Origin of the sequence: Massilia atriviolacea (assembly GCF_003953935.1) — a bacterium.
GTDB classification, from domain to species: domain Bacteria; phylum Pseudomonadota; class Gammaproteobacteria; order Burkholderiales; family Burkholderiaceae_D; genus Telluria_A; species Telluria_A atriviolacea.
In genome coordinates this window covers 56,943-282,587 of record NZ_RXLQ01000002.1, presented here as the reverse complement: position 1 = coordinate 282,587, position 225,645 = coordinate 56,943, and the positions used below count along the sequence as shown (strand labels likewise).

Genomic DNA, 225,645 nt, shown 5'->3' with positions numbered 1-225,645 from the left:
CTGTTCGGCGCTGTAAGCCAAAAATACTGTTTTGTGTACTACTGCCATTAATCAACCGTTTGCTATGATGTTGGGTATGTTGCATCAGTAGTTTAACCGAACCGCGCATTTTAGCCATTTCATGAGTATTGTTGACAATAAAAAAGCATTTCACGACTACTTCATCGAGGACCGGTACGAAGCCGGCATCGTGCTCGAAGGATGGGAAGTCAAGGCGATTCGCGATTCGCGCGTCCAGATCAAGGAGGCGTACGTGGTCGTGCGCGGGGACGAGCTGTTCCTGTTCGGCGCGCACATCAGCGCGCTGGCGACCGCCTCCTCATTCACCCACCCGGAGGCGGTGCGCACGCGCAAGCTGCTGCTGCACCGCGCCGAGGTCGACAAGCTGATCGGCAAGGTTGAGCGCTCCGGCTACACCCTGGTGCCGCTCAACCTGCACTACAAGGGGGGACGGGTGAAGTGCGAGATCGGCCTTGCCAAGGGCAAGAAGCAGCACGACAAGCGCGCCACCGAGAAAGAACGCGACGGCAAGCGCGAGGTTGCCGCGGCGATGAAGACGCACAGCCGCTAAGTTCAGCCTGGCCCGAGGCCGGGCTCAGGCCAGCTTCTCCGCCGGCGGCGCCAGCATCCGGCTCAGGCGCCAGCACAGGAAGCTCACCGCCAGCGATCCGCCCACGCCCCAGGCCAGCTTCAGCGCGCTGCCGAACAGCAGCGGGGCCATCATGCCCGACATCAGCGCGAACACCATCATCTGGATGAAGGCCATCATCGACGAGGCCAGTCCGCGATTGTCCGGAAACAGCGCCAGCGCCCCGACCTGGATCGCCGGCATCGCCACCGCCAGGCCGAAGGTGTAGACCGCCAGCGGCAGCACCGCCCACGGCACGGCCGCCACGAACAGCAGGTTGTAGCCGATGCTGATCGCGCTGCCGGCCGCCATGATGCCGAAGCCCAGCCACATCATCGTACCCGGCGCAATGCGCGAGGCCGCCTTGCCGCCCCAGGCCGAACCGACCACCATCCCGCCGATCATCGGAATGAACAGCCAGGCAAAGGCGGTTTCGGGCAGGTGCAGGATATCCATGACAAAATTGGCCGCCGAACCGATGTACAGCGACAAGCCGCTGAACGCCAGCCCCACCGACAGCGACAGCAGCAGGAATTGCGGATCGCGCAGCACCTTCAGGTAGTTCTTCGCGATCGCCACGCCGTGGAAGGCATGGCGCTGCTCCCTGGGCAAGCTTTCCGGCAAGCCGCGGTACACCAGCAGGATCATCAAGGCGCCGAAGATGGCCAGGAACAGGAAGGTCGAGCGCCAGCCGAAATGCACGTGCAGGTAGCCGCCCAGCACCGGCGCGATGGCCGGAGCCAGCCCGAACACCATCATGATGTGCGACATGATGCGTTGTGCATGAGCCTGGTCGTGGGAAAAGCGGTCCTGCACAATCGCCTGCCCGATCACCGAGCCGGCGCCGGCCGCCAGGCCCTGCAGCGCGCGGCAGGCCAGCAGCACCCCGAAGCTGGGCGCGAACACGGCGCCCAGCGAGGCCAGCGTGTAGAGCGCGAGCGCGATCAGGATCACGGGACGGCGCCCGAACGAGTCCGACAGGGTGCCGTAGAACAGCATCATGAAGGCGAAGGTGAACAGGAACACGCTCAGCGTCTGCTGCACCGCCAGCGGGCCGACGCCGAATTCGCGCCCGATGGCCGGGATGGACGGCAGGTAGGTATCGATGGCGAGGGCGCCGACCATGCCGATACAGGCCAGGATCACTGTTAACAAACGCTGCATGCGGTAATGCCTTATATGAAACGGCAGCGCACCATGCGGCCAACCGAGGGCGCAATTTTACCGGCATTCGTGAAAAGTTACCGGCGAGCCAGAACGGCCGCAGCTTACGGCATCTTCATCCCGAAGCGTTCGGTGCGCGGCATCCAGTTGCCGTCGATATCGGCCGAGGCCAGGATGCGCTCGGCACGCCCGATCAGCAGGTGGCGCGGCACCATGCCGACCATGCGCGAATCGGCGCTGCGGTCGCGATTGTCGCCGAGCATCATGAACTGGTCCTCGGGCACCGTCACCGGCCCGAAGCTGCGCGGCGCCACCAGTTGCGGAATCACCTGGATGCGGCGGCGGTGGCCGGCAAAGGTTTCCTCGACGTTCTGGGCGGCGACGCGGCTGCCGTCGCCGAGCGCTTCGAGCGCGCTGCCGGCGGCGGCGTAGCTGGCCGCCCGGCCGTTGATGATCAGTTGCTCGTCGCGCATTTCGACGATGTCGCCCGGCAGCGCGACCAGGCGCTTGATCAGGCGCGTGCCGTCCGTGGGCGAGGAAAACGTCACCACATCGCCGCGCTGCGGCTCGCCCAGGCGCGCCAGCACCACGTCGGTCAGGGGAATCTTGACGTTGTAGGCGAGGCGGTTGACGAAGACGACGTCGCCTTCGAGCAGGTTCGGGCGCATCGAGCCCGACGGAATCGGATTCCAGTCGGCCACCGCGGTGCGGAACAGTCCGAATAACAACAGGAACACCAGCCAGCCCTTGTTCTCGCGCAGCAGTTTTTTCATCCCAGCCTCCTCTGTCAGTGGTGATCCTTTATACCCGCCGCGTCTTTGGCGATGCTTAAGCAGGGCTGCGGCCTGAACAAATCGGCAAGCTTGCTTGCATAATGTAAATATAACTGCCAGAATCCCTGCGGCGCCACGCGTCCGCCCTTCCCACTTCATCAGAGTCTGTCCACCAGCATGCAAACACGTCCACTTTATCTCGCGCTCCTCCTCGCCAGCCTGTGCACCGGCGCCCACGCGACCCTGAACAAATGCAAGGGCGCCAACGGCCACCCGGTCTACCAGAACGCGCCGTGCCCGCCGCCGGCCAGCGCCTACGCGAAAAAAATGCCGACCCTGGCCGAACGCAATGCGCTGGTCAAGCAACAAAAGCTGGAAGAAAAGGAGCGGGAACGCTACCCCGACGGCCGTCCGGGCGCCAACTGGGACCCGGGCCGCAAGGCAAGCGCACCGATGCCGCCGCCCGCGCCGGCGCCGCTGCCGGCCCCGGTCCAGCCGGGCGTGCCGGCGCAGGCCAAGCCCGCGTCCGCGCCCGGCGCCGCGACGGACGCCGCCTCGAAGAAAGAAAAGGAGCGACAGCTGGCCTCCGACAAAGTGGAGGCCGACAATGCCAAGATCCGCGCCAAGAACAAGGCCATCGAATGCGACAACGAGCGCAAGCGACAGGCCGTCATGAAGGAGGGACGCCCCGCGTACACCACCGACAGCAAGGGCAACCGCAACTTCATCTCCGACCAGCAACGCGATGCCGAGCTGGCCGACGCCGAGCGGCGCATCGCGCGCGCCTGCCGCTAATCTCTTGCCGATAAGCGCCTGCCGATAAGCGCGTGCCCTTAGCCGTCTTGCTTGACGGCGGCCAGCGCCATGTCTTCGACCAGTCCGGGCGCAACCAGCTTGAGGAAGCGCCCGGCCTTGCCTTTGGCGGTCATGACGACGTCGCGCCTGCGCCCTTCCATGCCGTCGATGATCAGGCGCGCGCATTCTTCCACGCTCATCGCGCCCTCTTCCTTGAGCAGGCTCTTGCCCAGCTGCTGCCCGGCCGCGTTGTAGCCGTGATGGCGGATCTGCGTGGCCACCACGCCCGGATAGGCGGTCGTCACGCTCACCCCCGCGCCCTTTAATTCGGCGCGCAAGGCTTCGAAAAAACCCGCCATGGCGAACTTGGTGGCCGCGTAGGCGGTGCGCCCCGGCACGCCGACCAGTCCCGCCAGCGACGACACCGCCACGATGCTCCCGCGCGCGGCCTTCAGGTGCGCCAGCGCCGCGTGCGTGCACCAGACGCTGCCCCACAGGTTGACCCGCATCAGGTCTTCGTACCAGCCCAGGTCCCGCACGTCCTCGAACAGCGCGTGCGCCGAACGCCCGGCGTTGTTGATCAGGGCGTCGATGCGGCCGAAGCGCGCCACGGCGGCGTCGACCAGGGCGATGCACTCGGCCTGCACCGACACGTCGGTCGGCACTGTCAGCGTGTGCGCGCCGAGCGACTGGCACTGCCCCGCCACCGCATCGAGCATGGCGCCGTTGCGGGCGGCCAGCACCAGCGCCACCTCGGCGCCGCCGCGCGCCGCCAGCTGGCGCGCCATCTCGGCGCCGATGCCGTCCGAACTGCCGGTGATGACGATCGTGCGCATGGCCGCTCCTTACTTCTGGGTTTTCACGATGTGCATGGCGCTGGCGATCAAGCCGCTCATCTCGCCCAGGTTGGCCGGCACGATGATCGAGTTGTTGGTCCTGGCCAGCTCCGAGAAGGCATCCACGTACTGCTCGGCCACCTTCAGGTTGACCGCATCCTGCCCGCCCGGTTCGCGGATGGCGGCGCCGATCTGGCGCAGCGCGTCGGCGTTCGCCTCGGCCAGCGCCACGATCGCCTTGGCCTGCCCTTCGGCGCGGTTGATCGAGGCCTGCTTCTCGCCTTCGGAACGGGCAATCGCCGCTTCGCGCTCGCCGGTGGCGATGTTGATCTGCTCCTGCTTGCGCCCTTCCGAGGCGGCGATCAGGGCGCGCTTTTCGCGTTCGGCGGTGATCTGCGCCTGCATCGCGTGCAGGATTTCCTGCGGCGGCGTCAAGTCCTTGATTTCGTAGCGCAGCACTTTCACGCCCCAGTTGGCGGCCGACTCGTCGATCGCGTTGACGATGGTGACGTTGATGTGATCGCGCTCTTCGAAGGTCTTGTCGAGCTCCATCTTGCCGATCACCGAACGCAAGGTGGTCTGCGCCAGCTGGGTGATGGCCGACAGGTAGTTCGACGAGCCGTACGAGGCGCGCATCGGATCGGTGATCTGGAAATACAGGATGCCGTCCACCTGCAGCTGCGTGTTGTCACGCGTGATGCAGACCTGCGGCGGCACGTCCAGCGGGATCTCCTTGAGTATGTGCTTGTAGGCGATGCGGTCGATGAACGGCGCCACGATGCTCAGGCCCGGCACCAGCGTCTTGTGGTACTTGCCCAGGCGTTCGACCACCCAGGCGTGCTGCTGCGGCACCACGTTGACGGCCTTGAAGACAAATACCACCACCACCGCCAGAATAATCAGCGTGGTTATTCCGAAACCTTCCATAGCCTGCCCCTTTTCAGTTGTTGTTAGTTGTTGTTAGTTGTTGTTAGTTGTTGTTCATTAGTTGTTGGCGACGATCAGGCGACTGCCCTGCACTTCCACGATCCTGAAACTGCCCGCTTCGGCCAGTGCGCCTGGGCCGAGTTCCACGTCCCAGGGCGCGCCACGGTACATCACGCGCGCCTTGCCGTCGGTCCAGGTGGCGACGTTGACGCTCTGGCCGATGTCCATGTTCACGTTCGGATCGCGCGCGGTGTCGTGGCGCGCGGGCGCGCCGAAGCGGCTGCGGTGCAGCAGGCCGGTGGCGATGGCGCCGACCACGGCGGCGGCCAGGATCTGGGCCGGCATGCCGAAGCCGCCCAGCGCCACGAGGGCGCCGCAGGCCAGCCCGATGGCGATCATCAGGAGATAGAAGGTGCCCGTAAAGAGCTCGAAAATTACCAGCGCGCCAGCCAGCGCCAGCCACCACGTCCAGTCAGCCATGAGGTTTCTCCAGTTTGTAAAAAGCAAAAACCCCCGTGGCCCGGGATGGACGACGAGGGTGCGAATGGCTTGGAAAGTCGGTTTTTATAATGGTTTTGTTGGATTGACTTTGAATGCGCCTAGTCTAGCGCGTTCTGGCGAAGTGTCAACTATAGAATCGCCAGTGGCCATCAGCCGCCCAGCCGCATCGACAGTTCCACGTCGCCCGCGAACGGAATCGACAAATAACCGTTGGCCGGTGCGCGCACGTAGGCCATGTATTCCGGGCTGTGGTCGGCATTGTCGGCCACCACCAGCGCGCCGGGCCGCAGGCGCGCCTCCAGCAGCGCCAGCACCTCGGGGTACAGGGCCTTGGCGCCGTCGAGCAGCAGCAGGTCGACCGATTCCGGCAGGCCGGCGGCCAGGGTCTGGAGCGCATCGCCCTCGCGCACCTCCACCAGGTCGAGCAAGCCGGCTTCGCGCAGGTGCTCGCGCGCCCTGGCGACCTTCGATGGTTCGAACTCGCTGGTGACCAGGCGCCCGCCGCCGTTGTCGCGCAGGGCGGCGGCCAGGTGCAGGGTCGAGATGCCGAAGGAGGTGCCGAATTCGACGATGGCGCGGGCACGCGTGCTGCGCGCCAGCATGTAGAGCAGCGTGCCGGTATCGCGCGAGACCGGCAGCCACAGGTCCTTCAGGCGGCTGTAGAACTCCAGGTAGCCGGTCTTGCTCAGCATGAGGCGCTCGCGCTCTTCGCGCGGCATGCTCGCCAGGGCCGGACTGGTGGTGGCTGCGGCCTGCGCGAACAGGCGATCGAGCAGGGCCGGCAGCGGCGCGGTGGTCAAGGTATTGCTCAGCGTATTGGTCATGAATAGGCTCATCCGAATGGGGACGCGGTCGGCGTCGGGTTAAATGCGACTGATTCGTCGTGTTGTTATAATATGAGGAATTCGTCACATTCCCTATTCGCATTTTCCGAAGCTGCCATGAGCAAACGTCCGATTCCGCAGATCTCCTCGCGCAAGGCGCCCAAGCAGGCCCGTTCGGCGGAACTCGTTTCCGCCATCCTGGAAGCGGCTATTCAGGTTTTGGCGCAGGAAGGCGCCCAGCGCTTTACCACGGCGCGGGTGGCGCAGCGGGCGGGGGTGAGCATCGGCTCGGTGTATCAGTATTTTCCGAACAAGGCGGCCATCCTGTTCCGCCTGCAAAGCGACGAATGGCGCCAGACCACGGACATGCTGCGCACCATCCTGGAAGAACGGCAAACGCCGGCCTTGGCACGCCTGCGCGCACTGGTGCATGCCTTCATCGCGTCGGAGTGCGAGGAAGCGGGCATGCGGGTGGCGCTCGGCGACGCCGCGCCGCTCTACCGCGACGCACCGGAAGCGCGGGCGGCGCACGCCGAAGGGAAAAGGATTTTCCAGGACTTCATGCAGGAAGTATTACCCGATGCGGCGGCTGCGAGCCGCACCCTGGCCTGCGAACTGATCGTCGCCACCCTGAGCAGCGTCGGCAAGGACTTTTCGGAAAGTCCGCGCACGGCGGCCGACATCGCCGCCTATGCCGACGCCATGGCCGACATGTTCTGCGCCTGGCTGGACCGAATGGCGCAGGGCTGAAACGACAAACCCGCCGCTTCCGCAACCAAGGGAAACGACGGGTTCGATGGCCAAGCCGGCGCGTGCGCCGGATGGCGATGGATTACAGCGCGGCCAGCTTCTGCCAGGTATCGATCACCGAATCGGGATTGAGGGACATCGACTCGATGCCCTGGCCCATCAGCCATGCCGCGAAATCCGGATGGTCCGACGGCCCCTGGCCGCAGATGCCGATGTACTTGCCCTGGTCGCGGCAGGCCTTGATCGCCAGCGACAGCAGCGCCTTGACCGCCGGATCGCGCTCGTCGAAGTCGGCCGCCAGCAGCGCCATGCCCGAATCGCGGTCCAGGCCCAGGGTCAGCTGGGTCAGGTCGTTGGATCCGATCGAGAAGCCGTCGAAGTGCTCCAGGAACTCCTTGGCCAGGATCGCATTCGACGGCACTTCGCACATCATGATCAGGCGCAGGCCGTTTTCGCCGCGCTTCAAGCCATTCCGGGCCAGCAGGTTGACGACTTTCTCGGCCTGGCCGAGGGTGCGCACGAACGGCACCATGATCTCGACGTTGGTCAGGCCCATGTCGTTGCGCACGCGCTTCATGGCGGCGCATTCCATCTCGAAGGACTCGGCGAAGTCCGGCGACAGGTAGCGCGCGGCGCCCCGGAAGCCCAGCATCGGGTTTTCTTCGTCCGGCTCGTAGCGCGAACCGCCGATCAGCTTCTTGTACTCGTTCGACTTGAAGTCGGACAGGCGCACGATGACCGGCTTCGGCCAGAACGCGGCGGCAATCGTCGCAATCCCTTCGGCCAGCTTGTCGACGTAGAAGGCCTTCGGCGAAGCGTGGCCGCGCGCGACCGACTCCACCGCTTTTTTCAGGTCCGCGTCGATGTTCGGATACTCGAGGATCGCCTTCGGGTGCACGCCGATATTGTTATTGATGATGAATTCCAGGCGCGCCAGGCCGACGCCGCCGTTCGGGATCGACTGGAAGTCGAAGGCCAGCTGCGGGTTCCCGACGTTCATCATGATCTTGGTGGCGATCGGCGGCAGTGCGCCGCGCGCCACTTCGGACACTTCCGTTTCCAGCAGGCCGTCGTAGATCATGCCCTCGTCGCCTTCGGCGCAGGACACGGTCACCAGCATGCCGTCTTTCAGCGTTTCGGTGGCGTCGCCGCAGCCGACGACGGCCGGCACGCCCAGTTCGCGCGCGATGATCGCCGCGTGGCAGGTACGCCCGCCGCGGTTGGTGACGATGGCGGAAGCGCGCTTCATCACCGGTTCCCAGTTAGGATCGGTCATGTCGGCCACCAGCACGTCGCCCGGCTGCACGCGTTCCATTTCGGACGGATCGTGAATCACACGCACGCGGCCCGCGCCGATCTTCTGGCCGATGGCGCGGCCTTGCGCCAGCACCGTGCCGCTGCCCTTGAGCTTGAATCGCTGCTGGGCGTCGGTCGACTTCTGCTGCGATTTGACGGTCTCGGGACGCGCCTGCAGGATGTACAGCTTGCCGTCGCGGCCATCCTTGCCCCACTCGATGTCCATCGGACGGCCGTAGTGGTTTTCGATGATGACGGCGTACTTGGCCAGTTCCACCACTTCGGCATCGTTAAGCGAATAGCGGTTGCGCATTTCGATCGGCACGTCGACGGTCTTGACCGAGCGGCCGGCCTTGGCCTCGCTGGTAAATTCCATCTTCAGCAGCTTGGAGCCGATATTGCGGCGGATGACGGGCGACTTGCCCTGCTCCAGCATCGGTTTATGCACATAGAATTCGTCGGGATTGACCGCGCCCTGCACCACCGTCTCGCCCAGGCCGTAGCTGGAGGTGACGAACACCACGTCCTTGAAGCCGGACTCGGTATCGATGGTAAACATCACGCCGGCCGCGCCCAGGTCGGAACGCACCATGCGCTGCACGCCGGCCGACAGGGCCACTTCGGCGTGCGTGAAGCCCTTGTGCACGCGGTAGGAAATGGCGCGGTCGTTGTACAGCGACGCGAACACGTGCTTCATCGCTTCGAGCACGTTGTCGATGCCGACCACGTTCAGGAAGCTCTCCTGCTGGCCGGCGAAGGACGCATCCGGCAAGTCTTCGGCGGTAGCCGAGGAACGCACGGCGAACGACATTTCGACTTCCGAATCGGCCACCAGGCGTGCATAGAAAGTGCGGATTTCTTCTTCCAGGCGGGCCTGGAACGGCGTTTCGACGATCCATTTGCGGATCTCGGCGCCGGCGGCGGCGAGCGAGCGCACGTCGTCGATGTTCAGGCCTTCGAGGCGGGTCGCGATGCGCTCGCCCAGCGACGGTCCGCCGTCGATGCCATGCGCCAGGAAGTCGCGGAAGGCGTCGGCCGTGGTGGCAAAGCCGCCCGGCACGCGCACGCCGGCGCCGGCCAGTTGGCTGATCATTTCGCCCAGCGAGGCGTTCTTGCCGCCGACGGATTCCACATCCGTCATGCGCAATTGGTCGAACGATGCGACGTACACTCCGGTGCGATCCGGTTCCTTCAATGCTGCGGTAGACAAGTTGGTCATAACAAACACCCTTACTGATAGTAGAAATCTGTTCGCAGGGCGGGACTGACTATGTTTTCTTGTTATTCTTGGGGCCGTGCCGCACAATTGATGCGTTGCAGAGCATTTTACAGCCTGCGCCGCGAATTTACAGCGCACAACTTGAAACATTGGCAGCACAGGAAGCCGACACGACAAATATGACCACAGAACCACGCCCACCCCTGCCCACCTCCGCCCGCACGGTGTTTTTCGTTTCCGACGGCACAGGCATTACGGCAGAGACCTTCGGCCACGCCGTCCTCACCCAGTTCGAAATGCGCTTTCGCCAGGTGCGCTTGCCCTTCATCGATACGCTCGACAAGGCCTACGACGCGGCGCGCAAGATCAACGAGGCGCTCACCACCGACGGCCAGCGTCCGATCGTGTTCTCCACCCTGGTCAAGCCCGACCTGTCGAACGTCATCCGCCAGTCGCGCGGCATGCACATGGACTTGATCCAGACTTTTGTTGCACCGCTGGAACAAGAGTTGGGCGTCAAGTCGACCCACACCATCGGGCGCTCGCACAATATTGTCGACAGCCAGGAGTACAAGAACCGCATCGAGGCGATCAATTTTTCGCTGGCGCACGACGATGGCCAGTCGCACAAGAACCTGTCGGCGGCCGACGTGATCCTGGTCGGCGTATCGCGCTCGGGCAAGACGCCGACCAGCCTGTACCTCGCGATGCAGTACGGCATCAAGGCGGCCAACTATCCGCTGATTCCGGACGACTTCGAGCGCGGCAAGCTGCCCTCCTCGCTGCCGCCGTTCCGCGACAAGATCTTCGGGCTGTCGATCACGCCCGAGCGCCTGTCGGAAATCCGCCATGAGCGGCGCGCCGGCAGCAAGTACGCCTCGATCGAGAATTGCCGCTACGAAGTCAACGAGGCCGAGCTGATGATGAAGCGCGAAGGCATCCGCTGGCTGTCGTCGACCACCAAGTCCATCGAGGAAATCGCCACCACCATTTTGCAGGAAATCAAACCGGATCGGCGCGAGTATTAATTCATGAGTGAAGCTGAAAGCAAGAAGATCGACCTGGCCAAATACAGCGCCGGGAGCGCGGCTGCACCTGCGCCGGAGGCCGCGCCGGAAAAAATCTCCGAGTTCCTCGACGGCAACCTGAGCGCGCACGACAAGCTCGAACGCGCGCGCATGGAGCTGCTCGACCTGTCGGCGCGCAACCGGCTGCTGAACATTCCGCGTTCGGCCAAGTCGACCCGCATCATCGACGTGATCGACGAGCGCGCCGGCGACATCTTCCGCATGCTGGTCACGGAAAACCGCTCGCTCACCTTCTTGCCCGGCCACAGCGCGGCCTACCAGGCCACGGCGGCCCAGGTGGCCGAAGACGCCGGCACGCTCGACGAACTGGCCCAGCCCGACGACGCCGTCGACGAACACGGCGTCATGCTGCGCCATAACGACACCAAGCTGCAGACCAAGCTCACTTCCAAGGGGCTGCAAAAGCGCCTGCTCGACCTGTGCAACGACGCCCGCACCCTGGAAGAAGAACAGGGCGTGAACATCCTGTACCTCACGCTCGGCACCCTGAAATGGATCGACCCGGCCAACGCCAGGAATATCCGCTACGCGCCGCTGGTCCTGATCCCGGTCAGCCTCCAGCGCGGCAACGCGGCCGAGCAGTTCAAGCTGCGCTGGCGCCAGGAAGAACTGTCGGCCAACCTCTCGCTCGAAGCCTTCCTCTCGCGCGTGCACGGCATCACCCTGCCCGCCTTCGAAGGAGGCGACGACTTCAATCCGGCCGCCTACATCAGCGCCGTGTCGCACGCCATCGCGTCCAAGGAAAACTGGAAGGTGATCGCCGACGACGTGGTGCTCGGCTTCTTCTCGTTCGCCAAATTCCTGATGTACCGCGACCTCGACCCCTCGGTCTGGCCGGTGCAGCAAGGCCTGCTCGGCCAGCCGCTGATGCGCGGCCTGCTGTCGGACGGCTTTGCCGGCGGCGCGCCCATGATCCCCGACGGCACCCCGATCGACGCCGTCATCCCGCCCGCCGACCTGCTGCACATCGTCGACTGCGACAGCTCGCAGGCGCTGGCCGTGCACGATGTGCGCAGCGGGCGCAACCTGGTGATCCAGGGCCCGCCCGGCACCGGCAAGTCGCAGACCATCGCCAACATCATCGCCTCGGCCGTCGCCGACGGCAAGAGCGTGCTGTTCGTGGCCGAAAAAATGGCCGCGCTGGACGTGGTCAAGCGCCGCCTCGACCACGCCGGCGTGGGCGACGCCTGCCTCGAACTGCACAGCAACAAGGCCAACAAGCGCGTGCTGCTGGAAGAACTGCGCCGCACCGCCGACCTGGGCGCGCCGCGCGGCGACCTGCCGCCCACCCTCAACGCCCGCCTGCAACTGGCGCGCGACACCCTCAACGGCCATGCGGACCGCATGCACGCCGAGCACCCGGTGGCGCGCCTGACGCCGTACCAGGTGATCGGCCACATCGCCGAACTGCAGCGCCAGCGCGTCGCCCCGCTCGATGCCCCCTTCGACCATCCGGACACCTGGACGCCCGACGAACGCGCGCAGCGCTACCAGCTGGTGAGCGAACTGGCGCTGCGCCTGGGCGAGATGGGCCTGCCCTCGCAGCACCCGTGGCGCGGAGTGCGCATGACGAATATTTCGCCCACCGAGATGGAGCGCCTGTCGCAGCGCATCGCGCGCGCCAGCAGCGGCCTGTCGGAACTGGCGGCCAGCCAGACCGCCCTCGCCGCCGCGATGGACATGGGGCCGCCCGACAGCTGCGACGACTTTGCCCGCATCGCCGACATGGCGCACCGCGTCGCCAACGCGCCGCGCCTGTCGCGCCAGGCCCTGGCCTCGCCGGTATGGATTAGCCAGCGCGAAGAGATGACCAACCTGGTGGAACAGGGCGCGCAGTACGCGCAGCTGGTCGGCTTTTTGGAAGGGAAAATCTCGCCCGACGCCTGGCGCCTCGACCTAAAGCCGGCGCGCCACGCGCTGCGGCCCCTGCCGGCCGGGATGAGCGACGAGGCCTTCGGCCGCCTGGCGCGGCTGGCGGCGCAGCTGCCGACGCTCCTGCAGGACACCGAACGCCTGCGCCAGCACCTGGGCGCGGCCGCCCGCACCGGCACCCTGTCCGACATCGGCAAGGCCCTGGTGCTGGGCCAGCGCATCGCCTGCGCGCCGGACGTCAGCGCCGAGGTGCTGTCGGCCAGCGTGTGGGACCACGGCATCGAGCAGGCCGCCGACCTGGCCGAGGCGGTGGCCTCGCTGCACGAAGCCCGCAACTACCTAAACGACAAGGTCCTCGACGAAGCCTGGAACCTCGACCTGGCCGGGGTGCGCCAGGTGCTGGCGATCCACGGCAACAGCATGCTGCGCTTCCTGCGCGACGACTGGCGCCGCGCCAGTGGCCTGATCAAGTCGGTGCTGCGCAATCCCGACATCGAGCTGCCCGCCCAGATCGACATCCTGGACCGTCTGTCGGCGGCCCAGAAAACCATGCGCTTCCTGCGCGAGAACGAGCAGCTGGGACGCACCGCCTTCGGCGCCGACTGGCGCGCCGAGCGCTCCTCGCCGGTGCCGCTGCGCGCCCTGGTGGCATGGATGCGCACCCTGCGCGGCATGGGCCCGGAGCCGCGCCTGATCGCCGCCAGCGTGGCCGACCGTCCTGCCCTGGGCGTGCGCGTGGACCACGTCCAGCGCTCGCTCGACAACACCCTGACCCTGCTGCGCGACTGCTGGAACGACTGCGGCGCGGCGATCCGCCACATGTTCCCCGACATCCTGACGGTGGAACACGCCAACCTGGCGGAGGTGGGCACCTTTGTCGCCGCCATCGACAGCGCCCTGGGCACGGTGCGCAGCGCGCTGGCGTTCCGGCCGGCGCGCCTGTCGGACCTGCTGCCGGTGCTGGACGCGCTGATCACGGCGCAGCGCATCGCCGCCAGCATCGACGGCGCGCGCGTGCTGGGCGAACAGGCTTTTGGGGCGCACTGGCAAGGCGCGGCCTCGGACTGGCACTTCCTGATCGGGGCGGCGCAATGGATCAACGCCAATCCCGCGCTGCCGGCCATGGTGGCCCGGCACGACGACCGCGCCCTGCCCTTGCAGCGCGCGTACGCGCTGGAGCAAGGCTACATCGCCTGGAACAATGAACTGGTGGCCCTGTTCGAAACCCTGTGCGCCGACGCCCAGTCGCTGTTCGGCACCGACAGCGCGGCGCAGGTGCCGATTGCCGACCTGCTGGTGCGCTTCGGCGAATGGATCGCGCACGCCGAGCAGTTGTCGCGCTGGGTCACCTGGCGCGAGCGCAGCGGCGTTGCCCGTTTAATGGGCATGGCGCGCTTCGTCGACGAGATGGAAAGCGGGCGCCTGACGGCCGCCGCGGCGCCGGCGTCGTTCAACATGAGTTATTTCGAGGCGCTGTACGCCTCGCAGGTGCGCGCCGAACCGGCCCTGGCCAGTTTCGACGGCCAAGTGCACGACAGCGAGGTGCGCCAGTTCGTGGACCTGGACCGCCAGCGTATCGCCGCCGCCGGCATCGAAGTGGCGCGCGCCCACTTCCAGCGCATTCCGCAGGGCGGCGGCGCCATCGGCCCGCTCGGCGTGCTGCGTGGCGAAATGGCGCGCCGGCGCGGCCACATGCCGATCCGCCAGTTGATGCTCAAGGCGGCGCCGGCGATCCAGGCGATCAAGCCGGTGCTGATGATGAGCCCCTTGTCGGTGGCGCAGTTCCTGCCGCCCGGCCAGCTCACCTTCGACTTGCTGGTGATGGACGAGGCGAGCCAGATCCAGCCGGTCGACGCGCTCGGCGCCATCGCGCGCTGCCGCCAGGTGGTGGTGGTGGGCGACGAACGCCAGTTGCCGCCGACCCGCTTCTTCGCCAAGCTCACCGACGACAACGCCACCGAAGAAGAAACCGACGGCGGCGAAGCGCAGGTCTCCGACATCGAGAGCATCCTCGGCCTGTTCACCGCGCGCGGCCTGCCGCAACGCATGCTGCGCTGGCACTACCGCAGCCGCCACCAGTCGCTGATCGCGGTGTCGAACAGCCAGTTCTACGAGAACAAGCTGTTCATCGTGCCCAGTCCCTACACGCAGGAAGCGGGCATGGGCCTGTCGTTCACGCACGTGGCGGACGGCGTTTTCGACAGCGGCAACACCGGCACCAACGTGCCCGAAGCAAAAGCGGTGGCCGACGCCATCATGCGCCACGCGCAGCTGTCGCCCCAGCATTCGCTGGGCGTGGCCTGCTTCTCGGTAGCGCAGCGCAAGGCCATCGAAGACCAGCTGGAGGTCCTGCGCCGCGCCGACCAGCGCGCCGAGGGCTTTTTCCAGTCGCATCCGAGCGAGCCGTTTTTCATCAAGAACCTCGAAAACGTGCAGGGCGACGAGCGCGATGTGATCCTCATTTCGGTCGGCTACGGGCGCAACGCCGACGGCGCCGTTAACATGCGTTTCGGTCCGCTGAGCGCGGACGGCGGCGAGCGGCGCCTGAATGTGCTGATCAGCCGCGCCAAGCGCCGCTGCGAGGTGTTCGCCTCGATCACCGACGACGACATCGACCTCGAACGCGGCAAGGGCAAGGGCGTGCAGGCCTTCAAGCTGTTCCTGCGCTACGCGCGCACCGGGCAGCTCGGCATGGCGCTGCGCAGCCGGCGCGATTACGACAGCCTGTTCGAAGTCGAGGTGGCGAACGCGCTGGCCGAACGCGGCTTCGACGTCCATCCGCAGGTCGGCATCGCCGGCTTCTTCATCGACCTGGCGATTCCCGACCCGGACCGTCCGGGGCGCTACCTGCTGGGGATCGAATGCGACGGCGCGGCGTATCACTCCTCGAGTTCCGCGCGCGACCGCGACCGCCTGCGCCAGGCGGTGCTGGAAGATCACGGCTGGATCATCCACCGGATCTGGAGCACCGACTGGTTCCAGCGTCCGCAGGAGCAGCTGGCGCGCACCATCGCCGCCATCAACGAAGCGCGCAAGACGCTCGACCTGCGCGCCGAAGAAAGCAAGAAGCAACACCAGCTGCCAGCGCCGCAAGGCGTGCGCATCGAACGCGAGATCGTCACCGACGTGGCGATCAACCCGGTCGAGGAAGCGCCGCAGCGGCGCAACCGCTACGTCGAAGCGACCTTGGTCAAGCCGGCGGGCGACTACGAACTGCACGACGCGCCGCTGGAGGTGCTGGTCGACCTGGTCGAACAGATCGTCTACATCGAAGGACCGGTGCACCTGGACGAAATCGTGGTCCGCCTGCGCACGACCTGGGGCTTGCAGCGGGTCGGCCCGCGCATGGCGGCGGCCACCGAGCGTGCGGTCGACGCGGCCGTGGCCCAGGGCCTGGTAGCGCGCCTAAACGGCTTTGTGTGGAAGCCGGGCAGCCCGGTGACGCCGCGCGACCGCACCTTCGTCGAGTCGGAGGGCCTGCGCCGCGCCGACATGCTGCCGCCGAAAGAGATCGAGGTGGCCATCGTCCAGGTGGTGGAACGCCACTTCGGCGCCAGCCAGGAAGAAATCGTCAAGGGCGTGCTGAAGATGTTCGGCTTCAAGCCGATCCAGGGACCGCTGCGCGACGCCGTGCAGATGCGCCTGAACCTGATGGTGCGCGAGATGGTGCTGGTGGCAAACGGGCCGGTGCTGGTGCTGTCCGACCATGCGCGCTCGCTGTAGGCCGTGAGCGGGATGACAAGCGAACAGCCGGGCAGCGGCCCGGCCCTTTCCAGCCCCCGGCCTTTCCATCTCCCGTGGTACGTCCACGTCAATCTGATGGTGTTCGCCCTGGTCACCGTCTTCTTCGGTCATGTGCTGTTCGGCCCCCGTTTCTATCTGTGGGGGTGCGCGCCCATCATTCCAGGCATCTACCTTGCCGTCGCCGGAAAGGGCAACCGCCTGTTTTTCTCGGTGCTGCTGGTGCTGGTCAATGCGGTCGCATTGGCCGGCATCGCCATGCTGGAGATCGAGATCGACAAGCTGGGGGTGATCGGTGGTCTGCTCGTCTGCATTCTTGTCGTGCTGTGGCCGGCCGCGCTCCTGTGGCTTGCGCATACGCTCAATACCCGCCGGCGCAGGCGCTAGGCCCTGCCGGCGCAAGCCAGGCATGCATGCTTATCTGGCAGCGGCCTTCGGCGGTGGATCGGGATTGAGCTTCATCGACCAGCTCACCGACGCGATCTTCCAGCCGTCGTCGGTGCGCACCATGTGCCAGGCTTCCTTGCCCCAGTTCTCGCGGTAGTTGCCCGCTTTGAAGCTGTAGTCGACCCAGACCTGCGCCACGTCCTCGTCGGCGTCGATGCGCACGTTTTCGAAGGTTTCTTCGAGCGGTTCGGCGGCCTTGGCGATGCCTTCGATGAATTTGCGCGGCGATGAGCTGAAGCTCTTTTTTGGACGCGGCAGCGACTTGTCGGTGCGCTTCGCCATGATACGGTCCAGGCTCGCGTCGTCGTAGGCGGACGCCCAGGTGATGTCCTCGCGCAGGAACAGCTTCATGAAGCTGTCCTTGTCCTTGTTGACGATCGCCACCCGGAACTGCTCGACGATCTTTTCGATCTGGCGCCGGCTCTCGGCGGGCGCCTCGGCGTGCGCGGGCGGTGCGCTGGACAGGAACATGGCAAGGGCAAGGGCATGGGCAAGGGCAAGGGCAAGGCCGCTGGCGGCCGGAAGGCATTTCATCGTGTGGATCTCCCTGAAATCGATGAGTATATGGAATCGCCAAGCCCAGGAAGTCACCAATTGTAACGACGCTGCCGCCAGCGCAGCGTGCAGTCCTGTCGAAACGCCCGACAGCGCGTATATTGTTCGTGCAGCAGGACAGCCATCGCTCATCTCACTCACACAGGATCATCACCATGACACTCGCACGAGGCTACGCGGCATTGGCCGCCAAAGAACAACTGGTCCCCTTCTCTTTCGAACGCCGCGCCCCGCGCGCCGACGATGTGGCGATCGACATCAAATTCTGCGGCGTATGCCATTCGGATATCCACCAGGCGCGCGACGAATGGGGCGGCGCGACCTTTCCCATGGTGCCCGGCCATGAGATCGCCGGCGTGGTCACCGCCGTCGGCGCCGGCGTCACCAGATTCAAGGTGGGCGACCATGTCGGCGTCGGCTGTTTCGTCGATTCCTGCACCACCTGCGGCACCCGCCACGTCGACCTGGAGCAGTACATGCCGGGGCTGGTCCAGACCTACAACAGCGTCGAGGCAGACGGCGTGACGCCCACCTTCGGCGGCTATTCCGACCACATCGTGGTCAAGGAAGGCTACGTGCTGTCGATCCCGGACAACCTGCCGCTGGACAAAGCCGCGCCGCTGCTGTGCGCCGGCATCACCCTGTATTCGCCGCTGAATCACTGGAAGGCCGGTCCCGGCAAGAAAGTCGCCATCATCGGCCTGGGTGGCTTGGGCCACATGGGCGTCAAGATCGCGCACGCGATGGGCGCCGAGGTGACGGTGCTGAGCCAGTCGCTGTCGAAGCAGGAAGATGGCCTGCGCTTCGGCGCGGCCAGCTATTACGCGACCAGCGAAAAAGAGACCTTCAAGAAGCTGGCCGGCCAGTTCGACCTGATCATCAATACGGTAGGCGCGGCCATCGACTGGAACGACTACATCCGCCTGCTGAAAATCGACGGTGCCATGACCCTGGTGGGCGTGCCCGACGCCGCCACGCCGCCGGTCAACGCCTTTAACCTGATCGGCGCGCGCCGCACCCTGGCCGGCTCGATGATCGGCTCGATCAAGGAAACCCAGGAAATGCTCGATTTCTGCGGCAAGCACAATATCACGGCGGACATTGAGCTGATCGATATCAAGGCGATCAACGAGGCGTTCGAACGCGTCGTCAAGAGCGACGTGCGCTACCGCTTTGTCATCGATATGAAGTCGGTGGCAGCATAAGAGCGCGGGCAAGCCACCGCATCAGAAGAACTGCCGCCAATCGGCCAGCCACTCCGGAAAACGCGCCGCCTCCATCGGCCTGGCGATATGGTGGCCCTGCGCATACGTGCAGCCCAGCCCCTGCAAGAAGTCCCAGTCCTGGCGCGTCTCCACGCCCACAGCGCACGATGTCCGGTCAAGGCTGCGCGCCAGGCCCAGGCAGGAACTGAGCACCGTCGCCAGCGAGCGTTTGCGCGAGGCGCCGTCGACGAAGCTGCGGTCGATCTTCAGTTCCGAAAACGGCACGCGCGCCAGCTGCTGCACGTTCGAGCGCCCGGTGCCGTAGTCGTCCACCGCCAGCCCGTAACCCATCATGCGCAGGCGCAGCAGGCGCTCCAGGAAGCTCGGATCGTTGGTCAGCACCGCCGATTCGGGCAGTTCGAAGGTGAGCAGAGACGGCGCCACGCCATGCCGGTCGGTGCAGGTTTTCACCTGGCGCAGAAAATCCGGGTGCCCGATGGTGTCGGCCGACAGGTTCAGCGACATCGCCGCCGGCAGCGCCTTGTCCTGGAAGGCGCGGCAATGCTCGGCCGCGCGTTCGATCATGGTCCAGTCGAGAAAGTCGATGCGCTGGTTCTGTTCCAGCGCGTCGATGAAGGTGGCCGGTCCCAGCACCCCGTGCTCCGGATGCATCCAGCGCGCGAACACTTCCAGCCCTTTCACTTCGCCGCTGGCCAGTTCGATCTTGGGCTGGAAAAATGGCTCGAACTGGCGCGCCTGCAGGCCCACGCCCACTTGCGCGAAGCTGAAACGCGGCAGCGCGCGCCGCTCGTGCACGGACGCTGCCGGCGGCGTGTAGTGCGACAGCACCGCTTCGAGGTGGGCGCCGGTGAGCGGCGTGTGGATGGTCCCCAGCAGGTCCAGCCCGTACGCGAGCGCCAGGCTTTCGACCGAAAACAGCAGGCTGGCGTGGCAGGCGCCGGTGACGATGGCGCGCGTGCCGGCATTGAGCACGGTGATGTCGCGTATCAGTTCGAGTCCGTCGCGCCCGGACAGGGCCAGGTCGATCACGGCGATGTCGATAGCCGGTCCGGCCGGCGCTTCGATCTGGCGCAGCGCGGCCTCGCCGTCGCCCGCCACGCTGATGCGGGTGGCGCCCAGGCGGCCGAGCATGTCGATCAGGGTCTGGCGCTGCGCTGCGTCGCCGTCGGCGACCAGAAAGTGCAAGTGGGCGATGTCCATCATACCTCCGCTGAAGTCCGAGTATTGACATTACCCCCGGAATGCAGCGTCGTCTATGCTGTCAAGAAACTGTTTCGCCTTACTTTGATTGAATCTGCCTCAACTGTTCAAAAAAACAGACAGCTGCGCACGCGGCCACGTTGAGCGACTCGATCTGGCCCATGTGCGGAATGACGACTTGATGAGTTGCCAACGCCAGCAGATCGTGCGCCACGCCCTGCCCTTCGTGCCCGAGCAGCCAGGCCACCGGGCGCGCCAGGTCGACCTCGTACAGGCGCTGTTCGGCGTAGCCGCTGGTGGCCAGCACCGGAATCGCGGAGGCTCTCACCAGGGCGGCCAGGTCGACGTTTTCGTGGATGTCGACCACGAAGTGCGCGCCCATGGCCGCGCGCAGCACCTTGGGCGACCAGCAGAAGGCGGTGCCGCCGCTGCAGTAAACCTGGGTGATGCCGGCCGCCGCCGCGCTGCGCAGGATCGAGCCGACATTGCCCGGGTCTTGCAGGTTGTCGAGCAGGACCGCCGAGGCGGTGAGCACGCCCGGCGCGGCCAGCACCGGGGTGGCGATCAGGAACATCAGGCCGACGCCGTGTTCGACCTGGCTCAGGGCGTTGTACAGCGCGTCCGGCATGGCCGTGACGTAGGCATGCGCCGTCTCGCACTGCATGACGATGTCGGCCACTTCCGGATTGGCCAGCGCGCCTTCGGAGACGATGCAGTGCAGCGGCACGCCGCGCAGCGCGAGATACGACTGGCACAGGTGCACGCCGTCGAGCAGCGTCTGGCCGGCCTTGCGCCGCGCCTGCGAGCTGCCGGCGAGGTGTTTCAGGTCTTTGTAGAGCGGGTTGTCGCGCGAGGTGATGGTTTTCATGCGGCCTCGCCGAAGTCGAACGACATGTCCATGCCGACGATGGTGTTGGCCAGCGCCACCGGCAAGGTCGCGCGCACGGGCGCGAACGAGCGCCGGTGCACCGGACAGGCGCCGTGCTCGCGCAGGCGCTCCAGGTGCAGCGCGGTGCCGTAGCCCTTGTGCTGGTCGAAGCCGTACTGCGGATACAGTTCGTGCAGCGCCACCAGCGCGGCGTCGCGCGCGGTCTTGGCCAGGATCGAGGCGGCCGAAATGGCGTGCACCTTGTCGTCGCCTTCGATGATCGGATGGCAGCGGATCTGCATCACCGGGCTGCGGTTGCCGTCGATCAGGGCAATCGTCGGGATGGTCGACAATGCTTCCACCGCGCGCCGCATGGCCAGCATGGTCGCCTGCAGGATGTTGATGCTGTCGATTTCCTCGTGCGAGCATTCGGCGATGGCCCAGGCCAGCGCGCTTTCCTTGATTTGCGGGGCCAGCGCTTCGCGCTTGTCGGCGGTCAGCTTCTTGGAGTCGCGCAGGCCCTCGATGGGGCGGTCCGGATGCAGGATCACGGCGGCGGCGAACACCGGGCCGGCCAGCGGGCCGCGGCCCGCTTCGTCGACGCCGCAGACGATATCGTCCGCCGTAAACGGGTAGGCGTTCTTTTTCAAGCCCGGATAAAAGTTGACTTTTTTGGTTCTCATGTTCTGGATGCGGCGATGACGCGCAGGACGGCGGCCGCGCTTTCCTGCGCGCTGTTGCGCAGCAGGCTGTGGTGCATGTCGGTAAAGCGCTGCACCAGCAGTTTGCGGTTGGCCACGTTGTTAAGTTGTTCCCACAGGGCGTCGGCCAGCTTGTGCGGCGTGACGTCGTGCTGCAGGATTTCGGGCACCACGAATTCGCGCGACAGGATGTTCGGCAGGCCGATCCACGGCTGGTAACCCATGTGGCGCATGATCTCGTAGGAAGCGCGCATGACTTTGTAGGCGATTACCATCGGCTTCTTGAACAGCGCCACTTCCAGCGTGGCCGTGCCGGACGCCACCAGCACCGCGTCGGCGGCCGCAATCGCCTCGTGCGAGCGCCCGTCCAGCAGGTCGATGCGCACCGACTGCAGGCCGGCTTTGGCGATCAGTTCCGTAAAATACTGACGCTGGCGCTCACCCGCCATCGGCGCCACGAAACGCAGGTCCGGGTCGCGCGCGGCCAGCAGCTTGACCGCGCCCACAAAGGGCTCGGCCAGGTATTTGAGTTCGCCCATGCGGCTGCCGGGCATGAGCGCGATCACGCGCGCATCGGGCGCGATGCCGAGCGCCGTGCGCGCGGCCGCCACGTCGGGCTGCATCGGAATGACTTCGGCCAGCGGATGGCCGATGTAGGTGCACGGCACGCCGGCCTTGCGGTAGATCTCTTCCTCGAACGGGAAGATCACCAGCATGTGCGAGACGGCCTTGATGATTTTCTTGATGCGCCCGCCGCGCCAGGCCCAGATCTGCGGACTGACGAAGTGCACGGTCGGAATCCCGGCTTGTTTCAGCTGCAGTTCGAGCCCGAGGTTGAAGCCCGGGTAGTCGGCGCCGATGAAGACGTCCGGACGCTCCGCCAGCAGGCGGTCGCGCAGGGCGTTCTGGATGCCCTTGATCTCGCGGTAGCGGGGAATGATCTCGAACAGGCCGCGCACGGTCAGGCGGTCCATCTCGATGTTGGACACCAAGCCCTGCTCCATCATGCGCGGGCCGCCGATGCCGTGAAAGCGCGCGTCGGGAAGATGCGGACGCAGGCCGGCCAGCAGGCGCGCGGCGAGCATGTCGCCCGATACCTCGCCCGCCACCAGGGCTATCGACGCGCCCTTGGTCGAATCAGCGGACAATGCCACGGGACGCAGTCCCCAGGAAAGCGAGCATGGCGCCGATGTCCAGCGCGGCGTCGGGCGAGGCGTGCTGCTGGTCGACCAGGGCCGCCTTGGCTTCTTCGAGCGTCATGCCGGAGCGGTAGATCAGCTTGTAGGCCGCGCGCACGCCGTCGATCTGCGGGCGGGTGAAGCCGCGCCGTTTCATGCCTTCGATGTTGACGCCGTGGGCGCTGGCCGGATTGCCCGAGACCAGTACGAACGGCGGCACGTCTTGCGTAAGGCTGGTGTACATGCCGATGAAGGCATGCGCGCCGATCTTGCAGAACTGGTGCACGCCGGCGAAGCCGGACAGGATCGCCCAGTCGCCCACTTCCACGTGCCCGGCCAATTGGGCGTTGTTCGAGAAAATCGTGTTGCTGCCGACCTGGCAGTCGTGCGCCAGGTGGCAGTAGGCCGATATCCAGTTGTCGTTGCCCAGGCGCGTCACGCCCTCATCCTGCACGGTGCCGGTGTTGAAGGTGCAGAATTCGCGCACCGTGTTGCGGTCGCCCACCTCGAGGCGGGTCGGTTCGCCGTTCCACTTCTTGTCTTGCGGCGGCGCGCCGATCGAGGAAAACTGGAAGAACCTGTTGTCCTTGCCGATCGTGGTATGGCCTTCGATGACCACGTGCGGACCGACCACCGTGCCGGCGCCGATCGACACGTGCGGGCCGATGATCGAAAAGGCGCCGACGTCGACGCTGGAATCGAGCTGCGCGCCCGGGTCGACGATGGCGCTGGGATGGATCGTGGCCATGTCAGTTCCCCATCGGCTGGCTCGCGTCGACCGCGCTGCGGATGGTGCACATCAGTTCCGCTTCGAGGGCGACCGCGCCGTCGACGCTGCCGACCGCCTTGTACTTCCAGATGCCGCGCGAGCAGCGGATGATCTCGATGTCCATGCGCAGCTGGTCGCCGGGACCGACCGGGCGCTTGAAGCGCGCATTGTCGATGCCGACGAAGTAGACCACCGAATTTTCGTCCGGCTTGACGCCGATCGACATGAACGACAGGATCGCCGCGGTCTGCGCCATCGCTTCGATCATCAGCACGCCCGGCATGACCGGCTTGTGCGGGAAATGGCCGTTGAAGAATTCTTCGTTGGCGGTGACGTTCTTGATCGCGCTGATCGACTTGTGCGCTTCCCAGTCCAGCACCCGGTCCACCAGCAGCATCGGATAGCGGTGCGGCAGGTATTCCTTGATCTGGCAAATGTCGAGGGTCTTGCCGGGTACGCCTTTGTTGTCGGTAATGGTCATATGTCTTCTATTTTTGTTCTGTGAGTGCCTTGACGGCTTTTTCGAGCGCGCGGATCTTTTCGCGCATCGACGTCAGGTTGCGCAGCAGGACGGCGTTCTTTTCCCAGTCGCCGTTCTTGGCGATCGGGTAGAAGCCGGTGTACTGGCCCGCTTCCTTGATCGAGTTGGCCACCAGGCTGCCGGCGGTGACGTACACCTTGTCGACGATGGTGATGTGGCCCGAGACCATGGCCGCGCCGCCGAAGGTGCAGTATTTGCCGATGGTGGCGCTGCCGGCCACGCCGACGCAGCCGGCCATCGCGGTGTGCGCGCCGATGTGGCAGTTGTGGCCGATCTGGATCAGGTTGTCGAGCTTGACGCCGTCTTCGATGATGGTGTCGGCCATGGCGCCGCGGTCGACCGTGGTGTTGGCGCCGATGTCGACGTCGTCGCCGATCATCACGCGCCCGGTCTGCGGAATCTTGATGTACACGCCGCCTTCGTTGGCGAAGCCGAATCCGTCGGTGCCGATCACGGCGCCCGAGTGGATGATGCCGCGCTTGCCGATCTGGCAGCGCGCATGGAAGGTGGCGTTGGCGAACAGGTGCGTGCCCTCGCCGATGACGGCGTCGCGCCCGACGAAGCTGCCGGCGTCGATGACGGCGTTGGCGCCGATGACGGCGCCCGCTTCGATCGTCACCTGCGGGCCGATATGCGCGCTCGGGTCGACCTGGGCGCTCGGATGCACGCTGGCGGTGGGGTCGATGCCGGCCGGCGCCACGACCGGATCGAGCGCGGCGAAGTACTGGGCGGCGTAGGCGAAGTAGACGTGCGGATTCTTGACGACGATGCGCGCGCCAGGGTAGCTGGCGCCGACGAATTCGTCGTCGGCGCTGGAGACGATCAGGGCCGCCGCGCCGCTCTGCGCGGCCTGGGCCCGCAGTTTGCTGTTGCTCAGATAACTGATGTGCGAAACGCCTGCGTCAGCCAATGGCGCGACCCCGGATACCTCGGTATTCGGGTCGCCAACCAGCTGTCCTCCCAAGCGTTCGACCAATTCACCTAGTCGAGTGCCCATCTTTTGATTCCTATTCGTGATTTGTTATGGATTTATTTATCGAGCTGTTTCAGGATCTTGTCCGTGATGTCGATGCGCGGGCTGGTCCAGGCCGATTCCTGCAGCACGATGTCGAGCTTTTCCTGCTCGGCGATCTGCTCGATCAGCTTGTAGGCCTTTTGCGCGATATTGGCGCGCTCTTCGCTCTTGCGCTGGATCAGGTCTTCGCGGAACTCGCGCTGGGTGCGCTGCAAGTCTTTTTCGAGGTCGAGCAGTTCGCGCGCACGCCGGGTGCGTTCGGTTTCGGCCAGGGTTGGCGCGTCGGTATCGAACTTCGCTTCCATCGACTTGAAGCGCGTCATCGTGTCCTGGATCGCCTTCTGGCGCTTGGAAAACTCGGCTTCGATCTTGGCGTCGGCGGCCTTGGCCAGCTTGGACTCGGTCATCAGGCGTTCGGTGAAAACGTAGCCAATCCTGCTCGGCGCGGTTTGCGCCTGGGCCAGCGAGCACGCGCACAAAGCCAGCAGGGCAAGATGCTTGGGCCAGGAGGCAGTCACAGTGTTCAACATAGTTCTCCGCAATCTAAAATGGAAACGGTCGCGTGATGCGATCAGAAACCGGTACCCATCTGGAACTGGAAGCGTTCCAGGCGATCGCCAGGTTTCGCGTTCAAAGGCTTAGCATAACTCAACTTGAGCGGACCGACCGGCGAAATCCAGCTCACGCCCAGGCCGGCCGAGTAGCGCAGTTCGTTCAGGCGCATTTTCTGGTCTTCGCTGTAGACCTGGCCGGCGTCGGCAAAGCCGAACCAGCGCAGGCTGCGGTCGGTGCCGCTGCCCGGGAACGGCATCTGCAGCTCGGCATTGCCGATGATGCGCTTGGCGCCGCCGACCGCATCGCCGTTGCGGTCGACCACGCCGAGCGAGGAGCTCAGGTAGCCGCGCACGGAACCGATGCCGCCGCCGTAGAAATTCTTGAAGACCGGGTACGGGCTGCCCTTGATGCCCTGGCCGTAGTCGAACTCGCCGCGCAGCGCCAGCGTGATCTTGTTGGTCAGCGGACGGTACCATTCCTGGTTGTAGATGGCGCGGTAGTACTTGGTGTCGCCGACCAGGTCGAGTTCGAGATTGAAGCGCTGGTAGCGGCCGGCCGACGGCGTGATCGCGCTGTCGCGGCTGTCGCGCTGCCAGGCCGCGGTGAACGGCAGGGCGTTGGTGGTGGCGCTGCCGATGCCGCTCTCGATGCCGGTCACCTGGCGCACGTAGTCCTGGTAGCGGGTCGGGCTGGTGATGTCGGTTTCGATGGTGGTGCGTTCCAGGCCGACCCCGAAGTAGACGGTATCGGTTTCGGAGAACGGCACGCCGTAGCTGACCCGCCCGCCCGTCTGCTTGACCTTGTAGGTGCCCTGGTTCAGCGCCGGCGGGTTCAGGGTGCGCAGGTACAGTTCGAACTGCTGCGACACGCCGTCTTCGGTAAAGTACGGATTGGTGTGCGAGAAGGCGATGGTGCGGCTGTAGTCGCTGGTGTTGAGCTCCATGCCGACCGTGTTGCCGCTGCCGGCAAAGTTGGCCTGCTGGATCGACGCCGTGAAGGTGAACTTTTCCGCCTGCGAGAACGAGCCGCCGATCAGGAAGTTGCCGGTCGGTTTTTCGGTGACGGTCAGGTTGACGTCGACCTGGTCCGAGGTGCCCTGCGCTTCCGGCGTGTCGATGGTCACGTCCTTGAAGTAGCCGAGGCGGTCGACGCGGTCGCGCGACATCTTGATCTTGTTGCCGTCGTACCAGGAGCCTTCGAACTGGCGGAATTCGCGGCGGATGACTTCGTCGCGCGTGGTGGTGTTGCCGGCGATGTTCATGCGGCGCACGTAGGCGCGCTTGCCCGGGTCGACGAAGAAGGTGAACGCCACCTGGCGTTTTTCGCGGTCGATTTCCGGATTGGCGTTGACGTTGGCAAACGCGTAGCCGAAGGTGCCCATGCGGTCCGAAATGAGCTTGTTACTGGCGGTGAGCAGGTCGCCCGAATAGGTCTGGCCGACGCGCAGGCGCACCAGTTCCTTGAGCTCGTCTTCGCGCCCGAACATTTCGCCTTCGAGCTTGATGCCGGAGACGGTGTACTTCTCGCCTTCGGTGATGTTGATCGTCAGGTAGATGTCTTTTTTGTCGGGCGTGATCGAGACCTGGGTCGATTCGACGTTCGCTTCGAGGTAGCCGCGGTTCAGGTAGAAGGACTTGATCGATTCGATGTCGCCGGTCAGCTTGGTCTTGGAATACTGGTCGGCCTTGGTGTACCAGGTGAACCAGCCGGAGGTGCCCAGCTGCAGCACTTCGCGCAATTCCTTGTCCGAGAAGGTCTTGTTGCCGACGATGCTGATCTGCTTGATGCGCGCGACCTCGCCTTCGTCCACGTTGAACATGACGGTGACGCGATTGCGTTCGATCGGGGTGACGGTGGTGGTGATCTTGACGCCGTACAGGCCGTGCGACAAGTACTGGCGCTTGAGCTCCTGCTCGGCGCGGTCGACCGAGGCCTTGTCGAAAATCTTGGTTTCGCCGACGCCGATTTCCTTGAGCGCCTTGACCAGCACATCCTTTTCGAATTCCTTGGTGCCGGTGAAGTCGACGGTGGCGATCGCCGGCCGTTCTTCGACCAGCACCACCAGCACGCCCTTTTCTTCTTCCAGGCGCACGTCCTTGAAGAAGCCGGTCGCGTACAGCGCCTTGATGGCGGCGATGCTCTTCTCATCGTTGAACGTTTCGCCGACGCGCACCGGCAGGTAGCTGAACACGGTGCCGGCTTCGGTACGCTGGATGCCCTCGACCCGGATATCCTTGACCACGAACGGATTCACTGCGAGGGCTTGTCCGGCGCACATCGCCAGGACGGCAGCGCCGATTAAGCTGCGACGAAAGAAAGGCAAGGCAAAACGTTCAGAATTTAATTTCATTGGGGTTATTCAATGGTCAATCGTTTGGACAACGTACATAGGTATTCGCGGGAGGCGTGGGCGCGGCTTGTGTCAGGCGCATCACGTCGTTGAAGAGCGCCAGGGCCATCAGCATCACCAACAACACGACGCCGGCGCGCTGCGCCAACTCGACGATCCGGTCCGGCAGAGGGCGCCCGGTCAAAACTTCCAGCGAATAATACAGCAAAAGCCCACCGTCCAGAACCGGAATTGGTAACAGATTCATCACCCCAAGACTGACGCTGACGACGGCGATAAAGGTCAGGAATTCAACCGGGCCGGTGCGCGCGGTCTTGCCGGCGTAGTCGGCAATCGTCACGACGCCGGTCAGATTGGTCAGCGATACCTGCCCCGTCAGCATCTTGCCGATCATTTTCAGGCTCATCACGCTTTGCTGCCAGGTGGTCCTGGCGCCGGCGACGGCCGCGTCGACAAGGCCTAGTGTGACCTTCACCATTTCCGGGGTCGACATGACCTGGGCATTGATGCGCGAGACATTCGTCGCTTTGTTCAGTTCCGGCGTGACCATCAGGGTCAGGCTGCGGCCGGCGCGTTCGACCACGAATGCGAGCGTGCGTCCGCACGACTGGCCGACCAGCTTCATCAGCACCGAACCGTCGGGCACCGGCTTGCCGTCGATGCTGACGACGCGGTCGCCCGGCAGCATCCCGGCCCGTCCGGCCGGGCCGGCAGGATCGGGAATCTTGCCGATCGACACGGGCGTGAGGTACATCGGCATGCCGAGTTCGCCGAGCAGGTCGCCTTCGACATTCTTGCCGGCCAGCGCGGCCGGCGGCAAGGTGGCGTTGTAGCGCGCGCCGCCGGGCTGGACCACGTCGAGACGCAGGCCGCCCTTGTCGAGCACGGCTTTCAGGGTTTCCCAGCGCAGCTCGGCGTAGGTGGCGACCGGCTCGCCGTTGACGGCGACGACGCGGTCGCCCCCGCGCAGGCCGGCCTGGTAGGCGGGCGTGGCGGCGTCCATGCTGCGCACGCGGGTGCCGACCTCATCCATGCCAACCATGTACAGGCCGCCAAAGACGGCAATCGCCAGCAGGAAGTTGGCGATGGGACCGGCGGCGACGATGGCGATGCGCTGCCAGACGTTCTTGCGGGTGTATTCGCGCGCGCGCTCGGCGTCGGTGCTGGCGCGCGTGTCCGGATCGCGGTCGTCCAGCATGCGCACATAGCCGCCCAGCGGCAGCATCGAAATAACCCACTCGGTCTGGTCGGCGCCGAAACGGCGCGACCAGATCACCTTGCCGAAGCCGAGCGAAAAGCGCAGCACCTTCACGCCGCACAGGCGCGCCACCGTGTAGTGGCCCAGTTCGTGGAAAATGATCAGCGGTCCCAGCGAACACAGGAACGCCAGGATGGTGGTAAGCAGTGTCATCTGGCGAGGCTTGCGACGATGGCCTGGGCGGCGGCGCGCGCGCGGGCGTCGCACTCCATCACGGCGCCGATGCTGGTGGCGGCGTGGTGTTCGTTCTCGTGCATGACGCGCGCGATCACGCGGTCGATGTCGCGGAAACCGATGCGGCGCTCGAGGAAGGCCTGCACCGCCACTTCGTTGGCGGCGTTGAGCAGGGCCGGCGCGGTGCCGCCGGCCTCGAGCGACTCGAAGGCCAGCGCCAGGCAGGGGAAGCGCGCAACATCCGGCTGGTAGAACTGCAGGGTGCCGATGCTGGTCAGGTCGAGCTGGGCCACGCCGGATTCTATGCGCTCGGGAAAAGCGAGCGCATTGGCGATCGGGGTGCGCATGTCGGGGTTGCCCAGTTCGGCGATCACCGAGCCGTCCACGTAGGACACCATCGAGTGGATCACGCTTTGCGGATGGATCACCACCTCGATCAGGGAGGCGGGCGCGCCGAACAGCCAGTGCGCCTCGATCACTTCCAGGCCCTTGTTCATCATGGTGGCCGAGTCGACCGAAATCTTGCGTCCCATGGACCAGTTCGGATGCTTGCAGGCTTCCTCGGGGGTGACGTGTTCGAGCGTCTCGACCGCGCGCTTCAGGAACGGGCCGCCGGAAGCGGTCAGCAGGATCCTGGCGACGCCGGCCGCATCCGGCGAGCGCGCGTAGGACTGCGGCAGCGACTGGAAAATCGCATTGTGCTCGCTGTCGATCGGCAACAAGGTGGCGCCGTGCTCGTGCACCGCATCCATGAACAGCTGGCCGGACATGACCAGCGCTTCCTTGTTGGCGAGAAGAATTTTCTTGCCGGCACGGGCTGCGGCCAGGGTGGGCGCCAGGCCGGCGGCGCCGACGATGGCGGCCATGACGGTATCGGTATCGGCGCTGGCGGCGATCGAGCACAGCGCCGCTTCGCCGTGTTCGACCTGCGTCGCCAGGCCGCGTTCGCGCAGCAAGGCGCTGAGGCGGGCGGCGGCTTCCGCAGTGCCGACCACGGCGCGGGCCGGACGGAATTGCGCGCACTGCGCGGCCAGTTCGTCCACCCTGGCATGCGCGCTGAGCGCATACACCTGGTATTTTTCAGGGTGGCGTGCAAGCACGTCCAGGGTGGACACGCCGATCGAACCGGTCGCGCCTAGAATGGTAATGCGTTGCATAAAATGGTCTTTCAAACGTCGTTCAAAGCATCCCGGTGTGGATCAGGGCCGCCAGCGGCAGGACCGGCACCAGCGCATCGATGCGGTCGAGCACGCCGCCATGGCCCGGCAGCAGATTGCTGCTGTCTTTCACCCCGGCGCGGCGCTTGAGCTGCGATTCGACCAGGTCGCCCACCACGCTGGCGGCCACCAGCACCACCAGCACCGCCAGCGCCCCGCCCCAGCCCAGCCTGGCCTGCAGCTTGACGGCGAAGGTATCGGCCAGCAGCGGGCCGCCGAACAGGATCGACAGGCTGGCCAGGACCAGCACGGCAATGCCGCCGCCGATCGCGCCTTCCCACGACTTGCCCGGCGAAATCGACGGCGCCAGCTTGCGCTTGCCGAAGGCCTTGCCGGAGAAGTAGGCGCCGATGTCGGCGATCCAGACCAGGGCCATGACCGACAGCAGGTAGACGGCGGAATGCTTGAAGAACAGGACGATGGCGGCAAAGCAGGCCACGATGGAAATCGCGTACATGGTCGCCAGCATGGTGTTGCGTCCGCCTTCGGGCGGCGGCAGGCCGGTTTTCAGGGCCGGCACGAAACGGAACAGCCAAAGCAGGGTCGACAGGCCGAACCAGAATTTTACGGCGCTGTTGTCCTTGTACAGGAAGGCATAGGCGAAGGCCGCGCTCCAGAACAGGGCCACCAGCAAGGCCTGCTTGCGCGAGGACTTGAACAGCTGGAAGCTTTCGGTGACGGCGGCCGTGAGGAAGACCAGCACGACCGCGGCGAAGGCCGGGTAATACCCGCCGAACAGCACCGCCAGCAGGACGACAAGCAGGACGACAGCGGTGATGATCCGGGTAATTAGCATCAGCTTTTCTTTTCAGCCAGTTGGTCGCCGGTGCGCCCGAAACGGCGCTCGCGGTGTTGATAGGATGCGATGGCCGCGTCCAGGGACTCGATCGAAAAATCGGGCCAGTAGGTATCGGTGAAGTACAGCTCGGAATAGGCCAGCTGCCACAGCAGGAAGTTGGAAATGCGCTCTTCCCCGCCGGTGCGGATGAACAGGTCGGGCTCGGGCGCATAGGCCATGGCCAGGTGTTCGGCAAGCTGCTCTTCGGAAAAAGTGCTGATGCCGGGATTGGCCGCGACCATCTTGCCGGTGGCCTGCATGATATCCCAGCGTCCGCCGTAGTTGGCGCAGATGGTGACCGTCAGGCGCGTGTTGTTGGCGGTGCGGCGCTCGGCGGCGGCGATCATCTCTTGCAGCTTGGCATCGAAACGCGACAGATCGCCCACCACTTTCAGGCGGATATTGTTTGCGTGCATCTTCGCCACTTCGCGTTCGAGCGCGGTGACGAACAGGCGCATCAGCAGCGAGACTTCTTCTTCCGGGCGGCGCCAGTTTTCGGACGAAAACGCGAACAGGGTCAGGTACTCGATGCCGCGCTGGATGCAGGCCTCGACACAGCCGCGCACGGCTTCGACGCCCTTGACGTGGCCGGCCACGCGGGGAAGGAAACGCTTGGTGGCCCAGCGGCCGTTGCCATCCATGATGATCGCAACGTGGCGCGGCACGCGGGCCACTTCGGGAACTGCTGTCGTCGAACTTTTATAGATCATAAATCCAGACTATCTAGAACAAATGCATGGGAAGCGGACGCCGGGTCCGCCTCCGTGTGGGCAGACCCTGCCTTGACGCTCCCCCTGAGCGGGCCTCTGCACTCTACACTGTCAGGACTTCTTTTTCTTTTTCAGCAACCAGTTTATCGACATCGATGACGAACTTGTCGGTCAGTTTCTGGATTTCGTCGGATGCGCGACGCTCGTCGTCTTCCGAGCAGGCCTTGTCCTTGACCAGCTTTTTCAGCGATTCGTTGGCATCGCGGCGGATGTTGCGGATCGCGATCTTGGCGTCTTCCGCCTCGCCCTTGACCAGCTTGACCATTTCCTTGCGGCGTTCTTCGGTCAGCGGCGGGGTCGGCACGCGGATCATCTCGCCCTGCGACGAGGGATTGAGGCCCAGGTCGGAATCGCGGATGGCTTTTTCGATCGTGCTCAGCATCTTCTTTTCGAACGGCTGCACGCCGATGGTGCGGGCGTCGACCAGGGTCACGTTGGCGACCTGGGTCAGCGCGGTGGGCGAACCGTAGTACTCGACCATGATGTGATCGAGGATGCCGGTGTGGGCGCGGCCGGTGCGGACCTTGGCCAGGTCGGCCTTGAGGGTGTCGATCGACTTGTTCATGCGCTCTTGCGCGTTTTTCTTGACGTCAGCGATAGTCATGCTGCTCTCCTGTAGCTCTGAATGATATTAAACGTGTACCAGTGTACCTTCGTCTTCGCCCATGATCACGCGTTTGAGCGCGCCCGGCTTGACGATGGAGAACACCTTGATCGGCAGTTTCTGGTCGCGGCACAGCGCGAAGGCGGTCGCATCCATCACCTGCAGGTGCTTGGAAATGGCTTCGTCGAAGGTGATCGACTCGTAGCGGGTGGCGTTCGGGTCCTTTTTCGGGTCGGCGGTGTAGACGCCGTCGACCTTGGTGGCCTTGAGCACGATTTCGGCGCTGATTTCCGAGCCGCGCAGGGCGGCGGCGGTATCGGTGGTGAAGAAAGGATTGCCGGTGCCGGCGGCGAACACGACGACCTTGCCTTCTTCCAGGTACTGCAGCGCTTTCGGACGCACGTAAGGCTCGACCACCTGCTCGATCGCGATGGCCGACATGACGCGGGCGACGATGCCGACATGGCGCATGGCGTCGGCCAGGGCCAGCGCGTTCATCACGGTGGCCAGCATGCCCATGTAATCGGCCGTGGCGCGGTCCATGCCCTGGGCGCCGGGAGCGACACCGCGGAAGATGTTGCCACCGCCGATGACGACTGCCAGTTCCACGCCCAGGTTCGCTACTTCCGCGACATCGGCGACCATGCGCTCGATGGTGGCGCGGTTGATGCCGTAAGGATCATCGCCCATCAGTGCTTCGCCAGACAATTTCAGGAGTACGCGTTTGTAGGCTGGTTTCGACATGGGGGTGGGCTCCAAAAAATGACGGTTTGTATTCGGTCTTGCCATACGCACATTTTCATGTGCGCAGATTAAAAAAACGGGCCTTCCGGCCCGCTTTCACACTTACTGCTTGTTCGCAGCCATTTGCGCCGCAACCTCTGCAGCGAAATCGTCCTGCTTTTTCTCGATGCCTTCACCAACAACATACATCGTGAACGCTTTCACGGTGGTGTTCTTTTCTTTCAGCATCTGTTCGATCGACTGCTTGTCGTTCTTCACGAACGCCTGGTTCAGCAGCGACACTTCTTTCAGGTACTTCTGGATCGAACCTTCCAGGCGCTTGGCCAGGATCTCCGGCGACTGCACCGGCTTGCCTTCGGCAACGGCTTTGTCCGCATCTTCCTGTGCTTTCAGGGCTGCAACCGAACGCTCTTTTTCGATCAGTTCGGCAGGCACCTGGTCCGACGACAGCGACACCGGCTTCATGGCGGCGATGTGCATGGCCAGGTCTTTACCGACTTGCTCGTCGGCGCCGTCGAAGTCCACCATCACGCCGATACGGCCGGAGTGCAGGTAGGAAGCCAGCTTGGCTGTGGTTTCGAAACGCTGGAAGCGGCGGATCGACATGTTTTCGCCGATTTTACCGATCAGGGCGCTACGCACGTCGTCCAGGGTCTTGCCATCGAGCGGCAGGGCCAGCAGGGCGGCGACGTCGGCCGGGTTGTGTTCGGCGACCAGGCGGGCGGCGTTGTTCGCCAGTGCCATGAACTCGTCGTTCTTGGCAACGAAGTCGGTTTCGCTGTTGATTTCGAGCAGAGCGCCAACGTTACCGTTGATGTAGGTCGTGACCACGCCTTCGGCGGTGATGCGCGATGCGGCCTTGCCGGCTTTGGTGCCCAGCTTGACGCGCAGGATTTCTTCGGCACGGCCCATGTCGCCTTCGGCTTCGGTCAGTGCTTTTTTGCATTCCATCATCGGTGCGTCGGTTTTCGCGCGCAGTTCGCCTACCATCGCTGCTGTAATCGCTGCCATGTGTTTCTCCTAAATTTGTGACATATTCTGTTTAAAAAAAAGGGGGAGCTGCTGCTACCCCTTTTGTTTTCCGCGGCGCCTCAGGGGCGCCTGAGGCAATTAAGCCTGCTCGGAGACTTCGACGAAGTCGTCGCCAGCCGATTTCACCAGCTCGACGATTTCGTTGGAGGCGTTTGCACGGCCTTCCAGGATCGCGTCAGCAACACCGCGAGCGTACAGCATGATCGCTTTGGACGAATCGTCGTTGCCTGGGATGACGTGGGTCACGCCTTCTGGCGAGTGGTTGGTATCGACGATGCCGATAACAGGGATGCCCAGCTTGCCGGCTTCGGTGATCGCGCCCTTGTGGTAGCCGACGTCGACGACGAAGATTGCGTCAGGAACGCCGCCCATGTCCTTGATGCCGCCGATGGACTTCTGCAGCTTGACCATTTCGCGCTGGAACATCAGGGCTTCTTTTTTCGACAGCTTCTCGACCGAACCGTCTTCAACCTGGGCTTCCATGTCCTTCAGGCGCTTGATCGAGGTCTTGATGGTCTTGAAGTTGGTCAGCATGCCGCCCAACCAGCGCTGGTCGACGAAAGGAACGCCGGCGCGTGCAGCTTCGGCGGCGATGATTTCGCGTGCCTGGCGCTTGGTGCCGACCATCAGGATCGTGCCGCGGTTGGAGGCGACCTGCTTGATGGTTTTCATGGCTTCCTGATACATACCCATCGTCTTTTCCAAGTTGATGATATGGATCTTGTTGCGGTGGCCGAAAATGAACGGCGCCATTTTTGGGTTCCAAAAACGGGTTTGGTGACCGAAGTGGACACCGGCTTCCAGCATTTCACGCATTGTTACGGACATGTAATTCTCCAGGGTTGGGTCTGGAATCCGGTCAGTCACCATACAGGCACCCTTTGCGACCGGATTCGCGATTTTAACAAGATTTGTGGCACTACTTGACAACATTGCCCGAAAGCGAATTCAAGCAACCCGAGATTCTAACCGGATTTGGCGATAATTTCAAGCACTGCCTGCCGGGACTGGCCACGTCCCCGCCGTTCCGGCCAAGGCGGGAACGACGGGCGTGGCTGCGACACTCATCACGGCGAGCGCAGCGGCCGACAGACTCGCGGAAACTGCCAGGTCGTTATCCCTTATAATGGTCGCCATCTTTGCACGGGTTTCAGCAACATTCTTCCCTTGTTACTGATGCTTACTGCTTTCTTACTGCCCAATTGCTGATTGCCAATTATGTCCAACATCTCGATCAAATCCCCCGCCGACATCGAAGGCATGCGCGTCGCCGGCCGTCTCGGCTCCGAAGTGCTCGATTACATCACCCCCTTCATCAAGGTCGGCGTCACTACGGGCGAACTGGACCGTCTTTGCCATGAATACATGGTCAACGTGCAGGGTTCCATCCCCGCCCCGCTGAACTATTGCCCGCCCGGCTACACGCCCTACCCGAAAGCCATCTGCACCTCCGTCAACGACGTGATCTGCCACGGCATTCCGGGCGACAAGGCGCTCAAGGATGGCGACGTGGTCAACCTCGACATCACCGTCATCAAGGATGGCTACCACGGCGACAACAGCCGCATGTTCCTGGTCGGCAAACCGTCGATCCTGGCCAAGCGCCTCTCCGAAGTCACCTACGAGTGCATGTGGCTCGGCATTGCCCAGGTCAAGCCGGGCGCGCACCTGGGCGACATCGGCCACGTGATCCAGCAGCACGCCGAAAAGAACGGCTACAGCGTGGTGCGCGAATTCTGCGGCCACGGCATCGGCAAGATCTTCCACGAAGAGCCGCAGGTGCTGCACTACGGCCGTCCGGGCACGCTGGAGCGCCTGGAAGCGGGCATGATCTTCACCATCGAGCCGATGATCAATGCCGGCCGCCGCGACATCAAGGAAATGGGTGACGGCTGGACCATCAAGACCAAGGACCGCAGCCTGTCGGCCCAGTGGGAACACACGGTCCTGGTCACCGAGACCGGCTACGAAGTGCTGACCCTGTCGGCCGGCTCGCCGCCGCCGCCGGCCTTCATCACCGAAGCCAGCGCCGCCGCGGCGGCATAAGGCCGGACCAGCCATGCCCGCCGCCGCGCTCAAGAAGCAGTCCCGCGACCTCCTCAAGCAAAGGCTGAAGGCGGAGCGGGCGCTGCTGATCGCCGCCTTCCGCGCCGACGGCAAGCCCGAAAAGCTGCTGCGCGGCCTGCGCCACAGCGTCGACGAGGTCTTGAGCGAAGCGTGGCAGACGGTCGGCCTGCCCTCCTCCACCGCGCTGGTGGGCGTGGGCGGCTACGGGCGCGGCGAACTGTTTCCGTATTCCGATGTCGACCTGCTGATCCTGCTGTCCGAACCGGCCGACGCCATCACCCAGGCCAGGCTGGAAGAACTGGTGCAGATGCTGTGGGACCTGGGCCTGGAAATCGGCTCGAGCATCCGCACCATCGACGAATGCCTGAGCGAGTCGAAGGCCGACATCACGGTCCAGACCAGCCTGCTTGAGGCGCGCCTGGTGTGCGGCGACGCCGCCCTGTTCGAACAGTTGCAGCAGCGTTACGCCGCCGCCCTCGACCCGCAGGCGTTCTTCCACGCCAAGGCGGCCGAAATGCGCCTGCGCCACGCCAAATACGAAGACACGGCCTTCTCGCTCGAGCCGAACGTCAAGGAAAGTCCGGGCGGGCTGCGCGACCTGCAGGTGATCCTGTGGGTGGCCAAGGCGGCCAAGCTGGCCAATTCCTGGGGCCAGCTGGCCACGCGCGGCCTGATCACCCAGACCGAAGCGCGCCAGCTGATGGAAAAGGAACGCGCCTTCAAGGATATCCGCGTGCGCCTGCACCTGCACGCCAACCGGCGCGAAGACCGCCTGGTGTTCGACGTGCAGACCCCGATCGCGCAAAGCTTCGGCCTGAAAACCACCGGCGAAGGCATCAACGCGCGCCGCGCCAGCGAATACCTGATGCAGCGCTACTACTGGGCGGCCAAGACGGTCACCCAGCTCAACACCATCATGCTGCAGAATATCGAAGCGCAGTTGTTCCCCGAAGCCAACGAGGCCGAGGCGATCAACGAGCGCTTCAACGACGTCAACGGCCTGATCGACATCGCCGCCGACGATACGTTTACCCGCCATCCCTCGACGGTGCTGGAAGTGTTCGTGCTGATGACCGAGCGCCCCCACCTCAAGGGCATGACGGCGCGCACCATGCGCGCGCTGTGGCATGCGCGTTTCGAGATCGACGCCAGGTTCCGCGAAGACCCCGTCAACCGCGCCCTGTTCCTGCGCATCCTGCAGGCGCCGGTGGGCCTGGTGCACGCGCTGCGGCGCATGAACGACACCAGCATCCTGGGGCGCTACCTGCCGAACTTCCGCCGCATCGTGGGCCAGATGCAGCACGACCTGTTTCATGTGTACACGGTCGACCAGCACATCCTGATGGTGGTGCGCAATATGCGCCGCTTCACCATGACCGAGCACGCGCACGAATACCCTTTCTGCAGCCAGCTGATCGCCAACTTCCGCAAGTCCTGGCTGCTGTACGTGGCCGCGCTGTTCCACGACATCGCCAAGGGCCGCGGCGGCGACCATTCCAAGCTCGGCACGGTCGACGCCGCCCAGTTCTGCGAAGAACACGCGATCGGCTCGGAAGACACCGAACTGGTCGTGTTCCTGGTCGAAAACCACCTGACCATGTCGCAGGTTGCGCAAAAGCAGGACCTGTCCGACCCCGACGTGATCGAAGCCTTCGCCAAGCTGGTCAGGGACGAACGCCACCTGACCGCGCTGTACCTGCTGACGGTGGCCGACATCCGCGGCACCAGCCCCAAGGTCTGGAACGCGTGGAAAGCCAAGCTGCTCGAAGACCTGTACAAGGTGACCTTGCGCGTGCTGGGCGGCGAGCCGCATTCGGCCGACCGCGAGCTGAAAAACCGCCAGGAAGAAGCGATGGCCACCCTGCGCCTGTACGGCCTGCCCGACATCGCCCACGTCGACCTGTGGAAGCAGCTCGACGTCGCCTACTTCCTACGCCACGACGCCTCCGACATCGCCTGGCAGACCCGTTCGCTGTGGGATAAGCTGAACAGCGACAAGCCGGTCGTCAAATGCCGCCTGGCGCCGATCGGCGAAGGCTTGCAGGTGGCCGTCTACGTCAAGGACCAGCCCGACCTGTTCGCGCGCATCTGCAGCTATTTCGACCGCAAGAATTTCAGTATTCTCGACGCCAAGATCCACACCACGCGGCATGGCTACGCGCTCGATACCTTCCTGGTGACCGAGCAGAGCTTTGCCAAGAGCTACCGCGACATCATCAACCTGATCGAGCACGAGATCTGCGAACTGTTGACCTCGCAAGCGCCCTTGCCGGCGCCGACGCGCGGCCGGCTGTCGCGCCTGTCGCGCACCTTCCCGATCACGCCGACGGTCGATTTGCGGCCGGACGAGCGCGGCCAGTACTACCTGCTCTCGATCGCCGCCAACGACCGCACCGGCCTGCTGTACGCGATCGCCAACGTGCTCACGCGCTACCGCATCAACCTGCACACGGCCAAGATCATGACCCTGGGCGAGCGCGTGGAAGACGTGTTCCTGGTCGACGGCGCCGTGCTCAACAACGCGCGCAACCAGATCCAGCTCGAAACCGACCTGCTCGACGCGCTGCGCGTGTAGCGGTCCACAATTCCCTTTCCAGAAACCCTACAAGTAACCTTAGCAAAGCAAGCCATGACTGAATTAGTACGCCTCTCCAAACGCATGTCCGAACTCGGGCTCTCTTCGCGCCGCGAAGCCGATGAATGGATCGCACGCGGCTGGGTGCGGGTCGATGGCCAGGTCATCTCCGAACTGGGCAGCAAAGTGCTGCCGCACCAGAAAATCACCGTCGAGCGCCAGGCCGCGGCCGAGCAATCCAAGCGCGTAACCGTGCTGATCAACAAGCCGATGGGCTACGTCAGCGGCCAGGCCGAGGACGGCTACACCCCGGCCGTCGCGCTGATCAAGGCCGAGAACCGCTGGGCCGACGACCCCTCGCCCGAGACCTTCCACCCCACCCAGCTGCGCTCGCTGGTGCCGGCCGGACGGCTCGACATCGACTCGGTCGGCCTGCTGGTCCTGACCCAGGACGGGCGCGTGGCCAAGACCCTGATCGGGCAGGATACGTCGATCGAAAAGGAATACCTGGTGCGCGTGCAGTACACCAAGGAAGGCACGCTGCCGGATGCGGACTTGAAGAAGCTGTGCTTCGGCCTGTGGATGGACGGTAAGCCCTTGCTGGCGGCCAAGGTGCGCTGGCAGAACGAGGACCAGCTCAGCTTCACCTTAAAAGAAGGCAAGAAGCGCCAGATCCGCCGCATGTGCGATATGGTGGGCCTGAAAGTCATCGGCCTCAAGCGCGTGCGCATCGGCAAGGTCAAGCTGGGCGACCTGCCGGTCGGGCAATGGCGCTATCTGCGGCCTGACGAGCAGTTCTGAAGCGCGCCAACGCCAGCGCCGGCGCGCCCGCCACTGATGCGCTCACTTGTCCCGGCGTTCGCAGGGCTCGCTCGTCCCGGTTGTCGGCCCGGGTGAAGAACCGGCGCGTATCAGGGCGAGGGCGCCAGTTCATCTGCATGCTCATCCTTCGGCTGGCCGGCGAACAGTCGCTCCTGCATGTCATGCAGTGCGATATTAAATTCCATCGAACGAGGATGTGCCAGCATTTCTTCGTTGGTTATGCGCGCTAGATCGTCGACATCCTCGAATCCATCGACATCGGCCGACGCCGGGTCCATGCCCGCCTGCGCCCCTTCCGCAGAAGCCGGACCAGCTACTTCCGCTGGCGCGAAGAGCGGCGCCTGCGGCCCACTGCGTTCAACGCCAGCCATGCGCCCGAAGCGGTTCGAACGGCGATGCGCCCACCGGACCGGCATGGCAAAGGCGCGCGCTAAGCGAGCACCACTGATCGATCCACCGCATCGCCTCGTTGCACAGTGCCGCGCTCATCGTCGCGGCAAATCAAGCCGGCCAGCGGCGCGCTTCGGCCATGGCGCCCTGCACGCGGATGTCGATCAATGATGTTTCACCCCGGACCGGCAGACGACACAGATGAAGGTGTAGAGATAACAGGACGACAGGCTGGATAGACCCGGCGTGCCGACTAAAGTTCCCCAGAAAAGCAGCTGAGGCATGATACCGGAGCGGGCTAGCGGGAGGCCGTGGGTGAAACGTCGACAGGGCACGCCGCCGCCTGCCCTGTCGAGCCGCTTATTTCTCGTCGCTGGCAATAAAACGGTAGATCACCGCACCGAGCAGGGCGCCGGCAATCGGCGCCACCCAGAACAGCCACAGCTGCTCCACCGCCCAGTCGCCCACGTACAGCGCCACGCCGGTACTGCGCGCCGGATTGACCGAGGTGTTGGTGACCGGAATGCTGATCAGGTGGATCAGGGTCAGCGCCAGGCCGATCGGCAGCGGCGCAAAGCCGGCCGGCGCGCGCTTGCCGGTCGCGCCCAGGATCACGATCAGGAAGAACATCGTCATCACCACTTCCGTCACCAGCGCCGCCAGCATCGAATAGCCGCCCGGCGAATGGGCGCCGTAGCCGTTGGACGCAAAGCCCTTGCTCACATCGAAGCCGGCGGCGCCGCTGGCGATGACATACAGTACGCCGCCCGCCGCGACGGCGCCGATCACCTGCGCACCGATGTAAGGCAGCAGTTTCGATGCCGGAAAGCGCCCGCCGGCCCACAAGCCGATCGAGACCGCCGGATTCAGGTGGCAACCCGAAATAGGGCCGATCGCATACGCCATCGTGAGCACGGTCAGGCCGAAGGCCAGCGAGACCCCGTGCAGGCCGATGCCGACACCCGGAAACGCCGCCGCCAGCACGGCACTGCCGCAGCCGCCGAGCACGAGCCAAAAAGTACCGAGAAACTCCGCACTGTACTGTTTCATGAAATTATCCTTATCACTGACATGGTTTCGAAAGAACGACACGGCCACCACAGCGCGCTGCGCGCTCTATGTAGCCGTCTGGAAAGCATGTTGCCAGTGAAAAAGAATTATCGCAAGAATAAAGTTGCGGATTTGTTCATACAAAACGACAGATCAGACAGCGTCCAGGCGCGGATAAGTAAAGGCGATAAAGTGCATGCTGTTCAGGGCCAGGTGGGTCAGGATGGCCGTTTCGATGCGCTGCGAACGCAGGTAGGCATAGCCGTAGCCCAGGCCTGCCAGGCTTGCCAGTCCCACGAACAGCCAGCCTCCGCGCGCGTGCGCCAGGCCGAACAGGAGCGCCGCGATCGCCATGGCAAGGAGCGGGCCCGCCTCCCAGCGCCGCATGGCGCGCGCCAGTTGCTCCTGGATAAAGCCGCGAAAGAACGCCTCTTCGGTCACACAGGTAAACAGCAGGTTCAGCGCGATGAACACCGGCGTGTACGCGAACAGCTTGACATCGACATCGACATACCCCACCAGCATCCCGACCGCCAGCACGACCAGCGGCGTGCCGAGAATGATCCGGTACTGCCGCCCGACCTCGCGCCACTGCTCGCGCGTGCGGGCCGGCACGCAAAACAGGGCGAACAGGATCACCCCGGCGGCGGCGGTATCGAAATTGAGCCGGTGCGTGACCGGCTTTGCCGCCGCGCTGATCACCATGTCGGTCACCAGCGGCGGATTGACGAAGCCCGGAAAGCGGTGCAGCGCCATCGCCAGCATCATGCATCCCATCGCCACCATCAAGAGCACGTGCAGCGCACCGCTCTTGCTGCGCCTGGCGGCATACGCCAGCGCGCCGAGCGCGGCGACGGCCGCCAGGGCCTGCAGCGACAGCAGCCCGGTCGCCACGCCGCTGGCGCAGGCCAGCACCAGCAGGCACAGCCATGGCGCAACTTCCGTACCGGAACGCAGCTTGAGCGGCGCAAGCCATAATGCGCAGACGGACAGCGCCAGCAAGCCGTAGGTCGTCACGAGCGCGACTGAAAGATGAAGCATGGTGTTTTCCCGATCGGGCCGGCTGCGGCAAGGATTTAAAAGTTGCAAAATTGTAATTGATATACATCGTGGAATCAAGCCGCCCGGGACACGCTGCGGCGCACCCGCATTGCACGGCTGCCCCATTCATGGCACGATGCTCCCCCTCGCACATTTTCATTGGAGCATCAATGCGCCGCGTTTCCGCACTCGCCATCGGCCTCGTCCTTGCCAGCCAGCCGGCCCTCGCCCAGAAACGCAACGCGACGAGCACGCCGACGGTGGCCGAAGCGCCGCTGCGCGCCCACCTGTCCTTCCTCGCCGACGACATGCTCGAAGGGCGCGGCACCGGCCAGCGCGGCGGCGAACTGGCCGTGCGCTACCTCGAAACCCAGGCCGCCGCCATCGGCCTGCTTCCCGGCGCCGGCAAATCCTACCGCCAGTCCGTGAAAATGGTCGGCACCAGGACGCTGCCGACCAGCGCCGTCAGCTTCGAGGTGGGCGGCAAGACGCTGGCGCCGAAGCTGGGCACGGAGATCGTCTTCAATAACGCCAGCGGCAAGCCCAAGGTGCGCTTCGATGCGCCGGTGCTGTTCCTCGGCTACGGCATCAGCGCCGACGACGAGCACTGGGACGACTACAAGGGCGTCGACGTCAAGGGCAAGCTCCTGATCATGATGGTCAACGACCCCAGGCCGACGGCGGCGGAACCGAACCGCTTCGGCGGCAAGTCGCTCACCTACCCGGGGCGCTGGATGTACAAGTACGAAGAAGCGCTGCGCCGTGGCGCGGCCGGCGTGCTGCTGATTCACACGACCGAATCAAGCTCCTATCCGTGGAGCGTGCCGGCCAACGGCATGAGCAAGGAGCAGTTCCACCTGGCGGGCGTCGGCAACGCGCTGCAGGGCTGGCTGCAGGAAGACAGCGCGCGCGCCCTGTTCGCCGCCGCCGGCCACGACCTCGATGCGCTGCGCGCCAGGGCCGAAGTGCGCGGCTTCAAGGCGGTCGACCTGAACGCGCGCGCCAACGTCGCCGTCGACAGCGCGATCCGCGCGGTCGAGCAGTTCAACGTGGCCGGCATCGTGCCAGGCACCGATCCCGCACTCAAGGAGCAGGCGGTGATCTACTCCGCGCACTGGGACCACCTCGGCATCGACAAGGTCGAGGGCAAGCCTGACCACATCTGGAATGGCGCGGTCGACAATGCGTCCGGTTCGGCGGCGCTGCTGGCGATGGCGCAGGCGGCGGTGCGCCAGCCGGCCAAACGCACCCAGATCTTCCTGTGGCCCTGCGCCGAGGAACAGGGCCTGATCGGCAGCCTTGGCTACGTGCGCGAGCCGCTCTGGCCGCTGGCCAGGACGGCGGCGGACCTGAACCTGGACAGCATGAATTTTGTGGGCCTCACGCGCGATATCGGCGTGGCCGGCGCGGAGCGCAGCAGCCTGCACGCCAGCGCCGCCAAGGTGGCCAAGGCGATGGGCCTGCGCCTGGCGCCGTCGACGCCCGACCTGGGCGGCGCCTACTTCCGCGCCGACCACTTCAACTTCGCCAAGGCGGGCGTGCCGGCGTTTAACGTGGGATCGGCCGTATTCTCGGGCGACGGCAGCTTCGAATTCGAGCACGAGCACGGCGCGTCGAGCGCGAAGATGGTCGGCTTCAAGGATCACTATCACCAGGTCAGCGACGAGTACAACCCGGCCTGGGATTTGCGCGGCATGGTGCAGCAGGCGCAGTTCACCCTCAACCTCGGGTACGAGGTGGCGAATGCGGCCACCATGCCGACCTGGAACAAGGGCGATCCGCTGGGGAAGGTCAAGCGCTAAATCCAGGCGCCTGCGCCCGGCGACGGGCCCCTGGCTTCGCGCCTGCGCGGGAAAGAAAGTGTTACGGGCGCCGGTCATGGACGGGATATCGGGAGCGAGCCATTTCCCGGCTTTATGCCACAATCGTTTCCTCACTACCGCGAGGAGGCAGCACATGAACGAACGCATCACCATCGACACGCCGGACGGCAGCTTCGGCGCCTATGTGGCCCGTCCGGCCGCCACGCCGGCGCCGTCCATCGTCGTCCTGCAGGAGATCTTCGGCATCAACGCCGACCTGCGCGAAACCTGCGACCGCCTGGCCGCGCAAGGCTACATCGCGGTCTGCCCGGACCTGTTCTGGCGCCTGGAACCGAACGTCGAATTGACCGACAAGAGCGACGCCGAATGGAAAAAGGCCATGGGCCTGTACAAGGCCTTCGACATCGACAAGGGCGTGGAGGATATCGGCGCCACCCTGGCGGCGGCGCGCGCCCTCCCCGGCGCGACCGGCAAGGCCGGCGTGATGGGCTTCTGCATGGGCGGCCTGCTGACGTTTCTGGCCGCCACGCGCGCCCGGCCCGATGCCGCAGTGGCCTACTACGGCGGCGGCACCGACAAACACGCGGACGCCTTCAAGACGCTCGCCTGCCCGCTCATGATGCACCTGGGCGAAGCCGACGAATACATTTCGGCCGAGGCCCGCGCCACCATCGCCAGGGCGGCCGAAGGCAAAGCGCTGGTGCAGATCTTTACCTATCCCGGCCAGAACCACGCCTTCGCGCGCTGGAACGGCGTGCACTTCGACGCGCAGGCGGCCGCGCAGGCCAACGAGCGAACCCGGGCCTTCTTCGCGCAGCGCCTCAAATAGGGTTTATTCGAACAGCTTGAGTTTGAGCTGGACCGAAACCCCGCCATGCAGCCGGTCCTTATAGGTCGGCACCACCGCCACGTTCACGCCCACGCGCTTGTACTCGAACGTGGCGGTCGGAATCGCCGCCAGGAACCAGCCGCCGTCGCGCATCTTGGGATAGCCGTCGAAGCCGCCGAACACCGCGCCGAAGCGCACGCCCGCGTACGACAGGGGCTGGTAGTACATGCCCGCGTACTTCGAGTGCCGGCGGTCGCTGTTGAAGAAGCGTCCCGCCGTCAGGGCCGAATCTTCCGACAGGCGGTACTCGAGGCCGACGCCGGGATTGCGCCCGTTGAGGTCCTTGTCGCTCTGGAAGTGGTAGGTGGCAAAGCCGCTGGTCAGCCACAGCTGGCTGCGTTTTGCGCTGCCGTCGAAGGCTTTCGCTTCGGGGGCCGCCGCTTCCTGCGCCAGCGCGGGTGCGCAGGCCAGCAGCGCCAGGCCGAGGGCCGTCAAGTTTTTCAATATCATCGTCATCAATCGTCGTCGTCAGGATCGAGGTCGGGGAACATGACCTGGGTGTAGCCGAATTTGCTGAAGTCCACGATCCGCATCGGATACAGGATCCCGAGCAGGTGGTCGACTTCGTGCTGCACCACGCGCGCATGGAAGCCGTCGACCTCGCGCACGATGCGCTGGCCATGCTGGTCCACGCCTTCGTAGCGCAGGCGGGTAAAACGCGGCACGCTGCCGCGCAGCCCCGGCACCGACAGGCAGCCTTCGAAGGCTTCTTCCTTTTCGTCGGACAGGGGCGTGAGCACGGGATTGATCAGCACCGTCTGCGGTACCGCCGGCGCGTCGGGATAGCGGCCGTTGTCCTTGAAGCCGAAGATCACCAGCTGCAGGTTGACGCCGATCTGCGGCGCCGCCAGCCCCGCGCCATTCGCGTCGTGCATGGTGTCGAACATGTCGGCGATCAGCGCGTCCATGGCCGGCGTGCCGAATTCGCGCACCGGTTCGGCCACGCGCAGCAGGCGCGGGTCGCCCATCTTGAGGATCTCGCGCACTGTCATGAGATATTCTGCTCGCGGTGCAGTTGTTCGAGGAAGGAGCGGAAGCCCTCGCCGGTTTCGGGGTGCTTCAGGCCCATCGCCGTCATCGCCGTCAGGTAGCCCAGCTTGGAGCCGCAATCGTAGCGCTGGCCCGCATAGCGGTAAGCGAGCACGCGTTCGGCCGCCATCAGCGCGGCGATGCCGTCGGTGAGCTGGATTTCGCCGCCAGCGCCGGTGCCGATGTGCTCCAGGTAGCGGAAAATCTTGGGCGACAAGATATAGCGTCCCACCACCGCCAGGGTCGATGGCGCCACTTCCGGCATCGGTTTTTCGACGATCTGCGACACCAGTTCCAGGTTCTCGCGGTAGGAGGTCGCTTTCACGATGCCGTACTGGCGCGTGTTCGCGCGCGGCACTTCCTGCACCGCCAGCACGCTGCACTGCTCATAGGCGTAGACGTCGGTCATCTGCGCCAGCACCGGACGCTGGCCCGGATCGGTGTCCATGAAGTCGTCGGCCAGCAGCACCGCGAACGGCTCGTCGCCAACCACCGGGCGCGCGCACAGCACCGCGTGGCCCAGGCCCAGCGGCGCCGACTGGCGGATGTAGATGCAGTTGATGTTCTTCGGGATGACGTTGCGCACCAGCTCCAGAAGCGCTTCCTTGCCTGCCGCTTCGAGCTCCGATTCGAGTTCGTAGGCCTTGTCGAAATGGTCTTCGATGGCGCGCTTGTTGCGGCCGGTGATGAAGATCATTTCGGTGATGCCGGCGGCGACCGCCTCCTCGACCGCATACTGGATCAGCGGCTTGTCGACGATCGGCAGCATTTCCTTCGGCTGCGCCTTGGTGGCCGGCAGAAACCGGCTACCCAGACCTGCGACGGGAAAGACTGCTTTTCTAACTGGATTCATCTTGATTCGGTTCCGTGGAAGATGCTGTCGCCAGCAGTGAAAGAAGGGCCGCTTCGTCGAGGAGCGTGATGCCGAGCTCCTGCGCCTTGGCCAGTTTGCTGCCGGCATCCGCGCCGGCAACGACGTACGAGGTCTTTTTCGAGACCGATCCGGACACCTTGCCGCCGGCCGCTTCGACCAGCGCGCCGGCTTCGTCGCGCGACAGGGTCGGCAAGGTGCCGGTGATGACAAAGGTCTTGCCGGCCATGGCGCCGGTGTTTTTCATGACGTGCGCGCCTTCCTTCCAGCGCAGCACGCCGGCCAGGGTGCGCACCAGCGCCAGGTTGTCGGCGTCGGTCAGGAATTCGCTGATCGAACGCGCCACGATCGGGCCGATGTCGGGCACTTCCAGCAGTTGCAGGCCGCCTTCGAAGCTGGCCGCGTGCAGCAGCGCTTCCAGGTTGCCGAAGTGCTGGGCCAGCGCCTTGGCGGTCGACTCGCCCACGTTGCGGATGCCGAGCGCATAGATGAAACGCGCCATGCTGGTGTCGCGCGATTTTTCGAGGGCGTCGACCACGTTCTGGGCCGACTTGGCGGCCATCCGGTCCAGGCCCGCCAGTTTTTCCTTGTCGAGCGTGTACAGGTCGGCCGCGTTGCGGATCAGGCCCTTGTCGACCAGCTGTTCGATCAGCTGGTCGCCCAGCCCTTCGACGTCGATCGCGCGGCGCGACACGAAGTGCATCAGGCCGCCCTTCTTCTGGGCGCTGCAATGGGTCCAGCCGCCAGAGCAGCGCGCCACGGCTTCGTCCTCCGCGCGCACGATGGGCGAGCCGCATACCGGGCAGTTGGCCGGCATGACGAATTCGCGCACGTCCGCGGGACGGCGCTCGGCCACGAAGGACACCACTTCCGGAATCACGTCGCCGGCGCGGCGCACGATGACCGTGTCGCCGATGCGGATATCCTTGCGCCGCACTTCGCCTTCGTTGTGCAAGGTGGCGTTGGTCACGTTCACGCCGCCCACGTTGACCTGCGCCAGGCGCGCCACCGGGGTGATCGCGCCGGTGCGCCCGACCTGCACTTCGATGTCGAGCACCTGCGTCAGCGCTTCTTCGGCCGGGAATTTGTGGGCGATGGCAAAGCGCGGTGCGCGCGAGACGAACCCGAGTTTCTGCTGCTGTTCGAGGCGGTTGACCTTGTACACCACGCCGTCGATCTCGTAGGCCAGGCCCGGACGGCGTTTGCCGATGTCGCGGTAGTAGTCGATCAGGCCTTGCGCGCCGGTGACGACGGCGCGCTCGCTCGACACCGGCAGGCCGAGCGTCTGGTACCAGTCCAGCAGCGCCGAATGCGACGGCGGCATGGCGGCGCCTTCCAGCGCGCCGACGCCGTAGGAAAAGAAGCGCAGGCTGCGCGTGGCCGTGATGCGCGAGTCGAGCTGGCGCAGGCTGCCGGCGGCGGCGTTGCGCGGGTTGGCGAATTCCTTCTGGCCGGCGTCGCGCTGGCGCGCATTGAGCTTGGCGAAATCGGCCTTGTACATCAGCACCTCGCCGCGCACTTCCAGCACCGCCGGCACCGAGTCGCCGTGCAGGCGCAGCGGAATGGCGCGCACCGTGCGGATGTTGGCGGTGACGTCTTCGCCGGTGGCGCCGTCGCCGCGCGTGGCGGCCTGCACGAACACGCCATTCTCGTAGCGCAGGCTGATCGCCAGGCCGTCGAACTTGAGTTCGGCCGCATACTCCACTTCCCCCGCATCGAGTCCTTCGCGCGCGCGGCGGTCGAAGTTGACGATATCCTCGTCTTCGAAGCCGTTATTGAGCGACAGCATGGGGATGCTGTGCGTGACCTGCTTGAACTCCGGCAGCGGCGTGGCGCCCACGCGGTAGGTGGGCGAATCGACCGACACCGCTTCCGGGTGGGCCGCTTCGAGCGCCTGCAGCTCGCGGAACAGGCGGTCGTACTCGGCGTCCGGAATGGTCGGCGCATCCTGCACGTGGTACGAAAAAATATGGCGATTCAGTTCGGCCGTGAGCTGGGCCATGCGGGCGAGGTCGTCGCCCTGCGTCGTTGTTGTTGTCGTCACGATGGTGTTTTTCTGTTAGCTGAACAAGCGCATGGCGCGCGTCGAACCGGCCGCGATGTCGGCCGCTTCCATCTCCTGGTAGAAGTCGAGCACCTGGCTGTTGATTTCGCTGAGCGCCTGGTCGGTCAGCGGCTGGTCGCTGTCGTCGACGATGACCGCGTCCAGGCGGCCCACCAGCGCCTTGGCGCAGGCCAGCATGGCGCCGAAGCCGTCGCGCGCGGGCGCCACGCAGGGCACGTCCAGCAGCAAGGTCAGGCGCGAGGTGGTGTCGGCGCCCAGGGTGACGTTGGTGGTCAGGGTGAACAGCTGGCCGCCGTCGCCGTCGGGCATGATGTAGCGCCCGTCCGGACGGACGTCGAAACCCTGCTTTTCCAGCGCGCCGATCAGGGTCGCGATCGACCACGGGGCGCCGTAGGACATCAGGTTCACGCCCAGCTGGGCGTCGTGGCCGGCCACGAAGCGGTGCAGGGTGCGCGACTCGCCCATGACTTCGATCATGTCCGGGATTTCCGGTTCGGCGCCGATGTCGTCGGCCACCGCGCGCAGGCGCGTCACCAGCTCGGAGTATTCGAGTTCGTTGAGCGCCGTGGTGCGGCTGGCCATCTGCACGCCGGCCTGCAGCTTGGTGTAGACGCCGCCGTGGACGATCGGCTCCCAGTCGCCGTTCACGTGCAGGCCGATGAAATGCACCGGCTTGTTGCCGACGTGGCGCAGGGTGTGCAGGATCGGCAGGATCTTGTCGCCGCGCACCGGCGCTTCCAGCGCCAGCGGGATCAGCACGTCGATCAGCGGGTCGACCAGGCTGGTGGCCAGTTCGGCGGCCGGCGTGATCAGTTCCACCGGCGCCGCCACCGGCGCGGGCGGGGCCACGGGAATGTCGTCGGCACGCGCGGCCGCAGGAGCTGCGACAGGAGCGCTGGCGGCGGCTGCGGGTACGGGTATGGAGACGGGCGCGGGTGCGTGCGCCGGCGCATCGGCGGCCGGCGCGGCCGGCTTGATGTCCAGCGTCGGTTCATTGCGCACGATGTCGCCGGGCCGCAGCAGCACGTCGTCGTGCTCGGACGCGAAGGCGCGTTCGACGCTCTTCTTGGCCTTGTGCTCCTGCCACTTGTTATATGCGAAGACGCCGGCGACGAAGACGCCGGCGGCGCCGATCAGGCTCATTTGTAAATCTGTCATGCTGCTTGTGCCTCGGTAGCAAAATTCGCGGCGGACTCCATGTCCACCGCCACAATGCGCGATACGCCCTGCTCCTGCATCGTCACACCGATCAGTTGATTGGCCATTTCCATCGCAATTTTATTGTGCGAAATGAAAAGGAATTGAGTATGGTCCGACATCCGCTTCACCATGCGGCAGAAGCGTTCGGTGTTGGCGTCGTCCAGCGGCGCATCGACCTCGTCGAGCAGGCAGAATGGCGCCGGATTGAGGCGGAACATCGAGAACACCAGCGCGGTCGCGGTCAGGGCCTTTTCGCCGCCCGACAGCAAGTGGATGGTGGCGTTCTTTTTGCCCGGCGGCTGGGCCATGACCTGCACGCCGGAGTCGAGGATCTCGTCGCCCGTCATCACCAGCTTGGCGTTGCCGCCGCCGAAGAGGATCGGGAACAGTTCCGAAAAATGGTGGTTGACCTTGTCGAAGGTGTCTTGCAGCAGGTCGCGCGTTTCCTTGTCGATGCGCGCGATCGCGTCTTCCAGCGTGGTGATCGCTTCGTTCAGGTCCTTGTTCTGCGAGTCGAGGAAGTTCTTGCGCTCGGAGGCCTGCGCCAGCTCGTCGAGCGCGGCCAGGTTGACCGCCCCCAGCAGCGCGATGGCGTTCGTCAGGCGCGTCACCTCGCCCTGCAGGTAGGACGGCTTCATGTCGGGATGGAGCTTTTCGCTGAGCGCCGCTTCGTCGGCGTCGACCGTCTTGAGCGCTTCGGCGAACTGCTCCTGGTTCAGGCGCGCGGCCTGCTCCTTGAGCTGCATTTCCATGATCTTGTCGCGCTGCGGCTGCAGGCTGCGTTCGGACTGGGTGCGCGCGTCTTCGGCCGCGCGCAGCTGCTGCGTGATCTGGTCGAGTTCATGGCGCGCGTCCGAGAGCGCTTTTTCCTGGCTGGTGCGGCGTTCCAGCAAGTCTTGCAGGCCGTCGCTGGCGGCGCCGCTTTCCAGCGCTTCGAGCTCCATCTGGCCGAGCGCGATCGACTCGCCCACCTGGCTGGCCTGCTGGGTGGCGGTGGCGATGCTGCGGCGCAGTTCCTCGATCTTGCTGCGCTGGGATTTTTCGGCGAACTGCGCTTCCTGGGCCGCCCGTTCGAGCTCGCGCAGCTTGTCGCGCGCGTCGGCCAGCGCCTGTTCGCGCGCCAGGAAGTCGGTCTGGCCGTCTTCGTGCGCGCCCTGCAGCTCGGCCAGTTCCATGTCGAGCTGTTCGAACTTTTCTTCGGACTCCATGCGGATCTGCTGCTGCTCTTCTTCCTGCGCCGCGATCTCGGCCAGGTCGGCCTGGATCTGCGTGCTGCGCTGGTTGAAGCGCGCCTCGACCTCGGACTGCCTGACCACCTCGATCTGCAGCGCGTGCACGCCTTGCGTGAGCGTGGCCACGCGCTGGCGCGCATCCTGCAGGCGGCGCGTCAGGTCCGACATGGCGGCGTCGGCGCGCACCGCGCGGGCGCGCGCTTCGTCGGCCAGCATGGTCTGCGCGCGCAGCTGCTTGCCAATGTTGTCGATCTCCTGCTGGCGCCCCAGCATGCCGTCCTGCTCGGCGTCGGCCGCGTAGAAACGCACGCTCGACTGGGTCACCACGTGGCCCTGGCGCGTGATGAAGGCGCCGCCCAGCGGCAGGCGCGCCCGTTCGGCAAAGGCGCTGGCCGTCTCCTCGGCGCAGAACACATTGTGCAGCCAGTCGCCCAGCAAGCCGCGCAGGCCTGGTTCGTTGAGCTTGAGCAGGCTGGCGAAGGGCTTCAGGCCGGGGATGTCGGCGGCCGCGGCGGAGTTGGCCAGCGAGGGCGCATACAGCGCCAGCTTGGCCGGCGGCGCATCGCTGAAGAAGGCCTTGGCCCATTCGATGTTCGACATTTCGAGTGCGCCGGTACGCTCGCGCAGCACAGATTCGAGCGCCGTTTCCCAACCCTGTTCGATGCCCAGCTTTTGCCACAGGCGCGGCAGCGCATCGAGTTCGTGCTTTTGCAGCCAGGGCTGGACCTTGCCCTGGGTTTGCACGCGTTCCTGCAGTTGCTTCAGGGCCGACAGGCGCGCTTCGAGCTGCGCGTTGGCGGCCGTTTCGGCGTTCACCTGGGCCTGCGCAGCAGTGCGCTCTTCTTCCACGCGCTGCTGCTGTTCGGCCGCTTCGTCGAGCAGCATGCCCTGCTCTTCCAGCGCCTGCTGCTTTTCTTCGAGCTGCAGGCGCAGGTTGGCCAGGTGGCTGCTGTCGGGCAGGTTGAGGCCGTTCTTTTCCTGCTGCAGGCGCTCGCGCCGCGTCTGCAGGCCGTTCAGGATATTCGATGCATTGCGCTGGTGCGCCGATTCCAGTTCGATCTGCTGCTGCGCCTGCATGATGCGGGCGCGCGATTCGGTGGTCTTGTGCTGGGCCGCGCGCCAGGCCGCGTCCAGTTCCGGCAGGCGCTCGCCCTGCGCTTCGGCGTTCATCTGCGACTGTTCCACGCGCCCGCCCAGTTCTTCCAGCAGGTACTCGGCTTCCTCGATCTGCTGCTGGAAATCCTGGCTTTGCGTCTGCCACTGGCTGCGCTGGGCGTTCAGCGCCAGCAGCTGGTTGTGCAGGCGGCTGCGCGATTCGATGACGAACTTGATCTGCGCTTCCAGGCTGCCGATTTCGGCATTGGTCTGGTACAGGTGGCCCTGCGCGGTGTGCAGGCGGTCGCCCACCGAAAAGTGCGCCTGGCGCAGGTGCTCGAGGTCGAGTTCGACGTGGCGCAGCCTGGCCGTCTGCTCTTCGAGGTCGGTCTGGGCCTGTTCCATCTCGCGGAAGTAGCGATTCTGCTCGGTCTGCGCCTCGTTCTTGCGCAGCAGCCAGAGCAGCTTTTGCTTTTCTTCCTGGTCCGCCTGCAGCGAATGGAACCGGTTGGCGACGACCGCCTGCGCTTCGAGTTTTTCGAGGTTGGCGTTCAGTTCGCGCAGGATGTCTTCCACGCGCAGCAGGTTTTCGCGGGTGTCGTTGAGGCGGTTCTCGGTCTCGCGCCGGCGTTCCTTGTACTTCGATACGCCGGCCGCTTCTTCGAGAAATACGCGCAGTTCTTCCGGGCGCGATTCGATGATCCGCGAGATCATGCCCTGGCCGATGATGGCGTAGGCGCGCGGCCCCAGGCCCGTGCCGAGGAAGATATCCTGGATGTCGCGCCGGCGCACCGGCTGGCTGTTGATGTAGTAGGTCGAGGTGCCGTCGCGCGTGAGGGTGCGCTTGACCGCGATTTCGGCGTACTGGCCCCACTGGCCGGAAGCCTTGCCGTCGTTATTGTCGAACACCAGTTCGACCGAGGCGCGCCCGGCCGGCTTGCGGTGGGTGGAGCCGTTGAAGATCACGTCCTGCATCGACTCGCCGCGCAGTTCGGAGGCCTTCGATTCGCCCAGCACCCAGCGCACCGCGTCGATGATGTTCGACTTGCCGCAGCCATTCGGTCCGACCACGCCGACGAGCTGCCCCGGCACCTGGAAATTGGTGGGATCGACGAAAGACTTAAATCCCGACAATTTAATGGAAGACAGGCGCACGTTGACTAGCTAGCTCGGGAATCCTAAAGGTAGCCATCATACCATTTGTTGTCATGTTTTCGGAGAACAGCCGTCGGTGCGGGCCCCGATACCGGCGGTGCATGGCGCAAGCCGGCGCGCGCCCGGCGCGCGGCGTCAAAAACAGACGTAATTGAAGTAGCGCTCCGCCTGCGGGCACGGTGGCGAATAGGGATTGCGGGTCGGCCCCCAGGTGGCGGTGGTGTACACGCGGTCGGAGCCGGACAGGCCGAGCGCCAGCCCGCTCATCCACTGCTGCGAGTTGTGCGGCTCGCCCTTGTAGGGAATGCACAGCAGCGCCAGGCTCAGGGCGATCAGGACGGGACTCGGCTGGAACTGCCGGTTCGAGCGCACCAGCGCGATGAAGCCGGCGGCGCAGGCCAGTCCGAGCAGGCAGCCGAGGATCGCTTCCGACACGCTGTGCGTGTGGACCATGACGCGCGAGAGCGCCACGCCCAGCGCCAGCAGCACGCCGGCGCCGACCGCCACGTAGCGCCATATCCTGGCGCGGCCGCACAGGGCCAGGTAGGCGGCCACCGGAAAGACGGCGGCGGCGCGCGCGGCGTGGCCGCTGAAACCGGCGAAGTGCACCGCTTCGATGCCGATGCCCCAGCCGAGAAACGCGATCTTGCTGGCGATGACGACCAGGAGCGTGGCGCCGAACAGCAGGCACCAGTACATGGCGCGGCGGCGGCAGTGGGCGGCGGCGAGCCAGACGGCGATCGCGATGCCCAGGGGTGCGGTGACGGCGATGCCGCCCAGCGCGCTAAGGTGATACCAATTCATAGACACAAGCCGGAAGTGAAAAAAGCCGGGCATGGCCGGCCGTGCGGCAGCGGTCAGGCCCGGCCCGAATGATACGCGAATGCCAACAATGTGCGAATACTAACGGGACGCGCCAGCTCAGGCGGCTACCGACTGGGCCGATTTTTCCGATTCGCCGAGGGCCTCGTCCATCGCCTGCGACAGGGCGCGGCTGACCACGCCTTCGACCTTCATCACGCGCACGCGCTGGGCGCGGTAGGCTTCGATGAGCTTGTCGGACGAGAGCGAAAACGCTTCCTGCCGCGCGCCGGTGGAGAAAATGTAAAGGGTGCGCAAGGGGCTGATCCAGGCCAGCTTGACCTTGCGGATGCTGCCGTCCGGATCGGTGAATTCGATCCACATATTGCGCTCCAAGGCGTCGACGCCGAGTTCCGCGTCGTCCAGCTCGGCATGGGCCGCCTGTTCGGCGGCGGCCAGCGCTTCGTTTTCCTTTTCCAGCCGGCGCATGGCGTCCTGCTGGGCCACTTCGACCGCGATTTCGAGCTGGCGTTCGGGCGTGATGTCGAGCGGGGCGCGCACGATCGAGGCATGGCACTCGGCCAGGTCGGCGAAAAACTGGATACGGTCGGCATCCTGCCACTTGATGACATCGAGCCATTTGTTCAGGGTTGCCAGCAGGCTCGGCAGTTTGCCGATCAGGTCGCGCCGCTGTTCGTGCGTGATCTTCGGCTTGACGCTCCAGATCAGCTCATCCATGGTCTTGGTGGCGTTGCCGACCGCGCCCGGCTTGTCTTCCTCGACGCTGTAGGCGACCGTCATCACGGAGGTCCACTTTTTCTCGAGGAAGGTTTCGAGCATGGCGACCACCTGGCCGCTGCCGACCCGCGCCGCCACCGCCGTTCTGGCGGAACGGGTCGCGGCGGTGACTTTTTCCTTGCGCAGGGCCTCGGCGATCGGGGCCGCGATGGCGGTGGCCGCCGCCGCTTCTTCGGACTTGATGGTTTCTTCGAGCTCGGCCACCACTTCCGAAAACACATCGGCCGGCGCGCCGCCGTCGTCCTGCTCGCGCTCGACCCGCTCGACGCCGCGCTGCATCACCTGGAACAGCGGATCGTCGGGACCGGAACGCTGCTCCAGGCCCATGGTCGACATCAGGTCGATCATGCGGCGCGCGGGGTGCGCTTCTTCGAAGAAGAAATTCTTGTCGGCCAGCGCGGCCTTGAGCACCGGGATCTGCAGCGACTGGATCAGGTCGCGCGATTCCTTGGGAATGTTGGGATCGAGGAACACCGTCTCGAAAATCTTCGAGAGCAGGTCGATGGTGCTTTCGTCGCCGCGCGACAGTGTTCCTTTTGGAATGCTTTCCTTCAAGCGCGGCAAATAGAATACATTCCCCGTCTGCGCTTCCACCGGGGTCGGCGCGACGTGGCTAAATTGCGCCGGCAGGCCGCCCTGCAAGCCTTGCAAGCCCTTGAGCACGTCCAGCAGCGAGGCCGGCACCATCACCTGGCCCGGCTCCATCGGCTGGGCGAAACCGCCCGCCGCGATGCCGCCGCCGCCGGCGAATTGCGGCGCCGCAAAGCCGCCCGCCGCGTGCGCGCCCTGCCCCGCGGCGCCGCCCTGGGACGGTCCGCCGTGCCAGGGCGCCGGCGCGCCGGCGTCGGCGCCGCCGCTGCCCGGCGCGCCCTGGAAGGCAGCCGCGCCGCTCGGGCGCCAGCCGCCGGCCGCCGGCGCCATGGCCGGCAGGTCGGGAATCATCGGAATATCGAAGGCCGAGGGCGACGCGTCCTCGTCTTCGCTGAGGAACTGGCGCAATTGCTTGGCCAGCTCGGCCTGGCTGCTGGCGCGCGCCTTGCGCGCCGCTGCCGCGTTTTCGGTCTTCTTGATCTTGAAGGCGTCCACCGAACCGGGCTGCGCGTCCTTGTTGATCAGCATGTCGCACAGGGCGTCGTACATCGGCGCGAAATCGAACAGCAGCGCCGGGCGCAGCATCGGCAGGATCAGGCCGTGGGCTTCCTCGTCCGGCTCGAACTCGCGCCAGGCCTGGTGCAGCGCCGACAGGAACATCTCGGGACGGAAAGGATTCTGGCTGATGCGCAGCACGTCGCGCTCGAGCAGGAAGCCGAGGCGCACGTTGAGCGTGGCGATCTGGCTCGCGTACTGCATTTCGAACGGCCGGCTGATGGCGTCGAACGCGACCCGGTTATCCATTTCTTCGTAGGGCACCAGCTCCAGCGTGGCCGGCAGGGCCGTGCTGCTTTTCTTGGGCGACGGCGCCAGCAGCTCGACTTCGGCGCGCATGGACCGCACGATGCCCGAGGCGGCGACGTGGAAGAAAGCGTAGGTGTTGTTTTTTAGCAGATTACCCGACTTAACCCGTTGAAACACCGTGCGCGCATCGAGCGCCGGATCGGTCACATCCAACAACGCCGCGACGAGGCGCGTCGCCACCGCCATCAACTGGTCGTTGACGTGCTTGGTCACACTGCCGACAAGCGCTTCCAGCAACTCGTGGCGTGACGGACCTGTCTTCCTTGCAGCGGAGGGTGAAGGTGGAGCCATTGTCTGCTCGTTCCGGGTTAAAGATCTTTTGCCATAACAAACATTCTCTCACATTATTGCCAACCGGCAACCGGAAAGTTTGAAACAAGCTGTTATTTTTTGTTCAATCGCAGATTAACTGTGCTCATTGTTGCTTTTCCCTCAAGGAAAAGCGCTAAATCGTCATTTCAACTGTTGATTAAAAACAAACTCACGCCGTGAAGTTTCTCTAACATAACAACAATTCCACATAGCAATCTTCCTCGCAAGGACTTCGCCATGATAGCCAGCCGCCGTGCCAATCTCAAGCTGATCTTGTATTTGTGCTACGCCATTCTACTTGGCCTGGGCGCCTGGCTGGCCGCCGTACTGCTGAGTCAGCTTTCGCTGATGGAACCGGTAACGGCGGCGGCCGCACAAAGTTTAGCCGACGACGACGCCCTGCGCTTAGGCGCGGCCGGATACGCCCAGGCCGGGGCCGCGTATGCCAGCGCGCGCCTGTGGGTCTGGTTCTGCATCGGCGCCAACGGCGCCGGCGCGCTCCTGTTCGGGCTGTGGCTGCGGGCGGCGCTGATCGCGCCGGCCGCCGCGGCGCCGCGCTTGCCCGGCCTGGCGCCGCCACGCGCGAACCTGATCGAACGCGCCATGCGCGGCCACGCCGCGCCGGGCCGCCAGGCGCCTCGCGCCGATCGCGCCGATCGCACCACCTGCCCGCCCCGCCTGCCGGCGCCGGCCGCGAGCGGCGCCGGCGAGGCCTCGGCAAGGCTGGCGCGCATCGCGCGCCTGATCGACAGCGTCGCCTTCCAGACCACCTTACTGGCGGTCAACGCCGCCGTCGAGGCGGAACGCGGCAGCCGCCTGCCGCCGCGCGCATGAGCCAATTCCGTTCAGCATTAATTTCATTTTTGTAGGAATGAATCCTACACGAGTTCAAGGTGGATTCCGATACCTCTTCAACAGCGCGGCTCGCATGATTGCTTCACCGGAAACGCTGACGAGAGCGCCTCTACAGCAGCACCGGCGAGCACGACATTTTCAAACTTCGAAAGGAATCACCATGAACTCGAATCAGAAAAGCGGTCAGGGCAACAAGCAGAGCGACAGCTCCAGTTCCAACAAGCAATCGGGCCAGGGCTCGGGCAGCAAAAGCGGCGGCACCCAGGGCGGCACGCATGAGCAGCACGTCGAAGCCGGCCGTCAAAGCCACAAGAATGACGACAGCAATTCGAAACAGTCGGGCTCCGGCTCGGGCAACAAGCAGTCCGGTTCGTCGTCCGGCAGCGGCAGCGGCAGCAAAAGCGGCAGCGACAAACGCTGAGCGGCGCGATTGAGAGCGGGCGTCGCCGGGTTTGCGGGCGGCGCCATGGCTCGATTACAGAGGAAGCAAGAGGAAGCAAGAGCAAGCAAGAGCAAGCAAGAGCAAGCAAGAGCAAGCGTGCGGGAGTCTGCATCGGCCATGGCCGCTGGCAGGCTCTTTTTTTATCGGGCGGGCGGCGCCTGCACGACGCTGCGGCGGCCGCAGGCGATCAGATGTTTCTAGATGTTTCTGATACGCACGCCCTTCGGCGGCGAAAAGTCGGATACCTCGTTGATCATGCGCGCCACCTTGGCGTCGCGCGCGGTCAGGTGCAGGTCCGAATACTGGTGGATGGCCCACTGCTCCGGCAGCAGCTCGATGTGCTTGCGCAGGATCGATTCGGTGCGGGCGTCGTCGGCGCGCAAGCCTTCGACGATGATGTTGAGCGCATCCGGGCGCGCACCCGGCGAGGCCGTGGCATGCGACTTGTGCACCATGAAGCGCGCCGTCTCGCTGGCGTAGCGCCGGGTGCCGGACAGGAACAGGATCACGGCGATCGACGCCACCGCCCCCGCGTTGTACATCACAAACTTGACCGGCGCGTTGGAGAGGAAGTTGTACAGGCACAGGCCGTCGCTGACATAGCCGCCGTTCGACTGAATCAGGACATGCGCCGTTTCGACGCCGTTCTCGCTCATGCCGGACACCGCCTCGAACACGCGGTGCACCATATCGCTGTTCACATCGCCCGACAAGGTGAACCAGGCATCCGTCTCTTGGGTGGTTTTTTCTTCGCTCATGGCTGTCTGCTCGCAAAGTAGATGAATTATTTTAACAAATCGGGAAAAGCATGGTTTTCCCCGCGCACCTGATTCGTGCGCACCCCTCGCCGGGCGCCCGCAAGGTTGACAGTTCCGCCCTGCTGGCATATCCTCCTCAGTCTTGATCGGGAGAGGGCAGCTCAGGCTGCCGCCGAAGGGGCATCACCCAAAAACTCTCAGGCAAAAGGACCGGTCAGGGGTCGGCGGCGCACAGCGCCGCCGGTTCAACTCTGGAGAGCGGCCGCGGCACATGCCGGCGGCCCACCGAAGGGGCAGGCGGATTTTTTTCCGCTATCTCTCAGGTACCAAGGACAGAGGGGCGCGAAGCACACCGGGACGGCGACAGCCGCTCCACGTCTGCTCGTCGTACCCCCATTCACTCTGCCTTGAGGATTCCATGACGCTTAAAGCGACCCCGCTCAATTCCGCACACCGCGCCGCCGGCGCCAAGATGGTCGATTTCGGCGGCTGGGACATGCCCGTCAATTACGGTTCGCAGATCGAAGAACACCACGCTGTGCGCAACGATGTCGGCATGTTCGACGTGTCGCACATGTGCGTGGTCGACATCGAAGGCGAGAACGCCCGCCCCTTCCTGCGCGGCCTGCTGGCCAATAACGTCGACAAGCTGCAGGCGGCCGGCAAGGCCCTGTATTCGTGCATGCTCAATCCGCAGGGCTTCGTGATCGACGACCTGATCGTCTACTTCTTCAGCGAGACCTGGTTCCGCCTGGTCGTCAACGCCGGCACCGCCGAAAAAGACGTGGCCTGGATCAAGGCCCGCAACGAGGCCACCGGCAGCGGCGTCACCATCACCGAGCGCCGCGACGGCAACGCGCCGATGGCGCTGATCGCGGTGCAGGGCCCGAACGCGCGCGCCAAGGTCTGGCAGGTGCTGCCGGCCACCCAAGCCGCGTCCGAGCCGCTCAAGCCGTTCAACGCCGCCATCGTCAAGGACACCGCCTTCGGCGACGTCATGGTGGCGCGCACCGGCTACACCGGCGAAGACGGCTTCGAGCTGGCCTTCCCCGCATCCCAGGCGGAAAACCTGTGGAACGCCCTGCTGGCCGCCGGCGTCAAGCCGGCCGGCCTGGGCGCGCGCGACACGCTGCGCCTTGAAGCGGGCATGAATCTGTACGGCCAGGACATGGACGACACGGTCAACCCGCTCGACGCCGGCCTGGCATGGACCATCGACCTGGTTTCCGAGCGCGACTTCATCGGCAAGACCGCGCTGAAAGCCATGGGCCAGAATGCCCAGTACGTGGGCCTGATCCTGCGCGAAAAAGGCGGCATCCTGCGCGCCCACCAGAAAGTCGTCGCCGCCGACGGCAGCAGCGGCGAAATCACCAGCGGCACCTTCAGCCCGACCATGCAGGAAGCGATCGCGCTGGCGCGCGTGCCGATGGGCGTGGCCGTGGGCGACACCGTGCACGTCGAGATCCGCGACAAGAAGCTGGCCGCCAGCGTGATCAAGCTGCCGTTCGTGCGAAACGGTAAAATCCTCGCTGCCTGATGCGGGCAACAGCACACCCATTTAGTAATTACACCTATCGCGACCTCTTGGAGCAAACACAATGAACATCCCAGCCGACCTGAAATACACCGAGTCCCACGAATGGGTACGCGCCGAAGCTGACGGCACCCTCACCGTCGGCATCACCGAATACGCGCAGGACGCGCTGGGCGACATCGTCTTCGTCGAACTGCCGAAAGTGGGCAAGGTCTTCACCGCCGGCGACGACGCCGCCGTGGTCGAGTCGGTCAAGGCGGCCAGCGACATCTACGCGCCGGTATCGGGCGAGTGCATCGCCGTCAACGACGCCGTCGCCGACGCGCCGGACTCGATCAACAGCGACGCCTACGCGGCCTGGCTGTTCAAGCTCAAGCCGAGCGACGCCGGCGCCATCGGCGGCCTGCTCGACGCCGCGGCATACGGCAAGGCCACCGCGGAATAAGCAGCACCGGCCGTCCTGTCCGGGCGGCCTTTCTTTTCAGTTCGCCGCCGCATCCAGCGGCAGCAGTCCCTTTTTTTCGGCTCCACTACCGGCTCCCACTACCATGACCCGCACCAGCCTGACCCAACTCGAAGCACGCGATTCGTTCATCCCGCGCCATATCGGCCCGTCCACCGCCGAACAGGCAGCCATGCTGTCCACGCTCGGCTATCCGTCGCGCGCGGCGCTGATCGACGCCATCGTGCCCGCCAACATCCGCAAGAAGAGCAAGCTGGAACTGGGCCAGTTCTTCGATCCGATGCCGGAACAGGCTGCGCTGGGCAAGCTCAAGGCGCTGGCCGCCAAGAACAAGGTCATGAAGTCGATGATCGGCCAGGGCTACTTCAACAACCACACGCCGGGCGTCATCCTGCGTAATATTTTCGAAAACCCGGCCTGGTACACCGCCTACACCCCGTACCAACCCGAGATTTCGCAAGGCCGCCTGGAAGCGATCCTGAACTTCCAGCAGATGATCACCGACCTGACCGGCATGGGCATCGCCAACTCCTCGATGCTCGACGAAGGCACCGCCGCCGCCGAAGCCATGACCCTGATCCAGCGCGTCGGCAAATCGGCCTCGAACGTGTTCTACGTCGCCGACGACGTGCTGCCGCAGACGCTGGAAGTGGTGCAGACGCGCGCCCAGCCGATCGGCGTGGAAGTGCGCACCATCGCCGCCGCCGACATCGGCGGCCTGTCCGAGCCCTGCTTCGGTGTCCTGATCCAGTACCCGGGCGTGAACGGCGATGTGCGCGACTACCGCGCCGCCGTCGAAAAACTGCACGCCGCCGGCGCCATGGTGGTGGCCGCCGCCGACCTGCTGGCACTGACCCTGCTGACGCCTCCCGGCGACTGGGGCTGCGACGTCGTCGTCGGTAACAGCCAGCGCTTCGGCGTGCCGCTCGGCTTCGGCGGCCCGCACGCCGGCTACCTGGCCACGCGCGACGAATTCAAGCGCAGCATGGCCGGCCGCCTGGTGGGCGTGACCATCGACGCGCAAGGGAACAAGGCCTACCGCCTGGCCCTGCAAACGCGCGAGCAGCACATCCGCCGCGAAAAAGCCACCTCCAACATCTGCACCGCGCAGGTCCTGCTGGCCGTGATGGCCTCGATGTACGCGGTCTACCACGGCCCCAAAGGCCTGCAGCGCATCGCCCGGCGCGTGCACCGCTTCACCGCCATCCTGGCCGCCAAGCTCGGCCAGCTCGGCTACGAGATCGCCAACCAGACCTACTTCGACACGCTGACGGTCAAGAGCGCGCGCGCGGGCGAACTGCACGCCATCGCCATCGAGCACGGCGTCAACCTGCGCAAGGTCGACGAGCGGCACGTCGGCATCTCGCTCGACGAAACCACCACCCGCGAGGACATCGCGCTGCTGTGGACCATCTTCTCGCAGGGCGTCCCGAACGCCCCGGCCTCGCCCGACTTCGACGCCTTCGATGCGAGCGCGCAGAACGCCTTCCCCGAGGCGCTGGCGCGCACCAGCGACTACCTGACCCACCCGACCTTCAACCGCTATCACGCCGAACACGAAATGCTGCGCTACCTGCGCAGCCTGGCCGACAAGGACCTGGCGCTGGACCGCACCATGATTCCGCTCGGCTCGTGCACCATGAAGCTGAACGCGACCAGCGAAATGATTCCGGTGACCTGGCCCGAGTTTTCGAACATCCACCCGTTCGCGCCGGACGCGCAGACGGTCGGCTACCGCGAAATGATCGGCCAGCTGGAAGACATGCTGTGCGCGCTGACCGGCTACGCGGCCGTGTCGCTGCAGCCGAACGCCGGCTCGCAGGGCGAGTACGCGGGCCTGCTGGTGATCAAGGCTTACCATGAGTCGCGCGGCGAAGGCCACCGCAACATTTGCCTGATTCCCTCCTCGGCGCACGGCACCAACCCGGCGTCCGCCAACATGGTCGGCATGAAGGTGGTCGTCACCGCCTGCGACGCCAGCGGCAACGTCGACCTGGCCGACCTCAAGGCCAAGGCCGAACAGCACAGCGCCAACCTGGCCTGCGTGATGGTCACCTACCCGTCCACCCACGGCGTGTTCGAAGAAGGCATCGCCGAACTGTGCGAGATCATCCATGCGCACGGCGGCCAGGTCTACATCGACGGCGCCAACATGAACGCGCTGGTCGGCGTGGCCGCGCCGGGCAGCTTCGGCGGCGACGTCAGCCACCTGAACCTGCACAAGACCTTCTGCATCCCGCACGGCGGCGGCGGCCCGGGCGTCGGCCCGATCGGCGTCGGCGCGCACCTGGCCAAGTTCCTGCCGAACCAGCGTTCGACCGGCTACACGCGCGACCAGGCCGGCATCGGCGCGGTCAGCGCGGCGCCGTTCGGCTCGGCCAGCATCCTGCCGATTTCGTGGATGTACATCGCGATGATGGGCGGCGAAGGCCTGACCGCCGCCACCGAAACCGCGATCCTGGCGGCCAACTACATCGCGCGCCGCCTGGCGCCCCACTATCCGGTGCTGTACACGGGCCACGACGGCCTGGTGGCGCACGAATGCATCCTGGACCTGCGTCCGATCACCGATGCCACCGGCATCAGCAACGAAGACGTGGCCAAGCGCCTGATGGACTTCGGCTTCCACGCGCCGACCATGAGCTTCCCGGTCCCGGGCACGCTGATGATCGAGCCGACCGAAAGCGAATCGAAGGCCGAGATGGACCGCTTCATCGATGCGATGATCGCCATCCACGCCGAAATCGTGAAGGTCGAGCGCGGCGAGTACGACCGCATGGACAATCCGCTCAAGGGTGCGCCGCACACGGCCGAAGTGGTCACCGCCGACGTCTGGGAGCACAAGTACAGCCGCGAGCAAGCCGCCTTCCCGGTGGCGTCGCTGCGCAAGCAGAAGTACTGGCCGCCGGTCGGCCGCGCCGACAATGTCTACGGCGACCGCAACCTGTTCTGCGGCTGCGCGCCGATCAGCGACTACGAGTAATCCGGCAGTCGCCTCAGGGCCGCCGTGAAGCCAGCCGCAGATGCGGCGCGGCTTTTTTCGGCGGCCCTGGCGCATCCGCCGCGCTCTCGTCGAGCTGGAAGCCGCTGACCGCCTGCGACAGGCTCAGCGCCTGGTCCTGCAAGCGTTGCGCGGCCGATGCGGCCTCTTTCACCAGCACCGAATTCTGGCGCGTCATCAAGTCCATCTGCACGATGGCCTCGTTCACCGCCCCGATGCCGCCGGCCTGGCCCGCGCTGGCCTGGCCGAGCCGGCCCACCATGTCCCCCACCTGCTGCACCGACTGCGCGATGCCCGCCATGCGCAGCCCCGCTTCCGAGGCGCTGGCACTGCCGCCGTCGATGTCGGCCAGCGCCTGCGCGATCAGCTCCCTGATGTCGCGCGCGGCGCCGGCCGAACGCTGCGCCAGGGTGCGCACGTCGCCGGCCACCGCGGCCAGGGCGGCGCCGTGTTCGCCGGCGCGGCCCGCTTCCAGCGCCGCATTGAGCGCCAGCGCATCGGTCTGGCCGGCCAGCTGGTCGATCACGCCGACCAGCTGCGCCGCGCGCTGGGCGCTGGCGCGCAGCGCCGCCATGGTCAGCACCAGGCGGTCGAGCACCCCGCCCCCGCACAGTGCCTGCATGGCGGTGTGGTCGGCCAGCAGGTTGGCGCTGCGCGCGCTCTCGCAGGCGGGCCCGGCCGCCGCGCCGAGCGCGCCGACGCCCTCGGCCGCCTGTTTCAGCACGCCCGCCTGGGCGGCCGTCCGGCTCGACAGGCCGGCACTGCCCACCGCGATCTCGCGCGAGGCGGCGTCGATCGAGCGCGCCGAGGCCAGCACGCTTTTCAGGGTCGCGTTCAGGGTGCCGATGGCCGCGTCGAGCGTGCGCGCGGTGTCGGCGATTTCGTCGCGCCCGTAACTGCGCTTTTTCAGGGTCAGCTTGCCGCTCGCCAGTTCACCGGCGGCCTCGCCGATGCCGGCCACGCCGCGCAGCAGCGCGCGCCGCACCAGCACGGTGATGCCGAGCGTGGCGCCGGCCGAGAGCACCACCAGCAGCGGCATCAGGACCGAGAGCGCGGCAAAATCGGCGGCCGCGCGGCGCGACGCCTGCTCGCTCAGATCCTGCTCGAAGCGCGCCAGCTCGGCCAGCCGCGCCGCGACGATCTCGAAGCGCTGTTCCGCCTTGGACATGGCGTTCGCGCTCATCGAGTGATCGACCTGGGACAGCTCGATCACGTCGAGGATGGCGCGCACATAGCTGGCATGGGCGGCGGCGGACTGGCCGACCAGGCGCTGCCCGGCAGCGGCGCCGCCGCGCCGCGCCAGGGCCGCGAACCTGCGTTCGATGGCGGCGTGGCGCCGGTAGATATCCTGTCCCAGCGCCTCGAGGCGCGGCGCCGACATGCTGGCGCCGATCCAGGTCAGCAGCTGGTACATGCGCGCGTGCGCCTGCTGCGCCTCGCTCGCCAGCGCGCCGGCCTCGCGGATGCGCGCGGCGCGCTCGCCCACGATCGTGTCGACCGCCTGGTTCTGGCGCACCATCGCGTACCACGCGCTGCCGGAAGAGACGATCAGGAGCAGCAGCACCATGCACGGCGCGAGCAGCAGCTTGGGACCGATGCGCAGGCGTTCGAGCATGTCAGCGCTTGTAGACGCCGGCTTCCAGGGCCACGTCGCCGATACGCAGCACGTAGGTGGTCTTGGCCTCGACCTTGCCGTTGGCCGGGTTCTTGAACTTGTAGTCGACCCAGCCGCGCCCAGGGCCGTTGGCGATCGCGATCATTTCGTGGCGGAACAGCTTGCCGTCGGCGTCCGGCACGTCGCGCAAGTCCTTGCCGATCAGGGCCAGGGTCGGATGGGCCACCGTGATCCCGCCCAGGTCGCGCATGGCCAGGTACAGCGCGCCGTAATTGTATTCGGGGTCGCGCGCATTGATCAGACGGATCATTTCTTCCTTGCCCTTGAGGCGCATGAAGCGCGCGCCCTTCTCGGCCAGCGCCACCGCATCTTTTTCGCTCGGCTCGGCCGCCGCCGCGCCGCCTGGCGCCGCGCCCCAGAGACAGGCCAGCGCGAGGCCGGCCTTGATCAGAATCTTCACAGTGATATCCTTCAACGTCGGTGAACGCGCATGCGGGCGCCGGCGCAGGTATGATGGCCTGCCAGCCAGCCTGCGCAAAATGAGTTGGCGCAATGTTTCCTGAGCGCATAGCTCAATTTACGCGTTCGAGCGGCTTGCCGTTTGCGCAGGATCAAGCGTGCGGATCGCGCCACACAGTCGAGGAAGAGAGATGGACCGTTCAGTTGTCGCCCTGTTATTGTCGGGCCTGGTGTTTCCGGGCGCCGGCCAGTATTACCTGGGCCGGCGCGCGCGCGCCTGCCTGTTTATCGTGCCGGCGCTGGTCGCGGCCGTGTATTTTTTCAAGCAGGCGATGGACAGCGCCTCGCTGATGGTCGATGAGGTGCTGCGCGGCGCGCTGCCGGCCGATCCGGTGCTGATCGCCGAGCGCCTGCACCAGCAGGGCGAGATGGCGTCGCCGCTGATGAATATCGCCGCCGGCGTGATGCTGCTGTGCTGGCTGGGGAGCGTGCTCGACGCCTGGCTGCTGGGGCGCAGCATGGCGCGCACGGCGAAGGAGGCGCGATGAGATTGCCTGTTTCGGTTTGCCTGCCGGGCCTGGCCCTGGCACTGGCCGGCTGCGCCGCGCCCCCGCCGGCCCCGGCATCGGCCGGCGGCGGCATCGTGCGCACGCCCGTGCACCGGGCGCCGTCCTCGTTTGCCGGTGCCGACGCAGTGGTGATGCGGGTCGAGCTGGCGGCCGGCGCGCGCGCCGGCCGCCACACCCACGCGGGCGATGAAATCGGCTACGTGCTCGAAGGAGAAGGCCAGCTGCTGGTCGACGGCGCGCCGCCGCGCCTGCTGCGCGCGGGCGACGCCTTCGTGGTGCCGGCCGGGGTGGTGCACGATGCCCACAACCCGGGCGGCGGCACGATGCGCCTGGTCGGCGTGTTCGTGGTCGATAAAGACAAGCCGCTCGCCACGCCCGCACAATAGCGTGCGGGGCGGCGGCTGGTCCGTCCCTTACGCCAGCTTGACCGCGTGCTCGCGGGTGGCGTGGAAGGTCAGCTTGGGCCAGCGCTCTTCGGTCAGGCGCAGGTTGACGTTCGAGGTCGCCAGGTAAGCCATGTTGCCGGCCGCATCGTAGGCCACGTTGTGGCCGAGGGCCGCTTCGAAGTCGGCCAGGATGCGCTTGTCGTCGCCGCTGACCCAGCGCGCGCTGCTGATGCTGGTGCCTTCGAACACGGCGTCGACGCCATATTCGTTGAGCAGGCGGCTGGCCACCACTTCGAACTGCAGCACCCCGACCGCGCCCAGTACCAGCTCGCCGCCCTGGACCGGCTTGAAGACCTGCACCGCGCCCTCCTCGCCCAGCTGCTGCAAGCCCTTGTGCAGCTGCTTGATCTTGAGCGGATTACGGATGCGCACCGAGCGGAAGAAGTCCGGCGCGAAGTACGGGATGCCGGTAAATTGCAGCATCTCGCCTTCCGAGAAGCTGTCGCCGATCTGCATGTTGCCGTGGTTCGGCAAGCCGATGATGTCGCCGGCGTAGGCTTCCTCGACCTGCTCGCGCGAGGACGCCATGAAGGTGACCACCGACGAGACCTTGATCTCGCGCCCCAGGCGCAGGTGCTTGACCTTCATGCCGCGCTCGAAGCGTCCCGAGCACACGCGCAGGAAGGCGATGCGGTCGCGGTGGGCCGGGTCCATATTGGCCTGGATCTTGAAGACGAAGCCGGAAAACGGCTGTTCGGCGGGCGCCACCACGCGCACGGTGGCGTCGCGCTCGCGCGGGGCCGGGGCCCAGTCGACCAGGGCCGAGAGAATCTCGCGCACGCCGAAATTGTTGATCGCCGAACCGAAGAACACCGGGGTCTGCACGCCGGCCAGGAACTGTTCCAGGTCGAACGGGTGCGAGGCGCCGTGCACCAGCTCCACTTCCATCTTGAGCTGCTCGATCTCGAGCGGGAACATGGCCGCCAGCTTCGGATTGTCGATGCCCTTGACGATCTCGAAGGCGCCGTCGGCCTTTTCTTCGCCGGCCTTGAACAGCATGATTTCGTCGCGCAGCAGGTGGTACACGCCGCGGAAGTTCTTGCCCATGCCGATCGGCCAGGTCACCGGCGCGCACTGGATCTTGAGCACCGATTCGAGTTCGTCGAGCAGGTCGAGCGGATCGCGCGTTTCGCGGTCCATCTTGTTCATGAAGGTGACGATCGGGGTGTTGCGCATGCGGCACACGGCCAGCAGCTTGATGGTCTGCGCTTCCACGCCCTTGGCCGCGTCGATCACCATCAGGGCCGAGTCGACGGCGGTGAGCACGCGGTAGGTGTCTTCCGAAAAGTCCTGGTGGCCCGGGGTGTCGAGCAGGTTGATGACGTGCTCGCGGTACTCGAACTGCATCACCGAGCTGGCCACGGAAATGCCGCGCTGCTTTTCGATCTCCATCCAGTCGGAGGTCGCATGGCGCCCGCTCTTCCTGGCCTTGACGGTGCCGGCCATCTGGATCGCGCCCGAAAACAGCAACAGCTTTTCGGTCAGCGTGGTCTTGCCGGCGTCGGGGTGGGAAATGATGCCGAAGGTACGGCGGCGCGCCACTTCGCGCGCAATCGCGGCGGGGGCGGGCTTGGCGCCCGGTGCGGAAAGATCCGGATCGGGAAGGTCGGAATCGGGAAGGGAAGTATCGGTATCGTTGGCCATATTCTCAGCCATAACATGGCCTCGCACAAAACCCACGATTTTACCGATACTTGCCCCGCTCGTGTGAACTGATTCGGGCGCGGCGGAGAACCGCGCCCGCGGCCTGCAGCCGATTTACCAGCAGCCGTCTTTGGCGGCCGTCTGTTTGCCGGTGTGGTCCATGGCCAGGGCGCCGCATTCGTCGGACGCCTGCTGCGTGGTCGGCGTTGCGGTCACCTTGTACGTGCTCCCATCGTCGGGAATGGCCGTGGCGATGTTGTACCGTATGGCGTCGCCGGTGGCGCCTTTCGGCGACACCAGCGAGCCCTTCGGCCCCCCGGCGAAGGTGCCCTTGTCGCTCGCCGTGGCGAAACGTTCGAGCAACTGGGCCTGCTCCATCACGATGCCCTTGGCGACCGAGCGCTGCGTCTTCTGGACACTTTTGGTGTACGACGGCACGGCGACCGCGGCCAGGATGCCAACGATGGCCACCGTGATGATCACCTCGATGAGCGTGAAGCCGCGTGCCGGCCGATGCGATGAGGTGCGCTTCATCGCTGCAACTCGCGCCAGTTGATGCGGCCCAGGGTGACCGCTTGCTGCTCGACCGGTGGCTGGATCACGCCAGGCTTGGTCGGCACACAGTCGACCGTGCAGCCCGGATCGGTTTTGCCGCTACTGACGGCACCGCCCGTCACAATCCCGGTCAACGGCCCGCCGGAATTCGGCCAGCTGATCTTGACGGTGGTTTCGATCGTATAGCCGCCGCCCGCCAGGTCCTTGTAGACAATGGTCGTCGTGGTGGTGCTGCCATCTTCGTTCTGCTTCACTACCGGCGGCGGATTGGTGGCCGGCTTGGTCGGCGGCGGAGGATCGCCATCGCCTTGCTGGAACTTACCTTGCGGATCGCGCGCACCCGCTGCCGGAATACCCTGGATCGCCGTACCTGCCTTGTTATCAGGCGGTACTTTCATGGTCCAGTTGCTGTCGTCCATGCACGGCGTCGGCGTATTGCTATCCTTCGGCGGGTTATGCCAGAAGATCAGGTACTCGGCGATCAGCTTGTCTTTCAGCTTGTCTGTCGCCAGGCGATAGCCGAATTCGGGCTTGTTCGCCACATTGAGGCGGATGTCGCCCTGGGCGATGTCGGCCTTGACCACCTGGACGGTCAGCGCACCGTTGCGCCACTCGCCGTTTTTGCCGTACCGGAAGGTTGGTGCGGCGACACCGGCACACTGCGGCCTGATCGGATGCACGCCATTGCGCAGGACGCCGTTATTCGCCCAGTCCCGGATCACGAACGCTTCGAGCGGCATCGACAGGGTCAAATCCTTGATGGCATTCAACTTGTATGTCGGCATCGAGGCGACCGTCAATCCCGCGCTTGTCTGGAAGCCCCTGACATTGCCCTTGTAGGTGGCGTTGGTTGCCGCGGCTTCTGCGCCATCGATACTGATTTCCATCGCCGGCGAATTGGCCTGGTTCGCCAGCAAGACCTTGAAGCGCGTATTCGGCGTCACCATGGTCGTCGTCTGGGTCGTGGTCCATGTGCTGACCACGGTACGGTACTCGAACTCGTGCTTGCCGCGCCTGGTGACGGTAAACTTCTGGAACTCGTACGAGGTACGGGTGGTCGTATACGTCACCACACTGGTCCTGACCAGATTGCCGTCCGCGTCGGGAGCCGAGGTCGCTTGGCCGACCGGGGTTGCAGGTCCGTTCGTGTAGTCGCTGTAGTTGACCGGTTTGCTGTTCGCGCTGCCCTCTGCCCATGACGAGGTCGAGATCACCTTTGCCGTGCTGGCACCGGTGTTGCTGTCCCTCAGCGCCGGGAAGTTCGGCTCGTAGCTGTCGGTCGAGCTACCCTCCAGCACTTTCGACAGGCGCTGTTGATCCTGGCTAGGATGGAGCAGGTTCAGGCCCAGCACATCGTAGATATCGTCGTACTCGTGGACGTGAATATAGTTCAGGTTAGCCACATCGCCGGTGGTCGCCTCGCGTCCGCGCGAGAACACCCCGCCGTAGGCTCTGCTGTCCGTCGCATAGTTTTCCGAGGTAAATTTGGACTCCGGTCCGCCGCATTTGTCATAGCAGAAAATATCGGTATCGAAGTGGCCGCCGGCAACGCCGCGCCCGCCGCCGACCGTTTCTGTCTTGACCTCGACCTGGTCGGGCTTCGGTGCGTCGTTCTGGTCGAAGTTGGACTGGAACACATCGATGTCGAGCGCAGAAAAGCCGACCAGCTGGGAACGCACGCCGCCGCCCATGTGGCGTCCGACAGGATGCAGCATCTTCTTGTTCAGATCCTGGACGGTATCGACGGTGTTGAACTTGGAATCGCCGTTCAGATCGAAAATGACCGCGCCGGTGCTGCCGCCATTGCGCCAGTTCAGCTGCATCCACCAGTTCTCGCCGGGTGGTTTGGCCGTGGTGCTGACGGTCGGGTTGGTGCTGAAGAACTGGAACACGTCGCCCTTGATGAAGATGCCGTCGCCGACCACGCGTTCGCCTTTCGGCAAGGCCACTTTCCAGCCGCGCTTCTTGGTCCAGTCCATCGGTTCGTCGGTGGCCGTGCGGACGCGGATGGCGCTCTCGCCGCTACCGAAGGTGTATTCGGTCAGGGTCTGGGTAATCAGTGCGCCGCTCTTGTCCGCCGTGTCGCGGATGCCGTACGCGTAGTGCACGGTGTCGGTGTCGGTCAGGTCGGCGGTGTTAAGCAGGCGGCCGGTCACGAAGGCCACCAGCACGCCGCCATTCGGGTGCGCCGTCAGGCCCGGGGCCGAGGTAATGGCGCGCGCGGCATTGCTGTCTTCCCGCGCATGCAGCTGCACCGGCGTCGAGCTGAGGTCGTTCAGATTGAACTTCCACATATTGCCGTCGATATCGCCGGCGTAGGCGGTGTCCTTCGTGCCGTCTTCATCGGTATCCCACAGCGAGGGCGAGGACAGGCCGTTCGGCTCGGTCACCGAGCCGCCGCTGGTGGTGAACTCCTTGATCAAGGCGCCGGTCAGGGCATTGATGACATACAGGGAGGCGCCGCCATTGCCCTTGTTGTTGTAGCCGTTACCGATCACCAGGGCGTCGTAGTACTCGTCCTCGGCGCCCGGCGCGGTCGCGCGCTTCTTCAGCAGACGGGTCAGCACAGGCGCACTGTAGGTATCGCCGAGGTTGGCAAAACCGGTGGACTTGTCCGTGATTTCCCACAGGGCCTTGGCGGCCGTCGCGTTCTCGTCCGCGGTTGCGCCGTTGCTCACGTCGAGGGCGTAAATGCCTTTTCCGCCGCCGCCCAGGGTACCGACCAGCACCGTCTTGCTGGCGAACTTGCGCACATCGAGACGGCCATCGACAAAATACTGCGGCGTGTAGGTCTTGCTCGCCAGGACCGACAGCCTTGGCAGCAAGACCTTGGGTACATAGGCGAAGCGCTCGTCGCCGCTGACGGCATCGATGGCGTGCATCATGCCGTCGTTGGCGCCGACATATACGGTTTCGTTTCCGGCCGCGTCTTTCCAGTACACCGGCGTCGAATGGATGATGGTGCCGTACCAGCCGGCACGGGTGCGGTAGGTGGTGCCCTCGCCGGTCTTGTCGCCACGCAGGTAGTTCAGTATCGGCGAGTTGGTGCTGCCGCTGGTGGCGGCGACGGCCGGGTCGATCGCGGTACGCTGGGCTGCCGACAGCGACGGCCAGGCGAACGGAATGCCGGCCGGCGTGGCCGTATCGCTCATGGTCACGATGCTACGCTTGGCCTGCGGATCCGACATCTTGAGGGCCAGCACGCCGGCAGCGCCGCCGTCCCAGAGATCGCCGGGAATGATGACGCCGTTGGTGCCGATCTTGTACGAATGCACGTTGCCGGTGAGCCCGCCCGCGTTGTAATCGATGGAAAACATCCGCGCCTTGCCATCGCTGACATTGGTGCTGGACGCGACCGGTTGCCCGACGTAGCCGATGGGCGACTTCGCCGGCTCGAAGGGCGCGGCCGCCATGACGGCGACCACAGCCGCCGTGGCAAGGCCGACGAGGCCCGCCCCGGTGGCGATTTTTGTTTTTAGTTGCATGAGAATTCTCCCGCAGAATGATGGTGGCAGTACTAGTCGCAATGAGTAGCGGTGGGACGATAGCGGATCGTGGTCTGTAAAAAGGCGACGGCGCCGCCGTTGCCCTCTCCGCGTGCGGTGATGCGCGCAATGCCGGGCTCGCACCATGTGTTCACCTTGACCGGCGCGGTGATCATTTCAATAATGTAACGGGGCTGCACGCTGACCTTGCCCACGTGCTGATCCGCTTTGGAAAAGCCCCTGGTCAGGCTGGCATCCTTCCAGTCGAGTTTGTCCCAACCGGCCGCCACGACCGGCTTCAGGCACAAGCCGTTCTTGCAGGTCTTCGAGAACTGGGAGGAATCGTAAGGATCGAAGGGCGGCTTGCTGAACGACACCGCTTCGGCATCGCGCAACATGGCTTCGGCCGCCTCGCGCGCCACCTGCTGGTCGCGCGCATTGCGGGCCATGCGTTCTTCGAGCGTCCCGCTGCGCACCAGCGCCAGGACGAACATGGTCAGGACCACCAGGAACACCAGTCCGGTGACCAGGACGGCGCCCGCTTGCGCGGCGCGCGGCCGGAAAAATTTAACTTTAGACATTAAAACCTCACCCCGTTGCGCACTGTGAAGGTGGATGTGACGACGCGCCGCAGGTGCCCGTCATTGCTGCTCACTTCCTCGCCGTTGAACTGCACTTTTTGCGTGCCGATGACAACGCCCTTGGACGGTCCGCGCATGAGCAGGTTGACCCGCACCGCGCTGACTTTGGCGAACTCCTCGGCGGTCGGCACCTCGACGTATTTGTCGACCACTTCACCGCCCTTGCCGATGCCGTAGCTGATCTTCATGCGTTCGACATGGTCGGCCACCACCACGCCATTGCCGGCCGGCGCATCGGCGTCGTCGGCGTAGCAGCGCAGCTGGCCGTCGACGACCCTGAACTGGTAGACGACCAGGTTGTTGTTGACCTGGGGCGTGGCCTCGGCCGGATCGAGCGCATTGTCCGAGGTCACCGTCACGCCCTCGCAATTGCTCTCCCTGCCCAGGAAGCGGTTCGGCACCGCCGGCGCGGCGACTGCGTCAACCACCCAGTTCGGGTCGTGCCGCACGATCAGGATGTCCGAGCCGCCAACGGTGCGGCCGCTGATCTTGTCTGCCGAGATCGCGGGCAGGTTGGTATTGAGCCGGTAGCCGGCCTGGCGCACGGCCGTCCCCATGATGTCGAGCACATTGCGGGTACTTTCCTGTATCCGCACGATATCGGTCTGGGTCGTGTTCATCTGCTTGGAGCCGATGAACATATAGCCCACCCCGCCGAGCAGGATCAGGCCGATGGTCATGGCGACCATCACCTCGACCAGCCCCAGCCCGTGCTGCTTGCGGGCGCCCAGGGCGGGCGCGCTCGTTGGACGGCGTGTCATAAGCGGGTCTCCAGAACGAATTGTTGGGTTGACTTGCCGACCGTGGCGCCGCTGTCCTTGCTGGCGCGGCTGTCGTCCCACTGGATGGTGACGACCACGTTGCCGTTGTTCGCGAACGAGATGCCGCCTTTGCCGTCCTTCAGCGAATCCGACAATGCCTTGCGCCACTCGGAGACGTCGGCCTCGTGGACCGTGCCCTTGGCTGTCGGCGAATCGGCCGTCACCAGGATCTCGTACTTGGTCTTGTCGGCCTGGGCGACCGTACGGTTGGCGCGCATGCGGTCGACGATGTCGTTGGCCAGGATGGTGGCCTGGCCGCGCGCATAGGCGCTCTGGTTGTTTTTCAGGTTGGTTATGATGAGCCCGGCAATGCCGAGCATGCCGATGCCGATCACCAGCATGGCGACCAGCACTTCCAGCATCGAAAAACCTTGTTGACGTCGCATCTTTTCAATCTCCTGTTTAAGCTGAGGTGCAATTGGGCGAGATATCGAGGACCTTGGTGCCGATCCATCCCGTTCCGGCCGTCAGCGTGATCGTCCTGCGCTTGGACTTACCCGACCCACTGCAGAAAAAAAAGCTGCCCGCGTGCGCAGTCGTATTGTCGAAACGGCTCTGGCCATTGCTGGTGTAGGACACATAATCCTGCACATTGCCCGTAGACAATATTTTGCTGCCTCCCGAGAAGGCCGACTGGGCCCGCAGCACGGTTTCGCCGGCATCGAGGACGCCGGTGTTACCGGCCGTGCTGTCGTCGACGAAGATGACCCAGCCGCCGCGCCAGTCGCCGGCCGCCGCAGTGCTGGTGCAGTCGCTGCCGGTGGTGGTGCGGCACATGGTCACCCGGGTGTTGCGCTTGACCGCCTCGGTGCGGGTAAAGTTGAGCGAATCGAGCATCACGTCGGTCTGCGTCGAGACCGCCGCGCCCTCGACGAACTGGCTCAACATCGGCATGCCGATCGCGCTCGCGATGCCGACGATGGCCAAGGCGGTCAGCAACTCGATCAGCGTGAAACCGGCCTGATGGGGTTTCTCAGATAACATCATCCTGAACCTTCGAAATAAATGAATGGGGGACGGAATGCCCCTGTTGTTGCCAATTATAAACAGCGAAGCTTGCATTACCCTGAGTAAAGGCTGACAGAAGGCTGACAAGGTGAAGTAAACCCTTGCACAAGAGATAAAAACAACAGGCCTGGCGGCCCGTGTTTCAGAAGGCGGGGAAGCGGATCGTGAACTGCACGCCGGCGCCGCCGGGGCCGTTGCCGAGTTCGACGCTGGCGCCGTGGGCCTGGGCGATATCGCGCACGATCGCCAGGCCCAGGCCGCTCCCCGGGATCTTGTCGTCGAGCCGCACGAAGCGCTGGAACACCATGCCGCGCTGGTGCGGCGGGATGCCGGGGCCGGAGTCTTCCACCACCAGCACGCCGAACTTGCCGTCCGGATAACAACGTACCGTCACGGTGCCGCCGTCAGGGGTGTAGCGCACCGCATTGTCGATCAGGTTATCGATCAGGTCGCGCAACAGGAAGCTGTCGCCGCTGACGCGCGTCGGCGCCAGCTCGAAGCCGATATCGATGCGCTTCTTGCCCGCTTCGTCGACAAAGTACTGGACCACCTGCTCGACCAGCACGGCCAGGTCGAGCCGTTCCAGGCGGTTTTTCTCGAAGCGGGCCGGCTCGGCGCGCGCCAGGGCCAGCAACTGGTTGGTCTGGCGGATCATGCGCTCGTTCGAGAGCAGCATCAGGCGCACCGAGTGCACGGTGTCGGGGTCGCCCCGGTGGCGCGCCCCCAGCCATTCGAGCTGCAGCTTGAGGCCGGCCAGCGGCGTGCGCAGCTGGTGCGCGACATCGGCCAGGAAGTCGTGCTGGGCGCGCGCGCCGCTTTGCACCTTGTCGAGCAGTTCGTTGAAGGCGCTGACCACCGGACCGAGTTCGTAGGGAATGGCGGCGTCGTCGATGGCGGCCAGCTCGTTGGCCTCGCGCGCCGCCAGGTTGGCGCGCATGCGCGCCAGCGGCTGCAGGCCGTTGGTCACCGAAAACCAGATCAGCCCCACCAGCGCCAGGGTGAACAGCGATTCGACCAGCACCAGCGCGCGCACGGTGGCGGCGCGGATCTGCTTGCGCTTGCGTAAGGTCTTGGCTACCCCGATGCGGATCGGTTCGCCGCCGGCCAGCACCATGCGGCTGGTCACGCGCACCGCTTCGCCGCGGATGATGTCGTCGTACGCCTGGGCGCCGGGGGTGGCCAGGACCGGAAAATCGCTGTCGCCGGCCAGCGCCTTGCCGTCCCCGCCGCGCACGATGAAATACAGGACGTCGTCGTCGTCGGCGCGCAGCACCTGTTCGGCCTGGCGCGGCAGGTCGATCTCGGCGCGCCCGTTACCGGGGCGCAGGCGCGCCGCCAGGGCGCCGGCGGCGTCCACCAGGCTCTGGTCGAAGGCCAGCTGGGCCGGAATCCAGGCCAGCATGTAGGTCAGCGCCGCGCCGGCCAGGTTGATCATCAGGATCGGCACGATCAGCCATTTGAGCAGGCGCAGGCGGATGCTGATCATGGATGCTGTTCGAGCATGTAGCCGAAGCCGCGGATGGTGCGGATGCTGATGCCGGCGTCGGCGATTTTCAGGCGCAGGCGCGAAATATAGACTTCGACCGCGTTCAGCGTCACTTCCTCGCCCCAGGGCAGGATGGCGTCGATGATCTGCTGCTTGGACACCACCCGCGCGCCGTGCTGCAGCAGGTATTCGAGCACGGCCCATTCGCGCACCGACAGGTCGATCACGCGCTCGTCGATGCGGGCGCGCTTGGTGTAGGTGTCGAGCGTGAGCCGCCCCAGCGACAGGGTGACCGGCTTGGGCGTGTTGCGGCGCGCCAGGGCCTTGATGCGCGCCACCAGTTCGGCGGTGGCGAAGGGCTTGACCAGGTAGTCGTCGGCCCCCAGTTCCAGGCCGCGCACGCGGTCTTCGATGGCGTCGCGCGCGGTCAGCAGCAGGACCGGCACGGCGCTGCCGCGCGCGCGCAGGCGCCGCACCACCTCGAAGCCGTCGATCCCGGGCAAGCCGATATCGAGCACCACCACCGCCACCTCGGTGCGCTGCAGCAGCTGGTCGGCCTGGGTGCCGCTGCCGACCACGTCGACCATCATGGCGTGTCCCTGCAGCAGGCGGGTCAGGCCATCGGCCAGCACGGCATCGTCTTCGACCAGTAATACGTGCATGCCGTGGCTTTCAGTAAGTTGCGATATTCATATTATGGGGCATGGCAGGGCCGGCCTCCAAGGGCTGGCGCGGGCCGCCAGGCCGGTTTTGTGCAACTTCCGTGCGTTCACCCACCTTAAAATGTGGGCAAAATGACCATTTTTCGCGATTTCCCCCAGTAGGACCAGGCCCACAAGGATTTATGCTTTGAACCTACAGGGGGGCGACTGCCAGTCTTATGTTCGCCAACAGACGAAACCTTTACTGTTCGTACATCGCGATTCGCTGCTGTTCCAGGTGAAACGCCCTTGAAAGTCGTCTCAGATAGTGAGGAATAAAAATGAACAACACTCAACTTGGTGCAACCGTCCAGAACGCATCGCCAATCGGCCAGATTCCTGCCAATGCGCAAGAGTTAAAAGTTGCAGCCCGCCCCGTTGTCAGCTTTAGCGGCACCCAGCAGAACGAATTGCTGGCCGCCCTTCCCCGCAAGGATCTCGAGACCCTGTTCGATCACCTGGAACTGGTCGCCCTGCCTTTCGGCAAAGAACTGTTCGAGTACGGCAGCAAGCTCGAAAACGTGTATTTCCCCACCACCGCCATCGTCTCCCTGCTGTACGTCATGGAAGACGGCGCCACCACCGAGATCGCCGTGGTCGGCCATGAAGGCGTGGTCGGCATGTCGCTGTTCATGGGCGAGCGCGCCATGTGCAGCGCCGTGGTCCAGAGCGCCGGCTACGGCTACCGCCTCAAGACCCAGTACCTGCGCGACGCGTTCAACCAGGGCGGCGCCCTGCCCCAGCTGCTGATGCGCTACACCAATGCCCTGTTCGCCCAGATGGCCCAGAACGCCGTCGGTGGACGGCACAGCTCGATCGAACAGAAACTGTGCCGCTGGCTGCTCGACCGCCTCGACCGTTCCGCATCGAACGAGCTGAAGGTGACCCAGGAACTGATTTCGATCATGCTGGGCGTGCGCCGCGAAAGCATCACGGCAGCGGCCGGCAAGCTGCAGGATGACGGCCTGATTCAATACCGCCGCGGCAATATCACCGTGATTGACCGCCAGGGCCTCGAAGCGTACGCCGGCGAATGCTATAAGGTCGCGAAGACCGAGTACGATCGCCTGCTGATGGATGTAGCCCGCTAAATGGCAGGGGCGCCGGCAAGCTGTCCGGCGCCCGCTCGGCCCCCCCTTCCCCCGCGTCGGCCACGCGCGACAGGGGGATGAAGGCTTCCACGCAGGTCCCCACGTTGTTGACGCCCCGCTTCACCCGCAAACTCCCCCCCAGCAGCAAGGCGCGTTCGCGCATGCCCAGCAAGCCATGCGACTTCGGCTTGGCCACCGCATCGACATCGATCCCGACCCCGTCGTCGCTCACTTCCAGCGACAAGCCGTCGGCCTCGCGCCCCAGGTGCACGATCACATGGCGCGCGCGCGCGTACTTGGCAATATTGTTGAGCGACTCCTGGACTATGCGGAACACCGCGATCGCATGCATCGGCCCTGCCACGTCGACATCGCCATCGATCAGCGCCTCGCAATCGAGGCGGGCGACGCGCCCGAACTCGTCGCAATAGCTCTGCACGGCGGCCGCCAGGCCCAGGTGATCGAGCAGGCTGGGACGCAGGTTCTCGACGATGCGGCGCTTCAGTTCGACCGTGTCGACCAGGGTCGCGCGGGCGCGGTCGAGCATCGCGGCCAGTTCCGGCTGGGCCGTGCGCACGGTGTCGGCCACCGCGTTCAGGTCGATATTGATCGAGGTCAGGTTGGCGCCCAGCTCATCGTGCAGCTCGCGCGCCAGGCGCGCCTTTTCTTCTTCGCTCACGCTGATCAGGTGGCGCGAGAGCACCGACAGCTGCTCGGTGCGCAGCACGACCATCGATTCGAGGTTGTTGTTGGCGCTTTCCAGCGCGCGCTGGGTGCTGACGCGGGCAAAATAGCTGCGCCGGATCAGGCGGTAGAACAGGGCCAGCACCAGGATCGCCATGGCGTTGATGCTGATGCCGAGGAAGACGGCGTTCTGGTACTCGCGCGTGAAGGTGGCGCTGCGCGCGGCCAGCAATTCGTTTTGTTCCTGCACCAGGATCACCACCTGCATGCGGATCTCATCCATGTCGGACTTGCTGTCGGACGAGCCGGCGATCTTGACGATGTCGTCCAGCCCGCCACGGCGGTAGACGTCGAGCACCTGGTTCATGCTGTCGAGCTTGCGGTAGACCAGGGTGTGCAACTGGGCCAGGCTGCGGCGCTGGGACGGCGTGTCCGCCAGCAGGCGGTCGAGCTCGGCGAACTGGGCGTCGATCTCGGACGAGGCCGTGCGCAGCGGTCCCAGGTAGACTTCGGAACCGGACAGGAAATAGCCGCGCAAGCTGCTTTCGGCATCCATGATCAGCACGTTGACGTACTGGACCTTGTCGATCACCTTGGCGGTCTGGCCCTGGATCTCGTTGGCGCCCTTGAGCTGGCCGAGATTATGGAACAGGCTGACGCCGTTGATGATGAGGATCAGCACGCACGTCAGGCATACCACCGTCTTATAGAACGGCAATCCGGTGGTCACCGCTGGTTCGGTGGAAAAATACATCCTGGAAATCCTTTTGCGCACTGCAGAGCCGGGCTGAAGCAAATTATAGACCGGGAAATGCCGAGACACAGCCGAACTGGGCTGTAGGAGGGAGGGACGCGCCGGCGCGGGCGGGCCGCGCGGCGGGTAAAACAGCGTGTGCGCCAGGCAAGCGTGCCGTGCCGCCGGGCCGCCGGGCCGCCGGGCCGCGCGACTCAGTCGAGCAGGTTGTTCTTCATGGCGTAATAGGTCAGGTCGCTATTCGACTGCAAGCCCATTTTTTCCATGATACGGGTGCGGTAGGTCGACACGGTCTTGATCGAGAGCGACAGCGCCACGCCGATGTCGGACACGGTGGCGCCCTTGGCCAGGCGCAGGAAGACCTGGAACTCGCGGTCCGACAGCTCGGTATGCAGGGCCGTGTTGGGATCGCGGTCGAAGCTCTGCGCCAGCAATTCGCCGACCGTCGAGCTGACATAGCGGCGGCCCTGGAACACGGTGCGCACGGCGGTCTTGAGCTCGTCGGCTTCGCATTCCTTGTTGAGGTAACCGTTGGCGCCCATCTTGAACAGGTTCAGCGCGTATTGCTGCGCCGGATAGCCGGACAGGATCAGCACCGGCAGGTTCGGCTGGCCCTGGCGGATGGTGCGCAGGATGTCGATCCCGCTCTGGTCCGGCATGGCGATGTCGAGCAGCAGCACGTCGCAAATCTCGCGGCGCGCGATGTCCAGCGCTTCGCGCCCGGTGGCCCCTTCGGCCACGACATCGAAGTCGGGCGAGGAAGAAAAAATCTGTTTAAAACCTGCACGTACTATCTGGTGATCGTCACATATGGCAACGCGTATCATTGTCTTCCCTTAAATTATCCTTGCATAGGAAAGAGCCGAGGCAAACCGCGCGCCCGGCACTGCGCATGCGTTAGTATTCTAGCACTCTGGCTGTTCAGTACAAACACGTATGACGCCCCGCTCGGCCCAGTTCGCCTGCATGGGCCCCGAAAAACAGCACAGGGGCACGAGGCCCCTGCTGTTTCCACCGAAGCGCCGCCACCGCCTTATTCCGGAGCCGTGCCTTTGAGCACGGCCAGGATGGCCAGCAATTCGCTGCGGATCGCGGCGCGCTCGATCTTCGGCGGGGCCGCCACGGCGTCCTGCTGCGCCATGGCATCGTCCGGCGGCGCCATGGCCCCGCCGATGCGGCTATCGAGTTTATTGCGCGCACCACTGATCGTAAAGCCCTGTTCGTACAACAGTTCGCGGATACGACGGATCAGCAACACTTCATGGTGCTGGTAATAACGGCGGTTTCCACGTCGTTTGACAGGTTTAAGCTGGGTAAATTCCTGCTCCCAGTAGCGAAGTACGTGCGGCTTGACGCCGCACAAATCGCTGACCTCGCCGATCGTGAAATAGCGCTTGGCCGGGATGGCCGGCAGCACGATCAGGTCGGCCTTGCTCGCACGATCGTTCATGGTTCAGCTCAGGCGGCGCGCGCCATCGGGCTGGTCTCTTCGACCATGCCCTTGAGCTTCTGGCTGGCGTGGAAGGTCACGACACGGCGCGCCGTGATCGGGATTTCCTCGCCGGTCTTCGGGTTGCGGCCCGGGCGCTGCGGCTTGTCGCGCAGCTGGAAGTTGCCGAAGCCGGACAGCTTGACCGCTTCGCCACGCTCGAGCGCGTTCCTGATCTCGTCGAAGAAGGTCTCGACCATGTCCTTGGCTTCGCGCTTGTTCAGGCCGACCTGCTCGAACAGCAGTTCGGCCAGCTCGGCCTTGGTCAGGGTCGGCAGATTCTTCTCCGCGTCCTGGCGCACCCTGGCGACCTGCATCGCACGGTGCAGGTCGGCCGCCAGCGCCGACTGGAGTACGGCGGAATCAACGTCGTTGTTATTAATTTTACAGCCCTGCCTCGTGTCGTAACTGCTCGTGGGATCGGTTATGAACGCAACTTCGCGTCATGTTTCTGCTCTGCCGACGCAGCCAGCGCCTTCATGACGCCTTCGACCACATCGTCCTGCAGGGTGGTTTGAGTATCTTGCAAGCTAAAGCGGAAAGCAAGGCTTTTTTCGTCGGCTTCCAGGCCTTTTCCGCGATATTCATCAAACAAAACAATGGCTTGCACAATCTTTCCTGCCGGATTTACTAGCAATTCCGCAGTGAAAGCGTCGAGCAGGGCCTGCGCCGCCACCGTGGTTTTCACGACAAAAGCGAGGTCGCGCGTGGCGCCGGGGAATTTCGAAATCTCTTCATATTTTGGCACGGATCGTTGCTGCAACGCAATGGCATCCACCTCGAAAAGGACGGGTGCCTGCGGCAAATCGTACTTTTGCAGCCAGCGCGGGTGCAATTCGCCGATGAAACCGATTTCCTGGCCGTCCAGTTCGATCGCGGCCGAGCGTCCCGGATGCAGGGCCGGGTGCGCGGTCTTCACGAAGCGCAGGGTGCGCGGCGCGAACAGGGCTTCCACGTCGGCTTTGACGTCGAAATAGTCGACCGCGGCCGACTTGACCGACCATTGCTCGTCCAGCGCTGGACCGTAGGCGATGCCGGCCACGCGCTTGGGCTGGTCGAAACCGGCCACGCTGAGCGGTCCATCTTGCGCCTGCGCATTGCGGCGGAAGATCGCGCCCACTTCGAAGGCGCGCACCCTGCCCGCCTTGCGGTTCAGGTTGTAGCGGACATTGGCGACCAGCGAGCCGATCAGCGAGGAACGCATCACGTTCATCTGGCTGGCGATCGGGTTGACCAGCTTGATCTGGTCGGTATTGGCGGAGAAGTCGGTTTCCCATGCGGAATCGACGAAACTCATGTTCACCACTTCCTGGTAGCCGAGGTCGGCCAGCTGGTGGCGCACCGCGAACAGCGAACGGGTGTTTTCCGGGGCGACGATCATCTGGCTGGCGGCCACCGGCGGCAAGGCCGGGATGTTCTCGAAGCCGTACACGCGGGCGACTTCCTCGATCAGGTCTTCCTCGATCTCGATATCGAAACGGTAGGTCGGCGCGGTCACCGAGAACACGCCGGGCTCCTGCGTGAACGGCAGGCCAAGGCGGGTAAAGATGTCGGCCACCATGGCGTCGGTGACCGGCACGCCGATGACTTTCTGCGCGCGCGCGGTGCGCAGGGTAACGGCTTTCGGCAGCGGCACGTTGACGATCTGGTCGTCGATCGGGCTGACCACGGTCTCCGGCGTGCCGCAGATTTCGACGATCAGGGCGGTGATGCGTTCGATATGCTCGACGGTCGTGGCAAAATCGACGCCGCGCTCGAAGCGGTGCGCCGCATCGGTCGAAAAGTTGAAGCGGCGGGCGCGGCCCTGGATCGCGTTCGGCCACCAGAACGCCGCTTCCAGGTAGATATTCGTGGTGTCGAGCGAGACCGCCGTCGCGTCGCCGCCCATGATGCCGGCCAGCGATTCGATTTCCTGCTCGTCGGCGATCACGCCGATCCAGTCGTCGACCTCGACGGTGTTGCCGTTCAGGAGCTTGAGGGACTCGCCCTGCTTGCCCCAGCGCACGTCGAGCGCGCCGTGGATCTTGTCCATGTCGAACACGTGCGAAGGACGGCCCAGTTCCAGCATGACATAGTTGGAAATATCGACCAGGGCCGACAGCGGACGCTGGCCGCTGCGCTCCAGGCGCTGGCGGATCCAGTCCGGGGTCGATGCCCTGGCGTTCAGGCCGCGGATGACGCGGCCGGTAAAGCGGCCGCACAGGTCCGGCGCACTGATCTTGACGGGCAGGATTTCGCTGCCGTTCACCGCCACCTGGCGCGTTTGCGGCAAGGTCAGGGGGGTGCCGGTCAGGGCCGACACTTCGCGCGCCACGCCCAGCACCGACAGGCAGTCGGCCTTGTTCGGGGTCAGCTTGATGGTGAACTTGAGGTCGTTCAACGCGAGGTAATCGCGGATATTCTGGCCGACCTGTGCATCTTCCGGCAACTCCATCAGGCCGCTGCTTTCCTCGGACAGCTTGAGTTCCTTGGCCGAGCACATCATGCCCTGCGATTCGACGCCGCGCAGCTCGCCGACCTTGATGACGAAGGGCTTGCCGTCCGCGCCGGGCGGCAGGATCGCGCCGGCCATGGCGCAGATGGCCTTCATGCCGGCACGCACGTTCGGCGCGCCGCACACGATGTTGAGCAGGGTGCCGGTACCGACGTTGACCTTGCACACGTTCAGGCGGTCGGCGTTCGGGTGCCTGCTCACTTCCAGCACTTCGGCCACGACCACGTTCGAGAATGGCGGGGCGACCGCCTCGACTTCTTCCACTTCCAGGCCGGACATGGTCAGCATGTGCGCCAGTTCATCCGAAGTCATCTTCGGATCGACCATGGTACGGAGCCAATTTTCGGAAAATTGCATAATCAGTGAACCTTGAATTAGTTAAATTGCTTCAGGAAGCGCAGGTCGCCTTCGTAGAACAGGCGCAGGTCGTTGATCCCGTAACGCAGCATCGTCAGGCGCTCCAGGCCGGAGCCGAACGCGAAGCCGATGAATTTTTCAGGGTCGAGCCCGAAGTTGCGCACCACCGTCGGGTGCACCTGGCCGGCGCCCGACACTTCCAGCCAGCGCCCTTTGAGCGGGCCGCTGCCGAAGGCGATGTCGATCTCGGCCGACGGTTCGGTGAACGGGAAGTAGGACGGGCGGAAACGCACCTGCAGGTCGTCGGTCTCGAAGAAAGCCTTGACGAAGTTCAGGTACACGCCCTTGAGGTCGGCGAACGAAATGTCTTCGGCGATCCACAGGCCTTCGACCTGGTGGAACATCGGCGAATGGGTCGCATCGCTGTCGACGCGGTAGGTGCGGCCCGGCGCGATCACCTTGATCGGCGGCGTGTGGGTGCGCGCGTAGCGCACCTGCATCGGGCTGGTGTGGGTGCGCAGCAGCAGGGGCTTGCCGGTGCTGTCCTTGCCTTCGACGTAGAAGGTATCCTGCATCGAGCGCGCCGGGTGGTTTTCCGGGCTGTTGAGCGCCGTGAAATTGGTCCAGTCGGTCTCGATTTCGGGGCCGTCGGCCACATCGAAACCGATCGAGCGGAAGATCTCCTCGACCCGCTCCCAGGTGCGCATCACCGGGTGGATGCCGCCCTTGGAGCGGCCGCGGCCCGGCAGGGTGACGTCGATGGCTTCGGCGCTCAGGCGTTCTTCGAGCTGGGCATTGGCGAGCGCATCGCGGCGCGCGCTGAGGGCCGCTTCGATCCGGACCTTGGCGGCGTTGATCAGCGCACCCTGGGTCTTTTTCTGTTCGGGGTCGAGCTTGCCCAGGCCCTTCATTTGCTCGGTAATCTGGCCAGTCTTGCCAAGGTACTTGGCTTTGGCGTTTTCCAGTGCGGCAGCGTCTTCGGCGGCGATAAAGTCAGCCTGTGCCGAGACGACGAGTTCTTCCAGGGAGTTCATGCGATGTTTTTTTCCTGTTGAGCGGGACTGGCGCACGCGCCACAATCAAAAACGGGGCACAGGTTTGAACCTCTGCCCCGCTCTTTTCGCGCCACCCGCAGGCGGCGCTTGCATCGATCATTGCTTACGCAGCGATCTTGGCTTTCACTGCTGCGACAATCGCGGCGAAGGCCGGCTTGTCCATCACAGCCATATCGGCCAGGACTTTACGGTCCAGTTCGATAGATGCTTTTTTCAGGCCGTTCATGAATACGCTGTACGTTACGCCATGCTCACGGGAAGCGGCGTTGATACGGGCGATCCACAGGCGGCGGAATACGCGTTTCTTGTTGCGGCGATCGCGGTAAGCGTATTGGCCAGCGCGCATGACTGCTTGCTTGGCAACACGGTATACACGGCTGCGGCGACCACGGTAGCCTTTGGCTTGTACAAGAATTTTCTTATGACGGGCACGAGCTGTAACCCCACGTTTTACTCTAGGCATAGTAACTCCTTAAATTGAGTGGTGAGATTAAGCCGACGGCATCATACGCATGACGGACTTGACATCCGACGCGTCGACGTTCGTGATTCCGCGCAGTTGGCGCTTGCTCTTGGTGGTTTTCTTGGTCAGGATGTGACGTTTGAAAGCGTGACCCGATTTAACGGTTCCACCTGGACGCACGCGAAAACGCTTCTTCGCGGAGCTTTTGGTCTTCATTTTAGGCATAGCAGTTCTGTCCTTCCGGACAGCTCCATTATAGGATTGCAGGTGGCAACGCTGTGCTGCACTTAGATGCCTGCTTTCACATTGTCTTCCGCCAGTGAAGGAGGAAGCCGGAGATCATAACACAGAAAGCGCCGGAAAATGCAAGCCTGCCGGGTTAAAGTTTCCACCTGACACAACCCGCTCATCGCTCCGTCGCCGCGCAGGCGGGGATGACGGCGCTGGCGCATGGCGCGCACGACAAAACAAAGCGCCCCTGGCACTTGCGTGGCGGGGCGCTTTTTTTCACAAGCTGCCTGGGCCGCCCGTTCTTTGCTTACTTTTTCTTCTTCGGCGAGAGGATCATGATCATCTGACGACCTTCCATCTTCGGGAACTGCTCGACCTGGCCATACGGCTCGAGATCGGCTTTCAGACGTTCCAGCATGCGGAAGCCGATGTCCTGGTGCGCCATTTCACGGCCGCGGAAACGCAGCGTGATCTTGGTTTTGTCACCCTCATCGAGGAACTTCATCAGGTTTTTCAGCTTGATATTGTAATCGCCATCATCAGTCCCCGGACGGAATTTGACTTCCTTCACGAGAATGATCTTTTGCTTCAATTTGGCTTCGTGCGCCTTCTTCTGTTCCGAATATTTGAACTTGCCGTAGTCCATCAGACGGCATACCGGCGGTTGCGCGGTCGGCGCAATTTCCACCAGGTCTACGTTCGCTTCTTCGGCCAGACGAAAAGCCTCAGCCAGGCTCACAATGCCAAGCGGCTCGTTATCCACCCCGGATAAACGCATTTCGGGGGCAGTGATTTCGCCATTGATGCGATGCGACTTGTCAGTAGCTATGTTGTTTCCTTTTAAAATCTGATGAATTAGCCGCGTCGAGCGTTAACTCGTCAAGCTTTGGAATCGACCTCGTGTTTGAGGCGCTCCACCAGGGCATCGAGGGACATGACTCCCAAATCGACATTGCCACGAGCTCGCACGGCCACAGTGTTGGCATCCCGCTCTTTGTCGCCGATCACGAGGATGTACGGCACTTTTTGGACGGAATGTTCACGTATTTTAAACGTAATTTTCTCGTTGCGCAAATCAGCGTGAACGCGGTACCCCAGCTTGCGCAGCTTCGCCGCCACATCCTGGGTGTACTCGGCTTGCGAATCGGAAATATTGAGCACCGATACCTGCAGCGGCGACAGCCACAGCGGCATCGCGCCGGCGTAGTTTTCGATCAGGATGCCGATGAAACGCTCGAGCGAACCGACGATCGCGCGGTGCAGCATGACCGGCACCTTCTTGGTGTTGTCGGCGGCCGTGTATTCGGCGCCCAGGCGGCCCGGCATCGACGGGTCGATCTGCACCGTGCCGACCTGCCATGCGCGGCCGAGACTGTCTTTCAGGTGGTACTCGATCTTCGGACCGTAGAACGCACCCTCGCCCGGCAACTCGGTCCAGGACACGCCGCAGGCGCGCAGCGCGCTGCGCAGCGACTCTTCGGCGATGTCCCAGCTTTCTTCGGAGCCGATGCGGCTGTCCGGACGCAGGGCCAGCTTGACGTCGATATTCTGGAAGCCGAAGGCGGTGTAGACTTCCATCGCCTGCTGGTGGAAAGCGGCAACTTCGCCGGGAATCTGCTCGTCGGCGCAGAAGATGTGGCCGTCATCCTGGGTAAAACCGCGCACGCGCATCATGCCATGCAGCGCGCCGGACGGCTCGTTGCGGTGGCACTGGCCGAACTCGCCGTAGCGCAGCGGCAGGTCGCGGTAGCTCTTCATGCCGGAATTGAAAATCTGGATGTGGCCAGGGCAGTTCATCGGCTTGAGCGCGTACGAACGGTTCTCGGATTCGGTCACGAACATGTTTTCGCGATAGTTATCCCAGTGGCCGGTCTTTTCCCACAGGCCGCGATCGAGGATCTGGGGCGCCTTGACTTCCTGATAGCCATTGACCTGGTAGACATTGCGCATGTACTGCTCGACCTGCTGCCAGATCGTCCAGCCCTTCGGATGCCAGAAGATCAGGCCCGGCGCCTCGTCCTGGAAGTGGAAGAAGTCGAGCGCCTTGCCCAGCTTGCGGTGGTCGCGCTTTTCCGCCTCTTCCAGGTTGTGCAGGTAGAGTTCCTGGTCTTCCTTTTTGGCCCAGGCGGTGCCGTAGATACGCTGCAGCATCTCGTTCTTGGAGTCGCCGCGCCAGTAGGCGCCGGCCACCTTCATCAGCTTGAAGACTTTCAGCTTGCCCGTGTTCGGCACGTGCGGGCCGCGGCACAGGTCGGTGAAACCGCCTTCGGCGTACAGCGACACGTCTTCCCCGGCGGGAATCGAAGAAATGATTTCCGCCTTGTAGTCTTCGCCGATGGACTTGAAGTAGGCCACCGCCTCGTCGCGCGGCAGGACGGTGCGCGTGACTTTTTCATCCTTCTTGACCAGTTCGGCCATTTTCTTTTCGATCGCCACCAGGTCTTCCGGCGTGAACGGGCGCTTGTACGAGAAATCGTAGAAGAAACCGTTCTCGATCACCGGGCCGATGGTGACCTGGACTTCCGGATACAGCTCCTTGACGGCGTAGGCCAGCAAGTGGGCGGTGGAGTGACGGATCACATCCAGGCCTTCGGGATCCTTGTCGGTGATGATGGCCAGATCGGCATTGTGCTCGATCAGGAAGGAGGTATCGACGACCTTGCCGTCGACTTTGCCGGCCAGGGCCGCTTTGGCCAGGCCGGTACCGATGCTGGCTGCGACCTGGGCTACGGTGACTGGGCCATCGAACTGGCGCTCGGAACCATCGGGAAGGCGGACTGAAACCATGCTGTTCTCCTGAACGAAACTGCTATTTAAGTACAAACAAAAAGTACAAACAAAAAGGACAAACAAAAAGGACAAACAAAAAGGACAAACAAAAAGGACAAACAAAAAGGACAAACAAAAAGGACAAACAAAAAGGACAAACAAAAACGTGGACGAAAAAAAACGCGGACTAGCCGCGTTTTTTCGTTTTGAATAAGCAAAAGAAAACACCTCGACTAGCGTCGCTGGAACAACTCCGTCGTAGTTCGCGGTGTCATAACCATGGTGCCTTTCTCTCTCTTACTCAGTACTGCATGTTCTGGTGGGCGGTGAGGAATTCGAATCCCCGACCCCTTGGATGTCGACCAAGTATTCTAACCAGCTGAACTAACCGCCCTGATATAGCATGAGCGTTGCTGGAACAACTCTGCCTTACTGCGCTTTACTGCCTGCTACGATACTGCGAAAACTGGTGGGCGGTGAGGAATTCGAATCCCCGACCCCTTGGATGTCGACCAAGTATTCTAACCAGCTGAACTAACCGCCCTGATATAGCATGAGCGTTGCTGGAACAACTCTGCCTTACTGCGCTTTACTGCCTGCTACGATACTGCGAAAACTGGTGGGCGGTGAGGAATTCGAATCCCCGACCCCTTGGATGTCGACCAAGTATTCTAACCAGCTGAACTAACCGCCCTGATATAGCATGAGCGTTGCTGGAACAACTCTGCCTTACTGCGCTTTACTGCCTGCTACGATACTGCGAAAACTGGTGGGCGGTGAGGAATTCGAATCCCCGACCCCTTGGATGTCGACCAAGTATTCTAACCAGCTGAACTAACCGCCCGAAGACCAGCATTATAGAGAGCCATTCCCCGGATGACAAGCGCTTTTTCAACACGCTGTTCAAGCTCCCCACTTTACCCCGGCTGGCGGCAGGGGAATGCGCCGGGGTTTTCCATTACACTGCTGCGCATGCACGCCAAACCGACTCCCTCCTCCGCCCACCTGCACGCCCACCACAAGGGCGACGCCAAACATACCCACGTCGCCGTCGGCCGAAGCCAGGGCGCGCTCGCCTTCGCCCTCGGCCTGACACTGGTGTTCGCCGCGGTCGAAGTGCTGACCGGCTTCCTCTCCAATTCGCTGGCACTGATTTCCGACGCCGGCCATATGGTGACGGACGCCGCCGCGCTCGGCCTGGCGCTGCTGGCGCAACTGATCGCCAAGCGTCCGCCCTCGGCGCGCCACTCCTTCGGCTTCGGCCGCGCCGAAGCGCTGGCCGCCTTCGTCAACGCCCTCGCCATGCTGGCCGTGGTCGGCTGGATCGTGTTCGAAGCCCTGCACCGCTTCGGCTCGCCGCAGCAGGTACAGGGCGGCACCGTCTTCGTGGTTGCCGCCATCGGCCTGGCGATCAACCTGCTGGTGGCCTGGCTGCTCTCGCGCGACCAGGAAAGCGTCAACACCCGCGCCGCGCTGGTGCATGTGATGGGCGACATCCTCGGCTCGATCGCAGCCATCGCCGCCGGCGCCGTCATCTATTACACCGGCTGGATGCCGATCGATCCGCTGCTGTCGCTGTTCGTGTCCGTGCTGATATTGCAGTCGACCATCGGCGTGCTGCGCGAGTCCTATCATGCGCTGATGGAAGGCGTGCCGAACCAGATCGATTACCTGCAGGTCGGCGCCGACCTGGCCGCCGTGCCGGGCGTGCTGTCGGTGCACGACCTGCATGTGTGGGATATGTCGCCAGGCCAGCCGGCCCTGATCGGCCACCTGCGCATCCAGAACCTGCGCGAGTGGCCCGAGGTGCTGGCCTCGGTCAAGAACATGCTGCTGGCCAGGCACGGCATCGACCACGTGACCTTGCAGCCGGAGCCGCACGACTAGCCGTCGCGCAAGATGCTGTAAGCCATGTCTTACCGCGCGGCGGGCGGCGTACCGATGGCCCGCCGTCCGCGCAGTGCCGATAATGCGGCCATGATCCCCTACCTGCCCGCCTCCACCATCCACGACACCCTGATCATCGGCGGCGGCCCCGGCGGGCTGACGGCGGCGATCTACCTGCGCCGCTTCCGCCGCAACATCATCCTGGTCGACAAAGGCAACAGCCGGCTGGGCTGGATTCCCGTCACCCACAACTACCCCGGCTTCCCGGACGGCATCCATGGCCAGGAATTGCTCGGCAAACTGCGCGCCCAGCTCAAGCGCTACGACGGCGAGGCGATCCAGGGCGAAGTCACGCGCCTGGTGCGCGAAGACGGCTGCTTCGTGGCCGCGCACGACGGCGGCGAAATCCGCGCCCGCACGGTCCTGCTGGCGACCGGCATCGCCGACACCGGCATGCCGATCGAACGCTTTCTCGAGGCCGTGGCCTGCGGCGCGGTGCGCCTGTGCCCGGTGTGCGATGGTTTCGACGTGCTGGACCAGAAGATTGCCGTGGTCACGTCCGCCACCAACCCGGTCGGCCACGCCCTGTTCATGCGCACCTTTTCCGCCGACGTCATGCTGTTCGAACGCGGCGCGGAGGCCCTGGTCGACCAGGCCGACCGCCAGCGCCTGCTGGAGGCGGGCGTGCGCTACATCGCGTCGCCCTTGCGCGGGGTGACCATGAGCGAGCGCATGACGCCGCTGCTGCACACCGACGACGGCGAGTGTTACCAGAGCGACGTGCTGTATCCGATGCTGGGCGAAACGGCGCGCTCGGACCTGGCCGCCTCGCTCGGGGCGGAAACATCGGCCTGCATGGAACTGCAGGTGGATGCCCACCAGCAGACCAGCGTGGAAGGCCTGTACGCCATCGGCGACGTGGCCCAGGGCTTGAACCAGATAAGTGTAGCCGCCGGGCAAGCTGCGATCGCGGCGACCCGCATTCACCATGTGCTGCCCTATCATTTCCGCGAACGCCCCATCTAGAAGCGGCGCCGCACGGCAGCAAAAACAAATTGCGCTAAAGGCAAGGTAGTGACAAACTAGGCCACGCTACTGGCCCAGGACGATAAAAACAAGTCGCCAGTTCACTTGCGAAAGATTACGATCATGTCAACTATCGCGCACGGCAGCAAACACGCAAGCCCATCCCACAGCGGCGACGCCTACTTCAGCTGGCCCATCTGGCTGCTGGGCGCCTCCCTGCTCGCCTTTGTCCTCGTGGTGCCGTTCTCCGGCCTGGCGGGCATGCTGATCCTGCCTGTCGCCCTGTTCGGCGGGCTATGTTCCCTGTTCGGCCTGGTGCGCGCCGTGCTGCATCAGCGCTGGCGCCGCGCCGCCTCGATGGCGACGTATGTGGTCGTACTGGCGGCGCTGCTGTCGGTGCCCGAACTGCTGCAAGCGACCGTCGGGCGCGCGTCGAACGTGGTGCAGCTGATGTCGGAACGGCAAGCCTTCGATAACAAGCTGGTCACGCACCCGGCCGGCAAGCGTCCGGTCCTGGCCTACGACTGGAGCACGATCGGCACCAACACGACGTATGTCATCTACGACGCCAGCGGCCGCATCGCCGAGCCGGCAGGCAGCGCCGCGTGGACCAGCAGCGACCTCTCCCCCTTCTCCGAATGCGCCGGCCGCGTGGTGCCGATCATGGGCCATTACTACCGCTGCGATTACTGACCGTCCGCGTTCCGTCCGGCGCCAGCCCGGCCTCCCCGGCCGCCAGCCCCGCGGGGCCGGCACGCCCGGCGGTTTGCGCCCAGGTGCCCTTTTTGGTAAAATGAGAATCATTCGCATCTGTATTGACGACAGACGCACCTCATCCGCACATCGTTGACAAGCCAGGTTGCCATCTCCAAGCCAGTGACGATTCTTCTCGCTCCAGGAGTTTTTGCATGCCTCGCCGTATCAACACGTCCGTCCCGTCGTTCTCCCACCCACGCCTGCGTCCGCTGGTCCTCGCCCTGTCCATGGCGCTCGGCCACGCCGGCGCCGCCAGCGCGGCCGAGGCGGCACCCGACGCACCCGACGCGCCCGAGGCCGCCGTCCTGCCGGTCATCACCGTCACCGGCGCGAGCGAGCACGGCGCCTACAAGGTACGCGAGAGCGACAGTGCCAGCAAACTCACCCTGACCCTGCGCGACACCCCGCAATCGGTCTCCGTCGTCACGCGGGCGCGCATGGACGATTTCCGTCTAGACACCGTCAACGACGTGCTCGCCAACAGCACCGGCGTCACCGTCGAACAAGTCGAAACCGACCGCACCTATTATGTCGCGCGCGGTTTCGACATCATCAACTTCCAGGTCGACGGGGTCGGCACCCCGCTGGTCTTCGGCAACATGATGGGCAAGCTCGATACCGCCCTGTTCGACCGTGTCGACATCGTGCGCGGCGCCAACGGCCTGGCCGCCTCGACCGGCAATCCGTCCGCCACGGTCAACTTCATCCGCAAGCGCCCCGGCGCCGCCTTTGCCGCCAACGCCGGCCTGACCCTGAGCGCGTGGAACACGCGCCGCATCGACGCCGACGTGTCGAGCCCGCTGAACGAGAGCGGCAGCGTCAAGGGCCGCGTGGTGGTGGCCAGCGAGCGAGGCGATTCCTACCTGGACCGCTACCAGACCAGGAAAAACCTCGCTTACGGCATCGTCGAAGCGAAACTGGGCAGCGACACCCTGCTCAGCGTCGGCCACGCCTGGCAGGACAACAAGTCCAAGGGCGGCATGTGGGGCGCCCTGCCCCTGTACTACACCGACGGCAGCCCGACCGACTACCCGACCGGCACCAGCACCTCAGCCGACTGGTCGTTCTGGAACAATACGACCAAGGGCAGCTTTGTCGAGCTGAACCACCAGCTGGGCCAGGGCTGGGCGCTCAAGTCCACCTTGAGCCGCAACACCGAATCCTCGCGCTCGCAATTGTTCTACGTGTACGGCACGCCGGACAAGGCCACAGGCGCTGGCTTGTTCTCCTACCCCTCGGCCTACCGCTCGGACAATCGCCAGACCCTGTTCGACATCGGCGCCAGCGGACAGTTCGCGCTGGGCGGGCGCCAGCACGATCTGTCCTTCGGCGCCAGCTGGTCGCGCTCGCGCCTGGACGACCTGTCCGGCTACGGCCGCGGCATCGGCACCCCGCTCACGCCGGCGACCGATTTTACCGGCGCCTATCCGATTCCGGCATTCGACGAGCGCTTCGACGGCAGCACCTATGAAGACGTGCGCAAGACCGTGTACGCGGCCGGCCGCTTCGCGCTGGCCGACAAGCTTAAGCTGCTGGCCGGCTTCAACACGACCAAGGCCGACTCGACCGGCCTGTCCTACGGCAGCAGCAAGCAGAAATCGGCCAGCCAGACATCGCCCTACCTGGGGCTGGTGTACGAGGTCGCGCCACAGCTGAGCCTGTACACCAGTTACACCGAAATCTTCAGTCCGCAAAGCGAGCAGGACATCAACGGCGTCGCGCTCGACCCGATCATGGGCAGCAGCGCCGAAGCCGGTTTCAAGGGCGACCTGTTCGACGGCAAAGCCAGCTACTCCGGCGCCCTGTTCCGGGCGCGCCAGGACAATACCGCCGAGCAGGAAGGAATGAATGGCGGCAAGGCCGTCTATCGCGGCATCAATGCCGAATCGACCGGCGCCGAACTGGAAGTGACGGGCGAACTGGCCAAAGGCTGGCTGGCCAGCGTCGGCTACACCCACCTCAACGTGGAAGACGGCGAAGGCAGGAAGACCCGGACCTACGTGCCGCGCCGCCTGCTGCGCATGTCCACCACCTACCGCCTGCCGATGGTGCCGCAACTCAAGATCGGCGCCAAGCTGAATTGGCAGAGCGACATCGAGCGCGAGCAGGAACCGGGCATCGTCACGCGCCAGGACAGCTACGCCACGCTGGGCCTGTTGGCGCGTTACGACATCAACCGCAATATGACCCTGGCCGTGAACCTGAACAACGTCACGGATAAAAAATACCTGACCTCGCTGTACTGGAGCCAGGCCTACTACGCGGCGCCACGCAGCGCCAGCGCCACCCTCAACTGGACGTATTGATATGCGCCATGCACTGGTCGTTCTCCACCGCTGGTTCGGACTCGGCGTTGCAATCTTTCTGTTCATCTCCGGTGCAACGGGCGCCCTGATCTCCTTCGATCACGAGCTCGACGCGGCGCTCAATCCGGACCTGTTCCACGCCCACAGCGGCGAGACGGCCCGGCGCCAGATCCCCGGCCCCGCGCTGGCGCGCGCCATCGAGGCGGCCGATCCGCGCGTGCGCGTCACCTATGTGATGACCGAGGTCGAGCCGGGCCATACGTCGATGATGTCGGTCGAAGGCACGATCGATCCGGCCACCGGCAAGCCGTACGCGCTGGGCTTTAATCAGATCGGCGTCGATCCGGTCACCGGCACCATCCAGGCCAGGCGCGAGTGGGGCCAGATTTCGCTGTCGCGCGAAAACCTGCTGCCCTTCCTGTACAAGCTGCATTACACGATGCATATTCCGGACGTGGGCGGCGTCGAGCTGGGCATCTGGTTCATGGGCATCATCGCCATTGTCTGGGTGGTCGATTGCTTCATCGCCCTGTATTTGTCGTTTCCCAACTTCCGCAGCTGGCGCAAATCCTTCGCCTTCCGCTGGAAGGCCGGCGGCCACAAGCTCAACTTCGACCTGCACCGCTCCGGCGGCGTCTGGGTCTGGCTCTTGCTGCTGGTGCTGGCGATCACCTCGGTGTCGATGAACCTGACCGACCGCGTGGTGCGTCCGCTGCTCTCGACCGTGTCCACCCTGAGCACCGATGCGTTTGCCAGCCGCACCATGAATCCGCCGGAAAAACCGATTCCGGCCCTGGTCAGCCGCGAGCAGGTGATTGCGCTGGCGCGTGCCGAAGGAAGCAAGCGCGGCTGGACGGAGCCGGTCGGCGGCGTGTTCTACGCGTCCGCATACGGCCTGTACGGGGTCGGATTTTTCCAGCCGGGCAACGACCACGGCGACGTCGGGCTGGGCAATTCCTGGCTGTATTTCGACGGCCGGAACGGCACATTCGCGGCCGACCGCGTACCGGGCACCGGCAGTGCGGGCGATATTTTCCTGCAGCTCCAGTTCCCCCTGCATTCGGGCCGCATCGCCGGCTTGCCGGGCCGGATCGTGCTGTCCTTCCTGGGCGTGGTGGTGGCGATGCTGAGCGTGACCGGGGTGCTGATCTGGGTGCGCAAACGGCGTGCGCGGATGGTCGCGGCGCGTGCCGCGCCCGGCCCGCTGTCGCAGCCGGTGCGCCAGGGCAGTATGCCCGTGCTGGAGTAGGCCTGGTCAGTCCCCGTATCTCGGGGCCACCGGTGGAGGCACGTCGTAACCGAGCGCGTGCGCGAAAGCCTGCGCCAGCCTGAAGACCGCGTAGGCACGGTTGAACGGATCGCGCGCCAGGGCTGAGCGCGCATACTCGGCAACCTCGGGGCGCTGCGCCGGATCGGACGCCACTTCTCTGAGCACCTCGCGAGTGAGGTCGTCCGAGTCGATCTCCAGCAGGTGTGCAGTGCCCGCCGGGCCTTCGCTGATCCTGGCATGGTATTGCGTGCCGCTCCGACCCCAGTTAACAAAACGATCCTCGCGTCCGATCACCGCATTGACGCCGGCGATGAAATCGGTAGCGACCTTGGCCGGCACACGCTGCTCGCCGACCAGAAAGTCTTCCCACCACGGCCCCTCCCCCCTGAAGTACCGGATCGTGGCCTGGTCCGGCGTCAGCAACAACTCGAACGAGATACAGTCCGAGTTACGGTGTACCCACATACCGGCCTGGATCAGAACGCGGTGCGGATTCGTGATTTGAGGCAGCATCATCGTCATCCCTGCGCGGGTACCGGCCGCAAGGGAATGCGCGCCAGTACGCCGGCACCGAAATCGTCATAAAACGGCAGTTCCTGCCGGTGCGCGTAACCGATATAGCAATCGCATTTGCGCAGGCGGGTGCACGGCTTCTCGGCCAGCATGTCTTCCAGGCGATCCGTATACAGGTTGCCAAGCCGCTGCGGCAGGAAATGGCAGCGCTGCACGTCGCCGTCGCCATCGACCGACAGCGCTTCCGAGCCGGCGCGGCAGGCTTTCCCGCGTGACATCTCGGGATTGCGGCTGTAGCTGAACCATGGGTCCATGGCGTCGAGCCAGGCCAGGTCGTCGGGACGATAATACCCGGGCGGACGCCGGCCGTAGGCATTGAGCCAGAGATAATGCTGCTGCGGCAATGCGGCGCGCAAGGCGCGGATCGCGTCGAAATGTTCGCGCAGCGCCACAATGCCCACCGAAAAATGCACGCCCATGCGCTCCAGGCGCACGCAACGCTCGACAAACCGCGCCAGCCGCACCTGGCTCGGATGGTAAGTGCACCACAGCCCCACCTTGCGCCTGTCGGCCTGCTCCAGCCACGCCAGCGGTCCGGACAGATTGGTCTGGATCGCCACCTGGCGCACATGCGCCATGCCGGACAGGGCCGTGATCGCCTCCTGGTAATGGCGCCGGATCATGCCTTCCCCCCACGGCGTGAACAGCACGCTGAGCGGGCGCTCCTGCGCGCCCACCCAGGCGACGAAGCGCGCCACCTCGGCCGCGTCGCGCGCCAGCGTGGCCCGGCTGTCGCGCCGCTTGGCGAACGGGCAATACACACAATCGTAATTGCATCCCGACAGCGTGCCCCGGTACAGCAGCGACAGTACCGGCTGCGCCCGCGCCCCGTCCGCCGGCTGTGCCGATGCCAGTGCGGCAACCGGCAGCATGCTCAGCATGTTGTCCCGCCGTCCGCCATCAGCAGGCGCACGTTTTCCGAAGCCAGCCAGGGACCGATGGTGTCGGCATACGCGTAGCCGCGATCGTTCAGGCGCAGCATCGCAGCGCCCTCTTCCAGCAGGCCCAGTTCGCCCAATTCCCGCAGTTGCGGCAAGTCCTGCATGCAATCGCCGCCGAAACGCTGCGTGTACGCCGCCGGATCGAGGCCGGGATCGGTCAGCAGCGACTGGATCACATAGCGCCGCCGCTGTTCGTCAAAGTCCAGCGCAAAGCCGTGCTGCGCATGGGTGAAGCTATCGGCGTCGAGCGCCAGGTAATTGTCGATGATGCCGATCGTGTCGACCCGCTCGACCGCGTAATCGGTCGAATAATGCAGATCGCGCGTATACGAGCGCGCACCGGTGCCCAGGCCCACCATGCCGTCGTTCTGGCAGCAGTAGGACGGACCGCTCTCGCTCGGGGCGTGCGGTGCGCGGAACATGCGCATCGACACCTGCACGTAGCCGCGCGCGCGCAAATGGTCGCGCGCCGCCTCGTACAGCTGCATGCGGCTGTCGCCTTCCTGGTTCAGCACGATCGGATCGAACGAGGCAACCCCCTTTCTGTTGGCAATCTTGCCCAGCCCCGTATGCTGGCGCACGTACAGCGGATACAGATACAGCTCTTCCGGACTGAACGCGAGGGCGCTGTCGATCGACGCCAGCAAGCTCTCCACCGTCTGCCCGCCGATGCCGTAAATCAAGTCCAGATTGAGCGTCGGAAAACCCGCAGCGCGGATATGGCCGATCGCCCGGGTCACCACCTCGTTCTGCTGCGGCCGCGCCAGCGAGCGCATCTCGCCCGCCGCAAAGCTCTGGATGCCCAGGCTGACGCGGTCGATGCCCATGCTGCGGCACACCGCCATGCGCTCGGGCGTGACGGTCTCGGGCGAGGCTTCGATGCCGGCCGGCGTGGCCTGCAAATCGATGCCCAGGATATCGCGCGCGCCTTCGAGCAGCGTTTGCAGCTGCGCCGCCGACAAAAACGTGGGCGTGCCGCCGCCCAGGGCGAAACGGGCAAACCTGCGCGCGCCGAGCACCTTGTCGAGGACACGCATCTGTTGGACCACCTGCGCCACATAACGTTCCACCATCTCGGGATGCGGGCGCGCCATCGCGAACAGATTGCAAAAGCCGCAGCGCATTTCGCAAAACGGAATATGGATATAGGCGAACAGGGCCGAGCGGTCCTGCGCCGCCCACAGCTGTTCGAGCGAGGCCGGCTGGGCCAGCGCGCGGTATGCCGCCTTGTGCGGATAGGAATAGGAATACGCCTGGTACGGCGTGTGACGCATGCGCTGGGCGAGCGTGCCGGGAGTGGCGGGATGGTTCATGGCGTCGTTCCGTTAAAGTCGATAAAGAAATGGGCGTATGGAACGTTCCACACGGTGTCATGGGCGATGCGATGGCCGCGAAAGCCGTCTTCGCCATACGCGCTGCCGTGATCGGAGCAGACGATGGCAAAGGTCGGCGCGCGCGCCGCGCAGGCGGCGAACAGCGGCGCCAGCGCCCCGTCCACATAGCGCAGCGCGGCGGCATGGCTGTCGATCGTGTCGCTGCGGCAGCCCGGCAGGTAGCCGCGGTTGGGCGAATGGATGGCCGCCACATTGATGAACAGGAATACGCGCTGCCTGCCGAGCGCGGCCAGGCGCGCGATCGCCAGCGCCACCTGGCGTTCGGTCGAGCGGCGGCCGTCCACGCCCATCGAACGCGTCCAGTGGCTTTCCTGGAACATACCCGGCAGGACGCAGCCGAGCGCCGTTTCCTTGTTGAAAAAGCCCACCCCGCCGATGCAGATCGTGCGGTAACCGGCGCGCGCCAGGCCGGCGGGCACGCTTTCCTCGGCAAACTCGTGCGTATGGGCCGAGGTCGTCTCGCTGCCCCGGAACGCGGTCGCGAACAGGCGCGGATGCCGCCCCGGATGCTCGGGCGTAGGCAGGAAGCCGGCAAAAAACGCGTGATGGGCCGCATAGGTAAAGCTGGCCGGGCTGTGCCGGCGCTCCCAGCCGCCCGGCGGCAGGTACGGCCCCAGCACCGGCAGTTCGCCCGCCTCGTACAGGCGCTGGGCGACGTCATGGCGCAGGGTGTCGAGCGTGATGAACACGATGTCATGACTGCCGACCACCTTGTTCATGTCGGGAATCGAGCGTGGATCAGGCTTCATGGGAAGCAAAACTTTGCAACTGCGCCGCATAGGTATCGCGGCCCTGCCACAGCAGCCTGGGCAGCAGGTCGCCGAAGGCATTCGCTTCCAGCACATGGGCGCGTCCCTTGCGCACCACCATATCCAGGCCGATGACGTGACTCTGCGGAAAAGCCGCAGCCGCCGCGCAGGCTGCCTGTTCCAGCGCGGCATGGTCTTTGTCGCCAAGCAGGCTGGCCACATCGGCGCGCTGGTTGTCGAGGTGCAGATTGGTCATCATGCGCGCGCCGACCCGGGCCACCCGGTGCGCCGGCCGGCCGCCCAGGGTGAGCACGCGCAGGTCGAAATGCCCATTGCCATGGCGCGGCTTGGGAATCCACGCTTCGGCATAGATCTGCTGGCGCGCCAGCAGGTCGATCAGTTGCACGATGTCGGCCTGCGTGTCGTAGCTGCGCAAGCGCTTGACGTTGTACAGGCGCGCGCCATCGGCCCCCGGCACCAGGCTGGCGGAACTGGTGGCCTGCTCGGCCCCACGGCCGTTGCGGCGGTACGCCACCACGCCGGACGCGCTCGATCCGTAGCGGGTTTTGAGAAACACCTGCTTCAGGTCGTGCTCGTCCATCACCGCGCGCAGCTGCGCGTAGCCGCCGATGGGACCGAGCAGGCGGGGAATCGGAATGCCGTGCGCAGCCAGATGCCGCTGGCAAGCCAGCTTGTCTGTCATCAGCAGCAATTCGTCAGGTGCGTTGAATGATAGGACATGGGGCAGCGCCGACAGTTCCGCCGCAACGCCTTGCAGCGCCAGCGTCAAGCCGGCGAACCAGTCGTCGGAGACCGCGATTTCGCCATGATCGGGCGCACGCGGCAGGCTGCGGCCCAGCGACGCGCAGCCTTCACGCATCAGCACGGCGTGCACGCGCGCGTCGTCGCCCGGCGAGTCGATCTTGAACATGCAAGGACGGGCCAGGCTGGCCGTCAGCAGCGCAGGCTGCTCCAGCCACTCGGCCCAGTCGACCACCACGGCCGCAGGCTGGCCGAGCGAGGCGCGTGCCGCCTGCAGCAGTGTTTCCCGCTTGCCGCCACGCACGCCCAGCAACACCAGCGGCAGGTGCGCGCTGCCGTCTAGCATGCGCGGCAGCCCGGCGCCATCCATCGCGGCATCTTACTCGCCGACGGCGACGTAGCGCTCGTCGTCTTCATCTTCCAGCTCTTGTGGATCGGACAGGTCGACCGTGATCTTCAGCGTCTTGAGCTTGTCCTGCCATTCTTCGGAAATGTAGTGGTGCTCCAGGTCCAGGGTATTGAGCTTGGGCACGTACTGGCTGTTGAACAGGGCTTCGGCGCCGACATCGCCGAGGGTGCCGAGCGACAGGTCCAGCGTGTTCAGGCAGCCGACCAGGTCGTAAGCGGCCAGCCATACCGCCAGCTCGTCGGCAATCTCCGAATCGCGCAAGCCCAGGTAGGCCAGGGTCGGCGTGCGCAGCTTGGCCACCAGGTCCTGGTACAGCGCCAGATCGCCGTCGAAGCCATAGTCTTCCGAGCCCAGCCACAGTTCCAGGTGGGTCAGCGCCGGCATGCTCGAGGCCGCCACCGCCTGCGCCACGGAGGATGGCAGGCCGCCGCTTTCGATGGTGAATTTTTTCAGCTTGGCGTGGGTGAACGGCTGGAATTCCAGGCCGTTGGCGCCGCGCACCTTGAACTCTTCCAGGTTCGGGAAGGCTTTCAGCAGCGGCGTCAGGTCGCTCTGGACGATCCACGAAATTTCGCATTCTTCATACGTCATGTCGCCGATGAACAGCGCGCGCAGGTTCTGCAACTCGCCTGCATGCTTGAGCAAGGTCTCGACAGCCTCGGCCGAACTATCGTCGCATTCATCGCTCCACATTCCGATGATGAGCGCGTCGAGCTTGGATTTGTCGATGCGGCCGAAAAACTCTTCCATCATTTCCGGCATCGTTTGCTCGCCGTCGTACTCGCGCGACAAGCGATAGACGACATCGTCGGACAACGCGACCGGCTCGTCGGCGTCGTACTCGGTAACCGTCCTGTTGAAAAAGGTGACAGTATCTTCTGAAATCGGCATGGTATGCGTCCGGAAAAGTGAAAAGGCCGCTGGCGCGAATCGCCCTGGCAATCTTGAAATTTTACCACGACATGGAAATCTTTCTGCCTTGCCTAGACCGCTGCCTGGCCCCTCCAACAACAAAGGCGCAGTCTCCGTCGAAGACTGCGCCCCCTGTTTTGCTCAGTCCAGCTTATGCCGCCTGCTGCTGCGTACCGACCAGAACGAGCTCGGCAAAGGCGTCGAGATGGTTCACCGTCCACACCGAGGTCATCGCGTACGGGTCGCTGTCGGCGGCCCCCGCGATCAGGCTATTCATGCTGATAGTAGACACCAGCGCGCCGGATTGGTCGATCAACTGCAGCTCTTTCATGTTGACGCTGGCGTAGTCGGCGATCGTGACCTTGGCGAACAAGACCTTGTCCTTGACATAGTTGATCACCAGGTCCTTGCCGCTGATATTCGCCTTCACGCCGGCGGCGTCCATCGTCACGCCCGAGAAAATCCGGTTGGCCGCGAACTTGAGGATGTCGTTGCCGCCAGCGCTTTCATAGATCGTGTCCTTGCCGTCGCCCATCGAAACGACATAGGTGTCCGTACCGCTGCCGCCGCGCAAGTCATCGTTGCCCATGCCGCTGTACAAGGTATCGTTGCCGGCGCCGCCGTGCAGGTCGTTGTCGCCGGCGTACTTGTAGCCGATCAGGTAAGCCAGGAAGCCGCCGACCAGGCCTTCGGCGCCGTTGAAGTTGCCGAAGTTCATATCCAGGCCCAGCTTGTCGGTCAGCCATTCCAGGCCGTCGAAGGTCGCGTCGCTGCCTGCGGCGACCTTGCTGCCGAGGAACTTGGCGCTGTCCGCCAGCGCGCCCGCCACATCGGCGTCGGCCGCGTAGCTGAAGCCCTTGCCGATGCCGGCCACGGCCGTGTTGACGCCGCCCGACACCCCGTTCATGGCGCCCTTGATGCCGCCGGCAACGCTGAAGTCGCCCAGTTCCACGCCCGTCACGCCCGCCACCGCGTCGACCGCCTTGCCGCTGACGCCGTCGATGCTGGCGCCCAGCGCACCGGCGCTGGCCGTGGCCGCCGCCAGCTTGGCCTTGATGCTGGCGCCCATCTGGTCCCAGCCAGTCGACAGTTCCTTGAGCATGGTGTCGCCCACATACTTGCTGACATCGGCAAAGCCGCCGATCGCCGCGCCGCCCAGCTTGGCCGAATTCTTGCCCAGCAACTCGGTAATGACGCCCCAGCCCATGCCCATCATCACATCGTCGCCATTGCCGCCGCTGATATAGGTACCGGCGTTGGTGGCGAACACGGTATCGTTGCCCTCGCCTCCCAGCAACACATTACCGACCAGATTGAGTTTGCTCAGACTGCCGCTGGTCAGGGCCTTGACCTGCGACGAGGCAAAGTTGTAGTTCATGGCGGCGCCGATCCAGTCGCCGGCCGACTCGTAGTCGTTCTCGACCAGGCTTTCGACCGCGTTAAACACCGTCATTTCGGACAGGCCGATGATGACGTCGTTGCCCGCGCCACCGATGGCGATATTGTTTTGCGCCGCCGTGACGATCACGTCGTTGCCCTCGCCGCCCATGCCGACCGTGGTGGTGCCGGCCAGGATCACGGTATCGTTGCCGCTGCCGGTGTGCACGAAGTTCAAGCCCGTATCGGCGCTGACCTTGGTCGACGACACCACTTCATTGGCGCCGTTGGTGGTTTCGCTCTTGTAATCGAGCTTGCTGCCGGCATTGACCACGATCACGGTATCGTTGCCGCCATCGGCCACCAGCACATTGTGGCTGCCGTACAGCAAGGCCGTATCGTCGCCGCCGCCGGTCCACGCCACATTGACCTGGGTATCGAACTTGGTGGTGCTGGTGGTCGTGGTGTCTTCGCCTTCCTTGCCGCTTTCGGTGGTTTTTTCCTGCGAGCCGTAGGACGCCATGACCAGCACATCCTTGCCGCCGCCGCTGACCGCGATATTGTCCTTGCCGATCACGGTCATGACATTGTTGCCGTCGCCGCCCAGCACCACGTTCAGGTTCGACTTGCTGGTGCCGACGGAGCCGACCGCGATCGCGGTCAGCACGTCGTTGCCGCTGCCGCCGCTGAGCAGGTTGCCCTTGCCCACGGCGGTGACGACGTTGTTGCCCTCGCCCGCCACCACCGCGTTATACGAGCCGAGCGCGGTCACCACATCGTTGCCGGCGCCGGCCACAATCCCGGTCTTGCTGCCTGCCGCGCTGATGACATCGTTCCCGGCGCCGCTCACCAGCAGATTATTGCTGCCCAGCGCGGTGATGACGGTGGCGTTGCTGCCGCCGACCACCACATTGTTCTTGCCCATGACGGTCACCGCTTCGGTGCCGCCCTGGCTGGTCGCCGCGCCGCCCAGGCCGGCCTTGCCGACCAGGTCGACCGCCGCCACCCCGGCCGCCACGGAATCGACCAGCCCGATGGCGGTGGCCGCCACTTCGGCGTAGTCGCCGGTCACGACCAGGTTGTTGTTGCCGGCAGCGGTGACCACATCCACCCCGCCATCGGCCCAGACGATATTGTTGGAACCGGCCGCGGTCACCACGTCGTTGCCCGCGCCGGCCCACACCACATTGGTCGAACCCAGCGTGGTGACGACATCGTTCCCGGTGCCGGTGTAGACCACGTTGGCCGCGCCGATGGCGGTGACGATATCGTTGCCGCTCCCCTTGGCCAGGGTGTTGCCGAGGAATTTGGAGATGGCGCTGGTGGCGCTGCCGGCGGTCGCCTTGTCCAGTTTCTTCGCCAGGTCGGTGATGCCCTCGCCCGCGCCGGTCAGCACCACGTTGGCGCTGCCCAGGGTCGTGACGACGTTGTTGCCGGCGCTATTGATGAGCAGGTTGTTCGAACCGATGGCCGTGCTGACATTATTGCCGCCGTTGGCCAGCAGCACGTTATTGCCGCCGATGGCAGCCACCACGTCGTCCTGCGCGCCGGTGTAGATCACATTGGTGCCGCCGACCGCGATCACCACATCCTTGCCGCTGCCGCTCTGGATGGCGCCGGTCAGCTTGCCGGTGGCGTTGTTGATCGCCGTGGCGATGGTCTTGTCCGGCACCGCGCCGGCCAGCACCTTGCCGAGGCCGCCGCTGGCCGCGTCCAGCATGCCGCCTACTTCGGTCAGGATCACGTTGGCGCCGCCGACCGCCGCCACCGTGTTGCCGCCGACGGTCGTGGCCACCAGGTTGCCCGCGCCGGCCGCCAGCACGGTGTTCTTGCCGCCGTTGGCCAGCGCGACGTTGGTGTTGCCCACGGCCGCCACCAGGTTCGATGCGCCGTTGGCGACCAGCGCGTTGGTATTGCCGAGTGCGCCGATCTGGTTGCTGCCGCCGCCGCTGACGACGACGTTCAGCAAGCCGCCGACCAGGATGCTGTTGTTGCCGCCCGCACTGCCGATGGCATTGCCGCCACCGCCCGCGACGATGCTGTCGCCGCCGTCGCTGGCGATCACCACGTTGACGCCGCCCAATGCCACCAGCTTGTCGCTGCCGTTGCCGATGGTGAGCGTGTTGCTGCCGCCATAGGCCTTGATCTTGTCGCTGCCGTTGCCAGTCGTAACGATGTTGGCGCCGCCGCCCACGGTCACGCTGTTGTCGCCATGGCCGGCCAGTACGGTATTGATGCCGCCCATGGCCACCACGGTGTCGTTGCCGTCGCCGGCCTTGATGACGTTCGATACGCCGGCCGCGTTGGCGCTGTTGTTGCCGTTGCCCAGTTCCAGCACGTTGGAACCGCCGGCCGCGTCGACGCTGTCGTCGTTGTTACCGGTGCGAACGATATTCGATGCGCCATCGACCTTGACCGTGTCGTTGCCGTCGCCGGTATCGATGATATTGCTGGCGCTGCTGGCAAGGACTTCGTCGTTGCCCTGGCCGGTGCTGATCTCGTTCGACACGGCGCTGACGCTGACCTTGTCGGCGCCGTTGCCGGCCGTAATTTTGTTGGCGATGCCGTCGGCCTTGATCACATTCGCGCCATCGCCGGCATTGACCACGTTGCGCCCGCCACCCACCGAGATCCGGTCGCTGCCATTGCCGGCATGGACCACATTGCTGCCGCCGGTGAGGTTGACGGTATTGTTGCCGTTGCCGACATTGACGTTATTGCTGGCGCCGGTCATGTCGACCTTGTCGTCGCCGTCGTTGGTGTTGATGCTGTTCTTCGCGCCGTTGCCGGTCACGGTATCGTTGCCGCCGCCGCTGTTGACCGAGCCGGACAAGGCGTTGTAATGAATCGTGTTGTGGCCGTGCCAGTCGTTGACCTTGACCACGCCGCCGGCCGCCACCTCGATGCGGTCGTTGCCGCCGCCGCCCTCGATCTCGGCGCTCGCGCCGGCGCCGATGGACAGATGATCGTCGCCTTCGCCGCCGATCAGGATATTGTCGGCGCCCGCGCTGACCGACAGCCTGTCGTTGCCGTTGCCGCCGTCGAGCTTGTTGTAGCCGCCGACCTGCACGCTGAGCGTATCGTCGCCGTCTTCGCCCTTGAGCACGTTGTAGGCGCCGGCCGTCACGCGCAGGGTATCGTTGCCGCCGCCCCCATTCAAAAAGTTGCCGCCCAACGAACTGGAGGTGAAGTTGTCGTTGCCGTTGCCGAAATTCTTCTTGGTGTAGCCCAGTTCGGCGATGTCTTCGGCGATGTCGCGCGCCGCGTTGCCCATGTCGTCGAAGCTCTTGCCGATCTCGTCGATACCGCCGCCGATATCCTTGACCGTGTCGTTGACGACATCGTTAAACGACTTGCCGACCTTCTTGACCGTCTTCTTGACCCATTTCGTGAAACCCATTTTCTCTCCTCGATGCATGCCTGGCAATCTGCCGAGCGTGCATATTGACGAGCAAATGTGGCGCAATTATGGCGTTCAGGGTGGAACGATCACGCCGGCTGGCATTCGAAACGGTAGCCGACGCCGTACACCGAGTGAATCAATTCCTGGTCGGCCACCTGCTGGGAGAGTTTTTTGCGCAGGTTCTTGATCTGGCTGTCGATGGCGCGGTCGAAGCGTTCGCTGCCGGCCTCGAAAGCAAGCTCCAGCAATTGCGCCCGCGAAAAGATGCGTCCGGGCTGGCGCGCCATCACGCTCAGCAGGCGATATTGCTGCGCCGTCAACTCGAGCCGCGCCCCGTTCCAGGTGGCGCACTGGCGCTCCTCGTCGATCGACAGCGCGCTGGTCGGCGTGCGCGGCCCGGCCGCCGCCTTGCCGCGCCGGCGCAGGCAGACCTGGGCGCGCGCCACCAGTTCGCGCGGGCTGAACGGCTTGCACAAGTAATCGTCGGCGCCGACATCGAAGCCCAGCAGGCGGTCGATTTCTTCCACCCGCGCGGTGACCATGATTACCGGCACGTCGGTGAAGGTGCGCAGCTGGCTGCACACGGCGGTGCCATCCAGCCCGGGCAGCATCAGGTCGAGCAAGACCAGGTCGGGCAGCTTGGCGCGTACCCACGCGACGACCTCGTCGCCGCGCAGCAGGTGGTGGGTGCGCATGCCGGCCTGCTGCAAGTAAGCAAGCTGAATCTCGGCAATGCGCGGTTCATCCTCGACCAGCAAAACGAGGGGCGATGTCATGGGCAATCTCCGTGATGGGGGCGCGCCGCCTGGGCCGGCAGCAGGATATCGATGCGCAAGCCGCCCAGCGGCGAATGGCTGGCCTGCATGCGCCCGCCGTGGCCGGCCACGATGGCCTCGCAGATCGCCAGGCCCAGCCCGGACCCGCCGCTGGCACGGCTGCGCGACTCGTCGACCCGGTAAAAGCGTTCGAACAGGCGCGGCAGCGCCGCATCCGGCACGCCGGGCGCGGAATCCTCGACCCGGATCACGATGTGCGGGCCGGCAAGCGCCAGCACCACCTGCACTTGTCCGCCGGGATCGGTGTAGCGCAGCGAATTGCCGATCAGGTTGGACAGCACCTGGCCCAGGCGCTGGCGGTCGCCATGGACCAGGCAGCCGGGCTCGAGCTCGTCGATCAGCCGATAGTGCAAGGGATGGCTGGCAAGGCGCGGCGCAAAGGCGGCCGCCACTTCCTCGCACAGCCCGGCCGGATCGACCGGCTCGGACTGCAGGGCCTGGGCGCCGGCGTCGGCACGCGCCAGCACGTGCAGGTCCGATACCAGCCGCTCCATTTCCTTCACCGTGTCGGACAGCACCGTCAGATTGGCCGGCGTGGGCGCGATGATGCCGTCCTGCATGGCATCGAGATGGGTCGCCAGGATGGTGATCGGCGTGCGCAGCTCGTGCGAGGTATCGGCCACCCACTGCACCCGCGCCGCTTCGCCCGACTCCAGCTTGCGCAGGAGCATCTTGTTGCGCAGACCGCGCGCGCGCAGCAGCCAGGTGGCGGCGCCGGTGAGGACGACCACGCTCAGCATCAGCAGGCGCAGCGGCAAGGAATACGGGCGCGGCTGCTCCCAGCCGCCGCGCGGGCGCGCGCCGACCTGCCAGTAGCCGGCGGGCGTGCCGATCAGCGCCGTTTCCGTGAGCGCATCGAAGCTGGCCGGCGCGCCATGGAACACGGCCCCCGGCGCCCCGCCCGGACTGACGTGGCGCAGCGCGAAGGCGATGTCGGGCGCGGCCAGCAGCGGCCTGGCCAGCGCGATGAAGCGTTCGTAATCGATCACGGCGCTGACGAAACCCCAGAATTGCAGGCGGCTGTCCGGATCGAGGTAGACCGGACGCCGCGCCACCATGCCCAGGCCGCCATCGCCGAGCGTCATCGGACCGTCCAGGCGCATGGTGCCGTCGCGCGCGCTTTGCTCCACGTCGGCCCGGGTGGGCATCATGTGCAGATGCCCGGCCTGATCGGGCGGAAAGACATGCCGCAGAACCGCATTCGGCGACAAGGCCAAGGTGCGCACGGCGGGCGCGTCCTTGAGCAGGCTCTGGCCCAGGCGCTGGAACTGCGCTTGCGTCAGGTCCGGTTTCAGCTGCAGCACCACCTCGCCCGCCGCCAGCGGCGCCAGGTGCAGGTGCAGCCGCTGTTCCAGCATCGAGCGCAGGGCAGCGACCTGTTCGGCCACGCGGGCCCGCTCGCGCGCATGGAAGGACTGCGTGGCGAGCCAGTCCAGCCGCAGACAGGTTCCGGCGACAACCAGGCAGACGAGTACCGTGCGCGCCAGGGGCGTATTGTGCCAGCGTAAAGTCATGGAAAAGTCAGCAACAGCCTGCCTCGGGATTGCGCGCGTCAGTACGCCGGGAAACGCAATTTTATCCGAAACTATTCATTCCTAAAAGCAATCGCGAGAGGGCGGCTTGCCGCGCCCCCGCGCGCCGCTAACGTGCGGCATCGGATGCGCATCTGCGGTCAAAATAGCATCACTTTCATTTGACGCGGACATCCCATGCGCATCGCCACCTATAACATCAACGGCATCGGCAGCCGCCTGCCCGCCCTGCTGGAATGGCTCGAAGAAACCCAGCCGGACGTCGCCTGCCTGCAAGAACTGAAAGCGCCCCAGGAGCGTTTTCCCGAAGCCGCGCTCAACGAGGCCGGCTACCAGGCGCTGTGGATCGGCCAGAAAAGCTGGAACGGCGTGGCGATCCTGGCGCGCGGCACGACGCCGGTGGAAGTGCGGCGCGGCTTGCCGGGCGACGACGCCGACGAGCAAAGCCGCTACCTGGAGGCGGCCATCGACGGCGTGCTGGTGGCCTGCCTCTACCTCCCCAACGGCAATCCTTCCCCGGGACCCAAGTTCGATTACAAGCTGGCCTGGTTCGAACGCCTGATCGCCCACGCGCAAGGGCTGCTGGCCAGCGGCGCGCCGGTGGTGCTGGCCGGCGACTTCAACGCCATTCCGACCGAGCTGGACGTCTACAAGCCCGAGCGCTGGGTGACCGACGCCCTGTTCCGTCCCGAAACGCGCGACGCCTTCCAGCGCCTGGTGGCGCAGGGCTGGACCGATGCCCTGCGCACGATGCATCCGGACGAGCGCATTTTTACGTTCTGGGATTATTTTCGGGACGCCTACGGACGCGATGCCGGGCTGCGCATCGACCACCTGCTGCTCAGTCCCATGCTGGCCGGCGCGCTCACGGCCGCCAACGTCGACCGCGACGTGCGCGGACGCGACAAGCCGAGCGACCATGCGCCCACGTGGATCGAACTGGACATGAAGAAAATCAGCCGCTAAAAAAATAAGCGCTAATGCGATGATAGCCTTGAGGGGACTGCATCAGTGTTGCGGGAATTAACCCGCACGAGCCGGATGGTGAGTCCGGAATTTACTGCTGCTTGCGTACATCAGGAATCGAACCTGAGAAAGGCCGCTAAATGCGGTACGCGAACGGGAATGCCGTCGCGCCAGTCTGGACTCAGGAGCCAAAACCGCTGCAATTAAACAACTACTTCCCCGCCAAGGAAACGCGACGCCAGTATAAGTAAAAGCGACAAGCAATTACCATAAAGATTATTCGACAGGCGCTGCCGATCATCGCAAGGAAAGCGCTATGATCGTGGCCCCGACTATCGATCGACGATCATTACCGCCATGCCGACCATCCTGTCCCACCCCGCCGTTCCCCTCGCAATCGGCCTGGCCCTGGGTTCCAGGGTAATTCCGGGCCGCTTGCTGGCGGCCGGCGTGCTGGCCTCGATCGTGCCGGATGCCGATGTCGCCGGTTTGCACATAGGCATTCCTTATGCGAACGAACTGGGGCACCGGGGGGCATCGCATTCGCTGGCGTTTGCCATCGTGCTCGGATTGCTGGCGGCGGCCTTTGCACGGCAGTTGAATGCCTCGCGCCTGGCCGCGTTTTTCTTCATCACCGCCAGCGCCGTCTCGCATGGCTTGCTCGACATGCTGACCAGCGGCGGACTGGGCGTGGCGCTGGCCTGGCCGGTGTCGGAGGCGCGGATGTTCTTTCCGGTCCGCGTGATACGGGTCAGTCCCCTGACCGTGCAGCGGTTTTTCAGTGCGCGCGGGGTCACCGTGCTGAGATCGGAACTGATCTGGGTATGGCTGCCGGCCGCGCTGGCCGGCCTCGGCCTGTATGTCGCCACGCGCAGACAAAGAAAACAAGCCAAACAAGCAAAACAGGGCAAACCCGGCAAGAAGACCAACAAGCGCGCTTAAATCCGCGCCGCCAATGCGCGGGCCCGGGCCAGCCATGCGCTTCTTTTCTCCGGCGTCGAATCGAGAATGGGACCGCACATCAGCGTGTCGACCGGCGTGATGCCGCAAAACGCCAGCGTGGTCTTTTTCATCTGGTGAATGGCCGGTGCGCGGTACACGAGCCGGTAGTACCACGGCGGCGTATCCATCGTCACCAGCAGATGCGCGCTGCGCCCGCTCAGCAGCTTGGCCGGAAACGCCTTGCCCTTCTGGTACTTGAAGGCAAAGCCGGGCAGCATGATCCGGTCGAGAAAACCCTTCAGCAGCGCCGGAACCCCGCCCCACCAGACCGGAAAGGCAAACACCAGGTGCTGCGCCCAGGTGATGAGCTCCTGCGCCTTCTTCAAGTCCGGTTCCAGTTCCTGGACCACCTTGTAGCCGTGATGCAGGATCGGATCGAACGCCAGCCGGTCCAGGGCGATCAGCTGGACCTCGTGTCCCGCCTGCCGTGCCGCTTGCGCATAATCCTGCGCCAGCGCACTGCCGAAAGTCCCGTCCGACGCATGGGCCGCGATCACCAGCACCCGTTTCGCCCCTGCGCGATTGCCCATCGTACTCTCCTGAAAAATAAATTTCAGGAAGTATGCAGCTTGCCCTATGGGGCAGAGTCAAGCGTTTCGTCGATGCAATCGGCCATCGTCGACGGCTGCGGCGCGGCCAGGCAAGCGCCGATCTCGGCACTGACCTGGCCCAGCTTGCGTTCCAGCTGTTCCAGGCGCGCCACCTCGGCGCGCACCAGCACCCGGCGCCGCTCGATGAACGCCCTTAACTCGGCCCAATCGGGCGCCCCCTGGGCGGCGACCAGCAGCGGTCCCATGTCGGCCAGCTTAAATCCCAGCGCCTGCACCTGCCGGATCAGCTGGACCTGCTGCACGTTCTGTTCGGAATAGATGCGGTAAGTGCCTTTGCGCCCGACCTCGCCCAGTAATCCGAGGGATTCATAAAGGCGGATCGCCTTGGGCGAGGCATTGGCGCGGCGCCCTAATTCGCTGATGTACATGCTGGTCTGTCGATGATGAAATGGAAAAGCCCTGCCGCAGTTTACTACCGGAGGCCGTCAAACCCCATTCCCTTCCAATATTGACAAAGAAGTAATGTCCATGCTACCTTCGGGACAGCGATTGGAAGCGATTCCACCGCACCGCCGGCAAACCACAACGGGAGTAGCGATATGAACAGCCAGACAGCACGTGTGCTTGGGAGCGCCGCATTGGGAGCGGCCCTGCTCGCATTTCAGGCGCCTGCCGGCGCCGCCACCCCGGGCGCGGCCAAGCCGGCGATCGCCGCGCTGCCGTTCGCGCTCGACATGCACGCCGATCCGGGGGCGGCACAGGTGGATGCGGCGACGCTGGTGCTCGTGGCAAAAAAAGGCAGCGACCTTTACGTCAATACCGACGGCACCGAGATGGCGGATACAACCCCGCGCGTGCTGTTCCAGCCGGCCGGCGACTTCATCTTTTCGGCCCGGGTCGGCGCCGGCTTCGGCAAGCCCTTCGACGGCGCAGCGCTGATTGTGTACGGCGACAAGACAAGCTGGGGAAAGCTGCTGTTCGAACTGGCCAGGACGGGCAAGCCGGGCATCTCGACAACGGTGGCGAAGGGCGTGGGCGACGACGCGCACCACGGCGCCAGGGAAGGCAGCGAAGTCTACCTCAAGGTCGTGCGGCGCAAGGACATGTTCGTGTTCTACACCTCGCCCGACGGGGCAAACTGGAGCATGGTGCGCACCTTCAGCCTGCCGGGAGCGGGCACCGTGAAAGTCGGCTTCTCCGCCCAATCGCCCATGGGCGAGGAGTTCCGTGCCCGCTTCTCCGACATCCGGTTCAGGAATGCCACCTTCAGGGATTTCTGGCAGGGCGAGTAAATCCGGCAAGGCAGGATCGGTCAGCCTTGCGGCGCCGCCCAGACCAGGTTCCACAGGTGGCCGTCGAGGTCCTCGAAGCCCTGGTCGTACATGAATCCGTGGTCTTCCGGTGGATGCGGAATCCGGGCTCCGGCGGCGGCGGCCCTGGCGATCAGGCTATCGACCTCCTGCGGGCTCTCGCAGCTCAGGCAGATGATGACCTCGTTGGCCTCCAGCGCCTGCACCACCGGCTTGTTGGTAAAGGACCCGAAGAAATCGTGGGTCATCAGCATGGCGTGGATGCTGCCGTCGACGATCGCCATGTAGGCCGCGCTGTCGCTGCTCATTGCCGGATCGAAGCTGAAGCCGAGCGCCGAAAAGAAAGCCTTCGATGTGTCCATGTCCCTGACCGGCAGGTTGAAAATAATCTGTTTGTGCATGATGTCTCCGTGGTGAAAAGCGAAATGGCGATCGCTGCCCTATCTTGACGACGAAGCAGCCGACCCGATATCGACACGCTGGCAGGAAAAATAGTCGCTTCCTGCCGATATTGCTGCAAAAGACGCCCAATGTCATTTCCGACAACTTCGATGCTATGCCACGTGTATAATCGCGCACTTCGATGCTCTTTATTCAACATTAGTTTTTATGGTTGAATAAAGGGATATACATAATGACAAAAAAAGGATGACTCTGATGCGGATGCGACTACTTGGATTGATTTCGGCGACGGCCCTGACCGCCTGCGGCGGCGGCAGCGATGCGCCGCCTGCGCCAACCCCGGCGCCGGCACTTCCCACGGTACCTGTCACACCGCCGCCGGTCGTCCCTGTCACGCCTGCACCAACGCCAACGCCGCCCGTGACGCCGCCGGTGGCCCCGACGCCGACGCCGACGCCAACCCCGGAGCCGATCACCCCACCGGTGGTCGTCACCCCGCCGGTTCCGACGCCGCCGGTTCCGACGCCGCCGACCCCGACGCCGCCGGTCCCGACGCCACCGACCCCGACGCCGCCAACCCCGGTCGCGCCGCCAGCCGGCGGCCCGTACACCCTGCCCGCCCGCACGGTCGGCGATTTTGTCACCTACACCGACGTGACGATGGGCTGGAAAGTCTCCGTCACCCAGCGCATCATGAAGGTCAACGCCGACGGCGGCTGGGAAAACGCCGATTCGGCCAGCCAGGAAAAAGGCGCGCAAACCATCGAGGTATTCGACGGCAAGGGCGGCATTCTGTCCAGCAATTCGTATGCGGGCTGCACCGCCACCTATGCGCCGGCCGCCATGCAAGCGCCGGCGACCGCCTCGGTCGGCGACACCTTCGACTTCGCCAGCACCATGAGCATTCCGTGCTCCAAGGAAGAAACCTCGCGCGCCCTCACCAGCAAGGGCAAGGTGGTCGGGATCGAAAGCAAGACCGTTCCGGCTGGCACCTTCTCCACGCTCAAGATCGTCTCCAGCGAGACCAACCTCGACAAGCGCACCGCCAACGTCTACGTCAACTACTGGGTCGAAAAAACCTGCTGGCGCGACATCGTCACCGGCCTGATCGTGGCATGCAACACCTCGACCACCTCCAAGGGATCGGGTGACGTCAGCTTCTCCAGCGCTACCGAGCTGGTCAGCTTCGGACAGGCCTCGACCAACCGCGAATACCTCGATCCGATCCGTTTCGCCGGCCCGTGGAGCGGCAATTTCGGCGCCTACTACGGCACCTGCGACGTGAACGTCAGCTACACCGGCGTCATCACCGGTTCGTGCAAGGCGACCGCGCGCACGACTGCGGTCACCGGCAGCGTCGACAAGGCGGGCGTGGTTAAATTGAGCATGAGCGTCGCCGGCGGCGCCACCGAAACCCAGTCCGGCCAGGCCGCCCTGTTCGACATGGGCGGCCAGCTGGCCGGCGCCGCCGCAGCGGGCGCCTGGGCGCTCAAGCACAAGTAAACAGTCAACCAGCACGCCGGCCGCGCCGCACCAGCAAGGGGCGGCGCGGCCTTTTTTTCAACCAGCGACCACATTCACGCCATCATGACGACAGCCCCTGCCACTACCGCCCCGGAAACCTCGCGCCCTGTGGGCCTGGCGCGCGCCGCCATCGGCCTGGCGCAGGGGTTTGTCCTGTACCTGCTGTTCGAAAAACGCGCTTTCACCGATCCCCTCATCCACACGGCGGCCTTCCTGATCGTCGCGCTGGTGCCGGTGCTCGCCATTTCCAGCCTCGGCCACCTGCGCGCCGCCCTGCTCGCCCTGTGGTGCGCGCTGGCCGCCGTTGCGCTCGCCGTGATCGGGGTGCACGCCGCCTGGCGCGAAACGCGCCTGCTCCAGTCGCCGCAACTGGCGCCGCTATGGCCGGACATGCTGCCGCTGGTGTGCTTTTTCAGCCTGGCGATCCTGTTCATCGGCCACGCGCTGGTGCTGGCGGCCGCGCACGACAAGCGCCGCCTGGCCAGCTACGCCACCCATTTCGACATCGCCTGGAAGCTCTTCATCCAGCTGGTGTTTTCCGGCTTCTTCACCGGCGCGCTGTTCCTGGCCCTGTGGCTGGGCGCTTCGCTGTTCGGCCTGGTCAAGCTGCGCTTCCTCGAAAGCCTGATGGAGTCCCCGCTGTTCGTCGCGCCGGTGCTGTGCTGCGCCTTTGCCTGCGCCCTGCACCTGACCGATGTGCGCCCGGCCATCGTGCACGGCATCCGCAACCTGCTGCTGGTGCTGATGTCCTGGCTGCTGCCGGTCGCCACCCTGCTGATCGGCGGGTTTGTGGTGTGCCTGCCGTTCACCGGCCTCGATGCGCTGTGGGCCACGCGCCACGCCACCGTGGCCCTGCTGGCGGCCAACGCGCTGCTGGTGGTCCTGATCAACGCCGCCTGGCAGAACGGCGCCATGGGCGACGCGGTCGCGCCCGTGGTGCGCCTTGCCGCGCGCGTCGCCTGCGCGCTGCCGCTGCCGCTGAGCGCCATCGCCATCCACGCGCTGGCCCTGCGCGTGGGCGACCACGGCTGGACCCCGGACCGCATCTTCGCCGCCGCCGCGCTGCTGGTGTCCGCCATCTACGCGCTCGGCTACCTGTTCGCGGCAATCGACAAAGGCGGCTGGCTGCGCCGCGTGGCCCCGGTCAACCTGGTGGCCGCGTATGCCGCCATCGCCGTCCTGCTGGCGCTACTGACCCCGATCGCCGACCCGGCCCGCATCGCCGTCGACAGCCAGGTCGCGCGCCTGGAAAGCGGCGCGGTCGGCGCCGACAAGTTCGATTACCACTTCCTCAAGGCGGAGTCGCGGCGCTATGGCGTCGCCGCCCTGCTCAGGATCAAGGAAGGCAAGACCGGGCCGCAAGCCGCGCTGGCGGCGGAACGCGCGACGCGCCTGCTGGCCGATCAGCCCGGCGACGACGGCTTCCCGCAGCACACCGTCAAGGCGGCCGAGCAGTTGACGGTGTGGCCGGCATCGGCGCGCCTGCCGGCCAGCTTTCCGCTGTCGACGTGGAAGGTCAATACCGGCGTGCCGCGCTGCCTGACCGATCCGAACGCGCACTGCGACGTCTTCCCGATCGACTTCGACGACGACGGCAAGGACGAACTGCTGCTCATGGCAAGCAATAGCTACGACGAGCCGGTCGTGTTTTCCGAAGGTGCCAGGGGCAGATGGACAGTCAGCGCCAGGCTGTCCGGCATGACCAGCTGCGCGCCCTTCGCCGACCTGCTCAAGCGCGGCGACTACAGGCTGGTCGCGCCACGCACGCGCCAAATCGTGGTGGCCGGCCTGCCGGTGGAGATGGACATGGCGGCCACGCCGGTTCTGGAAACCTGTACCTCGCTGATCAACACGCTCAACGCGCGCGAAAAATGAGCGGCGCCGCGATCAGGGAGCCGCGCCCGGCGTGGCGCCGGCCAGGTCGATGCGGCGCTGAAGGCGCGCCGCTTGCGCCGTGTCGCCTGCGGCCTGGGCGCGCTTGAGCGCAACGCCGAGCCACATCAGCAGCGGGCGGCGCCAGCCCTGCTCCGAGGCGGTATCGGTGGCCACTGCGATATCGGCCGGCGCAATGCGCGCCTGGCGCATCAGCGCACCGGCCGCCACCAGGCGCGCGAGCGGATCGCCGATCGGCGCCAGCACGCTCCTGCCGTCGTTTGCGCGCGCCGCCGCCAGCACCGCGCGGTGCTGTTCGGGCAGCAGGGCCGCATCGAGTCCGTCCCAGCGCCCCGCCAGATAGGCGGCGTAGGCGCGTTCGGCCGGCGTGGCGTCCTGCGCCAGCGCCTCGAAGGCGGGGCAGGCGTCGTATTCCATGCTCGCCACGCGCGTGGCGCAGCGCACCAGTTCCGCATGCGCGACCAGGTCCGGCCGCCCGGTGCTGGCCATCTCGGCGCGCGCACGCGCGAATTCGGCGCCGGCGATGTTGCTCTCGCCGCGCAGGTAGGCGTCGCTGAACGCGGCCAGCGCGCTGCCGGCGTTGCCCTTCCAGGCCGGCGGCGGGTTGTTCGAACAGCCGGCGGCAAGCATGGCGGCGAGCGCGGTCAGGTACATGGTCTTCATGGCAGTTTCAGCTCCGTCTCGCGTGCAAAAGGCCACTTGCGGTTGATTTCATCGATCAGGCGCGTCACCTTGCGCAGGCTCGCATCGACCTCGGCGCGCAGTGCGCCCAGGTCCTGGGTCGCCACCTTGGCGTTGGCGCCCACGGCCTGCGCTTCGACCAGCACCGCATCGACCTTTTTCAGGCTGTTGCTGGCATCCTTGAGCACCACCTGCAGCTGCACGATGGCCAGCTGCGCCTCGTCCATCACGCCCTGCTTGCCGAACACGCGCTGGTCGGCCTTGAGCAGCAGCTGGTCGACATGCTGCAGCGTCTGCAGCAGTTTTTTCGCCTCGTCCTCGCTGCCCAGCGCCGTCCCCAGCAAGCCGTACTTGCCCGACAGGCGCCCGGTCGCGGCCTGGATATTACTCAGGCTGGTGTTGATGGCCGAATCGCTGCGCGTCATGTTGTCCAGGTTTTCCAGCAAGGCGCGCGCGCTGGCGACCAGGCGCGGAATCTCGGCGGCGGTGTCGCCGCGCAGCACCGTGCGCACCGAGTCGGGCGGCAGCACCGGATCGGTCAGGATCCCGGTAAACGCCTTGATGCGGGTGTCGCCCACCAGCCCGCGCTCGACCGTGAACACGCTCGACGTCTTGAGCCATTTGGCGTCCTTGCGCGGCACGTCGACCAGGATGCGCACCTTGCCGTCCGGGGCCAGTTCCACGCGCTGCACGCGCCCCACCGGAAAGCCCGAGAACGTCACGTCCATGCCCGGGATGACGCCGTCCGAATCTTCCGACAGCAGCACCAGGCGCTGGGTGCTTTCGAACACGCCGCGCGCATACATCACGTACAGCAGAAAGGTGACGATCAAGGCGCTCATCAGCACCAGCAGCAGCACCGCCTTGACTTCGACATTCGCGACCGCGTCAGGCGGCGCGTCGTCGGGATTGGCATTCGCCTGGTTTATCCTGGTTTCCACTTGTCTGTCCCACCTATATGTATTTGACGGCCAGCGAGCCGGCCTCGATCAGCAGCAGCACGAACAGCAGGCGCACCGCGCCCGGCTGCACGGTGGACGAGGAGGAGCGTCCGTAACGGTGCGATTCGAGGATCGCGGCGCTCGGAATGACCGCCACCGACAGCCCGAAGAACACGGTTTTCAGCACGAAGCCGATGGTCACCGCCGGATTGAAAATGCGCCCCACCGTGCGCGTGTAGTCGCCCAGTCCCCACGGCGACAGGCCGTACACGCTGGTGTAGGCCAGCACCAGCACGATCACGCTGCTGACCATGGCCAGGCTCAGGACCGCGAAGGCGTTGGCGATCACCTGCGGCACCAGGTCCTGGCGCAGCCGGTTCTGGGCCTGGCGCGAGCGGTCCGGGGTCGACGCGGCGGCCACCGCCAGGGCGTCGCCGGCGTTGAAGGCCAGGCCCGCGCGCAGCGCCACGAACATGGCGGCGGTCAGGGGAATCAGTTCGAGCACCAGCACCCGCACCACCATCTCGAGCGCGTAACGCGACAGGCCGTAGCTCTGCGACGTCACCACCACCACCCGGATCAGCACCAGGCTGACCAGCGCCGCCAGCAGCGTAAACCACGGCAGCACCTGCCAGGTGCTGGTGTAGATATGGCGCGAGGTGGCCAGGCGGTTGTGGCGGTTGTAGGTCGAGGGCGACATCGCCATCACCAGCGCGATCGCGCCCAGGTACACCATGTACCACCAGCTGAACACGAAGCGCCAGGCGTGCCGGCCCCAGTCGCGCGGCTTGGAGTACAGGAACGACTTGGGCAGCATCGCCACTTACTGCCGCCGCGCTTCTTTGACGCCGCCGACCTCCATGATCGCGCCCAGGGCTTTTTGCAGCTGCGCGGTCGAGCCGATTTCGGCGGTGAAGGTCATGCGCGCCTGCCCCTTGGCGCTCTGGGTATTGACGCCGATGACGTTGATCTTCTCGCGCGAGAACACCTCGGAGATGTCGCGCAGCAGGCCCTGGCGGTCGCCGGCGAGGATGAACAGGTCGACCGGATACACGGTATCGTGCCCGGCGCGGCCCCAGTCGGTATGGATCACGCGCTCGGGCGCCTTGGCGCGCATCTCGGCGAAGTTCTTGCAGGTGGCGCGATGGATCGAGACGCCCTTGCCGCGCGTGACGAAACCGACGATGCCGTCCGGCGGCGCCGGCTTGCAGCACTTGGCCAGCGCCGTCATCAGGCCGTCGGTGCCGACCACCAGCACCCCCGACTTGGCGCCCTGCTCCACGCTCGAGGCCCGGCTCTTGTTGAGCACCACCGCGTCTTCCGGCACCACCACCTCGCCGGTGTCGTGCAAGGCCTGCTCCACGTGGCGCAGGCTGAATTCTTCCTTGCCGACCGAGATGAACAGATCGTCAACCTTGGCGAAGCCGAGTTTATGCGCCAGCTGCTCCAGGTTGACGGCGGTCTTGCCTTCGCGCTGGAGCGATTTTTCGACCATGGCGCGGCCGTGCCCCAGCGTCTCTTCCAGGTCGATCGCGTGGAACCAGGCGCGCACCTTGGCGCGCGTGCGCGTGCTGACCGTGTAGTCGGCGTTGAGCCAGTCGCGCGACGGACCGGCGCTGCCCGATGCGCGGCTGGCGGTGATGATCTCGCAGGTCTGGCCGTTCTTCAGCGCGGTATTCAACGGCACCATGACCCCGTCCACCCGCGCACCACGGCAGCGGTGCCCGACTTCGCTGTGCAAATGGTAGGCAAAGTCGATCGGCGTGGCGCCCACCGGCAGTTCCAGCACGCGCGCCTGCGGCGTGAGCACGAAGATGCGGTCGTCCAGGGTGGTCGACTTGAGCTTTTCGACCCATTCGCGCTGGATCTCTTCCTGCCCGACGACGGCGTCGGCCACGTCGGTCTTCCAGGCCAGCAGCTGGCGCAGCCAGGCGATCTTTTCGTCGTAGGCCTGGCCCTTGAAGTTCGACCCGCCCTCTTCCTTGTAGCGCCAGTGCGCGGCGATGCCGTATTCGGCGAAGTTGTGCATTTCCTGGGTGCGGATCTGCACTTCCAGCGGACGCCCGTCGTCGGCCGTGACCACCGTGTGCAGCGACTGGTAGCCGTTCGGCTTCGGCCGCGAGATGTAGTCGTCGAACTCTTTCGGAATCGGGGTCCAGATATTGTGGACCACGCCCAGCACCGTGTAGCAGGTCTTGTCGTCGGCGACGATCACGCGGAAGGCGCGCACGTCATACAGCTCGGTGAAATCGAGCTCCTTGCCGCGCATCTTGTTCCAGATGCTGTAGATATGCTTGGGCCGGCCGAACACTTCGGCCGTGATCCCGGCCGCCGCCAGCTCGTTCTGCAGGCGCACGATGGCCGACTGCACGAAGCCTTCGCGCATCATGCGCTTTTCTTCGAGCATCTTGGCGATGCGCTTGTAGGTATCGGGCTCGATGAAGCGGAACGACAGGTCTTCCAGCTCCCACTTGAGCTGCCAGATGCCGAGCCGGTTGGCCAGCGGCGCGTACAGGTCGAGCGTCTCGCGCCCGTAGGCGCAGGTCAGTTCGTCGAAGCGCTTGATGTCGGCAAAGTAGCGCAGGCTGGTCACGCACGAGGCCAGGCGCACCAGCACCACGCGCATGTCGGTGGCCATCGCCAGCAGCATCTTGCGCAGGGTTTCGACCTGGGCCACCGCCTGCTGCGCCGCGTTCTTGCCCCGGCCGACGGTCTTGTGGCCGACCGTCATGTCGCGCAGGCGGATCAGCTGGCGCACGCCGGTCACCAGGTCGGTGGCCTCGCGCCCGACCCGCGCTTCCAGGCCCTCCACCGCTTTCGGATCGAGCACCGTCAGCTCGAACATCAAGCCGGCGATGCGGGTTTCGGCGTCGCTTCTCAAATACGCCAGGGTGCTGGCCACGCCGACCGCAAAGTCGAGCGCGTTCTGGCCCGAGCTGCAGGCCATGTCCTTGTAGGCGTCGCCCGCATAGGCCAGCGCCGCCTGCACGCGCGCGCAGTCGTCCGCACTGAGCCCCTGTACCAGTTCGGCGGTTGTGCTGCCGAGTGCTGCAATCGAGACCATGCGGCTTAGCGCAGGGCTGCGGTGACGACGATCTCAACCAGGCATGCGGGGTTGGCCAGCTTCGATTCGACGGTGGCGCGCGGCGGCGTGTGGCCGGAGGCGACCCATTCGTCCCAGACCGCGTTCATGCCGTCGAAGTGCGCCATGTCGGCGATGAATATCTGCGCCATCAGGATGCAGGTCTTGTCGCTGCCCGCTTCGGCCAGCAGGCGGTCGACGTGGCCCAGCACTTCGCGCATCTGGCCGCCGATGTCGGCGCTTGTGTCGTCGGCGATCTGGCCGGCCAGGTAGACCGTGCCATTGTGGATGGCCACTTCGGAGAGGCGTTTTCCTACGTGCAGTCGTGTAATTTCCATAATGTCTTTCAAGTACCAATCAAAAATTGTCGTGCAACGGCGATCTGGTCGTCGTGGATAAAAGTCGGGGCGTGGCCCACGCCGGGCATCTCGACCAAGGTGGCGCGCGGTCCGCGCGCGGCCATGCTGGCGGCGGTGGCGCGCGAGAGCAGGTCGGAGTGCTCGCCGCGCACCAGCATGGTCGGGCAGCGGATCGCATCGTAGGCGGCCCACAGCATGGCTTCGTCGGCCTGCGTGCTCTCCGGCGTGGCCGAGCGGAACGGCAGCGCCAGTCCCATGTCGTAATGGCGCACCCACTGGCCGTCGGCATCGCGCCGCAGCACGTCGCTGCACAGCTTGTGCCATTCTTCCTCGGTGTGCTCGCCGAACGACTGCGACACCTCGCGCACGAAGCGCGCGGCGGCGTCGAAGTCCGGGAAGCGCAGCTCCTGGCCGATGTAGTCGCCGATGCGCCGCAGCGCCGCCGGGTCGAGGGTCGGACCGATGTCGTTGAGGACCAGTTTGCGCACCGGGGTGCCGGGCAGCGAAGCCAGGGCCAGGCCGATCAGGCCGCCCATCGAGGTGCCGAACCAGTCGACGCCATCGGAGCCGGTGCCCCCGGTGACGCGCGCGATCAGCGTCACCATGTCGCTCACGTACTGCGGCACGCGGTACAGCTGCGGATTGGCCAGGCGTCCGGAGCGGCCGCGCCCGACCACGTCCGGCGCCACCACGCGGTAGTGGCCGGCCAGCGCGCGCGCCAGCCTGTCGAAGTCGTCGCCCACGCGCGTGACGCCATGCACGCATACCAGCACGCGCGGATTGGCCTCGTCGCCCCACTCCTTGTAGGACATCTGGTGCAAGCCGGCGGGCGAGATGCACTGGACGGATTTGATTCTTGCTTCGATCATGCCGGCTCCTCGTTAGGCGTTGTCGGGCGTGTCGATCCGTCGCCACTTTCAAATATGTGCTTCAATCTTCACTGCGTTTAGAATTCTACATCATCCCCCCTAATTCTTTCTTCCGTAGAGGACACAATGAAATCAACTATGCTGAGCGGCAAGACCGCTCTGGTCACCGGCTCGACCTCCGGCATCGGCCTCGGCATCGCACGCTCGCTGGCCCGGGAAGGCGCCAACATCGTGTTCAACGGCTTCGGCGACGCCCAGCAGATCGAGAAACTGCACACCGACCTGGCGCGCGAATTCGGCGTGCAGACGGCCTACCACAATGCCGACATGTCGAAACCGGCCGAGATCGAGGCCATGATGCGGTTCGCAAGCGACAAGTTCGGCGGCGTCGATGTGCTGGTCAATAACGCCGGCATCCAGCACGTGGCCGATATCGAGGATTTTCCGGCCGAGAAGTGGGACGCGATCATCGCCATCAACCTCAGCTCCGCCTTCCACACCTCGCGCCTGGCGCTGCCGGCCATGAAGCGGAAGAACTGGGGCCGCATCATCAACCTGGCGTCGGTGCACGGGCTGGTCGGCTCGGCGCAAAAGTCGGCCTACGTGGCGGCCAAGCACGGGCTGGTCGGCTTTACCAAGGTGACCGCGCTGGAGACGGCCGCCACCGGCGTGACCTGCAACGCCATCTGCCCGGGCTGGGTATTGACGCCGCTGGTGCAAAAACAGGTGGACGACCGCGCCGCCCGGGACGGCATCGGCAACGAGGAAGCCAAGAAGGCCCTGCTGGGCGAAAAGCAGCCGTCCGGCGAATTCGTCACGCCCGAGGAACTGGGCGCGCTGGCGGTATTCCTGTGCAGCCCGGCCGGCAACCAGGTGCGCGGCGTGGCGTGGAACATGGACGGCGGCTGGGCCGCGCAGTAAGCGCCTGTCCAGGCGCGGCGGGCGTGCCTACTTGACTTCGATGGTGCGGGTCCGCGCCGGGCTGCTTTTGGCGGCGGGGCCGCAGGCCTCCGATTCGTAGCGCAGCGCGACCGCGTAGGTTTCGTCGGAATAGCGGCTCACCAGCAGGCTTTGCGAGGCGTCGTAGCTGGCGCCCTTGGCGCGGTCGGTGAAGCACACTTCCAGGTCTTCGATGCCGTCGTTGTTGATGTCGGCGCGGCGCACCACGCGCAGCTGGTACAGCCAGCGTTCGCCGTCGAAGGTGACCCCATCGTCGCCGCTGTTGGTCGGCAGCATGCCGAAATCGGCGAAGGTGCGCAGGTCCGGCGTGCGGCGCGGGGCCAGCGAACTGCGGACCGAGGCCAGGTCGAAGTTATCGGCCAGGAAGCGCCCCAGGTCGAGCTGGGGAAAGAACGAGGTCACCGGTCTGGCGGCCGGCTTCATCTTCGGCGCTGCATGCGCGATGGCTGGGGCGATGGCGGCAGCGAGCAGTAGGTGACGGAGTATTCTCATGGCGGGTTCCCGATTGGCCGACGCAGGGTCGAAAGCATGACTATACCGCGTGCGGCCTTGTCGCATGCACAATTGCGCCGTCCCCCCGCCGCGCCCGCCCCCGCTCAGCGCAGGAACTTGCCGGCATTCGCCTCCAGGATGGCGACCAGCTCCGGCTGCATGTAGCCGTAGTTGTCGGGGATATCCAGGCAGATGAGCTTCTTGCCGTTCAGGTGAGCGCGGAAACGCTCGCCCAGGCGCCGCCGGTGCGCCTTTTCCATCACGAAGACAATCGTCGCCCAGGCGATCTGCTCGGGCGAGAGCGGCACCGAAGCATCGCCGCCCAGGCCGGCCGAATCGGTCTCGACCCCGGGCCAGCTGGCAAACACCTGCTCGGCCGTGGGACTGCGCAGCCGGTTCTGGCTGCAGATAAATAAAGCTCTGTGCATCGTCTCTCTTCAGTTAAATTTTGCTGCACCGCACAAGGCGCGCGTGGCGGCAGCGGCCGGCTACGCACTGCGGATATCCACAATAGATGAGGCCGTCGATTTCGATAAAGATACACGAACTCAAATATCGAACGGAGACACCGTCATGAAAAAGCAACCCTTCTACAAGATCCTGTATGTGCAGGTTCTGATCGCCATCGTGTGCGGCGTCCTGCTCGGCGTGTTCTATCCGAAACTCGGGGTCGACATGAAACCGCTCGGCGACGGCTTCATCAAACTGATCAAGATGATCATCGCTCCCGTGATTTTCTGTACCGTCGTCGCCGGCATCGCCGGCATGCAGGACATGAAGAAAATCGGCCGCGTCGGCGGCAAGGCCCTGCTGTACTTCGAGGTGGTCTCCACCTTCGCCCTGGCCATCGGCCTGATCGTCGCCAACGTGGTGCGTCCGGGCGACGGCTTCAACGCCGACCCGGCCACGCTCGACACCAAGGCCATCGCCGAATACACGGCCAAGGCCAAGAACCAGAGCACGCTCGACTTCGTGATGAACATCATCCCGAACACGGTGGTCGACGCCTTCGCCAAGGGCGACATCCTGCAGGTGCTGCTGTTTGCGATCCTGTTCGGCTTCGCGCTGTCGATGCTGGGCGAACGTGGCCGCCCGGTCACGAAACTGATCGACGACCTGTCGCACGTGATTTTCGGCGTCGTCGGCATCGTGATGAAAGTCGCTCCGATCGGCGCGTTCGGCGCCATGGCCTTCACCATCGGTAAATTCGGCCTGGCTTCGCTGCTGCCGCTGGCCAAGCTGATGGGCTCCTTCTACCTGACCTGCGCCCTGTTCGTGTTCATCGTGCTCGGCCTGATCGCCCGCATGACCGGCTTCTCGATCTTCCGCTTCATCTCCTACATCAAGGAAGAACTGCTGATCGTGCTCGGCACCAGCTCCTCGGAAAGCGCCCTGCCGGCCCTGATGCGCAAGCTCGAAAAACTCGGCTGCTCGAAGTCGGTCGTCGGCCTGGTGGTGCCGACCGGTTATTCGTTCAACCTCGACGGCACCAATATCTACATGACCATGGCCGCCCTGTTCGTGGCGCAGGCCACCAACACCGACCTGACCTTCAGCCAGCAGCTCACCATCCTGGGCGTGGCGATGCTGACCTCCAAGGGCGCGTCGGGCATCACCGGCGCCGGCTTCATCACCCTGGCCGCGACCCTGGCCGTGGTGCCGACCATTCCCGTGGCCGGCATGGCCCTCATCCTCGGCATCGACCGCTTCATGAGCGAGTGCCGCGCACTGACCAATTTCGTCGGCAACGGCGTGGCGACGGTGGTGGTCTCGCACTGGGAAAAAGAGCTCGATCACGAGCGCATGAAGAGCGAACTGGCCAATCCGACCCACATTGAAGACGACCGCGAAATGTACCCTGTTCGCAAAGCCGCCTGACCATCGCCCTCTCCCGCAGGGACCAACGAACCCTGCGGGAACCCGGCTACTTCAGACGGTAGATCACGTCGACCGGCTGCGCGAATTTGAGCGACATCACCGTCAGCAGCTCGGCGCGCTCGGTGCCGATCCGCTGCGCCGGCGAGCGCGAACCAGGCTCGCCCGGCGCCAGCCCCATCGCCCGCGTCAGGTTCTTCAAGTCCCCCGTACTGACGGCGCTCGCCGCTCCCAGCTTCCTTCCCAGTCCCGCCGCAATCCCCTCCGCCTTGCGGCGCGCGATCCTGAGCGCGTCGCCCGCCAGCGCCATCTCGATCTTTTCGCGCCCGCTGGTGTCGAACACGATCATGAAGCCATCGAGGTTCGGCATCGCCAGCAGCGGCGTGGCGGCCGCGCGCCACCTGCTCAGGTCGCGCACATTGATGCGCACGCCGGCGCGGATGTCGTACAGCACCGGTCCGGGCGCCGCGGCCGGGTCCTGCTTGCGGAAATCCTTGCGCACATCGCGAATTTCCACATCCTCCAGCGGCACGCCGGCCTGCTCCATCGCGGCCCGGATCTCGCTGGCGCGCGCCGCGATCACGCCGACGGCGGCGGCCGGATCGGCATCGAAGGCGGCGATCTCAAAATCGATCTGCCCCAGGTCCGGCATGACGACCGTGCTGCCCACGCCGCTGACATGGATGAAAGGATAGTCGGGCAAGCCGGCCGCGGGTGCCGCCGTCGGCAGCAAGGTCAGTGCGCCGAGGGTGGCGAGTGTCTTCAGCATGGGTTCTCCGGGAAACGATGTGACATGGACCGCCAGAATATCCATAGTAGACATCCTTGTCTATTAATATTTGTCAGCTGCGAATGCTAGAAATAAATCAATAGACAACTTTGTCTAGACAGATTAATCTATACATCAGGCACCCGCCCAAACCATGGCGCATGACGCCACCAAAGGAGAAACCATGAAGCTGTTGACGACAACGATGGCGGCGATCGCGATCGCCGCTTGCACCAGCGCCGGCGCGCATGCGGCGCCGGCCGGCAGCACCAAGCCCAAAGCCGACCTGGCATCGTGCGCCAAGCCGGTCTACCCGGCCGAAGCGCGCGCCGCAAAGCACACCGGCACGGTCAAGCTGGCCTTCCTGGTCGGCGCCGACGGCAAGCTGGCCGACAGCAAGGTGGAAACGTCGAGCGGCCACCCGGCGCTCGACGATGCAGCGCACCAGGCGCTCAAGCTGTGCAAGTTCGGCCCCGCCAGCGCCAGGGGCAAGCCGGTGGAAAGCTGGGCCCGCGTCGACTACATCTGGCAGCTGTAGGAGCGGAAACGAGGGGCGAACGCCCCTTGGGCCGCCTAACGCAGCCCGATCAGCAGTGCCGTCAGGCCGATCGCGGCCAGCGGCAAGCCATTCATCAGCAGCGCCACCCAGCCAAGCCGGGTGCGCGCGTCGGCATGCCCGAGCGAGACCAGGGCCAGCAGCGCGCCGGCCAGGCATCCCACCCCGAGCACGATGACGCCCTGGCCCACGCAACGCATGCCGAAGTCGCCGCAGCCGCCGGTCCAGGACGAAAACGTCCCGCGCGTAACGAGCATCGCCAGCGCGTAAGCCAGCGCGGCGACGCCGATGCTCGCCAGCGCGAGTGGAACGCTCTTCAATGGATTCCCCTTGTGTCGTTTGCCATGCCTGCACGGGCATGGTACTGCCCATGCCCGCCGCCGGCAAAGCAAATCTCAGCCGCGCAAGGCCGCCGCGGGGGCCATGCGCATCGCGCCGATGGTATGGCGCGCGGTCGCCGCCAGCGCCACCGCGAACACGCCGCCGGCGGCGCATACCAGCGGCCACTGCCCCATCGGCGCGCGCTCCACGAAGCCTGACAGATAGCGCTCGTTGGCCAGCCACGCCAGCGGCAGTCCGAGCGCCGCGCCGATCCCGGCCAGCGCCGCGAATTCGCGCGCCACCAGGCGGCCGATGGCGGCGCCGCCGGCACCATGCAGCTTGCGCAGCACGATTTCGCGCGCGCGCCGGCGGATGCTGTACGCCGCCAGCACGTAAATGCCGAACGAGGCCAGCGCCGTTGCCACCACGCTGGCGCCGGCCAGCATCAGCGCCAGGCGCCGGTCCTCGCCATAATTCTGCGCGAAGATGGCGGCCGCCGGTTCCAGGTACAGCACCTGGTCCGGATAATAGCGCTGCCACAGCGTCTCGATGGCCCCGTGCAGCGCGGCCTTGCCGGAGGTGGTCCGCACCATCAGCACCGTTTGCAGCGGATCGATCCGGTACATCATCGGGCCGGGATGTTCGCGCAGGGTGCGGTAGCGCAGGTCGGGCACGATCCCCACCACGCGCTCCTTGCCCAGCATTGCCCCCAGCGCCTCCCGCGGCGTGGCGAAGCCGAGCGCCTGCGCCGCCAGCGCGTTGAGCACCACGCTGCCGCTGCCTGGCCGGTCCCGGGCCGGGTCGAACACGCGCCCGAGCTGCGCGCGCACCCCGAGCACCTGGAAGAATTCGGGGCCGACGCCCTTCACCTCCAGCGCCACCTCGGCGCCGCCGGCGCGGCCGACGCTGGCCGTGGCGACGACCGTATCGCGTCCGACCGCGTCGGCCACGGCCACCACGCCGCCCACCCCGGGCAGGCGCGCCAGCGCTTCCCGGAACGCCTGCGCCGGCGCGTCCGCCGTCGGCAGGTCGAGCACCAGCAAGGACGCGGGATCGAAGCCGGGGTCGACGCGGCTGGCATAGTCGGCCTGCCAGTACACCGCGCCGGTCGCGCCAACCAGGCCGATCGCGCAGGCGAACTGGAACACCGACAGCGCCTGGCGCAAGCGCAGGCCACCGGCATCCTGCCCGCCTGCGCGCCCCTGCAGCATCTCGCGCACCGGCAGGCGCAGCGCCACCGATGCCGGATACAGGGCCGACAGCGCCCCCACCGCGCCGCCGGCCAGCAGCGCGGCGCCCAGCATCGACGGCCCGAACATGCCGTCCAGCGGCCGCTCGACCAGCATCGCGAACTGCGGCGCCGCCAGCCATGCCAGCGCCACCCCGAGTGCGCTGGCCAGCAGCGCCACCACCATCGACTCGGCGACGAACTGGCGTGCGAGCGCCGGCGCACTGACGCCCATGGCCTTGCGCATGCCGATTTCACGGCGCCGGTCGACCATGCGCACCGCTACCAGGTTGACGTAGTTGGCGCCGGCCAGCGCCAGGATCAGCAAGGCCAGCGCCCCGAGGGCGGCCAGCGACTTGATGTTGCCGTAGCTGGCGCCGTCGCGGCCGGCCAGCAGCCCTTCGTCGAAATACAGCGCCGACAAGGCGGTCATGCCGATCTCGGTCATGTGGCGGCCGGCGAAGCGCTGGCGCAGCGCGGCGGTCATGGCCGGCGCGTCGCGGTGGCGCACCACGGCCTCTTGCAGCACGGCGTTGATCGCGCCCGGATCGGCGCCCGGCGCCAGCCGCACGTACAACTCGGTATTGCTGTTCCAGGCTTGCGCGGGCGCTTTCCCCCGATCCCAGCCATGGATGCCGGCGCCGACCAGCGCATCGGCGCGCACGGTGGTATTGCCGGGCATGTCGGGAACGATGGCACGCACCTGGAACGGCACGCCGTCGATGCGCGCGACCTGGCCGATCGCATCGCGCCGGCCGAACAGGCGCAGCGCCTCGGATTCGCTCAGCACCAGCGCATCCGGACGCGCCAGCGCCGCCGACGCGTCGCCCTGCAGCGCCGTCACGCCGAAAAACGCCAGGTAGTTCGGCTCGACCGCGCTCACGGTCAGGGGCAGGACGCGTTGGCCGACGCGCGCCGTCAGCTCGACGCTGTGGGACTGGGTGAAGGCGGCGGCCATGCCGCTGGCGCCGACCACGTCGCGCAAGGCGCCGGGAGCCGATGCCCGCCATTCGGGACGCGGCAGCAGGTTGCGCCGTTCCTTGACCAGGTAAGTGCGCTCGCTGGCCGGCAGCTGCGCGTTGTAGCCCAGGCTATGGATCACGAAACCGAGCAGCAGGAAACAGGCCGCAAAGCCGACCGCCAGCCCGCCGATCACCGCCAGCGAATAGCCCGGCTCCCTGGCCAGCAAGCGCCAGCCAATCCGCCCATCCAGATATCCCATACGCCCTCCCAATATAGACAATGATGTCTATGTTAAGTCGAAGTGCCGCCATGGACAATCGATATTGCATGACCCAGCGAGATTTTTAGTTAGACACGAAAGTCTAGATACGCTAAGCTGCTGCTTGTCCTTCAATGAAAAACACGCCATGCCCAAACTGCCCGCCCCGCCCAAGCCGACAGCGGCCGAACTCGATCTCCTGCAGACCCTGTGGCCGCTCGGCGCCGCCACCGCCAAGCAAGTCCACCAGGCCATCCTCAAGGACCGGCCCGAGGTGACGTATGCGACGGTGCTGCGCCTGATGCAGATCATGCACACCAAGGGCTTGCTGATCCGCGACGAAAGCGAACGCTCGCACGTGTATGCGCCGGCGCAGGCGCAGGATTCGCTGCAGACCAATCTGCTCAAGGACCTGATCCAGAAGGCGTTTTCCGGTTCGGCCAAGGCGCTGGTGATGGCGGCCCTGCGCAGCGGCATCAGCAAAAAAGAGCGCGAGGAGATCGAGAACATGCTCAAGGAAGACGACAAATGACGCGCTCCCTGGTCGACAGCATCGGCTGGACCCTGCTGCACTTCAGCTGGCAGGGGGTGCTGATCGGCTGCGCCAGCGCCGTCCTGCTGGCCCTGATGCGCAACACGCGTCCCGAATACCGCTACAACGTGGCCTGCGCGGCGCTGCTGGCCTGCGTGCTGTGGCCCGCCGCCGACCTGCTGGCGCGCCTGCAGGACGGCGGCGCCGGCGCCGCCGCGGTGCGCTTCGGCGCCCGGATGACCGGTGCGGCGGCCGCCGACGACGCCAGCCTGGCCGCCTGGCTGCAGGAACAGCTGCTGTGGATCGTCGGTTTCTGGTCGGTCTGCGCCGCGCTGCTGGCGCTGCGCATGGCGGCCGGCCTGGCATGGATCGGCCGCGCCGCCGGCGCGCCGCCGGCCGGCGCCGCATGGCAGGCGCGCGCCGCCCGCATGGCCGCCGCCTTCGGCATCAGGCGCACGGTGCGCCTGCGCGTGGTCGACAACCTGGACAGCCCGCTGACCATCGGCACCCTGCGCCCGCTGGTGCTCATCCCCGCCTCGCTCATGACCGGCATGCCGCCCGACCTGCTCGAAGCGCTGCTGGCGCACGAACTGGCGCACATCCGGCGCTTCGACTACCTGGTCAACCTGGCCCAGAACGCAGCCGAGATCGTGCTGTTCTACCACCCTGCGGTGTGGTGGATTTCAGGCCGCATCCGGGTCGAGCGCGAACAGATCGCCGACGACCTGGCGGCGCGCCACCTGGGCGAGCCGCGCCGCCTGGCGCGCGCGCTGTCCGAACTGGAACGCCTGCAATTCTCCAGCCACCACCTGGCGCTGGCGGCCAGCGGCGGCGACCTGGTGGCGCGCGTGCGGCGCCTGGTCAAGCCCGCGCGCCAGGCGCTCGACTGGAAGGCCGCCCTGCCCGCGCTGGGACTGGCCGCCGCCTGTTTCAGCCTGTACGCGCACGCCGCCGAGAGCCGGACCAGGGTCCAGCCGGTACTGGCGAAGGTCAAAGCCGTCGCCGATTTTTCCAGCTGCGCCAAGCCGGTGTGGCCGGCATCGTCGCTCAAGGCGGAACACACGGGCACGGTGACGCTGTCGTTCAAGGTCGGGCCGAACGGGCGCGTGAACGACTCGCGCGTCAAGAAATCGAGCGGCCATGTACTGCTCGACCAGGCTGCGCGCGAGGGAATCATGCAGTGCCGGTTCAAGCCCGGCATGGAAAACGGCAAGCCCGTCTCCTCCTGGATGGACATGCAGTATGTCTGGATGCTGAACTGAGAGCCTGTCTCTACACCGCCGTGATCGAGCGGGCGATCGCGTCCAGCGCCACCGTGTGCTGCACGCCGCCGCGCTTGACCGCCTCCTTGGGCATGCCGTACACCACGCAGCTGGCCTCGTCCTGCGCGATGGTGCGCGCGCCGGCGCTGCGCATCTCCAGCAGGCCGGCCGCGCCGTCGTCGCCCATGCCGGTCATGATGATCCCTGTCGCATTCGGCCCGGCGCACTTTGCCACCGAGCGAAACAGCACGTCGACCGACGGCCGGTGACGGTTCACCAGCGGCCCGTCCACCACATCGACCACGTACTGCGCGCCGCTGCGCCGCATCAGCATGTGCTTGCCGCCGGGGGCGATCAGGGCCTGCCCCGGCAGCACCCGCATATTGTGCGCCGCCTCCACCACCGTGATGCGGCACACGCTGTTCAGGCGCTCGGCAAACGCCGCCGTGAATTTTTCGGGCATGTGCTGGACCACCACGATGCCCGGCGCGTTGCGCGGCAGCGCCGCCAGCACCACTTCGAGCGCCTGGGTGCCGCCGGTCGAGGTGCCGATCGCCACCACCCGCTCGGTGGTCTGGATCAGGGTGCCGCCGGTTCCCGGCGCGATCACCGCGTCGGCATTGAGCTTGGCCACCGGCTGGGGCGGCGCCGGCGGTCGGCGGCCGGCCAGCACCGCCACGTTGACGCGCGCCGCGCTCAGCACCGCGCTGGTCAGGTCGTCGGACGCCGCGCTCAGAAACGACTTCAGGCCCAGCTTGGGCTTCTGGATGATGGCCGCCGCGCCGGCGGCCAGCGCGTCGATGGTCACGCGCGCGCCGGCCTCGGTCAGGGTCGAGCAGATGATCACCGGCGTCGGGCGCTCGGTCATGATCTTGCGCAGGAAGGTCAGTCCGTCCATCTTCGGCATTTCCAGGTCCAGCACGATCACGTCCGGCCACTGGCGCCGCATGTATTCGATGGCCAGCAGCGGGTCGGCCGCCGCGCCGAGGACCTCGATGCGCGGGTCGGCGGCGAGCACCCCGGCCACCACCTGGCGCACCACTGCGGAATCGTCGACGATCAATACCTTGATGCGGTTCATTGCTCCACTTTCTCGAATTGGCGCGACCAGACGTCGCCGCTGGCGATGTCGAAGATGATCTGGCGGTGGCCGACCCCGTACAGGCAGGCCGACAGCAGCGGGATCGCATGCGCGGCCAGCAGCGCGCGCGCTTCCGCGCCGTTCTGCATGCCGATGGCGGGACGCTCGGAACGGCGGCTGGGGAACATGTTCCCGCCGCCGAAAAGCTTGGCCTGGCAGTCGCTTGCCTGCACCCCCTGCGCGCGCAGGCCGGACAGCATCAGGTCCAGCGCATCGTTGCCGTAGCGGGCGTCGGGCTGGGCGCCCTTGCTGCGCCCCGGCAGCAAAAAATGCGACATGGCGCCGATGCGCGCGTCCGGCTGCCACAAGGTGATCGACACGCACGACCCGAGCAGGGTCCGTACGCGAAACTCCGCGTCGCCGACGAAAAAATCACCGGGCTGCAGGAAGATATCGATCACGCTGGCATCCGGCATGCATTCACGCCCTCACGTAGATCGACGGCGCCAGCGACTTGACCATGGCGCCGGTGTCGCTGAGCGACTCGGCCAGGCCGATCACCAGGCAGCCGTGGGGTTTGAGCAGGGCGCCGATGCGGTCGACCACCTGGCGCTTGGTGTCGCCGTTAAAATAGATCATCACGTTGCGCAGGAAGACCATGTCGAACTGGCCCAGTTGCGGCAGCGCCGTGTTCAGGTTGACCTGGCCGAACTGCACGCGCCGGCGCAGGCTCGCCTCGACCAGCATGGTGCCTTCCTGCGCATCCTGGCCTTTCAGGCAGTACTTGCGCAGCAGGGGCTGGGGAATATGGCGCGCGCGTTCCATCGGATAGTGCCCGATGCGAGCCTTGTGCAGCACCTTGGTGCAGATATCCGAACCCATGATTTCCCACGGCCGCTCGCCCAGGCAGTCGGCCAGCACCATGGCGATGCTGTAGCATTCCTCGCCGCTGGAACAGGCCGCGCTCCACACCCGGAACGCCTCGCCGCGCGGGCGCTGGGGACTGAGGGCGCGCTCGCGCAACAGGTCGAAGTGCTTCGCTTCGCGAAAAAAATAGGTCTCGTTGGTGGTCAGCAGGTCGATCGCTTCCTGCACCTCGTCCTTGTGCGATCCGCTGTCGAGCAGGCGGAAATACTCGCCGTAGCTGGCTACCCCGCAGTGCGCCAGGCGCTTGGCCAGGCGCCCGCTGACCAAGGCCTTTTTGGCGTCCGACAGGGTGATGCCGGCGGCGTCGTAGATAAAGCGCTGGAACTGGACGAATTCGGCCTGGCTGATCCCGGGCCGCAGCTCCTGGTGGGAATGGCGCGTCATTTACTGGTCCGGCGCGGCCAGCGCCGCGTCGTCCGTCTGCAGGCCGGCGAAGACCTGGCCGATTTCGAGCAGGATCACGAAGCGGCCGTTGATCTTGCCCATGCCGGCGATGTAGTCGTTGCGGATATGCGCGCCGAAGGCCGGCGGCGGTTCGATGTCGCCGGGGGCGATCTCCAGCACCGCGTTGACGGCATCGACCACCACCCCGATCACCTGGCGCTCTTCGCCGTCGTCGATTTCGACGATGATGATGCAGGTGCGCTTGGTCACCGGCGTGGACGGCCGGCCGAAGCGCACCGACAGGTCCATCACCGTCACCACCGAGCCGCGCAGGTTGATCACGCCGCGAATGCAGTCCGACATCATCGGCACGTCGGTCAGGCTGGTGTACTCGATGATCTCCTTGACGCCCAGGATGCCGATGGCGAAGGTCTCCCCGCCCAGGGTAAAGGTCAGGTACTGGGTCGGCGCCGCCGCTGCCGGCGGCGCGCCGGCCGCAGCCCCGGCCCGGTTCTGGATCAGTTGGTTCATGATGCCCCCGTTCAGAACTTGGTGAAATCGGCTTCGTCGGGCGCACCCGCCGCCGCCGGCGCCAGCGTCAGGCCGGATCCGAACCGGGTCGGCGCCGGCTTGGCCGCTGGCGCGCGCCTGCCTGGCGCGGCCGGCTTGGCCGGCTTGCTGCGCGCGTGGCCGCCGGCGTCGCGCGCCAGGCGGAAGAAGCTCATGGTCTGCTGCAGCTGCTCGGCCTGGCCGCTCAGTTCTTCGGCGGTGGCGGCCAGTTCTTCCGAACTCGATGCGTTCTGCTGGGTCGCCATGCTCAGTTGGCCGATGGCCGAATTGATCTGGCTCACGCCGGTCGACTGCTCTTCCGAGGCGGCCGTGATTTCCTGCACCAGGTCGGAGGTCTTCTTGATGTTCGGGACCATTTCGTCGAGCAGCTTGCCGGCGCGCTGCGCCAGTTCCACGCTGCTGCCTGCCACGCTGCTGATTTCCTGCGCCGCCACCTGGCTGCGTTCGGCCAGCTTGCGCACTTCGGCCGCCACCACCGCAAAGCCCTTGCCGTGTTCACCGGCGCGCGCCGCTTCGATCGCCGCGTTCAGCGCCAGCAGGTTGGTCTGGTAGGCGATATCGTCGATGATGCCGATCTTCTGGGCGATCTGGTTCATCGCGCCGGCGGTGGCTTTCACGGCTTCGCCGCCTTCGACCGCGCCTTCGGCCGAACGCGACGCCATGCCGTCGGTGACCTTGGCATTCTCGGTGTTCTGGCTGATCGAGGCGGTCATCTGCTCGATCGAGGCGCTGGTCTGTTCCACCCCGGCGGCCTGCTCGCTGGCCGATTGCGACAATGCCTGCGCGGTGGCGCTGACTTCCTCGGAGGCGCTGGCCACCGCTTCGGCCGAGCTGTTCGCTTCCGTGACGATGCGCACCAGGCTCTCGTTCATGTTCTTCATGGCGCGCAGCAGCTTGCCGGTTTCGTCGGTGGTGGTGACTTCGATCTCGCTGGTCAGGTCGCCGCTGGCCACTTTTTCGGCCAGCGCCACCGCCACGTTGATCGGTTTGGTGATCGAACGGGTGATCAGGAAGGCGAACAGCAGGCCGACGACGCTGGCGCCCACGCCCAGGCTTATCAATTCGGTGCGCGCGGCCTCATAGGCTTTGCGCGCATCGACCGACGCCTGGTCGCTGCGTTTCTGTTCCAGGTCGATCAGGCCGTTCAACTCGCCCAGCCACTTGTTCTGCAAGGGGCGCACATCGTGGATCATGACCTTGATCGCTTCGTCGCTCTTGCCGGCCTGGCCCAGCGCCAGCGCCTTGGCCATCACGGGCAGGATGACCGATTCGGCTTCCTTGATGCGGCCCATGAAGGCTTTTTCCTCGGGCGAGGTGTCGGGCAGGTCGCTGAACATCTTGGCCAGCCTGGCCTCGGTCTCGTCGTACTTGTCTTTCTGGCGCTTGATGCGCTCGATCTCGGGCGCCATCTCGTTGGCGTCGTTGAGCAGCGCCACGTTGCGCAGTGCCAGCATGCGGTCGGTGACCGTCACCCGCATCGCGGTGGCCAGGCCCATCTCGACGTTATTGACTTCGACGATCCGTTCCAGGCTGCCCTGGACGGCGGCCATGCGGTTCATGGACAGCAGCACGCAGGCGATCAGCAGGGCCAGCATCAGGCCGAATCCGGCGGCCAGGCGCACGCCGATGTTCAGGTTTCCAAATTTCATAATCTCACTCCTTGTAAAGGTAACTCCGGTGGCTCCTGACAGAGCACGTGGTGCACGTATGGCACGTTGACGCGGCTGGCCTGATTCAGTGCATAAGTGCCTCTGCCTGAGGCGCCGCCGCTGCGGGAGCCGCGCGCAGCAGCGCCGGCACGTCGAGGATCAGCGCCACTTCGCCGCTGCCCAGGATGCTCGAACCACTGATGCAATCGAGCTTTTGAAACAGTTTGCCGAGCGGTTTGATGACCGTCTGCGATTCGCCCAGCAGGGTGTCGACCACCAGTCCCACGCGCTGGCCGGCGTACTTGACCACCACCACGCTCTGGCGCGGACCGGGCACGCCGTCCACCGCGAACAGCTGGCGCAGGCGCAGCAGCGGCAGGATCTGGCCGCGCAGGTCGGCGAAATCGTGGCCCGCTTCGGCGCGCAGTTCCACGCATTCGTCGACCATGTCGAGCGGGATCACGAAGACCGAGCGCCCCACCCCGACCTGGAAGCCGTTGATGATCGCCAGCGTCAGCGGCAGGCGCACCGTCACGGTGGTGCCCTGGCCTTCGATGCTGTCGATGCCGACGGTGCCGCGCAGCGCCGTGATGTTGCGCTTGACGACATCCATGCCGACCCCGCGCCCGGACAGGTTGGTGACTTTTTCGGCAGTCGAAAAGCCCGGCTCGAACACCAGCGCGAACACTTCCGGATCGGTCAGGACCCGGCCCGGTTCGACCAGTCCGCGCTCGATCGCCTTGGCCAGGATGCGTTCGCGGTTCAGGCCACCGCCGTCGTCGGCCACCTCGATCACGATCGTGCCCGAGTCGTGGTAGGCATGCAGGGCGATGGCGCCGGCCGCCGGCTTGCCGCGCGCGAGGCGCAACTCGGCCGCCTCGATGCCGTGGTCCATGGCGTTGCGCACCAGGTGCGTGAGCGGGTCGCCGATCTTCTCGACCACGGTCTTGTCGAGTTCAGTGTCTTCGCCGCTGACGTGCAGGGCGATGTCCTTGCCCAGTTCACGCGCCACGTCGTGCACCACGCGCTGGAAGCGGTTGAAGGTGGCGCCGATCTTCACCATGCGCAGTTGCAGCGCGCTGTTGCGCACTTCTTCCACCAGCGCCGACAGGGTCGAACTGCATTCCTGGAACTGGACGTTGCGGGCGCGCCGCGCGATCAGGTTGGCGCTGGCGGTGGTGATGATCAATTCGCCCACCAGGTTGATCAGGCGGTCCAGCTTTTCGGCGTCGACCCGGATGCTGCTGCCGTCCAGGCCACGGGCGTCGCGCGCCTTGCCCTGGCGCGCCAGCGCCGCTTCGACCACCGGCGCGGCGGCCGCGCCCTGGGCGATCAGGATCTCGCCGATCGGCCGGCCCGGGTCGCCGCTGGCCTGCTGGTGCAGCGCGCTGGCCAGCTCGTTGCGCGTGACGCTGCCGGTGCGCACCAGGGTGTCGCCCAGGCGCTCGGGGGTATCGGGACTGGCTTCGATCTGGCGGATCGCGTCCGACACGGTGCTGGCCGGCGGCGCGATGGCGATTTGACAGTCGTCGCGCACGAATTCGAACACGCCTTCGATATCGGCCTTGCTGGCGCTGCTGCGCAGGCCGATCTCGAAGCCCAGGTAGCAGCATTCCGGGTCCATCTCGGCCAGCGGCGGCAGCGCTTCGCTCAAGGTCTCGATGCATTCGATGCTGCCCATGGTGCCCAGGTAGCGCAGGAAGGACATCGGGTCCATGCCGTTGCACAGCACCGGCGGGCCGAAACGCAGGGAGATGCGCCACAGGTCGCTGGCCGCCTGCGGCGCGGCGGCGCACGGCTCCAGGTAGCGCTGCAGGCGCACCAGCAAGGGTTTGCCGGCCTCGGTCAGGGACAGGTCCTCGGCCATGCCGTCGCTCTGCACCGTGGCCATCAGGTGGCCCAGGTGGTCGCGGCAGGCCAGCAGCAGGGCCACCAGTTCCGGATCGAGCGGGCAGGCGCCGGTGCGCACCACATCGAGCACGCTTTCGGCCACGTGGGTGAAGGCGACGATGTGATCGAGTCCGAACAGGCCGGCCGAGCCCTTGATGGTGTGGGCGGCGCGGAAGATGGCGTTGACCGCTTCGCCATCGGCCTGGCCGTCGCCGATGGAGAGCAGCGCCGCTTCCATGTCCTGCAGCAGTTCGCCGCATTCGGCGATGAAGGTGACCAGCGCGTCGTCGAGATTCATGCGGGGCCTCGCGTCAGTTGGCGGTGGAGTGGAGCGGCGCGAGCTGCGCGTCGAAGCCGAGCAGCGCGAACGCGTCCTGCACGGCCGCGCTGTGGCTGGCCAGCAGCAGCGGCACGCCCTGGGCGCCGGCGTGGCGCATGGCCGCCAGCAGCAGCTGCACGCCGGCGCTGTCGACTTCGCACACATCGGTCAGGTCGAGCGTGAGCCGGTCGCGCGCCACCAGGGCGTCGACCAGGACCTGTTTGACCTGGGCCGCGCTGTAGATGGTCAGCTCCGGCTCCAGGCGCAGCACCCGTTCTTGCGTGGCGCTCATGGCAGGATCAGCTTTTGCACGGCATTGAGCAGCACGTCCGGCTTGAACGGCTTGACCACCCAGGCCTTGGCGCCGGCGGCCTGCCCTTCGCGCTTTTTTTCCTCGGCCGATTCGGTGGTGAGCATGATCACCGGCGTAAAGCGGTAATTGGGCAGCAGCTTGACCTGCTTGACGAAGCTGATGCCGTCCATATTCGGCATGTTGACGTCGCTGATGATCAGGTGCACCTTGCGCCCGTCGAGGCGGGTCAGCGCATCCTTGCCGTCGCAGCCTTCGATCACTTCGTAGCCTGCGCCGCGCAGGGTGATCCCGATCACCTGGCGCACCGAGCTCGAATCGTCGACGATCATGATTGTCTTTGCCATGGTTCCCTCTTGTTTTATCGTTGTCTTGGTGTGTATAAAAATCAGAAAAACGTCACTTCATCATCGCCGGCCGCGGCGGCGGCCGGCGCCGCGTGCGCGTGGTGTTCCTCGGCCATGGTGTAGCGCGTGCCCAGGTCGGCCAGCCACTGCTGCGCCGGCGGCAGCGCCGCGCCCTCGCCCAGGGCCTGCTGCATGCGCAGCATGTCGGCGCTGACCACCTCCAGGATCTGGCGGATGCGGTCCTGGAACTGCAGCGCCACCAGCAGTTCGGCGACGTCGCCGCGCAGGGCGCCGCCGTTGGTTTTCATCGATTCGGTCGACGCGGCCAGTTCGCGCACGTGCGAGAGCACGTCTTCCATCACGTGGCCCGACGAGACCATCGCTTCGCGGTCGCTTTCGTCGGCGCGCCCGGCCACGTCGAGCGTGGTGCGCATGGTGGCCGAGGCCAGGTTCATGCGGTCGGTGATGCGCTTGCCGATGTCGGACGAGGACGACGACAGGCGCCGCACTTCGGCCGCGATCACGGCAAAGCCGCGTCCCGCGGTGCCGGCGCGCGCGGCCTCGATCGAGGCGTTAATCGCCAGCAGGTTGGTCTGGGCCGCGATCAGGCTCACTTCGGTCGACAGTTCCTTCAGTTCGGCGATGGTGTCCGACAGCGAGCGCACGTGGCCCAGCAGGCCGGCCTTGCTGTCGATGACGCTCTGCAGCACCGCGATCACCGGACCGAGCTCGCGCTGGCACAGGGTCAGCAGGCTGATGGCCGAGTCGGGGGCGACGGAGTCGCCGTGCGCGCCCTGGAAGCCGGCGGCGTCGAAGCGCGCCAGGATCGACGAGAACGAGGTAATCAGCTGGCCGATCGCTTCTTCGGACTGGCTGCGCACCGAGGCCACATGGTGCTCCCACACCGGCAGCACGTCGCCGAGCAGCGCCGCCATCTCGGTCCCGTCCTGGACCGGCGCGGCGGCGCCATCGGCCGGCAGCGCCGGAGCGGGCTCGCGCAGCGCGCTCCAGGCGCAGGCGGCGGCCACGCCCGCCAGCGCGCCCAGTTTCAGCCACACGGACTGGCCCAGCAGCGGCAAGGCGGCACTGGCGCAGGCGGCCAGCGCCGGCAGGTGGCGCCAGGCCAGCAGGCGCCGCGCGGAGGAATCGGAATAAGCGAGGGTCGAGGTATGCATGGTCGCTCCTACAATGGCCTGGCCCGCGACAGCAGGTCCGACAGCGCCGCCTTCGAGACCGGCTTGGACATCACGCCCAGCACGTTCAGGTGGTGGAAGCGCGCCATCAAGGTGGCCGAATTGAGGGTGCGCGCATCCATCCCGGACAGCAGCACCACCGCCCCCTTGTAGCCGCTGGCGGCCATCGCCTCCATCACCTGGAAGCCGTCCTTGCCGGGCATGTGGATGTCGCAGATGACCACGTCCGGCATGCTGCGCCCGGCGCCCATGGCGGCCACCCCGCGTTCGCCGTCGGTGGCCTGGGACACGCGCGTGACGCCCATTTTATTGAGCATGCTGCCCAGCAGTTCGAGCATGAAGGGGTCGTCGTCGACCAGCAGCACGTGCAGCGATGCCAGCGTGGTCGGGGTGGAAATGGCGGTCATGGTGGTTGCTCGCTTTTTTTAGTGGGATGGTATGGCGTCAGTGCGCCGCTGTACTCGGTTCGACCGGGACCAGGTGGCTGGCGGCCAGCTCCTGGCGCAGCGCGTCGAGCATGGCCGGCAAGGACCCGACCAGCGCCGCCGCCGGCTCGGTGCCGCCCAGCTCTTCGAGCGCCTGGCAGGCGTCGGCCAGGCGCATGGCGCCGACCGCGCGCGCCGACGACTTGAGGCGGTGTCCGAGCGTCTTGAGCGCGGCCAGCGAACCGGCGCCCAGGGCCGCTTCGAGTTCGCCGATGGTGCTGGCGGCGTTGTCGAGGAAAATGCGCAGCAGGCGGCTCATGGTGTCGGGGTCGTTGTCGACCAGCGCGGCCAGCACCGACAGCGACATGGTCTCGCCAGATTCGCCCGGCGCGGCCGCGGCGGCGCCCTCGGCCGACGGCGGCGCCAGGCGCGCGTCGCCGCCGTCGATCCAGTGCGCCACCGTGCGGTAGAACAGGCCGGCCTCGATCGGCTTGACCAGGAAGTCGTCCATGCCGGCGGCCAGGCAGTCGTCGCGGTTGCTCTTGAAGGCATTCGCGGTCATGGCGATGATCGGCAGGTGGTTCAGGCGCGCATCGGCGCGGATGTGGCGCGCCGCGTTCAGGCCGTCCATCACCGGCATCTGCACGTCCATCAGCACGCAGTCGAAGTCGCCGCCGGCCAGCGCCACCAGCGCTTCGGCGCCGTTGCCGGCCAGCGCCATGGTGGCGCCGGCGCGTTCGACCAGGATGCGCGTCAGTTCCTGGTTCAGCGGATTGTCTTCGGCCAGCAGCAGGCGCCGGCCGGCCAGGCGCGCCATGGTGCGCTCGACCGCTTCGTAACGGCCGGCCTGGGCGCGGCTGGGCGCCAGTTCCGGCAGCATGGTCGGCGCCGGCGCGGCCACCAGCACTTCGAACCAGAACAGGCTGCCCACGCCGCGCGCGCTGGTCACGCCCACGGTACCGTCCATCATGTCGGCCAGCTGGCGGCAGATGGCCAGGCCCAGGCCCGTGCCGCCGTATTTGCGGGTGGTCGAACTGTCGGCCTGGTGGAAGGGCTGGAACAGGTTCTGCTGCTCCTCGGGCGAGAGGCCGATGCCGCTGTCGCGCACCTCGATCCGCACGCGCATGCGTTCGCGTTCGGTGCCGACCAGGCAGGCGTCGATACTGACTTCGCCGCGCTCGGTGAACTTGATCGCATTGCCGATGTAGTTGCCGAGGATCTGGGCAATGCGCAGCGGGTCGCCGACGGCGCGTTCGGGCACGCTGTCGTCGATGCGCACCTTGAGCGCGAGCCCTTTTTCGCGCGCCATCACCACGAAGCCGGCCGCCACTTCGGCGATGGTGCTGCGCATGTCCAGCGGCAGCTGCTCGATCTGCAGCTTGCCCGCCTCCATCTTGCAGAAGTCGAGGATCTCGCTGACGATCGAGAGCACGTGCTGGCCCGACTGCCCGATCTTGTCGAGGTAATTGCGCTGGCGCGCGTCGGGCGCGCCCTCCAGCGCCAGCGCCGCCATGCCGAGGATGCAGTTCAGGGGGGTGCGGATTTCGTGGCTCATATTGGCCAGGAAGTCGTTCTTGGCATGCACCGCCGCTTCGGCGTGGGCCAGGGCGTCGGCCAGCAGGCTGGTACGCTCCTGGACGCGCTGTTCGAGCGTGACGGCGGCCTGCTCGGCGGCGCGCTTGGCCTGCAGCAGTTCGCGCTCGTAGCGGCGGCGTTCGCTGGCGTTGAAGACCGACATCTGGATCAGCAGCGGACGCCCTTCGGCGTCGCGCTTGAGCACCGAATTGACCAGCACCGGAATCAGGGCGCCATCCTTGGCGCGCAGGTTGATCGCGATTTCGTTGACGAAGCCCTGCATCATCAGCAGCGGCGCGTGGTGGGTGTCGAAGAAGATGCGGGCGCCGGCGCCGATCAGGTCCTGGAAGCGGACCCGCCCCACCAGCTCGTCGCGGCCGTAGCCGGTCCAGTCGAGCATGGTCTGGTTGAGGGTGCCGATCCAGCCGTCGACCGACAGGCACACGAAGCCGACCGGCGCCTGCTGGTACTGGTCGACGGCGCCCTGCTCCATCAGGGCCAGCAGGTCCGGAGCGATGTTGGCGGTGGACGGGTTCATGGCGAGGTCCTCAGCGCAGGTAATCACGGATCGCCGCCACGGTTTCCTGTGGCGCGCTCAGGTTCGGGCAGTGGCCGCGCGCGGCCAGCTGGACCAGGGTGCTGCCGCGCAGCGCCTGGTGCAGATAGCGGCCCACGGCCGGCGGGGCGATGGCGTCGTCCGACGCCTGCAGGATCAGGGACGGCGTGCGCAGCAAGTCCAGCTCGCGCCGGTTGTCGGACAAAAAGGTGACGCGGGCGAACTGGCGCGCGGCGGTCGGGTCGGTGCGGCAAAAGCTGCTTTCCAGCTCCCGGCCCAGTTCCGGACGCTCGGCGTTGCCCATGATGGCGGGGGCCATGGCGCCCGACCAGGCGACGAAGTTATCGTCCAAAAAGTCGATCAGGCCGGCGATGTCGTCGCGCGAAAAGCCGCCCACGTAGTCGCCGTCGTCGATGTAGCACGGCGATGGACAGATCAGCACCAGGCGCGCAAACAGCTGCGGCGCCCTGATCGCGGCCAGCATGCCGATCATGGCCGACACCGAATGGCCGACGAAGACCGGCTGGTCGAGCGCCAGTTCGCGGCAGATGTCGAGCACATCGTCGGCATACTGGCCGAGGCTGCTGTAACGGACCGGGTCGTAGCAAGCCAGGTCGGCCTGGCCGGCGCCCACATGGTCGAACAGCACGGTGCGGTAGTCGGCGCGGAAGGACGGCTCGACGAAACGCCACATGCCCTGGTCGCAGCCGAAGCCATGGGCGAACAGCATGGCTTGCTGCCCCGCTCCATCAACACGAACATTGTTTTTCCTCAAAGCGGACATCCTGCCCCCGATCCATACTGCGTGTAACTACGCCCTGGATTCAAGTATTGCCCTTGGGTAAAAAACTCGCTATCGTGGATTTGTGTGATCGTTTGTCGGGACTTTGTCCGGGGCCGTTGTAGTGGATCCACTACAGGCTGTCGCTTGCTTGCTAACCCAGCAAGCCGTGATCGAGGCCGTAACGTGTCAGTTCGGCATTGCTTTTCATGTCCATCTTGTCGAGGATGCGGGCGCGGTAGGTGGTCACCGTGCTCGGGCTCAGGTGCAGGGCGGCGGCGATGCCGACCAGGCTTTCGCCCGAGGCGATCATGCGGAAGATTTCCAGCTCGCGGTCGGTGAGCGCGTCGTGCAGCACGCCGCCGGGGCCGCCGCCGAGCATGCCGGCCAGCTTTTGCAGCAGCGACGGGGTGACGTACTTGCCGCCGGCGGCCGCCTTGCGCACCGCGTCGATCAGGCTCGCGGCGCTGCAGGTCTTGGTCAGGTAGCCGGACGCGCCCAGCTTGAGGGCGCGCAGCGCGTAGATATCCTCGCTGTACACGCTCACGATCAGCACCGCCAGGGCCGGATGCTGTTCGCGCACCTGCTTGAGCAATTCCAGGCCGTTCTTGTCGGGCAGGCCGATGTCGAGCAGGGCCACGTCGAAGGGCTCGGTGCGCAGCAGTTGCTGGGCGGCGGCAGCGCTGTCGGCCTCGCCGGCAACCTGCAGCTCATCGGCGCCGGCCAGCATCAGGCGCAGGCCGTAGCGCGCCACCGTATGGTCGTCGATCAGGAGGATGCGCACAGGCCGGGTCATGGGCGGCGCCCCAGCGTCGATGCGCGGCCGCGGCGGCCGCAGGCGCGCGGCCACGCGCCGGACTGGCGGCGTGGCGCAGCGCGCTCGTGCGTGATGAATGGGTAAGTAATGTTTTCTCCAGCGCAATGCGCAGTGACCAGTACTTACATTTCCTTAATGCCAAAGCATTAAGGAAATGCAATCAAAACCACTATGGCGATTCTACGATCATTCCGTCCATACAGACGAAAAAAAAGCACCGGTGTGTATCCCGGTGCTGTTTCGTTTGCACGGCATTTGCGCCACGCGGGCGCGGTATGTTATAGCGCGCTGACGTCGAGTTCGGCGCCGGTGGCGGCCACCACCTGCTCTTTCGTCACGCCGGGCGCCAGTTCCACCAGCTTCAGGCCGGATGCGGACACCTCGATCACGCCCAGGTCGGTAATGATCAGGTCGACCACGCCCACGCCGGTCAGCGGCAGGTCGCACTTGGGCAGGATTTTATGCGAGGTCGAGCCATCCTTGGCCGTGGCGACGTGTTCCATCACCACCACCACGCGCTTGACGCCGGCCACCAGGTCCATGGCGCCGCCCATGCCCTTGACCATTTTGCCCGGAATCATCCAGTTGGCCAGGTCGCCCTGGGCCGACACTTGCATCGCGCCAAGAATCGCCAGGTTGATCTTGCCGCCGCGAATCATGCCGAAGGAATCGGCCGAGCTGAAATAGGCAGCGCCGGGCAAGGCCGTCACGGTCTGCTTGCCGGCGTTGATCAGGTCGGCGTCGACTTCGGCATCAAGCGGGAAGGGCCCGATGCCGAGCAAGCCGTTTTCGGACTGCAAGAACACTTCGATGTCCGCTGGCACATAGTTCGCCACCAGGGTCGGCAAACCGATGCCCAGGTTCACATAAAAACCATCCTGCAATTCTTTCGCCGCGCGCGCGGCCATTTCATCACGAGTCCATGCCATCTTCTTCTCCTGTGGTCTTAGTTGGTGCGCACGGTGCGCTGTTCGATGCGCTTTTCCGGCGTGGCGTTGACGACGATGCGGTGCACGAAAATGCTCGGCGTGTGCACCTGGTCGGGATCGATCTCGCCCACTTCCACCAGCTTTTCGACTTCGACGATGGTGATCTTGCCGGCCATCGCCACGTTCGGGTTGAAGTTGCGCGCGGTCTTGCGGTACACCAGGTTGCCGGCGCGGTCGGCCATGTAGGCCTTGACCAGAGACACGTCCGCTACCAGGCTGCGCTCCATCACGTATTGTTCTCCGTCAAACTCGCGCACTTCCTTGCCCTCGGCGACGATGGTGCCGACGCCGGTCCTGGTGAAAAACGCGGGAATGCCCGAGCCGCCGGCGCGCAGCTTTTCGGCCAGCGTGCCCTGCGGCGTGAATTCGAGTTCGAGTTCGCCGGCCAGGTACTGGCGTGCGAATTCCTTGTTCTCGCCCACGTAGGACGAAATCATTTTCTTGATCTGGCGCGTGGTGAGCAGCTGGCCGAGGCCGAAGTCGTCCACGCCGGCATTGTTGGAGATCACGGTGAGCTGCTTGACGGCGCTGTTGCGCAAGGCCAGGATCAGCGCTTCCGGTATGCCGCACAGGCCGAAGCCGCCGACTGCGATGGTCTGGCCGTCGCTCACGATGCCGGCCAGCGCCGATGCCGCGTCAGGATAAACTTTGTTCATTCCCTGTCCCTTTTTATAGTTAGGCTAAAATCTTCCATCTCCACTGCACAGTGGATTCTCAGCATAAAATACGCGGGCCGAAAGCACAATACCGTAGAACTACCGGCTTTTGCCCCCTGTCACCGAATCACTGAACACCTTCCAATGACCGCATCATACGCCATCGACTACGAAACCATTTTTCGCCACGCCCCGGTGGGCATGTGCATTTCGGTCGACCGCGTGATCCAGTCCTGCAACGATGCGCTGACCTCGATGTTCGACTACGCCCATGGCGCGCTCGACGGCCAGTCCTTCCTGGTGCTGTATCCGACCATGGATGAATTCCTGCGCACGGGCGACCGCATCATCCCGGTGATGAACGCGCGCGGCGTGTATTCGGACGAGCGCATCATGCGCCGCGCCGGGGGCGAACTGTTCTGGTGCCATGTGAGCGGGCGCGCCCTCGATGCGCGCGATCCGCTCGGGGCCGGGGTATGGACGTTCGAGGATGTCAGCGAAAAGCGCCCGGTCACGGCCGAACTGACCCCGCGCGAACGCGAAATCGCCGCGCTGCTGGTGGAAGGCAAGACCAGCAAGGTGATCGCGCGCGAGACCGACCTCAGCCCGCGCACGGTGGAAATGCATCGCGCCAAGCTGATGCGCAAATTCTCGGCGTCCACCTCGTCCGAGCTGGTGCACAAGCTGGTCGGGGTCAGCCGCTGAACTGCTTGCCGGATGCCGCGCCGGCGGCGGCCCCTCAGAAACGGTGCTGCACGCCCGCGATCACCCCGCGCTGGGTATCGGCAAAGCCGGCATCGTCGCGCGACAGGCCGGTCAGGCGCGCGTTTTTCGCCTTGGCGTAGGCCGCCGCCACGTAGACATCGGTGCGTTTCGACAGCGCATAGCGGTAGCGCGCCACGTACATGAGCGGATCGGCATCGGTGCCGCCCGCCACGTTGCGCACGTCGATCCTGTACACCGCGCCGGTCAGCGTGGTGTTCGGCAAGCCCTTCCAGGCGAGGCCGGCCCAGACGGTCTGGCCTTCCACGTCGCGCAAGGTCCGGTTGCCCTGCCTGGCCCGGTAATCGCGCCCGCTCAGGTACAACTTGAAGGCGCCGGCTTCATAGGTCGCGCCGGCGTGGATGACGCTCGTCTCGTCGCGCCGCCCGCTGGCCGGCAGGGTATTGCCGTCGATCCGCTCCCAGGTCCCCATCAGCCCCAGGCCCTTGGCGCTGTAGCTCAGCGCGGCGGCCAGCTTGGCGCTGTCGCGCGCGCCGTTGCCCTGCTCGCCGAAACCGTAGCTGGCGCCGTACTTGAAGGCGCCGCTGGTGCCCGCATACTTGAGCATATTGTCGAAGCCGGTCGTCATGCCGTAGCGCGACGCGCCGGTGGCCGGCCCGCCCGTGGCCCAGGAATAGAAAGGCGCAAAGCCCATCGGGTCGAACTGGATGACGGTGTCGTACACGCTGGTAAACGAGCGCCCCAGCACCACGCGGCCGAACCTGCCGTCCAGGCCCACATAGGCCTGGCGCCGGAACAGCGCGCCGTCGGCGCCGCCGCTATCCATCAGCACCCCGCCTTCCAGGTTCCACACCGCTTTCAGGCCGCCGCCCATGTCTTCGCTGCCGCGCAAGCCCCAGCGCGAGGTATTCATGCCGCCCGAACTGACCCGGGTGGCCGACTTGCCGCCCGCGCCGGCATCGGACGCATAGTCGACACCCGCGTCGAGCAGGCCGTAAATCTGGACGCTGGACTGGGCCTGGGCTGCGGCGCTGGCGCCGAGGGCAAGGATGGCAAGGGCAAACGACGGGCTTTTCATTGATCTCTCCGATGGATGGAACGGGGCTGGCGCTCAGGCGTGGATGGCGCGCCGCTTACGGCCGCAAGGCCACTGCGCGCGATGCCGGACGTGCGCCGGGGCTGGCGCTGTCGAGCCGGAACACGCTGACCACGCTTGCCAGCTTGTCGGCCTGTTCCTGCAAGGCGCCGGCGGCGGCCGCCGCCTCTTCGACCAGGGCCGCGTTTTGCTGGGTCACTTCATCCATCTGCACGATGGCCTTGTTGACTTCGTCGATGCCGGTGCTCTGCTCGTGGCTGGCGGCCGAGATTTCGGCCACCACGTCGCTCACCCGGCGCACGCTGACCACCACCTCGGTCATGGTGTTGCCGGCGCGCTGCACCAGCGCGGTGCCGGCATCGACCTGGAACACCGAATTGTCGATCAACTGCTTGATTTCCTTGGCCGCCGCCGCGCTGCGCTGGGCCAGGTTGCGCACTTCGGACGCGACCACCGCGAAGCCCCTGCCCTGCTCGCCCGCGCGCGCCGCTTCGACGGCGGCGTTGAGCGCCAGGATATTCGTCTGGAAGGCAATGCCGTCGATCACGCTGATGATGTCGACGATCTTGCGCGAGGAAGCGCTGATCGATTCCATGGTGCTGATCACCTCGTTGACCACGGCGCCGCCGTCGCTGGCGATGGTGGACGCGGTCATGGCCAGCTGATTGGCCTGGCGCGCATTGTCGGCGTTCTGGCGCACGGTGGAGGTCAGTTCTTCCATGGCGGAAGCGGTTTCTTCGAGCGAGCTGGCCTGTTCCTCGGTGCGGCTCGACAGGTCCAGGTTGCCGCTGGCGATTTCGGCCGAGGCCAGGGCGATCGTGTCGGTGCCGGCGCGCACTTGCTGGACCACGCCGAGCAGGCTGTCGTTCATGCTGCGCAGGGACGTCATCAGCTGGCCGGTTTCATCCTCGCTGGTCGGGACGATCGCCGCGGTCAGGTCGCCGCCGGCAACGCGTCCGGCGATCGTCACCGCTTCCTGCAGGGGGCGGGCCACGATGCGCGCCAGCCACATGGCCAGCAGCATGCCCACCACCGCCAGCGCCGCCAGGCTGCCGATGATCATGTTGCGCGCCATCTGGTAGGTCTGCATGGCCGATGCCGCCGATGCCGCGCTGCCGCCATCGTTGATCTTGATGATGGCGTCGAGCGCCTCGTTAATCTGGCGGAACAGCTTGTTCGACGGGCCGCGGAAGGCGGCGCGCGCTTCATCCTTCTTGCCGGCATGCGACAGGTCGGTGACCTTCTTGCTCTCGGCCAGGTAGGCGTCCAGCGCCACCGCGAGTTCCTTGTAGAGCCGCGTTTCTTCCGGCTCGGTCACCAGGGCCGCGTACGAGGCTTGCTGCTTGCGCAGGGTGTCCAGGCGCGTGGCCATGGATTTGTCGGTGGCCTGCATGTCGGCTTCGTCCGGCAGCAGCACGTGGGTCGCTTCCGAAATGCGGTAGCGCGACAGCGAGGCTTGCACCTGGCCCAGGTAGCGGACCGAGGGCAGCCAGTTGGTGGCGATCTCGTTCGACGCGTCGCGCACCTTGACCAGCTGGCCGATCGAGAACACGCCCAGGAAACAGGCCATCGCAATGACCAGGGCAAACACCAGCATCAGCTTGCGCGCAATCTTCAGATTGTAGAACCAGGACATGGCGGCCTCTTTAGTTTCCGATGGACAACTGTGGATTCTATGCCCCGTAGTGATCCATGTCGAATAATTCCCGAATAGGCGTTGCTTTTTGAGGTTTGGCTGACCGAGTCTTGGTTTTTACTGGAATAGATATGTTTACGCGGAAACAGAATGATATAGTGCGGCTTTAATTTCCATTTGGAAACTACATGATCGCCAAAATCGCCGGAATCTCCCTCGCCCTGTTCGCCCTGAGCGGCTGCGCCATCCACCAGAACGTCAAGCCGGTCGAGCGCTTCGACAGCAAGACGGTGTGCATCGTCCAGAACGGCAACGTGCGCGCGACCTTCCTCGACGCCTACGAGAATGCCTTGAGCAACAAGGGATACGAGGTCAAGCGCCTGGCCACCGACGCCTCGCTCATCGCGTGCCCGGTCACCTCGACCTACACGGCGAGCTGGCGCTGGGACCTGGCGATGTACATGTCGTATGCCGACATCATCGTCTACAAGAACGGCAAGCCGTCCGGCAAAGCCACCTACGATGCGACGCGCGGCGGCGGCAACATGGGCAAGTTCATCGGGGCCGAAAAGAAAATCACGGAGCTGGTCGACCAGCTGTTCCCGCGCATGGCGGGATCCTGATGGCGAGCGCGGCCTGGGCTCCAGGCCGCGCTGCATGCTGCGGTATTACTTCTTGCCGCCTGCCAGGCGCACGAAGTCGCCTTTCAGGGCGACGCCGCCGACCACATTGCCGACGTGGCATTCAAAATCGGTCTCGCTCGAATACGGGATGTTCTTGTAGTTGCTGGTGATGTTGATCACCGCGTCGGCGCCGACTTCCTGTGCGCGCTTCTGCAAGGCCAGCATGGCCGACAGGAAGGCCCAGTGGCACACCGCCTGGTCGCTCTTGGCGAAGGCATTGGTTTTCTGGCTGGTCTGGTCGGAACCGCGCTTTTCCAGGACCTTCGGCGTCTTCTGCGTGCCGAAATAGAACTTGATGGAGTCGCCCAGGCGCTCCTTGGCGCCATTGTCTTCCATCGCGCCGGCGATCGGCATCATGACCTTCTTGTCGGCCGCGTGCGCAGGCAATGCGCTGCCGATTGCTGCGAGAACTGCCATCGTCGAGAGGATTTTTTTCATTCGTTTATATCTCCAGGTTAGCCATACTTCTTAAAAATCAGCGACGTGTTAATGCCGCCGAACGCAAAATTGTTGCTCATGATGTAGTCGGTGTCGATGCGCCGCCCCTCGCCGTGGATGTAGTCGAGCGGCGCGCAGCGCGCATCGACCTGCTCCAGGTTGATGGTCGGCGCAAACCAGCCTTCGCGCATCATCTCGATGCTGATCCACGCTTCCAGCGCGCCGCAGGCGCCCAGGGTGTGGCCCATATAGCTTTTCAGTGAACTGAACGGCACGCGCGCGCCGAACATCTCCGCCGTGGCCTGCGATTCGGCGATGTCGCCCTGCTCGGTCGCGGTGCCGTGCGCATTCACGTAGCCGATGGCGGCGGGCGCCAGGCCGGCGTCGTCCAGGGCCAGCTGCATCGCCACCTTCATGGTCGCCGCATTCGGCTGGGTGACGTGGCAGCCGTCGCTGTTGGTGCCGAAACCGACCAGCTCCGCGTGGATGGCGGCGCCGCGCGCGAGCGCATGCTCCATCTCTTCCAGGATCAGGCAGCCGGCGCCCTCGCCGATCACCAGGCCGTCGCGCGCACCGTCGAAAGGGCGCGGGGTGGTGGCCGGCATGTCGTTGCGGGTGCTGGTGGCGAACAGGGTGTCGAACACCGCCGCTTCGGTGGCGCACAATTCCTCGGCGCCGCCGGCGACCATGGCCGTTTGCTGGCCGTTGCGGATCGCCTCATACGCGTAGCCGATGCCCTGGCTGCCCGAGGTGCAGGCCGACGAGGTGGTGATCACGCGTCCGGTCAAACCGAAGAACACGCCGATATTGACCGGCGCCGTATGCGCCATCATCTTGATGTAGGTGGTGGCGTTGATGCCGCGCGTGCTGCGCTCTTCCATCATGCGGCCGAAGTCGCCGATCGCGCTCGGGGTGCCGGCGGACGAACCGAAGGACACGCCCATGCGCCCGCTCTTGAGCAGCGGATGCTCCAGCAGGCCGGCGTGCTCGAGCGCCATTTCGCTGGCGCGCGTGGCCATCAGCGCCACGCGCCCCATGCTGCGGATCGCCTTGCGGTGAAAGCGCTCGCCCAGGTCGAACGGCGCGGCCGGCGCGCCCAGCTTGGTATTGAGGCCTTCGTAGTCGGCCCACTCGCCCATCGGCACGATGGCGTTGCGGTACTCGCCCAGGCGCGTGCGGATCGCGGCCCAGTCGTTGCCCAGGGGGCTGATGCCGGCCATGCCGGTGACGACCACGCGCCGCTTCATACCATGCCTCCGTTGACACTGATAACCTGGCGCGTGACGTACGAGGCGTCGGCGCCGACCAGGAAACTGACCGCCGCCGCCACTTCCTCGGGCTTGCCGATGCGTTTGGCGGGAATCATCTTGAGCGCTTCTTCCAGCGGCACGTCGCCGATCATGTCGGTCTCGATCAGGCCGGGCGCGACGCAGTTGACGGTGATCGCGCGCTTGGCCAGTTCGACCGCCAGCGCCTTGGTGGCGCCGATGATGCCGGCCTTGGCGGCGCTGTAGTTGACCTGCCCGCGATTGCCGGCCAGGCCGGAGACCGAGGCCATGGTGACGATGCGGCCGGGTTTCCTGCGCTGGACCATCGGCATGACCAGGGGATTGAGCACGTTGTAGAAGCCATCGAGGTTGGTCTTGAGGACGATGTCCCAGTCCTCGCCGCTCATGGCCGGAAAGGCATTGTCGCGCGCCACGCCGGCATTGCACACCACGCCGTAGTAGCAGCCATGCTGTTCGATGTCGGCCAGCAGCGCGGCCGCTACCGCCGCGCGCTCGCCGATGTCGAACTGCAGCACGCGCGCCTTGCGGCCCATGGCCTCGATCTCGCGCGCGACCGCGTCGGCCTCGGCGCGCTGGCTGCGGCAATGAACGACGATATCGTAGCCGTCGCGCGCCAGGCGCAGCGCGATGGCCTTGCCGATGCCGCGCGAGGAACCCGTCACCAATACTGTCTCGTTGATACTGCTCTGGCTACTCATTTAAAAACTCCGCTGCAAAAATTCGTTAACGTTATCGGGCTGGAAGACCGTGATGGTGGCGCTGGCCAGGGTCGCGGCGGTCGCGCCATCGTCGATGCGGCAGTCGAACGCGCCCAGGCCGTTCTCGCCCTGCAGCACGTGCTGGACATGCACGTGCAGCACGCTGCCCAGCGCGAACAGGGGCACATTGGCCGTGTAGCGGCGCGCGCCGAGCAGAAAGCCGACGCGCACGGCGTCGCCGCGCAGGCGCGCCAGGAAGCCGGCATGGGCCGCGATGGCCTGCGCCATGTACTCGATGCCGACCCAGGAACCGACGCCCGGCTCGGCGCCGGCAGCGTCGAAAAATACGCTGTGCTGGCCGATGGTCACTTCGGCGCACAGGGTGCTGGTGCCGGCGGTGACCACGCGGTCGAGGAAGACCATCTCGCCTTCGTGCGGGACCAGCGCGCGGATGTCGGGGAAGCTGTCGCTGTTCATCGGGTCCGTCCCAGGATCAGGGTGGCGTTCGAGCCGCCGAAGGCGAACGAGTTACTCAGCGCCCAGTCGAGCGGACGCCCGAGGCGCGCGCCGGGCGCCACCACGTTCAGGGCCGGCAGCGCCGGATCGGGCACGCCGTCCCACAACTGCGGCGGCAGCAAGCCCTCCGGATTGTCAATCTGCATGGCCATCCAGATCAGGGCCGCTTCCAGCGCGGCCGCCGCGCCGAGCGCGTGGCCGGTGTAGCCTTTGGTGGAACTGACCGGCACCGCGGCGCCGAACAGCTCGTGCACCACGCGCGACTCCATCGCGTCGTTCTGGATGGTGGCGGTGCCGTGCAGGTTGATGTAATCGATCTGCGCCGGTTCGACGCCGGCGCGCCCCAGCGCTTCGGCGATCGCCAGGCGCGCGCCGCTGCCGGCCGGATCGGGCGCCGACATGTGATGGCCGTCCGAGGCTTCGCCCCAGCCGCACAGCGCCACGGCCGCCGGCTCGCGCGTCATCAGGAACAGGGCGGCGCCTTCGCCGATATTGATACCGCCACGGTTCGCGCTGAGGGGATTGCAGCGCGCCGCGCTGACCGATTCGAGCGCCGAGAAGCCGGCCACCGTAAAGCCGCACAGGGTGTCCACGCCGCCGCTGAGGACGGCGTCGCACAGCCCCATGCGGATCAGGCGCGCGGCGCTGGCCATGGCCTTGGCGCCGGACGCGCAGGCGCTCGAATGGGCGTAGGCCGGGCCGGAGACCTTCAGCTCATGGGCCAGCATGGCGGCGGGCGAGCCCATTTCCTGCTGCGCGTAATGGAAATCGGGCGGCAGCGACGCACCCGCAAAGTGCGCCTGCAGCGCCGCTTCGGTTTCGGCGATGCCCGAGGTGCTGGTGCCGATCACGATGCCGATGCGGCTGGCGCCGTAGCGCGCCACGGCGGCGTCGACGGCGGCGCGGATCTGCGCCAGCGCGGCCAGGGCCAGCCGGTTGTTGCGGCTGCGCTGGCCGAGCGGCAGCGCGGCGCCGTCGGGCAGGCCGGTCAGCACGCGTCCGAGCGGCAGCGTGCGTCCCGGCGACCAGGCCTCGGTCGGCGCAATGCCGCTTTCGCCGGCGAACAGGCGGCGTTTGATCTCAGCGTGCGAATCGCCCAGCGCGCAGACGATCCCGCATTCGTTTAGAAACAGCTTCATAGTCTTAAGGCGCCGACTCGATGGTCAGGCGGTAATCGTAACGCAGGTTGTCGAGGATGACAGTGCCGCTCCAGCGCGGCATCTGCGAGTAGCTAATCTTGGCCACCACCGCGCCGTCGAGGGTCAGGGTGCGGCGCAGGCCTTCGTCTTCGATGCGCCAGCCCTGCGGCAGGCTGCGCGCAATCGCCTCGGCCGGCCACAGGGTCAGCTGCATGTCCTCCAGCACGTCTTCGGCGCGCACCTGCTTGGGCAGCATCATGTGGCGCCAGGAGCTCAGTTCCTTGCCGTCGTAGTTCAGGCTCAGGACGCGCTGGCCGAAGGCCAGACCGACCATCTGCACCTGCTGCGGATCGACTTCGACCGCCGCATCGAGTTCGTCGATGCGGCCCTTGCGCTCGACCTTCAGGTGCTGCTGCACGCTGATGGTCGACTCCAGCGCTTGCGGCGCGAGCTTGATGCCGAGTCGCGCGAGCGGCGCCGGCGGCGTGCCGCAGGCGGCCAGCAGCGCCGCCAGGAGCACCGCCAGCAGTGGCGCTGTTAAACGAAGACGGTCATGCATGGGCTTTTTCCTTGGTATTGGCAAAACAGGGGACCAGCAGCCACGCGAGCGTGGTCCCGATCAGCATGGTCAGCCCGAAGGCCTGCAGGGCCGGGGTGCGGCTCAGGCCAAGCAGGCCGAAAGCGAGAATCGTATTCGCGGCCGACAGGCCGACGGCCAGCCATGGCGCCGTATCGCGCAGGCCGGGATGCTCCTGCATGAAGATGCCGTAGTCGACCACCACCCCGAGCAGCAGCATCAGCGCGAGCACATGGAACAGCTGCAGCGGCTGGCCGGCCAGGCCCAGCACGCCGAGGGTGGCGATGCTGGCCACCGCGGTCGGCGCCAGGACGCGCCAGGCGTTGCCCCGGTAGCGCGGATACAGCAGCGCAAACACCACCGCGTACGCGGCCAGTACCGCCCAGCCCATGTAGGCGCGGTAGCGGCCCAGCACCGACGAAATCTCGGCCACCTTGTCGACCCACTGCACGCCTTCCATGCCCTCCCCGGCCTTGCGCAGGTCGGGCAGCGCGGCCATGCTCATGCCGCGCAGCGCGACGATGCTGGCGTGCACGCCCTCGATCTCGCCCAGCCACAGGTGGCGCCATGGTTCGCTCGGCGGCGTCTTGAGGAATTCTTCAGGCGTGAGCGGCGCGCGCGGCGCCATCAGGTGCGCACGCGTGGCGGCCACCCAGGCGCTGTCTTCGTCGATGGCCTTGGCCACCGCGTCGAGCGGGCCGCCAGGCGCCAGCAATTTGCTCTCGACCAGAGCGCGCCGTTCGGTCTGGGTGCGCGCCGAGGGCACCCAGTTCGACATGGCCTGGTAGCCGCCGATGCGCTTTGCCGCGATCAGCGGATCGAGGCGGCGCTTGAGTGCCTCTTCGCGCTGGAGCACGACTTCGGCGCTGGCGCCGCGCACCAGGTAGTACTGCACCGGCGTCGGCGCGTCGAGCAGCTTGCCGAGTTTGATCTGGTCGTCGATCAGGTGCCTGGGCGGCGTTTGCAGGGAGCGGATGTCGTCGTTGACGCCCAGGCGCGACCAGCCGGCACCGGCCAGCAGCACGAACAGCGCCCCGACGACGAAGGTCGGCGCATTCATGCGCGCGCGCGGCCAGTGCGCCAGGGTGGCGCCGTAGCGCCGCCCCAGCGCGCCGGTCTTCAGGGTGCCGCCGGAGACCAGCAGCGGGAACCAGAACACCACCGTCAGCCACGCGAACACCAGTCCCGTGGCGGAAAACACGGCCATGTGGCGCAGGCCGGGGAACGGCGTGAAGCCCAGGCCCATGTAGCCGATCACCGCCGCCAGCAAGGTCAGGCAAAGGCCAGGCAGCAGGCGCTTGAGCAGGGGCACCGAGCCTTCGCCTGGAGCGGCGCTCAGGCGGTTGCACAGGTAGTAGATGCCGTAGTCCTGGGCCACGCCGATCAGGCTTGCGCCGAATACGAGGGTGAGCAGGTGGATGCGGCCGAACAGCAGCCAGCACACCGACAGCGAACCGAGGAAACCGATCCCGATCGACAGCAGCACCAGCGCGATCGGGCGCAGCGAGCGGAAGGTGAACCAGGTCAGCAGCACGATGCCGGCCAGCGAGCCGACGCCGATGGTCGACATTTCGCCCTCGGCCTGGCTGCTGGCGGCGGAGGCATGCAGCACCACGCCGGCGGTGATGACCCTGGCCTGCGGCGCGGCATTGAGCGCCGCCTGCTTTGCCTGTTCCAGCAGCGGCACCACGGTTTGCTGGGCCGTCATCGAGAATGCAGGCGCGCGCATCGTCATCGGCATCAGTACATACTGGCGCTCGCCGTCGGCCACGAACAGCCTGTCGTCGCGCGGACGCACCGGGGTTTCCTGCGCGCGTTCCTGGACCCAGCCGGTGAACAGGCCGAACGGATCGTCGCGGAACGCTCCCAGTTTCGGGCCCGAGAATGCGGTGTAGAGTTTGGCGAGCGAAGCCTCGGTCCAGAATTGCGGCGTTTCGCTGCGCAGCTGCGCTTCCTGCTGCGCGGTCAGCAAGGCCACGCTGTGCTTCTGGAACGGCGCCAGCCAGCCGCCCTGGGTTTCGTCGGACAGCTTGACCGCGTCGAGCACGCCCGGCCTGGTGGCCAGCACCGCATTGTAGGCGTCGGCCGCACGCTTGGCGTCCTGCCAGTCGGCGGCGCCGACCAGCACGATCACGCGCTGCTGCGCCGCGTCCACCATGTGCGTGAACGACTCCTGCAGCACGCGGTCGCGCTCCTGCACCGGCAGCAGGGCCAGGATATCGGTGTCCGGCACGATGCGCTGGACCATCCACAGGTAGGCGTTATGCCCCAGCAGGGCGCACACCACCAGGGCCCAGGTCCAGGCCAGCCACTTGTGGCGCTTGACTTCCATGTTCACAGCAGCGTCGCCTCGTCAGGTCCCATGGCGCCCTCGCCTGTCTTGATTTCCGAGAAAACGATGAAGGTCTTGTCGCCCGATGCTTCCGCGATCTGGATGTTCTTCACGTAGGCGCCGCCGTCGAGCGAGATGGCGCCGATGGCCTTGGCCAGCGCCGGCTGGCGCGCCTTGAGGGCGACGTTCCAGGCGCCGCCGTCGACACTGCCGTCGACTTCGAACAGGGTGTCGAGCTGGCCCAGGTCGCCCGACAGCAGCGAGAACAGCACGCTGTTAATCATGCGCACGGTCGGTTCCTGCTTCGCTTCCAGGCGCATCGCGACGCGCTCGCCCTGGAAACTGACGATTTCGTCGCGCGTCAGGCGCAAGGTGTTGGGGAAGGGTTTGAGGGTGCGCCACAGGACGCCCTTGCCGGCGACGACGCAAAAGCGCCCGTGCGAGGCGAGCGGCTTTTTCATGCCGGCCAGGTGCTTGGTCTGGTCGAAGCGGCCGCACAGCATGGTCGGCTTGGCCAGCATCGACTGGATCCTGGCGATCGGCGCGCCAGCGCTGGCGCTGGCGCAGGAGGCGGCAATGGCGATGGCGAACATCAGACGTTTCATGCGGGTGTCACTCCTAATTTTTCAAACAGCACGGGCGGCGACATGAAGCACATCTCGCCGCTGGCGATATCGACCGCGACCTGGGTGGTGCTGGCGCGGTTCAGGCGCTTGCCGCTGGCCGCGTCGGCGATCAGGTAATCGATCTTGAGGCGGTTTTCGTATTCGACGATTTCGGCGCGCAGGGTCAGCCGCTGGCCGAACACGGCCGGCCCGATGTAGCGCAGGTTCATGTCGATCACCGGCCAGGCGTAGCCGGAGGCCTTCATCTGCTCGTAGTTGTAATCGATCTTGTCGAGCAGCGCGCAGCGCGCCACTTCGAGGTACTTGACATAGTTACCGTGCCAGACGATCTGCATCGGGTCCAGGTCGAAGAACTGGACCTGCATTTCCGTCTCGGCGAACCAGCGGCTCGGCGGCGCGCCCCTACGCATACAGGCTCCATGCCTGCTCGCGCAGGCGCGCAATCAGCACGCGCAGCTCGGGCTCCAGGCGGCGGTCTTCCGCCACCGGCGCCACGTCGCGCCCGATCAGTTCCATCATCTCCATCAGCGCCTGCGGCGCCGGGTTGTCGGGATTGGCGCGCAGGCGCAGCCACACGCCCTGGCGCACCGTGATCAGGAGCGCGGCGACGACCTGCTCGGTCAGGTCCAGCACGCGCAGGCAGTCGCGCGCGGCGATGGTGCCCATGCTGACCTTGTCCTGGTTGTGGCATTCGGTCGAACGCGAAAACACCGAGGCCGGCATGGTCAGCTTGAGCGCTTCGGCGGTCCACGCCGAAGAACTGATCTGCAAGGCTTTCAGGCCATGGTTGATGGCCGCGCGCGCGCCTTCCGCCCCGGACAGGTTGGCCGGCAGGCCATGGTTGTAGCGGCTGTCGACCAGCAGCGCCATCTGGCGGTCCAGCAGGTCGGCCAGGTTGGCCACCGCATTCTTCATGCCGTCCATGGCAAAGGCGATATGGCCGCCGTAGAAATGGCCGCCGTGCAGCACGCGTTCGCCTTCGGCGTCGATGATCGGATTGTCATTGGCGCTATTGAGTTCATTTTCGATCGACTGGCGGAAGAACGGCAGCGCGTCGGCCAGCACGCCGATCACGTGCGGCGCGCAGCGGATCGAGTAGCGGTCCTGCAGGCGCTTGCCGTTGCGTTCGGCCTGGCGGCCCACATGCATGTCCTCGCGCAGCCAGGCGGCCACGCCCTGCATGCCGGCGTGCGGCTTGACCGAGAACAGGGTTTCGTCGAAGTGGTGGGCGTTGCCGTCCAGCGCGAACGAGGCCATGGCGGTGATGCGGGTGCACACGCGCGTCAGGTACGCGGCGCGGTCCCAGGCCAGGCAGGCCAGCGCGGTCATGACGGCGGTGCCGTTCATGATCGCCAGTCCTTCTTTCGGGCGCAGGCGCAGCGGCGCGATGCCGGCTTCCTCGAGCGCTTGCGCGGCCGGCACCTGCACGCCGTCGCGCCAGACTTCGCGCTCGCCGCACAGCACCGCCGCCAGGTAGGACAGCGGGGTCAGGTCGCCGCTGGCGCCGACCGAGCCTTCGCTCGGAATCAGCGGCAGGAGGCCGGCATCGAGCAGGCGCGCGATCTGTTCCAGCAGTTCGACGCTGACGCCCGAAAAGCCTTTCGACAGCGACGCCAGGCGGGTGGCCATCACCGCGCGCGTCTGCGCCGGCGTCAGGTATTCGCCCAGGCCGCAGCCGTGATAGGTATACAGGTGATGCGGCAGTTCGGCCACCAGCTCGGGCGGAATCACCACGGTGCACGAGTCGCCGTAACCGGTGGTCACGCCGTAGATGGTGCCGTCCTCGCGCAGCAGGCGGTCGAGGAAGTCGGCGCCGCGCGCGATCGCAGCGCGGAAGACCGGATCGGCCGATAGCACGGCGCTGGCGTTGCCGCGCGCGATATCGACGATATCCTCGATGGTGAGGCGCTCGCGGTCGAAGGTGACGGCGCGGCGGGAGGTGGTCGGTTCAGGATGCATCGTTCTTGTCCAGATGGGGTAAGTGCCAGAAATCGTAAAAGTTGAACCACTCGAGCGGGGAACGGGTGCAGTGGTGCTGCAGGCGCGCCGCGAAATCGGCGGCGACGGCCGCCACCGCCTCGTCGCGGCCCTTGCGCGGCAGGCGCACCGATTCGCGCAGCAGTTCGAAGTGCACTTCGTAGCCGCGCCCGACGCGGGTCGAAAACATCATGTAGAGCGGGCATTGCAGGATCGAGGCCAGCACGTAAGGCCCGACCGGGAACGCGGCTTGCTCGCCCATGAAGGGCGCCAGCGCCACGCGCGGGTCGGGCGAGACCGGCACGCGGTCGCCGGCGATGACGACGAACTCGCCGCGCCCTACCCGCTCCGACAGCATCATCGCCGTGGCCGGGGTCATCTCGGTCACCTGCAGCAGGTTGGTCTGGCTGCGCGGGTCGAGCGAAGCGAGCATATTGTTGAAGGCTTGCGCGTGGCGCGTGTGCACCAGTACCGTCAGTTTCAGGCCCGGCACGTCGTTCGAGAGCACGCGGCACAGGTCCGCATTGCCCAGGTGCGAGCAGACCAGCACCGCGCCGCGTCCTTCGTCGAGCAGGCGCCGCATCGGCGCCATGCCGACATGGCCGACCGAGGCGGTGTCGAACAGGCCGCCCCACAGCAGCATCTTGTCGAGAATGGCTTCGGCAAAGCTGCCGAAGTGGCGCAGCACGCCGTACCAGCCGCCAGGCACCGGCGCATACGGACGCACGCGGTCCAGATAGGCGGTGGAGGCGCGCCGCGCGGCCGGCTTGGTCAGCACGTACCACGCCAGCACCGGATACAGCACCACGCGGAACGGCCAGCGGCCGAACACGCGGCACACCCAGAACAGCAGGCGCATGCCGCCCACGAAGCTCGATTCCGAGATCGATGCCCAGTGGCTGGCGTGCAGCCTGGTCATGCGCTCCGCCATTTGCGCGCCAACAGCTTGGGCAGGCGGATCAGCATGCCGAAGAACAGCACCGTGTGCATGCGCGAGATGAGCACATTGTCGCGCAGGGCATTGAAATGCGATACGCCGTCGCTCGGGTAGGTGACGCGGGTCGGCAGGTTCACCACCTGCACGCCGTCCCAGAACAGGCGCACCAGGATTTCGGGGTCGAAGTTCATGCGCTTGCCGAGCGCGCAGCGCGACGCCAGCGCCACCACCGGCGCGACCGGATAAATACGAAAGCCGCACATCGAATCGCGGATCGCGAACGAGAGCGTGTTAATCCAGATCCAGACGTGGGTCAGGTAGCGCGCGTACAGGCGCAGCTTAGGCACCGATTCGTCGTACACCGGGCAGCCGGCAATCACCGCGTGCGGATGCAGGCGCGCCAGCGCGATGAAGCGCGGGATGTCGGAGGTGGCGTGCTGGCCGTCGGCGTCGACCTGCAGCAGGTGCGTGTAGCCGGCTTGCGCGGCGCTGTGAAAGCCGGTCAGCACCGCCCCGCCCTTGCCCTGGTTGACGGCGTGGCGCACCAGCATGACCGAACCCGGATGCGCCGCCGCCAGCTGGTCGAGCACGCGCGCGCACGAGGGCTTGCTGCCGTCGTCGACCAGCATGCACGGCAGGCCGTGAGCGAGCACCGCCTCGACCACGGCGCCGATGGCGTGTTCGTGGTCGTACACGGGGATCATCACGCAGGGCTTGAACATGATTTAGTCCGCCCGGCCGAAACGCAGCAGCGAATGGCAGTAGCCGATGCCGTCGCGCGCGGTCAGCAGCTTGAGGCCGGCCGCTTCGGCCAGGCGCACGTAGTCGCCGCTCTCGTAGATCTTGCTGTTCCCGCTGGCCATGGCCGTGAAGTACGGCGAGGTGTTGATCAGGCAGTAGGAAGCGATGTCGTAGCGCTGGCGGTCCCAGAAGGTGTCCATCACCAGCAGCTGGCCTTGCGGCGCCAGCGCGGCGGCCGCGCGTTGCAGGATGGTGGCGATCGCCGGCTCCGAGAAGCAGCTCAGGAACTGGCTCATCCAGATCACGTCCATCCCGGACGGCAGCGCCAGTGCCGCGTCGAGCAGGTCGGTCGGGTGCAGGTGCGCGCGCTCGCGCACGCCGGCCGTCTCGAGCGAAGTGGCGGCGACCGCCAGCTGGCGCGGCAGGTCGACCAGGTGCAGTTCGACCTCGCGGTTGTAGTCCAGCGCGACGCAGCTGAATTTACCGGTGTTCGCGCCCACGTCCATCACCTTGCGCGGCGCGGTCGCGAATACGTCCGGCATGATCGTCGGGAACGAGGTGTCCGAATAATAGTGGTCGAAGGCGAACCAGCTGGTCTTGGCCGGTTCCGACAGTTCCGACAGTCCCTGGTACAGCGTGGGCCACTCGCCCAGGGCCTTGAGGCCGATCGGCTTTTCGGCGTCGAGCGATTCGTCCAGTTTGAACAGGCCCTGGTAGCAGACGTCGTGGTTGAAGTCGATATTGATCTGGGTGATGCTGTCGGTCAGGACGCAGAAGCCGGCCTTGTCGAGCGCATAGCGTCCGTCGTGCACGAATACCACGCCGGCCGACAGGCAGGTCTCGAGCACCACCTTGAGCGCGTATTCGGTCCAGCGGCCGGTGGCCGCCATCTCGGCGATGCTCAGTCCCGCCTCGCCGGCATCGGCCAGCGTTTGCAGCATGCCGCGTTTCCAGGCATAGCGCACGCACTGGAACACGACCGGGCCGAAGGCGATTTTTTGCGCTTCGAAACGAGCTTCGAAGGCAGTCTGGCGATCAGGGGAGAATTTTTTATCTAGCATGCGACGCTTCAGGTTAAGGACCAAACAGGATGCGACCGCCGGCATGCTGCCCGGCGTCGGAGAAGTAACGGAAATGCAGAGTGCAGCTTGCGCTGTCGTACTTGAGCTCCAGCTGGAACGGCACGTCGGGCCGCACCACCTGCTGGAACTTGAGCGCGTGGATTCCGCGGAACCCCGGCGCCACGGCGAAGTGCTCGCGCCCGTAGCGGATCGCCCAGTCGACCTGCACCACGCCCGGCAGCACCGGCGCCTGCGTGAAATGGCCGTCGAAGTAGAACAGGGTCGACGGCACGATCAGTTCGAGCAAGGCACGCTGCCCGTCACGCTCGATCAGACGCACCTGCGGCACGCGCGGGCGGGCATCGCCCACGCCGAGCAAGGCAAGCAGCTGCGCGTGGGTGGTCTTGCCCTGGGCGTTGAGCGGCAATTGGTCCAGATAGCGCCAGCGGCGCGGCAGCGCGACCGCTTCCACCACGCGCGCCAGGTGGGCGCGCAGCAGCGCGTTGAGCGCCTGCTTGCCCTCGCCGTCGAGCAGGGCGCGGCCGCTCTCGGACGGGATCACAAAGGCGGCCAGCACCTGGCGCTCGCCGGCGCGCTCGGGACAGACGATCACGCGCGCTTCGCTGGCCAGGCCCGACGCCAGCAAGGCGGCCTCGATGGCGTCGAGCGAGATGCGTTTTTCTTCGATCTTGACCAGCCGGTCGCCGCGCCCGAGCAGCAGGAAGCGCCCGTCCGGGGCGGGGTTGACGCGGTCTTCGAGTTCCAGCCAGCCGTCATCGGCGAGGTGGCTGGAGCGTACTTCGAGGCGCGCGCTGGCTGGCGCGATGCGCCAGTCGACGCCAGGCAACGCTTCCCATGCGCCGGGCGAGCCGGGATGGTGGCGGCGCCAGGCCACGCCGCCGGTTTCGGAGCTGCCGTAGATTTCGGTCGGCACATGACCCAGCAGGTGGGCGGCCGCCACCGAAGCCTCGGGCGCAAGCGGGCCGCCGGACGAGAACACGGCGCGCAGGCCGCTCGCGGCGGCGCTCCAGTCCAGGTGCGACGGCAGGCGTTTCAGGTGGGCCGGGCTGGCGACCAGCACGCAGGCGCGCCGGCCGAGCATCTGCGCCAGTTGTTCGGGATAGGACAGGCTGGCGGCGTGGATCGCGCGGCCGGCCGCGAGCGGCCACAGGACCTTGAACAGCAGGCCGTAGATATGCTGGTGCGAGACGGTGGCGATGATCTCGGCGTCGCCCATGGCGGGGCCGAACAGGCGCTCCAGGGTGGCCACTTCGCACGTCAGCTGCGAGAGCTTTTTCGGGATCGCCTGCGGCTCGCCGGTACTGCCGGAGGTGTGCACCACCAGCGCGGGGAAGCCCGCGTCAAGACCGGACCACGGCAGATCGCAGGCGTCGTCCGGCGCCGGCCGCAGCGGCGAGCGGCGCTGCGGGAACTCGCCGAAAAAGCAGTCGACCGAGCGCGCCAGCGCGCCGCAGCTGGCGTCGAGCGTATCGGCGCTGAGCCAGACGGTTTTACCGGCCTGCCAGGCGCCCAGCAGCGCGGCGGCGAATTCCAGGCTATCCTCGATGTACAGTGCCGCGCTGGCGCCGGGCGTGCGCAGGCCCAGCGCGCGCCAGGCGCCCACGCGCGCGCGCAGGCCGGCGACCGTCACGGCGGCGCCGTCGCGCCAGCCGGCGATGGCGGCGCCATCGCGCGCGCCCAGAACAGAAAACAAATCAACCATGATGCAATCGCTTAAAGCGCAGTCGTACCAAAAATTCGGCGGCGAACAGCACGCCCATCAGGCCGTACGCAATCACGCCGTTGTACAGCGACCAGAGCTCTTGCGAGGCCCACAGCGCGGTGCCCAGCGCAATGGCGCCGTTCACCACGAAAAACCCGCACCACACCTTGGTGACGGTGCGCGTGTAGGCCACCGCCGCCGGCGGCAGGTCCGGCTCGCGCATGCGCGCGAAGCGTTCGACCATCGATACCGGCGTGCCGAGCGTGTACGCAAACGCCGCCAGCAGGCCGGCGTTGACCAGCACCGGATACAGCTTCAGGGGCAGCATGGCGTTGCCCATCACCGTCACTGCCGCCAGCAGCAGCGCGCCGGCGCCCGCCCAGCGCGCGCTCATGCTGGCCTTCATGGCCGGCAGGCGCGCCAGCGCGGCAAGCACCAGCAACACGGCGAGCCAGCGCGGTTCCACCCTCCCCTGTCCGTACCAGACGGCCAGCGGATAACACAGCGTCAACACAACCGACAGCGCGGCCAGCAGGCGCATGTTTATAACGCCTGCTCCTCGACCAGGTCGTCGAGCGCGTTGACCACGTCGCCGATGGTGCGGATGGTCTTGAAGACTTCCGGTTGCAGGCGCTTGCCGGTCATTTGTTTCAGCTTGACCGCCAGGTCGACCGCGTCGATGCTGTCGATATCGAGGTCGGCGTACAGGTTCGACTCGGGCGTGAGCGCCGATTTATCGAGCTCGAACATCTCGGCCAGCAGATCGACGACCCACACATACAGCTCGTCGCGGCTCATATTGTTTACGTCTACCATACAACCTCCATTACTTTTTGCGGTGGGTTTCAATCAGCGCCGCCAACGCGCGCACCGACGCGAAATGGCTGCGGGTGTCTTCCGAATCGGCCGACAGCGAAATGCCGTAACGCTTTTGCAGCGCGACGCCGAGTTCCAGCGCGTCGATCGAGTCCAGGCCAAGGCCCTCGACGAACAGCGGCGCGGCGCTGTCGATGTCATCCACCGTAATGTCTTCCAGTTGCAGGACGTCGATGATCAGTTGTTTCACTTCTGTTTCAAGCATGGCCTTGGTACTCTCCAGTAAAAAATCGTTGCAGGTGGTCCGTCAGATGACGCACCGCCATGACTTCGCTCACGCCGGCGCCCACGAAGGCGCCGATCTCGATATCGTCTTTCACCTCGAGCCGGAACTGCACGAAGCGGTCCGGCACGCGCCACCATTTGTCGCCCTTGCCGAGCGTGGGCGGCTGGCAGTCGATGACGACTGGCGTCACGGCGCGCGCGCCGCGCACGGCGATGTTGGCGGCGCCGCGTTTGAGGCTGATGGCGCCGCCGGCCGGGGTGCGCGTCCCCTCCGGGAAAATGATCAGGTTATTCCCGGCGCGCAGGGAGGCGATGCACGCCTCGACCAGCTGCTCGCCGCTGTCGTTGCTGATGTAACCGGCGGCGCGTACCGGGCCGCGGGTAAACGGGTTGTTCCACAAATGACTCTTGACGATGCAGTCGGCACGCTTGACGAAGGCCATCAGGAACACGGTGTCGATCAGCGAAGGATGGTTCGCCAGGATCAGCAGGCCGCCGCGTTCGAGTTTTTCGAGGCCGATGAATTCGTAGCGCAGTACCCCGAGGCCGCGCATCAGGCCCACGAAACCGCGGAAGGTCAGGCGCAGGATGGCGCGCGCCGCCGTCACCCTTGCCGCACGCTCCCACACCACCAGCTGCAGCAGCGGAAACACCACGATGCGCAGCAGCAGGCCGCCAATGCCGAAGGCCAGGAAACTCAGGCCGGTGGCGAGCACGCGCCAATACCGGCCGATCCGCTTAAACATCGCGCGTCCAGGTCCAGCGCTGCGGGCCGGCGCGCCGCACCAGGCGCGGCGCACCGCTCAACTGAAAACGCAGCACGTCCAGGCCGCCGGGCTGGGTGGATGGCGCCACCTCGCCATCGCCAGCGCCATCGGGATCGGCGCCGGCGCAGGCCAGGCCGATGGCGTGCGCGCCCGGTGCGGTCATCAGCCATGCCCACGCGAACGGCTGCTCGTCGCAATCTTCAAAATGCGCCAGCGCCGCCGGCAAGGCGCAGTCGTACACCACCAGCAGCACCATCGGCGCGCCGTCGGCCAGCAGGCCGCAGGCTTCGACCACGCCATGTTCGACCGTCGCCGCACCGGCCGACAGCGCCATGTGGTTGGCGCGGTCGGTGCGCGCGATCGAGAACAGGCCGGCGCTCGCGTTATGCACCGCCAGGCCGAAGCCGGTCGGCGACATCGGGTCGCCGCGCGACAGCTCGCCCAGCAGATCCACGGCGCGCGCGACTTCGCCATGGCGCGAGCAGAATACCGCCGGAATATCGGTGCGCCCGTCCAGGCAGCGGTAGGCCACCTCGAGCGCCATCTTCCCCAGGAAACCGGCGCGCCGGCGCAGCATGGGCGGCATGGCCGACACGGCGGGATCGGCGCCCTCGCCGATCCTGGCCGGCGCCTGCGCCCATCCGGTCCACGCCTCGGCCGTTGCCAGCCCGGGCGCCCACGCCGAATGCGCAGCAATGGAAAACTTCAGCCCGTCTACTCGCATTTGTTACTTATTTCTCTAAGGTACGTACAGCCCAAATTATAAACTGCCGGTAATACAGGCTCCTAGAGGAATACTTCCATTCGAGAAACTAAAGTAGCGGCAAGCAACAGAAGTGCGAATTGTCCCATTATTAGCTGAATTTATGCAAATAAATATCTGATAAACAACAGTGAAGAAGGCGCGCCAGGGCTGGGGAGCAACAAACACGATTCTGGGCGTGCGCGCAAGCGGGGAATACTAGCAGGATAGAGGTGTGGCGAAAACGGCTGATTGTGTCCTGAGCGGGGGTTGGGCCTGATGCCGCCAGGATCAGCGCGTTTGCCCCCGGCCTCGGCTCCGTCATTCCCGCGCGGGGATGACGGAGTATACCTTGGCGTCATGCGCCGGGCGGCGACGAACTTTTACATTATTGTGCGGTCATACCATCATCGGCAGTGATGATGGCGCCGTTGATGAAGTGGCTTTCTTCGGCGGCGAGCAGCAGCAGCAGGCCGTCCAGGTCTTCCGGCTTGCCCGGGCGCTTGCGCGGCAGCATGTCGATCAGTTTCTGGCCCTGTTCGGTCGCGAAGTAGTCTTCGTTGATTTCGGTGGAGATATAGCCGGGGCAGATGGCGTTGGTGTTGATGCCGTATTTGCCCCACTCGACCGCCATCGCCTTGGTCATCTGCACCACCCCGGCCTTGCTCATGCAATACACGCCGATCTGCGGCAGCACGCGCAGGCCGGCCACGGAAGCGATATTAATAATGCGGTGCTGCTTTTTCGGATCGCCCTTGGCGCGCTGGATCATGCGCTTGGCAGCTTGTTGGGCGACAAAAAACGCGCCGCGCAGATTGGTGTCCATGACGTAGGAGTAATCTTCAGGCGTGACGTCGACCAGGCGCTGGGTGGTCGACACACCCGAGTTGTTGACCAGGATGTCGATCGGGCCGGCTTCGGTCTCGGCGTGCGCGATGGCCGACTTGATGCTGGCCAGGTCGGTCACGTCGAGCGTGACCACGTGCGCGGCCCCGCCGTCGGCCTCGATTTCGGCGCGCAGCTCCTTCAGGCGGTCGGTGCGGCGCGAGGCCAGCACGACCTGGGCGCCGGCGCCGGCCAGGGCCTTGGCGAAACGCGCGCCCAGGCCGCTCGATGCGCCGGTAATGAGTGCGATTTTTCCTTCAAAATTTACTTCAATACCCACGATCGGCTCCTGTGCGGTGGTCTTGCGAAAGCATAATGATGTCACAAATTGCCAGTATTAGATGGCAGCGTCTAATAATGTCCGTAAAATGGCGCCAACGTTGCAATCGTCGACAAAAAGCCGCACACTCGTGCTTAAATTTTTCTATCCCATGAAGAGACCATGACAGAGCCTATCAACATCCTCGAACAATACGGTCCGCGCGAAGCGATGGAGTACGACGTTGTCGTCGTCGGCGGCGGTCCCGCCGGCCTGGCCGCCGCCATCCGCCTGAAACAGATGGCGGCCGACAAAGGCCAGGAAGTATCCGTGTGCGTCCTGGAAAAAGGCGGCGAAATCGGCGCCCATATCCTGTCCGGCGCCGTGATGGACCCGCGCGCCTTGACGGAACTTATTCCTAACTGGAAAGAACTCGGCGCGCCGCTGAATACCGCCGTGACCGAAGACCGCATCCTGTTCCTGACCGAGAGCAAGGCTTACCAGACGCCGGGCTTCATGGTGCCTGCCTGCTTCGAAAACCATGGCAATTATGTGATTTCGCTCGGTAATGTGGTGCGCTGGATGGGCCAGCAGGCCGAAGCGCTGGGCGTGGAAATTTTCCCGGGCTTCCCCGCCGCCGAGATCCTGTACAACGAGAACGGCTCGGTCAAGGGCGTGGCCACCGGCAATATGGGCGTCGACCGCCACGGCAAGCCGACCGCAGCCTTTCAACTCGGCATGGAACTCCATGCCAAGTACACCTTGTTTGCCGAAGGTTCGCGCGGTCACCTCGGCAAGCAGCTCATGGCCAAGTACGACTTGAACAAGGGCAAGGATCCTCAGTCGTACAGCATCGGCATCAAGGAGCTGTGGGAAATCGACCCGGCCAAGCACAAGCCTGGCCTGGTCATCCACACCACCGGCTGGCCGCTCAAGTCGGATACCTATGGCGGTTCCTTCCTGTACCACATGGAAAACAACCAGGTCATGGTCGGCTATGTGATCGGGCTGTCGTACGAGAATCCTTACCTGTCGCCCTACGAAGAATTCCAGCGCTACAAGACGCACCCGGACATCCGCACCTTCTTCGAAGGCGGCAAGCGCATTTCCTACGGCGCGCGCGCGATCACGGCCGGCGGCCTGCAAGCCTTGCCGAAGCTGGTCTTCCCGGGCGGCGCCCTGATCGGTTGCGATGCGGGCTTCCTGAACATGAGCCGCATCAAGGGCAGCCACGCGGCGATCAAGACCGGCATGCTGGCGGCCGAATCGGCCTTCGCGGCGCTGGGCGAGCAGCGCCAGCACGATGAATTGTCGACCTTCCCGACCGCCTTCGAGCAATCCTGGCTGCACGAGGAATTGCATGTGGCGCGCAATGTGAAGCCATGGCTGTCGAAAGGCCTGTACCTGGGCTCGATCATGACCGGCATCGACCAGCTGATCCTGCGCGGCAAGGCGCCGTGGACCCTGCACCGCGATTACGCCGACCACGAGTGCCTGAAACCGGCGGCCAGCTACGCACCGATCGCCTATCCCAAGCCGGACGGCAAGCTGACCTTCGACCGCCTGTCGTCGGTGTTTATTTCAAACACCAACCATGCGGAAGACCAGCCGATTCACCTGACGCTCAAGAACGACAGCATTCCGGTGTCGGTCAACCTGGCCCAGTATGCGGGGCCGGAAGCGCGTTATTGCCCGGCGGGCGTGTACGAGTTCGTCAAGACCGACGACGGCAAGGACCGCCTGCAGATCAATGCGCAGAACTGCGTCCATTGCAAGACCTGCGATATCAAGGATCCGACCCAGAATATCGTGTGGGTCACGCCGGAAGGCGGCGGCGGGCCGAACTACCCGGGCATGTAGGACTGGGCGCGCCGGTTCCGCCAGGGGCGGGGCCGGCGTGGGCGCTCAATGCGGCAGGCGCGGCACCCCCGCGCTCGCCATTGCTTCGAAGGCCTGCGCCGGCATCGGCCTGGCGAACACATAGCCCTGCGCGTAGTCGCAGCCGGCATCGACCAGCAGCGCCCGCTGCACCTTGGTCTCCACCCCTTCCGCCACCACTTTCAGTCCCAGCTTGTGGGCCATGACGATGATCGCTTCGCACAGCGCCATGTCGCCCACGTCGTTTTCGAGCGTGGCGACGAAGGACTGGTCGATCTTGACGTAATCGATATCGAAGCGCTTCAGGTGCGACAGCGAGGAATAGCCGGTGCCGAAGTCGTCCAGCGCCACCTGCAGCCCCATCGCCCGGAACTGGCGCAGGCGCTCGATGACCTGGGCCGCGCCTTCGAACAGCACGCCCTCGGTGATTTCGATGACGATGCTGTGCGCGGGCAATCCGAGCTCGTTGAGGTAATCGAGCCAGTTCAGGTACAGGTCGGCGTCGCGCCGGAATTGCACGGGCGACTTGTTGACGCTGATCTGGAACGCGGGGTCGATGCTGCGCTGCCACTGCTGCACCTGCTGGGCCACCTCGCGGAACACCCAATCGCCGATCTCGACGATCAGCCCGTTCGATTCGGCGAAGGGAATGAACTCGGCCGGCCCCAGCAAGCCGCGGGTCGGGTGGCGCCAGCGCAGCAGCGCTTCGGCCTTGTGCACCTGGCCGCTCTGGAGCGAGACGATCGGCTGGTAGACGATCTCGAACTGGCGTAGCGCGATGGCCGCGCGCAAGTCGTCGGCAATGCTCTGGCGCGCCTGCGCCGCCTGCTGCAGGCCCGGCGTGACATAGCCGAACTGGTGGCCGCCGGCCTGCTTGGCGGCCAGCATGGCGCGTTCGGCGCGCTCGACCAGTTGCGCCGGGTCGCGCGCGTCAGGCGGATACAGGGCGATGCCGACGCTGGCCGACAGGTAAGCCTTGTCGCCGTCCGGCGCGAACGGCACGGCCAGCGCCTCCACCATGGCGTGGGCGATGCGCTCGACGCTGCCGACATGGTCGATTCCCGCCAGGATCACCGTGAAGCGGTCGCCTTCCATGCGCGCCAAGGTGTCGCTCGAGCGAACGCAGTTGGCGATGCGCCGGCTCGCGTCGATCAGCACCAGGTCGCCGCGCGCCTGGCCGAGCCGGTCGTTGAGTTGCTGGAACTGGTCGAGGTCGATGAACAGCAGCGCCAGGAAGGCGGCGCCGCGATCGGCCTTGCGCGTTTCGTGCACCAGCCGGTCCATGAACATGTGGCGGTTGGGCAGTCCGGTCAGGCTGTCGTAGTTGGCTTGATGCCAGATCAGCTCGGTTGACTGCTTGCGCTCGCTGATGTCGGTGACCAGCGCCAGCACGCCCAGGCAGGCGCCGTCGGCGTCGAGGATGGGGCTGGTCGAGACGGTGGTCCAGACCACCCTGCCCTCCTTGCCGATGAAGCGGTACTCCTGCGCCGCCGGCACGTGCCCGCCGATGCACCGGTCGAGCATGGCCATGCCCTCGTCGTCCATGAAGGCGAGCAAGGGACGCGCCAGCATCTCTTCGATGCTGTAGCCGAGGATCTGGGCCATGCGCGGGTTGACGAAGGTGGTGTTGGCATTGGCGTCGATCTCCCAGATGCCTTCGCCGGCGCTGTGGACGATGCGGCGGAAGCGTTCTTCGCTGCGTTCGAGCGCGGCCTGGCGGCCTTCGGCGCGCTCGACGATCAGGCGGCACGCCTGGCCGCTGCCGTCGGCGCTGCCGTGCAGGGTGACGTCGAGCCCCTCGGCCTGCGGCGTGCGCAGCCGCACGCGGCAGGTTTCGCCGCTGGCGCTGTTGAGGGCGCGCGCGAAAAAGCCGTCGAAATCGGCGAGGAAGGCGGGCACCACGAAGGCCCGGAAATGGTGCAGGCCGGGATGGGCGCGCGCCACCCCCAGCATGCTGGCGCCGACCAGGTTCACTTGCAGCAAGGTGGTGTCGAAGGCGAGCAGGAAATAGCCGACCGGGGCCAGCAGGAAGAGCTCGCCGGCGCGCGCCAGGTCCTGTTCGTGGCGCAGGCGCTCGATGCTCACGCCGCTGCTGTCGAGGGCGGGCACGGGCGCCTGCATGGGCAGGCCGGCGACGGCGTCGTGCTGGCCGGCGTCGAAGGCGAAGGCGCCGCCGGGCAAGGCGTGGTCGGCGCGGCGGGCGTGCGCATGCGCCGGGTTGCCCTGTGCCGCCGGATCGTGATCGTTGTCCATCTCACCTCGCACAGATTGCCTACGCCAGCGGACAGCCGCCACGCAGCGGCACGCGCACGGCGCGCAACGGAAGGTGGAAGCACTGCGACAAGACTAGCATGGGCGCGGGCGCCATGTCGAGCGCCGCCCGCCGGCGCGCCACAGATTCGCGGCGCGGCGGCGACGTCAGCGGTGCGCGCGGTTCAGGCGCCGCTCCAGATAGCGCTGCAGCGCTTCGAACAGCAGGCTCAGGCACCAGTAGATCAGGGCTGCGGTCATATACAGCGGCAAGGGATTGGCGCTGCCGGCCACCGCTTCCTTGGTCGCAAGCATGAGCTCGCTAATGGTGACGACCGAGACCAGCGAGGTATCCTTGATCAGGCTGATCAGGGTATTGCTCATCGACGGCACGGCCACGCGCAGCGCTTGCGGCAGCACCACGTGATACAGGGTAGTCCAGTAACCGAGGCCGAGGCTGAAGCTGGCGCGCCACTGGCCCTGGCTGACGCCGAGCACGGCGCCGCGAATGCTCTCCGACAGGAAGGCGCCGGCATTGAGCGACAGCGCCAGCACCCCCGCCACCACCGGCGGAAAATCGATGCCGATGCTGGGCAGCCAGTAATAGATCACATACAGTTGCACCAGCAGCGGGGTGCCGCGCATGGCGCTGACGTAGAGTTCGGCGGGCGCGCGCACCAGTTTCCAGCGCGACAGGCGCATCAGGGCCGTGGGGAAACCCAGCAGCAAGCCGCCGACCATCGAGGCCAGCGCGAACAGGACCGTGTAGCCGGTGCCCTTGAGCATCGACGGCGCGGCATCGCGCAAGAGTTCGGCCAGCGCGGCCCAATCCATCGGCACCGCCGGCGCTCAGGGCTGCGCGGCTGGGCGGCTGACGTCGCTACCGAACCACTTGAGGGATATCTTCTTGAGGCTGCCATCGGCCTGGGCCTCGGCCAGCGCCTTGTTCAGGGCCGCCTTGAGCTGCGGGTTGCCCTTGCGGATGGGAATGCCCATGCGCTCGACATTGCCAACGCGCGCGCCGGCCTGGATCGGCAGCTTGGAGTGATTCAGGAGGTAGGCCACCATCAGGCTGTCGTTGAGGGCGGCGTCGATGCGGCCGAAGGCCAGGTCCTGCAGGGCTTCCGGCGCGGCCGGATAGCTCTTCACCTCGATGCCGGGCACGGCCTTGGCTTGCTGCTCGTACACGCTGCCCTGCCCCACGCCCAGCTTCTTGCCCTTGAGCGCCTCCAGGCCGGCATAGCTCGCCTTTTCGTTCTTGCGCACGATCAGTTGCGGGTTGGAATAGGTGTACGGCTCGGAAAAATCGAAGCTTTGCTCGCGCTTGGGATTGATGCCCACCTGGCTGATCGCCACATCGAACTTGCCGGCGGCAAGCCCGGCCAGGATGGCGCTCCACTCGGTGGTGACGAACTCGGGCTTGAGGCCCAGGCGCGCCGCCAGCAAAGTGGCGACCTCGACATCGTAGCCGGCCAGCTGGTTGGTCTTCAAGTCCTTGAAATTAAAAGGCGGATAAGTGCCTTCCATGGCGATTTTCAGGGTGCCGCGCGCCTTGACGGTGGTCAGCAGGTCGGCGGCCGCGGCCGGCATGGCCAGGGCGGCGCCGATCAGTCCGAGGGTCAGGGTCAGGGCCAGGCGGCGACGGGAGAGGATGGGCATGGAAGCGGCAATGTGGTGGAAAAGAAAACAGTTTAGCGCGAATAGCTGGCCTTACGGTGGCGGCCGCCAAAATTGTGGCCGACCACCAGGGTCGTGCTGGCGACCAGGCTCGACAGCCCGATGATGAGCTGGACCAGTTTGTCGTCCGGCAGCACCCACAGCTGGCCCTGCGGCTCGGCCACGCCGGTGGCGGCCATGATCAGGGGCGCGATCCAGGCGGCATCGTCGTCGACATCGAGGATGACGGCGTCGGCGCTGGTCTGCATGTAGAGATTGCCGCCCACGGCCAGGGTGAAGCAGACGCCGTAGCCGGTTTCGTGCGGGGCGATGTGCTCGCTCAGGCTCTGGTTGTGCTCGTCGATCCACAGCTCGACGTCCTGCACGGTTTCCAGGGCGGTCCAGGGACGGGGGCGAAAGCGCGGGGCCGGCGCTGGCGCGGGTGTTTCTGAGTTCATTGCGTCCTGACAGTTAAGCGATAACGGCGCGTATCGTACGGCATTTTCAGCCGCGCGTACATGGAACCAATGCACGCACGGCTGGTCATAGTAGCGTTAACGGGAGGATGGACGATGGCGCACACCGAGAAATATCGCCCTGCGCGCAAGGCGTATGTGTCCGAATTCGACCAGTTCATGCAGGACTATCTGGCGCGGCATCCGGAAGTGGAGCAAGACCGCCGGCGCGGCTGGGACATCTGGTGGGATCGCCGCGTCGATCTCGATGAGCTCGACAAACAGCGCGAAGACGCCCTGCCGGCCCGGCCGTATGCGTACGATTGAGCGGATTCATTGGTCACAGTAAATTCTTATTGCGTTTTAGAATTTTCTGGCTATCATGAAGGTGCGTGGTTCGCTTATCCGGTAAAGCCCAGTCAGAAGCGTCGCAGACCGAATGACTGATAACCAGGTTCGAATCCTGGACCACGCACCAGATTCGACGGCATTCATCCGCAACGGCGCGAACATGATCGTGCGATGACAGGCCCCGGCCGGGAAGAAGTCGATCCCAGGCTGACAACGTCCGATACCGATGTCGATGCAGGCGCGCAGCGTTCGACCTTGCGCCGGCAAGCGGCATTCCTCGTTCCCGCCCCATTCCAGCCGTTGACATGGCCTGCGTTGGATCCACGGCGCCCTTGTTCGTTCCAGTTTACTACTGTACATCCATACAGTATAGTGACTCCCGGTCACATCCAGCTCCCACGCGCATGACCTGGCCGCAACAGTGCGCCCATCCGGCTTGCGTGTCGAGCTCAACAACTTTGACGGGGATGCCATGAAAAAGAAACTCGCGCTCGGACTCATGTCGGTGTTGATGGCGCACGGCGCCGCAGCGGCGGCCGCCGCGCCGGTGTGCGCAAGGCCCGGCCCGATCCGCAACGTTGCCGGCGGCGATCCACTGTGGAAGCTGCGCGACGCGCACAAGGATACGCAGCGCTGCAAGCTGTCGATCTGCATCCCCGCCTCGATCAACCTGGACGTGGTCTGCGAGCTCACCACCGCGCGCGCCAGCGAGGGCCGCTACAACTGCCGCATGGTGATCAACGATTTCCTGCGCCTTTGCACCGGCAGCTGCCACAGCGGCGACTGGCGCTGGCTGGACGACTATCGCGGCCCCTACTGAAGCCCGCTCCGGGGCCGAACCGGCCATGCCTGCCAACGGTCCAATCCATTTCCCCCTACCGGAGATGGCAAATGGAAAAGCTGAAGGAAACCTATATCAGGGCCTGTCAACTGGTGGTGCAAGGCAACTACCCCGATGCGCTGGAAGCCTTCGTCTGGCTGCATGACAATCCCGTGCCGGAGGAACCCATTTCGGAAGTGTTCCGGCGTGCCTGCGGCTTCCAGGCGTGGGGCTTGTTGAGCCGGGTCTACGCGCCGGCCAGGAAAAAAATGCGGGAGATCCTTGCGCTGAACATCGCTTGCGTAAAAAAGAGCGAGCCGGACGACGCGCGCGCATCCGATATCCTGGTGCTGAAGTCCATTCTGGCCAACATCGATAAGGCGCCTTCCGGCCGGCCCCGCAAAAAAGGCCGCTGAGGCGGCCTTTTGCTCGCGCTTACGCCGATCGCGTGGCGGGTTCTTCCGGCTCGAAGCCGATGTCGGCCACCAGGCCGGCGTCGTCGAGGAAGAAGGTGACGCGGCCGGCGATATATTCCAGCGTGATGACGTCGCCGGGGCGCACCGTGCGCACCGGTCGTCCGATCAAGTCGCGCAGGGAGAGCGGCACGCTCTGCGGTAGATTCCAGGGCCAGGTAGTCGGGTCCATCTTGTTCTCCTATCGTTGGTCTGTCAACACAGCGCCAGCCGGCATGGCTGTTCAACGATCATAGCGAGGCAGGCGAAGGCGCATGGCGAACGCATCAATGAAGTTCGCGCGCCTGCGCAAGCTGGCCCGCTCACCCCTTCCAGCTACGTTTCAGCCCGGTATCGGCGTGAATCCACCCGCCGCGCGGTCCCGAACGGTAGTAATACCCCACCCCGCCCTGGCGGAAGCTGCGCACCAGGCCGCCGAGCACCTCGGCATTGAGGTTGGCGATGCGGATATCGGCCGCCTTGCCTTCGATGTGCAGCGACTGGCGCGCCGCCGGCACGCCCGCTTCGCGCAGCTTGTCGTTCGATTTGGCGGTGCGGAAGCCCGACAGGATCTCCAGCGGTTGCTCGATCCCGTAACGCGCCAGGAAAGCCTGGGTGCCCCACAGCGTTTCGAACAGTTTCGGATCGATGGGCGCGGTTTCCTTGCCGTTGACGTCGCGCATCAGGTGGCACAGCTCCTGGTAGGCCGAATCGATGATCTGGCCATCTTTCCAGTACAGCACCCTGGTCTTTTCGCCGCTTTGCGGACGCGTCATGGTCAGCACGCGCGGCTTGAGCCAGAAATCGAGGTCGAGCGCTTGCGCGTCGAAAATATCGGGAGGGGGCGCCAGTTCGGTCTGCGGCGCCGGGGCGACCGGCGCCGCGCGGGACGCCATTGCCGGCTTGGCTGCCGCCTTGCCGGATTTGCCGGCCTGGACCGGCCGCTGGGGCTTGTCCGACGGCGCCGCGCTGGCGCTGCCGCAACCGATCAGCGGAACCGAAAGCAAGCCCATGGTGGACAGGCATACACCTTGATGAAGAAAATCTCTGCGCGTGGCCATGACGAATACTCAGTAAACAAGGCGCACACTATAGCGCAAGCTTGCCGCGCGCACAGGGCGCACGTGCATTATTGAGCGCTACAATTGCAAAAACGTTTACGCGGAGCGGGATCGCAGGCGTCGCTCGCGTTCAGTTTCTTCCAGAAGAAGTCGCATTCCAGCCCGTAACAGCTCATTTCCTTGCCGGCGAGGATGTAGCCATTGCGTTCGTAGAAGTTGCTGGCGGTGAGGGTGCTGTTCAGGCGCAGGACGCTCACGCCCCAGGCGCGCGCCTGCGCTTCCACCCCCTGCAACAGGGCCTTGCCGACGCCGCTGTAGAGCGCTTCGGGCAAGACGTAGCACAGGGACAGCTTGCCGGCCTGGGTCAGCAGGGCCACGCCGACCACCACCCCGTCGCGCTCGGCGATGAGGACGTAATTGGCCGGCGACACGAACCAGCTCGCCACGTTCTGCGGCGTCTTGTTGCCCAGCCATGCCTTGAGCAAGTCCGGATCGTTGCGGTGATCCGCCACGCAGCACTCGGCAATCGAGCGGCGCAGCACGTCGCACGCGGCGAACGCATCGTCAGGCACAGCTTTGCGAATCTCAATACCCATGTGCAATCACAATAAATAGTAACGGACAGAAAATGTCATTATCAAAACCTAAACGCAAGCCAGCCACTATAGCAAGAACCGCCCATGTCGCCTGTTGCGAATTCGCCCAATCCGATCAGCCTACCCCGACTCGCGGCCAAACCCAAGGAAGGAAATCAAGGAAGCTTATGCGACACTACCCGGACCGTTCTATCTAAGCATATGACGAAACAATCCTTCCGTTTTGGCTGCGGATTTTAGACCATGCGTCTCGGTTCCTACAATAGAAAGCCCAAGAGAACACCATGAAAACAACATGCAATTTGCGTACCCGCCGCGCGATCCTGTCGCTGGCCGCCGGCCTGGCCATCCTGCCGCTCGGCGCCAGCGCCGCCGACGCCCAGTTGCTCAACGTGTCCTACGACGTGGCCCGCGAGCTGTACAAGGAAATCAACCCGGCTTTCATTGCCGAATACAAGAAGACGACCGGCGAAACGGTCAGCGTCAACATGTCGCACGGCGGTTCCAGCAAGCAGGCGCGCTCCGTCGCGGACGGGCTCGAAGCGTCGGTGGTGACCATGAACCAGGCCAACGATATCGACATGCTGGCCGACCGCGGCGTGGTGGCGGCCGACTGGGCCAAGAAATTTCCCCATAATGCGGCGCCATATTATTCGACGATGATTTTTTTGGTGCGTAAAGGCAACCCTAAACAGATCAAGAACTGGGATGACCTGGGCAAGCCGGGCGTGAAAGTGGTCATTCCGAACCCGAAAACGGCGGGCAACGGCCGCTACACCTACCTGGCCGCCTGGGGCGCCACGATCAAGAAGGGCGGCACCGAGGCCCAGGCGCGCGAGCTGGTCACGCGCATCTTCAAGAACGTGCCGGTGCTCGACGGCGGCGGCCGCGCCGCCACCACCACCTTCACCCAGCGCGACATCGGCGACGCCCTGGTGACCTTCGAGAGCGAAGTGCAGATGGTGCGCACCGAATTCGGCGACAACTTCGAGGTCGTCTATCCGCCGGTCTCGATCCTGGCCGAGTCGCCGGTGGCGGTGGTGGACAAGGTGGTCGACAAGCGCGGCTTGCGCAAGCAGGCCACCGCCTACCTGAACTTCCTCTACTCGGAAGCGGGCCAGACCATCGGCGCCAGGCATTACCTGCGGCCGCGCTCGGAAGCGGTAGCCAAGAAGTTCGCCGCCAATTACAAACCGATCTCGCTGTTCACGGTCGACGACGTCTTCGGCGGCTGGAAAAAGGCGCAGAAAACCCACTTCGACGACGGCGGCGAATTCGACAAGATCTACCAGGCCAAGTAAGCGCCGCTCCCGCTTCCGCCATCGGCGCGGAAGCGGTTTTTAGCCCATTCCCCCGCCCTCCCGATAGCATTTTCTCCATCCAAATAGCATGCGAGAAACTTTGCTTTCCTGAAATAATTCAGGCACTTACGCGACTTTATTAAGGCGTTTCTTGCGCTTGAGCTCGTTTCAGCGCGCGCACGCTAGACATGGCCGCGTCTTTGATGCTATCGTGCCCCTTATAGTAGTTGCCGCATAGAATTAATCCATCCAGCAGCTGCCGCGCAACGAGCGCCGCCCGATACCCAGCCCTACTGCAAAGACCCGCCACATGATCAAGAAATTGCTTGTCACCCTACTGATGTCGATGTCGGCCGCGACCGCCATGGCCGTGCCCTTCGGCTCGCAATCGGTACTGGTGATCGAGGACGAGACCGGCAAGGTCCTCCTCGAAAAGAATGCCAACCAGGTCGTCTCGATTGCCTCGCTGACCAAGCTGATGACCGCCATGGTCGTGCTCGACGCCAGACAGAATATGAACGAACTGATCGCCATCGACCAGCGCGACGTCGACATCGTCAAGCACAGCACCTCGCGCGTGCCGGTGGGCGGCGTGATCAGCCGCCAGGACATGCTGGCGCTGGCACTGATGAGTTCCGACAACCGCGCCGCGTCCGCGCTGGGCCGCACCTTTCCCGGCGGCGTGGTGGCGTTCAAGTCGGCCGTGCGCGCCAAGGTGGCCGCGCTGGGCATGACCCAGACGGTGATCGAAGAGCCGACCGGCCTGTCGCCGAACAACAAGTCGACGGCGCAGGACCTGGTCAAAATGGCCAGGGCGGCGTCGGCGTATCCGGAAATTGCGCGCATCACGACCGAGTCGAGCGACACCATCAATATCAGCGGGCGCGAGGTCGAGTACCGCAACACCAACCGCCTGGTCGGCGCCAAGGGCTGGGAAATCGGCCTGTCGAAGACCGGCTACACCGAAGAAGCGGGCCGCTGCCTGATCATGAAGATCAAATCGGCCGGCAAGAACGCGACCCTGGTGCTGCTCAACGCCAAAGCCAGTTCGGCGCGCATCGTCGATGCCCTGAGTATCCGCCGCTTTATCGCCGGCGACGAAGCGCCCGCGCCGGTGATCGCCCGCGCCAGGACGCGCCAGCGCACCACGCAACCGGTCATCGTGCTGGCGTCGGCATCGCGTGCGCCGGTGATCAAGGCCAGCCTGCGCGGCCAGGGACGGCATCAACAGCGGGTGGTGGCCTCGGCCAAGGCCCCGGTGGTCAAGGCGCGCCTGAACAGCCGCGTGAAATTAAAGCAGAACAAGCCGGTGATCCACGTTCACCGCCGCGCATAACGTCATTCCTGCCACTCGTGCGTCGTTCCCGCGCAGGCGGGAATCCAAGTTGAGTATGTAGCCTTTAACTGCGCTATGAACTTGGGTTCCCGCCTGCGCGGGAACGACGGGCTGGTGGCAGGAACAACAATGGCAGCTATTCATCACCCCGCAATCCGCTCGCCCTCTGCATCCGCTGCGCAATCGATTCTCCCAATATCGCCGCGCCAGGCGACATCAGCGTAAACTGCGCGCTGGCGCGCGTAATCAAGGCGCGCCTGAACAGCCGCGTCAAGCTGAAGCAGAACAAGCCCGTGATCCACGTTCACCGCCGCGCATAACGTCATTCCTGCCACTAGCCCGTCATTTCCGTCTGCGCGGGAACGACGGGCTAGTGGCAGGAACAACAATGGCAGCTATTCATCACCCCGCAATCATCTCCCGCAATCCGCTCGCCCTCTGCGTCCGCTGCGCAATCGATTCTCCCAGTATCGCCGCCACTGGCGACACCAGCGTAAACTGCGCGCTGGCGCGCGTAATCCCCGTGTAAATGAGCTCGCGCGCGATCATCGCCCCGCGTTCGCGCGGCAGCACCAGCACCGTGTGCGCAAACTCCGATCCCTGCGATTTGTGCACCGTCATCGCGAATGCGGTCTCCACGTGGCGCAGGCGGGTCGCCAGCACGCTGCGCACCTTGTCGCCCTCCAGGAAGTACACGCGCAGCGATCCCGGACGCGCCGGATCGCCCAGGGTCAGCCCGATATCGCCATTGAACACGCCGGTGCCGTAGTCGTTCCGGGTAATCATCACAGGCCGCCCCACGTACCACTCGCCACGGCGCCGGATCAGGCCCGCGCCATCGAGCCGCTGTTCGATGGCGTCGTTCAGGCCGCCCACGCCCCACTCGCCCTCGCGCACCGCGCACAGCACGCGGAACGCTTCGAAGCGGTGCAGCACCGCGCGCACCCAGGTTTCGTGCGCCTGGCCGCCATCGCCCTCGCCCATCAGCAACAGGTAAGGCGCATAACCGTCGAAGGCCAGCTGCACCACATGCTGCTGGTGCCCGTGCTCGATCCAGCGCACCGTGCCGTCGCCGGCGCGCAGCACTTCCTCGGCGCGCGCCACGTCGCCGGCATTGACCGCCAGCGCCAGTTGCCCGATCGGCCCACTGAAGCGGCGGCTGCTGCGCAACATCACGGTCTGCTGCGCCAGCGCCCCGCCGGCGCCGCCGTATGCGGCCGGAATGGCCTCGCCGCTGGCCGCCAGCGCATACGCCATCGTGACCGCCGAATAGGCGCCGGCCTGGGCGTCGCGGCACAAGTCGCCCAGCACCGCGCCCGCCTCCACCGACGCCAGCTGGTCCTTGTCGCCGAGCAGGATCAACGTCGCGCCGGCCGGCAGCGCATCGAGCAGGGAGGCCATCATCTCCAGGTGCACCATCGACGCTTCGTCGACAATGAGCACGTCGATATCGAGCGGATTGCCCTTGTTGTGGGCAAAGCTGCGGGTGTCGGGACGCGCCCCCAGCAGACTGTGCAAGGTGCGCGCCGCCCCCATGCGCGCGGTCAGGTCGCGCAGCGGCAAGGTGGTGCCGACCTTGTCGGCCAGCTCGGTCAGGGCCTTGTCGATCGACTGCTTCAGGCGCGCCGCCGCCTTGCCGGTCGGCGCGGCCAGGGCGATGCGCTGGCGGCCCGCGTCCGGCGCGGTTGCGAACAGCAGCGCCAGAAGGCGCGCCACCGTGTAGGTCTTGCCGGTGCCCGGGCCGCCCGTGATGATCGCGATCGAGCCGCGCAGCGCGATCGCGCAGGCCAGCTTTTGCCAGTCCGGCCCCTTGACGCGGCGCTCGGACGCGAACAGCACGTCGAGCCAGATGCGCACCGCCGCCGCATCGACCGCGCGCACCTGTCCGGCGCGCGCGCGGATGGTGTGCGCGACCAGCGTTTCGTCGCGCCAGTAGCGGCGCAGGTACAGGCGCTCGCCATCGAGCACCAGCGGCTGGTCGAAGTCGAAATCGCCCACCCGCCACACCTGGCTTGATGCGGTCAGCTGGTCGATCCAGCCCTTGCGGTTCTTCGGCAACGCCCCGGCCGACCTGGCCAGCGCATCCCACTGCTCCTTGTCCCAGGCCATCAGGGTGGCCGGGTCGAGCGCCAGCTGGTCGAGCATCAGGCAGCTGTGGCCGCGCCCTTCCAGCTCCGACAGCAGCACGCAGGCCAGCATCAGCGCCGGGGTGGCGGTGCCGAGCGAGCCGACGAAGCGCGCAAAGGTGCCGGACAGGCGGCGCAACTGGCCGTCTTCGGTCAGGGTGGCGACCTGGGCCCACAGGGCGTCGAGCGTGACGGCCGGTTTCATGCGTCGCCCCGCGCCGACGCGCCGAGCAGCGCATCGAGCTTGTCGAGCAGCTGGACATCCGGTTCGAGCAGGTAGCAGCCGCGCGTGGCGGTGTTGGCGATCCCGCGCAGGAACAGGAAGATCGCCCCGCCCAGCTGGAGCGCGGGGTCGTAGGCCTCGCCCAGGCGGCTCTTGAGCAGGCGATGCAGGGCCAGCATGTAGATCGCGCCCTGGATATCGTAGCGGTGCGCCGCCATCCCCACCGCCATCGCGGCCTTGCCGTAGGCGGCGTCGCCGGTGCCGAGCGCGTTCGACTTGTAGTCGATGATCCAGTAGCGGCCCTCGTGCTCGAACACCAGGTCGGCGAAGCCCTTGAGCATGCCGTGCAGGTAGCGTTCCGGCAGCGAGGGGCGCGGGGTGTTGCCGAGCAGCCTGGCGCTGCACAGGCGGTCCAGGGCGGCGCTGTTCAGGTGCTCGCTGGGGAACCAGAATTCCATCTCGGGGATCACGCGGTCGATCGCCGTCAGCGGCGCGCCAAGCTGCGGCAGCGGCGTGCTGGCGACGGCGCGCAGCCACGCGACCGCGTCTTCCTGGCGATGGCCCCAGCCGGCGCGCTCGCAACGCTGCCCGAGGCGCGCGGCGAACTGCTCGTCGTCGGCAATCGCAAAGCCTTCCTGCCCCATCCACTCCAGCTGTTCGTGCAAAAAATTACCGGGCACGGAGCCGCGCGGAAAACGGTGCCATGGCGCGTCGTCCGTGCGTGGGGCTTGCTGCTGCTGTTCTTCGTCGAACAGCGTTTCTTCCTGCGCGCGCATGGGCGCCGCGTTGGTCTGGCGCGTCAGCGAGGTGAACGAACCGACCGCCCAATTGCGCTCGAAGCTGGCGCCGAAGGCGGCGGCGTCCACCAGGACCGGACGGATTTCGTCGCGCGCCAGCATGGTGATGCCTTGCGGCGGGCCGAGCGTCTGCAGGTCGATCGCCTGCGAGCCGCCGCGCAGCTTTTCCCAGTATGGCTGGATATCGGCCGCGCCGATCGGCTGCCCGCCCGTGAGCAGGTAACCGAGCGCCGATTCGTGCAGCTTGTTCTCGCCCGCCTTGCGCGCCGCGACCGCCGCCACGCCCAGCCACAGGAAGTGGCGCGCGCGCGTCAGCGCCACGTACAGCAGGCGCAGGTCTTCTTCGATGCGCGCGCGGTCGACCGCATTCATCGCTTCGTCCGACAGCGCCAGGTCGATGCGGCGCACGCCGTCGCGCCCGACGAACTCGAAAAAGCTGCGGTTGCGCCGGTCGGTGGTGCGCGCCGTCACCGCGAACGGCAGGTACACCAGCGGATACTCCAGCCCCTTGGACTTGTGCACCGTGACCACCTTGACCAGCTCCGCGTCGCTCTCCAGGCGCAGCACGCGTTCGTCGCCGCCCTCGCCCACGCCGGCCAGCTGTTCGGCGAACCAGCGGATCAGGGCCTGCTCGCCTTCGAGCTGGCTGCTGGCGCTTTGCAGCAGTTCGGCCAGGTGCAGCAGGTTGGTCAGGCGCCGCTCGCCGCCGGCCTGGCGCAGCAGCGCGGCGGGCAGGCGCATGTCGTGGATGAAGCGGCGCAGCATGGCCAGCACGCCCTGGCGCTGCCACACGATGTGCAAGCCCTTCAACTGCTCGACCCGCACTTCCCACGCCAGTTCGTCCGACGACAGGCGCGCCAGTTCGCCCAGGGACAGGCCCGAGGTGCGGGTCGCGAATGCCGCGCGCGCCAGGGCGCCATCGAGCGGATTGGCGACCGCCTGCAGCCAGCGCAGCACATCGGCCGCCTCCTCGCTTTCGATCACCGAATCCTTGTCGGACAGGTAGACGCTCGGGATCTTGCGCTGCGCCAGTGCGCGCCGGATCGCGGTCGCCTCGCGCCGGTCGCGCACCAGGATGGCGATATCGGCCGGCACCAGCCGCGTGAATACGCCGTTCTCGCTGAAACCGGCGTGCGGATCGTTCAGCAGGCCGACGATATGCTCGGCGCTGTGGTGGGCAAAGAACTCGCGGTAATCGTCGGCCTTGAGGTCGTCGCGGTCGGTGCTGCAGATCGCCAGCGCCTGGTACGGGCCGTCCACGCCCACCAGTTGCTGCTCGCGCCCCCTGGCCGCCACCGCGTCGAACGGCAGCGGATTGACGCCGCCCTTGCGGAAGCGGAAGGCGCCTGCGGCATAGCCGGGATGGCCGTCGCGCCCTTCGGCGTGCAGGAACAGCTGGTTGACCGCCTCCACCAGCGCCGCCGTCGAGCGGTAGTTGGTGCCGAGCTGGTAGTGGCGCCCTTCGGTGGCCTGGCGCGCGTCCAGGTAACTGTGGATGTCGGCGCCGCGAAAGCCGTAGATCGACTGCTTCGGGTCGCCGATCAGGAACAGGCCGCGCTCCGGGTCGTTGTCGGCCACGCGGTACAGCAGGTTGAAGATCGCGTACTGGTCGGGCGAGGTATCCTGGAATTCGTCGACCATCGCCACCGGAAACTGCTCGACGATGCGCTGGCGCAGGGCCTCGCCGTTGGCGCCCTCCAATGCGCTTTTCAGGCGCTCGAGCATGTCGGCAAAGCCGAACTGGCGCTTGCGCCGCTTCAGTTCCATCATGCGGCGCGCAATGTGGAAGGCGGCGTGGCGGTACAGCGCGTGCGCCAGCGGGTCGATCGCCTTGAGCGCTTCCCACAGGCCGGTGGTGGCGTCGAAACACGGCGCAATCTCGGCCGAAAAGCCCTTGCTGAAGGCATCCGTGATGCCGTCCGGCGTGAGGCGGTGCCAGGCCGTGTCGGTCAACGCCGGCATCAGCATGGCCGGCGCGCGCGCCCAGCTGCGCAGCGCATCGAACCACTTGACCAGCGAATCGGCGCGCAGCTTGTTCCCGTTGAAGCACTTGGGAGCGATCTCGCGCTGGCCGGCAATCCACTGTTCCATGGCGTCCGCGCGTTCGGCCCAGCCGGCTTTGAGCTTTGCCAGTTCGGCCGCCTGGGTGCGTTCGACCCGGTCGATGGCTTCTTCCAGCGATTCGTCGGGCGGCTCGCCCAGCACCGCGACCCGGCGCACCAGTTCGCGCACGGTGTTCTTCAGTGCGCGCACGTCCGGCCAGCACGCCAGCAGCGCGCCGAGCGCCCCGCTGTCGAGCGGGTAGACGTTCTGGCGCCAGTAGTCGTGCGCCGCGTCTTCGAACAGCGCGTGTTCGTCGCTGACCAGTTCTTCGTCGAACAGGCTGCCGCTGTCGAAGGCGTGCTCGCGCAGCATGCGCTGGCACCAGGCGTCGATGGTGAAGATCGCCGCTTCGTCCATGGTGTCGGCGGCCAGCATCAGGCGGTGCGCGGCAACCATCCGTTCGCCTTCGCTGCCGCAGGCGTCGGCCAGGTCGTGCAGATACGGGTCGTCCAGTTCCAGCTCGCCCCGGAAAAACCCGGCCGCTTCGACCAGGCGCTCGCGCACCCGGTTCGACAGCTCGCGCGTGGCGGCGCGGGTGAAGGTCATCACCAGGATTTCGGAAGGCAGCAGCGCGCGCGCGAAACCGTTCTTGCCGCCGTGGCCGAGCACCAGGCGCAGGTACAGCGCGGCGATGGTCCAGGTCTTGCCGGTGCCGGCGCTGGCCTCGATCAGGCGCGTGCCGAACAGCGGAAAATGCAGGGCGTCGAGCAGCTGGCTCATGGCGCGTCCCCGTCCATGGCGGCGATCTCGATATGCGCGCCGAGCCAGCGCGCCAACGGTCCGTACAGCGCTTCGGCCACCAGCGGGAATTCGCCGCTGGCGCTCAGGGCCGAGAAGTCGGGCCACAGGCGCGCCAGGCACTGGTCCAGCACTTCGCCGGACAGTTCGAAGCCGCCGTCGTAGGTGCTGCGCGGTTCTCCCTGCTGCAACAAGGCCAGCGCCGTCTTGCAGGCCACCGGCAGCGGTTGATCCATATTGCGGCGCCACAGCGCCACCAGATCGGTCAGCTGCGCCAGCGATTCCTCACGCTCCAACGGCGCCAGCATGACGATGGCGTCGCGCGCCACCAGGTAGCCGGTCACCGCTTGCCCCACCGCCGCCGCGGCCAGTTGGCGCAGCCAGGGGGCGATCAGCTTGTCGCCGCGCGGCGCGCCTTTTTTATCGAGCACCTTGGACGAGATTTGCAGCAGCCACGCCGTTTCGCTGGCGTTGCTGCGCAATTTGTCGACCCAGTCTTCCAGGTGCACGCCGCCCAGCTCCAGGCTCACCGCCAGCTTGGGCGCGACCTGGCCGAAGCGCGCGCCCAGGGTCAGCCAGGCGGTGCGCACCGGCACCAGGCCCTCGACCAGCTGTTCCTGCCATTGTTTGCCGACCAGGCCGATCGGCAGCACGCCTTCGCGCTTGAGGCGTTCGGCGCGCGCGCTCAGACTCTGGCGCACTTCGTGCAGTTCTTCCGGCGTGGCGGCGTCGTCGAGCAGGCTGTCTTCCAAAAAATAGCGTTCCAGCGCGTCGAGCGAGAACGGTTCTTCGTCCTCGCCCACGGCCTGGGCGTCCCCGAAGGCGACGCCGAGCCGGCGCCGGAAAAAATAGCGCGCCGGCTGGCGCAGGAAATTCGCCAGTTCGCCCAGCTTGAGACGGTATTCGGCTTCCAGTTCGAACGGCGGCAGCACCGCGTCGTCCAGGGCGCCGTCCGATCCAGACGCGGCGCCGTGCGCGGCGCGCCATTCGGCCGCGTAGGTCAGCATGCCGCCCTGCTCGAAATAGCGCCGGCTGAACGGCTGCAGCGCATGTTCGGTGGTCATCGCGGCCAGGTCCAGGTCCCAGCCCTCGGCCAGGTAGTCGCGCAGCTGCGAGACCAGCACCGACGCCGGCTGCTCGCTGTTGTCGCGCACATTGCGCCCGACCCAGCTGACGTACAGCTTGTCGCGCGCGGCCAGCACCGCCTCCAGCATCAGGTAACGGTCGTCGTCGCGGCGCGAGCGGTCGCCCGGGCGCGCCATGCCGGGCAGCGCCAGCAGGTCGAAATCGGCCTGGCGCGCGCGGCGCGGAAAGTCGCCGTCGTTCATGCCGAGCAGGCAGACCACCCGGAACGGCACGGCGCGCATCGGCATCAAGGTGCAGAAGGTCACGCCGCCGGACACGAACTGGTGGTTCAGGGTCGGCTCGTCGAGGGCGCCCAGCCAGGCTTCGCGCAGCACCGCCAGCGGCACCGCCTCGTCGAAGCCGGCGCTGTCGCAGGTTTCCAGCCAGCTTTGCAGGGCGTCGTGCAACTGCACCAGCGTGAGGCGGTCGCCTTCTTCGGAGGTGGCGAAAAACGCCGCCAGCAGCGCGCGCGCCTGCTCGCCCCACTGCGCCGGGGTGCGCGATTCGGCCAGGGTGGCGCGCCATGCCAGCAGGGTTTCGATCAGTTGCGCCAGCGAGCCGGCCAGCGCGGCGTCCAGGCCGCCCACTTCGGCATACGGTTCGATCTGGCGGAAGCTGCCGCCGGCGCCGCTGGCGTAACCGAGCAGCATGCGGCGCACGCCGAAGATCCAGGCATTCTGTTCGCCCGCCGAGCCGAGTCCGAGGCCGTCGCGGTGCTGCTGGTCCAGGCCCCAGCGCACGCTGGCGCCCTCGATCCAGTTGCCGAGGATCGGCAGTTCGTCGTCGGTGAGGCCGAAACGCGCGGCCAGCGCCGGCACGTCGAGCAGGTCGCGCACTTCGCTCTGGCGGCAGCGTTGCTGGGGCAGGCGCAGCAGCCATTCGAGCGACACCAGCAGCGGGTTGACGCTGCGGTCCTTGACGTCGCCGATTTCGAAGGGGATGAAACGCGGGTCGCTGCGCTTGTGCTGGTCGAAGACGGCGTGGATGGCGGCCGAAAAGGTGTCGATGTCGGGCACCATGACCACCACGTCGCGCGGACGCAGTCTTGCGCCGGGCCTGCCGAACCAGGACAGCAACTGGTCGTGCAGGACCTCGACTTCGCGCTGCACGCTGTGCGCGATGTGAAATTCGATGGAATCGTCGATCGGTGCGCAGGCTGGCTCCGCCTGTCCCCTGGCGCACGGGTGCTCGCGCAGCGGCAGCATGTCGCGCACGGCCGCCTGCACCTGCGCCAGCAAGGTCTCGCCCTCGCCCTCGCTGAACAGGTCGATGCGCAGCTTGTCGGCGCGTTCGGCGGACTCGGTGTCGAATTCGTCGAGCATGCGGATGAAGTCGCGCCCTTGCCTGCCCCAGCTGGCCAGCAGCGGATGGCTGTGCGCGTGCAGTTCTTCGAGCGGCACGCCGGACAGGTCGATGCCGCCGCGCTGGCGCTGGCGCTTGTGGGCGGCTTTGAGCAGTTCGCGCCCTTCGATGATGTCGCCCCAATAGAACTGGCAGGGATTGGGCACCGCCAGCAGCACCTGGGTATGGTGCGAGAGCGAGGCGATGGCCTGCAAGGTCTGGTACGGCAGCGCCGACATCCCGAACAGCACCACGCGGCGCGGCAGGCGTCCGGCCGGCGCTGCGCCGCTCTCGCAGGCGTGCACGAATTGCTGGTGAATGGTGGCGCGGCCCGAGTCGCGCAGCGGCGCCGGCAGGCTGTCGTTGACGGCGCGCCACAGGCAGGCTTGCCAGCGCTGGTCCGGCGCGAGCGGCACCAGCTCGCCGCGCGCGCTGCGCAGGCGGTCGCGCCCCAGCGTCCAGTCGTCCAGCCAGTCGGCGCGGTACACCTGGTACTGGTCGTACAGGTCGGCCAGGCGCTCGGCCAGTTGCAGGCGCCGTTCCGGATCGCCGTCGCCCAGAAAATGGCGCAAGGGGGAAAAGGCCTCGTCGGCCAGCAGCTGCGGCAGGAGGCGCATCAGGCGCCAGGTGAGCGGGCCCTTGTCGTAGGGGGAGCGGGTCGGCACGCGTTCGCGCCCGAGCATGCCGCGATAGGCTTCCCACAAAAAGCGCGCCGGCAGCGCCACGCGGGTGGCCGCGCAGACGCCCATTTCTTCGGCCAGGGCGATCTTCAGCCACTCGGCCACGCCGTTCGATTGCACCAGGATGGTTTCGGTTTCGAGCGGGTCGAGCGCCTGCCTGCGCAGCCAGGCGAAGAGCGCGGCACGCAATTGCTCCATCTGGTTTCCGTGAAGGATAAGGAGGCCGGGCGTGACGGGAGAAGACATGGCGCACAGCATACTAGCTTTGGGCTGAGCGCGGTAGTGCGATACGCTCCGTCAACGCCCCAAAGCGGGCTCAGCTTGCCGATTCGGTGAGCTCGTGCGCGATGTGCTCGTTCAACCGGTCGAGCAGCGTGTACATGCTGGCCACCAGGGTGCGCGCCTGGTCCGGCGTGCCGCCGTGGCGCAGGGCTTCGAGGTCCTGGCACAGGGCCGCAAACCGCATCGCGCCCACCGCCTTGGCCGAGGCCTTGATGCGGTGCCCCAGGTCCGCCATGCGCTCGACATCGCCGCGGTCGAGCGCTTCGCTGACGTCGGCCAGGCCGTCGCGCGCCGAGTCGAGGAACATGAAGGCGTATTTGCGCATCTTGAGCGGATTGGCGCCGAAAGTGAGCGACAGCGCGCCCATGTCGAGCATGCCGGCGTCGATTGATACCACCGGCGCGGCCGACATGCGCGTCGGCGCCTGGTCGGCCGCTTCGGCCACGCGCCGCCGTCCGTTGCGCGCCGGGCGCGTGGCCAGCCAGCGGGCGATCACCTCGAACAGCAGCTTGGGCGAAATCGGCTTGGTCACGAATTCGTTCATGCCCGCCTCCAGGCAGCGCGCCTGGTCGTCGCGGCCGGCGTTGGCGGTCATGGCGATCACCAGCGCGTCGCGCAGGCGCGGGTCGGAGCGGATCATGCGGGTCGCTTCGAAACCGTCCATCACCGGCATCTGCACGTCCATCAGCACGCAGTCGAAGCGCTCCTTGAGCATCAGGTCGATCGCTTCCTTGCCGTTGTTGGCCACCACCACCGTGGAGCCGGCTTCTTCCAGCAGTTCCTGGCCCACCTGCTGGCTGAAGACATTGTCTTCGACCAGCAGGATGTAGGCGCCGCGCAGCTGTTCGAGCACCGCCGCGTCGACCGTGTCGCGCCCGCCCGGCAGGAAGTTGAGCGCCTTGCCCAGGCGCGCCGTGAACCAGAAGCAGCTGCCGTGGCCGGGAATGGAGTCGACGCCGACGGTGCCGCCCATCAGCTCCGCGAGCTGCTTGCTGATCACCAGACCCAGGCCGGTGCCGCCGTATTTGCGCGTGGTCGAGGGGTCGGCCTGGTGGAAGGATTTGAACAGGTCGGCGATTTCGGCCTCGCTCATGCCGATGCCGGCGTCTTCGACTTCGAAGCGCACCATGATGTCGTTCTCGTCGACGCGCCCGGCCAGCGCGCGCACGCGGATCCTGCCGTTTTCCGAGAACTTGATCGCGTTCGAGGTGAAATTGAGCAGCACCTGTTCCAGCCGCAGCGGGTCGCCGCGCAATTGCTGCCCCAGCGCCGGGTCGATCTCGAAGTCGAGCGCCAGGTGCTTGTTGGCGGCCGCGTCGCCGAGCTGGTTGGCGATGTTCTGCATCAGCGCGTACAGGCCGAAATCGAGCACCTCGAGTTCCAGCTTGCCGGCCTCGATCTTGGAAAAATCGAGGATGTCGTTGATGATGCCGAGCAGGTGCTGGCTCGAATGATGGATTTTTTCGAGGTAGTCGCGCTGCTTCGGATTGGCCACCGTCTTGAGCGCCAGGTGCGACATGCCGATGATGCTGTTCATCGGCGTGCGGATCTCGTGGCTCATGTTCGACAGGAAGTTGCTCTTGGCCTGGTTGGCGGCGTCGGCCTGCGCCTTGAGCTTGTGCAGTTCGGTGACGTCGGTCGACAGGCCGATCACGGCGCTCACCTCGCCGTCGAGCAGCACCGGCACCTTGACCGTCCACAGCTGGCGCACCTCGCCGTCGGGCTGGGTGAATTCGACCTGGCTGGCGTGGCGCGCGCCGTCGACAAAGATCTGGCTGTCCTGGGCCCAGTAGACATCGGCCTGCTCGGGCGACATGACCTCGCGATCGAGCTTGCCGATGATGGCTTCGGCCGGCTGCCCCATCGCTTCGGCGGTGCGCGCGTTGATATAGATGTAACGGCGCTCGCGGTCCTTCATGTACACGTGCGCGTCGATGCTGTTCAGGACCGAGTCGAGCAGCACGCGCTGTTCGATGGCGGTGCGGCGCGAGCGGTACAGGGTAAAGAAATAGGCATACGCCAGCAGGGTCACCAGGAAGCCGGCCCCGAAGGTGAGCGGCGGCAGGATCGTATCGAATTCGCTGTACAGGTCCGCGCGGGCGGCGCGGAAATGCGCCTTCCACAGGCGCCCGTTGTAGTCGACCGGGAGCACGGTGTCGAACCAGTGGTCCTCGTCCTGGCCTGCGACCGGGTCGTGGTCGTTGTACAGCAGCCGGTCCTGGGGGCCCAGGGCCAGGGTGCGGCGCTCGGGGTCGGGCGCGCCGTCGGCGTACAGCGCCAGGCGCAGGCGCCGCTGCGGCATTTCTTCGAGCGCGCTGCCGACCAGCGCCGGCACCGAAAAGCCCACCCCCACGCTGCCGATATAGGCGGCGCGGCGCGCTTCCACGCTGTACAGCAGCGCGCCGCTGCGGTAGACCGGCATGCGCATGCCCAGCGCCACGTGCGGACGCGGTTCCTGGACCAGGATCGGCATACCGGAAGCGCTGATCGTGCCGGTGTCGCGCGCGTGGTCCAGATGGGCGGCGGCGACCGGATTGGCGCCGATGTCCAGGCCCAGGCGGCTGTTGGCGCGCGCCAGCTCCGGTTCGATATAGGTCAGCACCGTGTAGGCGGCCCGTTTGCCCTCAGGGCGAATCGCGAAGTCGGGGTAGCCGCCCGCATCCACGCTGCGGTCGGCGCGCACCGAGGCGACCAGTTCATCGCGTTCGGCCGCCGTGACGTGGCGCGCGAAGGTGACGCTGTCGATCGCCGGATAATGCGTGCGCATGCCGAGCGCCTGCACGTAGCGGTGAAAATGCAGGCGGCTGGGCGCATCGGCACTCTGGAACAGGGCCGACATGCCGCGCGTGAGGTCGGAATACGACTTGACGCGGGTCGACAGGCTCGATTGCGCCCCGCGCGCAAAGGCGTCGAAACGCTGGCGCGCGTCGGCGTCGACGGTCCGGGTGGCGCCCGCGTGCAGCAGCGACGCCACCAGCATCGACAGCGTCAGGCCCGCGCCCCACCACACCAGGCGCGAGACAGGACGGCCGCCGACGGGGCCTGCCATGCTGCGCTCGATCGCTTCCGTCATCGTCCAACCCCGTTATTTTCGCTCGCTGGTACTTGGAAACCGCCCGCGAGGCGGCATACTAGTCATCAAATCGAAGGCGCGCGCGGCCCCGCCGCACGCATGCCCCACTGCCTTAAGGGTACTTTGCAGAAAGAGAACATGCAATTGATAAATTTTACTGTCGCGTCCGCGCCATGGCAGATCGTCAATCCAGACAAGAAACAGGAGCATGAATGCGGCATTTAATTGGTGAAATCATATCGGAAACAAGGGAAACGGCGCGCGGCGATGGCGACGGCGACCCTCATCTGTGGCTGGAAGACGTCAGCGCCGGGCCGGCGCTCGACTGGGTGCGCGCGCGCAACGCCGTGTGCGAGGCCGAGCTGGAAGGCCAGCCCGGCTTTGCGGCGCTGCGCGAGCGCCTCGGCACCATCCTCAACGACAAGGCCAGGATTCCCTACATCAGCGAACACGCCGGACTGATGTACAACTTCTGGCGCGACGCCATCCACGTGCGCGGGCTGTGGCGCCGCACCACGCTGGACAGTTACCAGAGCGAGGCGCCGGACTGGGAAACCGTGCTCGACCTCGACCAGCTGGCCGCCGCCGAACACGAAAACTGGGTCTGGGCCGGCGCGTCCTCGCTGCCCCCGGCCGGGACCCGTTGCCTGGTGATGCTCTCGCGCGGCGGGGGCGACGCCCATGTGGTGCGCGAATTCGACCTGGCCGGCAAGGCCTTCGTGGCCGACGGCTTTGTCCTGCCCGAGTCCAAGTGCAGCGCGCGCTGGCTCGATAGCGACCGGCTGGCGGTGGCCACCGACTTCGGGCCGGGCAGCATGACGGCGTCGGGCTACCCGCGCATCGTCAAGGAATGGCGGCGCGGCACAGCCCTGGCCGAGGCCGTCACGCTGTTCGAAGCGCAAGCCGACGACCTGAGCGTGTCGGCCTACCGCGACTTCACGCCCGGCTACGAACACGAGTTCGTCGAGCGCCAGATCGGCTTCTATAGCAGCGAGCTGTTCCTGCGCAGCGGCGAGCGGCTCGCGCGCGTCGACAAGCCCGACGACGCCAATGCCTACACTGTGCGCGACCAGCTGATCATCGAACTGCGCTCGGACTGGCAGGCGGGCGGGCGCACCTATCCGCAAGGGGCGCTGCTGGCCACCGGTTTCGAGCGCTTCATGGCCGGCGAGCGCGAGTTTGCCGTCCTGTTCACGCCGAGCGCGACCAGTTCGCTGGACGGGGTGGCCATGACCGCCGGCGCCCTCCTGCTAACCGAGCTCGACAATGTGAAGAACCGCATCGTCGAACTGCGCCACGTCAATGGCCAGTGGCAGCGGCGCGAGGTGAACGCGCCGGCCTTCGGCGCCCTGGGCGTCAGTTCGCTCGACCCGATCGGCTCGGACAAGTACTTCCTGACGGTGACCGACTTCCTCACGCCGACCAGCCTGTACCTGGGCCAGGTCGGCAGCGACCGGCGCCGGGCGCTCAAGGCGATGCCGGTGTTCTTCGAGGCCAGGCCGTATATCGTCAAGCAGTTCGAGGCCATCTCGAAAGATGGCACGCCGGTGCCGTATTTTGTCGTCATGGACCGCGCGACGCGGATGGACGGCCTGAATCCGACCGTGCTGTACGGGTATGGCGGCTTCGAAATTTCCATGAAGCCGTTCTACAGCGGCGTGACCGGCGAAGCCTGGCTGGCCAGGGGCGGCGTGTATGTGCTGGCGAATATCCGCGGCGGCGGCGAGTTCGGGCCGCGCTGGCACCAGGCGGCGCTGAAAGACCAGCGCCAGCGCGCCTTCGACGACTTTCTGGCGGTGGCGCAGGACCTGATCGAGCGCAAGGTGAGCAGTCCGCGCCACCTGGGCATCATGGGCGGCAGCAATGGCGGCTTGCTGGTCGGCGCGGCGATGACGCAGCGCCCGGACCTGTTCAACGCGGTGGTGTGCCAGGTGCCGCTGCTGGACATGCGGCGCTACCACAAGCTGCTGGCCGGGGCCTCGTGGATGGGCGAATATGGCGATCCGGACGTGGCATCCGAGTGGGAGTACATCGCGCGCTACTCGCCGTATCACAATGTGTTCAGGGACAAGCGCTATCCGCGCATGCTGCTCACCACCTCGACCCGCGACGACCGCGTGCACCCGGGGCATGCGCGCAAGATGGTGGCCCTGATGGAGGCGCAGGGGCACGACGTGCTGTATTGGGAGAACCTGGAGGGCGGGCACGCGGGCGCGGCCAACAACGACCAGCAGGCGCAGATGTGGGCGCTGACCTACAGCTTCCTGCTGGCGCAGTTGCGCTGATCAGCGGTCCTTGAGTCCCAGGCCGTCGAGGATCGGCGGGATGCAGTTTTCCACGCGCGCGGCGCGGGTGGCGGACTGCTTGGCGCCGGCAAAATGCAGCAGGTAGGCGCGCTGGCGGCCCGGGGTGAGCGCGTCGAAGGCGCTGCGCAGCGCCGGCAGCCGCGCCAGCGCGGCCTGGAATTCTTCCGGCACCGCAAAGTCGCCGGTTTCGCGCCTGGCGACTGTCAGGCCCTTGCGCTCCACCTCGATCGCCTCGGCGATGCAGGCTGTCAGGGCCGCGCGCCGGCGCGCGATCTGCGCCGCGCCGGTGAACCTGGCCTGGCGCGCTGACTGCACGTTGCCGGTCTGCATGACCAACATCCCCTCGGGATCGGTCAGCAGCGCGCCCTTGAAGAACAGCATCGCGCAATAGTCCTTGAAGCCGTGGATCAGGACGATGTTGCGGCCCTCGTGCACGTAGCAGGGCTGGCCCCACTTGATGTCTTCCGTCAGGCCGCTGGCGAGCGCAATGGCCCGCAACAGCGCGCACTCCTCGCGCCAGCGGCTCGCCTGCGCCAGCAGCGCGTCGACCCTGGGATTGGCGCCGCTCATCCCTCCTCCCTCGCCAGCACCCGCTCCAGCGCGGTCAGGAAGGCCGGCCAGCCGTACTGCGCGCCCTGGTAAGCCTGCTCCTGCTCCGGACCGAAGCCCGCCTGTTCCATCCGCAGGCGCGTTCCGCCGGCGCTGGGGGTCAAGGTCCAGGTCACCACGCTTTCCAGCCCCATGGCGCACCAGGTGTAGGCGAGCGAGCGCTGGGCGTCGATCACGGTCACTTCGCACGCCACCGAACCCCACTCGGCGCTGAAGCTGAAACGGTGCCCGGGCAGCGCGGCGAAGTCGCTTTTCATCAGCCAGGCTTCGATCAGGTGCGGCTGGGTCAGCGCGCGCCAGATCTTCGCGGGCGGATGGGCGAACTCGCGTTCGACGACAACGCTGCGGGTGGCGGTGGCGGGATTGTTCATTGGTCCATCCTTTTCAAGAGATCGTCGAGGGAATCGAAGCGGCCTTCCCAGAAAGCCGTCATGCGGGTAGTCCAGTCCAGCAAGGGCGCCAGTGCCTGCGGCCGGGCGCTGAAGTGCGTTTGCCGCCCGGCGTGACGGTCGTGCACCAGGCCCGCTTGCTTGAGGCTTTTCAGGTGCTTGGACACGGCCGGCTGCGAGACCCCGGCCTGCGCGGTCAGCGCGCCCACGGTCAGCTCGCCGTCCCGGCACAGCCGTTCGAAGAGGGCGCGCCGGGTCGGATCGGCCAGCGTGCGGAACAGCAGTTCGTTCGGGTCGTTTTGCATGCTTCATTCATCACTGGTTGGCTATGGATTAATTATAACCACATGGTTATGGATCGATCAAGCGGAATGTGCGCCGCCGATGCCCTGTCGCGTTCACGCAAAAATTTCCGCGCCGAATATCGATTGGCGCAAACTTGCGCCTCATTGCTCAGTTCCAACCGACGCGGCCCGGACGCCGCGACGCCCCTGCCGTCCCATTCCTGCCTCATCGGCCCTCACAATCCTGCCAGCTTTTCGCTCCGGCTCGCCAGGTTTGTAATGGTTCGTCACGCGAACTTGTCCAACCGCCGATCAACCACCTTTCACTGGAGCCATCGCCATGGCACACCTGGCCACTTTTTCTCCCCAGCTCGCCCCCGCCCAGCCGGCGGCCCTGCGCGAGTCCGCCGCGCGCAGCACCGGCGGCGGCCTGTTCTGGAGTCCCGGCATCGGTCTGGGGGCGGGCATCGTGCTGGAACTGGCGGCCGATATCGACGGCCTGTCGCAGCGCATCGCGCAGTTGCCCGAGCGCGCAGCACGCGGCCGGCCGATGGTCACCCAGTATCTGTTCATGGTGAAAACCCTGGCGGCGGCCTGGGCCACGCGCAGCCGCCCCGGCCTGCACGCCGCCCTGGACGGCCTGCGCCACCTGGGCGACAGCCTGCTGGCGCAGGATGCCCCGCTGCTGGCGCCGGCGCTGCTGAACATGTTCCACGGCCGGCCCTCCTGCGGCCCGGGCGCGGTGCGCCTGATCGACGGACTGGTGCGGCGTCTGGCGGCCCCGGCGGAGGCGCTGTCGGCCCTCGACCAGGATGTCGGCAGCTACCTGGCGCAAATGGGGCGCGCTTCGGGCGAGCTGGAAGCCGACACCGTGCTGGCCACCGAGCGCCTGCAGGCCGACCATGTGCACGCCTTCATCCTGGCGCAACAGGTCGACAGCTTGCAGGGCCGGCTGGCCGAGGCGCGCGCGCGGCGCGACAGCCGCTGGCTGCAGGGCCCGGACGATGAGGCGCACGAGGAGATCGACAAGCAAAGCGGCGCGCTCGACAGCGTGATGCGCCAGCTCGACCATATCCGCGCGGGCCAGGCCGCCATGGCGGCCGAAGCGGTGTATTTGCAGGGCTTGCTGCCGACCCTGTCGGCCTATCTGAGCGGCATGGACCGGATCGGCGCCGGCATCCGCATTGCGGCGGCCGGCACGCGTGCCCTGCGCGCCGAGCTCGACGAGCTGAAAAATGTGCTGCTGGCAGGGCCGGCGGCGAGCGCCACCGCCCATGCCCAACTGGAAACGGCGCTGCCGGCCTGGCGCCTGCTGACGGCGCGCATCGCCGCCTTCGCGCCAGCCCAGGCCGGCTAGCAGCCTGGCTCAGGACGCCAGGCGCGACTCGAACATGGCCTCGTAGGTGCCGGCGATGTCCACGTACAGGGCCACCGCGCGCTCCACGCCGATCTGGACCGGGTCGCCGAAGCGCCTGGTCAACACCCCGGCGCGGCGCAGCAGGCGTTCGATGGCGACCGTGGTGACCGTCACGTACTGGTCCAGCCCGGCGTGATGGCCGTAGCTGATGATCTCGCCGATCGATTCCATGGTAATCTCCGAAAAACCGAAGCGCGGATTGCCGTCGGTTTCGATGGCGAAGCGCGACAGTTCCCAGATGCGGTCGTTCTGGGGGGCGTCCTGGCCGTGCAGGAGCTGGGCGAAGGAATCCTTGAGCATGTAGGGGCCTTCGGTCGGCAGGATGCGCCAGCAACCGCGCAGGGCGCCGCCGCCCGGCTCGCGGATCATCATGTAGAGCGGTTCCAGGGCATCGTAGCCGTCGATTTCCATGCCGCTCATGATCGGCACCTCCCAGCCCAGCCGGTCTTTGAAAACCTTGGCACGCAGTTTGTGCATCTCCCACAGGTCACGTGATTTGAAGTCGCGCCGTGCGGCGATTCGAATATGCAAAGCCATCTTGAGTACCTCGCTTTATGTAAAAGTTATGCAACTTGCATGAAGAATCATGCAAAAAAGTCATTAACATAACTAGTAGAGTTGCTAGGTACCCATTTCGCATGCCGGATGAAATACTGAGTTTTTGTTTGCGAGGAAACGTTATGGCACAGGATTTCAATTACCAGTCGGCTTCCGTGGCAGAGCATCGCGCCGAGGTCGATCACGATAGCGGCGCTGCGATTGCCGGCACGATGGCAAGCACGCCTCACAGCGAACTGAAACGCTTCAGGATCAGCAAGCGCGAAAGCCAGGAAAAATTCTGGGGCCGCTTCGGCGTCACCCAGTCGAGCGGCAGCCGCTTCGAGACCGGCCTCGGCATTCCGGCGCCGGTGGCGATCCTGGTCAAGCTGTACGTCAAGGGCAAGCTCAGCGATGGGGATCTTCCGGGCTGATGATGCCCATGCTGATCGCCTTGACCAGCGCCTGCTGCCGAGTGTTGACGTTGAACTTCACCCGGATGTTACCGATGTGAAAATTCACCGTGGCCTCGGAGCAGAGGACGATCTTCGAGATTTCCCACGAAGATTTGCCGACCATGACCCAGTTGAGCACTTCCAGCTCGCGCTTGGTCAGGCGCGGCAGCGGCTCCGCGCCGGCCTTGGGCGCGACGAACTTGAGCGAGGACTCGAAGGCATAATCGCGGATCAGCGAGAGCGAAGGCATCAGCTGGCTGATCCGGCTGTCGAAATCGCTGTTGGGCTGGGCGTCCGAGGCAAAACTGACCACGCCGAATTCTCCGCTCGGCCCGTGGATCGGAAACGTAATGCCTGAACGGATGCCGTAGCCGCAGGCTTCCTCGTACAGCTCGCGCTGGCCGGGGGAGTGGAAGGTATCCGGTTCCCACACGATCGGCAACGAGCTGGTCAGGCAGTGGGAGACGGTCGGGTCGACATAGTGCAGCTTGTCGGCGTCGTAGCGGGTGCGCCATGCGGGCGCATAGTTGCTGTACACGAAGGCCGTCTCCAGCTTGACGTGCTTCGAGCCCACCGTGCCGTATAACACCTGGTCGAATCCCTGGTCGTGGGCCAGCGAAAACAGGGCCGAGCTCCAGCCATTCTCCTGGTCGCTTTTCAAAAGCGTCATCAGTTGTCCCATTTTCACCATTGCCGTCACTCCCTTGTGTTGCCTATTTTACACAAATATCGCGTAATGACACTAGCGGGTATTGTTCAGTTAACTAACTCTCCCATTCATGTAACTATTTGTCAGTATTTTAGGCGTTTAAAACACCCTGTGTTGGACAAATTTGACCTCTGATTCCCCGCAGAAAGTAAACTAACAGTTGCGTCGGCTTGACTTGCGCCATGAAGCCAAACCCGTAGCGGTATCGCAACATCGCTATCCTACGCAATGAACTGTGCGGCGGGGAAATTTATTCTCCGGTAGGCTCTCCCCACTTTTCGTCGCCTTGTCATCAAGAAAGGGTAAGCTGTGACATTCCGGCGCTGCCGGCGCCGCCGCCGCCGGGTGCTTGACTGCTTGGCGCACTGGTATACAGTGGCTGTTCCCGTGGTAAAGAATATGATCGGCAGCCATTTCAAACAGACTACCGCACCGTGCAGATCATTCCGAAAGTCTTACTTGTCAACGACGACGGCGCCAGCCTGATGGCGCTCGAAAGCCTCCTGTCCGAGGCCACGCGCGCGCAGCACTACGCGCTGCTCAAGGCCCGCTCCGGCCATGAAGCGCTGCGCATGGTGCTGAACCACGACTTCGCCGTGATCCTGCTGGACGCGAACATGCCCGGCATGGACGGCTTCGAAACGGCCGAAGCGATCCACTCGCACCCGCGTTCGAGCGCGGTGCCGATCATCTTCATCACCGCCCATTACGGCGACGAACGGCACCGGCTGGAAGCGTACAGCAAGGGCGCGGCCGACTATCTGTTTACACCGGTGATCCCGCAGGTCCTGCAAACCAAGGTGGCGGTGTTCGTCGACCTGACCCGCAAGAACCTGGAACTGCAGGCCAAGACGCGCGAACTGTCGCTGCTCAACCAGGACCTGCGCGTGCAGCGCGTGCAGGACCTGGAACGGATCAACCGCGCGCTGGAGCAGGAAGTGGCCGAACGCAAGGTCGCCGAACAGCGCGCGCAGGCGCTCTCGATCCGCGATCCGCTGACCAACCTGGTCAACCGGCGCTCGCTGATCGCCCAGCTCGAACACGCGGTCGCCAGCGCCGACCGCCACGGCGGCGAATTCGCGCTGCTGTTCCTCGACCTGGACCGCTTCAAGCAGATCAACGACTCGCTCGGCCACGAAGTGGGCGACGAACTGCTGCGCCAGGTCGCCGCGCGCCTGCTGGCGGCGGTGCGCGTGTCGGACGTGGTGGCGCGCCTGGGCGGCGACGAATTCGTGGTGCTGCTGGAAGGGCGCGGGGCCGGCGCCAACGCGGCGCGGGTGGCGCGCAAGATCGAGCAGGCGCATTCGCGCCCTTTCGAGATCAACGGCCAGCGCATCGCGACCTCCACCAGCATCGGCATCGGCCTGTATCCGCAGGACGGCGGCAGCGCCGCGCAGCTGATGAAAAACGCCGACACCGCCATGTACCACGCCAAGCAGCACCGGCGCGGCAGCATCGAGTTCTTTCGCGAAGAGCTCAACACGCGCGAACGCGAGCGCGCCCAGTGGGTGACCGAACTGCAGGCGGCGCTGGCAGGCGGGCAGTTCGACCTGCTGTACCAGCCGCGCGCCGCCCTGCCCGATGGCGCCATCTGCGCGGTCGAAGCGCTGTTGTACTGGCGCCACCCGCGCCACGGCCTGATCGCGGCACCGCGCTTCCTGCCCGACGTGGCCGACAGCCTGCTGCTCGAACAGGTATGCGAATGGATGCTGGGCGCGGCATGCGCCCAGGCCGCCGCCTGGCGCGCCGCGCGCGCGGCGCCGGTGGCGCAGGTCGTCATGGCGGTCGACCTGGCGCTGCTGCAGATCCGGCCCGAACTGGCCGCGCGCGTACTGGCCCACCTGCGCCGCTGCAAGCTGGGGGCCGGCTGGCTGGAGCTCGAGATTCCCGAACACCTGCTGCTCGACACGCGCGACAGCGCGGCCGTGCTGCGCCAGCTGAAAGCGGCCGGCGTGCGCCTGACGGTCGACGATTTCGGCAGCGCCGGCGCGGCCCTGGCCATGCTGCGCGACCTGCCGCTGGACGCCATGAAGATCGACCGCGCCTTCGTGCGCGCCATCGGCGTCGAACGCGGTACCGACATGGCCGCGGCCATCGTCCACCTCGGGCGCGCGCTCGGCCTGCGCGTGCTGGCGCAGGGCGTGCATAGCGCCGGACAGCTGGCCGTTCTAAAATCGCTCGGCTGCGACGAATTCCAGGGCGAACTACTCAGCCCTCCCCTGCCCGCGCCCGACATGCTGGCGCTGCTGCAGGCAGGAACCCAACACCAAACAACGAGCCCGAACCCGAATCAGGCCGCTCTTTCAACTCCCAAAAAACGAGGACAAAGCCGATGAACAAAATGACCGACATGGCCGAGGAGCTGGACATCAAGCTCCTGCTGTCGACCCTGATGGCGCTGAAAAAAGGCGACTTCACGGCGCGCATGCCATCCGACTGGAGCGGCATTTCGGGCAAGATCGCCGATACCCTGAACGACATCATCGAAACCAAGGAAAAGATGGTGCAGGCGGTGACCGACGTCTCGCGCGTGGTCGGCGCCGAAGGCAAGCTGGCGCAGCGCGCCTCGGTGCCGAACGTGGTGGGCGGCTGGGCCACCATCATCAGCTCCGTCAACACCCTGATCGACGACCTGGTGCGCCCGACCACGGAAATGGCGCGCGTGATCGGCGCCGTGGCCAAGGGCGACCTGTCGCAGACCATGGCATTGGAAGTGGACGGCCACCCGCTCAAGGGCCAGTACCTGCACGCCGCCACCACCGCCAACACGATGGTGGCGCAGCTGTCCTCGTTCTCGTCGGAAGTTACGCGCGTGGCGCGCGAAGTCGGCACCGAAGGAAAACTCGGCGGCCAGGCGCAGGTGAAAGACGTTGCCGGCACCTGGAAGGACCTGACCGACTCGGTCAACTCGATGGCGGGTAACCTGACGTCGCAGGTGCGTAACATCGCCGAGGTGACCACGGCGGTGGCGAACGGCGACTTGTCCAAGAAAATCACGGTGGACGTGCGCGGCGAAATCCTGCAGCTGAAAGACACCATCAACGTCATGGTGGACCAGCTGCGCTCCTTTGCGTCGGAAGTCACGCGGGTGGCGCGCGAGGTGGGCACCGAAGGAAAGCTCGGCGGCCAGGCCTATGTGCCGGGGGTGGGCGGCACCTGGAAGGACTTGACCGATAACGTGAACTTCATGGCGTCCAACCTGACCGGCCAGGTGAGGAACATCGCGGCGGTGACCACCGCCGTGGCCAACGGCGACCTGTCCAAGAAGATCACGGTGGACGTCAAGGGCGAAATCCTGGAGCTGAAAAACACCATCAACGTGATGGTCGACCAGTTGTCGTCGTTCGCGTCGGAAGTGACGCGGGTGGCGCGCGAGGTAGGTACCGAAGGAAAACTCGGCGGCCAGGCGCAGGTGAAAGGCGTGGCAGGCACCTGGAAGGACTTGACCGACTCGGTCAACTCGATGGCGGGCAACCTCACCGGCCAGGTACGGAACATCGCCGACGTGACGACGGCGGTGGCGAACGGCGACCTGTCTAAAAAGATCACGGTGGACGTCAAGGGCGAGATCCTGGAACTGAAAAACACCATCAACGTGATGGTCGACCAGTTGAACTCCTTCGCCTCGGAAGTGACGCGCGTGGCGCGCGAGGTGGGTACCGAGGGTAAGCTGGGCGGCCAGGCCAATGTGCCCGGCGTGGCCGGCACCTGGAAAGACCTGACCGACGGCGTGAACTCGATGGCGGGCAACCTGACCGGCCAGGTGCGCAACATCGCCGACGTGACGACGGCGGTGGCGAACGGCGACCTGTCCAAGAAGATCACGGTGGACGTCAAGGGCGAGATCCTGGAGCTGAAAAACACCATCAACGTGATGGTGGACCAATTATCCTCGTTCGCGTCGGAAGTGACGCGGGTGGCGCGCGAGGTGGGTACCGAAGGAAAACTCGGCGGCCAGGCGCAGGTGAAAGGCGTGGCAGGCACCTGGAAGGACTTGACCGACTCGGTCAACTCGATGGCGGGCAACCTCACCGGCCAGGTACGGAACATCGCCGACGTGACGACGGCGGTGGCGAACGGCGACCTGTCCAAGAAGATCACGGTGGACGTCAAGGGCGAGATCCTGGAGCTGAAAAACACCATCAACGTGATGGTGGACCAATTATCCTCGTTCGCGTCGGAAGTGACGCGGGTGGCGCGCGAGGTGGGTACCGAAGGAAAACTCGGCGGCCAGGCCTACGTGCCGGGGGTGGGCGGCACCTGGAAGGACTTGACCGACAACGTGAACTTCATGGCCTCCAACCTGACCGGCCAGGTGAGGAACATCGCGGCGGTGACCACCGCCGTGGCGCGCGGCGACCTGTCCAAGAAGATCACGGTGGACGTCAAGGGCGAGATCCTGGAACTGAAAGACACCATCAATGTGATGGTGGACCAATTGTCCTCGTTCGCGTCGGAAGTGACGCGGGTGGCGCGCGAGGTGGGTACCGAGGGCAAGCTGGGCGGGCAGGCCAATGTGTCCGGCGTGGCCGGCACCTGGAAGGACTTGACCGAGAACGTCAACCAGCTGGCCGCCAACCTGACCAACCAGGTGCGCGCAATCGCGGAGGTGGCGACGGCGGTGACGCGCGGCGACCTGTCGCGCTCCATCCAGGTGGAAGCGCGCGGCGAGGTGTCCTACCTGAAGGACAACATCAACGAGATGATCCGCAACCTCAAGGAAACCACGCAAAAGAATGCGCAGCAGGATTGGCTCAAGACCAACCTGGCGCGCTTTACCCGCCTGCTGCAAGGCCAGCGCGACCTGCAGGCGGTGACGAAACTGATCCTGTCCGAGCTGGCGCCGCTGGTGTCGGCCCACCACGGCGTGTTCTACATGATGGACTCGCAGGAACTCGACGCGCGCCTGCGCATGATCGCCAGCTACGGCTACCGTTCCAGCCGCAAGCTGGCCACCTCCTTCCTGCCCGGCGAAGGCCTGGTCGGCCAGTGCGCGGTGGAGAAAACCCGCATCTGGCTGACCGACGTGCCGCGCGACTACATCGTGGTGTCGTCCGGCCTGGGCGCGGCGCCGCCGACCAATATCGTGGTGCTGCCGATCCTGTTCGAACAGCAGGTCAAGGCCGTGATCGAAATCGCCTCGCTCGACCGCTTTACCGAAACCCACCTCTCCTTCCTCGACCAGCTGATGGAATCGATCGGCGTGGTGCTCAACACGATCGAGGCGAACAGCCGTACCGAGTCGCTGCTGACGCAGTCGCAGTCGCTGGCGCAGGAACTGCAGCAGACCAACCAGGAACTGGCCGAGAAAGCGCGCCTGCTGTCCGAACAGAACATCGAGGTGGAACGCAAGAACCGCGAGGTGGAGCAAGCCAAGCTGGCCCTGGAAGAAAAAGCGACCCAGCTGGCGCTGTCGTCCAAGTACAAGTCCGAGTTCCTGGCGAATATGTCGCACGAACTGCGCACGCCGCTCAACTCCCTGCTGATCCTGGCGCAGCAGTTGTCGGATAACCCGGAGGGCAACCTCTCGGGAAAGCAAGTAGAGTTCGCAAAGACGATCCACGGTTCCGGATCGGACCTGCTGACTCTGATTAACGACATCCTCGACCTGTCCAAGATCGAATCCGGAACCGTGACACTCGACGTGTCGGAATACCGCTTCTCGAACTTGCGTAACTACGTCGACCGCACCTTCCGCCACATGGCCGAAGCCAAGCACCTGGGCTTCACCGTGCTGCTGGCGGACGCCCTGCCGACGGCCGTGATGACCGACACCACGCGCCTGCAGCAGGTGCTGAAAAACCTGCTCTCGAACGCCTTCAAGTTCACCAGCCACGGCGAAGTCGCGCTTGAAATTTCGCTGGTGACCAGCGGCTGGACCAGCGACCATCCGAACCTGCTGCATGCCGACGCGGTGCTGGCGTTCTCGGTGCGCGACACCGGCGTGGGTATCGCGGCCGACAAGCTGCAACTGATTTTCGAAGCGTTCCAGCAGGCCGACGGCTCGACCGCGCGCAAGTACGGCGGCACCGGCCTTGGCCTGTCGATTTCGCGCGAGCTGGCGCGCCTGCTGGGCGGCGAGATCCGGGTCGAATCGGTGGTCAACGCCGGCTCCACGTTTACCCTGTTCCTGCCTTACAACCGGGCCGGCTTCATCAACTACGACCAGGCGCGCCAGCCGCAGCCTGCGCGCCTGGCGCCGCCGCCGTCGACCGTGGTGGTTGCCAGCAGCGTGACCCCGTACGACAGCAGCGCCGCCCCGGAAGCGGCGGCGCAGGCGCAGCTGGTCGATTATGCCTCGGTGCTGGACGACCGCGGCCTGATCGCCCCGGGCGACCCGTCGGTGCTGATCATCGAAGACGACGAAGTCTTCGCCAAGGAAGTGATGGAGTTCGCGCGCGAGAAGAACTTCAAGGCGATCGTGACGCACCAGGGCGATTCGGCGCTGTCGCTGGCGCGCGACTACCTGCCGTCGGCCATCCTGCTCGACCTCGACCTGCCGCACATCGACGGCTTTACGGTGCTCGACCGCCTGAAACGCGACCCGAGCACGCGCCACATTCCGGTGCATGTGATGTCCACCCTGCACGAGCGCGAACGGGCGCTGCGCCAGGGCGCCATTTCGTACATCGACAAACCGGTCGAACGCGACGCGCTGCAAGAGGAATTCACGCGCATCCAGAAGTTTTTGTTGGGCGGCAAACGCAGCCTGCTGGTGGTCGACGACGAGAAAATGCAGCGCGACTCGATCATCGCCCTGATCGGCGACGCCGACCTGCGCATCGTGGCCGTGGAAACCGGCGCCGCCGCGCTGGAGGCGCTGCGCGGCTCGCACTTCGACTGCATGGTGCTGGACCTGACCCTGCCCGACATCAGCGGCTTCGACCTGCTCGACGTGATCGGCAAGGACCCGGCCCTGCGCGACCTGCCGATCGTGATCTACACCGCCAAGGAGTTGAACCGCAAGGAAGTGACCAAGCTGAAACGCTACGCCAAGACCATCGTCATCAAGGATGCGCGTTCGCCCGAACGCCTGCTCGACGAAACCGCCCTGTTCCTGCACCGTTCGCACGCCTCGTTGCCCGAACTGCAGCGCCGCATGCTGGAAGAAATCCACGCGGCCGATGGCGGCCTGGCCGGGCGCAAGGTACTGATCGTCGACGACGACCTGCGCAACATCTTCGCCCTGTCGTCGCTGCTGGAACGCCAGCAGATGCAAGTCTCCTTCGCCGAAAATGGCCGGGACGGCATCGAGGTGCTGGAAAAGGACCCGACCATCGAGATCGTTTTGATGGACATCATGATGCCCGAGATGGACGGCTACGACACCATGCGCGCGATCCGGCGCATACCGAAGTTCAAGTCGCTGCCGATCATCACCCTTACCGCCAAGGCGATGAAGGGCGACCGCGACAAGTGCATTGCGGCCGGTGCTTCGGACTACATCACCAAGCCGGTCGACGTGGCGCAGCTGCTGTCGCTGATGCGGGTGTGGCTGCATTGAACGGGACGGCGAGGCAAGGCCCCGGTGCTGCCGGCGACGAGCTGGAAATCGACCTTTTGCTGGAAGGGGTTTTCCAGCGCTACGGCTTCGACTTCCGCGCCTACGAGCGCTGCGGCCTGAAACGGCGGGTGCTTGGCTTGATGGCCGAGCGCGATCTGGCGACGGTATCGCTGCTGCAGGACCGCGTGCTGCACGACGCGGCGTCGGCATCGGCGCTGCTGCGCGCGCTGAGCGTGCGGCCGGCCTTCCTGTTCGACGACCCGGAGCAGGTGCGCCAGCTGCGCGAGGTGCTGTGTACCTGCCTGGGCGCGTCGGCGCTGCCGAAGGTGTGGCTGGCCGAATGCGCGCATGCGGAGGAAGCGTGGTCGCTGGCGATTCTGCTGGCCGAGCAGAAGATGCATCGGCGGACCGAGATTTTTGCCACCGTCGCCAACGAGGAACTGCTGGCCGAAGCGGTCGACGCCAGCATTCCCATGGAGCGCATGGCGCAGTACCAGGAGAACTACCTGAAAAGCGGCGGCACGGCCAAGCTGGCCGATTATTTCGAGGTGCGCGGCAAGCGCGCGGTGCTGCTGCCGGCGCTGCGCAGCCGCGTCACGTGGGCACAGTACAATCTGGTGACGGATGCCTCGTTCAACGAGTTCCAGCTGATCCTATGCCGGCGCGCGCTGGCCGATTTCGGACCGCTGCTGCGCCAGCGCGTGCTGCGCCTGTTTCACGACAGCCTGGCGCGCTTCGGGGTGCTGGGCATCGACCGCGCGCTGGCGCCGGGCGACACGCTGGCGGCCAGCTACCAGCCGGTGTTTGCGCATCAGGCGTGGTACAAGCGCGTCGCGTAGCGCGTCGCGTAGCGCGTCGCGTAGCGCGTCGCGTAGCGCGCCGCAAGCGCGCCGCCGCCAAGAAACCGATTACATCGGCCATTTCCGCTGTTACGCCGATGAATACCCCCGAATTTGCCGGACCATCGCGGCATTCCTGCTCTAGCGCGCCGCCGACGGCCGTTCCGCCATGCGGTCGCGCCACGCCTGCAAATGCGCCATGCCTTCCGCGCCCGGCCTGAACTTCATCAAGCCACGCGCAAATTCGAGCGCGCACCACGCCGTGATATCGGCCACCGTAAACCGCTCCCCTGCCACGAACGGCCGCTTGGCCAGTTCGCCATCGAGCCAGCGCGCGTGCTCGCGCATCTTCTCGCCCTGCGAGGCGCCGAAGTCGGGAAACTGCGGCTGCTCCAGCACCGCCAGTCCCGGATGCGTGTGGCGCACGCTGTTGGCGATGCCCAGGAACAGATGCATCTCCACGCGGCGGTCGGCCATCTCGATAAAGGCGCGCTCCTCGAACCCTTCGCCCATCAGGTTCGGCTCCGGATACAGCCCTTCCAGATAGGTGCAGATGGCGCGCGTTTCGCACAGCACGCGGCCGTCGTCCAGTTCCAGCGCCGGCACGCGCGCCAGCGGATTCTTGGCCACATAAGCCTCGCTCTTGTGTTCATTCGCGGCCAGGTCGATCATCACCTGCTCGATCCCGGTAATGCCTTTTTCGGCGATGAACATGGTAACCCGGCGCGGGTTGGGCGCGAACGTGCTGACGTACAGTTTCATGGGCATCCTTGCGAGTGGTTAGGTGTTGCGCGACTGGCCGGTTTCGAGCATGGTGCGGGCGGCGGCCGAGAATTTGGCCGCTTCCTCTTCGCTCGACGAATTGAGCTCGCGCGGCGACGGCGGCATCTGCAAGCCCTTTTCCACCGCGGGCCGCGCGCGAATGGCGTCGATCCAGCGCTGCAGGTGCGGCAGGTCCTCGACCGATACGCCCGACCACTTGTGCGTGCGCACCCAGGCCCAGTTGGCGATATCGGCGATCGAATAATCGCCGGCCAGGAATTCATGATCGCGCAGGCGGCCGTCGAGCACCTTGAACAGGCGCCGGCTCTCGCCCTGGTAACGGTCGATCGCGGGCTGGATCTTTTCGGGGAAGTAGCGGTAAAACACATTCGCCTGCCCCATCATCGGACCGATGCCGCCCATCTGGAACATCAGCCACTGCATGACTTGCGAACGGCCCTTGACGTCCGCCGGCATCAGCCGCCCGGTCTTTTCGGCCAGGTAGACCAGGATGGCGCCCGACTCGAACACCGCAAAGTTGTCTTCGGCGCGGTCGACAATCGCCGGAATGCGGCCGTTCGGATTGATGGCGAGGAACCAGTCTTCCTTCTGCTGGTTCTGGTTCAGCTCAAGCGCGTGCAAGGTGTACGGCAAGCCCAGTTCTTCCAGTGCGATGGAGACTTTGTGGCCGTTCGGCGTGGCGGCCGAATACAGATCGATCATGGCATTCCTTTCGGGTTGATGACGAAACAGCAAGCCGCATCATAGCGCCAATTTGGCGGCTTCGCTCACGCTGTGCCACAATCCCGGCATGACCCGCCACCGCCCTCTTCCCGCCCCGCTGCGCGCGCAGCTGTTCCAGCACCTGGCGGCCATGGAAAAGGCCGGCCTGCCGCCGGACAAGGCCTACGCGCTGCTCGACCTGGGGCGCAGCGGGCGCGAACGGGTAGCGGCATTCCGCAAGCTGGCGGCGCGCCGCAACGAGCCGGCCGGCGCGGGGCTGGCGAGCGGCTTGTTCACCGTGTTCGAAGCGCGCCTTCTGCGCGCCGCCTTCACTGCCGGCAGAGCGCTGGCGGCCTACCAGCTGCTGGCCGATTTCCATGCCACGCGCGAGCGGCAACTGTCCTTGCTGCGCTCGCGCATGATGCTGCCGGTCGCGATCCTGATCATCGCCTTGCTGGTGCAGCCACTGCCGCAAATGGTCGCCGGTACCCTGTCGGCCGGCGGCTACCTGTGGCGCGTGCTGGCGCCCTTGCTGGTGCTCGCGGGCGCCGCCCTGCTGGCGCTGCGCGCGAGCGAATGGTTCGGCTCCGGCAGCGAGTCGCCCGGGCGCGCCGGCATTGAACGCGCCCTGCTGGCGCTCCCCGTCTTCGGCCCGATGCACCTGCGGCGCAATATGCGCGACTTTGTCGACAGCCTGGCGCTGCTGCTCGATGCCGGCCTGCCGCTGTTCGACGCCATGCCGGTGGCGCTGGACACGGTCGGCAACCGCATCGTGCGCGCCGACCTGGAAGCGATGCTGCCCAAGCTCGAAGCCGGCGCCACGCTGGCGCAGGCGGTCGGCGCGCTGCGCCTGGCCGATACCCGCCAGCTGCGCGCGCTGGTGCTGACAGGGGAAGAAAGCGGCACGCTGCCCGAGATGCTGCGCCGCCATGCCGCCAGCGAGAGCGACAGCATCAACCGCTTCCAGCTGGAGATGATGGCCTGGCTGCCGCGCGTGTTCTACGCGCTGGTGGCCGTGTGGATGGCGTCGAGCATACTCGCTAGTCCGCCGCACCCGGCCGCGCCACTGTGAACGCCCCAGGTCCGACAATCGTGCCACAATCGAGCCCATGAAACCGATCCGAACCTACCTCCCGCTGCTGCTGCTCGTCGCCGGCTGCGCCAGCACGCCCACACCGCCGCCGGCGCCGACGCCCACCACGCCCGCCTTCAGCTGGTACCAGGACGCCGCGCGCACCCAGCCGGTGCTGCGCATCGATCCGGCGCACTCGCTCATTACCGTGACGGTGCGGCGCGGCGGCACGTTTGCGCGCATGGGACACGACCACGTGGTCGCCAGCCGCAGTGTCGAAGGCTTCGTCGCGCCAGACGCCGGCCGCGCCGACTTCCGCTTCCGGCTCGACCAGATGACGGTCGACGAGACCGACCTGCGCACCAAGGCCGGGCTGACCACGCAGCCCGACGCCGATGCCATCGCCGGCACCCGCACCAATATGCTTACAAGGGTGCTGGAGGCGGAGCGCTATCCGCTGGTGGAACTGCACGCCGAACGCGCCGGCGACAGGGCCGATATCTTGCGCCTGACGGTCAAGCTGCACGGCGTGTCGCGCACGCTCGACGTGCCGGCCACCATCGAGCGCAGCGCCGCCGGCCTGACCGCCAGCGGCGCGTTTACCCTGAACCAGAGCGATTTCGGCATCACGCCGATGTCGGTCATGGGCGGCGCGCTGACGGTACAGGACCCGATGGAACTGGCGTTCCGCATCGTGGCGGCGCCTTTTCCGCAGCGTTAATGGCGACCGGGTTGGCCGGGTCGGCGCTCCATTCGTACCAGCCGCCGTCGTACACGCTGATGCGCTCCCAGCCCATCAGCCAGGCATAAAAGAAGGCCAGCGAGGCGCGCCAGCCGGTGCCGCAGTAAAAGGCGTTATGGGCGCTGCGGCGAATGCCGCCGGCGCGCCACAGCGCCTCGATCGCGGCGCCATCGAGCATGCGTCCGTCGGCGTGCTGAAAGTGGCTCATGCTGTTCACGTCGCCCTCGTGCCCGGCGTGGCCCCACAGCGCGCCGGGAATCTCGCCGCGCGCGTCGATGTAGCTGTAGCCCGAGGTGGCGCCGGAATACTCGCTCCAGGTGCGGATGCTGACCAGGGCGGCGTCGGAGCGCGCCAGCAGGGCGCGCGCCTGCGCCATATCGGTCAGGTAATCGGGCCGGCCGGGGAACGGCGCGCCGAACGCGCGCGCCGGCGCCGCCACGGCGGGCGCGCCCGCGACCAGCGCCAGGCCGGCCGCGCTCCATGCCGCCAGGGCGCCATCGAGCATGCGCACATCGCCCACGCCGGCATACAGCATCAGGTGCGCCGCGCGCGCGGCCGCCAGCGGGTTGCGGCTGTAGACGACGACGGTGGTGTCGTGCCGGATGCCGTGCGCGAGCAGCACCCGCAGCAGGGCCGCATCGCCGACCTTGTTGAACAGCGGCGGCGCTTCCAGTTCGCGCGTGTCGAGGTAGCCGGCGCCGGCGATGTGGCCCTGTTCGAAGGCGGGCAGGCCCGCGCAGCCCACCTCCAGCAGGCGCACGGCCGGATCGCGCACCAGCTCCTCCAGCTCGGCCGGCGCGACCAGCGCGCGCGCGCGGGCCGGCCCGGCAGGGACGGCGGACAGCGGCTGGCAAAGGGGCGATCGGGCATTCACGGGCGGACTTTTCAAAACGCAAACCCGCTATTTTAAATGGTCGCGTCCGCCATGCGCCGGAACCATGCGCCAACAGTTTCATCGAGTACAACAATTCCTGCTTTATTACTCATGCGCGTTCTGATATAACAGACATGAAAACAGGGTCCAGAATGCCATGGCGGGCGCGGTGAAGGCCTGCACAATCGATCAAGGTGCACTTCCATGAACCCCTTTCTTGCCCTTCGTACCGCCAGTCGCGGCGAGCGCGGGGTCACCCTGCTGGTGCTCGGTTTTGCCGGGCTGATCTTCGTCGGCATCGTCGCCAATCTCGTGTTCGAGCTGGTCCATGCACGCGACAACGTCATCACACAAAAAAGCAACAGCGCGCGCATCCTTGTCAAGGTACTGGAGGAACAGGCGGTCGACAGCATCTTCGCGGTCGACCTGGCCATGCAGACGACCATCAAGGCGGTGCAGATGGCGCCGCACGGGCCGGCGGAGCGCAAGCGCCTGGTTGAGGAATTGCTCGACAGTAGCATCACCAACCTGCCCTTCATCCGCGCCATCTGGCTGCTCGATGCCGACGGCAATATGATTCACGACAGTCAGAAATTGCCAGGTAGCTACAACCTGTCGGACCGCGCGTATTTCCGCATCCACAGCGACCAGCCCACCTACGGCATGCACATCGAGGGCCCGATCATCAGCAAGCTGGGCGTGCCGTTCATCAGTTTCAGCCGCCGCATCACCCGTCCCGACGGCAGTTTTGGCGGGGTGATCGTGGCCGCCCTGGAACCGAAATACCTGCGCCGCTTCTACGATTCGGTCAAGGTCGGCAAGGATGGGGTGGTGGCCCTGGTGCGCACCGACGGCGTGCTCATGCTGCGCATGCCGGCCGCCACCACGGCCGAAGGCAAGCGCCTGACCTTCTTCCCGAATTTCCACGAGGGCGGCGCGACTGCCGAGGCCGGCAGCTACATCGCCGACAGCAGCATCGACCGGATCCGCCGCCTGTATTTTTACCAGCGCATCAGCGGACGCCCGCTGGTGGTGGTGGTCGGCCTGGGCGAAGACGAACTGCTGGCCGACTGGTACGGCATGGCCGGCGCCTACATCGGCGTGTCGCTGGCTTTCCTGGTGGTGCTCGCGGGCATGAGCACCTGGGCGATGCGCGAGTTGCACAAGCGATATGGCCTGAACCAGGCGCTGCTCAACAGCGACGAGGCGCTGCGGGCGGCCCAGCAACTGGCGCTGATCGGCAGCTGGCGCCTGGACCTGGTGAGCCGCAGCGGGCAGTGGTCGCAGCAGATGTACCGGCTGCTGGGACTGCCGCTGGCGGAACAACCGCCCGCGCTCGATGTCTTCCTGCAAAAAATCCATCCGGACGACCGCCACCTGGTGGCATCGGCGGTGCAGCATGGCATGAACTGGTCGGGCGAGCTGCGCAGCAATCCCGCGCTCGGACCCTTGCGCTACTTTCATTCGCGCAGCACGGGGGTGCACGATGCGGCCGGCAACGTCACCGCCCTGATGGGCACCTTGCAGGATGTCACAGAGCGCCGCCAGGCCGACGACAAACTGGAACTGGCCGCGCGCGTGTTCGCCTGCACGCGCGACGGCATCGTCGTTACCGACGCGGCCAGCAATATCGTGGCGGTGAACGCGGCGTTCGAACGCATCACCCAGTACAGCGAGGTGGATGTGCTGGGACGCAATATCCGCATGCTGCGCTCGAACCTGCACGATATGGATTTCTATCGGCAACTCTGGGAAACGGTGGCCCGCGATGGTCATTGGCGCGGGGAAATCTGGAACCGGCGCAAGAATGGCGACGTCTTTCCCGAGTGGCTGACAATCAGCGCGGTGTCCAGCGCGGAGCACGGCACGGCCGGTTACGTGGGCGTGTTCACCGACCTGAGCGATATCACGGAAGCCAACGAGCAGCTGCAATTCATGGTCAACCACGATCCGCTGACGCGCCTGCCGAACCGCTCGCTGCTGAACGACCGCATGGAACAGGCGATCGAGGCGGCGCACCAGGGCCAGCGCGCGATCGCCGTGCTGCTGCTCAATATCGACCGCTTACAGCGCGTCAACGACAGCATCGGCCATGATGCCGGCGACCTGTTGCTGCGCGAAATGGCCCAGCGCCTGCTGGCACGCCTGCATCCGGGCGACACCCTGGCCCGCATCGGCAGCGACGAGTTCGTCATGGTGCTGTCGCACGTGGACGACAACGACGACATTAATGCCGCCGCCCAGCAAATGCTCGACGCCGTGGCCGCGCCCTGCCAGTTGCTGGGGCACGAGGTGGTGGTCACGGCCAGCGTGGGGATTGCGCTGTATCCGCTCGATGGGGTCAACCCGGGCGACCTGATCCGGAACGCGGACACGGCGCTGTCGCACGTCAAGAACAGCGGCCGCAACAGTTTCCGCTATTTCACGGCTGAAATGAACACGCGCGCACTGCACTGGATGGCGCTCGAGCACCGTTTGCGCAGCGCGCTCGGCCGGTCCGAATTTTCGCTGTTCTACCAGCCCCAGCTGCGGCTGGCCGACAAGCGGGTGTGCGGCGCGGAAGCGCTGATCCGCTGGCACAGCGCCGAGCTGGGCATGGTATCGCCGGCCGAATTCATTCCGCTGGCGGAAGATTCGGGCTTGATCGTCGAGATCGGCGAATGGGTGATCCGCACCGCCTGCGCGCAGAACAAGGCGTGGCAGGACGCGGGGCTGCGCGCGCTGCCGGTGGCGGTGAATGTCTCGGCGCACCAGATCACGGCCGGCACCCTGCCGTCCATCGTCCAGAGTGCCTTGCGGGCAAGCGGGATGCAGGCGCGCTACCTGGCCATCGAACTGACCGAGAGCGTGCTGATGCAGGAAGCGGAACTGGCAATGGCCCAGATCGCCGAGCTGCGCGGGATGGGCGTGGCGGTGGCGCTGGACGACTTCGGCACCGGCTATTCCTCGCTCAGCTACCTGAGCCGGTTTGCGCTGGATAAGTTAAAAATCGACCAGAGTTTCGTGCGCAATATTACCGACGATGCGAAAAGCGCGGCGATTGCCAAGGCCACGATTGCGCTGGCGCATGGCCTTGGTATCACGGTGGTGGCGGAAGGGGTCGAAACCCGCGAACAGCTCGATTATCTCGATGGCGCGGGTTGCGATGAGGTGCAGGGCTATTTCTTCAGCCGGCCGGTGGCGGCGGAGGAGTTTGCCGCCCTGCTCGGTGCGGATGAGGCGCGTCCGGATCAATCCTGGCGCGCCATATAGCTTCGGATCGCCGCATCGGCTTCCGCAAAGGAAATGGCTTCGATGGTGCGGTGCAGGATGATGGCGCCGCTGATTTCCCCGGCATGGATTTTGGCCCTGACGCGGGGATGGATGTCCTTGTAGCCATCGCCGGCGCCCGGTACCGTGCTGAGCATGTTTTCCAGGCGGGTGAGCTTGCGGTTCTGTTCATCCTGCTTCAGGTACATCATGTACATCCCGAACATGGACATGAGGAACATCGTTAAGGCCATATCGTTTGTTTCCATGCTGATTCTCCGGAGTGAGGGGGACGGCGAATTAGTTGCCGCAGTCACAGTAATGGAATGACAACAGAAGTGCCAGCGCAACGGCTGTTTTCAGTGACGGCCATCAACAGCGGCGCTACGCCAACACCGCGCCGGCAGGCGTCAGCGCGCTGCCCAATACATCGAGTAACAGTTTTACTTTGGGAAGATGCTGGCGCGCCTTGCGCCACACCACGTTCATCGGCAAGCCGTCGGTCGCCAGCTGCGGCAAGACCTCGACCAGCAAGCCGCGTTCGATATGCTGCCTGACCAGCCAGGTGGGCAGCTGGGCGATGCCCAGGCCGGCCAGGACGGCGGCGGTCTGCCCTTCCCCATCGCCCACGGCAATGCGCCCTTGCATGAAGCGCTGTTCCATCGCGCCCTGCTCGCTGACCGCGAACAGCCAGGAATTGACCAGCCCGTCCGCGCGGCCGTAGACCACCCGATCGTGCTGGTCGAGCTCGGCGTCGGTCAGCGGTACGCCCTTGCGCGCCAGATAGGCTGGCGCGGCGCAGAACACCAGGCGCTCCGATCCCAGATAGCGCCGGCCCAGGGCCGCCGGCCATACGTTCGGACCACCGATGCGCACCACGATGTCGACCCGTTCCTCGACCAGGTCGATGAAATGGTCGGAAAAGGAAATATGCGGCAGCAGCAAGTCGTGTCCGGCCAGCGATTGCAGGAGAAGCGGCAAGGCGTGCAGCCGTCCGTACGAGGCCGGCAGGTCGATGCGCACGCGGCCGGTCGGTTGCGCAAGCTCGGCGCCGATCAGGGTTTCGGCCTCTTCCAGGTCGGCCAGGACGCGCAGGCAGGTCTGGTAAAAGACAGTGCCGGCGTCGGTCAGGGCCAGGCGCCGCGTGGTGCGGGTGAACAGGCGCGTGCCCAGCCGGCTTTCCAGCCGCGCAATGCTTTTGCTGACAGCAGAGCTGCTCAGGTTGAGGCGGAGGGCCGCCGAGGCGAAACTGCCGCGCTCGACGACGCTGACAAACACGTCGATCCCCTTGAGGCGCTCGGACGAAAACATGCCTGGTGAATTTGATTCATGAATGATGGTAAATCTTACCATCAATGCGAAAGCGATTCGCCAATACACTGTCGGCCTACTTCCTTTGCAGACAAGACATGCACACATCGACACTCACGGCGGGCGCAGCCGTGCTGGACAATCCGCGTTCCGGCCTGCAGATTGCCATCATGGCGGTGGCAGCCTTCGTCATCGTCACCACCGAGTACCTGATCCTCGGCCTGCTGCCGGCGCTGGCGCAGGACTTGCGGATTTCCATTTCGGCTGCCGGCCAACTGGTGACCCTGTTCGCCTTCACGGTGATGCTGTTCGGCCCTTTCCTCACGGCGCGCCTGGCGCACGTCGGCCGCAAGGGCTTGTTCGTGGCGATCCTGCTGGTGTTCGGCGCCTCGAACGCGCTGGCCGCCGTGTCGGCCGACATCTGGGTGCTGGCGCTGGCGCGCTTCATCCCGGCCCTGATGCTGCCGGTGTTCTGGGGCACCGCCAGCGAAACGGCGGGCCAGTTGGCCGGCCCCAGGCATGCGGGCCGCGCCGTGGCCAAGGTCTACCTGGGCATCTCCGCCGCGCTGGTGTTCGGCATTCCGCTGGGCACGCTGGCGGCCGAGTCCTTTGGCTGGCGCAACACATTCTGGATCCTGGCAGGGCTATCGGTGCTCATGGCGTGCATGATCCAGGCCTTCATGCCCGCCTTGCCGGCGCCAGTCACCAGGGCCGGCGAGAAACAGGGCGCCATCGTCGGCGACCGCCGCTTCCTGGCGCACGTCGCCCTGTCGGTGCTGGTGTTTACCGCCATGTTCACGGCCTACACTTACCTGGCCGACATGCTCGAACGGCTGGCCGGCATTCCCGCAGCCCAGGTCGGCTGGTGGCTGATGGGTTTCGGCGCGGTCGGCATGGTCGGCAACGGGATCGGCGGGCGCGTGGTCGATCGCCATCCGCTCGGTGCGACAGTGGTATGCCTGCTGCTCCTGGTCGGCGCCATGCTCGCGACCCTGCTGGCGGTGAATCGCCATGGCTGGCTGGCCCTGGCGCTGGCCGTGTGGGGACTGGCCTACACCGCGCTGTTTCCGATCTGCCAGGTGCGCGTGATGAAAGCCGGCGCGTCGGCGCAAGCGCTGGCGGCCAGCATGAATATTTCGGCCGCGAACGCCGGCACCGGACTCGGCGCGATTGCCGGCGGCGCCGCGATTGCCCAGTTCGGCCTGTCGTCGCTGAGCTACCTCGGCGCCGGGATTGCCGTGCTGGCGATCATGCTGGCGCTGGCGATGGCGCGCCATCGCTTCGCTGCGGCACCCTGACGAAACGCCGCGCTTCGGGCAAAAACAGTACACTGCAGGCGTACCCACTCTCGTCGCGAACAGCGCAATCATGCAATTCGACTTACTCAACAAGCCGGATGGACGCACGGCAATCCTGCTGCCCTCAGGCTTCGTGCTGGACCTGATCGCGCCCGACGCGAGCGGGCTGCCGATCACCGACATCGCCTTGTGCCTGGCCTCGCAACCGCGCTGGGGCGGCGCCGCCAGGCCCTGGTATTCGGTGGCGGAACACTGCGTCATGAGTTCCTATCTGGTGGCGCCCGAGCTGGCGTATGCCGCGCTGATGCACGACTGCGAAGAGTTCCTCGGCGACTGGCCGTCGCCCGTCAAGGTCATGCTGGGCCGCGAGTACGTGAAGGAGCGGGTCCATCCGATCAAACATGCCTTAAGGCAGCGCTTCGGCTTCAACGACGACGTGGCGGCCGTCAAGGAAGCCGATCTGGTCTGCATGGCCACCGAACTGCGCGACCTGCTGCCAGCCGCCTGGATCGACTGGGGCCACCTGCCTGCGCCCCATGCTGGCAAGATCGTTCCGATCGGGCCGGAGCGCGCCTACACGCTGTTCCTCGACCGCTTCGAGGAATTGAAACACCTGGCGCAGTCGCCGCCGCGCAGGAAAGCCGGGCGCGGCGCCGGCAGCACCCCGCCAGCCCAGGCCTAAGCCACGGATTTATCAGGCTTTTTGCAGATATCCACAAGAAGTGTGGATAACATTGTGGATAAGCGCTCTCCGGCACCCCGTAAAGCCCGGATTCATGCGGGTTTCTACAAAATGCCCGTTCTGAAGGCAGAAAAAATAGCCAATGAAATCAGTCACTTGAAACTTGGCATGCGCTTGTCACAAACTGTCCGTTCGGCAAATTCCTACAAACCGGCAAAACAGGGGATAAGTCGTGCGGTCTTTGACAAAGCGCGCCCGCTGGCATAGTGTGGGGTCATGTCCGCTTCCGCTTCCGACGATCCCAAGAACGGCGACCTGTTCATCGAGGACGACGACCCGTCCGAGCCGATGGGGTCGCCGGCGCAGGAACAGCCGCCCTGGCGCATCCTGATCGTGGATGATGATGTGGACGTCCACGTGGTCACCAAGTTCGCACTCAGTAACACCCAATTCCAGGGCCGCCGCCTGAGCTTCCTGCACGCCTACAGCGGCAAGGAAGCGCTCGACACGCTGCGCGCCACGCCCGATATCGCCCTGGTGCTGCTCGACGTCATCATGGAAACGCCGGATGCCGGCTTGCAGGTGGCGCATCGGGTCCGCTCCGAACTGCACAACGAGCTGGTGCGCATCGTGCTGCGCACCGGCCAGCCGGGCCAGGCGCTGGAACACAGCATCATCTGCGACTACGACATCAACGACTTCTGGTCCAAGGCCGACCTGACCACGCGCAAGCTGTTCACGACCGTCATCGCGTCTCTGCGCGCGTATGCGGGCCTGCAGGCGGCCGCAGCCGACCGGGCCGCCCTGGCGGCCGAACTGGCCGAGGCGCGCCGGGTGCAGGAACTGGTCGGACAGCAAGCCCTGGTGCTCAAGCTCGATCCGCAAGGGCGCATCCGCGATGTGAGCGCGCGCCTGTGCGCGCTGAGCGGCAAGACGCGCGAGCAGCTCGTCGGACGCGCGCTCCAGGCGTTACAGGCCGCTCCCCTGCCCGCGCCGCTGGCGAGCCAGATCGTGCAGGCGCTGGCATGCGATGGCGAGTGGTCGGGCGACATCCACACCCAGGCCGGCGACGGCAGCCCCCTGCACTTGCGTTGCGCCGTGCAGGCCCTGAGCGAAGCCGGCGGCGCCCCCTACGAATACGTGGCGGTGGCGACCGTGCTGGAGGCTTGCCCGGCGTAAAGGCGCTTACTTCCAGGCATTGCGGGCGCGTTCGCGCACCAGCATGCGCACGCTGTCGGGCATCGGCTTCCTGCTTTGCGCGGTGTCGGCCGTCATCCACACCGATTCCTCGAAATGCTTGAGCATGGCCGGGCTAATGAAGCGCGAGCGCGCCGCGTACACATGCCGGTCGCCCATCTGCGCCTGCTGCTTGATGAAGAAGCGGTTCGGCACCACCAGGTGCAAATGCTCCCTGGCGCGCGTCATGGCCACGTACAGCAGGCGGCGTTCCTCCTCGATATCGTCCGAATTGCCGGTGCTCATATCCGACGGGATGCAACCGTCCACCACATTGAGCACGTGCACCGACTTCCACTCCTGCCCCTTGGAGGAATGGATGGTCGAGAGAATCAGGTAATCCTCGTCCAGCAGGGGCGGCCCGGCGCGGTCGCTGGTCGCTTCGGGCGGATCGAGGGTGATCTCGGCCAGGAACGTTTCGCGCGAGCCATGGCCGGATGCGAGGCGCGCCAACTGTTCCACGTCGGCCGCGCGCACCTGGGCGTCGTCATGCAGGCGTTCAAGGTGCGGCAGGTACCAGTTCGTGGCCAGCGCGATATCGGCCGGCCAGCGCAACCCTGGCGAACGCAGGGCGCGAAACAGGTCGACGAACTGCTGCCAGTCGCCGCCGCTCCTGGCGGGCGCGGCAAACTGCTCGACCGCGCGCAGCGGCTCGGCAGCCTCGGCGACCGCATCGAGCAAGCGGGTGGCGGTGGCGGCGCCGATGCCGGGCACCAGCTGCAAGACGCGGAAACCGGCCACCCTGCCGCTGGGATTCTGGGCGAAGCGCAGCACCGCCAGCACATCCTTGATATGCGACGCTTCGAGGAACTTGAGTCCGCCGAATTTGACGAAAGGAATGTTGCGGCGCATGAGTTCGAGCTCCAGCGCGGCGCTGTGGCTGGCGGCCCGGAACAGCACGGCCTGGGCCTTCAGCGCCATGCCGGTTTCGCGGTGCTCCAGGATGCGATTGCAGACCCAGCGCGCCTGCTCGGCCTCGTCGGGAATGAGCACCAGTTGCGGCAGCACGGTCGAGACCTTGTCGGTCCATAAGGTCTTGGCGTGGCGTTCCAGCGCGGCGCCGATCACGGCGTTGGACGCGTCCAGGATCGGCTGGGTCGAGCGGTAGTTGCGCTCGAGCGTGACGATGTGCGCTTCGCGCGCGAATTGCTTGGGGAAATCGAGAATATTGCGCACCGTCGCGCCACGGAAGGAATAAATCGACTGGGCGTCGTCGCCGACCACCATCACGCCCTCCCCGCCCGGCTTCATGCCCATCAGGATGGCGGCCTGCAGGCGGTTGGTGTCCTGGTACTCGTCCACCAGCACATGGTCGAACAGGCTGCCGATGTGTGCGCCGAGTTCCGGATCGGCCGCCATCTCGGCCCAGAACAGCAGAAGATCGTCGTAATCGAGGACGTTCTGTTCTTGCTTGGCGTCCACGTAGGCCCCGAACAGGGTCTTCAGCTCGGCTTCCCACTCGCTGCACCACGGAAAGGTACTCTGGAGCACCAGCGCCAGCGGATCGCGGCTGTTGACCGCGCGCGAATAGATGGCCAGGCAGGTGCCCTTCAGGGGGAAGCGTTTCTGGGTCTGGGTCAGGCCGATCTCGTGGCGCACCATGCCCATCAGGTCTTCCGAATCGCCCCGGTCGTGGATGGTGAAGGACTCGTCCAGGCCGATGCGGCCGGCGTACTCGCGCAGCAGGCGCGCGCCGATGCTGTGAAAGGTGCCGGCCCAGGGCAGGGCCGGGGCCTGGCCGCCGCGCAGGCCCATGATCCGCTGCAGCACATTGCCGGCGCGCTGCGTCATCTCGTTGGCGGCGCGGCGCGAAAAGGTGAGCAGCAGGATGCGCTGCGGGTCGGCGCCGCTCATGATCAGGCGCGCCACGCGGTGCGCCAGGGTATTGGTCTTGCCGGAACCGGCGCCGGCGATCACCAGCAGGGGCCGGACGTCGGCCGGGGCCGCGCCGATGTCGTGCTCGACGGCGGCGCGCTGCGCGGGGTTGAGGCTGGCGAAGGGATCGTCGACGGCGTCGGCGGGGGCGTCGGCGTGAAAAGCTGCGGTCATATCGGACATTCGAACTGGAGTTGACATGACTGTACATTTATACAGTATGATTACGCAAGTGAAAACCCCGCGCCTCGGCCGGCGGGTCGGCGGTCCCGTGCCTGCGCGCGCGCTCGAAGCGCTGGTCCATATCGGCTTATGCGCGCTAAGTAGCCGTTTCTAAAGGTCTTTTTGGGATATCCACAAACGCTGTGGATAACTTTGTGGATAATCCCCCCTTGACAGTCCGCAAGCGTGTAACGATGCGGGTTTCAACAAAATGCTCATTCGTGAGGCAGAAATTATGTCTATATAAATCAAGCACTTACAAAGTCAATGGGGAAGGCGCTAAAAAAATAATAGGAAATTTCCTACAAGATTTTTTTGTGCATAACCGCCTGTTGCGCATGCAGTGCGGGCCGGTCGATTCGATGACATTCTGATATGCATACCGCATCGCACGCGCGCCTGCGAGGGACGCGCAACCGTCCCGCCGCGCTCAATGGGGGAGTGCACCGCGCCGGCGCTGTGGTTCCAGCAACACCCGTGCGATCACGTCGGGAGGAATATCGCGCGATTTCAGGTACTCGATGGCCGCCATGGTATTGCTGCTTTCCTGGACCGAGATGGCATGGTTGACGATGTCGCGCTGGCGCAGGTCCTGGCGTTGATAAGCGGGATCGGCCAGGGCGAGACCGCCGCTGTCATGGTGTTGCTGTCGATTCATGTTGTGATTTCCTTACAAGGGATTGCAAGAATGTCGGAACGGGAACCCAGATTGCCTAACGAGTATCCATCAATAAACATCAAAGTCAATGTCAAGCTTCCATCGAATCGGCAAAAAATATGCGTCGGGCATAGCTTGGATCGCGCCATTTTAGTGAGCGGCAACGCGGCGCCGGCGTGGCGCCGCCGACGCCAGAATGACGGTGTGCGCCGCCGCGCGCCCACCACCCTTGCCGAGGCCATCATGACTATTCCGACCGACACCATCGCCACCGACACTCCGCTCAACCCCGGCGACGACGCCAGACCCGGCACGCCCGGCGCTGGCGAAGACATCTGCGCGGCCTGCAGCGGCAAGGGCAAGCTGGGCGACGGCAGCGCCTGCCCCGAGTGCGGCGGCAGCGGCCGCGTGATGCGCGGCATCGGGGGCGGCTGAGCTCGCGTGGACAGGAGCCCAGGGCGGCGCGATAATATTGCATGACCGCCCCCTCCCACCCGGAGCGCCCGCGCCCGCAATCGCTGACCGACCTGTTCGTTTCCTTCACCCTGCTGGCGCTGCAAGGTTTCGGCGGCGTGCTCGCGGTCGTCCAGCGTGAAATTGTTGAGCGCAAGCAATGGCTGACCCATGAAGAATTCCTGGAAGACTGGGCCGTGGCCCAGATCCTGCCGGGGCCGAACGTCGTCAACCTGTCGATGATGATCGGCGGGCGCTATTTCGGCCTGGCTGGCGCGCTGTCGGCGCTGGCCGGCATGCTGGCCCTGCCGCTGCTGCTGGTACTGCTGCTGGCGCTGGCACATGCGCGCTTCATTGACCATCCGGGCGTGGCCGGCGCCTTGCGCGGCATGGCGGCAGTGTCGGCCGGCATGATCGGCGCCACCGGCCTGAAGCTGTCGCTGGCGCTGTCCAAAAATCCCATGCCGCAACTGTGGTGCTGGGCCCTGTGCGCGACAGGCTTCGTGCTGGTGGCGCTGGTGCGCGTGCCGCTGGTATATGTCCTGTTCGGCGTCGGGGGATTGGCCTGCTTCCTCACCTACCGCCGGATCCGTTCATGAACCCTGCCGACATCCCGCCGCAAATCGTACTCAGCTGGAGTGACTGGCTCAGCCTGTTCGGACATTACCTGATGCTTTCCCTGATGTCGGTCGGCGGGGCCATCTCGACCACCTCGGAAATGCAGCGCTACCTGGTCGAACAGCACCACTGGTTGAGCCAGGCGCAGTTCAACAACGCCATCGCGCTGGCCCAGGCCGCGCCGGGACCGAACGTGCTGTTCGTCGCCCTGATGGGCTGGCAGGTCGGCATGAATGCCGGCAGCACCGGCGCGGCCCTGCTGGGGGTGGCGGTGACCATGTTCGGGATTTTGCTGCCCTCGACCGTGCTGACTTACTTCGCGGCGCAATGGGGCCACCGCAACCGCGAGTTGCGGGCCGTGCGCGCCTTCAAGCAAGGCATGGCGCCGGTGGTCATCGCCCTGTTGCTGTCGACCAGCTGGATCCTCGGCAGCGCCAGCCAGCGCTTCGCCACCGACTGGCCGCTGTGGCTGCTGGCCATCGCGAGCGGGCTGCTGATCTGGCGCACCAGGCTGCACTTGCTGTGGATACTGGCCGGCGGCGCGCTGCTCGGCTGGCTGCAACTGGTCTAGGTCCCGAGCCGGAAATTCCTTGAATAAATATGACGACAATCGCACCGAGACTGCCTCACACATGCTCGCCAGGCCTCGGCCGGTCTGCGCTGTGCTCCCTGTCCCGGTACGATGTCGCCACAGCGCATCATCAACGCATTTCCGACTCAGGATGCCAGGTCAGTGCGCATAAATTCTTGCAATTTCCAGCTTCCAGCAGCGGCGCCTTGCAAGGCATCCGCTTCCGTTCGCTGAAAATCACAATCATGTCTGCACACTGAGGTAGCCGCCGGAGCGGCAAACTTGGCTGCGACAAGGCATACTTGCGCCATCATTCACCACTTGGACGGACCGATGCTCGAACTTTTATCAGAACACGCCTGTTTCGGCGGCGTACAGCGCTTTTACCGCCATGCCTCGACCGCGATCGGCCTGCCGATGCGTTTTTCCGCCTTCATCCCGACCGTGCCCGACGGCCAGAAGCTGCCCGCCCTGTTCTACCTGGCCGGCCTGACCTGCACCGAAGAGACCTTTGCGACCAAGGCCGGGGCCCAGCGCGCGGCGGCCCGCGAAGGACTGATCCTGATCGGCCCGGACACCAGCCCGCGCGGCGCCAGCATTGCCGGCGAAACCGATGCATGGGACTTCGGCGCCGGCGCCGGCTTCTACCTGGACGCCACCGAAGCCCCGTGGAGCAAGCATTACCGCATGTTCAGCTACCTGCTCGAACTGCATGCGCTGGTAGTGGCCGAGCTGCCCGTCAACCCGGCCAAGGTCGGTATTTTCGGGCACTCGATGGGCGGCCACGGCGCGCTGGTCACCGCCCTGAAACGCCCGGACCTGTTCCGCTCGGTATCGGCCTTTGCACCGATTGCCGCCCCCACCCGCTGCCCGTGGGGGGAAAAAGCCTTCGGCGGCTATCTCGGCGCCGACCGCGACAGCTGGAAACAATACGACGCCAGCGAACTGATGCTGGAGATGGAAGCGCCCTTCCCCGGCGGCATCCTGATCGACCAGGGCCTGGCCGACAAGTTCCTGGAACAGCAGCTCCATCCGGAAGCCTTTGAAGCGGCCTGCGCCAAGGCCCGCCAGCCGCTCGAACTGCGTCGGCATGAAGGCTACGACCACGGCTACTACTTCATTTCCACCTTCATGGAAGACCACCTGCGCTTCCATCGGGCGCAATTGGGCTGAGCACGGCAACGGGGGCGCTAGCCTGTCCCCGCCGCGGGGCTAGCGCGCCCCGCACCGGCGCTGCGCGACCAGCTGCGAACGCGGACGGCCAG

Annotated in this window: 202 protein-coding genes, 5 tRNA genes and 2 riboswitches (2 of these 209 running past the window's edge); of the genes, 60 read left to right on the top strand and 147 right to left on the bottom strand. The window is 65.6% G+C overall.

Annotation, left to right across the window (positions count from 1 at the left end):
• Positions 1-48: the start of a type II toxin-antitoxin system RatA family toxin gene (locus tag EJB06_RS04350; protein WP_126072761.1), read on the bottom strand. It extends 384 nt beyond the left edge of the window; only the first 48 of its 432 coding nucleotides appear in the window; its start codon is at positions 46-48; the stop codon falls past the left edge of the window.
• Between the two features lie 73 nt (positions 49-121).
• On the opposite strand from EJB06_RS04350, the gene smpB reads away from it, so the two are divergent.
• A complete protein-coding gene (gene smpB / locus EJB06_RS04345) occupies positions 122-571 on the top strand; it encodes an SsrA-binding protein SmpB (RefSeq protein WP_126072760.1) in 450 nt (149 codons plus the stop codon).
• 24 nt (positions 572-595) lie between these two features.
• Here the strand turns inward: smpB and EJB06_RS04340 are convergent, their stop codons facing one another.
• Both EJB06_RS04340 and lepB read right to left on the bottom strand, forming a co-directional pair.
• A complete protein-coding gene (locus tag EJB06_RS04340; protein WP_126072759.1) occupies positions 596-1,792 on the bottom strand; it encodes a multidrug effflux MFS transporter in 1,197 nt (398 codons plus the stop codon).
• A 104-nt stretch (positions 1,793-1,896) separates the two neighbouring features.
• Positions 1,897-2,565 (bottom strand): signal peptidase I, encoded by a 669-nt coding sequence (lepB, locus tag EJB06_RS04335; protein WP_126072758.1) that lies wholly within the window; start codon positions 2,563-2,565, stop codon positions 1,897-1,899.
• A 177-nt stretch (positions 2,566-2,742) separates the two neighbouring features.
• On the opposite strand from lepB, the gene EJB06_RS04330 reads away from it, so the two are divergent.
• The gene (locus EJB06_RS04330; RefSeq protein WP_126072757.1) at positions 2,743-3,360 is read left to right on the top strand and encodes a hypothetical protein; all 618 of its coding nucleotides are present in this window, start codon (positions 2,743-2,745) and stop codon (positions 3,358-3,360) included.
• A 38-nt stretch (positions 3,361-3,398) separates the two neighbouring features.
• Here EJB06_RS04330 and EJB06_RS04325 read toward each other — a convergent pair whose 3' ends face one another.
• The 4 genes from EJB06_RS04325 to EJB06_RS04310 all read right to left on the bottom strand — a co-directional run bounded on the left by EJB06_RS04325 (position 3,399) and on the right by EJB06_RS04310 (position 6,436).
• A complete protein-coding gene (locus tag EJB06_RS04325; RefSeq protein WP_126072756.1) occupies positions 3,399-4,196 on the bottom strand; it encodes an SDR family oxidoreductase in 798 nt (265 codons plus the stop codon).
• A gap of 9 nt (positions 4,197-4,205) precedes the next feature.
• Positions 4,206-5,123 (bottom strand): SPFH domain-containing protein, encoded by a 918-nt coding sequence (locus EJB06_RS04320; RefSeq protein ID WP_126072755.1) that lies wholly within the window; start codon positions 5,121-5,123, stop codon positions 4,206-4,208.
• A 57-nt stretch (positions 5,124-5,180) separates the two neighbouring features.
• Complete coding sequence (locus EJB06_RS04315) at positions 5,181-5,603, bottom strand: NfeD family protein (protein ID WP_126072754.1); 423 nt, start codon at positions 5,601-5,603, stop codon at positions 5,181-5,183.
• A 170-nt stretch (positions 5,604-5,773) separates the two neighbouring features.
• A complete protein-coding gene (locus EJB06_RS04310) occupies positions 5,774-6,436 on the bottom strand; it encodes an O-methyltransferase (RefSeq protein ID WP_198420768.1) in 663 nt (220 codons plus the stop codon).
• A gap of 129 nt (positions 6,437-6,565) precedes the next feature.
• On the opposite strand from EJB06_RS04310, the gene EJB06_RS04305 reads away from it, so the two are divergent.
• Positions 6,566-7,198: a TetR/AcrR family transcriptional regulator gene (locus EJB06_RS04305; protein WP_126072752.1), complete on the top strand. Its 633-nt coding sequence runs from the start codon at positions 6,566-6,568 to the stop codon at positions 7,196-7,198.
• A gap of 82 nt (positions 7,199-7,280) precedes the next feature.
• On the opposite strand, the gene ppsA is transcribed toward EJB06_RS04305, so the two are convergent.
• The gene (gene ppsA, locus EJB06_RS04300) at positions 7,281-9,635 is read right to left on the bottom strand and encodes a phosphoenolpyruvate synthase (protein WP_229426943.1); all 2,355 of its coding nucleotides are present in this window, start codon (positions 9,633-9,635) and stop codon (positions 7,281-7,283) included.
• A gap of 257 nt (positions 9,636-9,892) precedes the next feature.
• Here ppsA and ppsR point away from each other — a divergent pair, with 257 nt between their 5' ends.
• From ppsR to EJB06_RS04285, 3 genes are read left to right on the top strand one after another with little or no spacing between them, the layout of a single operon-like run.
• Positions 9,893-10,741, top strand: coding sequence for a posphoenolpyruvate synthetase regulatory kinase/phosphorylase PpsR (gene ppsR / locus EJB06_RS04295; protein ID WP_126072750.1), 849 nt, complete (start codon positions 9,893-9,895; stop codon positions 10,739-10,741).
• Positions 10,742-10,744: 3 nt separating this feature from the next.
• Complete coding sequence (locus tag EJB06_RS04290) at positions 10,745-16,396, top strand: DUF3320 domain-containing protein (protein WP_126072749.1); 5,652 nt, start codon at positions 10,745-10,747, stop codon at positions 16,394-16,396.
• A 12-nt stretch (positions 16,397-16,408) separates the two neighbouring features.
• Entirely contained in the window at positions 16,409-16,801 is a 393-nt protein-coding gene (locus EJB06_RS04285) for a hypothetical protein (protein ID WP_126072748.1), read from the top strand.
• 30 nt (positions 16,802-16,831) lie between these two features.
• Here the strand turns inward: EJB06_RS04285 and EJB06_RS04280 are convergent, their stop codons facing one another.
• A complete protein-coding gene (locus EJB06_RS04280) occupies positions 16,832-17,395 on the bottom strand; it encodes a YybH family protein (protein ID WP_126072747.1) in 564 nt (187 codons plus the stop codon).
• Positions 17,396-17,571: 176 nt separating this feature from the next.
• Between EJB06_RS04280 and EJB06_RS04275 the strand changes: the two genes are divergently transcribed.
• The gene (locus tag EJB06_RS04275) at positions 17,572-18,621 is read left to right on the top strand and encodes an NAD(P)-dependent alcohol dehydrogenase (protein ID WP_126072746.1); all 1,050 of its coding nucleotides are present in this window, start codon (positions 17,572-17,574) and stop codon (positions 18,619-18,621) included.
• Between the two features lie 21 nt (positions 18,622-18,642).
• Here the strand turns inward: EJB06_RS04275 and EJB06_RS04270 are convergent, their stop codons facing one another.
• From EJB06_RS04270 to rpsB, 17 genes are all read right to left on the bottom strand, one after another.
• Positions 18,643-19,842: an EAL domain-containing response regulator gene (locus EJB06_RS04270; RefSeq protein WP_126072745.1), complete on the bottom strand. Its 1,200-nt coding sequence runs from the start codon at positions 19,840-19,842 to the stop codon at positions 18,643-18,645.
• Between the two features lie 79 nt (positions 19,843-19,921).
• Complete coding sequence (locus EJB06_RS04265) at positions 19,922-20,710, bottom strand: TrmH family RNA methyltransferase (RefSeq protein WP_126072744.1); 789 nt, start codon at positions 20,708-20,710, stop codon at positions 19,922-19,924.
• Positions 20,707-21,393: a ribonuclease HII gene (rnhB, locus tag EJB06_RS04260; protein ID WP_126072743.1), complete on the bottom strand. Its 687-nt coding sequence runs from the start codon at positions 21,391-21,393 to the stop codon at positions 20,707-20,709. Before rnhB ends, EJB06_RS04265 begins: the two co-directional genes overlap by 4 nt.
• Complete coding sequence (lpxB, locus tag EJB06_RS04255; protein WP_267876889.1) at positions 21,390-22,565, bottom strand: lipid-A-disaccharide synthase; 1,176 nt, start codon at positions 22,563-22,565, stop codon at positions 21,390-21,392. Before lpxB ends, rnhB begins: the two co-directional genes overlap by 4 nt.
• A complete protein-coding gene (gene lpxA, locus EJB06_RS04250; protein ID WP_126072742.1) occupies positions 22,549-23,337 on the bottom strand; it encodes an acyl-ACP--UDP-N-acetylglucosamine O-acyltransferase in 789 nt (262 codons plus the stop codon). Before lpxA ends, lpxB begins: the two co-directional genes overlap by 17 nt.
• A 1-nt stretch (position 23,338) precedes the next feature.
• Positions 23,339-23,839 carry a 3-hydroxyacyl-ACP dehydratase FabZ gene (gene fabZ / locus EJB06_RS04245; protein WP_126072741.1) on the bottom strand — a complete coding sequence of 167 codons (501 nt, stop codon included), beginning with the start codon at positions 23,837-23,839 and terminating at the stop codon, positions 23,339-23,341.
• A gap of 7 nt (positions 23,840-23,846) precedes the next feature.
• The gene (lpxD, locus tag EJB06_RS04240; RefSeq protein ID WP_126072740.1) at positions 23,847-24,896 is read right to left on the bottom strand and encodes a UDP-3-O-(3-hydroxymyristoyl)glucosamine N-acyltransferase; all 1,050 of its coding nucleotides are present in this window, start codon (positions 24,894-24,896) and stop codon (positions 23,847-23,849) included.
• A gap of 32 nt (positions 24,897-24,928) precedes the next feature.
• Positions 24,929-25,444, bottom strand: a complete 516-nt coding sequence (locus EJB06_RS04235) for an OmpH/Skp family outer membrane protein (protein ID WP_126072739.1) — start codon at positions 25,442-25,444, stop codon at positions 24,929-24,931.
• A 41-nt stretch (positions 25,445-25,485) separates the two neighbouring features.
• Positions 25,486-27,819, bottom strand: a complete 2,334-nt coding sequence (gene bamA / locus EJB06_RS04230) for an outer membrane protein assembly factor BamA (RefSeq protein ID WP_126072738.1) — start codon at positions 27,817-27,819, stop codon at positions 25,486-25,488.
• 16 nt (positions 27,820-27,835) lie between these two features.
• Positions 27,836-29,230: an RIP metalloprotease RseP gene (gene rseP / locus EJB06_RS04225; RefSeq protein WP_126072737.1), complete on the bottom strand. Its 1,395-nt coding sequence runs from the start codon at positions 29,228-29,230 to the stop codon at positions 27,836-27,838.
• Complete coding sequence (gene ispC / locus EJB06_RS04220) at positions 29,227-30,408, bottom strand: 1-deoxy-D-xylulose-5-phosphate reductoisomerase (protein ID WP_126072736.1); 1,182 nt, start codon at positions 30,406-30,408, stop codon at positions 29,227-29,229. Before ispC ends, rseP begins: the two co-directional genes overlap by 4 nt.
• Positions 30,409-30,430: 22 nt before the next feature.
• Positions 30,431-31,264: a phosphatidate cytidylyltransferase gene (locus tag EJB06_RS04215; RefSeq protein ID WP_126072735.1), complete on the bottom strand. Its 834-nt coding sequence runs from the start codon at positions 31,262-31,264 to the stop codon at positions 30,431-30,433.
• Positions 31,264-32,016, bottom strand: a complete 753-nt coding sequence (gene uppS, locus EJB06_RS04210; RefSeq protein ID WP_126072734.1) for a polyprenyl diphosphate synthase — start codon at positions 32,014-32,016, stop codon at positions 31,264-31,266. The genes EJB06_RS04215 and uppS overlap by 1 nt, the downstream gene beginning before the upstream one ends.
• Before the next feature lie 103 nt (positions 32,017-32,119).
• Complete coding sequence (frr, locus tag EJB06_RS04205; protein ID WP_126072733.1) at positions 32,120-32,680, bottom strand: ribosome recycling factor; 561 nt, start codon at positions 32,678-32,680, stop codon at positions 32,120-32,122.
• Positions 32,681-32,707: 27 nt separating this feature from the next.
• Entirely contained in the window at positions 32,708-33,424 is a 717-nt protein-coding gene (gene pyrH, locus EJB06_RS04200) for a UMP kinase (RefSeq protein ID WP_054262915.1), read from the bottom strand.
• Positions 33,425-33,526: 102 nt separating this feature from the next.
• Positions 33,527-34,435 carry a translation elongation factor Ts gene (tsf, locus tag EJB06_RS04195; RefSeq protein WP_126072732.1) on the bottom strand — a complete coding sequence of 303 codons (909 nt, stop codon included), beginning with the start codon at positions 34,433-34,435 and terminating at the stop codon, positions 33,527-33,529.
• A 99-nt stretch (positions 34,436-34,534) separates the two neighbouring features.
• Positions 34,535-35,284, bottom strand: a complete 750-nt coding sequence (gene rpsB / locus EJB06_RS04190; protein WP_126072731.1) for a 30S ribosomal protein S2 — start codon at positions 35,282-35,284, stop codon at positions 34,535-34,537.
• 390 nt (positions 35,285-35,674) lie between these two features.
• Here rpsB and map point away from each other — a divergent pair, with 390 nt between their 5' ends.
• From map to EJB06_RS04175, 3 genes are read left to right on the top strand one after another with little or no spacing between them, the layout of a single operon-like run.
• Positions 35,675-36,502, top strand: a complete 828-nt coding sequence (gene map / locus EJB06_RS04185) for a type I methionyl aminopeptidase (RefSeq protein ID WP_126072730.1) — start codon at positions 35,675-35,677, stop codon at positions 36,500-36,502.
• Between the two features lie 13 nt (positions 36,503-36,515).
• The gene (locus EJB06_RS04180) at positions 36,516-39,098 is read left to right on the top strand and encodes a [protein-PII] uridylyltransferase (protein WP_126072729.1); all 2,583 of its coding nucleotides are present in this window, start codon (positions 36,516-36,518) and stop codon (positions 39,096-39,098) included.
• A 54-nt stretch (positions 39,099-39,152) separates the two neighbouring features.
• A complete protein-coding gene (locus tag EJB06_RS04175) occupies positions 39,153-39,899 on the top strand; it encodes a pseudouridine synthase (protein WP_126072728.1) in 747 nt (248 codons plus the stop codon).
• A gap of 110 nt (positions 39,900-40,009) precedes the next feature.
• Here the strand turns inward: EJB06_RS04175 and EJB06_RS04170 are convergent, their stop codons facing one another.
• From EJB06_RS04170 to EJB06_RS04160, 3 genes are all read right to left on the bottom strand, one after another.
• Positions 40,010-40,291, bottom strand: coding sequence for a hypothetical protein (locus EJB06_RS04170; RefSeq protein ID WP_126072727.1), 282 nt, complete (start codon positions 40,289-40,291; stop codon positions 40,010-40,012).
• 379 nt (positions 40,292-40,670) lie between these two features.
• Positions 40,671-41,360 carry an aquaporin Z gene (aqpZ, locus tag EJB06_RS04165; RefSeq protein WP_126072726.1) on the bottom strand — a complete coding sequence of 230 codons (690 nt, stop codon included), beginning with the start codon at positions 41,358-41,360 and terminating at the stop codon, positions 40,671-40,673.
• Positions 41,361-41,513: 153 nt separating this feature from the next.
• Positions 41,514-42,401 carry a CPBP family intramembrane glutamic endopeptidase gene (locus EJB06_RS04160; protein WP_164557809.1) on the bottom strand — a complete coding sequence of 296 codons (888 nt, stop codon included), beginning with the start codon at positions 42,399-42,401 and terminating at the stop codon, positions 41,514-41,516.
• Positions 42,402-42,571: 170 nt separating this feature from the next.
• Here EJB06_RS04160 and EJB06_RS04155 point away from each other — a divergent pair, with 170 nt between their 5' ends.
• Both EJB06_RS04155 and EJB06_RS04150 read left to right on the top strand, forming a co-directional pair.
• On the top strand, positions 42,572-44,203 hold the full coding sequence (locus EJB06_RS04155; RefSeq protein ID WP_126072724.1) for a M28 family peptidase: 1,632 nt from the start codon (positions 42,572-42,574) through the stop codon (positions 44,201-44,203).
• 154 nt (positions 44,204-44,357) lie between these two features.
• Positions 44,358-45,053 (top strand): dienelactone hydrolase family protein, encoded by a 696-nt coding sequence (locus EJB06_RS04150; RefSeq protein WP_126072723.1) that lies wholly within the window; start codon positions 44,358-44,360, stop codon positions 45,051-45,053.
• Positions 45,054-45,056: 3 nt separating this feature from the next.
• Here EJB06_RS04150 and EJB06_RS04145 read toward each other — a convergent pair whose 3' ends face one another.
• The 8 genes from EJB06_RS04145 to EJB06_RS04110 all read right to left on the bottom strand — a co-directional run bounded on the left by EJB06_RS04145 (position 45,057) and on the right by EJB06_RS04110 (position 57,105).
• The gene (locus EJB06_RS04145; protein ID WP_229426928.1) at positions 45,057-45,563 is read right to left on the bottom strand and encodes a hypothetical protein; all 507 of its coding nucleotides are present in this window, start codon (positions 45,561-45,563) and stop codon (positions 45,057-45,059) included.
• Positions 45,564-45,568: 5 nt separating this feature from the next.
• Positions 45,569-46,105, bottom strand: coding sequence for a peptide deformylase (gene def / locus EJB06_RS04140; protein ID WP_126072722.1), 537 nt, complete (start codon positions 46,103-46,105; stop codon positions 45,569-45,571).
• Positions 46,102-46,995: a UTP--glucose-1-phosphate uridylyltransferase GalU gene (gene galU, locus EJB06_RS04135; protein ID WP_126072721.1), complete on the bottom strand. Its 894-nt coding sequence runs from the start codon at positions 46,993-46,995 to the stop codon at positions 46,102-46,104. The genes def and galU overlap by 4 nt, the downstream gene beginning before the upstream one ends.
• Positions 46,982-49,015 (bottom strand): NAD-dependent DNA ligase LigA, encoded by a 2,034-nt coding sequence (gene ligA, locus EJB06_RS04130; RefSeq protein WP_126072969.1) that lies wholly within the window; start codon positions 49,013-49,015, stop codon positions 46,982-46,984. Before ligA ends, galU begins: the two co-directional genes overlap by 14 nt.
• Before the next feature lie 57 nt (positions 49,016-49,072).
• Positions 49,073-50,236: a cell division protein ZipA C-terminal FtsZ-binding domain-containing protein gene (locus tag EJB06_RS04125; protein WP_126072720.1), complete on the bottom strand. Its 1,164-nt coding sequence runs from the start codon at positions 50,234-50,236 to the stop codon at positions 49,073-49,075.
• Positions 50,233-53,760, bottom strand: coding sequence for a chromosome segregation protein SMC (smc, locus tag EJB06_RS04120; protein WP_126072719.1), 3,528 nt, complete (start codon positions 53,758-53,760; stop codon positions 50,233-50,235). The genes EJB06_RS04125 and smc overlap by 4 nt, the downstream gene beginning before the upstream one ends.
• Before the next feature lie 135 nt (positions 53,761-53,895).
• Positions 53,896-54,564 (bottom strand): phosphatase PAP2 family protein, encoded by a 669-nt coding sequence (locus EJB06_RS04115; RefSeq protein ID WP_229426927.1) that lies wholly within the window; start codon positions 54,562-54,564, stop codon positions 53,896-53,898.
• A gap of 117 nt (positions 54,565-54,681) precedes the next feature.
• Positions 54,682-57,105 carry a DUF1631 family protein gene (locus EJB06_RS04110; protein WP_126072718.1) on the bottom strand — a complete coding sequence of 808 codons (2,424 nt, stop codon included), beginning with the start codon at positions 57,103-57,105 and terminating at the stop codon, positions 54,682-54,684.
• A 258-nt stretch (positions 57,106-57,363) separates the two neighbouring features.
• Between EJB06_RS04110 and EJB06_RS04105 the strand changes: the two genes are divergently transcribed.
• Positions 57,364-57,960 carry a hypothetical protein gene (locus EJB06_RS04105; RefSeq protein ID WP_126072717.1) on the top strand — a complete coding sequence of 199 codons (597 nt, stop codon included), beginning with the start codon at positions 57,364-57,366 and terminating at the stop codon, positions 57,958-57,960.
• A gap of 181 nt (positions 57,961-58,141) precedes the next feature.
• The gene (locus tag EJB06_RS04100; RefSeq protein WP_126072716.1) at positions 58,142-58,402 is read left to right on the top strand and encodes a hypothetical protein; all 261 of its coding nucleotides are present in this window, start codon (positions 58,142-58,144) and stop codon (positions 58,400-58,402) included.
• 218 nt (positions 58,403-58,620) lie between these two features.
• Here EJB06_RS04100 and EJB06_RS04095 read toward each other — a convergent pair whose 3' ends face one another.
• Positions 58,621-59,181 carry an ATP-dependent Clp protease proteolytic subunit gene (locus EJB06_RS04095; protein ID WP_126072715.1) on the bottom strand — a complete coding sequence of 187 codons (561 nt, stop codon included), beginning with the start codon at positions 59,179-59,181 and terminating at the stop codon, positions 58,621-58,623.
• Positions 59,182-59,318: 137 nt separating this feature from the next.
• Positions 59,319-59,404, top strand: a riboswitch (glycine riboswitch).
• A gap of 18 nt (positions 59,405-59,422) precedes the next feature.
• Positions 59,423-59,527, top strand: a riboswitch (glycine riboswitch).
• A 72-nt stretch (positions 59,528-59,599) separates the two neighbouring features.
• Between EJB06_RS04095 and gcvT the strand changes: the two genes are divergently transcribed.
• The 3 genes from gcvT (at position 59,600) to gcvP (ending at position 64,161) form a co-directional block, all read left to right on the top strand.
• Positions 59,600-60,718: a glycine cleavage system aminomethyltransferase GcvT gene (gene gcvT / locus EJB06_RS04090; RefSeq protein WP_126072714.1), complete on the top strand. Its 1,119-nt coding sequence runs from the start codon at positions 59,600-59,602 to the stop codon at positions 60,716-60,718.
• A gap of 61 nt (positions 60,719-60,779) precedes the next feature.
• Positions 60,780-61,160, top strand: a complete 381-nt coding sequence (gene gcvH / locus EJB06_RS04085) for a glycine cleavage system protein GcvH (protein WP_126072713.1) — start codon at positions 60,780-60,782, stop codon at positions 61,158-61,160.
• A 103-nt stretch (positions 61,161-61,263) separates the two neighbouring features.
• Positions 61,264-64,161 (top strand): aminomethyl-transferring glycine dehydrogenase, encoded by a 2,898-nt coding sequence (gene gcvP / locus EJB06_RS04080; protein ID WP_126072712.1) that lies wholly within the window; start codon positions 61,264-61,266, stop codon positions 64,159-64,161.
• 13 nt (positions 64,162-64,174) lie between these two features.
• Here gcvP and EJB06_RS04075 read toward each other — a convergent pair whose 3' ends face one another.
• Both EJB06_RS04075 and EJB06_RS04070 read right to left on the bottom strand, forming a co-directional pair.
• The gene (locus EJB06_RS04075) at positions 64,175-65,794 is read right to left on the bottom strand and encodes a methyl-accepting chemotaxis protein (protein WP_126072711.1); all 1,620 of its coding nucleotides are present in this window, start codon (positions 65,792-65,794) and stop codon (positions 64,175-64,177) included.
• Position 65,795: 1 nt separating this feature from the next.
• Positions 65,796-66,248: a cache domain-containing protein gene (locus EJB06_RS04070; RefSeq protein WP_370660111.1), complete on the bottom strand. Its 453-nt coding sequence runs from the start codon at positions 66,246-66,248 to the stop codon at positions 65,796-65,798.
• A 196-nt stretch (positions 66,249-66,444) separates the two neighbouring features.
• Here EJB06_RS04070 and EJB06_RS04065 point away from each other — a divergent pair, with 196 nt between their 5' ends.
• Both EJB06_RS04065 and EJB06_RS04060 read left to right on the top strand, forming a co-directional pair.
• Complete coding sequence (locus EJB06_RS04065) at positions 66,445-66,801, top strand: hypothetical protein (RefSeq protein ID WP_229426926.1); 357 nt, start codon at positions 66,445-66,447, stop codon at positions 66,799-66,801.
• Positions 66,798-67,208 carry a cupin domain-containing protein gene (locus EJB06_RS04060; protein WP_126072710.1) on the top strand — a complete coding sequence of 137 codons (411 nt, stop codon included), beginning with the start codon at positions 66,798-66,800 and terminating at the stop codon, positions 67,206-67,208. Before EJB06_RS04065 ends, EJB06_RS04060 begins: the two co-directional genes overlap by 4 nt.
• Positions 67,209-67,235: 27 nt before the next feature.
• On the opposite strand, the gene EJB06_RS04055 is transcribed toward EJB06_RS04060, so the two are convergent.
• From EJB06_RS04055 to EJB06_RS04015, 9 genes are all read right to left on the bottom strand, one after another.
• Positions 67,236-68,912, bottom strand: a complete 1,677-nt coding sequence (locus EJB06_RS04055; protein ID WP_126072966.1) for a peptide chain release factor 3 — start codon at positions 68,910-68,912, stop codon at positions 67,236-67,238.
• 114 nt (positions 68,913-69,026) lie between these two features.
• Positions 69,027-69,446 (bottom strand): type IV pilin protein, encoded by a 420-nt coding sequence (locus EJB06_RS04050; protein ID WP_126072709.1) that lies wholly within the window; start codon positions 69,444-69,446, stop codon positions 69,027-69,029.
• Positions 69,443-72,952 carry a pilus assembly protein gene (locus EJB06_RS04045; protein WP_164557808.1) on the bottom strand — a complete coding sequence of 1,170 codons (3,510 nt, stop codon included), beginning with the start codon at positions 72,950-72,952 and terminating at the stop codon, positions 69,443-69,445. The genes EJB06_RS04050 and EJB06_RS04045 overlap by 4 nt, the downstream gene beginning before the upstream one ends.
• 32 nt (positions 72,953-72,984) lie before the next feature.
• Positions 72,985-73,533: a pilus assembly PilX family protein gene (locus EJB06_RS04040; protein ID WP_126072707.1), complete on the bottom strand. Its 549-nt coding sequence runs from the start codon at positions 73,531-73,533 to the stop codon at positions 72,985-72,987.
• Positions 73,533-74,354 (bottom strand): PilW family protein, encoded by an 822-nt coding sequence (locus EJB06_RS04035; protein WP_126072965.1) that lies wholly within the window; start codon positions 74,352-74,354, stop codon positions 73,533-73,535. Before EJB06_RS04035 ends, EJB06_RS04040 begins: the two co-directional genes overlap by 1 nt.
• Positions 74,351-74,800 carry a type IV pilus modification protein PilV gene (gene pilV, locus EJB06_RS04030; protein ID WP_126072706.1) on the bottom strand — a complete coding sequence of 150 codons (450 nt, stop codon included), beginning with the start codon at positions 74,798-74,800 and terminating at the stop codon, positions 74,351-74,353. The genes EJB06_RS04035 and pilV overlap by 4 nt, the downstream gene beginning before the upstream one ends.
• A 16-nt stretch (positions 74,801-74,816) precedes the next feature.
• Positions 74,817-75,398: a GspH/FimT family pseudopilin gene (locus EJB06_RS04025; protein WP_164557807.1), complete on the bottom strand. Its 582-nt coding sequence runs from the start codon at positions 75,396-75,398 to the stop codon at positions 74,817-74,819.
• Between the two features lie 166 nt (positions 75,399-75,564).
• Positions 75,565-76,908 (bottom strand): sensor histidine kinase, encoded by a 1,344-nt coding sequence (locus EJB06_RS04020; protein ID WP_126072704.1) that lies wholly within the window; start codon positions 76,906-76,908, stop codon positions 75,565-75,567.
• Positions 76,905-77,570 carry a response regulator transcription factor gene (locus EJB06_RS04015; protein WP_126072703.1) on the bottom strand — a complete coding sequence of 222 codons (666 nt, stop codon included), beginning with the start codon at positions 77,568-77,570 and terminating at the stop codon, positions 76,905-76,907. Before EJB06_RS04015 ends, EJB06_RS04020 begins: the two co-directional genes overlap by 4 nt.
• Positions 77,571-77,890: 320 nt before the next feature.
• Here EJB06_RS04015 and EJB06_RS04010 point away from each other — a divergent pair, with 320 nt between their 5' ends.
• Positions 77,891-78,700, top strand: a complete 810-nt coding sequence (locus EJB06_RS04010; protein WP_126072702.1) for a Crp/Fnr family transcriptional regulator — start codon at positions 77,891-77,893, stop codon at positions 78,698-78,700.
• On the opposite strand, the gene EJB06_RS04005 is transcribed toward EJB06_RS04010, so the two are convergent.
• From EJB06_RS04005 to EJB06_RS03940, 14 genes are all read right to left on the bottom strand, one after another.
• Positions 78,600-80,138 (bottom strand): CHASE3 domain-containing protein, encoded by a 1,539-nt coding sequence (locus EJB06_RS04005; RefSeq protein WP_126072701.1) that lies wholly within the window; start codon positions 80,136-80,138, stop codon positions 78,600-78,602. The genes EJB06_RS04010 and EJB06_RS04005 overlap by 101 nt on opposite strands.
• A gap of 194 nt (positions 80,139-80,332) precedes the next feature.
• Entirely contained in the window at positions 80,333-80,965 is a 633-nt protein-coding gene (locus tag EJB06_RS04000; protein ID WP_054262954.1) for a response regulator transcription factor, read from the bottom strand.
• Positions 80,966-81,171: 206 nt separating this feature from the next.
• The gene (locus tag EJB06_RS03995) at positions 81,172-81,588 is read right to left on the bottom strand and encodes a MerR family transcriptional regulator (protein ID WP_126072700.1); all 417 of its coding nucleotides are present in this window, start codon (positions 81,586-81,588) and stop codon (positions 81,172-81,174) included.
• An 8-nt stretch (positions 81,589-81,596) separates the two neighbouring features.
• On the bottom strand, positions 81,597-81,944 hold the full coding sequence (locus EJB06_RS03990; protein WP_054262956.1) for an integration host factor subunit alpha: 348 nt from the start codon (positions 81,942-81,944) through the stop codon (positions 81,597-81,599).
• Between the two features lie 107 nt (positions 81,945-82,051).
• Positions 82,052-84,478 carry a phenylalanine--tRNA ligase subunit beta gene (pheT, locus tag EJB06_RS03985; protein WP_126072699.1) on the bottom strand — a complete coding sequence of 809 codons (2,427 nt, stop codon included), beginning with the start codon at positions 84,476-84,478 and terminating at the stop codon, positions 82,052-82,054.
• Positions 84,479-84,495: 17 nt separating this feature from the next.
• Positions 84,496-85,512 (bottom strand): phenylalanine--tRNA ligase subunit alpha, encoded by a 1,017-nt coding sequence (pheS, locus tag EJB06_RS03980; RefSeq protein WP_126072698.1) that lies wholly within the window; start codon positions 85,510-85,512, stop codon positions 84,496-84,498.
• Positions 85,513-85,636: 124 nt separating this feature from the next.
• Positions 85,637-85,996: a 50S ribosomal protein L20 gene (gene rplT, locus EJB06_RS03975; protein ID WP_054262959.1), complete on the bottom strand. Its 360-nt coding sequence runs from the start codon at positions 85,994-85,996 to the stop codon at positions 85,637-85,639.
• A gap of 27 nt (positions 85,997-86,023) precedes the next feature.
• The gene (gene rpmI, locus EJB06_RS03970) at positions 86,024-86,221 is read right to left on the bottom strand and encodes a 50S ribosomal protein L35 (protein WP_126072697.1); all 198 of its coding nucleotides are present in this window, start codon (positions 86,219-86,221) and stop codon (positions 86,024-86,026) included.
• A 313-nt stretch (positions 86,222-86,534) separates the two neighbouring features.
• Positions 86,535-87,074 (bottom strand): translation initiation factor IF-3, encoded by a 540-nt coding sequence (gene infC, locus EJB06_RS03965; protein WP_126072696.1) that lies wholly within the window; start codon positions 87,072-87,074, stop codon positions 86,535-86,537.
• A 32-nt stretch (positions 87,075-87,106) separates the two neighbouring features.
• Positions 87,107-89,014, bottom strand: coding sequence for a threonine--tRNA ligase (thrS, locus tag EJB06_RS03960; RefSeq protein WP_126072695.1), 1,908 nt, complete (start codon positions 89,012-89,014; stop codon positions 87,107-87,109).
• A gap of 299 nt (positions 89,015-89,313) precedes the next feature.
• Positions 89,314-89,390, bottom strand: a tRNA-Val gene (locus tag EJB06_RS03955).
• Between the two features lie 73 nt (positions 89,391-89,463).
• Positions 89,464-89,540: transfer RNA gene (locus EJB06_RS03950), tRNA-Val, on the bottom strand.
• A 73-nt stretch (positions 89,541-89,613) separates the two neighbouring features.
• A tRNA-Val gene (locus tag EJB06_RS03945) sits at positions 89,614-89,690 on the bottom strand.
• 73 nt (positions 89,691-89,763) lie between these two features.
• A tRNA-Val gene (locus EJB06_RS03940) sits at positions 89,764-89,840 on the bottom strand.
• A gap of 128 nt (positions 89,841-89,968) precedes the next feature.
• On the opposite strand from EJB06_RS03940, the gene EJB06_RS03935 reads away from it, so the two are divergent.
• From EJB06_RS03935 to EJB06_RS03915, 5 genes are all read left to right on the top strand, one after another.
• Entirely contained in the window at positions 89,969-90,883 is a 915-nt protein-coding gene (locus tag EJB06_RS03935; RefSeq protein WP_126072694.1) for a cation diffusion facilitator family transporter, read from the top strand.
• A 24-nt stretch (positions 90,884-90,907) separates the two neighbouring features.
• The gene (locus EJB06_RS03930; protein ID WP_229426924.1) at positions 90,908-91,909 is read left to right on the top strand and encodes an NAD(P)/FAD-dependent oxidoreductase; all 1,002 of its coding nucleotides are present in this window, start codon (positions 90,908-90,910) and stop codon (positions 91,907-91,909) included.
• 123 nt (positions 91,910-92,032) lie between these two features.
• Positions 92,033-92,602 (top strand): hypothetical protein, encoded by a 570-nt coding sequence (locus EJB06_RS03925; protein ID WP_126072693.1) that lies wholly within the window; start codon positions 92,033-92,035, stop codon positions 92,600-92,602.
• Positions 92,603-92,817: 215 nt separating this feature from the next.
• Positions 92,818-94,971, top strand: coding sequence for a TonB-dependent siderophore receptor (locus EJB06_RS03920; protein WP_229426923.1), 2,154 nt, complete (start codon positions 92,818-92,820; stop codon positions 94,969-94,971).
• Position 94,972: 1 nt separating this feature from the next.
• Positions 94,973-96,220, top strand: a complete 1,248-nt coding sequence (locus tag EJB06_RS03915; protein ID WP_126072692.1) for a PepSY-associated TM helix domain-containing protein — start codon at positions 94,973-94,975, stop codon at positions 96,218-96,220.
• 6 nt (positions 96,221-96,226) lie between these two features.
• Here the strand turns inward: EJB06_RS03915 and EJB06_RS03910 are convergent, their stop codons facing one another.
• The 9 genes from EJB06_RS03910 to EJB06_RS33070 all read right to left on the bottom strand — a co-directional run bounded on the left by EJB06_RS03910 (position 96,227) and on the right by EJB06_RS33070 (position 108,268).
• Complete coding sequence (locus EJB06_RS03910) at positions 96,227-96,757, bottom strand: hypothetical protein (protein WP_126072691.1); 531 nt, start codon at positions 96,755-96,757, stop codon at positions 96,227-96,229.
• Between the two features lie 2 nt (positions 96,758-96,759).
• Positions 96,760-97,695: an STM4011 family radical SAM protein gene (locus EJB06_RS03905; RefSeq protein WP_229426922.1), complete on the bottom strand. Its 936-nt coding sequence runs from the start codon at positions 97,693-97,695 to the stop codon at positions 96,760-96,762.
• Positions 97,689-99,068 (bottom strand): STM4012 family radical SAM protein, encoded by a 1,380-nt coding sequence (locus EJB06_RS03900; protein WP_126072690.1) that lies wholly within the window; start codon positions 99,066-99,068, stop codon positions 97,689-97,691. Before EJB06_RS03900 ends, EJB06_RS03905 begins: the two co-directional genes overlap by 7 nt.
• On the bottom strand, positions 99,065-99,898 hold the full coding sequence (locus tag EJB06_RS03895) for an STM4013/SEN3800 family hydrolase (protein WP_126072689.1): 834 nt from the start codon (positions 99,896-99,898) through the stop codon (positions 99,065-99,067). Before EJB06_RS03895 ends, EJB06_RS03900 begins: the two co-directional genes overlap by 4 nt.
• Positions 99,888-101,006 (bottom strand): STM4014 family protein, encoded by a 1,119-nt coding sequence (locus EJB06_RS03890; RefSeq protein ID WP_126072688.1) that lies wholly within the window; start codon positions 101,004-101,006, stop codon positions 99,888-99,890. The genes EJB06_RS03895 and EJB06_RS03890 overlap by 11 nt, the downstream gene beginning before the upstream one ends.
• A gap of 33 nt (positions 101,007-101,039) precedes the next feature.
• Positions 101,040-101,960, bottom strand: a complete 921-nt coding sequence (locus tag EJB06_RS03885) for an STM4015 family protein (protein WP_126072687.1) — start codon at positions 101,958-101,960, stop codon at positions 101,040-101,042.
• 172 nt (positions 101,961-102,132) lie between these two features.
• The gene (locus tag EJB06_RS03880) at positions 102,133-106,758 is read right to left on the bottom strand and encodes a beta strand repeat-containing protein (RefSeq protein ID WP_164557806.1); all 4,626 of its coding nucleotides are present in this window, start codon (positions 106,756-106,758) and stop codon (positions 102,133-102,135) included.
• A gap of 89 nt (positions 106,759-106,847) precedes the next feature.
• The gene (locus EJB06_RS03875) at positions 106,848-107,537 is read right to left on the bottom strand and encodes a response regulator (RefSeq protein WP_126072686.1); all 690 of its coding nucleotides are present in this window, start codon (positions 107,535-107,537) and stop codon (positions 106,848-106,850) included.
• Positions 107,534-108,268, bottom strand: a complete 735-nt coding sequence (locus EJB06_RS33070) for an ATP-binding protein (RefSeq protein ID WP_370660110.1) — start codon at positions 108,266-108,268, stop codon at positions 107,534-107,536. Before EJB06_RS33070 ends, EJB06_RS03875 begins: the two co-directional genes overlap by 4 nt.
• A 1,038-nt stretch (positions 108,269-109,306) precedes the next feature.
• Between EJB06_RS33070 and xth the strand changes: the two genes are divergently transcribed.
• Positions 109,307-110,095: an exodeoxyribonuclease III gene (gene xth / locus EJB06_RS03865; protein ID WP_126072684.1), complete on the top strand. Its 789-nt coding sequence runs from the start codon at positions 109,307-109,309 to the stop codon at positions 110,093-110,095.
• 357 nt (positions 110,096-110,452) lie between these two features.
• On the top strand, positions 110,453-111,037 hold the full coding sequence (locus EJB06_RS03860; RefSeq protein WP_126072683.1) for a metal-dependent hydrolase: 585 nt from the start codon (positions 110,453-110,455) through the stop codon (positions 111,035-111,037).
• On the opposite strand, the gene EJB06_RS03855 is transcribed toward EJB06_RS03860, so the two are convergent.
• Both EJB06_RS03855 and EJB06_RS03850 read right to left on the bottom strand, forming a co-directional pair.
• Positions 111,034-111,627 (bottom strand): NAD(P)H-dependent oxidoreductase, encoded by a 594-nt coding sequence (locus tag EJB06_RS03855; protein WP_126072682.1) that lies wholly within the window; start codon positions 111,625-111,627, stop codon positions 111,034-111,036. The two genes, EJB06_RS03860 and EJB06_RS03855, sit on opposite strands and share 4 nt — an antisense overlap.
• 44 nt (positions 111,628-111,671) lie before the next feature.
• Positions 111,672-112,076 carry a MerR family transcriptional regulator gene (locus EJB06_RS03850; protein WP_126072681.1) on the bottom strand — a complete coding sequence of 135 codons (405 nt, stop codon included), beginning with the start codon at positions 112,074-112,076 and terminating at the stop codon, positions 111,672-111,674.
• Positions 112,077-112,247: 171 nt separating this feature from the next.
• Between EJB06_RS03850 and EJB06_RS03845 the strand changes: the two genes are divergently transcribed.
• Complete coding sequence (locus tag EJB06_RS03845) at positions 112,248-112,940, top strand: DUF1349 domain-containing protein (protein WP_126072680.1); 693 nt, start codon at positions 112,248-112,250, stop codon at positions 112,938-112,940.
• A 20-nt stretch (positions 112,941-112,960) separates the two neighbouring features.
• On the opposite strand, the gene EJB06_RS03840 is transcribed toward EJB06_RS03845, so the two are convergent.
• Positions 112,961-113,359: a VOC family protein gene (locus EJB06_RS03840; RefSeq protein WP_126072679.1), complete on the bottom strand. Its 399-nt coding sequence runs from the start codon at positions 113,357-113,359 to the stop codon at positions 112,961-112,963.
• Between the two features lie 256 nt (positions 113,360-113,615).
• On the opposite strand from EJB06_RS03840, the gene EJB06_RS32160 reads away from it, so the two are divergent.
• Both EJB06_RS32160 and EJB06_RS03830 read left to right on the top strand, forming a co-directional pair.
• Positions 113,616-114,863 (top strand): hypothetical protein, encoded by a 1,248-nt coding sequence (locus EJB06_RS32160; RefSeq protein ID WP_198420756.1) that lies wholly within the window; start codon positions 113,616-113,618, stop codon positions 114,861-114,863.
• 84 nt (positions 114,864-114,947) lie between these two features.
• On the top strand, positions 114,948-116,759 hold the full coding sequence (locus EJB06_RS03830; protein WP_126072678.1) for a DUF4153 domain-containing protein: 1,812 nt from the start codon (positions 114,948-114,950) through the stop codon (positions 116,757-116,759).
• A gap of 12 nt (positions 116,760-116,771) precedes the next feature.
• Here EJB06_RS03830 and EJB06_RS03825 read toward each other — a convergent pair whose 3' ends face one another.
• Genes EJB06_RS03825 through EJB06_RS03800 form a run of 6 tightly spaced genes read right to left on the bottom strand, consistent with a single transcriptional unit; the run spans position 116,772 to position 122,709 of the window.
• Positions 116,772-117,440 (bottom strand): hypothetical protein, encoded by a 669-nt coding sequence (locus EJB06_RS03825; RefSeq protein WP_126072677.1) that lies wholly within the window; start codon positions 117,438-117,440, stop codon positions 116,772-116,774.
• A complete protein-coding gene (locus tag EJB06_RS03820) occupies positions 117,437-118,399 on the bottom strand; it encodes an MlaD family protein (protein ID WP_370660109.1) in 963 nt (320 codons plus the stop codon). Before EJB06_RS03820 ends, EJB06_RS03825 begins: the two co-directional genes overlap by 4 nt.
• Before the next feature lie 13 nt (positions 118,400-118,412).
• On the bottom strand, positions 118,413-119,216 hold the full coding sequence (locus EJB06_RS03815; RefSeq protein WP_229426921.1) for an MlaE family ABC transporter permease: 804 nt from the start codon (positions 119,214-119,216) through the stop codon (positions 118,413-118,415).
• A 6-nt stretch (positions 119,217-119,222) separates the two neighbouring features.
• A complete protein-coding gene (locus tag EJB06_RS03810) occupies positions 119,223-121,463 on the bottom strand; it encodes a RelA/SpoT family protein (RefSeq protein WP_126072676.1) in 2,241 nt (746 codons plus the stop codon).
• 5 nt (positions 121,464-121,468) lie between these two features.
• Positions 121,469-121,819, bottom strand: coding sequence for a RidA family protein (locus EJB06_RS03805; protein ID WP_126072675.1), 351 nt, complete (start codon positions 121,817-121,819; stop codon positions 121,469-121,471).
• 8 nt (positions 121,820-121,827) lie between these two features.
• Entirely contained in the window at positions 121,828-122,709 is an 882-nt protein-coding gene (locus EJB06_RS03800; RefSeq protein WP_126072674.1) for an alpha/beta fold hydrolase, read from the bottom strand.
• 126 nt (positions 122,710-122,835) lie between these two features.
• Between EJB06_RS03800 and EJB06_RS03795 the strand changes: the two genes are divergently transcribed.
• A complete protein-coding gene (locus EJB06_RS03795) occupies positions 122,836-123,630 on the top strand; it encodes a 3-hydroxybutyrate dehydrogenase (protein WP_126072673.1) in 795 nt (264 codons plus the stop codon).
• Positions 123,631-123,657: 27 nt separating this feature from the next.
• Here the strand turns inward: EJB06_RS03795 and EJB06_RS03790 are convergent, their stop codons facing one another.
• Together EJB06_RS03790 and EJB06_RS03785 are read right to left on the bottom strand one after the other, a co-directional pair.
• Positions 123,658-124,161 (bottom strand): hypothetical protein, encoded by a 504-nt coding sequence (locus EJB06_RS03790; protein ID WP_126072672.1) that lies wholly within the window; start codon positions 124,159-124,161, stop codon positions 123,658-123,660.
• A gap of 104 nt (positions 124,162-124,265) precedes the next feature.
• Positions 124,266-124,589 (bottom strand): low molecular weight protein tyrosine phosphatase family protein, encoded by a 324-nt coding sequence (locus EJB06_RS03785; protein WP_126072671.1) that lies wholly within the window; start codon positions 124,587-124,589, stop codon positions 124,266-124,268.
• Between the two features lie 145 nt (positions 124,590-124,734).
• Here EJB06_RS03785 and EJB06_RS03780 point away from each other — a divergent pair, with 145 nt between their 5' ends.
• Positions 124,735-126,039 (top strand): dicarboxylate/amino acid:cation symporter, encoded by a 1,305-nt coding sequence (locus EJB06_RS03780; RefSeq protein WP_126072670.1) that lies wholly within the window; start codon positions 124,735-124,737, stop codon positions 126,037-126,039.
• Positions 126,040-126,085: 46 nt separating this feature from the next.
• Here the strand turns inward: EJB06_RS03780 and EJB06_RS03775 are convergent, their stop codons facing one another.
• Positions 126,086-126,805 (bottom strand): SIMPL domain-containing protein, encoded by a 720-nt coding sequence (locus EJB06_RS03775; RefSeq protein WP_164557805.1) that lies wholly within the window; start codon positions 126,803-126,805, stop codon positions 126,086-126,088.
• Between the two features lie 184 nt (positions 126,806-126,989).
• Between EJB06_RS03775 and EJB06_RS03770 the strand changes: the two genes are divergently transcribed.
• The gene (locus EJB06_RS03770; RefSeq protein WP_164557804.1) at positions 126,990-127,343 is read left to right on the top strand and encodes an energy transducer TonB; all 354 of its coding nucleotides are present in this window, start codon (positions 126,990-126,992) and stop codon (positions 127,341-127,343) included.
• A gap of 35 nt (positions 127,344-127,378) precedes the next feature.
• Here the strand turns inward: EJB06_RS03770 and EJB06_RS03765 are convergent, their stop codons facing one another.
• Positions 127,379-127,681 (bottom strand): hypothetical protein, encoded by a 303-nt coding sequence (locus tag EJB06_RS03765; RefSeq protein ID WP_126072667.1) that lies wholly within the window; start codon positions 127,679-127,681, stop codon positions 127,379-127,381.
• Positions 127,682-127,756: 75 nt separating this feature from the next.
• Complete coding sequence (locus EJB06_RS03760) at positions 127,757-130,132, bottom strand: ABC transporter permease (protein WP_126072666.1); 2,376 nt, start codon at positions 130,130-130,132, stop codon at positions 127,757-127,759.
• A 148-nt stretch (positions 130,133-130,280) separates the two neighbouring features.
• Between EJB06_RS03760 and EJB06_RS03755 the strand changes: the two genes are divergently transcribed.
• Together EJB06_RS03755 and EJB06_RS32405 are read left to right on the top strand one after the other, a co-directional pair.
• A complete protein-coding gene (locus EJB06_RS03755) occupies positions 130,281-130,664 on the top strand; it encodes a BlaI/MecI/CopY family transcriptional regulator (RefSeq protein WP_126072665.1) in 384 nt (127 codons plus the stop codon).
• Positions 130,661-131,926: a M56 family metallopeptidase gene (locus tag EJB06_RS32405; protein ID WP_229426920.1), complete on the top strand. Its 1,266-nt coding sequence runs from the start codon at positions 130,661-130,663 to the stop codon at positions 131,924-131,926. The genes EJB06_RS03755 and EJB06_RS32405 overlap by 4 nt, the downstream gene beginning before the upstream one ends.
• A gap of 10 nt (positions 131,927-131,936) precedes the next feature.
• Here EJB06_RS32405 and EJB06_RS03740 read toward each other — a convergent pair whose 3' ends face one another.
• The 15 genes from EJB06_RS03740 to EJB06_RS03670 all read right to left on the bottom strand — a co-directional run bounded on the left by EJB06_RS03740 (position 131,937) and on the right by EJB06_RS03670 (position 146,395).
• A complete protein-coding gene (locus EJB06_RS03740) occupies positions 131,937-133,007 on the bottom strand; it encodes a protein-glutamate methylesterase/protein-glutamine glutaminase (RefSeq protein ID WP_126072664.1) in 1,071 nt (356 codons plus the stop codon).
• Positions 133,004-133,483: a chemotaxis protein CheD gene (locus EJB06_RS03735; RefSeq protein ID WP_198420755.1), complete on the bottom strand. Its 480-nt coding sequence runs from the start codon at positions 133,481-133,483 to the stop codon at positions 133,004-133,006. Before EJB06_RS03735 ends, EJB06_RS03740 begins: the two co-directional genes overlap by 4 nt.
• A 4-nt stretch (positions 133,484-133,487) precedes the next feature.
• Positions 133,488-134,318: a CheR family methyltransferase gene (locus EJB06_RS03730; RefSeq protein ID WP_126072663.1), complete on the bottom strand. Its 831-nt coding sequence runs from the start codon at positions 134,316-134,318 to the stop codon at positions 133,488-133,490.
• Entirely contained in the window at positions 134,319-134,849 is a 531-nt protein-coding gene (locus tag EJB06_RS03725) for a chemotaxis protein CheW (protein ID WP_126072662.1), read from the bottom strand.
• Between the two features lie 11 nt (positions 134,850-134,860).
• Positions 134,861-136,537, bottom strand: a complete 1,677-nt coding sequence (locus EJB06_RS03720; protein ID WP_126072661.1) for a methyl-accepting chemotaxis protein — start codon at positions 136,535-136,537, stop codon at positions 134,861-134,863.
• A gap of 85 nt (positions 136,538-136,622) precedes the next feature.
• On the bottom strand, positions 136,623-138,725 hold the full coding sequence (locus EJB06_RS03715; protein WP_126072660.1) for a chemotaxis protein CheA: 2,103 nt from the start codon (positions 138,723-138,725) through the stop codon (positions 136,623-136,625).
• Positions 138,726-138,738: 13 nt separating this feature from the next.
• A complete protein-coding gene (locus EJB06_RS03710) occupies positions 138,739-139,038 on the bottom strand; it encodes an STAS domain-containing protein (protein WP_126072659.1) in 300 nt (99 codons plus the stop codon).
• Positions 139,035-139,403: a response regulator gene (locus tag EJB06_RS03705; protein ID WP_126072658.1), complete on the bottom strand. Its 369-nt coding sequence runs from the start codon at positions 139,401-139,403 to the stop codon at positions 139,035-139,037. The genes EJB06_RS03710 and EJB06_RS03705 overlap by 4 nt, the downstream gene beginning before the upstream one ends.
• A gap of 41 nt (positions 139,404-139,444) precedes the next feature.
• A complete protein-coding gene (locus EJB06_RS32155; protein ID WP_126072657.1) occupies positions 139,445-140,578 on the bottom strand; it encodes a methyl-accepting chemotaxis protein in 1,134 nt (377 codons plus the stop codon).
• An 8-nt stretch (positions 140,579-140,586) separates the two neighbouring features.
• Positions 140,587-141,003 carry a response regulator gene (locus tag EJB06_RS03695; protein WP_126072656.1) on the bottom strand — a complete coding sequence of 139 codons (417 nt, stop codon included), beginning with the start codon at positions 141,001-141,003 and terminating at the stop codon, positions 140,587-140,589.
• A gap of 37 nt (positions 141,004-141,040) precedes the next feature.
• Entirely contained in the window at positions 141,041-143,134 is a 2,094-nt protein-coding gene (locus EJB06_RS03690; protein WP_126072655.1) for an ATP-binding protein, read from the bottom strand.
• 10 nt (positions 143,135-143,144) lie between these two features.
• The gene (locus tag EJB06_RS03685) at positions 143,145-143,882 is read right to left on the bottom strand and encodes an alpha/beta fold hydrolase (RefSeq protein WP_307720435.1); all 738 of its coding nucleotides are present in this window, start codon (positions 143,880-143,882) and stop codon (positions 143,145-143,147) included.
• A 205-nt stretch (positions 143,883-144,087) separates the two neighbouring features.
• Complete coding sequence (locus EJB06_RS03680) at positions 144,088-144,729, bottom strand: response regulator (RefSeq protein WP_126072653.1); 642 nt, start codon at positions 144,727-144,729, stop codon at positions 144,088-144,090.
• 299 nt (positions 144,730-145,028) lie between these two features.
• A complete protein-coding gene (locus tag EJB06_RS03675; protein ID WP_126072652.1) occupies positions 145,029-145,679 on the bottom strand; it encodes a 3-oxoacid CoA-transferase subunit B in 651 nt (216 codons plus the stop codon).
• A 17-nt stretch (positions 145,680-145,696) separates the two neighbouring features.
• Positions 145,697-146,395, bottom strand: a complete 699-nt coding sequence (locus EJB06_RS03670) for a CoA transferase subunit A (protein ID WP_126072651.1) — start codon at positions 146,393-146,395, stop codon at positions 145,697-145,699.
• Positions 146,396-146,539: 144 nt separating this feature from the next.
• On the opposite strand from EJB06_RS03670, the gene EJB06_RS03665 reads away from it, so the two are divergent.
• Positions 146,540-147,100, top strand: coding sequence for a PAS and helix-turn-helix domain-containing protein (locus tag EJB06_RS03665; protein ID WP_126072650.1), 561 nt, complete (start codon positions 146,540-146,542; stop codon positions 147,098-147,100).
• Between the two features lie 34 nt (positions 147,101-147,134).
• Here EJB06_RS03665 and EJB06_RS03660 read toward each other — a convergent pair whose 3' ends face one another.
• Together EJB06_RS03660 and EJB06_RS03655 are read right to left on the bottom strand one after the other, a co-directional pair.
• Positions 147,135-148,196, bottom strand: a complete 1,062-nt coding sequence (locus EJB06_RS03660) for a porin (protein ID WP_126072649.1) — start codon at positions 148,194-148,196, stop codon at positions 147,135-147,137.
• A 55-nt stretch (positions 148,197-148,251) separates the two neighbouring features.
• Positions 148,252-149,850 carry a methyl-accepting chemotaxis protein gene (locus EJB06_RS03655; RefSeq protein ID WP_126072648.1) on the bottom strand — a complete coding sequence of 533 codons (1,599 nt, stop codon included), beginning with the start codon at positions 149,848-149,850 and terminating at the stop codon, positions 148,252-148,254.
• A 188-nt stretch (positions 149,851-150,038) separates the two neighbouring features.
• Here EJB06_RS03655 and EJB06_RS03650 point away from each other — a divergent pair, with 188 nt between their 5' ends.
• Positions 150,039-150,473, top strand: coding sequence for an Sbal_3080 family lipoprotein (locus EJB06_RS03650; RefSeq protein ID WP_126072647.1), 435 nt, complete (start codon positions 150,039-150,041; stop codon positions 150,471-150,473).
• Between the two features lie 45 nt (positions 150,474-150,518).
• On the opposite strand, the gene EJB06_RS03645 is transcribed toward EJB06_RS03650, so the two are convergent.
• The 20 genes from EJB06_RS03645 to EJB06_RS03550 all read right to left on the bottom strand — a co-directional run bounded on the left by EJB06_RS03645 (position 150,519) and on the right by EJB06_RS03550 (position 168,362).
• Positions 150,519-150,971, bottom strand: coding sequence for an excinuclease ATPase subunit (locus tag EJB06_RS03645; protein ID WP_126072646.1), 453 nt, complete (start codon positions 150,969-150,971; stop codon positions 150,519-150,521).
• 17 nt (positions 150,972-150,988) lie between these two features.
• Positions 150,989-152,218, bottom strand: coding sequence for a beta-ketoacyl-ACP synthase (locus tag EJB06_RS03640; RefSeq protein ID WP_126072645.1), 1,230 nt, complete (start codon positions 152,216-152,218; stop codon positions 150,989-150,991).
• Positions 152,215-152,958: a 3-ketoacyl-ACP reductase FabG2 gene (locus EJB06_RS03635; protein ID WP_126072644.1), complete on the bottom strand. Its 744-nt coding sequence runs from the start codon at positions 152,956-152,958 to the stop codon at positions 152,215-152,217. The genes EJB06_RS03640 and EJB06_RS03635 overlap by 4 nt, the downstream gene beginning before the upstream one ends.
• Positions 152,959-153,435 carry an ApeP family dehydratase gene (locus EJB06_RS03630; RefSeq protein ID WP_126072643.1) on the bottom strand — a complete coding sequence of 159 codons (477 nt, stop codon included), beginning with the start codon at positions 153,433-153,435 and terminating at the stop codon, positions 152,959-152,961.
• Positions 153,432-154,613: a beta-ketoacyl-ACP synthase gene (locus tag EJB06_RS03625; RefSeq protein WP_126072642.1), complete on the bottom strand. Its 1,182-nt coding sequence runs from the start codon at positions 154,611-154,613 to the stop codon at positions 153,432-153,434. Before EJB06_RS03625 ends, EJB06_RS03630 begins: the two co-directional genes overlap by 4 nt.
• A gap of 4 nt (positions 154,614-154,617) precedes the next feature.
• On the bottom strand, positions 154,618-155,172 hold the full coding sequence (locus EJB06_RS03620; protein WP_126072641.1) for a DUF3261 domain-containing protein: 555 nt from the start codon (positions 155,170-155,172) through the stop codon (positions 154,618-154,620).
• Entirely contained in the window at positions 155,165-157,522 is a 2,358-nt protein-coding gene (locus tag EJB06_RS03615; protein ID WP_126072640.1) for an MMPL family transporter, read from the bottom strand. The genes EJB06_RS03620 and EJB06_RS03615 overlap by 8 nt, the downstream gene beginning before the upstream one ends.
• Positions 157,523-157,524: 2 nt before the next feature.
• Positions 157,525-158,127 (bottom strand): outer membrane lipoprotein carrier protein LolA, encoded by a 603-nt coding sequence (locus EJB06_RS03610; protein ID WP_229426919.1) that lies wholly within the window; start codon positions 158,125-158,127, stop codon positions 157,525-157,527.
• The gene (locus EJB06_RS03605) at positions 158,124-158,558 is read right to left on the bottom strand and encodes an acyl-CoA thioesterase (protein WP_126072639.1); all 435 of its coding nucleotides are present in this window, start codon (positions 158,556-158,558) and stop codon (positions 158,124-158,126) included. Before EJB06_RS03605 ends, EJB06_RS03610 begins: the two co-directional genes overlap by 4 nt.
• On the bottom strand, positions 158,551-160,107 hold the full coding sequence (locus EJB06_RS03600; RefSeq protein ID WP_126072638.1) for an HAL/PAL/TAL family ammonia-lyase: 1,557 nt from the start codon (positions 160,105-160,107) through the stop codon (positions 158,551-158,553). Before EJB06_RS03600 ends, EJB06_RS03605 begins: the two co-directional genes overlap by 8 nt.
• Entirely contained in the window at positions 160,097-161,044 is a 948-nt protein-coding gene (locus EJB06_RS03595; protein WP_126072637.1) for a lysophospholipid acyltransferase family protein, read from the bottom strand. Before EJB06_RS03595 ends, EJB06_RS03600 begins: the two co-directional genes overlap by 11 nt.
• Positions 161,041-161,784 (bottom strand): glycosyltransferase family 2 protein, encoded by a 744-nt coding sequence (locus EJB06_RS03590; protein WP_126072636.1) that lies wholly within the window; start codon positions 161,782-161,784, stop codon positions 161,041-161,043. Before EJB06_RS03590 ends, EJB06_RS03595 begins: the two co-directional genes overlap by 4 nt.
• Positions 161,785-161,787: 3 nt before the next feature.
• Entirely contained in the window at positions 161,788-162,864 is a 1,077-nt protein-coding gene (locus EJB06_RS03585; RefSeq protein WP_126072635.1) for a class I SAM-dependent methyltransferase, read from the bottom strand.
• Between the two features lie 13 nt (positions 162,865-162,877).
• On the bottom strand, positions 162,878-164,587 hold the full coding sequence (locus tag EJB06_RS03580; protein ID WP_126072634.1) for an ApeI family dehydratase: 1,710 nt from the start codon (positions 164,585-164,587) through the stop codon (positions 162,878-162,880).
• Positions 164,580-165,128: a COG4648 family protein gene (locus tag EJB06_RS03575; protein WP_126072633.1), complete on the bottom strand. Its 549-nt coding sequence runs from the start codon at positions 165,126-165,128 to the stop codon at positions 164,580-164,582. The genes EJB06_RS03580 and EJB06_RS03575 overlap by 8 nt, the downstream gene beginning before the upstream one ends.
• Positions 165,129-165,130: 2 nt before the next feature.
• Positions 165,131-165,403 (bottom strand): acyl carrier protein, encoded by a 273-nt coding sequence (locus EJB06_RS03570; RefSeq protein ID WP_229426918.1) that lies wholly within the window; start codon positions 165,401-165,403, stop codon positions 165,131-165,133.
• A gap of 10 nt (positions 165,404-165,413) precedes the next feature.
• Positions 165,414-165,668 (bottom strand): phosphopantetheine-binding protein, encoded by a 255-nt coding sequence (locus tag EJB06_RS03565; RefSeq protein WP_126072632.1) that lies wholly within the window; start codon positions 165,666-165,668, stop codon positions 165,414-165,416.
• Positions 165,661-166,434, bottom strand: coding sequence for a lysophospholipid acyltransferase family protein (locus tag EJB06_RS03560; RefSeq protein ID WP_126072631.1), 774 nt, complete (start codon positions 166,432-166,434; stop codon positions 165,661-165,663). Before EJB06_RS03560 ends, EJB06_RS03565 begins: the two co-directional genes overlap by 8 nt.
• Positions 166,427-167,179: a beta-ketoacyl synthase chain length factor gene (locus EJB06_RS03555; RefSeq protein ID WP_126072630.1), complete on the bottom strand. Its 753-nt coding sequence runs from the start codon at positions 167,177-167,179 to the stop codon at positions 166,427-166,429. The genes EJB06_RS03560 and EJB06_RS03555 overlap by 8 nt, the downstream gene beginning before the upstream one ends.
• A gap of 406 nt (positions 167,180-167,585) precedes the next feature.
• Positions 167,586-168,362 (bottom strand): SDR family oxidoreductase, encoded by a 777-nt coding sequence (locus EJB06_RS03550; RefSeq protein WP_126072629.1) that lies wholly within the window; start codon positions 168,360-168,362, stop codon positions 167,586-167,588.
• A 162-nt stretch (positions 168,363-168,524) separates the two neighbouring features.
• On the opposite strand from EJB06_RS03550, the gene EJB06_RS03545 reads away from it, so the two are divergent.
• Positions 168,525-170,201, top strand: a complete 1,677-nt coding sequence (locus EJB06_RS03545; protein ID WP_198420754.1) for an electron transfer flavoprotein-ubiquinone oxidoreductase — start codon at positions 168,525-168,527, stop codon at positions 170,199-170,201.
• 45 nt (positions 170,202-170,246) lie between these two features.
• Here the strand turns inward: EJB06_RS03545 and EJB06_RS03540 are convergent, their stop codons facing one another.
• From EJB06_RS03540 to EJB06_RS03525, 4 genes are all read right to left on the bottom strand, one after another.
• Positions 170,247-172,472: a putative bifunctional diguanylate cyclase/phosphodiesterase gene (locus EJB06_RS03540; protein ID WP_229426917.1), complete on the bottom strand. Its 2,226-nt coding sequence runs from the start codon at positions 172,470-172,472 to the stop codon at positions 170,247-170,249.
• A 165-nt stretch (positions 172,473-172,637) separates the two neighbouring features.
• Positions 172,638-173,303 carry an amino acid ABC transporter permease gene (locus EJB06_RS03535; protein ID WP_126072628.1) on the bottom strand — a complete coding sequence of 222 codons (666 nt, stop codon included), beginning with the start codon at positions 173,301-173,303 and terminating at the stop codon, positions 172,638-172,640.
• 15 nt (positions 173,304-173,318) lie between these two features.
• On the bottom strand, positions 173,319-174,128 hold the full coding sequence (locus EJB06_RS03530) for a transporter substrate-binding domain-containing protein (protein WP_126072627.1): 810 nt from the start codon (positions 174,126-174,128) through the stop codon (positions 173,319-173,321).
• A gap of 32 nt (positions 174,129-174,160) precedes the next feature.
• Complete coding sequence (locus tag EJB06_RS03525; RefSeq protein ID WP_126072626.1) at positions 174,161-174,583, bottom strand: hypothetical protein; 423 nt, start codon at positions 174,581-174,583, stop codon at positions 174,161-174,163.
• Positions 174,584-174,697: 114 nt separating this feature from the next.
• Here EJB06_RS03525 and EJB06_RS03520 point away from each other — a divergent pair, with 114 nt between their 5' ends.
• The 4 genes from EJB06_RS03520 (at position 174,698) to EJB06_RS03510 (ending at position 176,167) form a co-directional block, all read left to right on the top strand.
• Positions 174,698-174,907 carry a DUF3460 family protein gene (locus EJB06_RS03520; protein WP_126072625.1) on the top strand — a complete coding sequence of 70 codons (210 nt, stop codon included), beginning with the start codon at positions 174,698-174,700 and terminating at the stop codon, positions 174,905-174,907.
• A gap of 63 nt (positions 174,908-174,970) precedes the next feature.
• Positions 174,971-175,058 (top strand) — tRNA-OTHER (locus tag EJB06_RS31710).
• A gap of 345 nt (positions 175,059-175,403) precedes the next feature.
• Entirely contained in the window at positions 175,404-175,751 is a 348-nt protein-coding gene (locus EJB06_RS03515) for a hypothetical protein (RefSeq protein ID WP_126072624.1), read from the top strand.
• A gap of 71 nt (positions 175,752-175,822) precedes the next feature.
• Complete coding sequence (locus EJB06_RS03510) at positions 175,823-176,167, top strand: hypothetical protein (protein WP_126072623.1); 345 nt, start codon at positions 175,823-175,825, stop codon at positions 176,165-176,167.
• 19 nt (positions 176,168-176,186) lie between these two features.
• Here the strand turns inward: EJB06_RS03510 and EJB06_RS03505 are convergent, their stop codons facing one another.
• From EJB06_RS03505 to EJB06_RS03495, 3 genes are all read right to left on the bottom strand, one after another.
• Positions 176,187-176,396 carry an I78 family peptidase inhibitor gene (locus tag EJB06_RS03505; RefSeq protein WP_126072622.1) on the bottom strand — a complete coding sequence of 70 codons (210 nt, stop codon included), beginning with the start codon at positions 176,394-176,396 and terminating at the stop codon, positions 176,187-176,189.
• Between the two features lie 130 nt (positions 176,397-176,526).
• Positions 176,527-177,264, bottom strand: a complete 738-nt coding sequence (locus EJB06_RS03500) for a YcbK family protein (RefSeq protein ID WP_307720434.1) — start codon at positions 177,262-177,264, stop codon at positions 176,527-176,529.
• 68 nt (positions 177,265-177,332) lie between these two features.
• Positions 177,333-177,860, bottom strand: coding sequence for a GNAT family N-acetyltransferase (locus EJB06_RS03495; RefSeq protein ID WP_126072621.1), 528 nt, complete (start codon positions 177,858-177,860; stop codon positions 177,333-177,335).
• Positions 177,861-178,144: 284 nt separating this feature from the next.
• On the opposite strand from EJB06_RS03495, the gene EJB06_RS03490 reads away from it, so the two are divergent.
• Positions 178,145-179,161: a sulfate ABC transporter substrate-binding protein gene (locus EJB06_RS03490; RefSeq protein WP_126072620.1), complete on the top strand. Its 1,017-nt coding sequence runs from the start codon at positions 178,145-178,147 to the stop codon at positions 179,159-179,161.
• A gap of 310 nt (positions 179,162-179,471) precedes the next feature.
• Complete coding sequence (locus tag EJB06_RS03485; RefSeq protein ID WP_126072619.1) at positions 179,472-180,497, top strand: serine hydrolase; 1,026 nt, start codon at positions 179,472-179,474, stop codon at positions 180,495-180,497.
• Positions 180,498-180,899: 402 nt separating this feature from the next.
• On the opposite strand, the gene recD is transcribed toward EJB06_RS03485, so the two are convergent.
• The 4 genes from recD to EJB06_RS03465 all read right to left on the bottom strand — a co-directional run bounded on the left by recD (position 180,900) and on the right by EJB06_RS03465 (position 192,961).
• A complete protein-coding gene (gene recD / locus EJB06_RS03480) occupies positions 180,900-182,828 on the bottom strand; it encodes an exodeoxyribonuclease V subunit alpha (RefSeq protein ID WP_126072618.1) in 1,929 nt (642 codons plus the stop codon).
• A complete protein-coding gene (recB, locus tag EJB06_RS03475; protein ID WP_126072617.1) occupies positions 182,825-186,466 on the bottom strand; it encodes an exodeoxyribonuclease V subunit beta in 3,642 nt (1,213 codons plus the stop codon). The genes recD and recB overlap by 4 nt, the downstream gene beginning before the upstream one ends.
• The gene (recC, locus tag EJB06_RS03470) at positions 186,463-189,876 is read right to left on the bottom strand and encodes an exodeoxyribonuclease V subunit gamma (RefSeq protein WP_126072616.1); all 3,414 of its coding nucleotides are present in this window, start codon (positions 189,874-189,876) and stop codon (positions 186,463-186,465) included. The genes recB and recC overlap by 4 nt, the downstream gene beginning before the upstream one ends.
• A gap of 70 nt (positions 189,877-189,946) precedes the next feature.
• Positions 189,947-192,961, bottom strand: coding sequence for a CHASE domain-containing hybrid sensor histidine kinase/response regulator family protein (locus tag EJB06_RS03465; RefSeq protein WP_126072615.1), 3,015 nt, complete (start codon positions 192,959-192,961; stop codon positions 189,947-189,949).
• Positions 192,962-193,197: 236 nt separating this feature from the next.
• Between EJB06_RS03465 and EJB06_RS03460 the strand changes: the two genes are divergently transcribed.
• The gene (locus EJB06_RS03460) at positions 193,198-195,270 is read left to right on the top strand and encodes a prolyl oligopeptidase family serine peptidase (protein ID WP_126072614.1); all 2,073 of its coding nucleotides are present in this window, start codon (positions 193,198-193,200) and stop codon (positions 195,268-195,270) included.
• Here the strand turns inward: EJB06_RS03460 and EJB06_RS03455 are convergent, their stop codons facing one another.
• From EJB06_RS03455 to EJB06_RS03445, 3 genes are read right to left on the bottom strand one after another with little or no spacing between them, the layout of a single operon-like run.
• Complete coding sequence (locus tag EJB06_RS03455) at positions 195,271-195,861, bottom strand: YdeI/OmpD-associated family protein (RefSeq protein ID WP_126072613.1); 591 nt, start codon at positions 195,859-195,861, stop codon at positions 195,271-195,273.
• Positions 195,858-196,271 (bottom strand): SRPBCC family protein, encoded by a 414-nt coding sequence (locus EJB06_RS03450; RefSeq protein ID WP_126072612.1) that lies wholly within the window; start codon positions 196,269-196,271, stop codon positions 195,858-195,860. Before EJB06_RS03450 ends, EJB06_RS03455 begins: the two co-directional genes overlap by 4 nt.
• On the bottom strand, positions 196,268-196,594 hold the full coding sequence (locus EJB06_RS03445) for an ArsR/SmtB family transcription factor (protein WP_126072611.1): 327 nt from the start codon (positions 196,592-196,594) through the stop codon (positions 196,268-196,270). Before EJB06_RS03445 ends, EJB06_RS03450 begins: the two co-directional genes overlap by 4 nt.
• A 319-nt stretch (positions 196,595-196,913) precedes the next feature.
• Between EJB06_RS03445 and EJB06_RS03440 the strand changes: the two genes are divergently transcribed.
• Positions 196,914-197,930, top strand: a complete 1,017-nt coding sequence (locus tag EJB06_RS03440; protein ID WP_126072610.1) for a hypothetical protein — start codon at positions 196,914-196,916, stop codon at positions 197,928-197,930.
• 9 nt (positions 197,931-197,939) lie between these two features.
• Here the strand turns inward: EJB06_RS03440 and EJB06_RS03435 are convergent, their stop codons facing one another.
• On the bottom strand, positions 197,940-198,527 hold the full coding sequence (locus EJB06_RS03435; protein WP_126072609.1) for an acyl-homoserine-lactone synthase: 588 nt from the start codon (positions 198,525-198,527) through the stop codon (positions 197,940-197,942).
• 143 nt (positions 198,528-198,670) lie between these two features.
• Here EJB06_RS03435 and EJB06_RS03430 point away from each other — a divergent pair, with 143 nt between their 5' ends.
• Positions 198,671-198,961: a helix-turn-helix domain-containing protein gene (locus EJB06_RS03430; RefSeq protein WP_229426916.1), complete on the top strand. Its 291-nt coding sequence runs from the start codon at positions 198,671-198,673 to the stop codon at positions 198,959-198,961.
• Here the strand turns inward: EJB06_RS03430 and EJB06_RS03425 are convergent.
• Complete coding sequence (locus EJB06_RS03425) at positions 198,936-199,652, bottom strand: helix-turn-helix transcriptional regulator (protein ID WP_126072608.1); 717 nt, start codon at positions 199,650-199,652, stop codon at positions 198,936-198,938. The two genes, EJB06_RS03430 and EJB06_RS03425, sit on opposite strands and share 26 nt — an antisense overlap.
• Positions 199,653-200,125: 473 nt before the next feature.
• On the opposite strand from EJB06_RS03425, the gene EJB06_RS03420 reads away from it, so the two are divergent.
• The 3 genes from EJB06_RS03420 to EJB06_RS03410 are packed head-to-tail and all read left to right on the top strand — an operon-like array spanning position 200,126 to position 208,034.
• Entirely contained in the window at positions 200,126-202,027 is a 1,902-nt protein-coding gene (locus tag EJB06_RS03420; protein ID WP_229426915.1) for a putative bifunctional diguanylate cyclase/phosphodiesterase, read from the top strand.
• On the top strand, positions 202,024-207,195 hold the full coding sequence (locus EJB06_RS03415) for a HAMP domain-containing protein (protein ID WP_126072607.1): 5,172 nt from the start codon (positions 202,024-202,026) through the stop codon (positions 207,193-207,195). The genes EJB06_RS03420 and EJB06_RS03415 overlap by 4 nt, the downstream gene beginning before the upstream one ends.
• The gene (locus tag EJB06_RS03410) at positions 207,183-208,034 is read left to right on the top strand and encodes a CheR family methyltransferase (protein WP_229426914.1); all 852 of its coding nucleotides are present in this window, start codon (positions 207,183-207,185) and stop codon (positions 208,032-208,034) included. The genes EJB06_RS03415 and EJB06_RS03410 overlap by 13 nt, the downstream gene beginning before the upstream one ends.
• A gap of 141 nt (positions 208,035-208,175) precedes the next feature.
• Here EJB06_RS03410 and EJB06_RS03405 read toward each other — a convergent pair whose 3' ends face one another.
• The gene (locus EJB06_RS03405) at positions 208,176-208,796 is read right to left on the bottom strand and encodes a glutathione S-transferase family protein (RefSeq protein ID WP_126072606.1); all 621 of its coding nucleotides are present in this window, start codon (positions 208,794-208,796) and stop codon (positions 208,176-208,178) included.
• Between the two features lie 18 nt (positions 208,797-208,814).
• Positions 208,815-209,519, bottom strand: coding sequence for a glutathione S-transferase family protein (locus tag EJB06_RS03400; RefSeq protein WP_126072605.1), 705 nt, complete (start codon positions 209,517-209,519; stop codon positions 208,815-208,817).
• An 88-nt stretch (positions 209,520-209,607) separates the two neighbouring features.
• Between EJB06_RS03400 and EJB06_RS03395 the strand changes: the two genes are divergently transcribed.
• On the top strand, positions 209,608-210,591 hold the full coding sequence (locus tag EJB06_RS03395) for a type II secretion system F family protein (protein ID WP_126072604.1): 984 nt from the start codon (positions 209,608-209,610) through the stop codon (positions 210,589-210,591).
• Between the two features lie 37 nt (positions 210,592-210,628).
• On the top strand, positions 210,629-211,312 hold the full coding sequence (locus tag EJB06_RS03390) for a YceI family protein (protein ID WP_126072603.1): 684 nt from the start codon (positions 210,629-210,631) through the stop codon (positions 211,310-211,312).
• Here EJB06_RS03390 and EJB06_RS03385 read toward each other — a convergent pair.
• A complete protein-coding gene (locus tag EJB06_RS03385; RefSeq protein WP_229426913.1) occupies positions 211,233-212,207 on the bottom strand; it encodes a sulfurtransferase in 975 nt (324 codons plus the stop codon). The genes EJB06_RS03390 and EJB06_RS03385 overlap by 80 nt on opposite strands.
• Before the next feature lie 204 nt (positions 212,208-212,411).
• Between EJB06_RS03385 and EJB06_RS03380 the strand changes: the two genes are divergently transcribed.
• Positions 212,412-215,459: a bifunctional diguanylate cyclase/phosphodiesterase gene (locus EJB06_RS03380; protein WP_126072602.1), complete on the top strand. Its 3,048-nt coding sequence runs from the start codon at positions 212,412-212,414 to the stop codon at positions 215,457-215,459.
• On the opposite strand, the gene EJB06_RS03375 is transcribed toward EJB06_RS03380, so the two are convergent.
• Positions 215,438-215,725, bottom strand: coding sequence for a hypothetical protein (locus EJB06_RS03375; RefSeq protein ID WP_126072601.1), 288 nt, complete (start codon positions 215,723-215,725; stop codon positions 215,438-215,440). The genes EJB06_RS03380 and EJB06_RS03375 overlap by 22 nt on opposite strands.
• Positions 215,726-215,840: 115 nt before the next feature.
• Complete coding sequence (locus tag EJB06_RS03370; protein WP_126072600.1) at positions 215,841-216,767, bottom strand: LysR substrate-binding domain-containing protein; 927 nt, start codon at positions 216,765-216,767, stop codon at positions 215,841-215,843.
• Positions 216,768-216,865: 98 nt separating this feature from the next.
• Between EJB06_RS03370 and EJB06_RS03365 the strand changes: the two genes are divergently transcribed.
• The 3 genes from EJB06_RS03365 (at position 216,866) to EJB06_RS03355 (ending at position 219,926) form a co-directional block, all read left to right on the top strand.
• The gene (locus EJB06_RS03365) at positions 216,866-218,065 is read left to right on the top strand and encodes an MFS transporter (protein WP_126072599.1); all 1,200 of its coding nucleotides are present in this window, start codon (positions 216,866-216,868) and stop codon (positions 218,063-218,065) included.
• Between the two features lie 70 nt (positions 218,066-218,135).
• The gene (locus tag EJB06_RS03360) at positions 218,136-218,747 is read left to right on the top strand and encodes a hydrolase (RefSeq protein WP_126072598.1); all 612 of its coding nucleotides are present in this window, start codon (positions 218,136-218,138) and stop codon (positions 218,745-218,747) included.
• Between the two features lie 276 nt (positions 218,748-219,023).
• Positions 219,024-219,926 carry a PAS domain-containing protein gene (locus tag EJB06_RS03355; protein WP_126072597.1) on the top strand — a complete coding sequence of 301 codons (903 nt, stop codon included), beginning with the start codon at positions 219,024-219,026 and terminating at the stop codon, positions 219,924-219,926.
• Positions 219,927-219,932: 6 nt separating this feature from the next.
• On the opposite strand, the gene EJB06_RS03350 is transcribed toward EJB06_RS03355, so the two are convergent.
• Positions 219,933-222,032 carry an ATP-dependent helicase gene (locus tag EJB06_RS03350; RefSeq protein WP_126072596.1) on the bottom strand — a complete coding sequence of 700 codons (2,100 nt, stop codon included), beginning with the start codon at positions 222,030-222,032 and terminating at the stop codon, positions 219,933-219,935.
• Positions 222,033-222,510: 478 nt separating this feature from the next.
• The gene (locus tag EJB06_RS03345) at positions 222,511-222,738 is read right to left on the bottom strand and encodes a hypothetical protein (protein WP_229426912.1); all 228 of its coding nucleotides are present in this window, start codon (positions 222,736-222,738) and stop codon (positions 222,511-222,513) included.
• Between the two features lie 243 nt (positions 222,739-222,981).
• Here EJB06_RS03345 and EJB06_RS03340 point away from each other — a divergent pair, with 243 nt between their 5' ends.
• The 4 genes from EJB06_RS03340 (at position 222,982) to fghA (ending at position 225,553) form a co-directional block, all read left to right on the top strand.
• On the top strand, positions 222,982-223,173 hold the full coding sequence (locus tag EJB06_RS03340) for a hypothetical protein (RefSeq protein ID WP_126072595.1): 192 nt from the start codon (positions 222,982-222,984) through the stop codon (positions 223,171-223,173).
• A gap of 41 nt (positions 223,174-223,214) precedes the next feature.
• Positions 223,215-223,790: a chromate transporter gene (locus EJB06_RS03335; protein WP_126072594.1), complete on the top strand. Its 576-nt coding sequence runs from the start codon at positions 223,215-223,217 to the stop codon at positions 223,788-223,790.
• Positions 223,787-224,380, top strand: coding sequence for a chromate transporter (locus tag EJB06_RS03330; RefSeq protein WP_126072593.1), 594 nt, complete (start codon positions 223,787-223,789; stop codon positions 224,378-224,380). The genes EJB06_RS03335 and EJB06_RS03330 overlap by 4 nt, the downstream gene beginning before the upstream one ends.
• Before the next feature lie 333 nt (positions 224,381-224,713).
• A complete protein-coding gene (gene fghA / locus EJB06_RS03325; RefSeq protein WP_126072592.1) occupies positions 224,714-225,553 on the top strand; it encodes an S-formylglutathione hydrolase in 840 nt (279 codons plus the stop codon).
• A 17-nt stretch (positions 225,554-225,570) separates the two neighbouring features.
• Here fghA and EJB06_RS03320 read toward each other — a convergent pair whose 3' ends face one another.
• A protein-coding gene (locus EJB06_RS03320; RefSeq protein WP_126072591.1) for an HdeD family acid-resistance protein crosses the window boundary here: on the bottom strand, positions 225,571-225,645 show its final stretch. Its footprint extends 507 nt past the window's final position; only the last 75 of its 582 coding nucleotides appear in the window; its start codon lies beyond the right edge, outside the window; it ends in the stop codon at positions 225,571-225,573.

What these genes read in the sequence shown, in the direction of transcription:
- EJB06_RS04175 (WP_126072728.1), top strand. Translation starts at nt 39,153, where the DNA reads ATGACTGAATTAGTACGCCTCTCCAAACGCATGTCCGAACTCGGGCTC.
- EJB06_RS04180 (WP_126072729.1), top strand. Translation starts at nt 36,516, where the DNA reads ATGCCCGCCGCCGCGCTCAAGAAGCAGTCCCGCGACCTCCTCAAGCAA.
- EJB06_RS04215 (WP_126072735.1), bottom strand. Translation starts at nt 31,264, where the DNA reads ATGCTAATTACCCGGATCATCACCGCTGTCGTCCTGCTTGTCGTCCTG.
- EJB06_RS04025 (WP_164557807.1), bottom strand. Translation starts at nt 75,398, where the DNA reads ATGTTATCTGAGAAACCCCATCAGGCCGGTTTCACGCTGATCGAGTTG.
- map (WP_126072730.1), top strand. Translation starts at nt 35,675, where the DNA reads ATGTCCAACATCTCGATCAAATCCCCCGCCGACATCGAAGGCATGCGC.
- EJB06_RS03655 (WP_126072648.1), bottom strand. Translation starts at nt 149,850, where the DNA reads ATGTCCTGGTTCTACAATCTGAAGATTGCGCGCAAGCTGATGCTGGTG.
- galU (WP_126072721.1), bottom strand. Translation starts at nt 46,995, where the DNA reads ATGAATCCAGTTAGAAAAGCAGTCTTTCCCGTCGCAGGTCTGGGTAGC.
- rseP (WP_126072737.1), bottom strand. Translation starts at nt 29,230, where the DNA reads ATGACACTGCTTACCACCATCCTGGCGTTCCTGTGTTCGCTGGGACCG.
- EJB06_RS03570 (WP_229426918.1), bottom strand. Translation starts at nt 165,403, where the DNA reads ATGGTAGACGTAAACAATATGAGCCGCGACGAGCTGTATGTGTGGGTC.
- EJB06_RS04040 (WP_126072707.1), bottom strand. Translation starts at nt 73,533, where the DNA reads ATGTCTAAAGTTAAATTTTTCCGGCCGCGCGCCGCGCAAGCGGGCGCC.
- EJB06_RS03355 (WP_126072597.1), top strand. Translation starts at nt 219,024, where the DNA reads ATGTCCGCTTCCGCTTCCGACGATCCCAAGAACGGCGACCTGTTCATC.
- EJB06_RS03665 (WP_126072650.1), top strand. Translation starts at nt 146,540, where the DNA reads ATGACCGCATCATACGCCATCGACTACGAAACCATTTTTCGCCACGCC.
- EJB06_RS04110 (WP_126072718.1), bottom strand. Translation starts at nt 57,105, where the DNA reads ATGGCTCCACCTTCACCCTCCGCTGCAAGGAAGACAGGTCCGTCACGC.
- EJB06_RS03770 (WP_164557804.1), top strand. Translation starts at nt 126,990, where the DNA reads ATGAAGCTGTTGACGACAACGATGGCGGCGATCGCGATCGCCGCTTGC.
- EJB06_RS03895 (WP_126072689.1), bottom strand. Translation starts at nt 99,898, where the DNA reads ATGAAGCCTGATCCACGCTCGATTCCCGACATGAACAAGGTGGTCGGC.
- rpmI (WP_126072697.1), bottom strand. Translation starts at nt 86,221, where the DNA reads ATGCCTAAAATGAAGACCAAAAGCTCCGCGAAGAAGCGTTTTCGCGTG.
- EJB06_RS03930 (WP_229426924.1), top strand. Translation starts at nt 90,908, where the DNA reads ATGTCTTACCGCGCGGCGGGCGGCGTACCGATGGCCCGCCGTCCGCGC.
- EJB06_RS03675 (WP_126072652.1), bottom strand. Translation starts at nt 145,679, where the DNA reads ATGGCATGGACTCGTGATGAAATGGCCGCGCGCGCGGCGAAAGAATTG.
- frr (WP_126072733.1), bottom strand. Translation starts at nt 32,680, where the DNA reads ATGACTATCGCTGACGTCAAGAAAAACGCGCAAGAGCGCATGAACAAG.
- EJB06_RS04290 (WP_126072749.1), top strand. Translation starts at nt 10,745, where the DNA reads ATGAGTGAAGCTGAAAGCAAGAAGATCGACCTGGCCAAATACAGCGCC.
- EJB06_RS04000 (WP_054262954.1), bottom strand. Translation starts at nt 80,965, where the DNA reads ATGATACGCGTTGCCATATGTGACGATCACCAGATAGTACGTGCAGGT.
- EJB06_RS03685 (WP_307720435.1), bottom strand. Translation starts at nt 143,882, where the DNA reads ATGCTGTTCGCCCATGGCTTCGGCTGCGACCAGGGCATGTGGCGTTTC.
- EJB06_RS03890 (WP_126072688.1), bottom strand. Translation starts at nt 101,006, where the DNA reads ATGCTAGACGGCAGCGCGCACCTGCCGCTGGTGTTGCTGGGCGTGCGT.
- EJB06_RS03875 (WP_126072686.1), bottom strand. Translation starts at nt 107,537, where the DNA reads ATGACATCGCCCCTCGTTTTGCTGGTCGAGGATGAACCGCGCATTGCC.
- pheT (WP_126072699.1), bottom strand. Translation starts at nt 84,478, where the DNA reads ATGCAATTTTCCGAAAATTGGCTCCGTACCATGGTCGATCCGAAGATG.
- pheS (WP_126072698.1), bottom strand. Translation starts at nt 85,512, where the DNA reads ATGAACTCCCTGGAAGAACTCGTCGTCTCGGCACAGGCTGACTTTATC.
- EJB06_RS03510 (WP_126072623.1), top strand. Translation starts at nt 175,823, where the DNA reads ATGGAAAAGCTGAAGGAAACCTATATCAGGGCCTGTCAACTGGTGGTG.
- EJB06_RS03465 (WP_126072615.1), bottom strand. Translation starts at nt 192,961, where the DNA reads ATGGCAGGCCCCGTCGGCGGCCGTCCTGTCTCGCGCCTGGTGTGGTGG.
- EJB06_RS04060 (WP_126072710.1), top strand. Translation starts at nt 66,798, where the DNA reads ATGAGATTGCCTGTTTCGGTTTGCCTGCCGGGCCTGGCCCTGGCACTG.
- EJB06_RS03705 (WP_126072658.1), bottom strand. Translation starts at nt 139,403, where the DNA reads ATGGCAAAGACAATCATGATCGTCGACGATTCGAGCTCGGTGCGCCAG.
- EJB06_RS03595 (WP_126072637.1), bottom strand. Translation starts at nt 161,044, where the DNA reads ATGACCAGGCTGCACGCCAGCCACTGGGCATCGATCTCGGAATCGAGC.
- EJB06_RS03805 (WP_126072675.1), bottom strand. Translation starts at nt 121,819, where the DNA reads ATGGAAATTACACGACTGCACGTAGGAAAACGCCTCTCCGAAGTGGCC.
- EJB06_RS03535 (WP_126072628.1), bottom strand. Translation starts at nt 173,303, where the DNA reads ATGGATTGGGCCGCGCTGGCCGAACTCTTGCGCGATGCCGCGCCGTCG.
- EJB06_RS03555 (WP_126072630.1), bottom strand. Translation starts at nt 167,179, where the DNA reads ATGCGAGTAGACGGGCTGAAGTTTTCCATTGCTGCGCATTCGGCGTGG.
- EJB06_RS03910 (WP_126072691.1), bottom strand. Translation starts at nt 96,757, where the DNA reads ATGATGCTGCCTCAAATCACGAATCCGCACCGCGTTCTGATCCAGGCC.
- EJB06_RS03735 (WP_198420755.1), bottom strand. Translation starts at nt 133,483, where the DNA reads ATGCCGGATGCCAGCGTGATCGATATCTTCCTGCAGCCCGGTGATTTT.
- EJB06_RS04340 (WP_126072759.1), bottom strand. Translation starts at nt 1,792, where the DNA reads ATGCAGCGTTTGTTAACAGTGATCCTGGCCTGTATCGGCATGGTCGGC.
- fghA (WP_126072592.1), top strand. Translation starts at nt 224,714, where the DNA reads ATGCTCGAACTTTTATCAGAACACGCCTGTTTCGGCGGCGTACAGCGC.
- EJB06_RS03710 (WP_126072659.1), bottom strand. Translation starts at nt 139,038, where the DNA reads ATGAGCGCCACGCAAGAACGGGTGCTGCGCCTGGAGCCGGAGCTGACC.
- EJB06_RS03840 (WP_126072679.1), bottom strand. Translation starts at nt 113,359, where the DNA reads ATGCACAAACAGATTATTTTCAACCTGCCGGTCAGGGACATGGACACA.
- pyrH (WP_054262915.1), bottom strand. Translation starts at nt 33,424, where the DNA reads ATGTCGAAACCAGCCTACAAACGCGTACTCCTGAAATTGTCTGGCGAA.
- EJB06_RS03885 (WP_126072687.1), bottom strand. Translation starts at nt 101,960, where the DNA reads ATGCCGATTTCAGAAGATACTGTCACCTTTTTCAACAGGACGGTTACC.
- EJB06_RS03515 (WP_126072624.1), top strand. Translation starts at nt 175,404, where the DNA reads ATGAAAAAGAAACTCGCGCTCGGACTCATGTCGGTGTTGATGGCGCAC.
- EJB06_RS03460 (WP_126072614.1), top strand. Translation starts at nt 193,198, where the DNA reads ATGCGGCATTTAATTGGTGAAATCATATCGGAAACAAGGGAAACGGCG.
- gcvT (WP_126072714.1), top strand. Translation starts at nt 59,600, where the DNA reads ATGACGCTTAAAGCGACCCCGCTCAATTCCGCACACCGCGCCGCCGGC.
- EJB06_RS03415 (WP_126072607.1), top strand. Translation starts at nt 202,024, where the DNA reads ATGAACAAAATGACCGACATGGCCGAGGAGCTGGACATCAAGCTCCTG.
- EJB06_RS04270 (WP_126072745.1), bottom strand. Translation starts at nt 19,842, where the DNA reads ATGGACATCGCCCACTTGCACTTTCTGGTCGCCGACGGCGACGCAGCG.
- EJB06_RS03395 (WP_126072604.1), top strand. Translation starts at nt 209,608, where the DNA reads ATGACCCGCCACCGCCCTCTTCCCGCCCCGCTGCGCGCGCAGCTGTTC.
- EJB06_RS03500 (WP_307720434.1), bottom strand. Translation starts at nt 177,264, where the DNA reads ATGGCCACGCGCAGAGATTTTCTTCATCAAGGTGTATGCCTGTCCACC.
- EJB06_RS03445 (WP_126072611.1), bottom strand. Translation starts at nt 196,594, where the DNA reads ATGCAAAACGACCCGAACGAACTGCTGTTCCGCACGCTGGCCGATCCG.
- EJB06_RS03390 (WP_126072603.1), top strand. Translation starts at nt 210,629, where the DNA reads ATGAAACCGATCCGAACCTACCTCCCGCTGCTGCTGCTCGTCGCCGGC.
- EJB06_RS04275 (WP_126072746.1), top strand. Translation starts at nt 17,572, where the DNA reads ATGACACTCGCACGAGGCTACGCGGCATTGGCCGCCAAAGAACAACTG.
- EJB06_RS03800 (WP_126072674.1), bottom strand. Translation starts at nt 122,709, where the DNA reads ATGATCGAAGCAAGAATCAAATCCGTCCAGTGCATCTCGCCCGCCGGC.
- EJB06_RS03925 (WP_126072693.1), top strand. Translation starts at nt 92,033, where the DNA reads ATGTCAACTATCGCGCACGGCAGCAAACACGCAAGCCCATCCCACAGC.
- EJB06_RS04235 (WP_126072739.1), bottom strand. Translation starts at nt 25,444, where the DNA reads ATGTTGAACACTGTGACTGCCTCCTGGCCCAAGCATCTTGCCCTGCTG.
- gcvP (WP_126072712.1), top strand. Translation starts at nt 61,264, where the DNA reads ATGACCCGCACCAGCCTGACCCAACTCGAAGCACGCGATTCGTTCATC.
- EJB06_RS04285 (WP_126072748.1), top strand. Translation starts at nt 16,409, where the DNA reads ATGACAAGCGAACAGCCGGGCAGCGGCCCGGCCCTTTCCAGCCCCCGG.
- EJB06_RS03755 (WP_126072665.1), top strand. Translation starts at nt 130,281, where the DNA reads ATGCCCAAACTGCCCGCCCCGCCCAAGCCGACAGCGGCCGAACTCGAT.
- EJB06_RS04115 (WP_229426927.1), bottom strand. Translation starts at nt 54,564, where the DNA reads ATGAATTGGTATCACCTTAGCGCGCTGGGCGGCATCGCCGTCACCGCA.
- bamA (WP_126072738.1), bottom strand. Translation starts at nt 27,819, where the DNA reads ATGAAATTAAATTCTGAACGTTTTGCCTTGCCTTTCTTTCGTCGCAGC.
- EJB06_RS03540 (WP_229426917.1), bottom strand. Translation starts at nt 172,472, where the DNA reads ATGGACAACGATCACGATCCGGCGGCACAGGGCAACCCGGCGCATGCG.
- EJB06_RS03590 (WP_126072636.1), bottom strand. Translation starts at nt 161,784, where the DNA reads ATGTTCAAGCCCTGCGTGATGATCCCCGTGTACGACCACGAACACGCC.
- EJB06_RS03625 (WP_126072642.1), bottom strand. Translation starts at nt 154,613, where the DNA reads ATGAAGCTGTTTCTAAACGAATGCGGGATCGTCTGCGCGCTGGGCGAT.
- EJB06_RS03720 (WP_126072661.1), bottom strand. Translation starts at nt 136,537, where the DNA reads ATGAAATTTGGAAACCTGAACATCGGCGTGCGCCTGGCCGCCGGATTC.
- EJB06_RS03545 (WP_198420754.1), top strand. Translation starts at nt 168,525, where the DNA reads ATGACAGAGCCTATCAACATCCTCGAACAATACGGTCCGCGCGAAGCG.
- EJB06_RS03565 (WP_126072632.1), bottom strand. Translation starts at nt 165,668, where the DNA reads ATGCTTGAAACAGAAGTGAAACAACTGATCATCGACGTCCTGCAACTG.
- EJB06_RS03725 (WP_126072662.1), bottom strand. Translation starts at nt 134,849, where the DNA reads ATGAACCAACTGATCCAGAACCGGGCCGGGGCTGCGGCCGGCGCGCCG.
- tsf (WP_126072732.1), bottom strand. Translation starts at nt 34,435, where the DNA reads ATGGCAGCGATTACAGCAGCGATGGTAGGCGAACTGCGCGCGAAAACC.
- EJB06_RS03375 (WP_126072601.1), bottom strand. Translation starts at nt 215,725, where the DNA reads ATGGAAACAAACGATATGGCCTTAACGATGTTCCTCATGTCCATGTTC.
- EJB06_RS03600 (WP_126072638.1), bottom strand. Translation starts at nt 160,107, where the DNA reads ATGCATCCTGAACCGACCACCTCCCGCCGCGCCGTCACCTTCGACCGC.
- EJB06_RS04320 (WP_126072755.1), bottom strand. Translation starts at nt 5,123, where the DNA reads ATGGAAGGTTTCGGAATAACCACGCTGATTATTCTGGCGGTGGTGGTG.
- EJB06_RS04315 (WP_126072754.1), bottom strand. Translation starts at nt 5,603, where the DNA reads ATGGCTGACTGGACGTGGTGGCTGGCGCTGGCTGGCGCGCTGGTAATT.
- EJB06_RS03880 (WP_164557806.1), bottom strand. Translation starts at nt 106,758, where the DNA reads ATGGGTTTCACGAAATGGGTCAAGAAGACGGTCAAGAAGGTCGGCAAG.
- EJB06_RS03640 (WP_126072645.1), bottom strand. Translation starts at nt 152,218, where the DNA reads ATGAAGCGGCGCGTGGTCGTCACCGGCATGGCCGGCATCAGCCCCCTG.
- EJB06_RS03680 (WP_126072653.1), bottom strand. Translation starts at nt 144,729, where the DNA reads ATGACCCGGCCTGTGCGCATCCTCCTGATCGACGACCATACGGTGGCG.
- EJB06_RS03440 (WP_126072610.1), top strand. Translation starts at nt 196,914, where the DNA reads ATGGCACACCTGGCCACTTTTTCTCCCCAGCTCGCCCCCGCCCAGCCG.
- EJB06_RS03635 (WP_126072644.1), bottom strand. Translation starts at nt 152,958, where the DNA reads ATGAGTAGCCAGAGCAGTATCAACGAGACAGTATTGGTGACGGGTTCC.
- EJB06_RS03360 (WP_126072598.1), top strand. Translation starts at nt 218,136, where the DNA reads ATGCAATTCGACTTACTCAACAAGCCGGATGGACGCACGGCAATCCTG.
- EJB06_RS03340 (WP_126072595.1), top strand. Translation starts at nt 222,982, where the DNA reads ATGACTATTCCGACCGACACCATCGCCACCGACACTCCGCTCAACCCC.
- EJB06_RS03905 (WP_229426922.1), bottom strand. Translation starts at nt 97,695, where the DNA reads ATGCTGAGCATGCTGCCGGTTGCCGCACTGGCATCGGCACAGCCGGCG.
- EJB06_RS04020 (WP_126072704.1), bottom strand. Translation starts at nt 76,908, where the DNA reads ATGATCAGCATCCGCCTGCGCCTGCTCAAATGGCTGATCGTGCCGATC.
- EJB06_RS03855 (WP_126072682.1), bottom strand. Translation starts at nt 111,627, where the DNA reads ATGGGCAATCGCGCAGGGGCGAAACGGGTGCTGGTGATCGCGGCCCAT.
- EJB06_RS03995 (WP_126072700.1), bottom strand. Translation starts at nt 81,588, where the DNA reads ATGAACGATCGTGCGAGCAAGGCCGACCTGATCGTGCTGCCGGCCATC.
- lpxA (WP_126072742.1), bottom strand. Translation starts at nt 23,337, where the DNA reads ATGGCCACGATCCATCCCAGCGCCATCGTCGACCCGGGCGCGCAGCTC.
- EJB06_RS03585 (WP_126072635.1), bottom strand. Translation starts at nt 162,864, where the DNA reads ATGCTAGATAAAAAATTCTCCCCTGATCGCCAGACTGCCTTCGAAGCT.
- EJB06_RS03430 (WP_229426916.1), top strand. Translation starts at nt 198,671, where the DNA reads ATGGCACAGGATTTCAATTACCAGTCGGCTTCCGTGGCAGAGCATCGC.
- EJB06_RS03920 (WP_229426923.1), top strand. Translation starts at nt 92,818, where the DNA reads ATGCCTCGCCGTATCAACACGTCCGTCCCGTCGTTCTCCCACCCACGC.
- uppS (WP_126072734.1), bottom strand. Translation starts at nt 32,016, where the DNA reads ATGATCTATAAAAGTTCGACGACAGCAGTTCCCGAAGTGGCCCGCGTG.
- EJB06_RS03620 (WP_126072641.1), bottom strand. Translation starts at nt 155,172, where the DNA reads ATGCATGACCGTCTTCGTTTAACAGCGCCACTGCTGGCGGTGCTCCTG.
- EJB06_RS03645 (WP_126072646.1), bottom strand. Translation starts at nt 150,971, where the DNA reads ATGAAAAAAATCCTCTCGACGATGGCAGTTCTCGCAGCAATCGGCAGC.
- EJB06_RS04280 (WP_126072747.1), bottom strand. Translation starts at nt 17,395, where the DNA reads ATGAAATGCCTTCCGGCCGCCAGCGGCCTTGCCCTTGCCCTTGCCCAT.
- EJB06_RS03760 (WP_126072666.1), bottom strand. Translation starts at nt 130,132, where the DNA reads ATGGGATATCTGGATGGGCGGATTGGCTGGCGCTTGCTGGCCAGGGAG.
- EJB06_RS04170 (WP_126072727.1), bottom strand. Translation starts at nt 40,291, where the DNA reads ATGGCTGGCGTTGAACGCAGTGGGCCGCAGGCGCCGCTCTTCGCGCCA.
- EJB06_RS03505 (WP_126072622.1), bottom strand. Translation starts at nt 176,396, where the DNA reads ATGGACCCGACTACCTGGCCCTGGAATCTACCGCAGAGCGTGCCGCTC.
- EJB06_RS03860 (WP_126072683.1), top strand. Translation starts at nt 110,453, where the DNA reads ATGCCGACCATCCTGTCCCACCCCGCCGTTCCCCTCGCAATCGGCCTG.
- EJB06_RS03605 (WP_126072639.1), bottom strand. Translation starts at nt 158,558, where the DNA reads ATGCGTAGGGGCGCGCCGCCGAGCCGCTGGTTCGCCGAGACGGAAATG.
- EJB06_RS04015 (WP_126072703.1), bottom strand. Translation starts at nt 77,570, where the DNA reads ATGCACGTATTACTGGTCGAAGACGATGCCGTGCTGGCCGATGGCCTG.
- EJB06_RS03780 (WP_126072670.1), top strand. Translation starts at nt 124,735, where the DNA reads ATGAAAAAGCAACCCTTCTACAAGATCCTGTATGTGCAGGTTCTGATC.
- EJB06_RS03660 (WP_126072649.1), bottom strand. Translation starts at nt 148,196, where the DNA reads ATGAAAAGCCCGTCGTTTGCCCTTGCCATCCTTGCCCTCGGCGCCAGC.
- EJB06_RS03815 (WP_229426921.1), bottom strand. Translation starts at nt 119,216, where the DNA reads ATGCTGCCCAAGTCGTTCCTGTACTCCAAGCCGCGCGACTGGGGCCGG.
- xth (WP_126072684.1), top strand. Translation starts at nt 109,307, where the DNA reads ATGCGCATCGCCACCTATAACATCAACGGCATCGGCAGCCGCCTGCCC.
- EJB06_RS03715 (WP_126072660.1), bottom strand. Translation starts at nt 138,725, where the DNA reads ATGAATCTCGACGACGCGCTGGTCACCTTCATCGCCGAATGCGGCGAA.
- EJB06_RS03915 (WP_126072692.1), top strand. Translation starts at nt 94,973, where the DNA reads ATGCGCCATGCACTGGTCGTTCTCCACCGCTGGTTCGGACTCGGCGTT.
- EJB06_RS03450 (WP_126072612.1), bottom strand. Translation starts at nt 196,271, where the DNA reads ATGAACAATCCCGCCACCGCCACCCGCAGCGTTGTCGTCGAACGCGAG.
- EJB06_RS03695 (WP_126072656.1), bottom strand. Translation starts at nt 141,003, where the DNA reads ATGACCGCCATTTCCACCCCGACCACGCTGGCATCGCTGCACGTGCTG.
- EJB06_RS03790 (WP_126072672.1), bottom strand. Translation starts at nt 124,161, where the DNA reads ATGAGAATACTCCGTCACCTACTGCTCGCTGCCGCCATCGCCCCAGCC.
- EJB06_RS03795 (WP_126072673.1), top strand. Translation starts at nt 122,836, where the DNA reads ATGAAATCAACTATGCTGAGCGGCAAGACCGCTCTGGTCACCGGCTCG.
- recC (WP_126072616.1), bottom strand. Translation starts at nt 189,876, where the DNA reads ATGTCTTCTCCCGTCACGCCCGGCCTCCTTATCCTTCACGGAAACCAG.
- rpsB (WP_126072731.1), bottom strand. Translation starts at nt 35,284, where the DNA reads ATGTCCGTAACAATGCGTGAAATGCTGGAAGCCGGTGTCCACTTCGGT.
- EJB06_RS32155 (WP_126072657.1), bottom strand. Translation starts at nt 140,578, where the DNA reads ATGCATACCTCGACCCTCGCTTATTCCGATTCCTCCGCGCGGCGCCTG.
- EJB06_RS03370 (WP_126072600.1), bottom strand. Translation starts at nt 216,767, where the DNA reads ATGTTTTCGTCCGAGCGCCTCAAGGGGATCGACGTGTTTGTCAGCGTC.
- EJB06_RS04100 (WP_126072716.1), top strand. Translation starts at nt 58,142, where the DNA reads ATGAACTCGAATCAGAAAAGCGGTCAGGGCAACAAGCAGAGCGACAGC.
- EJB06_RS03485 (WP_126072619.1), top strand. Translation starts at nt 179,472, where the DNA reads ATGATCAAGAAATTGCTTGTCACCCTACTGATGTCGATGTCGGCCGCG.
- EJB06_RS04010 (WP_126072702.1), top strand. Translation starts at nt 77,891, where the DNA reads ATGAACAACACTCAACTTGGTGCAACCGTCCAGAACGCATCGCCAATC.
- EJB06_RS04045 (WP_164557808.1), bottom strand. Translation starts at nt 72,952, where the DNA reads ATGCAACTAAAAACAAAAATCGCCACCGGGGCGGGCCTCGTCGGCCTT.
- EJB06_RS04325 (WP_126072756.1), bottom strand. Translation starts at nt 4,196, where the DNA reads ATGCGCACGATCGTCATCACCGGCAGTTCGGACGGCATCGGCGCCGAG.
- EJB06_RS03850 (WP_126072681.1), bottom strand. Translation starts at nt 112,076, where the DNA reads ATGTACATCAGCGAATTAGGGCGCCGCGCCAATGCCTCGCCCAAGGCG.
- EJB06_RS03525 (WP_126072626.1), bottom strand. Translation starts at nt 174,583, where the DNA reads ATGAACTCAGAAACACCCGCGCCAGCGCCGGCCCCGCGCTTTCGCCCC.
- EJB06_RS03730 (WP_126072663.1), bottom strand. Translation starts at nt 134,318, where the DNA reads ATGACGCGCCATTCCCACCAGGAGCTGCGGCCCGGGATCAGCCAGGCC.
- EJB06_RS03425 (WP_126072608.1), bottom strand. Translation starts at nt 199,652, where the DNA reads ATGACGCTTTTGAAAAGCGACCAGGAGAATGGCTGGAGCTCGGCCCTG.
- EJB06_RS03530 (WP_126072627.1), bottom strand. Translation starts at nt 174,128, where the DNA reads ATGCCCATCCTCTCCCGTCGCCGCCTGGCCCTGACCCTGACCCTCGGA.
- EJB06_RS03580 (WP_126072634.1), bottom strand. Translation starts at nt 164,587, where the DNA reads ATGGTTGATTTGTTTTCTGTTCTGGGCGCGCGCGATGGCGCCGCCATC.
- ligA (WP_126072969.1), bottom strand. Translation starts at nt 49,015, where the DNA reads ATGGCCCAGCTCACGGCCGAACTGAATCGCCATATTTTTTCGTACCAC.
- gcvH (WP_126072713.1), top strand. Translation starts at nt 60,780, where the DNA reads ATGAACATCCCAGCCGACCTGAAATACACCGAGTCCCACGAATGGGTA.
- EJB06_RS04105 (WP_126072717.1), top strand. Translation starts at nt 57,364, where the DNA reads ATGATAGCCAGCCGCCGTGCCAATCTCAAGCTGATCTTGTATTTGTGC.
- EJB06_RS03610 (WP_229426919.1), bottom strand. Translation starts at nt 158,127, where the DNA reads ATGAAACGTCTGATGTTCGCCATCGCCATTGCCGCCTCCTGCGCCAGC.
- rnhB (WP_126072743.1), bottom strand. Translation starts at nt 21,393, where the DNA reads ATGAGAACCAAAAAAGTCAACTTTTATCCGGGCTTGAAAAAGAACGCC.
- EJB06_RS04035 (WP_126072965.1), bottom strand. Translation starts at nt 74,354, where the DNA reads ATGACACGCCGTCCAACGAGCGCGCCCGCCCTGGGCGCCCGCAAGCAG.
- EJB06_RS04265 (WP_126072744.1), bottom strand. Translation starts at nt 20,710, where the DNA reads ATGAAAACCATCACCTCGCGCGACAACCCGCTCTACAAAGACCTGAAA.
- EJB06_RS03990 (WP_054262956.1), bottom strand. Translation starts at nt 81,944, where the DNA reads ATGCAGGTCGCCAGGGTGCGCCAGGACGCGGAGAAGAATCTGCCGACC.
- EJB06_RS04095 (WP_126072715.1), bottom strand. Translation starts at nt 59,181, where the DNA reads ATGAGCGAAGAAAAAACCACCCAAGAGACGGATGCCTGGTTCACCTTG.
- EJB06_RS04055 (WP_126072966.1), bottom strand. Translation starts at nt 68,912, where the DNA reads ATGGCCAACGATACCGATACTTCCCTTCCCGATTCCGACCTTCCCGAT.
- EJB06_RS03380 (WP_126072602.1), top strand. Translation starts at nt 212,412, where the DNA reads ATGAACCCCTTTCTTGCCCTTCGTACCGCCAGTCGCGGCGAGCGCGGG.
- EJB06_RS03845 (WP_126072680.1), top strand. Translation starts at nt 112,248, where the DNA reads ATGAACAGCCAGACAGCACGTGTGCTTGGGAGCGCCGCATTGGGAGCG.
- EJB06_RS32405 (WP_229426920.1), top strand. Translation starts at nt 130,661, where the DNA reads ATGACGCGCTCCCTGGTCGACAGCATCGGCTGGACCCTGCTGCACTTC.
- EJB06_RS03435 (WP_126072609.1), bottom strand. Translation starts at nt 198,527, where the DNA reads ATGGCTTTGCATATTCGAATCGCCGCACGGCGCGACTTCAAATCACGT.
- lepB (WP_126072758.1), bottom strand. Translation starts at nt 2,565, where the DNA reads ATGAAAAAACTGCTGCGCGAGAACAAGGGCTGGCTGGTGTTCCTGTTG.
- EJB06_RS03830 (WP_126072678.1), top strand. Translation starts at nt 114,948, where the DNA reads ATGACGACAGCCCCTGCCACTACCGCCCCGGAAACCTCGCGCCCTGTG.
- EJB06_RS03670 (WP_126072651.1), bottom strand. Translation starts at nt 146,395, where the DNA reads ATGAACAAAGTTTATCCTGACGCGGCATCGGCGCTGGCCGGCATCGTG.
- lpxD (WP_126072740.1), bottom strand. Translation starts at nt 24,896, where the DNA reads ATGGGCACTCGACTAGGTGAATTGGTCGAACGCTTGGGAGGACAGCTG.
- EJB06_RS03335 (WP_126072594.1), top strand. Translation starts at nt 223,215, where the DNA reads ATGACCGCCCCCTCCCACCCGGAGCGCCCGCGCCCGCAATCGCTGACC.
- recB (WP_126072617.1), bottom strand. Translation starts at nt 186,466, where the DNA reads ATGAGCCAGCTGCTCGACGCCCTGCATTTTCCGCTGTTCGGCACGCGC.
- EJB06_RS03615 (WP_126072640.1), bottom strand. Translation starts at nt 157,522, where the DNA reads ATGGAAGTCAAGCGCCACAAGTGGCTGGCCTGGACCTGGGCCCTGGTG.
- EJB06_RS03935 (WP_126072694.1), top strand. Translation starts at nt 89,969, where the DNA reads ATGCACGCCAAACCGACTCCCTCCTCCGCCCACCTGCACGCCCACCAC.
- EJB06_RS03400 (WP_126072605.1), bottom strand. Translation starts at nt 209,519, where the DNA reads ATGATCGATCTGTATTCGGCCGCCACGCCGAACGGCCACAAAGTCTCC.
- EJB06_RS04005 (WP_126072701.1), bottom strand. Translation starts at nt 80,138, where the DNA reads ATGTATTTTTCCACCGAACCAGCGGTGACCACCGGATTGCCGTTCTAT.
- EJB06_RS03350 (WP_126072596.1), bottom strand. Translation starts at nt 222,032, where the DNA reads ATGACCGCAGCTTTTCACGCCGACGCCCCCGCCGACGCCGTCGACGAT.
- EJB06_RS03785 (WP_126072671.1), bottom strand. Translation starts at nt 124,589, where the DNA reads ATGCACAGAGCTTTATTTATCTGCAGCCAGAACCGGCTGCGCAGTCCC.
- EJB06_RS03560 (WP_126072631.1), bottom strand. Translation starts at nt 166,434, where the DNA reads ATGTTTAAGCGGATCGGCCGGTATTGGCGCGTGCTCGCCACCGGCCTG.
- EJB06_RS03740 (WP_126072664.1), bottom strand. Translation starts at nt 133,007, where the DNA reads ATGAACCGCATCAAGGTATTGATCGTCGACGATTCCGCAGTGGTGCGC.
- EJB06_RS04155 (WP_126072724.1), top strand. Translation starts at nt 42,572, where the DNA reads ATGCGCCGCGTTTCCGCACTCGCCATCGGCCTCGTCCTTGCCAGCCAG.
- EJB06_RS04075 (WP_126072711.1), bottom strand. Translation starts at nt 65,794, where the DNA reads ATGCTCGAACGCCTGCGCATCGGTCCCAAGCTGCTGCTCGCGCCGTGC.
- EJB06_RS32160 (WP_198420756.1), top strand. Translation starts at nt 113,616, where the DNA reads ATGCGGATGCGACTACTTGGATTGATTTCGGCGACGGCCCTGACCGCC.
- def (WP_126072722.1), bottom strand. Translation starts at nt 46,105, where the DNA reads ATGACAGTGCGCGAGATCCTCAAGATGGGCGACCCGCGCCTGCTGCGC.
- pilV (WP_126072706.1), bottom strand. Translation starts at nt 74,800, where the DNA reads ATGCGACGTCAACAAGGTTTTTCGATGCTGGAAGTGCTGGTCGCCATG.
- EJB06_RS04160 (WP_164557809.1), bottom strand. Translation starts at nt 42,401, where the DNA reads ATGCTTCATCTTTCAGTCGCGCTCGTGACGACCTACGGCTTGCTGGCG.
- EJB06_RS03775 (WP_164557805.1), bottom strand. Translation starts at nt 126,805, where the DNA reads ATGCTGAAGACACTCGCCACCCTCGGCGCACTGACCTTGCTGCCGACG.
- thrS (WP_126072695.1), bottom strand. Translation starts at nt 89,014, where the DNA reads ATGGTTTCAGTCCGCCTTCCCGATGGTTCCGAGCGCCAGTTCGATGGC.
- aqpZ (WP_126072726.1), bottom strand. Translation starts at nt 41,360, where the DNA reads ATGAAACAGTACAGTGCGGAGTTTCTCGGTACTTTTTGGCTCGTGCTC.
- EJB06_RS03455 (WP_126072613.1), bottom strand. Translation starts at nt 195,861, where the DNA reads ATGAGCGGCGCCAATCCCAGGGTCGACGCGCTGCTGGCGCAGGCGAGC.
- EJB06_RS04050 (WP_126072709.1), bottom strand. Translation starts at nt 69,446, where the DNA reads ATGAAGCGCACCTCATCGCATCGGCCGGCACGCGGCTTCACGCTCATC.
- EJB06_RS03365 (WP_126072599.1), top strand. Translation starts at nt 216,866, where the DNA reads ATGCACACATCGACACTCACGGCGGGCGCAGCCGTGCTGGACAATCCG.
- EJB06_RS03690 (WP_126072655.1), bottom strand. Translation starts at nt 143,134, where the DNA reads ATGAACCCGTCCACCGCCAACATCGCTCCGGACCTGCTGGCCCTGATG.
- ppsA (WP_229426943.1), bottom strand. Translation starts at nt 9,635, where the DNA reads ATGACGGATGTGGAATCCGTCGGCGGCAAGAACGCCTCGCTGGGCGAA.
- EJB06_RS04150 (WP_126072723.1), top strand. Translation starts at nt 44,358, where the DNA reads ATGAACGAACGCATCACCATCGACACGCCGGACGGCAGCTTCGGCGCC.
- EJB06_RS03405 (WP_126072606.1), bottom strand. Translation starts at nt 208,796, where the DNA reads ATGAAACTGTACGTCAGCACGTTCGCGCCCAACCCGCGCCGGGTTACC.
- EJB06_RS03495 (WP_126072621.1), bottom strand. Translation starts at nt 177,860, where the DNA reads ATGGGTATTGAGATTCGCAAAGCTGTGCCTGACGATGCGTTCGCCGCG.
- recD (WP_126072618.1), bottom strand. Translation starts at nt 182,828, where the DNA reads ATGAAACCGGCCGTCACGCTCGACGCCCTGTGGGCCCAGGTCGCCACC.
- smpB (WP_126072760.1), top strand. Translation starts at nt 122, where the DNA reads ATGAGTATTGTTGACAATAAAAAAGCATTTCACGACTACTTCATCGAG.
- rplT (WP_054262959.1), bottom strand. Translation starts at nt 85,996, where the DNA reads ATGCCTAGAGTAAAACGTGGGGTTACAGCTCGTGCCCGTCATAAGAAA.
- EJB06_RS03825 (WP_126072677.1), bottom strand. Translation starts at nt 117,440, where the DNA reads ATGAAGACCATGTACCTGACCGCGCTCGCCGCCATGCTTGCCGCCGGC.
- ispC (WP_126072736.1), bottom strand. Translation starts at nt 30,408, where the DNA reads ATGCAACGCATTACCATTCTAGGCGCGACCGGTTCGATCGGCGTGTCC.
- EJB06_RS04330 (WP_126072757.1), top strand. Translation starts at nt 2,743, where the DNA reads ATGCAAACACGTCCACTTTATCTCGCGCTCCTCCTCGCCAGCCTGTGC.
- EJB06_RS03490 (WP_126072620.1), top strand. Translation starts at nt 178,145, where the DNA reads ATGAAAACAACATGCAATTTGCGTACCCGCCGCGCGATCCTGTCGCTG.
- fabZ (WP_126072741.1), bottom strand. Translation starts at nt 23,839, where the DNA reads ATGACCATTACCGACAACAAAGGCGTACCCGGCAAGACCCTCGACATT.
- EJB06_RS04305 (WP_126072752.1), top strand. Translation starts at nt 6,566, where the DNA reads ATGAGCAAACGTCCGATTCCGCAGATCTCCTCGCGCAAGGCGCCCAAG.
- EJB06_RS03575 (WP_126072633.1), bottom strand. Translation starts at nt 165,128, where the DNA reads ATGCGCCTGCTGGCCGCGCTGTCGGTTGTGTTGACGCTGTGTTATCCG.
- ppsR (WP_126072750.1), top strand. Translation starts at nt 9,893, where the DNA reads ATGACCACAGAACCACGCCCACCCCTGCCCACCTCCGCCCGCACGGTG.
- EJB06_RS03630 (WP_126072643.1), bottom strand. Translation starts at nt 153,435, where the DNA reads ATGAACAGCGACAGCTTCCCCGACATCCGCGCGCTGGTCCCGCACGAA.
- EJB06_RS03345 (WP_229426912.1), bottom strand. Translation starts at nt 222,738, where the DNA reads ATGAATCGACAGCAACACCATGACAGCGGCGGTCTCGCCCTGGCCGAT.
- EJB06_RS03330 (WP_126072593.1), top strand. Translation starts at nt 223,787, where the DNA reads ATGAACCCTGCCGACATCCCGCCGCAAATCGTACTCAGCTGGAGTGAC.
- EJB06_RS03650 (WP_126072647.1), top strand. Translation starts at nt 150,039, where the DNA reads ATGATCGCCAAAATCGCCGGAATCTCCCTCGCCCTGTTCGCCCTGAGC.
- EJB06_RS33070 (WP_370660110.1), bottom strand. Translation starts at nt 108,268, where the DNA reads ATGCTCCTGCGCAAGCTGGAGTCGGGCGAAGCGGCGCGGGTGCAGTGG.
- EJB06_RS04145 (WP_229426928.1), bottom strand. Translation starts at nt 45,563, where the DNA reads ATGATATTGAAAAACTTGACGGCCCTCGGCCTGGCGCTGCTGGCCTGC.
- EJB06_RS04125 (WP_126072720.1), bottom strand. Translation starts at nt 50,236, where the DNA reads ATGACAGATTTACAAATGAGCCTGATCGGCGCCGCCGGCGTCTTCGTC.
- EJB06_RS03900 (WP_126072690.1), bottom strand. Translation starts at nt 99,068, where the DNA reads ATGAACCATCCCGCCACTCCCGGCACGCTCGCCCAGCGCATGCGTCAC.
- EJB06_RS04065 (WP_229426926.1), top strand. Translation starts at nt 66,445, where the DNA reads ATGGACCGTTCAGTTGTCGCCCTGTTATTGTCGGGCCTGGTGTTTCCG.
- EJB06_RS03810 (WP_126072676.1), bottom strand. Translation starts at nt 121,463, where the DNA reads ATGGTCTCGATTGCAGCACTCGGCAGCACAACCGCCGAACTGGTACAG.
- EJB06_RS03520 (WP_126072625.1), top strand. Translation starts at nt 174,698, where the DNA reads ATGGCGCACACCGAGAAATATCGCCCTGCGCGCAAGGCGTATGTGTCC.